Raw genomic sequence first — 228461 nt, 5'->3', positions numbered from 1 at the left:
GCGGCCCGCACCGATGAACTCGCGCGCCGCCTCGCGGAAGTGCTCCGGCTGCGCGGCAGGCCCGTCCTCGTCCTCTCCACCGAAGGGTTTCTGCGCCCCGCCTCGCTGCGCTACGAGTACGGCCGCCAGGACCCGGACACCTACTACGACGGCTGGTTCGACACCGGCGCGCTGTGGCGGGAGGTGTTCGGGCCGCTTGATCCGGGCGGCACAGGGCTCGTACTGCCCGACCTGTGGGACCCGGTGACCGACCGGGCGACCCGGAGTCCTTATCAACTCCTGCCGGAAGGCGCGGTGTTGATTGTGCACGGGCCCATGCTCCTGGGGCGCTGGTTCCCCTTCGACCTCACCGTGCACCTGCGACTTTCACCGTCCGCGCTGCGGCGCCGGACGGAGGAGGCCGACCTCTGGACGCTCACCGCTCTCGAACGGTACGCATCCGAGGTGCGCCCGGCGGAGGTGGCCGACGTCGTGGTGCGGGTGGATGATCCTCGTCATCCGGCGTGGGGTGGGGAAGGGGAGGAGCAGCGGCGGGGCCGGGGTGACGAATGACGGGTGACAGCTGTCGGCTGACAAAGTCTGATGCCTGATGCCTGATATCGGTTACCCGTTACCCGTTACCCGTTACCCGTCGCCTGCCATTTGCCGTCTGTCACTCGTCATCCGTCGCCCCTCCACCCACAACCGGCGGCCGTCCCCCCACCACGCCCACCGCCACCGCCGCCGCCCGGCACCCCGCCTCCGCGGCCTCTCTCGATGACGCACCCATCAGATGGGCCGCGAGGAAGCCCCCTGTGAACGCGTCACCCGCGCCCGTGGAGTCCACGGCGTCGACCGTCGGTGCCCGTACCGTCGCGATGATCTTGCCTGCCGCGGCCACCAGCGCCCCGGCTGAGCCGAGTGTGACCGCCACCAGAGGGAATTGTCGGCTCAACTCCATTGCCGCGTCAGCCGGTTCCGATAATCCGGTCAGAAGGCGCGCCTCGTCCGCGTTGGGGAGCAGGATGTCCATGCCCTCGGTCAGTGTGAGGAAGCGCCGGGCGCCCAGGCCGGCCAGGAAGCCGGCCGACGCCGGGTCCAGGCTCACGGTGGCGCCCGCTCGGCGGGCCGATTCGCTTGCCCGCAGGGCCAGTTGGCGGCTGCTGTCCGCGAACAGCAGGTAGCCCGAGAGATGGAGGTGGGTGATGCCGTCGAGGAGGGCGGGGGACCAGTCGCCGGGGCTCATGCGGTTGACGGCGCCGCTGTCCGTCAGAAACGTACGCTCCGCCGTCACGGCGTCGACAAGGGCTATCACGGTCGCGGTCGGCGCGTCGGTGTCCGGGACGAGCAGGGGGCGTACGCCGGAGCGGCGCAGCCAGAGGTTGTGCCAGGCGGCGGAGTCCTGACCGGCGCGGGCGAGCAGCCGTACGTCTGTGTAGCCCGAATGGGCCGCCCAGCACGCGGCGTTGGCGCCCGCGCCGCCCGGCACCGTCCGGATCTCGGCCATGGTGTCGGTGGCGGGCGCGAGTGGGCCGTGGTGGCGGGCGACCACGTCGGTGACCACGTCCCCGACGACGAGGAGACCGCCCGGCGTCCGGCCGGTCCCGGCTCCGTTCACAGCGCCGCGGCGATGTCCGCGGCCAGCCGGACGTTGCCGCGTACGGCCGCCACGTTGGCTTCCAGGGACGCGCCGTCCGTGTGCTCGACCAGATAGGTGAGAAGGAAGGGAGTGACCGCCTGGCCGGTGATGTTCGCGGCGCGGCAGGCGGCGAGCCCGGCGGCCAGCACGTCGTCGTGCAGTCGGGGATCGAGCTGTTCGGCCTGGGGTACGGGGTTGGCCACGATCACCGCCGAGCGCAGGGCGAGGGCGCGGTGGGCCCGCAGTACGTCCGCCGCCTCCTGTGGCGTGCGTACCGTCCAGTCGACCGGCTCGCCCGAACTGGACAGGTAGAAACCCGGGAAGTGGTCCGTGCCGTAGCCGACCACGGGGACCCCGAGCGTTTCCAGGCGTTGGAGCGTGGCCGGTACGTCGAGGATCGACTTCACGCCCGCGCACACCACCGCGATCGGTGTCGTGGCGAGCAGTCGCAGGTCCGCCGACTCGTCCTGCGTGCGGTCCCATTCGCGGTGGACGCCGCCGAGGCCGCCGGTCGCGAAGACGCGTAGCCCGGCGCGCTCGGCCAGGTACGCGGTGGCGGATACCGTGGTCGCCCCGCTGGTTCCGGTCGCCAGCGCCATCGGCAGGTCGCGGTGGCCGAGTTTGCGCAGGTCGTCGTTGGCCACGCGTTCCAACTGGCCCTTGTCCAGGCCTACTCGCGGGAGTCCGTCGAGTACGGCGATGGTCGCGGGAACGGCGCCCGCAGCCCGTACCAGGTGCTCAAGTTCGAGGGCGACGCGCAGGTTGCGCGGCCGGGGCAAACCGTGCGAGATGATCGTCGACTCCAGGGCCACGACGGGCCGTCCCTCTTCCAGGCCGGTCCGTACTTCTTCCGAGAGGTGGACCGCTTCGGGTGCGTCGTCACGGGGCATGCCCCCATTCCTGGCGCGGCCGGGCGGCGGATAAACGCGTGGGGCGGGCGGGGCGAGCCGTTCAGGACAGGGAGGCGGCTGGACAGGCTGTCGGGTCGGAGTGCGCGGATCCGGCCGTTCTGTCGGTCACCCGGCGCGAGCGGCGCGGCTAGATTGACCGGCCATGAGCACCCTGGACGAAGCCTCTGTCGCCGCCCCCGCCGCCCCCGCCGCCCCCGCCACCTCCGCTGGCGCCGACCCGGGCCCCGGCGGACCCGCGTCCTTCGCCGTGCGGGTGTCCGACGTGGAACTGGAGCCGGAGCCGCTCGACCCCGACCAGATCGTCTCCGGCGCCCCTGAGGTGACGGGAAAGGTGCTGTGGGAGTCGGCCGACGGCAAGCAGATCCGGGGTATCTGGCAGATCACTCCGGGCGTGGTGACCGACACCGAGGCCGACGAGCTCTTCGTGGTCGTCAGCGGGCGCGCGACCGTCGAGGTGGCGGGCGGCGAGTCGCTGGAGATCGGCCCGGGTGACGCATGCGTGCTGCGGGCGGGTGACCGCACCACCTGGACCGTCCACGAGACGCTGCGCAAGGCCTACCACATCAGCTTGTAGGGGCCCGGGCCGCCGTTGTCGCGCGGCCCACCGCCACCGCGGCGCCGTCCGGAGCGCTGTCGGCGGGGTGGGCTCAGAACAGTGGCTGCGGCAGGACCCCTTCGAGCGCGAGCAGCTGCCGTTTGGTCTCCAGGCCGCCGCCGAATCCGCCGAGGCCGCCGCCGCTCTCCACTACGCGGTGGCAGGGCACCACCACGGGCAGCGGGTTCGCGCCCATGGCCGCGCCGACGGCCTGGGCCGCCCCGGGCTGGCCGACCCGGCCCGCCAGGTCGCCGTAGCCCACCACCGTGCCGTACGGCACGGTGGCCGCCAGCTCACGCAGCACCTGCCGGTTGAATCCGGCGGCGAGCGACCAGTCCAGGGGCAGTGTGAACGCGCGCAGCCGGCCGTCGAAGTACGCCGCGATCTGGCGTATCGGCTCCTCCAGGAGGCCCGCGTGCCCGGGCGTGGCCGGGGTGGGCTCGGTGCCGAAGCGGGTGGCCAGGGCCCGGACGGCCCGGTCCCGTACCGCCTCGTCGGCGTGGAAGACCACGTTCACCAGGCCCTGGCCGGTCGCGGCCAGGAGCAGCGGGCCGATGGCGCTGTCGGCCACGGTCCATTCGACGAACTGCGTGTTGCTGTCCATGCCGACCACGGTACGGCCGCCCACTGACAACGCCCCGAACGGGATGCCAAAGCACCCTGGATCACACCAAACCGGAGCGTCCCTCGGGTCGGAGTCGATAAATTGCCCGGAAAATGTTTGCCTGTCGCGCGGCGAGCCCTAGTGTCGCCCCGAAACCAGGGCCGCGACAGGAGCAGGGCCTCTTCAGTCAGTACGGGGTGAAGGGCACAGGGGTATGCACGGGACGGTCGACGGATTCAGGTATGGCCTGGTGACGCCGGTGGCGGCGTTCATCATGGCCTGTCTCGGCGGGGCGCTCGGGCTGCGCTGCACCGCCCGGTCGGTGCTGAGCGGGCGCTCCTTCAAGGCGGCCTGGCTGGCGCTCGGCGCCACATCCATCGGTTCGGGCATCTGGACCATGCACTTCATCGCGATGATGGGCTTCAGCGTCCACGAGGTGCCGCTGGGCTACGACCGGGGCATCACGTTCGCCAGCCTCGTCGTCGCGATCGTGATGGTCGGCATCGGCATCTTCATCGTCGGTTACCGGGGCGCCACTCCCATGGCGCTGGTGACGGGTGGCACGATCACCGGTCTCGGCGTGGCCACCATGCACTATCTGGGCATGGCCGGGATCAGGATGAACGGGGAGTTCGAGTACAACACCCTCGTCGTCAGCGCGTCCGTGGTGATCGCGGTGGTGGCCGCCACCGCGGCGCTGTGGGCGGCCGTGTCCGTGCACGGGTTCCTGGCGAGTCTGGTGGCGAGTCTGGTCATGGGTGTCGCGGTCAGCGGCATGCACTACACGGGGATGGCCGCGCTCAGCGTCCACCTGCACGGCGGGCTCTCGGGGGCGGCGGCGAGCGGCGGGGAGTCGCCGGCGGCACTGCTCGCGCCGATGCTGATCGGGCCCGTCGCCTTTTTGATCCTGGCCGGTGTGGTGGTGATGTTCGATCCCCTGGTGGTGATGGGCAAGCCGGACTGGGAGAAGCGTCCGCCGCGCCAGATCCCGGCGCCCAGGCACCGCCCGTCCTTTCCCGAGCGCACCAGCTGGGCGGCGTCCGAGCCGCCGCGCGAGGGTTCGGCGTCCCCGCACGACTGGTGACGGGGGCGCGATGGCGCGCCGGTTGTCAGTGGCGAGTCGTACGGTGGTTGCATGCGGCCCGTTTCCAAGATCGAACGTACGGTGGCGCCCTTCGAGGTCGTCAGTCCCTACCAGCCAAGCGGTGACCAGCCGGCGGCCATCGCCGAGCTGGAGAAGCGCATTCGCGCAGGTGAGAAGGATGTCGTCCTGCTCGGCGCCACCGGCACGGGCAAGTCGGCGACGACTGCCTGGATGATCGAGAAGCTTCAGCGCCCCACGCTCGTGATGGCGCCGAACAAGACGCTGGCCGCGCAGCTGGCGAACGAGTTCCGTGAGCTGCTGCCCAACAACGCCGTCGAGTACTTCGTGTCGTACTACGACTACTACCAGCCCGAGGCGTACGTCCCGCAGTCGGACACCTACATCGAGAAGGACTCCTCGATCAACGAGGAGGTCGAGCGGCTGCGCCACTCGGCGACCAACTCGCTGCTGACCCGGCGTGACGTGGTCGTGGTCGCGTCCGTCTCCTGCATCTACGGTCTGGGCACCCCGCAGGAGTACGTCGACCGGATGGTGCGGCTGAAGGTCGGGGAGGAGATCGACCGCGACCAGCTGCTGCGCCGCTTCGTCGACATCCAGTACACCCGCAACGACCTGGCGTTCACGCGCGGCACCTTCCGCGTGCGCGGCGACACCATCGAGATCTTCCCGGTCTATGAGGAACTGGCCGTCCGCATCGAGATGTTCGGGGACGAGATCGAGGCGCTGTCCACCCTCCATCCGATCACCGGCGAGATCATCAGCGAGGACCAGTCGCTCTACGTCTTTCCCGCCAGCCACTACGTGGCGGGTCCCGAGCGCATGGAAAAGGCCATCACCGGCATCGAGAAGGAGCTGGAGCAGCGCCTGGCGGAGCTGGAGAAGCAGGGCAAGCTCCTGGAGGCGCAGCGGCTGCGCATGCGCACCACCTACGACCTGGAGATGCTGCGCCAGATCGGCAGCTGCTCGGGCATCGAGAACTACTCGATGCATTTCGACGACCGCGCCCCGGGCACCGCGCCCAACACCCTGATCGACTACTTCCCCGAGGACTTCCTGCTGGTCCTCGACGAGTCGCACGTGACGGTCCCGCAGATCGGTGCGATGTACGAGGGTGACGCCTCGCGCAAGCGCACCCTGGTCGATCACGGTTTCCGCCTTCCTTCGGCGCTGGACAACCGGCCGCTGAAGTGGGAGGAGTTCCTGGGCCGCATCGGGCAGACGGTCTATCTGTCGGCGACGCCGGGCACCTATGAGCTGTCGCGCGGTGACGGCTTCGTGGAGCAGATCATCCGGCCGACCGGCCTGGTCGACCCGGAGGTCGTCGTCAAGCCCACGGAGGGCCAGATCGACGACCTGGTGCACGAGATCCGCAAGCGCACCGAGAAGGACGAGCGGGTCCTGGTCACGACCTTGACCAAGAAGATGGCCGAGGACCTGACGGACTACTTCCTCGAACTGGGCATCCAGGTGCGGTACCTGCACAGCGATGTCGACACCCTGCGCCGCATCGAGCTGCTGCGCGAGCTGCGGGCCGGCGAGTACGACGTGCTGGTCGGCATCAACCTGCTGCGTGAGGGCCTTGACCTGCCCGAGGTGTCCCTGGTGGCGATCCTGGACGCCGACAAGGAGGGCTTCCTGCGGTCGGGCACCTCCTTGATCCAGACGATCGGCCGCGCGGCCCGCAACGTCTCCGGCCAGGTCCACATGTACGCCGACCGCGTCACGGCCGCGATGGAGAAGGCCATCGAGGAGACCAACCGGCGCCGCGAGAAGCAGATCGCGTACAACAAGGAGCGGGGGATCGATCCCCAGCCGCTGCGCAAGAAGATCAACGACATCGTCGCGACGATCGCGCGCGAGGAGGTCGACACCGAACAGCTGCTCGGCACGGGGTATCGCCAGGGCAAGGACGGAAAGGCCGCCAAGGCGCCGGTGCCCTCGCTCGGCGCCAGGGCGGGCAAGGAGGGGAAGCCGGTCAAGGGCGGCAAGAAGGAACTCACCGACCGGCCGGCGGCCGAACTGGCGGGAATCATCGAGGAGATGACCGACCGGATGCGGGCGGCGGCCGCAGACTTGCAGTTCGAGGTGGCGGCCCGGCTGCGCGACGAGGTCGGCGAGCTGAAGAAGGAGCTGCGCCAGATGCGGGAGGCGGGCCTGGCCTGAGCGGCCGACGGCGGGGGCCGGCGCCGTGGGTGGCGGTGTGTTGCAACACCGCCACAAAAAGCGTCCGCGTAGTGGCGTGCGGTGCGCCACTGCGTAGGGTCGGGCCCGAGAACGTACAACAGCGCAAAGCATGTCAAGAACGACACATGGGGAGAGGGGACAGCGCGTGACGGTCAATCTGTCCAAGGGTCAGGCCATCAGCCTGGAGAAGCAGGGCGGCGGCGCCCTGACCGCGGTGCGGATGGGGCTCGGCTGGCAGGCGGCTCCGCGCCGGGGCCTGTTCGGCAAGCGGACGCAGGAGATCGACCTGGACGCCTCGGCGGTGCTCTTCGCCGACAAGCAGCCCGTGGACGTGGTCTTCTTCCGCCACCTGGTCAGCGACGACGGCTCGGTCCGGCACACCGGCGACAACCTGGTGGGCGGCGCGGGACAGGGCGGTGACGACGAGGCGATCCTGGTCGATCTCGCGCGCGTGCCGGTCCACATCGACCAGATCGTCTTCACGGTGAACTCCTTCACCGGCCAGACGTTCCAGGAGGTGCAGAACGCGTTCTGCAGGCTCGTCGACGAGACCAACGGCCAGGAGCTGGCCCGCTACACGCTGGACGGCGGCGGCCAGTACACCGCGCAGATCATGGCCAAGGTGCACCGCTCGGGCGCCGGGTGGCAGATGACCGCCATCGGCAACCCGGCCAACGGCCGCACCTTCCAGGACCTGATGCCGGCGATCCTGCCCCATCTCTGACCGCGCCGGATCACCGGCACCGCAGCTCCCGGAGGCATCAGGCCGCCGGGAGCTGCCGTACAACCGCACACCGCACCACCATCAACTCGACGAGGGGACAGAGGCGATGACGGCCGAGCTGGTACGGGGGCAGAACCACCCCCTGCCCCGGACCCGACTGGAGATCAGGGTGTCGGCCGGCGCGGCGGTGGTGGCGGGTGCCACGCTCGGCGACGAGCGGGGCAGGGTGGCGGGCGCGCGGTGCGTGGCGCATCCCGGCGCGCCGGCGCTGCCCGGCGTCGAGGTCTCCCGGAGCGCCGCCGCCGAACACCGTCTCGCCGTGGACCTGGAGGCCGTGGGGGAGGCGGTGCACCGGGTCAGTGTGCTTCTCGCGCTGCCGCCCGGGGCGCCGGGGCCCAGCCGTTTCGCCGGCCTCGCCGCGCCTTTCGTCGCCGTCACGGGCCTGGACGGCACGGAGATCGCCCGCTACACGATCACTGGGCTCGGCGCCGAGTCGGCGGTGGTGGCCCTGGAGCTCTATCGCCGTCAGGGTGCGTGGAAGATCCGCGCCGTCGGCCAGGGGTACGCGGGGGGCCTCGCCGATCTGCTGTCCGACCAGGGCCTGCCGGAGGCCGGGCAGGTGGCCGGCGCCATTGGGGAGGCGATCGCGCCCGGCGCCCCCCGTTCCGTGGCGGCGCCCCCGCCCCGTACTGGCGACGACGCCCGCGTACGCGGCGTGAGCGCCGGGGCGCCCGGCGGGCCCGGGCCGGATGCCGCGCCGGATGCCGGGCCGCCCGCAGCCGAGCCGGCCACCGTGCCCCAGCAGCAACAGCAACAGCAACAGCAACAGCAACAGCAACAGCAACAGCATCAACAGCAGCAGCAGGCCGTCGCCGGTGGCCCGGTCAGTTACGCGCACCCTCGGCGCCGGACTGCCACCGAGCCGCCGCCCGCCCCCGTGGCCCCAACGCTCGACCCTCAGGGGCCCGACCGGCCCGTCGCGGGCGACGCAGGCGGCTGGTCCATGGACGAGCGCCTGTACAACCAGGTGTGGGGCATGTTCGAGGATCTGGCCCGCACGGTGGCCGCCTATCGCAGCGCCGTGGACTTCGCGGACGCGCGCAGGGAACAGGAACTGGACCGCGTCCTGTCCGACGCGCGCGCCCGCATGGGCCCCGCGGGGGAGCAGGCCGGGGAGCGGGCCCGCGCCAAGCGGGAAGAGCTCGTCGCGCGGGCCGGGGAGGTTCTTGAGCGCGATCTGGCGCAGCTGGTCGCCGAGTCGGAGGTCGTCGAGCCCGCGTTGCCGCCGGCGTACGCCCGCTGGGACAGCCCGGTGTGGCACGCCTACCGGGTGCCGATGGAGATCCCGATGGCGCTGCGGCTCGGGGACGTACGGCTGCCCGAGCAGCCGCAGTTGCGCATTCCGATGCTGGTGAGGCTGCCGCTGGAGCGGGGGCTGTGGATCGACGCGGGCCGCACGGGCTCGGAGGCGGCCGCTTGCCTGGATGCCGAGCAGATCAAGGGGCTCGCGGTGGACACGGCCGTGGCGGTCGCGGCGCGTCTGCTCGCGGTCTACCCGGCCCATGAGTTCGCCGTCCATGTCATCGACCCGGCGGGGGCGGCCGCGGCCCGGCTGGGGCCGCTCGCGCGCGCCGGGGTGCTCGCCGCGCCGCCCGCGGCGGGCGCCGCAGGGGTGGCCGAGGTGCTGGCCGGGCTCACCGAGCGCGTGGACCTCGTGCAGATGGCGGTGCGGGGCGGCGCGGGCACGGACGCCCTGCCGCCCGGAATGGACACCGCCGAGCAGCTGCTGATCGTCAATGACTTTCCGCACGGCTTCGACGACCGCGCCCTGAACCAGCTGCGCTACCTCGCCGACGAGGGGCCTTCGGTGGGTGTGCACCTCCTGATGATCGCGGACAGCGAGGAGGCCTCGGCGTACGGGCCCGTGCTGCGGCCGCTGTGGCGTTCGCTGCTGCGGCTCACCCCGGTCCCGGACGATCACCTCGCCGACCCGTGGGTGGGGCACGCCTGGACGTATGAACCACCACTCGCGCCCTCCGGGAGCCGGATCGTGGAGCAGGTGCTCGGCCGGGTCGGCGAGGCACGCGCCGCCTGGCCCCGCTGACGGCCCGCCTCGGCGGGCGCTCCGGGCGCGCTGCGGTGGTGCGCCTCGCCGCGCGCCACGTCTCGTGCGAACGGGTGATCAAGAAAACTCCCCGACCTGGGTACTTGGGTTTTCTTTACCTATCCCTTTACCTTCTCTTGGTGATTCGGATAGGCTGCCGTGAAGCGGAGGGGAGTACTCCCGACTGCGGCGTTCCCGTCAATACGGACCCACGGGACGGGTCCCGGGGCGCCGGCCCGCGGCGCGAGGGAAGGCGCCCGGGTGGAGGAGACCTCCGGCAGCGACGACGCTGATCAGTAGCCGTACGACGCCGGAGGCGCAGTGGACGTTTCAATGACCTTGTGGGTGCTGACCATTCTCGGTCTGGGTGCCCTGATCGCGGCCGACTTCTTCATCGGGCGCAAGCCGCACGACGTATCGGTCAAGGAGGCCGGCGTCTGGACCGTGGTCTGGATCGTGCTGGCCGCGCTCTTCGGCATCGGCCTGCTGGTGTTCGGCACCAGCCAGGCCTCCGGCGAGTTCTTCGCGGGCTTCATCACCGAGAAGTCGCTCTCCGTCGACAACCTCTTCGTCTTCATCCTGATCATGGCGAAGTTCTCGGTGCCCTCGCACCTCCAGCAACGGGTGCTGCTCTTCGGCGTGTTGATCGCCCTGGTGCTGCGCGCCGTGTTCATCGCGGCCGGCGCCGCGGTCATCGCCAACTTCTCGTGGGTCTTCTACATCTTCGGCGCGTTCTTGATCTACACCGCCTGGAAGCTCATCCAGGAGGCGCGCTCGGGCGACGAGGAGGAGGAGTTCGAGGAGAACCGCCTCCTGAAGTCCGTCGAGAAGAAGTTCGGCGTCGCCGACAGGTACCACGGCACCAAGCTGTTCGTGGCGAAGAACGGCAAGAAGATCATGACGCCCCTGATGGTCGTCATGCTCGCCATCGGCACCACCGACGTGCTCTTCGCGATGGACTCGATCCCGGCGATCTTCGGTCTGACCCAGGACCCGTACATCGTCTTCACGGCCAACGCCTTCGCGCTGATGGGCCTGCGTCAGCTGTACTTCCTGATCGGCGGGCTGCTCAAGAAGCTGGTCCACCTCAGCTACGGCCTCTCGGTGATCCTCGGTTTCATCGGCGTGAAACTGGTACTGCACGCGCTGCACGAGAACGGTGTGAACGTCCCGGAGATCTCCATTCCAGTCTCCCTCGGCGTCATCTGCGGCGTGCTGGTCATCACCACGATCACCAGCCTCGTCGCGGCGCGGAAGCAGACGGCGGACCAGGATCGGCACAAGGACAGCATCGGCGCCTGACCGGGCGGAACGGCAGTCCCGGCGCGGGGAGCGAGACGGCCCCGGCGCCGGGGCGTGTGGCGGCTCCCGCGCCGGGCGTGCGGCGGCCCTCTCTGCGCGGGGGCGTGAGGCGGTCCTCCCTACGCCGGGGCCGCCTCCGACTCCGCTCCGGGCGCCGGGTGGGCGGCCGCCTGCGGACGTGTCTCGGGCAGCAGGGCGAAACAGCCCAGACTCAGCAGCCCGAGACCGGTCAGATACGCGCCCACCCCCCACGGCGGCCCATCGCCCCGAGACAGCGCGGTCGCCACGATGGGGGTCAGCGCGCCGCCGAGCACCCCGCCCAGGTTGTAGCCGACCGCGGCGCCCGTGCAGCGCACCCTCGGCTCGTAGAGCTCGGGCAGATACGCCGAGATCACCGCGAACATCGAGATGAACGCCAGCATCGCGCCGAGGAAGCCGACGAACATCCACAGCGGCTGCGCCGTCTCGAGCAGCGCCACCAGCGGGAACATCCACGCCACCGTCGCCGCGCACCCGACAAGGCACAGCCGCCGCCGTCCATGGCGGTCGCCCAGCAGGGCCGCGAACGGCGTCAGGACGCCCATGATCGCGACGGCCGCCATGACGCAGACCAGCATCACCGTGCGGTCGACCCCAAGGCGGTCGGTCGCGTACGCGAGCGACCAGGTGGACACCGCGTAGAAGACGGCGTACCCGAACGAGAGGGCTCCGGCCGTCAGCAGCACCAACCGCCCGTGTCCGCCCACCACTTCGAGCAGCGGGAGCTTCGCCGGCTCGCCCATCGCGCGGAACTGCGGCGTCTCCGCAAGCGAGTTCCGCAGCGCGAGTCCGCCCAGCGCGAGCACCCCCGCGCCCCAGAACGGCACCCGCCACCCCCAGGCGTGGAATTGGGCGTCGCTGAGCCCCGCCGACAGTGCGAGCACGACCCCATTGGCCAGCAGGAAGCCCACGGAGGGGCCGATCTGCGGAAAGCTCGTCCACAGTCCGCGCCGGTGGGCCGGCGCGTGCTCGGCCGTGAGCAGCACCGCGCCGCCCCATTCGCCGCCGAGCCCGAGCCCCTGGAGGAAGCGCAGCACCAGGAGCAATACGGGCGCGGTGATGCCGATCGAGGCGTAGGAGGGCACACAGCCGACCGCCACCGTGGCGAGCCCGGTCAGGGCCAGCGAGGCGAACATGACCGGACGGCGCCCGTAGCGGTCGCCAATGTGGCCGAAGAGAACCGAACCGAGCGGACGGGCCAGGAAGCCGGCGCCGAAGGTGCCGAAAGCGGCGAGCGTCCCGGCCACCGCGGAGAAGGTCGGGAAGAACAGCGGGCCCAGCACGAGGGCGGCCGCGGTGCCGTAGACGAAGAAGTCGTAGAACTCGATGGCGGTGCCCGCGAGCGAGGCGGCCGCGAGGCGGATCATCGAGGGGGGACCGGGGGCGGGAAGGGATGGGGTGCGCATGCCGCGCCAACTACCCGCGGTGATCAAGCGTTACGGGGGCGCGCGGAAGCGCCGGGGTCGGCGGGCGGGCGCACGCGCGCACCGCCCATCGCGCACGCGCCCACCGCCCATCGCGCACGTGCGCACCGCCCATTGTCAGTGGCGGGTGCCACGATCGGGACATGGACTTCTTCGGCGCGTGGAACGGGCGGGCTCCGCTGGCGCGGCACGCGGCGGGCATCGCCGCGCGGTGGCTACCAGCCGCGGGTGTGCCACTCAGGCAGGTGCGGGCGCTCGTCACCGAGCGTGGTGTCGTTGCCGTGTCCGGGATAGACCCAGGTCTCGTCCGGCAGGGCGTCGAAGAGCTTGGTCTCGACGTCGTGGATGAGGCTGGCGAAGGCCTTGGGGTCCTCCCAGGTGTTGCCCACGCCGCCGGGGAAGAGGCAGTCGCCGGTGAACACGTGGGGGTGGCCGTGCGGGTCGTCGTAGATCAGGGCGATCGAGCCGGGCGTGTGGCCCACGAGGTGGCGCGCGGTCAGCTCGACGCGGCCGACGCGGATGGTGTCGCCGTCCGCCACGGGCACGTCGGTCGCCACCGGGATGCCCTCGGCGTCGTGGCGGCCGGCGTAGGTGCGCGCGCCGGTCGCGGCGACGACCTCGGCCAGGGCCCCCCAGTGGTCGCCGTGGCGGTGCGTGGTGACGACGGACGCGATGCCGTCGTCACCGATCAGCGTGAGCAGCGTGGCGGGCTCGGCGGCCGCGTCGATGAGCAGCTGCTCGCCGGTGGCGCGGCAGCGCAGCAGATACGCGTTGTTGCCCATCGCGCCGACCTGGACCTTGGAGATCATGAGGTCGGTCAACTCGTGCACATCGGCGGGACCGCCGGCCTTCACCGCTCCGCTGTATGTCATGGGATCAGCCTATCGCCAAGATCACAGCGGGGGCAGTGCGGGCAGCGCGGCGCCGGCGGTCTTCAGGCCCCCGCCGTCGCGGCGTCCGGCGAGCCAGCCCATGAGGTCGGCGGCGCGGCCGCTCACGTGGACGGGCTCGGCGTCGGCGCCTCCGCCGGTGGTCCACGTGCGGCCCCTGTCGTCGCTCAGGTGGATCGGCGGCAGGTCCTCGTGTCCGGCGAAGCGGTCGGCGAGGAAGTCGGTCTCGCGGCGCACGAAGTCCTCGCCGAGGTCTTCGAGCTCATAGCCGATGCCGAGGTCGACGTGGTGCAGCTCGACCTCGACGAGGCGGCGGAAGGGCACGCGGGCCGCGGCGTCGGTGACGCCATTGCGCAGCTCGACCGTGCGCGACCAGTCGGCCATCCCCTCGCCCTCGGCCTGGAAGCCGGCCGCGCTGTCGCGGACGTCCGCGAGCTGTACGTCCAGCGGGCGCGGCGCGTCCCGCTCGATGTCGGTGTCCCGCGCCTCGGCACTGGCATACATGGGCCGCCCGGCCAGCACGTTGACGAGCGCGTCCGCGTTCCGGGCGACATGGGCCAGTACGTGGCCCCGGCTCCAGCCGGGGAGCCGTGACGGCTCGGCGACGGAGGCGTTGTCCAGTGCGGCGGCCGCGCTCAGCAGCCGTTCGGTGGCTTCGCGTACAGAGGCCAGGTCGCGTGCGTGATCAATCATGGCGCCGACGATAGCCCCGCCACTCGATCGGGTGAAGGTGGCCGGACGAGTCCTTAAATCGAATGTGCGTGCTATACGCTCGGGAATGGCTCCCCTCTCAAAACCGTTGTGGAAGCTGTCCGGATTCATCCAGGAATCAACGACATCACCGTGGCGCCCCCCATACCCTGGGACGGGGGCTCCCGCAGCTCCCCCGCTCTCTCTAGAAAGGTGCGGACCGGCGTGGCCGACCGTCTCATCGTCCGTGGCGCGCGCGAGCACAATCTCAAGAACGTCTCGCTCGACCTACCGCGTGACTCCCTCATCGTCTTCACCGGTCTGTCCGGGTCGGGCAAGTCCTCGCTGGCCTTCGACACGATCTTCGCCGAGGGCCAGCGGCGCTACGTCGAGTCGCTGTCCTCGTACGCCCGCCAGTTCCTCGGCCAGATGGACAAGCCGGACGTCGACTTCATCGAAGGTCTCTCGCCCGCCGTCTCCATCGACCAGAAGTCGACCTCGCGCAACCCGCGTTCGACGGTCGGCACCATCACCGAGGTCTACGACTATCTGCGTCTGCTCTTCGCGCGCATCGGCAAGCCGCACTGCCCCGAGTGCCACCGCCCGATCTCGCGCCAGTCGCCGCAGGCCATCGTGGACAAGGTGCTCGAACTGCCCGAGGGCAGCCGCTTCCAGGTGCTCTCGCCGCTGGTGCGCGAGCGCAAGGGCGAGTTCGTCGACCTCTTCGCCGACCTCCAGACCAAGGGCTACAGCCGCGCCCGGGTCGACGGTGAGACCATCCAGCTCGCCGAGCCGCCCAAGCTGAAGAAGCAGGAGAAGCACACCATCGAGGTGGTCATCGACCGCCTCACCGTGAAGGACGGTGCCAAGCGCCGCCTGACCGACTCGGTGGAGACCGCGCTCGGCCTGTCCGGCGGCATGGTCGTGCTGGACTTCGTCGACCTCGCGGCCGACGACCCCGAGCGCGAGCGGATGTACTCGGAGCACCTGTACTGCCCCTACGACGACCTGTCGTTCGAAGAGCTCGAACCGCGCTCCTTCTCCTTCAACTCGCCCTTCGGCGCCTGCCCCGACTGCACGGGCATCGGCACCCGCATGGAGGTCGACCCCGACCTGATCGTCCCGGACGAGGACAAGTCGCTCGACGAGGGCGCCATCCACCCCTGGTCGCACGGGCACACCAAGGACTACTTCGCCCGCCTTGTGGGCGCGCTCGCAGGCGAGCTGGGCTTCCGCACCGACATCCCCTGGGCGGGGCTGCCCCAGCGCGCCAGGAAGGCGCTGCTGTCCGGCCACAAGACCCAGATCGAGGTCCGCTACCGCAACCGGTACGGCCGGGAGCGGGCGTACACCACCGCCTTCGAGGGCGCGGTGCCGTTCGTCAAGCGGCGCCACTCCGAGGCGGAGAGCGACGGCGCCCGCGAGCGCTTCGAGGGCTACATGCGCGAGGTGCCCTGCCCCACCTGTGCGGGCACCCGCCTCAAGCCCCTGGTCCTCGCGGTCACCGTGATGGAGAAGTCCATCGCCGAGGTCGCCGCCATGTCCATCAGCGACTGCGCCGAGTTCCTGGCCAAGCTGCGGCTCAACGCCCGGGACAAGAAGATCGCCGAGCGGGTCCTCAAGGAGGTCAACGAACGGCTGAGGTTCCTGGTCGACGTGGGCCTCGACTACCTCTCGCTCAACCGCGCGGCCGGCACCCTCTCTGGCGGCGAGGCCCAGCGCATCCGGCTCGCCACCCAGATCGGCTCCGGCCTGGTCGGCGTGTTGTACGTCCTGGACGAGCCGTCGATCGGCCTGCACCAGCGCGACAACCACCGTCTGATCGAAACGCTGGTGCGCCTGCGCGACATGGGCAACACCTTGATCGTCGTCGAGCACGACGAGGACACCATCAAGGTGGCCGACTGGGTGGTCGACATCGGTCCGGGCGCCGGCGAGCACGGCGGCAAGGTCGTCCACAGTGGCCCCTTGAAGCAGCTCCTGGGCAACAAGGAGTCGATGACCGGCCAGTACCTGGCGGGCAAGAGGTCCATCGCGCTGCCCGACGTCCGGCGCCCCGTGGACCCCAAGCGCCGGCTGACCGTGCACGGCGCGAAGGAGAACAACCTCCGCGACATCGACGTGTCGTTCCCGCTGGGCGTCCTGACCGCGGTCACCGGCGTCTCCGGCTCCGGAAAGTCGACGCTGGTCAACGACATCCTGTACACCCACCTGGCCCGTGAGCTGAACGGCGCGCGCAGCGTGCCCGGCCGGCACACCCGGGTCGCGGGCGACGACCTGGTCGACAAGGTCGTGCACGTCGACCAGTCGCCGATCGGCCGCACCCCCCGGTCCAACCCGGCGACGTACACGGGCGTCTTCGACCACGTCCGCAAGCTGTTCGCCGAGACGATGGAGGCCAAGGTCCGCGGGTATCTGCCCGGCCGGTTCTCCTTCAACGTCAAGGGCGGCCGCTGCGAGAACTGCTCGGGCGACGGCACCATCAAGATCGAGATGAACTTCCTGCCGGACGTGTACGTGCCGTGCGAGGTCTGCCACGGGGCGCGCTACAACCGGGAGACCCTGGAGGTCCACTACAAGGGCAAGTCCATCGCCGAGGTCCTCGACATGCCGATCGAGGAGGGCCTGGAGTTCTTCGAGGCCGTTCCGACCATCGCGCGGCATCTGCGGACGCTGAACGAGGTCGGGCTCGGGTATGTGCGGCTCGGGCAGTCCGCGCCCACGCTCTCGGGCGGCGAGGCCCAGCGGGTGAAGCTCGCCTCCGAGCTCCAGAAGCGGTCCACGGGACGCACGGTGTACGTCCTGGACGAGCCCACCACCGGGCTGCACTTCGAGGACATCTCCAAGCTGATCAAGGTGCTGTCCGGGCTCGTCGACAAGGGCAACACGGTCATCGTCATCGAGCACAACCTGGATGTCGTCAAGACCGCGGACTGGGTCATCGACATGGGGCCCGAGGGCGGCAACGGCGGCGGTCTCGTCATCGCCGAGGGCACGCCCGAAGAGGTCGCCTCGGTACCGGCCAGCCATACCGGGAAGTTCCTGCGGGACATTCTGGGGGCGGACCGGATCAGCGACGCGGAGCCGGCGCGGGGGCCGGTGCGCAAGGGGGCGAAGAAGGCGGTGTCCGCCGCGAAGGCCGCGCCCGCGAGGAAGACGGCGTCCGGGCGGACGGCGGCGGTCGCCAAGAAGACGGCGCCGGCGAAGAAGACGACCCGGGCCCGCAAGGCCTGAGCCGCCCCCACCCCACCCCTTCCCGAAACCCGCCGGGGGTGGGGTGGCGCGCTCGGCGTGCGTTGGCGCTGGGCGCGTGCGGGGGGTGGGTGCTTGGGCCACCGGGGGCCCGGGCCATTCCGAGCCCGGGTAGGGGTGGCCCCGTACCCCGGCGGGGGCCGCGCTCCCTGCGCCTTTGCCGCGGGGCGGGTGCTGAGGCCCCGGGCGGGGGCCGCGCTCCCTGCGCCTTTGCCGCAGGGCGGGTGCTGAGGCCCCGGGGCGGGGCCGGCGGCCCCGTGCCCCGGTGGGGGCCGCGGCCCCTGCACCCCTGCGGTGGGGTGGGCTCGGGACGGTTGTGCCCTCGCGGCGGGATGGGATGGTTGGGGCCCCGGAGCCCGGGCCCGGGCCCGAGCCCGGGCGGGGGCCTGGCCTGCGGCGGGGCGGGTGCCTAGGTCACCGGGCTGGCCCCCGCTCTACGCGTGGGTGGTCAGTTCCTCTGCTGTGGGGGGCTCGGCGCCCCTCTTCGTGCAGGTCAGGGCCGCCGCTTTCGCCGCGTGACGCAGGACCGACGGCCAGTCCGCCGCGGCCAGGGCTTCGGGGTGGGGCGCGAGGCGGTGCAGCAGCACCGCGTTCACCGTGTCGCCGGCGCCGATCGTGTCCGCCACCTCCACCCGCTCGGCCGGTACGGAATGCTCGGCGCCCCGCGCGGTGTGGACCGTCAGGCCCTCCCCGCCCCGCGTGACCACCACCGCGCGCGGGCCCTCCCGCAGCCACTCCTGGGGCGTCCCGCCCAGCCATGCCGCGTCCTCCTCGGACAGCTTCAGGAGGGAGACGTACGGCAGTCGGCTCACGAAGCGGGCCTTGAAGGCGTCCGGGTCCGGGATCAGGGCCGGGCGGATGTTGGGGTCGAGCAGCGTCAGGACCCCGCGCGCCGCCTCCCTGCGCAGCAGGGCCTCGTACGCGCTCGCCCCCGGCTCAAGGATCAGGGAGCAGCTGCCCAGCGCCAACGCGCTGACGGAGGAGGGCAGTTGAGGAGGTAGCTCGAAGAGCCGGTCCGCGGTGCCGGCCATGTGGAAGGCGTACCCCGCGGAGCCGTCGGCGGCAAGCGTCGCGACTGCGAGCGGAGTCGGTTCCGGGCCGCGCTGCACCAGCGAGGTGTCCACGCCGGCCCTGCGCAGGCCGGCGATGAGGGCTTCGCCGAAGCCGTCCGTGGACATCCGCGAGCAGAAGGCCACCGGCGCACCGAGCCGCCCCAGGGCGACGGCCGTGTTGTACGGGCCGCCCCCCAGACGTGGCGCCAGCGGCCCCAGCGGATTTTCGGGGTGCTGCGGCACGAGGTCGATGAGGGATTCTCCGGCGACGACGATCACGGCCAGAACGTAACCCATCCCGCCATCGCGCCGCAGCCCCCGGCCAGGGGTGGCCCGCCTCCCGGCCGCCGCGCGGGCCGCAGCCCGGCGCAATGACTGGGCCCTCCCTCCCGGCCCCGTACGGCAGCCCGCCCACCGAGCCGCGCCCCCTGGCCAAAGGGCCGGATCCACCCGCCGGGGTGCGGCGGCCCGCCCGTAGAGCCGTGCCCGTTCCGACCGGGGCCGGGATGGGCGTATCCCAGGCAGTGGCCGGGTCCGTGTGGCCCGCCCGTACAGCCGTCCCCGGCGAGGGGGCCGGGTTGACGCGTCCCGGGAAACGCCGGGCCCTCCCCGCCCGTGTGCGGCAAATTGCCCGCACATCCCCCCTGCTCCGCCCCGGCCAGGCGCCGCGTGGCCATGCCGGCATGGGCGGCCCGCACCCGCACAGCCGTGCCAGCCCCGGTCAAGGGGCAGGATTGGCGCGTCCCGGGTTGGCCCCTCTCGCCCGCGTGCGGCGGCATACCCGTACAACCGTGCCTCCGGGCGGTGGCTTGGCGTGTCCCGGGCAATGGCGAGGTTCTCCCGGCCCGCGTGCGGGGCCGACCCGCCGAGCCGTGCCTTTCCTGGCCGGGGCCGGTTTGGCGTGTCCCGGGAAACGGTCGGGTCCCCTCGCCGGGGTGCGGTGGCCTGCCCGCACAGCCCTGCCCGCTCCGGCCGGAGGCGGGCTTGGTGTGTCCCGGGCAGTGGCCGGGCCCTCCCCGCCCGCGTGCGACGGCCCGTCCGTACAGCCGTGCCTGCCCCGCCCCGGCTTCAGGGGGTGGGGGCCATGCCGGCATGGGCCTGGTCCGGGCCGTCCCCGTCGGGCGGCCCCGGCGTAAGGGGTGGGGGATGCGCCGGTATCGTCGGGTGTGCAACCCGGGTCGGTTGTGGGGCGGTCTCCTGGGGCCGTCGCCGGTGGCCGGCCGTGATCCAGTGATTCAGTGGAGTAGCCATGACCGGCCAGCCCGCCGCCCGTCGCACCGTGCTGAAAGGCGCCGCCCTCGCCGGGGCCGCGGGGGTCGGCGTAGCCGCCTGCTCCACCGAGTCCAAGCTCGGCCACGCCGAGACGCCGACCCCTACCGCCCCCGAACCGCTCGGCTCGCCCGACGCGGTCCCCGTCGGCGGCGCCAAGCTCTACCGCGAGCAGCGGGTCATGGTGTGCTGCCCGGCGAAGGGCGAGTACAAGGCGTTCAGCGCGCAGTGCACGCACGCCGGCTGCCTCCTGGAGAAGATCGAGGACGGCCACGCGAACTGCCCCTGTCACGGCAGCCGCTTCAACGTGATGACCGGCAAGCCCGTGCAGGGCCCGGCCACCGTGCCGCTGCCGTCGGTGCCGGTCAAGCTCAAGGACGGGCAGCTGGTGGCCGGGCCCGACGCCTAGGGCCGCTCACTGGGAGCCGCCCGGGCGCGTGGGGTCACTCCCAGTCCCAGTCGATGCCCAGGATGCCGGGCCGCACCCCCTGCTCCACCAGGTGCACCGAGCGGTGGCGCCCGCTGAGGGTGAGGTCGCTGCGCCCCGAGCGGGTGGCTCCCGTGGAGGTCTGGGCGAAGCGGCGGCAGCGGGCCGGCAGCGCCCGGTCGTCGAAGCGCACCTGGAGCACGTACTGGCCGCCGGCGAAGGTGAAGCCCCGTACGTACTCCTGGCTCGGGCCGCCCGTGCCGTCCTCGAAGCCGTACTCGAACAGAAACGTCTCACCGGCCCTCAGCCGCGTGTCGAACAGCAGCTCGGCGACCAGGACCCCGGTGGTGGCGTCCCAGCGCACCCGCCCGGTCCGGCAGTTCTCGCCCGCGCGCACCTCCACCCGCCCCGGATCGCACCCCGGGTCCCCCCGGTGGATGGCCAGATAGCGGTCGACGCCGTCGCGGTGGGCCCGCACCACGTGTTGCGAGTCGCGCCCTTGCAGCTCACGGCCCGCGCCGATGCGGATGCGCTCGTGGTGGCCGACGGTGTGCAGGCCGCCGTCCACCGGCGCCTCAAGACCGGCGATGAGCTGTTCCACCACGCCCGACGCCTCGACGAGCGAACGGTAGGTGCGCCGCCCGGCGGGCCGGTCCACCTCGGCCGTGGACGGGTCGTCGAGCAGGCGCAGCAGGGAGTTGGCGGGTAGCCCGAGGACGTCCTCGAGGCCGCGTACGGCGCGCAGCGACTCGGCGCGCTGCGGCCGGCGCGCCCCTTGCTGCCAGTAACTCAGGCTGGTCACACCGACCTTGATGCCGCGCCCGGCGAGATGGTGCTGGACGCGCTGGAGCGGCAGGCCCCGTACGGAGAGCGCGGCGCGCAGGGCCAGGTGGAAGGGGCCGGTGTGCAGCGCCTGTTCCAGGTCGGACTCGGTGTGGAGCATGGCCGGACTCCTCAGTGAACGTTCACGGTGGGGGGTGGGCGCGGCGTGGTGGCAGGTCGGGGAAAACCTGGTGGTGGACGAGGAGTTGTTCACACTCCGGCCACTTCGTTCACACCCGCGTCCCACCCCGCATTGAAGCGCGTTGACCTGTTCTCGACAACGTCCGATGCTCAACGACAAGCGTCCGGACGCGCTCCCTCCACCATCCCCACCCCCCACCCCGCCATGGGAGGAACGCGATGCGCGACAAGAAGAGACGGCTTTCGGCCCTCACCCTCGTGGTGGCGGCCCTGTTCGCCGCCCCCACGGCGACAGCCACCGCCGCCGCCCCGCACCACGACAAGCCGGTGCCCGCCGCAGCCGCCGCGGCGAGCACCACCGGTTCCAAGCGGCTCAACATCACCATGCAGTCCCAGCAGAAGGACAACTGGTGCTGGGCCGGCAGCGGCAACACCATCGCCACCTGGTTCGGCCGCACCTACACCCAGAACCAGTTCTGCAACGCCGCCTTCGGCCGGACGCAGGGCTACGACTGCCCCAACTGGCAGGCGGACCTCGGCAATGTGCAGAACGCGCTCGACTGGGCGGGCATCAGCTCCGGCTCCTACGTGACCGGTTGGCTGCGGTATTCGACCGTACAGACCGAGATCAACAACAACCGTCCCATCGAGACCCGCATCCAGTGGTCGAGCGGCGGTGGCCACATGCACGTGGTGTACGGCTACGACGACGCCAACTCGTGGGTGTACTGGGGCGATCCCTGGCCCTCAAGCACGCGCTACAACTGGGCGGCGCACGACTGGTACGTCAACAACAACTCCTTCTCCTGGACCCACTCGCTCTACCGGATCGGGGCGTGAGCACGATGAAGTCGACCCGCCTCTCCCGCCGCACCCGCCTCACCCCCAGGGCTGGCTTCCTGACCGCGCCGGTGGCCGTGGCCGCCGCCCTTGTCGGGCTCGCGGCCCCGCACGCCCTCGCCGACCAGGCGCCGCTGGCCTCCGCCCAGTCCAGGGCGGCGGCGCACGAGGCCGCGTCCGCCCCCGCCACCCTCGACACGCTCTCCCGCTTCTTCGCGCGGGACGGCAAGGTGGCGCTGAAGGCCGCGTCCCCGCGCATCGAGGGTGACGCCGTGCCCGTCTACGCGCTGTCCGAGGCGTTCGTGGCGGGCAAGGCCGGCGCGCCCGTCGCCCAGCTGGAGTACCTGGCCTCCACGGCCGTCTCCTCCGACGGGCAGAAGGCCTCGCTGTGGACGGTCCCCCAGGGCTCGTCCTGGAAGGTCGTCAACATAGCCACCGGCGACGACGAGTCCCACTACGCCGAGGCCGGCGCCGCGAAGCTGCCCGGCGGGACCGTGTTCCAGGAGCCGCAGATCAACGCCTGGTACGTGGAGAAGGGCAACAAGGTGCTGCCGCTGGACGACGACGCGGTCAAGGCGGTGGGCGCGAACGGGACGACGCTGGCCGGGTACCAGAAGCGGGTGGCACGGGCGTACGGCGACAAGTTGCCGGGGTCGGCGTACGACAGGTCCGGCAAGGCGGGCGGGTACGCGGAGACGGCCGGGGAGTCCCGGGCCCAGGCGGCGCAGGCCGCGGTCGTCGCGGGCCGGGGTGACACGTCGGGGACGGTGGTCTTCGGTGTGGCCGGGGCGGGTGCGGTGCTCGTGCTTGGTCTGGCCGGGGCCGTCGTGGTCCGCCGGCGTCGCGCGGGCGTGGACCAGGAGTGACGCCCGGGTCGGTGCGGGGCACACCCCACGGCCCCGCACCGGCCCACGCCCGCCCGCGCCCCCGGAGCCCCGCCTCCGCGCGGGCCGCGCGTGGCTGGGCGCGCAGTTCCCCGCGCCCCCGACTGCTTCGCGCCGGCCCGGATCGGCATCTTCAGCCTGTCCGGCGTTTGAGGACGAGCGCCTTCAGCGCGAAGGGGGGCTTGGGGCGGATCCCCAGGGGTCTTGCCTGCTGGCCGCGCGTGGCTGGGCGCGCAGTTCCCCGCGCCCCTGGCGGGGGCGGTGGTGGCCGGGGCGGAGCCCCGGAGGGGGTGGGGTGTCGGTGGGCGACAGTAGGGTGGTGGGCATGGCAGACCCCTCCACCTACCGCCCCAAGCCGGGACAGATCCCCGACTCGCCGGGGGTCTACAAATTCCGCGACGAACACCGCCGGGTGATCTACGTCGGGAAGGCGAAGTCCCTGCGCCAGCGGCTCGCCAACTACTTCCAGCCACTGACGAGTCTGCACCCCCGCACGGCCACGATGGTCACCACGGCCGCCTCCGTGGAGTGGACCGTCGTCGCCACCGAAGTCGAGGCGTTGCAGCTCGAATACTCCTGGATCAAGGAGTTCGACCCCCGCTTCAACGTCAAGTACCGCGACGACAAGAGCTATCCCTACCTCGCGGTGACGATGAACGAGGAGTTCCCCCGCGTCCAGGTCATGCGCGGCGCCAAGAAGAAGGGTGTGCGCTACTTCGGCCCGTACGGGCAGGCCTGGGCGATCCGCGAGACCGTCGACCTGATGCTGCGCGTCTTCCCGGTCCGCACCTGCTCGGCCGGCGTGTTCAAGCGCTCGGCCCAGATCGGCCGCCCCTGCCTGCTCGGCTACATCGGCAAGTGCGCGGCGCCCTGCGTCGGCCGCGTCACCCCCGAGGAACACCGCGAACTGGCCGAGGACTTCTGCGACTTCATGGCCGGCCGCACCGGCGCCCATCTGCGCCGCGTCGAGCAGGACATGATGGCCGCGGCCGAGGACATGGAGTACGAGCGCGCGGCGCGGCTGCGCGACGACCGGGAGGCGCTGCGCAAGGCGCTGGAGAAGAACGCGGTGGTCTTCACCGACGCCACCGACGCCGACCTCATCGCGGTCGCCGAGGACGAGCTGGAGGCAGCCGTCCAGATCTTCCACGTGCGCGGCGGCCGGGTGCGCGGCCAGCGCGGCTGGGTCACCGACAAGGTCGAGGCGGTCGACACCGCGGGCCTGGTCGAGCACGCGCTCCAGCAGCTGTACGGGGAGGAGAGCGGCGACACCGTACCCAAGGAGGTCCTGGTCCCGGCGCTGCCCGAGGACGCGGACGCGGTGAGCGGCTGGCTCGCCGCGCGGCGCGGATCCAACGTCTCGCTGCGCATTCCGCAGCGCGGCGACAAGAAGGCCCTGATGGTGACGGTCGCGCGCAATGCCCAGCAGGCCCTCATGCTGCACAAGACCAAGCGCGCGTCCGACCTCACGACGCGCTCGCGCGCCCTGGAGGAGATCGCCACCGCCCTGGAGCTCGACAGCGCGCCGCTGCGCATCGAGTGCTTCGACATCTCGCACCTTCAGGGTGACGACGTCGTGGCGTCGATGGTCGTCTTCGAGGACGGTCTGGCGCGCAAGAGCGAGTACCGGCGCTTCCAGATCAAGGGCTTCGAGGGCCAGGACGACGTGCGGTCCATGCACGAGGTGATCAGCCGCCGCTTCAAGCGGTATCTGGCCGAGAAGGCGCGGACGGGGGAGTGGGTCGAGGACGAGGCCCAGGAGAGCGACGACGCGAACCCCGCGCCCGCGTCCACCCCTGTACCCGGGCCCGTACCCGCGTCGACGCCCGTACCCGCGTCCACCCCCGCACCCGCGTCGACGCCCGCCCCGGCATCCGACCCCGGCCCCGGCGCCCTCGGCGACCCCGGCCCCGGCGCCCTCGGCGACCCCGGCGACGGTCCCGCGTCGACGCCCGTGCCCATCCCGCCCCCCGGCGAGGTCTCCGCGTTCCAGGAGGAGGACGGGCGGCCCAAGCGGTTCGCCTATCCGCCGCAGCTTCTCGTCGTGGACGGCGGGCAGCCGCAGGTCGCCGCCGCGCAGCGGGCCCTGGACGAGCTGGGCATCGACGACATCGCCGTCTGCGGGCTCGCCAAGCGGCTCGAAGAGGTCTGGGTGCCGGGCGAGGACGACCCCGTGGTGCTGCCCCGCACCAGTGAGGGCCTGTACCTGCTGCAACGGGTGCGTGATGAGGCGCACCGGTTCGCCATCACCTACCAGCGCGCCAAACGGGCCAAGCGCTTCAGGGCGGGGCCGCTGGATGCCGTGCCCGGCCTCGGCGACACCCGCAAACACGCCCTGATCAAGCACTTCGGCTCGGTCAAGCGGCTCCGGTCGGCGACAATCGAGGAGATCTGCGAGGTGCCCGGCATAGGCCGCAAGACGGCCGAGACCATTGCCGCGGCCCTCGCCGGGGCCGCTCCGGCCGCGCCCGCCGTCAACACGGCGACAGGAGAGATCATGGAAGAGGACGACGGGGGCAGCACGCCATGAACGAGCAGCGCGATGAAGACCGAGAAGACCGAGAAGCGGGAGTACACGTGAGTACGGGCACGACGACCGAGGCCGGCGGGGCCGATGCGCCCATCCCCGAGCTGGTGATCATCTCCGGTATGTCGGGTGCCGGGCGCAGCACCGCCGCGAAGTGCCTGGAGGACCTGGGCTGGTTCGTCGTCGACAACCTGCCGCCCGCGCTGATTCCGACGATGGTCGAGCTCGGCGCCCGCTCCCAGGGCAACGTGGCGCGGATCGCCGTCGTCGTCGACGTACGCGGCCGCCGGTTCTTCGACAATCTGCGCGAGTCGCTGGCCGACCTCGACGCCAAGGAGGTCACCCGCCGGATCGTCTTTTTGGAGTCCTCCGACGACGCGCTCGTACGGCGCTTCGAGTCGGTGCGCCGCCCGCATCCGCTCCAGGGTGACGGCCGGATCGTGGACGGCATCGCCGCCGAGCGCGATCTGCTGCGCGAGCTGCGCGGCGACGCCGACCTGGTGATCGACACCTCCAGCCTCAACGTGCACGAGCTGCGCGCCAAGATGGACGCCCAGTTCGCCGGCGACGAGGAGCCGGAGCTGCGCGCCACCGTCATGTCGTTCGGCTACAAGTACGGCCTGCCGGTCGACGCCGACCTGGTGGTCGACTGCCGCTTCCTGCCCAATCCGCACTGGGTCCCGGAGCTGCGGCCGTTCACCGGCCTCAACGAGGAGGTGTCGGGCTACGTCTTCAACCAGCCCGGCGCCAAGCAGTTCCTCGACCAGTACAGCGAGCTGCTTCAGCTCATCGCTGCGGGCTACCGCCGTGAGGGCAAGCGGTATGTGACGATCGCGGTGGGCTGCACCGGCGGCAAGCACCGTTCGGTGGCCATGTCCGAGAAGCTGGCCGCACGCCTCGCCTCCGAGGGGATCGAGACCGTCGTCGTACACCGGGACATGGGGCGCGAGTGAAGGTGTACCGCCGGCGCACCGTAGGACCGGGGCTGCGCACCGGTCGCAAGCGGGGCGCCCAGCCCAAGGTCGTCGCGCTCGGCGGCGGCATGGGCCTTTCGGCCTCGCTCGCCGCGCTGCGCCGGATCACCGGCGACCTGACCGCCGTCGTCACGGTCGCCGACGACGGCGGCTCGAGCGGCCGGCTCCGCGACGAGCTGGGCGTACTGCCGCCGGGCGACCTGCGCAAGGCGCTGGCCGCGCTGTGCGGGGACGACGACTGGGGCCAGACCTGGGCCCGGGTCATCCAGCACCGCTTCCAGTCCAAGGGCGAGCTGCACGAGCACGCCGTGGGCAACCTCTTGATCGTCGCGCTGTGGGAGCAGCTGGGCGATCATGTGCAGGCTCTCGACCTGGTCGGCAAGCTGCTCGGCGCCCAGGGCCGGGTGCTGCCGATGTCGGCGGTGCCGCTGGAGCTCGAAGCCCTCGTACGGGGTCATGACGTGGGGCGGCCCGACGACGTGGACACCGTGCGCGGGCAGGCCACGGTGGCGCTCACCCCCGGCGAGGTGCTGTCCGTGCGGCTCGTCCCGCACGATCCGCCGGCCGTTCCCGAGGCGGTCGCCGCCGTGCTCGACGCGGACTGGGTGGTGCTCGGTCCCGGCTCCTGGTTCTCCTCCGTCATTCCGCATCTGATGGTGCCCGAACTGCTCGACGCGCTCACCGAGACCAAGGCCCGCCGGGTCCTCTCGCTGAACCTCGCGCCACAACCGGGTGAAACCGATGGGTTCTCACCGCAGCGTCATTTGGAGGTTTTGGGACGACACGCCCCTAAACTCGCCTTCGACGTGGTGCTGGCCGATGTGGCCGCCGTGCCCGACCGGGGGAGCCTGACCGAAGCCGCGAAACGGCTCGGAGCCGAGGTCGAGCTGGCGCCCGTGGCCAGGCCCGATGGTTCTCCGAAGCACGATCCGGAGCTGTTGGCCGCCGCGTACGACCGTATTTTTCGGATGCATGGAAGGATCGGCCCATGGCGATGACGCCGGCGGTGAAGGACGAAATTTCCCGGCTGCCCGTCACCCGGACCTGCTGCAGGAAGGCGGAGGTTCTCGGCGGTTCTTCGGTTCGCGGGCGGGCTGCACCTGGTGAGCGGCCGCATTGTGATCGAGGCGGAGCTGGACACCGCGATGGCGGCACGCCGGCTCAAGCGGGACATTCTGGAGATCTTCGGGCACAGCTCGGAGCTGATCGTGATGGCGCCCGGCGGTCTGCGCAGAGGCTCGCGCTTCGTCGTACGGGTCGTGGCCGGCGGCGACCAGCTGGCCCGCCAGACCGGGCTCGTCGACGGGCGCGGCCGGCCCATCCGGGGCCTGCCGCCCCAGGTGGTCTCGGGCGCCACCTGTGACGCCGAGGCCGCCTGGCGCGGCGCGTTCCTGGCGCACGGCTCGCTGACCGAGCCGGGCCGTTCCTCGTCCCTCGAAGTGACCTGCCCGGGCCCGGAGGCGGCCCTCGCCCTGGTCGGCGCCGCGCGGCGGCTCCAGATCGCGGCCAAGGCGCGCGAGGTCCGCGGTGTGGACCGGGTGGTCGTCCGTGACGGTGACGCGATCGGCGCGCTCCTCACCCGGCTCGGCGCGCACGAGTCGGTGCTGGCCTGGGAGGAGCGGCGGATGCGCCGCGAGGTCCGCGCCACCGCCAACCGCCTGGCCAACTTCGACGACGCCAACCTGCGCCGCTCGGCCCGGGCCGCGGTCGCCGCGGGGGCCCGGGTCCAGCGCGCCCTGGAGATCCTGGCCGACGAGGTGCCCGAGCACCTGGCGGCCGCCGGGCGGCTGCGCATGGAGCACAAGCAGGCCTCTCTGGAGGAGCTGGGCGCGCTCGCCGACCCGCCGCTGACCAAGGACGCGGTCGCGGGCCGGATCCGGCGCCTGCTGGCGATGGCCGACAAGCGGGCCCAGGACCTGGGCATCCCCGGCACGGAGTCCAACTTGACGGAGGAGATGGCGGACGGTCTGGTCGGCTGAGCGGTCCGCCCCGGCCTCGCCCGCGACAACTGCCGTGATCCGGCGCCCACTTGGTGGGCGCCGGCCGCCGTTTCCAGCCGGTCCGGCGCGAACCGGCGCGGTATTGACATGATCATGAAGAGTCATGAGCCTGACGTCTGTCCACGTCCGTGGCACACATCAGCAAGGGGGGCTCATGAGACGAAGAGCCAGAGCGGTCCTCGCCGCCGCGTCACTTCTGACGGCTGGGCTGGTGGCGGCGCCCGCCGCCGCCCAGGCCCGGCCGGGCGGAGCCGACGGCGAGGGCATCGTCGTCTGGAACGCCCAGGTCAGCCGCGCACAGCTGCCGCTGCTCCTGGAGGCGGGCGCCGACGCCCAGGAACTGGGCGCGGATCTGCCCGCCAAGGGCTTGGCGGGAGTCGAGCTCTACCTCACCAAGGCCCAGGCCGCCGCCCTGCGCGGCAAGGGCGTCGACCTCACCGAGCGCAAGGTCTCCGCCCAGGCCCGCGGCCGCCTCAAGGCCGCGGGTGACGGCGTGTTCCGCCCCTACAGCGGCAAGGGCGGCCTCAAGCAGGAGATCCTGGACACCGGCAAGGCCAACCCGTCCCTGACCAAGGTCGAGTCGATCGGCAAAACGGTCGACGGCCAGGACATCCTCGCCCTCAAGCTCACCAAGGGCGCCACCAGGTCCAAGGACGGCTCCAAGCCCGCGACGCTGTACATGTCCAACCAGCACGCCCGGGAGTGGATCACCCCGGAGATGACCCGGCGGCTGATGCACTACTACCTCGACAACTACGGCAAGGACCCGCGCGTCACCAAGATCGTGGACTCCACCGAGCTGTGGTTCGTGCTCTCCGCCAACCCGGACGGCTACGACTACACCTTCACGCCCGGCAACCGCCTGTGGCGCAAGAACCTCCGCGACAACAACGGCGACGGCAGAATAACCTCGGTCGACGGCGTCGACCCGAACCGCAACTTCCCCTACAAGTGGGGCTACGACAACGAGGGTTCCTCCGACGACCCCTCCAACGAGACCTACCGGGGACCGAGCGCGGGCAGCGAGCCCGAGACCAAGGCGCTCGACTCCTTCGAGAAGCGGATCCACTTCAACTACGCGATCAACTACCACTCGGCGGCCGAGCTGCTGCTGTACGGAGTGGGCTGGCAGGTCGCCACGCCGACGCCCGACGACGTCCTGTACAAGTCGCTGGCCGGCACCCCCGACAAGCCGGCCATCCCCGGCTACCTCTCGGAGGTCTCCTCCGCGCTGTACACCACCAACGGCGAGGCCGACGGGCACGCGGCGAACGTCAACGCCACCATGATGTTCACCCCCGAGATGTCGACGTGCACCACCGCCTCCAACGTGGACCCCAACGACGCGTGGAACGCGGCGGACTGCCCCTCCGACTTCAATTTTCCCGACAGCGAGAAGCTGATCCAGGGCGAGTTCGAGAAGAACATCCCCTTCGCGCTCTCGGTCGCCGAGACATCCGCCCACCCCGACCGGCCCTCCTCCTCGGTCGGCATCGACGCGCCCGACTTCACGCCGGACACGTTCACGACGTCGTACACGCGCGACGACGACCAGGAAGTCGCCGTCACCGTACGCAAGTCGGTGCGCGACAAGACCCTCAACTACCGGATCAACAACGGCCGCAGGCACACCGAGGAGCTGGAGCCCTGGAAGGGCGGCGAGGTCTTCGGCGGCGAGGACAACATCCGCTTCGACCAGTACCGCGCCAAGGTCGAGGGCGCGGACGCCGGCGACGAGGTCGAGGTGTGGTTCACCGGCACCACCGCCACGGGCGCCAGGACGTCCAGTACGCCCTTCACGTACACGGTGGCCGGCCGGCCCAGGGGCGACACCCTGGTCCTTGCCGACGAGGGCGGCGCCGCCCCCGCCAAGAACGCCGCGCTGTACACCAGGGCGCTCGCCGACAACGGCGTGAAGGCGGCGGTGTGGGACGTGGCGACCAAGGGCGCCCCGAGCGCGCTGGGTGTGCTCAGCCACTTCCGCACCGTCCTCTGGTACACCGGCGGCGACCCCGCAAGGGCGCCGTCGGCCGCCACCACGTTCGCCGTACGCGACTTCGTCAACGAGGGTGGCAAGCTGATCAACGCCGGCGCGCAGGCCGGCGGCAGCGTCGACCTCGGCGCCGGCGCCCTGTCCGACGACTTCTCGCAGTACTACCTCGGCGCCTACAACAAGGCCGGGCTCGCCTCCCCGCCTGCCTTCGCCGGGGCCGGGAAGCTCGCGGGCGCGAAGGCCCCGCTGGGCGCGGCCGGCGGCAGCCCGCTGACGGCGGCCGGCGCGTACACCATCACCTCCGACACCCTCAAGCCCGCGCGGTTCCCGCAGTTCACGAGTGCCTCCGCCGGTGACTACCCCGGGGTACGCACGCCCTTCGAGCCCGCCGAGGGATCCTGGTTCGCGGCGGCGCGCCACAGCGACGACGCCTACATGCGGCTCGCCCGCACCGTCGATCTGGCGGGCACGACGGCCGCCCAGAAGCCGAGCCTGGACTTCCAGCTCAGCTACGACACCGAACCCGGCTACGACCAGGTGATCGTCGAGGCGCACACGGTGGGCCAGGACGACTGGACGACGCTGGCGGACGCCCGCGGGGGCACCACCACCAGCGTGCCCAGCCAGTGCGAACAAGGCTTCCTGCTCAAGGACCACCCCTTCTTGACGCACTACCTCACCCCCGGCTCGCCCACCTGCGCGGGCTCTGGCACCAGCGGCGTCTGGAACCGGTTCACCGGCTCCTCCAACGGCTGGCGGCAGGTGTCCTTCGGCCTCGGCGCCTACGCGGGCAAGCAGGTCGAGGTCGCCGTCTCCTACGTGTCCGACCCGGGCACCGGGGGCCTCGGCGCCTTCGTCGACGACACCCGGCTCGTGGTCGGCGGCACGCCGCAGGGGGCCGAGGGCTTCGAGGCCTCGCTGGGGCCCTGGAGCGTTCCGGGGGCGCCGGCCGGCAGCCCCGGCAACCGGGGGGACTGGGCGCGCTCGCAGGCGCTCTTCCACTCCTCGGCCGCCGTCAGCACCCGCGACACCGTTCTGCTCGGATTCGGCCTGGAAAACATCACCTCGTCCTCCGCCCGCAAGCAGGTGGTCAGAAAAGCACTCCATGCGCTCGACCGCTGACAGCACGTAGCGAAATGGGGTCTCCGGAGGTCCGTACCCGCACGAGGTAGGGGCCTCCGGGCCGTTCCGGGCGTGATTTCGGAACCATACGGGCGCTCTGATGTCACCTTGGCGGCCCCGGGGAGGTAGGGTCGTAAGCGGTCGGGGACATCCCATACAACTCGCCGGCGTCGAGTACCCGGCGTACCTAACGAGGAGATCGGTTCGTGACGATCCGCGTAGGCATCAACGGCTTTGGCCGCATCGGGCGCAACTACTTCCGGGCGCTCCTTGAGCAGGGTGCAGACATCGAGATCGTGGCTGTCAACGACCTTGGTGACACCGCGACCACTGCTCACCTCCTGAAGTACGACACCATCCTGGGTCGCCTCAAGGCCGAGGTCACCCACACCGCCGACACCATCACGGTCGACGGCCACACCATCAAGGTGCTCTCCGAGCGCGACCCGGCCGACATCCCCTGGGGTCAGCTGGGCGTCGACATCGTCATCGAGTCGACCGGCATCTTCACCAAGAAGGCCGACGCCGAGAAGCACATCGCGGGCGGCGCGAAGAAGGTCCTCATCTCGGCTCCGGCCAAGGACGAGGACATCACCATCGTGATGGGCGTCAACCAGGACAAGTACGACGCGGCCAACCACCACGTCATCTCCAACGCCTCCTGCACCACCAACTGTGTGGCGCCGATGGCCAAGGTCCTCGACGAGAACTTCGGCATCGTCAAGGGCCTGATGACGACGGTCCACGCGTACACCAACGACCAGCGCATCCTGGACTTCCCGCACTCGGACCTGCGCCGCGCACGCGCCGCCGCCGAGAACATCATTCCGACCACGACCGGTGCCGCCAAGGCCACCGCTCTGGTCCTGCCGCAGCTCAAGGGCAAGCTCGACGGCATCGCGATGCGCGTCCCGGTCCCGACCGGTTCGGCCACCGACCTGGTCGTGGAGCTCCAGCGCGAGGTCACCAAGGACGAGGTCAACGCCGCGTTCAAGAAGGCCGCGGGCGACGGCGACCTGAAGAACATCCTTTACTACACCGAGGACCCGATCGTCTCCTCCGACATCGTGGGCGACCCGGCGTCCTGCACCTTCGACTCCTCCCTGACCATGGTCCAGGAGGGCAAGACGGTGAAGATCCTCGGCTGGTACGACAATGAGTGGGGCTACTCCAACCGCCTCGTGGACCTGACCGTCTTCGTCGGCGGCCAGCTCTGACCACGGTCCGGTAGGCACTGATGTGAGCCACAGGGCCCGGGCAGCGCGATGATGCGCTGTGCGGGCCCTGTCGCCTGTCCTGACCGCCCCGACTCGTACCATTCAAGGAGCCACCCTCACATGAAGACGATCGACGAACTTCTCGCCGAAGGCGTCGCGGGCAAGCGGGTATTCGTCCGCGCCGACCTCAACGTGCCGCTGGCTGAAGGCCGCATCACCGACGACGGCCGCATCCGCGCCGTGCTCCCCACCCTTCAGGCGCTCCTCGCCGCCGACGCCAAGGTCGTCGTGGCCTCGCACCTGGGCCGTCCCAAAGGCGCCCCGGACCCGCAGTTCTCACTTCTGCCCGCCGCCGAGCGGCTTGGTGAACTCCTGGGCGCGCCGGTCGCGTTCGCCCAGGACACCGTCGGCGCCGCCGCCCACGACGCGGTCGACGGGCTTGAGCCCGGCCAGGTCGCGGTCGTCGAGAACCTGCGCTTCAACGCCGGTGAGACGGCCAAGGACGACGCCGAGCGCGGCGCCTTCGCCGACCAGCTCGCCGCCCTCGCCGATGTGTACGTCGGCGACGGCTTCGGCGCGGTGCACCGTAAGCACGCCTCCGTCTTCGACCTGCCGGCGCGCCTGCCGCACTACGCGGGCCACCTCATCGCCACCGAGGTCGGCGTCCTGAAGAAGCTGACCGAGGACGTCAAGCGCCCCTACACGGTCGTGCTCGGCGGCGCCAAGGTCTCCGACAAGCTCGCGGTCATCGACGAACTGCTCGGCAAGGCCGACCGCCTGCTGATCGGCGGCGGCATGGCGTACACCTTCCTCAAGGCCCAGGGGCACGAGGTCGGCATCTCCCTGCTCCAGGAGGACCAGATCCCGGTCGTCAAGGAGTACATGGAGCGCGCCGAGAAGAGCGGTGTGGAGCTGGTGCTCCCGGTCGACGTGCTGGTCTCCAAGGACTTCCCCGACCTGAAGACCAAGGCGCCGGCCGACTTCGAGACCGTCGACGCGGACCGGATCCCCGCGGACAAGGAGGGCCTGGACATCGGCCCCAGGACCCGTGAGCTGTTCGCTTCGAAGATCACCGACGCCGAGACCGTGTTCTGGAACGGCCCCGTAGGCGTCGCCGAACACCCCGACTACGCCGGCGGCACCGCCGCCGTCGCGCAGGCGCTGCTCGACAGCAAGGGCTTCACCGTGGTCGGCGGTGGCGACTCCGCCGCGGCCGTCCGTAACCTGGGCTTCGACGAGACGAAGTTCGGACACATCTCGACCGGTGGCGGCGCGAGCCTCGAATACCTCGAGGGCAAGACGCTTCCCGGCCTCGCCGCACTGGAGGACTGAACACCTGTGAGCAGCACCCGTACCCCGCTGATGGCGGGCAACTGGAAGATGAACCTCAACCACCTCGAGGCCATCGCACACGTCCAGAAGCTCGCCTTCGCGCTCGCCGACAAGGACTACGACGCCGTCGAGGTCGCCGTCCTGCCGCCCTTCGTCGACCTGCGCTCCGTGCAGACCCTGGTCGACGGCGACAAGCTCAAGATCAAGTACGGCGCCCAGGACATCTCGGCGCACGAATCCGGTGCCTACACCGGTGAGATCTCGGGCCCGATGCTGGCCAAGCTGAAGTGCGCCTACGTCGCCGTGGGCCACTCCGAGCGCCGGCAGTACCACGGCGAGAGCGACGAGCTCTGCAACGCCAAGGTGAAGGCCGCCTTCCAGCACGGCCTGACCCCGATCCTCTGCGTCGGCGAGGGCCTGGACCTCCGCAAGGCCGGCCAGCAGGTCCCCTACACGCTGGCCCAGCTCGACGGCGCCCTCAAGGACGTCCCCGCCGAGCAGGCCGAGTCCATCGTGATCGCCTACGAGCCGGTCTGGGCGATCGGCACCGGCGAGGTCGCCACCCCCGAGGACGCCCAGGAGGTGTGCGGGGCGATCCGCGCGCGCCTGGCCGAGCTGTACTCGCAGGAGCTCGCCGAGAAGGTGCGCATCCAGTACGGCGGCTCGGTGAAGGCCGGGAACGTCGCCGCGATCATGGCTCAGCCGGACGTCGACGGAGCCCTGATCGGAGGCGCCGCACTGGACGCCGACGAGTTCGTCAAGATCGTCCGCTTCCGCGACCAGTAAGTATGCGGTAGCGCGGATCCGTCGTACCCTTGCGGGGGCCGGGACAGGGATTGTGGAATGTCCCCCCGGCCCCCGTCGCCATATCAGTCCTAGGAAGTTGGTCCAGCCGTGATTGTCGGGTTCTCGATTGCCCTGATCGTCTTCAGCCTGCTGCTGATGCTGCTGGTGCTGATGCACAAGGGAAAGGGTGGCGGCCTCTCCGACATGTTCGGCGGTGGTATGCAGTCCTCCGTCGGTGGCTCCTCGGTCGCCGAGCGAAATCTCGACCGCATCACCATCGTGATCGGTCTGTTGTGGTTCGCGTGCATTGTCGTACTTGGTCTGCTGATGAAGCTCAAGTAAAGCGTCGTCATCCGGCGTTTCGGGGGTGGGGTGTAACTCCAATCGCTGGACGCGCGTTGGGCCTTACGTAGACTGGGGCATCTTCGAGCACCATCACGCAGGGAGTTACGACCGTGGCAAGTGGCAACGCGATCCGGGGAAGCCGGGTCGGAGCGGGGCCGATGGGCGAGGCCGAGCGGGGCGAGTCCGCGCCGCGCCTGCGCATCTCCTTCTGGTGCTCCAACGGGCACGAGACGCAGCCGAGCTTCGCCAGTGACGCACAGGTTCCGGAGACGTGGGACTGCCCGCGCTGCGGATTCCCCGCGGGACAGGACCGGGACAACCCGCCGGACCCGCCACGCACCGAGCCGTACAAGACCCACCTGGCGTACGTACGGGAGCGCCGCAGCGACGCGGACGGCGAGGCGATCCTCGCGGAAGCACTCGCCAAGCTGCGGGGCGAGATCTGACGGATGAAGGGCCCACGGGATGAACTCGGTTCCTCCGCAGGGCCCTTCGGTGCGTCCGGGGCAGAAGCCTCGCCCGCTCACGCCTTCCCTCTTCTCTTTCTGGTTCTCCTTCGCACGGCCTCTCTCCTGGCTTCTTCGCGCCCGATACCGCCGCGCTGATTCCTGCCCGCGCCGCCTGATCAATTAGGTTGGAGGGGCAGCGGGGCAAAGGTACGCACGTACGAGTAGAAGTGGGCTGATGCCGCAGATGAACGCAGGAAGCCGTACCAGGCTCAACCAGATGCCCGAGTGGACCGCACTGGGCAAGCACCGGGAGCAGCTGGGCGAGACCCATCTGCGCGAGCTGTTCGCCGCCGAGCCCGACCGGGGCACCGCCTACACCCTGCGGGTCGGCGACCTCCACCTCGACTACTCCAAGCACCTGGTGACCGGCGAAACCCTCGCGCTCCTGCGCGAGCTGGCCGCGGCCACCGACGTCGAGGGGCTGCGGGACGCCATGTTCCGCGGCGAGAAGATCAACACCACCGAGGACCGCGCCGTCCTGCACACCGCGCTGCGCGCCCCGCGCGACGCGGTGATCGAGGTCGACGGCGAGAACGTGGTGCCCGGCGTCCATGAAGTCCTTGACAAGATGGCCGCGTTCTCGGCGAAGATCCGCTCGGGCGAGTGGACCGGTCACACCGGCAAGCCCATCAAGAACGTCGTCAACATCGGCATCGGCGGCTCCGACCTCGGTCCCGCGATGGCCTACGAGGCCCTGAAGTCCTTCAGCGACCGGGATCTGACGGTCCGTTTCGTCTCCAACGTGGACGGCGCCGACCTGCACGAGGCGGTCCGCGACCTGGACGCCGCCGAGACGCTGTTCATCATCGCGTCCAAGACCTTCACCACCATCGAGACCATCACCAACGCCACCTCGGCCCGCGACTGGCTGCTCACCGAGCTGAGGGCCGGTCAGGACGCCGTCGCCCGGCACTTCGTGGCCCTGTCGACCAACGCCGAGAAGGTCGCCGGCTTCGGCATCGACACGGCCAACATGTTCGGCTTCTGGGACTGGGTCGGCGGACGGTACTCCTTCGACTCGGCCATCGGCCTCTCGTTGATGATCGCGATCGGCTCCGACCGGTTCCGCGAGATGCTGGGCGGCTTCCACCTGGTCGACGAGCACTTCCGTACCGCGCCCGCCGAGTCCAACGCGCCGTTGCTGATGGGCCTGTTGGGGGTGTGGTACGGGGCGTTCTTCGACGCCCAGTCGCACGCGGTGCTGCCCTACAGCCACTACCTGTCGAAGTTCACCGCCTACCTCCAGCAGCTCGACATGGAGTCCAACGGCAAGTCGGTGGACCGTGACGGCAACCCGGTCGACTGGGAGACAGGTCCTGTGGTGTGGGGCACCCCGGGCACCAACGGGCAGCACGCGTACTACCAGTTGATCCACCAGGGCACCAAGGTCATCCCGGCCGACTTCATCGGCTTCGCCGAGCCCGTCGCCGGCCTGCTGCCGGGCCTCGTCGCCCAGCACGACCTCCTGATGGCCAACTTCTTCGCCCAGACGCAGGCCCTTGCCTTCGGCAAGACCCCCGATGAGGTGCGCGCCGAGGGCGTGTCCGAAGAGCTCGTGCCGCACAAGACCTTCCGGGGCAACCACCCCACCACCACGATCCTGGCCAAGGAGCTGACCCCGTCGGTCCTCGGCCAGCTCATCGCGCTGTACGAGCACAAGGTGTTCGTCCAGGGCGCCGTGTGGAACATCGACTCCTTCGACCAGTGGGGCGTCGAGCTCGGCAAGGTCCTCGCCAAGCGGGTCGAGCCCGCCCTGACCGAGGGCGCCGACGTGCCGGGCCTGGACGCCTCCAGCAAGGCCCTGGTCGCCACGTACCGTTCGCTGCGCGGCCGTTGAGCCGCTGAGGCGCCCGTAACGACCAACGGCCCGGCCCGCCCCCGAGTGGGGGAGGACCGGGCCGTTCGCGTCGGGCGTCGGGCGTCAGGCGGACGCCGGGGGATACAGCGACCTGGGCAGCTGGGAGGCGGCGGCCGCGTCCAGGAGCCACAGGGTGCGGGCGCGGCCGTAGGCGCCGGCCGCCGGGGCCTGCACCTCGCCCGCACCCGACAGGGCCATCTTCGCCGCGCCCGCCTTGTCCTCGCCGGCCGCGAGCAGCCACACCTCACGGGCCGCCCGGATCGCCGGGAGGGTGAGCGAGATCCGCGTGGGCGGCGGCTTCGGAGCGCCGTGCACCCCGACCACCATCCGCTCGGTCTCCCGCACCCCGGGCATCTCCGGGAACAGCGACGCCACATGGGTGTCGGGGCCGACACCCAGCATCAGCACGTCGAACGTCGGCACCGGGCCGTGGTCCTCGGGACCCGCGGCGCGGGCGAGTTCGGCCGCATAGGCGGCGGCCGCCGCGTCCGCGTCGTTGCCGTAGGCTCCGCCCGCGGCCGGCATCGCGTGGACCCGCCCGGGATCCAGCGGCACCGCGTCGAGCAGCGCCGCACGGGCCTGGGTGTGGTTGCGCTCGGGGTCGCCATCGGGCACGAACCGCTCGTCACCCCACCACAGGTCAAGACGCGACCAGTCGATCGCGTCCCGGGCCGGCGCCGAGGCCAGGGCCGCGAGCAGCCCGTTGCCGTTGCGGCCGCCCGTGAGGACCACCGAGGCCGAGCCGCGCGAGGCCTGCGCGTCCACGACCTTGGTGATGAGGCGGGCCGCGGCGGCCTCGGCCATCAGCTCCTTGTCACGGTGGACGACGAGCTGCGGCGTGCTCACTTGGCCGCTGCCTTCTTGGCCGGCGCCGCCTTCTTCGCCGGGGCCGCCTTGGCCTCGGCGTCGTCGGCGCTGTCCTTGCCGGCCCCCGCGGTCTTCTCCTCCAGGCCGTGGCCGAGCTTGTCCACGCCGTACCTCAACGCGGAGGCGTAGGTGTCGTCGGGGTCCAGGCGGCGCAGTTCCTCCGCGATGAGCTCGGAGGTCTCGCGGCGCTTGAGGGCCACCGCGCGGTCCGGCTGGCCCCGCATGGACAGCGTGGCGAGCGAGCCGTCCGCGCGGTCCAGGACGATCGGGCCGCCGTCCGTCTCCAGGCGTACGGCGGTGAGGCCCGGGCCCTGCGAGAGGGAGCGCCTGACCGGCACGTCGAGGCGGTCGGCGAGCCACATCCCGAGCAGTTCGCAGCTCGGGTTGAACTCCTCGCCCTCCACCTCGGCGGCGGTGACCTTGCAGGCCACCTGGTCGAGAGCGGCGGCCAGCATCGAGCGCCAGGGCGTGATGCGGGTCCAGGAGAGGTCGGTGTCGCCGGGGGTGTACGCCTCGGCGCGCGCGGACAGCTCCTGTATCGGCTGCTCGGCCGTGTAGGTGTCGGTCACCCGGCGCTGGGCGAGCGCGCCCAGGGGGTCCTGTGCCGGGTCGGTCGGCGCGTTCACCGGCCACCACACGACGACCGGCGCGTCCGGCAGGAGCAGCGGAAGGACCACCGACTGGGCGTGGTTGAGCACTTCGCCGTACATGCGCAGCATGACCGTCTCACCGGTGCCGGCGTCCGCGCCGACGCGTACTTCGGCGTCGAGGCGGGAGCCGGTGCGGTCGCGCGGCGAGCGCGAGACGCGCTTGATGACGACGAGCGTGCGCGAGGGGTGCTCGCGCGAGGCGTCGCTCGCCGCGCGCAGGGCGTCGTAGGCGTTCTCCTCGTCGGTGACGATGACGAGCGTGAGCACCATGCCGACGGCGGGGGTGCCCACCGCCCTGCGTCCCTGCACGAGCGCCTTGTTGATCTTGCTGGACGTGGTGTCCGTAAGGTCGATCTTCATGGCCGGCGCCAGCTCCGTCCGTCTCGTGCGAGCATGTCGTCCGCCTCGGCGGGACCCCAGGTCCCCGAGGGGTACTGGGCGGGCTTGCCGTGGGCGTCCCAGTACTTCTCGATCGGGTCGAGGATCTTCCAGGACAGCTCGACCTCCTCCACGCGCGGGAAGAGGTTGGAGTCGCCCAGCAGGACGTCCAGGATGAGGCGTTCGTAGGCCTCGGGGCTCGACTCCGTGAAGGACTCGCCATAGGCGAAGTCCATGGAGACGTCGCGCACCTCCATCGAGGTGCCCGGCACCTTGGAGCCGAAGCGCACCGTCACACCCTCGTCCGGCTGCACCCGGATGACCAGGGCGTTCTGGCCCAGCTCCTCCGTCGCGGTGTGGTCGAAGGGGGAGTGCGGGGCGCGCTGGAAGACCACCGCGATCTCGGTGACGCGCCGCCCGAGGCGCTTGCCGGTGCGCAGGTAGAACGGGACGCCCGCCCAGCGGCGGTTGTCGATCTCCAGCTTGATCGCCGCGTAGGTGTCGGTGTTCGACTTGGGGTCGATGCCGTCTTCCTGGAGGTAGCCGACGGCCTTCTCGCCGCCCTGCCACCCGGCCGCGTACTGGGCCCGCACGGTGGAGGCGCCGAGGTCCTTGGGCAGCCGTACCGCGCCGAGCACCTTGGTCTTCTCCGCCGCAAGCGCGTCCGCGTCGAAGGAGGCGGGCTCCTCCATCGCGGTCAGCGCCATCAGCTGGAGCAGGTGGTTCTGGATGACGTCACGGGCCGCGCCGATGCCGTCGTAGTAGCCGGCCCGGCCGCCGATGCCGATGTCCTCGGCCATCGTGATCTGCACGTGGTCGACGTAGGAGCGGTTCCACAGCGGCTCGAACATGGTGTTCGCGAACCGCAGCGCCAGGATGTTCTGGACGGTCTCCTTGCCCAGGTAGTGGTCGATGCGGAAGACCTCGTTGGGCGGGAAGACCTCGTGCACGACCTGGTTCAGCTCCTCGGCGGAGACCAGGTCGTGGCCGAAGGGCTTCTCGATGACCGCGCGGCGCCAGGAACCGTCCTTCTGGTCGGCGAGCCCGTGCTTCTTGAGCTGCTGGACGACCTTGGGGAAGAACTTCGGCGGCACCGACAGGTAGAAGGCGTAATTGCCGCCCGTGCCCTGTGCCTTGTCGAGCTCCTGGACCGTGGACTTCAGCGTCTCGAAGGCCTCGTCGTCGTCGAAGTCGCCCTGGACGAAGCGCATCCCCTGGATGAGCTGCTGCCAGACCTCGTCACGGAACGGCGTACGGGCGTGCGCCTTGACCGCGTCGTGGACCTCCTGCGCGAAGTCCTCGTCCTGCCACTCGCGGCGGGCGAAACCGATCAGGGAAAAGCCCGGCGGCAGCAGACCCCGGTTGGCGAGGTCGTAGACGGCGGGCATCAACTTTTTACGGGACAAATCGCCCGTGACGCCGAAGATCACCAGGCCCGACGGCCCCGCGATGCGCGGGAGCCGTCGGTCTGCTGCGTCACGGAGCGGATTCGCTTGGCGAATCGCGGTCAAGATTTACGCCTCCGAGGGTGCGAGGCGCTTGAGCTCCGCCTCGGTGGACTTGAGCAGGTCGTTCCAGGCGCCTTCGAACTTCTCCACGCCCTCGTCCTCGAGGAGCCGCACGACCTCGTCGTAGGAGATCCCCAGCTTCTCGACGGCGTCGAGGTCGGCACGCGCCTGCTCGTAGGTGCCGGTCACCGTGTCACCGGTGATCTGCCCGTGGTCGGCGGTGGCCTCCAAGGTGGCCTCCGGCATGGTGTTGACCGTGTTGGGCGCCACCAGGTCGTCCACGTACAGGGTGTCCTTGTACGCCTTGTCCTTGACGCCGGTGGAGGCCCACAGCGGGCGCTGCTTGTTGGCGTGCGCCTTGTCGAGCGCCGCCCAGCGGTCGGAGGCGAAGACCTCCTCGTACGCCTGGTAGGCCAGGCGCGCGTTGGCCAGGCCCGCCTTGCCGCGGGCGGCCTTGGCCTCGTCCGTGCCGAGCGCGTCGATCCGCTTGTCGATCTCGGTGTCCACGCGGGACACGAAGAACGACGCCACCGAATGAATCTTCGACAGGTCCAGGCCGCGCTCCTTGGCCTTCTCCAGGCCGGTGAGGTAGGCGTCCATGACCTTGCGGTAGCGCTCGAGCGAGAAGATCAGCGTGACGTTGACGCTGATGCCGAGGCCGATGGTCTCGGCGATCGCCGGGAGGCCCGCCTCGGTGGCCGGGATCTTGATGAGCGTGTTGGGCCGGTCCACCAGCCACGCCAGCTGCTTGGCCTCGGCGACCGTGGCGCGGGTGTTGTGCGCCAGGCGCGGGTCGACCTCGATGGAGACCCGGCCGTCCTGGCCGTCGGTGGCGTCGAAGACCGGGCGCAGGATGTCGGCGGCGTCCCTCACGTCAGCCGTCGTGATCATGCGGATGGCTTCTTCGACGGTCACCTCGCGGGCCGCGAGGTCGGTCAGCTGGGTGTCGTAGCCGTCACCCTGGCTGATCGCCTTCTGGAAGATGGACGGGTTGGTGGTGACGCCCACCACGTGCGACTGGTCGATCAGCTCGGCCAGGTTGCCGGACGTGATCCGCTTGCGCGACAGGTCGTCGAGCCAGATCGCGACGCCTTCGTCGGAGAGGCGCTTGAGTGCGTCTGTCATGAGAAATGCATCTCCTACTAGTTCGTATACCGGCGTCAGCGCGCGGCGGCGTCGAGAGATTCCCGGGCGGCTGCGGCCACGTGGTCGGCGGTGAAGCCGAACTCCTTGAACAGGACCTTCGCGTCCGCCGAAGCGCCGAAGTGCTCCAGCGAGACGATGCGGCCCGCGTCACCCACGAAGCGGTGCCAGGTCAGACCGATGCCGGCCTCGACCGCGACGCGCGCCTTGACCGACGGTGCGAGCACGCTGTCCTTGTACGCCTGGTCCTGCTCCTCGAACCACTCCACACACGGCATCGAGACCACCCGGGTCGGGATGCCGTCGGCCTGGAGCTGCTCGCGCGCCTCGACGGCGAGCTGCACCTCGGAGCCGGTGGCGATGAGCACGGCCTGCGCGTCGCCGCCTTCGGCGTCCACGAGCACGTAACCGCCCTTGGCGGCGTCCTCGTTGACCTCGTACGTCGGCACGCCCTGGCGGGTCAGCACGAGGCCGTGCGGGGCCCCCTTGCCGTACACCTTGGTGTAGCGCTTGAGGATCTCGCGCCAGGCGATGGCGGTCTCGTTGGCGTCCGCGGGCCGGACCACGTTGAGGCCGGGGATGGCGCGCAGCGAGGCCAGGTGCTCCACCGGCTGGTGCGTCGGACCGTCCTCGCCCAGGCCGATCGAGTCGTGCGTCCACACGTACGTCACCGGCAGGTGCATCAGCGCGGACAGCCGCACGGCGTTGCGCATGTAGTCGGAGAACACCAGGAAGGTGCCGCCGTAGATGCGGGTGTGGCCGTGCAGCGCGATGCCGTTCATCTCCGCGGCCATGGAGTGCTCGCGGATGCCGAAGTGCACGGTGCGCCCGTACGGGTCGGCCTCGGGCAGCGGGTTGCCGGCCGGCAGGAACGAGGACGTCTTGTCGATGGTCGTGTTGTTCGAGCCGGCGAGGTCGGCGGAGCCGCCCCACAGCTCGGGCAGGACCGCGCCGAGCGCCTGGAGGACCTTGCCGGACGCGGCACGGGTCGCGACGGCCTTGCCGGTCTCGAAGACGGGGAGGTGCGACTCCCAGCCCTCGGGCAGCTCGCCCGCGTTGACGCGGTCGAACTCGGCGGCGCGCTCCGGGTTGGCGGTGCGCCAGGCGGCGAACGTCTTCTCCCACTCGGCCTTCGCCTCGCGGCCGCGGTCAAGAGCCTCGCGGGTGTGCGCCAGAACCTCGTCGGCCACGAAGAAGGACTTCTCCGGGTCGAAGCCGAGGACGCGCTTGGTGGCGGCCACCTCGTCGTCGCCGAGCGCCGAGCCGTGCGCGGCCTCGGTGTTCTGCGCGTGCGGGGCGGGCCAGGCGATGATCGAGCGCATCGCGATGAACGACGGCCGGTCGGTGACGGCCTTGGCGGCCTCGATCGCGTCGTACAGCGCCTCGGGGTCCAGGTCGCCGTCGGGCTTGGGCGCGACGCGCTGGACGTGCCAGCCGTACGCCTCGTACCGCTTGACGGTGTCCTCGGAGACGGCGGTCTCGGTGTCGCCCTCGATCGAGATGTGGTTGTCGTCCCACAGCAGGATCAGGTTGCCGAGCTTTTGGTGACCGGCAAGCGAGGACGCCTCGGAGGAGATGCCCTCCTGAAGGCAGCCGTCGCCGGCGATCGCGAAGACGAAGTGGTCGAACGGGGAGGTGCCCGGGGCCGCCTCCGGGTCGAAGAGGCCGCGCTCGTAGCGGGCGGCCATCGCCATGCCCACGGCGTTGGCGACACCCTGGCCCAGCGGGCCGGTGGTCGTCTCGACGCCGGTGGTGTGGCCGTACTCCGGGTGGCCGGGGGTCTTGGAACCCCAGGTCCGAAACGCCTTCAGGTCATCCAGCTCCAGGCCGAAACCGGCCAGGTACAGCTGGATGTAGAGGGTCAGGGACGAGTGGCCCGCCGAGAGGACGAAACGGTCGCGTCCGACCCAGTCGGCGTCCGCCGGGTCGTGCCGCATCACCTTCTGGAAGAGGGTGTACGCGGCCGGGGACAGGCTCATCGCCGTACCGGGATGGCCGTTGCCGACCTTCTGTACGGCATCCGCGGCCAGTACGCGGCCGGTGTCAACGGCCCGCTGGTCCAGCTCGGTCCACTGGAGGTCTGTGGTGGTCGGCTTGGTGCTCACCCTGAGTCAGGGCTCCTCTCCACATGTCGTATCCCGGTGACTGAGGGCGCACCGGGCGTTGTCGAGCCTACCCCCGCAGGAACGCTCATCTTTTCGACCGACTGCACGGTGAGACGGACATGTCCAGGGTGCCGGGGGGCGGCGAAATCCGCCTCCTGACGAACCGTCCCCAACACGACCCCACCCCCGGGGATGGCGGCGTATGGGCAACGTCTACAGTGGCGTGGTACGCGCAAGTCTTTACCGGGCCTTCACGTCCGGGAACGTCCCGGATCACCGGGGACTTGCTGGGAATTCTCTGTCAGGGGTGTGCGTGACGGCCGTCGAGTCCCGACCCGCAGGGGTCGTCTTGACTCCCAGCCCGGGGGGCCATCGGCCGTTCGGGGCCCGCGTCAAGGCCTTTGTGGCGCTGACCAAGCCACGAATCATCGAACTGCTGCTCATCACCACCATTCCGGTGATGTTCCTGGCCGAACAGGGCGTTCCTCCGCTGTGGCTGGTCTTCGCGACCACACTGGGCGGGTACCTCTCAGCGGGCGGCGCAAACGCCCTGAACATGTACATCGACCGCGACATCGACGCGCTGATGGACCGCACATCGCAGCGTCCGCTGGTGACGGGCATGGTCTCGCCGCGCGAATGCCTGGTCTTCGGCATCTCGCTCGCGGTCATCTCCACGCTGTGGTTCGGCCTCCTGGTCAACTGGCTCTCGGCGGCCCTCTCGCTCGGCGCGCTGCTCTTCTACGTCGTCGTGTACACGATGATCCTCAAGCGCCGGACCTCGCAGAACATCGTCTGGGGCGGCATCGCGGGCTGTCTGCCGGTGCTCATCGGCTGGTCCTCGGTCACCAACTCGATGTCGTGGGCGCCGGTCATCCTCTTCCTTGTGATGTTCTTCTGGACGCCGCCGCACTACTGGCCGCTGTCCATGAAGGTCAAGGAGGACTACGCGCGCGTCGGCGTGCCGATGCTGCCGGTGGTCGCCTCCAACAAGGTCGTGGCCCGCCAGATCGTCCTCTACAGCTGGGTGATGGTCGCCGTCTCGCTGCTGCTGACCCCGCTCGGCTACACCGGCTGGTTCTACACGGCCGTCGCGCTGGTGTCGGGCGGCTGGTGGCTGTGGGAGGCGCACGCGCTCCAGTCCCGCGCCAAGAACGAGACGACCGGCGCCAAGCTCAAGGAGATGCGCCTGTTCCACTGGTCCATCACCTATGTCTCGCTGCTCTTCGTGGCCGTCGCGGTGGACCCGTTTTTGCGCTGAGTGGCCGGTGAACACGTGGAGGGGCCAGTGGCGCAAGCCACTGGCCCCTCTTCTCGCTCCTGGATCTACCCGCTAGTAGCATCGCGGCATGGCAGACACCCAGGTTGCAGACACCCCGGTTGACGACAAGCAGGCCGCGAAGGCCGAACGGCACGCGGTCAGGCTGGCCCGCGCGATCGGCTCCTTCGCCAAGGAGCACGGCGGCGCCGAGGGCCAGGTGGCGTACATCGGCCACAAGGGCGCCCGCATCGTGCTGGTGGGCGAGGACGGCGGCTGGGGCGACCTGGTGGCCCCGACCCACGCCGTCGCGCTGAGCGCCGTGGCGAAGTCCGGCATCACCGTCCACGAGGACTTCGACGGCGAGTTCGCCGCCAAGGTGAGGACCGGGCCCTACGAGTGGTCCCGCATGGCCGGCATCCAGCTCGGCGGTCCGAAGAACAGCTGAGCGAGACGGCGAGCAACACCGATCCGGGGCTCACCCGTTAGGAGGGGTGCAAGCACGTCCACCGCAGGGAGCCCCGGATGATCGACACCCCGCCCCTGGTGGACCAGTACTGCCACGGCATCCTGCGCACCGAGCTCGGCCTCGGAACCTTCGAGACGGCGCTCGGCCGCACCGGGACGCTGCCCGCGCCCGGCACCACCTTCTTCGACACCCAGACCGGTTTCGCCGTACGCCGCTGGTGCCCCCCGCTCCTGGATCTGGAGCCGCACTGCCCGCCGGCCCGCTATCTGGCCCGCCGACGCGAGCTGGGCGCCCTCGAGGCGGGCAGACGCCTGCTCAGGGGCTCGGGAATTTCCACCTATCTGGTGGACACCGGAGTGCCGGGCGACCTCACCGCGCCCCACGAGATCGCCGCCGCGGGCGCTGCCGACGCCCACGAGATCGTGCGCCTTGAACTCCTGGCCGAGCAGGTCGCCGACACCTCGGGGAGCGTCGCGTCCTTCCTCGCCAACCTCGCCGAAGCCGTCCACACCGCGGCGGCGTCCGCCGTCGCCTTCGCGTGCGTGACGGGCGCCCGCGCCGGACTCGACCCGCGCCCGCCCGGGCCCGGTGAGGTGCGCGGCGCGGCCGGACGGTGGCTCGCGGGCCGGCGCAGACACGGCCGCCTCGACGATCCGGTGCTCCTGCGCCATCTGCTGTGGAACGCCGTAGCGAGCGGACGCCCGCTCCAGCTCCAGCTGGGGATGGCCGACCCGATGCCGCTGGCCGCGTTCGCGGACGCGACGAGTGGGCTCGGCACCGATCTGGTGCTGTTGCACGGCTATCCCTACCACCGTCAGGCCGCCCATCTGGCGGGCGTCCATCCGCATGTGTACACCGACGCAGGGCCGGCCCTGGTCCGCACGGGGGCGCGGGCCGCGGGCGTCCTCGCGGAGATCATGGAGCTGGCCCCGTTCGGGAAGCTGCTCTACTCCAGCGGGGCCTGGGGGCTGCCCGAACTCCATGTGGTGGGGGCCCGGCTGTTCTCGCAGGCGCTCGGCCGGGTGCTCGGCGGCTGGGTGGCCGATGGCGCGTGGTCGGGCGGGGACGCGCGGCGGGTGGCGGAGATGATCGCGGCGGGCAACGCGCGGCGCGTCTACGGGCTCGCGGGCGCGGCGTAGAGGAGCGGGCGAGGCGTGGGGGAGTGGTCCGGGTGGCCTCGCGGGGCCGCCGGGCACGGCCCGGCGGCGCCCGTCCGGAGGGTCAGGCGTGGCTGAGGGCGGGATCCGCCTGCGCCGGGAGTTCCGCCGTGACCTCGGGCCGCTCGCGCAGCGAGAGCAGCACCCGCAGCACGGCGATCCACACCAGGCACGAGCCCAGCATGTGCAGCCCGACCAGGATCTCGGGCGTCTTCAGGAAGTACTGGACGTAACCGATCACGCCCTGGCCCAGCAGGACGAGGAACAGGTCCCGGGCCCGGGCGCGGGGCCCGGGCGGCGCGTCGACGGCCTTGAGGACGAACCACAGCGCGACGGCGAGCGCCACCACGATCCAGGCGAGGTCCGCGTGCAGCTGGGTGATCATCGTCCAGTCCAGCGGGATGCGCGCCACGTCCTTGGAGTCGCCGGGGTGGCGGCCGGTGCCGGTGACGATCGTGCCGACCGCGATCAGGGCGGCCGACGCGCCCACCAGGAGCCAGGTCAGCTGGACAACTGCCTTGCCCACCAGGGGCCTTGGCGCGCCGTCGCCCTCCCGCGCGCGCTGCCAGGTGACGACGGCCACCGCGATGAGCGCGCTGGAGAGCAGGAAGTGGGCGGCCACCGTGTACGGGTTGAGGCCGACCAGGACGACGATGCCGCCGAGGACCGCGTTGCCCATGACCACCCAGAACTGCACCCAGCCGAGCCGGGTCAGCGGACGCCGCCAGGGCTTCGCCGAGCGCGCCGCGATGATCGCCCAGCCGACCGCCGCGCACAGGACGTACGTCAGCATCCGGTTGGTGAACTCGATCGCGCCGCGAAAGCCCATCTCGCTGGTGGCGGTCAGGCTGTCGCTGGTGCACTTGGGCCAGGTCGGGCAGCCGAGGCCGGAGCCGGTGAGCCGCACCGCGCCGCCGGTCACCACGATGGCGACGGCCATGACGAGGGCGGCGAGCGCCGCGCGCCGCACGATCCGGGGGGACGCGGTCCAGCGCTGTGCGATGAAGAGAAGCGGATTGCGGGCCGCTGCGGTCACATCGGCGCGGGTCACTTTCGGCATGGGCCCTATCGTAAGGGCCCGTTTGTGCATGTTTTCACGAGGGGGTCCCGGCGGGTCCGGCACCGAGCGGTGTCCCCCGGGCACAGCCCCGGCTCACTCCCAGCGGAAGAACTTCGCGGCCGCGCCGAGGCCGAGCACCGCCCACACCGCGAGGATGGCGAGGTCGCCCCACGGCATCGAGGCGCCGCTCGCGAGCACGTCGCGCAGCCCGTCGGACAGGGCCGAGATGGGCAGCAGGTCGAGGACCGTCCGCACGCCGCCGGGGAACTTGTCCATCGGCACGATGACCCCGCCGGCCACGAGCAGCAGCAGGAACACCAGGTTGGCCGCGGCGAGCGTGGCCTCGGCCTTCAGGGTGCCGGCCATGAGCAGACCGAGGCCGGAGAAGGCGGCCGTGCCGAGCACCATCAGGAGCAGCACCGCGAAGGGGTTGCCGTGCGGGGACCAGCCGAGCGCGAAGGCGATCACGGTGAGCAGCACGACTTGCAGCACCTCGGTGACCAGCACCGCGAGCGTCTTGGAGGTCATCAGCGCCCAGCGCGGAAGCGGGGAGGCGCCGAGCCGCTTGAGCACCCCGTAGCGCCGCTCGAACCCGGTCGCGATGGCCTGGCCGGTGAAGGCGGTCGACATCACGGCGAGCGCGAGGACGCCGGGAGCCAGGAAGTCCACGGACTTGCCCCGGCCGGTGTCGATGATGTCGACGGTCGAGAACAGCACCAGGAGCAGGCTCGGGATGATCACGGTGAGCAGCAGCTGCTCGCCGTTGCGCAGCAGCATCCGCGTCTCCAGCGCGGTCTGCGCCCCGATCATCCGCCCGAGCGGCGCGGCGCCCGGCTTCGGCGCGTACGTACCGGCGCTCATGCGCGCAGCTCCTTACCGGTCAGTTCGATGAAGACGTCCTCCAGCGTGCGGCGTTCGACCGAGATGCCGTCCGGCATCACGCCGTGCTGGGCGCACCAGGAGGTGACGGTGGCCAGCAGCTGGGGGTCGATGGCGCCGTCGATGCGGTAGGTGCCCGGTGTCAGTTCCGCCGCGGCCGAGCCGTCGGGCAGCGCCTTGAGGAGTGAGGCGAGGTCGAGGCCGGGGCGGCCGGTGAAGCGCAGGGTGTTCTCCGCGCCGCCCTTGCACAGCCGCTCGGGGGAGCCCTGGGCGACGACCTTGCCCGCGTCCACGATGGCCACGTCGTCGGCCAGCGTCTCGGCCTCGTCCATGAAGTGGGTGGTGAGCACCACCGAGACGCCGTCGGCGCGCAGCTCGCGCACGAGGTCCCAGGTGGCGCGGCGGGCCTGTGGGTCCAGGCCCGCGGTCGGCTCGTCGAGGAAGACGAGTTCGGGCCGGCCGACGACGGCCATCGCGAGCGCGAGGCGCTGCTGCTGGCCGCCGGAGAGCCTGCGGTAGGTGGTGCGGCCGCAACCATCGAGCCCCAGGCGCTCGATGAGCGCGTCGACGTCGAGCGGGTGGGCGTGCAGCTTGGCCATGTGGCGCAGCATCTCGTCGGCGCGGGCGCCGGAGTAGACGCCGCCGGACTGGAGCATGACGCCGACGCGCGGCTTGAGGCGCGCGGCGTCGGCGACCGGGTCGAGGCCGAGGACGCGGACGGTGCCGGCGTCGGGCCTGCGGTAGCCCTCGCACGTCTCGATGGTGGTGGTCTTGCCGGCGCCGTTGGGGCCGAGGACGGCGGTCACGGCGGCGGCGCCGACCGTGAGGTCGAGGCCGTCCACGGCGGTTTTCGGTCCGTACCGCTTGACCAGGCCCACGACCTGGACGACGGGCTCGCTGTTCATGACCGGCAAGTCTAGGCGGGGCGCGGGCGCCGTCGGCGCGGGGCCCCGTCGGCGCGGGGGCCCGCCCGCACGCCGGCCGCCGCTGACGGTGCGAGGAGGCCGGGGCGTACGGGGTTCACGTGCGGGGCGCGTCGGGTGTTGCCCGCCGTCACTCCTCATGCGGGCGGTGCACGGGCAGCCACCGCCGCGCGTAGGCGACCGCGTCGCGCACCGGGAAGAGGCGGCAGGTCGCGGCCCCCACCGTGCCGCGCGTCACGTCCGTGTCCCGCTCGAAGTCGGTGCCAAGGGCGCCGAAGCAGTCGCTGTCGAGGTCCACGTCGCGCACCGTGAGCCACTGCCGGCCCCGGGGGGTGTTCACCGCGAACGACACGTCCGCCATGGGCCCGGGCACGCGGTACTCCGCGAGGTGGAAGGAGGTGCAGGAGTCGAAGCCCGCACCCAGCAGCAGCGCCCGGGCGCCGGCTTCCTCCAGGCGGGCCAGCGGGCTGCGCTCGCCGAGCTGGCAGTCGCGGGGGTGGTCCGCGGTGATGCGCGACGCGCCCGGGCCGATCGCGGCGAAGGAGGTCTGCGGGTGGGCGCTGCGCAGAGCCCCGGGCCAGGTGCGCACGGCCTCGGGAACCGCGCCGACGCCGAGACTCGGTGTGGTCAGCGGGTCGTACGCGGGCAGCGCGGCCCGGATGGGCTCCCACCACTCCTCGGGCACGGCCGGACGGCCCCAGTGCGCGGGGTCGGAGTTGTCGTTGGAGAACGCGGGGACCACGAGCGTGCCCGTTTCGCCCAGCGTGTCGAGAAGAGCTCGAACGACCGTGGCGGCGCCTCCGCAGACCCAGCCGAGTGACTTCAGGGAGGAGTGCACGACGAGCGTTTCACCAGGTCGCACCCCGAGGGTGCGCAGCTCGGCCGCGAGGGTGTCGCGCGTACACAAAGGGCCGGTCACAGGCGGTGTGGACATGGCGGACGAGTCTGGCGCACGGCCCCCTCCGGGGCCAGTGAATTACCGGCCCGACGATCGATCAATGATCGTTTCCGCAGGTCAGCTTAGGTTCGCCTAAGTGATACACCGCACCGCTCGTGATCGCGACGCGGGTTGTCAGGCCCTGAGGAATTACGCAACAATGGTGTTGTGAAAAACGTCGGTGAGGCTCCCCAGGAGGAACTCGCGACCGGTGAGCGGTCCACCCGCAACCGGGTCGCGCGCTCGATCCTGGACCACGGGCCCTCGACCGCACAGGACCTCGCGAACCGCCTCGGCCTCACCCAGGCAGCCGTCCGCCGCCACCTCGACGCGCTCGTCGCCGACGAGGTCGTCGCACCGCGCGAGCAGCGCGTCTACGGCGCGCGCACCCGTGGCCGCCCGGCCAAGGTCTTCGCCCTGACCGACTGCGGCCGGGACGCCTTCGAGCAGTCCTACGACAAGCTCGCCGTCGACGCCCTGCACTGGATCGAGCAGTCCGCCGGCGGCGGCGCGGCCGGCGAGGAAGCCGTCGCGGCGTTCGCGCGGGCCCGCGTCGAGGCCCAGGCCGGGGCGTACCGGGACGCGATCGCGGCCGCGGCTCCCGAGGAGCGCGCCCAAGCCCTCGCCAAGGCCTTGAGCGCCGACGGGTACGCTGCTACGGCGCGCGGCGCGCCCCATCCGCAGCGGGGCGAGCAGCTGTGCCAGCACCACTGCCCGGTCGCCCACGCCGCCGAGCGGTACCCGCAGCTGTGCGAGGCGGAGACCGAGTTCTTCTCCCGCCTCCTGGGAACGCATGTGCAGCGCCTGGCGACCATCGCCCATGGCGACGGCGTCTGCACCACGTTCATCCCGCACGGGGCGCCACCACAGACCACACACCAGCAAGCATCCGCAAGCAAGGCCGGGAGGAACCCCGCATGACGCTCCCCACGGAGACTGCCCACCCTGAGCTCGATGGCCTGGGCACGTACGAATACGGCTGGGCCGACTCCGACGCGGCCGGCGCCGCTGCCAAGCGCGGTCTTTCCGAGGCTGTCGTGCGCGACATCTCGCAGAAGAAGAACGAGCCGGAGTGGATGCTGAAGCTGCGCCTCAAGGGCCTGCGGCTGTTCGACAAGAAGCCCATGCCGAACTGGGGCTCCGACCTCTCCGGCATCGACTTCGACAACATCAAGTACTTCGTGCGCTCCACCGAGAAGCAGGCGGCGTCCTGGGAGGACCTGCCCGCGGACATCAAGAACACGTACGACAAGCTCGGCATCCCCGAGGCGGAGAAGCAGCGCCTGGTGGCCGGTGTCGCGGCGCAGTACGAGTCCGAGGTCGTCTACCACCAGATCCGTGAGGACCTGGAGGAGCAGGGCGTCATCTTCCTCGACACCGACACCGCCCTGAAGGAGCACCCCGAGCTCTTCCAGGAGTACTTCGGCACCGTCATCCCGGTCGGCGACAACAAGTTCGCGTCGCTGAACACCGCGGTGTGGTCGGGCGGCTCGTTCATCTACGTGCCCAAGGGCGTCCACGTCGACATCCCGCTCCAGGCCTACTTCCGGATCAACACCGAGAACATGGGCCAGTTCGAGCGGACGCTGATCATCGTCGACGAGGACGCGTACGTCCACTACGTCGAGGGCTGCACCGCCCCGATCTACTCCTCGGACTCGCTGCACAGCGCCGTCGTGGAGATCATCGTCAAGAAGGGCGGCCGCTGCCGCTACACGACGATCCAGAACTGGTCGAACAACGTCTACAACCTGGTCACCAAGCGCGCCGTGGCGTACGAGGGCGCGACCATGGAGTGGATCGACGGCAACATCGGTTCCAAGGTCACCATGAAGTACCCGGCCGTCTACCTGATGGGCGAGCACGCCAAGGGCGAGACGCTGTCCATCGCCTTCGCGGGCGAGGGCCAGCACCAGGACGCCGGCTCCAAGATGGTCCACATGGCGCCGAACACCTCCTCCAACATCGTCTCCAAGTCGGTGGCGCGCGGCGGCGGCCGCACCTCCTACCGGGGCCTCGTCGAGATCGGCGAGGGCGCCCACGGCTCCAAGTCGAACGTGCTGTGCGACGCGCTGCTCGTCGACACGATCTCCCGCTCGGACACCTACCCCTACGTGGACGTCCGCGAGGACGACGTGTCCATGGGCCACGAGGCGACGGTCTCCAAGGTCTCCGAGGACCAGCTCTTCTACCTGATGAGCCGCGGTCTGACCGAGTTCGAGGCGATGGCGATGATCGTGCGCGGCTTCGTCGAGCCGATCGCCAAGGAGCTCCCCATGGAGTACGCCCTTGAGCTCAACCGGCTGATCGAACTCCAGATGGAGGGCTCGGTCGGATAACGACCGCTCCCCATCCGGCAGTTGAGCAGATTCTGATTCAGGAAGAGAGCACTACGACAGCCATGGCTGAGGCAAACATCCCGGTGGGCTCCACCACCGCCGGTTCCATCGCGGTGGCCGCCGAGTCGACCGTCGCCACCCGCATGAGCGCCCCTCCCTCCTTCGACGTGGCGGACTTCCCGGTCCCGCACGGCCGCGAGGAGGAGTGGCGGTTCACGCCGCTGGAGCGGCTGCGCGGGCTCCACGACGGCACCGCCGTCGCCACCGGCGAGGCCCTGAAGGTCACCGTGGACGCGCCCGAGGGCGTCACCGTGGAGAGTGTCGGGCGCGACGACGCCCGCCTCGGCAGGGCGGGAACGCCGGTGGACCGCGTCGCGGCCCAGGCGTACTCGTCCTTCGAGCAGGCCAGTGTCGTGAGTGTCCCCAGGGACACGGTGCTCACCGAGCCGATCCGGATCGCCGTGCACGGCGAGGGCGGCGTGGCCTACGGCCACCAGGTGATCGAGCTCGGCGCCTTCGCCGAGGCCGTCGTGGTCCTGGACCACACCGGCGACGCGGTGCTCGCCGCGAACGTCGAGTACGTTCTGGGCGACGGCGCCAAGCTGACCGTCGTCTCCGTCCAGGACTGGGACGACAAGGCCGTCCACGTGGCCCAGCACAACGCGCTGATCGGCCGCGACGCCACCTTCAAGTCGTTCGTGGTCACCTTCGGCGGCGACCTGGTGCGCCTGCACCCGCGCGTCGCCTACGCGGGCACCGGCGGCGAGGCGGAGCTGTTCGGCCTGTACTTCACCGACCACGGCCAGCACCAGGAGCACCGCCTCCTGGTCGACCACAACACCCCGCACTGCAAGTCCAACGCGGTGTACAAGGGCGCCCTCCAGGGCGAGGACGCGCACGCGGTGTGGATCGGCGACGTCCTCATCCAAGCCTCGGCCGAGGGCACGGACACCTACGAGATGAACCGCAACCTGGTTCTGACCGACGGCGCCCGCGTCGACTCGGTGCCGAACCTGGAGATCGAGACCGGCGAGATCGCCGGCGCGGGACACGCCTCGGCCACCGGCCGCTTCGACGACGAACAGCTCTTCTACCTGATGTCCCGGGGCATCCCGCCGATGGAGGCCCGCCGCCTGGTCGTCCGCGGCTTCTTCGCGGAGCTCGTCCAGAAGATCGGCCTGCCGGACGTCGAGGAGCGCCTGCTCGCGAAGATCGAGACGGAGCTGGAGGCTTCCGTCTGATGGCCTTCGTCAAAGCCTGCGCGCTGAGCGAGCTGGAGAGCGACACGCCCAAGCGGGTGGAGATCGACGGCACGCCGGTGTCCCTCGTCAAGACCGAGGGCGAGGTGTTCGCGATCAACGACATCTGCTCGCACGCGAACGTGTCGCTCTCGGAGGGCGAGGTGGAGGACTGCGCCATCGAATGCTGGCTGCACGGCTCCAGCTTCGACCTCCGCACCGGCAAGCCGTCCGGCCTTCCCGCGACGCGCCCCGTCCCCGTATACCCCGTACAGATCCAAGGGGACGATGTGCTCGTCTCCGTCACCCAGGAGTCCTGAGTTCCCCATGGCAACGCTTGAAATCCGCGACCTGCACGTCTCCGTCGACACCGAGAACGGTACGAAGGAGATCCTCAAGGGCGTCGACCTGACCGTGAAGCAGGGCGAGACCCACGCCATCATGGGCCCCAACGGCTCCGGCAAGTCCACCCTGGCGTACTCGCTGGCCGGGCACCCCAAGTACACGATCACCAGCGGCACCGTCACGCTCGACGGCGAGGACGTCCTGGAGATGTCCGTCGACGAGCGCGCCCGCGCCGGCGTCTTCCTCGCCATGCAGTACCCGGTCGAGGTCCCCGGTGTCTCGGTCTCCAACTTCCTGCGCACCTCGGCCACCGCGATCCGCGGCGAGGCGCCCAAGCTGCGCACCTGGGTGAAGGAGGTCAAGTCCGCGATGGAGCAGCTCCAGATGGACCCCGCCTTCGCCGAGCGCAACGTGAACGAGGGCTTCTCCGGCGGCGAGAAGAAGCGCCACGAGATCCTTCAGCTGGAGCTCCTGAAGCCGAAGATCGCCATCCTCGACGAGACCGACTCCGGCCTCGACGTCGACGCGCTGCGCCAGGTCTCCGAGGGCATCAACCGCGTCCGTGAGAACGGCGAGGTCGGCACCCTCCTGGTGACCCACTACACGCGCATCCTGCGCTACATCAAGCCCGACTACGTCCACGTCTTCGCCGGCGGACGCATCGTCGAGTCCGGCGGCGCGGAGCTCGCCGACAAGCTCGAGTCCGAGGGCTACGAGTCGTACACGAAGGGTGGCGCTGACCTGTGAGCGACGCGCGCGAGGCCATCGGCCCGCGGATGAGCTGCGAGCCGCAGATGCGCCTCGCGGGCGGAGAAGCGAACGAAAGGGGAAGGGCGTGACACAGCTGCCGGGCCTCCTCACCGAGTCCGCTCTCCTGGACGAGGCGATCCGCAAGGACTTCCCCTTGCTGGACCGTGTGGTCCACGACGGGAAGAAGATCGTCTACCTCGACAGCGCCGCGACCTCGCAGAAGCCGCGCCAGGTGCTCGACGCGCTCAACGAGTACTACGAGCAGCACAACGCCAATGTGCACCGCGGCGTGTATCTGGTCGCCGAGGAGGCCACGGCGCTGTACGAGGGCGCCCGTGACAAGGTCGCCGCGTTCATCAACGCGCCGAGCCGCAACGAGGTGATCTTCACCAAGAACGCCTCGGAGTCGCTGAACCTCGTCGCCAACATGCTGGGCTGGGCGGACGAGCCCTACCGCGTGGACAGCGACACCGAGATCGTCATCACGGAGATGGAGCACCACTCCAACATCGTGCCGTGGCAGCTGCTCGCGCAGCGCACCGGCGCGAAGCTGAAGTGGTTCGGCCTGACCGACGACGGCCGGCTCGACCTGTCGAACCTCGACGAGATCATCACCGAGAAGACGAAGATCGTCTCCTTCACGCTGGTCTCCAACCTGCTCGGCACCCACAACCCGGTCGAGGCGATCGTGCGCCGCGCGCAGCAGGTCGGCGCGCTGGTCTGCGTCGACGCCTCGCAGGCCGCCCCGCACATGCCGCTCGACGTGCAGGCCCTCCAGGCCGACTTCGTGGCCTTCACCGGCCACAAGATGTGCGGCCCGACCGGCATCGGCGTGCTGTGGGGCCGCCAGGAGCTCCTGGAGGACCTGCCGCCGTTCCTGGGCGGCGGCGAGATGATCGAGACGGTCTCGATGCACTCCTCCACCTACGCTCCGGCGCCGCACAAGTTCGAGGCGGGCACGCCCCCGATCGCGCAGGCCGTGGGCCTGGGCGCGGCGGTGGACTACCTGTCCGCGATCGGCATGGACAAGATCGCCGCGCATGAGCACGCGATCACCGAGTACGCGGTCAAGCGGCTGCTCGAAGTCCCCGACCTGCGGATCATCGGTCCGACCACCGCCGAGGACCGCGGCGCGGCGATCTCCTTCACGCTGGGCGACATCCACCCGCACGACGTCGGCCAGGTCCTCGACGAGGAGGGCATCGCGGTCCGCGTGGGCCACCACTGCGCGCGCCCGGTCTGCCTGCGCTACGGAATTCCCGCGACCACGCGAGCGTCTTTCTATCTGTACTCCACGCCCGCCGAGGTCGACGCCCTGGTGGACGGCCTGGAGCACGTACGAAACTTCTTCGGCTAGGGGTTACCGACGTGAAGCTTGATTCGATGTACCAGGACGTCATCCTGGACCACTACAAGCACCCGCACGGGCGGGGCTTGCGGGCCGGTGACGCCGAGGTGCACCACGTGAATCCGACGTGCGGCGACGAGATCACCCTGCGGGTGAAGTACGACGGTTCGCTCATCGAGGACGTCTCGTACGAGGGCCACGGCTGTTCCATCAGCCAGGCCAGCGCCTCGGTCCTCAACGACCTGCTGGTCGGCAAGGACCTGGCCGACGCGCGGCGGATCCAGGAGACCTTCCTGGAGCTGATGCAGTCCAAGGGCCAGCTGGAGCCCGACGACGCGATGGAGGAGATCCTGGAGGACGCGGTGGCGTTCGCCGGGGTCTCCAAGTACCCCGCACGCGTGAAGTGTGCTCTGCTGAGCTGGATGGCCTGGAAGGACGCGACGGCCCAGGCTCTGGGCGAGATCGCCGAAAGGAAGACGGCATGACCGAGAACGCACAGGCGGCGATCAAGCCGGCGACCGAAGAAGAGATCCGCGAGGCGCTGTACGACGTCGTCGACCCCGAGCTGGGCATCGACGTCGTCAACCTCGGCCTCATCTACGGCATCCACGTCGACGACTCCAATGTCGTCACGCTGGACATGACCCTGACGTCCGCGGCCTGCCCGCTGACCGATGTGATCGAGGACCAGGCGAAGGCCGCGACCGACGGCATCGCCAGCGAGCTGAAGATCAACTGGGTCTGGATGCCGCCGTGGGGCCCGGACAAGATCACCGACGACGGCCGCGAGCAGCTGCGCGCGCTGGGGTTCAACGTCTGAGTCCCGCCCGCGAGTCGAGACCCCCCGGTACCGCTGGTACCGGGGGTCTTCGCATGGAGGCCTTCGCGTGACAGGGTGCCGGGAACGGGCCGTCGCGGCCGCCCCGCAGTCCTCGCGTTGGGCGCCCTGGGCCTCAACTGCCCGGCGCGCGCCGCGAGTTGGGGCCCCCGCCATCGCACTCTCGGCCTCCTGTCTGTCCGGGGCGGTGGGCGCCACCGCTGACCCGGTGGTGACCGTGACCGTCGCGCGGAGCGGGGCCGACGCCTCGGCGCCCACCGTGGCCGCAAGGCGGGGTGCGGGCGTACCCCTGGGGCGAGGCCCAGCCCTCAAGGCGCGACCGGGGCCCGGGGCTGGGCCCCGGCAAACCCGCCTTCGGGTGCGGACGGTGCCCGCGTCCCGCGCAGTTCCCCGCGCCCCTGGCGGGGCTGATGCTGGCAGGGTGCCCAGTGCGGGCGACCTCGGCGGCTCACCACCAGAACCCGTCCCACGCCGCGGGTACGCTCGCCCTCATGCCCTACGTCCTGCTCGCCTGCGCCATCGGCTCGGAGATCGTCGCCACGTCCGCGCTGAAGTACAGCGAGGGCTTCACCAGGCTCTGGCCCTCGCTGATCACTGCGGCCGGGTATCTGCTCGCCTTCTACATGCTGGCGCTGACGCTCAAGTCCCTCTCGGTGGGCACCGCGTACGCGATCTGGTCGGGCGTGGGCACGGCCGTCATCGCGGCGGTCGGCATGGTCTTCATGGGGGAGGCGGTGACCGCCGCGAAGCTCGCCGGGATCGCCCTCATCATCGGCGGGGTGGTCCTGCTCAACCTCGGGGGCGCGGCACACTGAGCGGCGCCCGGGCGCGGGTTGGCGGCGCGTGTCGCCCCGGTCCGCGCCCGCTTCACCCGTGCGGGTCCTGACCTGGGGGTGTCCGACGGGCGCCCGGCCGTGGGGAACGTGACGCCGCCACGTGAGACCGGTTCGCCCCGGCGGGCCGTGGCCGGTTAGGTTTTGGGCATGACCGACACGACTGCTCCTGCTTCGACCGGCGCCGCGGCCGCCGGACTCGCCACCCTCGCCGCCGACGGCACCGTCCTTGACACCTGGTTCCCCGCCCCCGAGCTGGTGGCCGTCGCCGAACCCGGCCCGGCCGGCACCGAGCGGCTTTCCGCCGAGCGCGCCGCCGAACTGCTCGGCGCGGGCGCGCTCAAGGCCGTCGGCGTCGACGAGCGCCGCGGGGTCGAGGTCGTCGCCGTCCGTACGGTCATCGCCTCGCTCGACGACAAGCCGCTGGACGCCCACGACGTGTACCTGCGTCTTCACCTGCTCTCGCACCGTCTGGTCAAGCCGCATGGCCAGAACCTGGACGGCATGTTCGGCTTCCTCGCCAACGTCGCCTGGACCTCGCTCGGCCCGGTCGCCGTCGACGACCTGGAGACCGTGCGGCTCAACGCCCGCGCCGAGGGGCTGCACCTCCAGGTGACGTCCGTCGACAAGTTCCCCCGCATGACGGACTACGTCGCGCCCAAGGGCGTACGCATCGCCGACGCCGACCGGGTGCGCCTGGGCGCGCACCTCGCCGAGGGCACCACCGTCATGCACGAGGGCTTCGTGAACTTCAACGCGGGCACGCTCGGCACGTCCATGGTCGAGGGCCGCATCTCGGCGGGCGTCGTCATCGGTGACGGCTCCGACATCGGCGGCGGCGCGTCCACGATGGGCACGCTGTCCGGCGGCGGCAACGTCCGCATCATGATCGGCGAGCGGTGCCTGATCGGGGCGGAGGCCGGTGTGGGGATCGCGCTCGGCGACGAGTGCGTCGTCGAGGCGGGCCTGTACGTCACGGCCGGTACGCGGGTGACGATGCCGGACGGGCAGATCGTCAAGGCGCGTGAGCTGTCCGGGGCGTCCAACATTCTGTTCCGTCGGAACTCGGTGACGGGGGCGGTGGAGGCGCGGCCCAACAACGCGGTGTGGGGCGGCCTGAACGAAATCCTGCACGCCCACAACTGACCACCCCGCTCACGCCCGACCCGGGCCGGCGCCGGCGCCGCGAAACGCCCATGCGGACCGGCGCCGACCCCGCCGGGGGCGCGGGGAACTGCGCGCTCAGCCACGCACGGCCCGCACCCGAACTCCCTGGGGCTCCGCCCCAGACCCCGTTCGGCCTGAACGGCCTCGTCCTCAATCGCCGGACGGGCTGAGGTTGCCTGTGTGGGCCAGCATGAGCCCTGCCTCGGGGTTGGCCCCTGCGGGCCAGCACGAGCCCCGTCGGGGGCGCGGGGAACTGCGCGAGGAGCGACCACGGCCCGCACCCGAACTCCCTGGGGCTCCGCCCCAGACCCCGTTCGGCCTGAACGGCCTCGTCCTCAATCGCCGGACGGGCTGGGTATGCCCATACGGGCCCGCACGAACCCCGCCAGGGGCGCGGGTAACTGCGCGACCTGCCACGCGCGGTCCGCGGCCGGGGTCCCGGGGTCGCCAGGGCTGAGGGGGGTCAGGGGGTTGGCGGGAGGGCCGCGCGGAGGCGGGCCGTCTCGGCCGGGGTCGCCGGTCGCAGGGGCTCGCGTACGGGATGGCCAAGGAGCGCCTTGGCAGTCACCGCCCCCGGCAACCCCGCGGACATCATCAACTCCGTCAGGGGAAGCAGGAGTTGGTTGAGCCGCGCCGCTTCCCCCGGCGCCGGCTCCTCGAACGCGTCCAGCACCGCCCGCACCGCCCGCGGCGCCACATTGGCCACCGTACTCACATACCCCGCCCCGCCCAGCGCGGACAGCGCGAGGTTCAGCTCGTCGCAGCCGGAGTAGTACGCGAGCGACGTACGGCCCATCACCTTCGTCGCGCCCAGCAGGTCGTACGCACAGTCCTTCACCGCCACGATCCGCTCGTGCTCCGCGAGCGCCAGCATCGTGTCCACCTCGATCCGCGTGCCCGTGCGGCCCGGGATGTCGTACAGCATCACCGGCAGCCCGGTGGCGTCGGCGACCGTACAGAAGTGGGCTTCGACCGCGTCCTGCGGTGGGCGGCTGAAGTACGGGGTGACCACCAACAGCCCGTCCGCGCCCGCCCGTTCGGCCACGCGGGCCAGCGCGACGGTGTCCGCGGTCGAGGCGCTGCCCACTCCCGCCACGACCGTCGCGCGGTCGCCGACCTCTTCGGCCACCGCCCGTACCAGCGCCGTCTTCTCCTCGTCCGATGTGGTCGGCGACTCACCCGTCGTGCCGTTCAGGACCAGGCCGTCGCACCCGTTGTCCACCAGGTGCGCCGCGAGCTCGCGTGCCGCCGCGAGGTCGAGTTCGTACGTCTTGGTGAAGGGCGTGACCATGGCGCACAGGGCACGTCCGAAGGGGCGCGGGGGATGTGTTGTCGTCGTCATGCGACAGTGTTGCGCCCGTCGGCTGTTCACGTCCACTTAGTGTTCCGGGCGGGTCGAGGTAGCGCTGCTTAAGGAAGGCTCTCGCGCCCGGCACACCGACGCCACGTCGTGGACGGCGGCGGGCACCTGAGGTGAGCGCGGGAGCCGCCGGGGCTCACTGCTTGGTGGTGCGCTCCGGGCGCGTCACCAGCACCACCCGGTGCTCGGCGTCGTCGAGCGGGCGCTCGTACTCCAGGCCGTACCGCTGGGCGAGGAGGTCGAAGAACGCGCCCGTAGGGTCGGGCTCGATCCGTTCGACGGTGCCCCGGACCTCCAGATACCGGTAGGGCTGGTCGGGGTCGCACCGAGAGGGAGACCTTGGGGGCGGCGACGACGTTCTTGTACTTGCGGCGCGTGGTGGTCGTGGTGAAGCGCAGGAACGCGCCGTCCCAGATCCGCCAGACGGGGTTGACGTGCGGGACGCCGCGAGGGCCCGTGGTGGCGAGGTGCACGAAGAGGGGGCGGGTCAGCAGGTCGGCGTAGTCGGCCGGGATCACGGGGGCGGTGTCCTTCGGTGTGCTGGTCATGGCGCCGAACGCCACCAACCGCCCCGGCGCGGCCCGGGTTGGGCCCGGCGGGCCGGCCGGGAGACGACGCGTCTGCCCGGCCGGCCCTCGCGCTTACGGGTGGAAGCGGATGATCTGCGGGTCGTGGTCGCTGGTCTGGTTCGCGAACTCCGCGTTGATGTGCACGCTGTCGTAGTCGAAACCACGGACGGCCGGGCTGGTCAGGATCTGGTCCAGGACCTGCGTGTTGCCCTGGTACACGTAGGAGTAGCGCTCCTTCTTCGGCAGCGTGCGGTAGGCCGAGCGCAGCGCGCCGCCGTCCTCCAGGGCCTTGGTGGTGCCCGAGAAGTCGAAGTCGTTGATGTCGCCGAGCGCGAGGACGTCCGCGTGTTTGTCGACCGCGAGCAGCTGCTTCACGAAGGCGTTGACGGCCTGCGCCTGCTGGAGCCGCTTGGTCTCCGATGAGCGCGGCACCGGCTGGTGCTGGGAGACCAGGCTCTCGTCACCGCCCTTGGACGCGAAGTGGTTGGCGATCACGAAGACCGTCCTGCCCTTGAACACGAACTCGCCGGCCAGCGGCTTGCGGCTGTCCTCCCACGCGGGGTTGGCCGGGTCCACGCGGCCGGGCGAGAGGGTCAGGGCGGGGTGGCCCTTGGCGCCGGTGACGCCGACGGCGGTCTTGTAGTCGCCGCCGGGACGGTCGGTGAAGGAGACCCGCGCGGGGTTGAACAGGAAGCCCTGGCGGATGTTGCCGCCGGGCTCGCCGCCGTCCTTGTCGTTCTCCGGGTCGATGGAACGCCACTGGTAGGCCGGGCCGCCCGCGGCCACGATCGCGTCCGTGAACTTCTTCACGGTCGCCGACGCGTCCACCGTGCCGTCGTTCTTGGCGCCGTTGTTGTCCTGGATCTCCTCAAGGGCCACGATGTCGGGCGAGGCGAGGTTGGTCACCACGCCCTGCGCCAGCGCGTCGAACTTCGACTGCGGGTCGCCCGGGTCCAGGTTCTCCACGTTGTACGTGGCGACCGCCAGCTCGCCGGTGCGCTGCTTGCGGGTGACCTCGCGCTTGAGGCCGTTGTCCTTGACCGTGCCGAGCGTACGCGCGGCGAGGGTGTAGCCGCCGAACTGGTTGAAGTCCAGGGGGCCTTCGGTGGTCCCGGTCAGGGTGTCGCCCACGTTCGCGGCGGGGAAGGGCCGCTGGGCGGTGGGGATCAGGCTCTGGATCTGGAGCCGGCCGGTGTTCTGGTCGCTGTACGAGGAGTACAGCGAGCCGCCGCGCGCGGTGCGGTTCTCCTGCGGCTTGACCGTGACCCACAGCTCGGAGTACGGGTCGGTGGCGCCGACCACGCGCGAGGTGTTGATCCGGACGTTCATGCCCTCAAGGGACTCGTAGTAGTCCGTGGCGTACTTCTTCGGCTTGAGGGTCAGGCCGTTGACGCTGTTGCCGGCCGCCGGGTCGCCGTTCGGCGTGTAGCGGTCGGGCACCGAGCGGGCGGTGATGACGACCGGCGCGGGCACCGCGTTGCCCGAGGACAGGACCTTCACGACCGGCTTGGAGAGCTCGGTGACCGACTGGTTGCCCGAGGAGGCGCCGCCGGGCACGTACTCGGTGACGGTGGCCGCGACCTCCACCGCGTCGCCCACGGCGACCGTCGGGCTGGAGCCGGTGAAGACGAAGACGCCCTCGCTGGTGGCGGGGTTCTTGTCGGGCGCCGTGTCCTGGAACCAGAAACCCTTGGAGGAACCATAGGCGCGCACCCCGGTGACGACGCCGGTCACGCCCGTGACCTGCTGCCCCGCCAGCGGGGATATCCGGGTGGTGCCCTGGATGTCGTGGATCTTCGCCTGCACGGGCGTGGCGGGGGCCGCCTGCGAGGAGGCGGCGCTGACCAGGCCGGCGGCCAGCGCTGCGGCGACCACGGCGGACACGGCGGCGGTTCTGGGAACGGGCATTCACGCCTCCGGGAGTGATGAGGGAAAGGTGCGTGCGGCGGTGTTGTTCTACGCGCGTCAATCTCTTGGCTGGGGTGGGGAGTTGTCAAGAGTCGCCGGGTGTCCGAAAACCGACGGGTGGATGAACGTGTGGGGCGCGCGGTCCCGTGGCACGTCCCGGCGCCCGCGGCGCGCGGCGGGCGCGGCAGCGTGGAGGTGGGGGCGGGCGGGAGCGGGGGCGGGTGCGCACGGGCGGCGCAACGAAACCCGGTGAAATGCGTCTACGCTGGGTGCCGCTCATCCATCGCTGCCCCAGCGCGACCCGAGCCCCAGACCGTACGGCCGAGGAGTACCCCCAGATGTCCGGAGACCGCCCCACCCTGCCGCCGGTGCGGCTGAACTCCGAGGCGGAACTGGCGCGGGACGCGCTGTCCGCCCCGCTGCTCGCCCGCGCGGTGCGGCTCGCCCGCTGGGCCGGCCCCAAGACCCGCGTCGGCGCCGGCGGCGAGCTCGTCGAGGAGCAGCTGCCCGAGGCGGCCGCCGAACTCGGCCTCGGCGACGACGAGGACGGCCCTGCGTACGCGAGCGAGGCCTGGCGGGTCGCGGTCGACACCGGCCTCGTCGAGATCGAGGACGCCGGGGATGCCGGGGACGCCGGGGACGCGGTGGGTGCGGACGCCGAGGACGCGGAGGGAAGCGCGACGGCGGGCGACAACCTCGCGGTGCTCACCTCGGGTTCGCCCAGCGATGTCCTGGCGATCTGGGCCGACGCCTTCGACGTGGTCTTCGCCGACGCCACCGCCCCGATGATCGACGATTTCGCGGACCTGGTCGGCGAGGACGGCGAGATCGACTTCGAGCGCCTTGAGTGGGACCCGGAGGAGGAGGCGGAGTTCCTTGAGGGCGTGCTCGGCAACCTGTATCTGCTGACCGTCAGCGAGGGCGGCACGCCCGAGGGGCCCGTGCCGCTGCCCGCGCTGGCCGCCTCGATGATCGTCCCCGACGACATGGGGGAGCCCACCGACGACATCCTGGAGCAGGTCTCCGACGCGATGATGCGCCTGGACGACCAGTTCCGGCTGCTTGAGCCGATCGGTCTGGTCGAATACGAGCCCGTCGACGAGGCCCTGATGGCCGAGGTGGGCGACGAGCCGGCCCCGCCGGTCGACGACGAGGACGTCTCGCGCTACGGAATGGTCCGCCTGACCCCGCTCGGTCTGTACGGTGTGCGCGCCCGGATGCTGGAGGCCGGCGTGGACGCGCCGGCCGTCGGTGATCTGGCGGGCAAGGGCGCCGACGCGCTCCTGGACGGCATCGCCTACTTCCCCGAGCTCTCCGCCCGCGCCGAGACCGAGCAGTGGCTGGCCCGGCGTGAACCGGCGGCCGCCGCACGGGAGTTGCTCGCGGCTGCCCGGGGCGCCGACGCGGGTGGTCCGCTGCGCCGGCTGCACTGCCAGCAGGCGCTCGCGCTGACCGGTGCCGCCTCGGAGCCCGCCGTCCGCGAGGTGCTGCCCGACCCCGAACTGGGCGGCCTTGCCCGGGTCTGGCTCGTCGAGCGCGGCGCGGCCGACGTGCCGCCGCCCACCGAGGCGATGATCTTCTGGCTGGCCATCGACACCATCGCCGCGCAACTCGCGGTCGAGGGCGACCTGGAGGAGCTGCGGGAACTCGTCGAGGGCCTGGTCGGGCAGCACAGCGGCTTCTTCGACGCGGCCTGGCGGGTGGAGCACCCGGCGACCGCCGATGTCCTGGAGGCGATGGGCCGTCTCCACCCGGACAAGGCCACGGCAAAGGAAGCCCGCAAGGCGGCCTTCAAGGCCCGCTCCCGCCCCTGACCCGACGCCGGCCCGCCCGGCTCCGACGCCGCGTGCCCCCGCCTGGACCCGGCCTGACGCCACGCCGCGCCCGACCGGCCTGACGCCACGCCGCGCGCCTGCGCGACCCGCCGCGCCGGCCGCCTGGCCGGTCTGGGAGGCACGTCCGAGTGTGCTGGGGGCCCGAAGGACTCCGGTTTCCCTGGGTGCTTGACCGGGGCCCGGGGCCCGGAGGTGGCTCCAGTGCCGAGGAAGCGGTCCGCAAGCGCTACTGGGGGGCACGCCCGAGCGCGCCGGGATCCCGAACAACCCTGGGTTTCCTGGGCACTTGGCCGGGCCCCGGGCCCCCGGGGGATCAGGCCCGCTTGAGTACCAGGCTCACGTTATGGCCGCCGAAGCCGAAGGAATTGGCGAGCGCGGCCTCCCAGGAACCCGTGCGGTTGTGCGCCGCGACCACGTCGAGGGTGATCTCGGGGTCCAGGCGGTCGAGGTTGCGGGTGGCCGGGACCGTGCCGTCCCGCAGTGCGAGCAGCGCCGCGATCGCGCCGACCGCGCCGGACGCGCCCAGCATGTGGCCGGTCATCGACTTCGTGGCCGTGACCACGGGGTGCGTGCCCAGGGCCTTGGCCACCGCCTGTGCCTCGGCGAGGTCGCCCGAGGGCGTGGAGGTGGCGTGGGCGTGCACCACACCGATGTCGCGGGGGCTCAACCGCGCGTCCGCCAACGCCGATTCGACCGCCCGGACCTGGCCGGCCACATCCGACGCGGTGATGTGGTCCGCGCTGGAGGTCACGGCGGCCCCGGCCACCGACCCGTACACCCGCGCGCCTCTGGCCCGCGCGAACTCCGCGCGCTCCAGGACGAGCAGGCCCGCGCCCTCGCCCATCACGAAACCGCTGCGGTCCGCGTCGAAGGGGCGGGACACCGCCTGGGGGTCGCCGTCCTCGGTGGACAACGCCTTCATCTGCGCGAACGCGGCGATGGTGAACGGATGCAGACAGGCCTCGGTGCCGCCGGCCACCACCACGTCGGCGCGTCCCGCCCGGATCAGGTCCAGGCCCATCGCGATCGCCTCGGCGCCGGAGGCGCACGCGCTGACCGGAGTGCGCGCCCCGGCCTGCGCGCCGAGCTCCATGGAGACCCAGGCCGCCGGCCCGTTCGGCATGAGCATCGGCACCGCGAACGGCGAGAGCCTGCGCGCCCCGCTCTTTTCGAACGTGTCGTCCTGGCCCAGGGTGGTGAGCACGCCCCCGGTGCCGGTGCCGATCACCACGGCGAGCCGTTCGGGGGCGACCTCCGGGGCGCCCGCGTCCCGCCACGCCTCGCGCGATCCGATCATCGCGAGTTGTTCACACCGATCAAGCTTGCGGGCTTCGACCCGGTCGAGCAGTGAGGCCGGGTCGACAGGGAGACCGGCGGCCACCCGGACCGGAAGGCCGGCGGCCCACTCCTCTTCGACGAGACCGGCCCCGGACCGGCCCGCCAGCATGCCTTCCCAGGTGGTGGCCGTGTCCGCGCCGAGCGGGGTGATCGCTCCGAGGCCGGTGACGAGTACTTCTGCAAGATCGCTCATGCTTCGACCCTGCCAGGCGGCAGCCGCTGGACGGGAGGGCGGGGACGCTGCGATTTGTCCGGGCGATGTTGTGGGGTTCCCACAGAGCGCCCCGGCTACAGCTTGCTACAGGGCCTCCGCCGACGGCTTGACCATCCCACGCGCGGTGCGGGACTTCACGAAGGTGCCGACCCCGGTCATCTCCCATTCGCCGGAGAACTGCTTGACCAATTTGGCCATGATCACCCCGGTCTGCGGCTCGGCCCCCGTCAGATCGAACCGCACCAGTTCCGCGCCGCTCGCCGCGTCGATCAGCCGGCAGTACGCCTTGGCCACCTCGGTGAACTTCTGGCCCGAGAAGGAGTTCACCGTGAAGACGAGACCGGTGGCCTCGGCGGGGATGCGACCGAGGTCGACCACGATCACCTCGTCGTCGCCCGCGCCCTCGCCCGTCAGGTTGTCGCCGGAGTGCTTGATGGCGCCGTTGAGGATGGAGAGCTTGCCGAAGTAGCAGGTATCCAGGTGGTTGCGCTGGGGGCCGTAGGCGATCACCGACGCGTCCAGGTCGATGTCCTTGCCGCGGAAGGCGGGCTCCCAGCCGAGGCCCATCTTGACCTGCGAGAGCAGCGGACGGCCGCCCTTGACCAGGGACACCGTCTGGTTCTTCTGGAGGCTGACGCGGCCCTTGTCCAGGTTGATCTTCCCGCTGCCCGTGGGGGCGGGGGCGGGCGGCGCGGCCGGGGTCCCCAGGGCGGGGGCGGGGGCGGCGAGACGGGGATCGGCCGCAGGGGTGGCCGGCATCGGGGGCGCGGCGGCCGGCGCCGCGGGCTCCTCGACCGTGACCCCGAAGTCCGTGGCGATCCCGGCGAGCCCGTTGGCGTACCCCTGGCCCACCGCGCGGGCCTTCCAGGCGCCGCCCCGCAGATAGATCTCCACGACCACCAGGGCCGTCTCGGCGCCGAGACGGGGCGGCGTGAAGGAGGCGATCACACTGCCGTCCGCCTCGTCGCGCAGGGTGGCGGTGGGCTCGATGCCCTGGAAGGTCTGGCCCGTCGCGTCCGGACTCGCGGTCACCACGATCTTCTCGATGCCCGCCGGGACGGCGGACGTGTCCACGATGATCGCGTCGGGCCCCGTGCCGCCGCCGGAGCGGTGGGTGACACCGGGGCCCTGCGGCTGGTTGTAGAAGATGAAGTCGTCGTCCGAGCGCACCTTGCCGTCTGCGGTGAGCAGCAGGCCCGAGACGTCGAGCCGCACGGGCGCGGCGACGTCCACCGTCACGCGGGTGGTCGGGAGCGGAAGGTTCGAGCCGGGGGTCATTGCGGTCATGCCCCGGAAACGAGCGACGCCGCTTTGCGGTTCCTTGAACCTCGGCCGAATGTCGTCGGCGCCGCGCCGCGCGGGGCTCGCGGCGGGCTCAGTGCGGCCAGATCGGCGGGTCGGTGACGAAGGGGCCGCCCAGCAGCGCGTGCTCGGGCCTGTCCGGGTCGAGTTCGCCCTGTTCGGCGACGAGCCGGGCGGCGTACTGCTCGGAGTCGTCCTCGGGCTCGTACCCGAGGGCCCGGGCAGAGGAGAGGTCCCACCACAGCCGGGTGTTGGCGGACGAGCCGTACACCACGCTGTGCCCGACCCCTTCGGCGCCGAGCGCGGCGTGGAAGAGGCGGGCCGCGTCGCCGGGGCTGAGCCAGATCGACAGCATCCGTACGGAGGTCGGCTCGGCGAAGCAGGAGCCGATGCGGACCGAGACTGTTTCCAGGCCGTGCTTGTCCCAGTAGAACTGCGCCAGGTCCTCGCCGAACGCCTTGGACAGGCCGTAGAACGTGTCGGGCCGGTGCGCGGTGGTGACCGGGATCAGCGCCGGGCCGTCCGCGCCGCCCGCGCCGCTCAGGGGACGCGGCGTGAAGCCGACCGCGTGGTTGGAGGAGGCGAACACGATCCGCCGCACACCCTCCTCACGCGCCGCCTCATAGAGGTTGTACGTGCCTTCGATGTTGGCCCGCAGGATCTTGTCGAAGGAGGATTCGAGGGAGATCCCCGCGAGATGGAGGACCGCGTCGACCCCTCGGACGGCCGCACGCAGCGCCTCCTTGTCGGCGAGGTCGGCGGTGATGGCGTCCGGCTCGCCGGGGACCGGCGCCATGTCCAGGAGCCGCAACGCGTAGCCGTGGGCCGGGAGCAGTTCCCGCATCAGGGTGCCGAGCCCGCCGGCTGCGCCGGTGAGCAGGACGGTGCGGGGTGCGGGCATCGGGTGCTCCTCGGGGGCGACGGGCGACGGGCGACGGGCGGCGGACGGCGGGCGGCGGGCGGCGGACGGCGGACGGCGGGCGGCCGGGAGGTCCGGACGGCAGGGAGGTCCGGACGCGGGCCAGAAGGACGCTGTGCTGCGCGTCTGCTGTATCCGTGGACATGTGTATCCGTGGACATGATTCACATGCGTGGACACGCTAAGGAGCGCGGCCGAACGGCGTCAAGAGGCGCGCGGGAGTGCCCAATTCGCCCGTCCCTCCGGGCTGTTCTGCCCGGCCGTCACAGAAGGGCCCGCCCGGCGTGGCCTGCCCCAGGCGGCCGATGCCCCCGACGGCTGTGGCGCGAAGGGGAGTTGAGGCCGTGCCACCCCCGGTCCCTGGGCGCCGGGAGACCCCTTCGGGTGCGACGAGGTGGGCGACCCGTCGCACCCGTTGCCCGCGCGAGCCGCCAGCCACTCTTGCCGCGCCCGGCTTGAAACCCCGCCAAGGACACAGTGAGGCAACGTTTTCGGCATTTCCCCTGGCGGGGCGCATGTGATGCGCGTAGACAAGCGGTCATGCGCATTCTCACCAAAGCCGCAGCCGCCACCGCTGCCCTCTCCCTCACCGGCGCCGCCTTCTACGGCGTCGGCGCGGCCTCGGCCGACAACGCCACGCCGAAGTCGGACCGGGAGATACCGAACATCACCAAGGTCGAAGACAAGATCAACGCCTACTACGGCGGGGCGCCCGACGCATCCGGGAACTACCAGGCCTCGCCCAAGAGCAACTACGCCAAGCAGGTCGCGGACGTCGAGGCGCGCGCCAAGCGCCAGATCAAGCACGCCGCCGAGCACCCCGGCCGCGACGGCCGCAAGCCCGCCATCGTGCTAGACGTCGACGACACGACGCTGCTGACGTACGACTACGAGAAGAAGAACGGCTTCGCCTACAACGCGGCCGCGTTCGACGCGTATGTGAAGAACGCGCACTCGATCGCCGTGTTCGGCATGCCGGACCTGGTCAACTACGCGGCCAAGAACGGCGTCACGGTCTTCTTCCTCACCGGCCGCGACGCCTCCCAGCGCGACGCCAGCGCCCTCAACCTGACCCGGGCGGGCTACCAGGTGCCGGTGGACGCCACGCACTTCTTCCTCAAGGACAAGGCCAACCCGCCGGCGTACCTGAGCTGCGCCAAGACCACCTGGACCTGCTCGACGGTCGACTACAAGGCGGGCACCCGCAAGCACATCGAGTCGCTCGGCTACAACATCGTCGCCAACCTCGGCGACCAGTACACCGACCTCTCGGGCGGCTACGCGGACAAGACGTACAAGCTCCCCAACCCGATGTACTTCCTGCCGTAACCCCCGGGGCAGCGGCACGGCCCGGGGCGCGCGCCGTCCACGCGCGCCCCGGTGGATCACGGGGAGGCCAGTGCGGCCTTCATCATCGCCTGGGCGACCGGACCCGCGAGCCCGTTGCCGCTGACCTCGGAGCGCTCGGCGTCGGAGTCCTGGATGACCACGGCGACCGCGACCTCCTTGCCGGTCCCGGGGTCCTTGGCGAACGAGGTGAACCAGGCGTACGGCTTCTTGGAGTTGTTCACTCCGTGCTGGGCCGTGCCCGTCTTGGCGCCGACCTCAAGGCCGGGCGTCTTGGCGTTGGACGCCGTGCCGTCGGTGACCACGGAGATCATCGCGCTGTACATCGCCTGCGCCGTCCTGGACGACAGGATCCTTGTGCCGTCGGAATCCGGGTACGACTGGAGCGTGCTCCCCTTGGAGTCGGTCACTTTGGAGACCATGTGCGGCGAGGACAGCACGCCGTCGTTGGCGATCGCGGCCGAGACCATGGCCATCTGGAGCGGGGTCGCCGTCACGTCGAACTGGCCGATGCCCGAAAGCGCCGTGGACGACGGGTTCATGTTCTTCGGGTACACGCTCGCCGAGGCGCGTACCGGAATGTCGAGTCCGGTGTCGTTGAACCCGAACTTCTCCGCCATCGCCCGCACCTTGTCCTGGCCCAGGTCGACGGCCATCTTGCCGAAGACGTTGTTGCAGGAGTATTCGAGCGCCTTGCGGATCGTGGCGTTCTCGCAGGGCGCCGACGCCGACTCGTTGCGCAGGTCCGTCGTGGTGCCCGGCATCCGGTACGGGTTGGGGCTCGCGGTGTTCTCGTCGATCGAGGAGTAAAGACCGTTCTCCAGCGCGGCCGAGGCCACCACCAGCTTGAACGTGGAACCCGGCGCCAGCGGCTGGCGCAGCGCCCGGTTGAGCATCGGCTGGCTCTCGTCCTCGGACAGCTGCTTCCAGGCGTCGGCGGCCGCCGACGAGGAACCCGCGATCCTGGCGGGATCGTAGGAAGGTGTGGAGACCATGCCAAGGACACGGCCGGTCTTCGGGTCCATCGCGACGGCGGCGCCCTCCGTGTTCCCGAGCGCCTGGTACCCGGCCTTCTGCACACCCGGGTCGATGGTGGTCAACACGTCGCCGCCGGGCGCGCGCTGGTGGGTGAGCGCGTCGAAGGGGTTCTGCATGCGCGGGTCGCTGCCGTCGAGGACCTTGGAGTAGATCCCCTCCAGCTGTGTCGATCCGTACACCTGCGACGCGAAGCCGGTGACCGGCGCGTACATCGGTCCGTTCTTGTACGCGCGCTGGTAGGCGAGGTCGCCGCTGTTGGTCCTTTCCGAGCCGGTGACCGGGGATCCGGCCACGATGATGTCCCCGAGCGGCTGCGCGTACTGCGCGATGGTGTTCCGCCGGTTCAGTGTGTCGTCCGCTAGGGCCTGGCCTTTGTAGAACTGCACATAGGTGGCTCGTCCGAGGAGGGCGAGCACCATCAGCAGACAGAAGACCGAGGCGCGCCTGATTGTCTTGTTCATCCCATACGTGAGACGGACGGGCCCGGACGCGGAGTTCCGGCGCCGGGGGTTTCTCAGAAAACCTTCATCGGGGCCGCACGAACCCCGACTCGTACGCCGCGATCACCGCCTGCGTGCGGTCGCGAACGCCGGTCTTGGCAAGGACGGAGGCGACATGCGTCTTCACCGTGGCCGGGCCGATCCCCATCCGCTGGGCGATCTCGGCATTGGTCAGACCGGTCGCCATCAGGCGCAGCACCTCCGCCTCGCGCTCGGTGAGCCGGGCCGCCCAGGACGCGGTGCGGGCGCCGGCGGGGGAGTGCCGGGCGGCCAGCTCACGCAGCTTGGCGGGGAAGAGCAGCGACTCCCCGCGCGCGACCAGCCGGACCGCCTGGACCAGCTCGTCGGCGGCGGCCCGCTTGAGCAGGAACCCGGCGGCGCCCACGCGTAGCGCGTCATAGACGTAACTGTCGTTCTCGAAGGTCGTCACCACCAGGATCTTCGGCGGGGCCGTCATGGCCGCCAGGATCTGCTCGGTGGCGCGGATGCCGTCGATCTGCGGCATCCGTACGTCCATCAGGACCACGTCGGGACGGCTCTCGCGGACGACGGGCAGCGCCTCGGCGCCGGTGGAGGCCTCACCCACCACCTCGATGCCCGGTTCGGCGTCGAGGATCACCCGCAGCGCCGTGCGCACCATCCGCTCGTCGTCGGCGAGCACCACCCGGATCGTGGTGCTCATCGCGCGCCGCCCAGCGGCAGCCGGGCGCTGAGCCGCCACACACCGCCCTCGGGGCCCGCGACGGCGCTCCCGCCGAGCAGCGCGGCCCGTTCGGCTGTCCCGCGCAGTCCGCGGCCGCCGCCGGGGCGCGCCACCGGCGCCGCCGCGCCCAGGGGGTTCTCCATCACCATCTCCAACTCCCCGCCACCGATGGCGACTCGCAGGGTAACGGCAGGACCGCTTCCGTGCCGCGACGCGTTGCTCAGGCCCTCCTGGACGATCCGGTACGTCTCCCGCGAGACCAGCTCCGGCACCCGGGCCGGGTCGCCGTCGAGGGAGTACGTCACCTCCATGCCGGTGCGGGACAGCAGGTCCTCCAGGGCGCCGAGACCGGGGGTGGTCAGGTCGCCGTCGTCCTGGCGCAACAGGCCAAGGACGGCGTCGAGTTCGTCCACCGTGCGCCGGGCGGTCTCCTCGATCGCGCCCAGTGCCTCCCGGACGAACCCCGGGTCCGCGTCCAGGACGCGGCGGGCGGCGCCGGCCTGGAGGGTCACCGCGCTCAGGGCGTGGCCCACCGAGTCGTGCAGCTCGCGCGCGAGCCGGTTGCGTACGGCCAGCTCCGCCGCGCGCAGTTCGGCCGCGGCCAGCTTGTCGGCGGGCGTGGGGCCGAGCAGGAGGGGCGCGAGCCTGGCGAGGAGCGCCCCCGCGGCCGCCGAGCACGCCGCGAGCGCGAGCAGCATCGCGACCCCGGCGAACGGGGCGAGCGCGATGCCCCACGGGGTGGTGAGGGGGCCGGAGGCGGAGTACACGGTGTGGCGCAGCCCCGGGAAGAGCGGCAGCACGATCAAGAACACCGTGAACGGGGGCAGCGCGAGACTCATCCCGCTCAGGATCCCGCCGACGGCGACGTGCAGGGTGTACCAGGCGGCGGCGCGCAGCCGGGCGTCCCAGGTGCGGGCGGGCCGGTCGGCGAGCGCCGCCGGATCCACCCCGCACAGCGCCCGCACGCCGAACACCAGCAGCGGCCGGGCGATCGGCACCAGCGCCGAAATCGCCGGGAAGGGCAGCGCGACGGCCAGCGTGATCAGCGCCAGCGGGAGGGAGTCGACGGGGCCGCCACTGGACCTGCACGCGCCGACGATGATCATGCCGACCAGGAAGTACGGCATCAACAGGGCCCCGCCGATGACCAGATGGACCCAGCGGTGGCGGGCCCGGACACCGAACAGCGCGCGTATCACGGCCTGCCGCCCGCGTGCCGGGAGCGCGCCGCGAGGAAGCGGGCGCCGAGGGCGAGGACGGTCAGGCCGGCGATCATCTGCACAGCGTAGGTGAGGATCATCAACGCGGTGGGCCGGTCCGCGGCCGGTCCGCCGAACACGCCGGACGAGAGCCACAGCCAGCCGCCCCAGCACGCGGTGGCGCCCGAGCCGAGCCACGCAAGGGCCAGCGGGAGACGCAGCGGCAGCGACCGCCCGAGCCCGAAGGCGATCATCAGGACGCCGGCCGCCGCGGGCAGGGTGAACGCCGCGAACACGGCCTCAAGGACGTACTCGTCGGCGCCGCGCCCCTCGGCCATGGCCGGGGCGAGGCCCACCACCGAGCCCGTCGCCCACAGGCTGTGCGTCACGGCGGCAAGCAGCGACAGCGCCGCCACCGCGACGGCGGCGGCCCGCGACACGCGCGGTACGGCGCCGGCCGGCAGGTCACCGAGAGGGCCACGCCACAGCGGCGCCCAGCGGTCGCGGGCGTACAGCACGAACAGCGCGCCCAGGGCGATGCCTTGGACGATGAAGCCGGTGTACACGACGGCGAAGACCCACTCATGCAGGAAGACCGCCCGGTCACTGTGGGCGGGCGGCCGGACGCCGGCGCCGCGCACCGCCCGGACCAGCAGCTGGAGCGGATATCCGGTCATCACCGGCGCGAGCAGGCCGGTGGCGAGCCACATCGGCACCGCGAGCAGCCACGCCTTGACGCGGAGCCCCCAGGGGCGGGTCAGGAGCAGCGCGAGGACGATCACGCAGGCGTCCATGAGGACGGACGCGCCGTGGGCCGCGGCCGTGCGCAGGCGGTGCTCGAGCAGGCCGCTGCCGTCGGGGATGCCCAGGTGGCTGCCGGCGACCCAGAGGACTTTGAGGGTGAGGTAGGGCAGGCAGGCGATCACGGCCACCGCGCGCAGGGCCCTGCGGGGCGTGGAGGTCGGCGTGGTCGCCCCGGCGGGGCGGCGGGTGTCGCGGGTGGTGGTGGCGGCGGTCCCGGCGGGGGGCGTGAGGGGCATGTCCTCACACTTCCTTGGCCCCCGGGGGCGGGGCGTCGTGCTGGATGGTGAGGCGGGTCCGCCGTGTGGGGGAGGGGGTGGGGGTGGCTCGGTCGGGCCGGGGCGGCGATGGTCGTGAGGAGCCGGGGCGGCGCGGTCGGGTGGCTCCGGGCCAGCGGGGCCCGGTGGCTCCGGGGCCGAGTGGTCATGCGGTCCCGGCCGGGCGCGGATCCCTCCTGAAGGGCACGGGGTCAGAGGCGGCGGGTGGCCAGGGCCAGCCGGCTCTGGGCGTCCAACAGGGCGTCCTTCACGGTCTGTTCGTGGCCCGGGGTCAGACGGGCCACCGGGACCGAGCAGCTGATCGCGTCGCGGGCCGGGGTGCGGTAGGGGATCGCGACGCCGAAACAGCGCAGGCCCAGCGTGTTCTCCTCGCGGTCCACCGCGTATCCCTGCTCCCGCACCAGGCGCAGCTCCTCGATCAGCTTCTCTCGGTCGGTGATGGTGTGCTCCGTGAGCTGCTGCAACGTCTCCGGCAGCAGCTTGCGCACCTGTTCGTCGCTGTGGGTGGCGAGGAGCGCCTTGCCGAGCGCGGTCGAGTGGGCGGGCAGCCGGCGGCCGACGCGGGTGAAGGGCCGCAGGTAGTGCTGGGACTGACGGGTGGCGAGGTAGACCACGTTCGTCCCGTCGAGCCGGGCGAGGTGAATGGTCTCGGTGGTGTCGTCCGAGAGCCGGTCGAGCGTGGGGCGGGCCGCCGCGACCACCTCGTCGCCGTCGATGTAGGAGGTGCCGACCAGCAGGGCCCGCACCCCGATCCCGTACCGGGTGCCGGTCGCGTCGGTCTCCACCCAGCCGAGCTCCACCAGAGTGCGAAGCAACATGTACAGACTGGACTTGGGGTAGCCGACCGCCTCCTGCACGGCGGCGAGGGAGTGCATGCCGGGCCGTCCCGCGAAATACTCGAGCAACTCCACCGTCCGCACAGCGGACTTGACCTGTGCCCCACCCGAATCGCCAGCCGACATCCCAGCACCCCGCTTCTTCTCGCCGAGGCTTCTTGCCAAGGCGGAACGCCCGTTAATAGAGTCCCAGCATATTGGCGCCATTCAGCATCGGGAACTGTGTTCAGAATACCGAACGCACCCCGATGGGTGGCGGTAGCGGACCGGGCAGTGGAAGGACGACGCGGTGAGCACAGCAGCACCAGTCTGGAGTGTCGACCCCCGTACGGGGAAGCCGCGTGAAGAGGTCGCGGCCGAGGCGACGGCCGAGGAGGTCGACCACGCGGTCAGGGCCGCTGCGGCCACGCGCGCGGCGCTGGCCGATCTGAGCGTACGCGCGGTGTTCCTGCGCACCGCGGCGGACCTCCTGGACGCCTCGGCGGAGCACGTGGTGGAGGCGGCCGACGCCGAGACGGCGCTCGGTCCCACCCGTCTCACCGGCGAACTGGCGCGCACCACCGCCCAGTTGAGGGCGTTCGCCGAGGTCGTCGAGGAGGGCTCCTTCCTCGACATACGGATCGACCACGCCGACCCGTCCCGGACCCCGCCGTGGCCGGACCTCAGGCGGATCAAGGTCCCGCTCGGGGTCGTCGCCGTCTACTCGGCCTCCAACTTCCCGCTCGCCTTCTCCGTGCCGGGCGGTGACACGGCGAGCGCGCTCGCGGCCGGCTGCCCCGTCGTCGTCAAGGCGCACCCCGACCACCCGGCCACCTCCGAACTCTGCGTCTCGCTGCTGCGGCGCGCGGCCGCGCGGGTGGGGCTGCCGCAGGACGTCGTCTCCCTGGTGCACGGCTTCACCGCGGGCGTCGAGCTCGTACGCCATCCGCTGGTCGCGGCCGCCGGGTTCACCGGCTCGGTGCGCGGCGGGCGGGCCCTGTTCGACGCGGCGGCCGCGCGCCCCGTGCCGATCCCCTTCCACGGTGAACTCGGCTCCCTCAACCCGGTCGTGGTGACGGCGGCCGCCGCCGAGGAGCGGGGCGAGGCGATCGGGACCGGGCTCGGCTCCTCGATGACCCTGAGGGTCGGCCAGTTCTGCACCAAGCCCGGGTTCGTGCTCGCGCCCCGGGGCGCGGCGGGCGACGCGCTGATCAAGGCGCTCACCGCCGCCGTCAGCGACACCGACGCCGGGGTCATGCTCGACCACCGCATGCGCGACGCCTTCGTCGCGGGGGTCGCAGAGCGGGCCGCCCTGCCGGGCGTCGAGGCGCCCCTCACGCCCGGCGCGGGTGGTGAACACACGGTGAGTGGCGGCTTCTTGACCGTCGAGGCCGCGCGGCTCACCGAGGAGGGCGAGCACGATCTGCTCCTGGAGGAGTGCTTCGGTCCGGTCACGGTGGTGGCCCGGTACGCGGACGAGTCGGAGATCTCGGCGGTGCTCTCGCGGCTGCCGGGCAACCTCACGGCGACCCTGCAACTCTCCTCGGCCGAGGCGGCCGGCGTGGGGGCCGGGCCCCAACTCCTGGCGGAATTGACCCAGTTGGCGGGCCGTGTCCTGGTCGACGGCTGGCCCACCGGGGTCGCGGTCGCGCCCGCGCAGCACCACGGGGGGCCGTATCCGGCCGCGACCTCCACCTCCACCTCGGTGGGTGCCACCGCTGTGGAGCGGTGGCAGCGGCCGGTCGCCTACCAGAGCACGCCCCAGGCCCTGCTGCCGGCGGCCCTGCGCGACGACAACCCGCTGTCCCTGCCCCGCCGCGTCACCGGCCCCGCGGCCTGAGCCGGGCGGCTCGTGCGGGGTGCGGGCGAGCCGGGCGTGGGGCCCGGGTTGCCGGGCGCGGGCCGTACGTGGCTGGTCGCGCGGGTCCCCGCGCCCCTTGGCGGGGCTGGGGGGCGGAGCCCCGGGAAGCGACGGCGGTGGCCCCGGTCACCGCCGTCCGCGCAGCCACCGCGTACTGAACGCCGCCCCGGCCACCAGCCCCGCCGCCACCACCAGGCCCATCCGCATCCCCGGCACGAAGCCCGCGTCACCGTCCACCAGGGACCCGAACACCGCGATGCTGAGCGCCCCCGCCACCTGCCGGCCGGCGTTGAGCACCCCCGCCGCGAGCCCCGCCCGCTCCTGCGGCAACGCCTCCATCATCGCGGCGGTCAGCGCGGGCACCGAGAGGCCGCAGCCCAGCGCGAGGGGGACCAGCAAGAACGCGACCAACGGCGCCGGCGCCTGCTCGTCGGCGATCAGGAGCAGCAACAGGCCCACCAGGGCGAGGAGTTGACCGGCCAGCATCGGTACGCGCGGCCCGAACCGCATGGACAGCCTGCCGGAAAGCATGTTCATGACCGGGATCAGCGCGGTCATCGGCAGGAACATGAGACCCGCCGTCAGCGCGGACTCCCCCCGCACCCGCTGGAAGTAGAGGCTGAAGACGAAGATCACGCCGTAGAAGGCCGCACTGGCCGCCGCGCCCGCGCCCATGGCGACGGTCACGGTCCGGTCGCGGAAGAGACCGAGCGGCACCACCGGATGCGCGACGCGCCGCTCGATCAGCCAGAACGCGGCCCCAGCCACCACCGCGAGCGCCCCCGCCCCGATCCGTACCGCACCCTGCTCGATCACCGCGAAGGCGAGCGCGGCCAGCGCGACGGCGGCCGTCAGCTGCCCCGGCAGGTCGAGCGGGGCGGGACGGCGCCCGGCGCGCGGGGCGCGGGCGGTCAGGGCGAGGGCCGCGAGACCGAGCGGCAGATTGACGAAGAAGATCCCGCGCCAGTCCCACAGCGTGGTCAGCGCGCCGCCCGCGACCGGGCCGAGCGCCACCGCGACGGAGCCGCCCGCCGCCCAGAGCGCCACCGCACGGGCCCTGCGCGCCGGGTCCGGGTGGGCCTGGCGCACCAGGGCGAGCGAGGCGGGCAGCACCACCGCGGCCGCCACGCCTTGCACCACCCGGGCGCCGATCAGCACGCCGAGCCCCGGAGCCACCCCGCAGGCGGCCGAGGCGAGTATGAAGACGACGGTGCCGAGCGCGTACGCCCGGGCCGAACCGACCCGGTCGGCGAACGCCCCGGTCGAGAGCATCAGCGCGGCGAAGGCCAGAGTGTAGGCGTCCACCACCCATTGCAGTCCGGACATGCCGCCGCCGAGGTCGCCGCCGATCGCGGGCAGGGCGACGTTCACCACGGAGGCGTCCAGGGTGATCAGGGCGAAACCGAGCAGAGCGGCGACGAGCGTGAGGGCGGGGGAGGGCCCGCGCGGCGGCCCGCCCGCCAACTCGTGGTCGACGCGGGCGGCTTGGAGCGTGTCGTTCGTTGGCATGCCCCCCAGCTTGGCCAGGCCCGTCCGCGTACAGTAGTGGCCCGATTGCCATACATCCGGAGGTTCTGGCCATGCCACCGCACCGGGTCGCCGTCGTCGCGCCCTCGCCCGTCTCGATGTTCAACCTCGCCATTCCCGAGCTGCTGTTCGCCAAGGTGGAGATCGGTGGCGCACCCGGCTACGAGGTGGTCGTGTGCACGCCCGACCCGGGCCCGATCGCCACCACCGGCGGCCTCGACCTGTACGTGAACCGAGGTCTGGACGCGGTCGAGGGCGCCGACACGGTGCTGGTCGCCGGGACGGGACAACGCTACGAGCCGGACCCGCGCACGGTGGCCGCCGTCGTGACCGCGGCGGCCCGTGGTGTGCGCGTCGCGTCCATTTGCAGCGGCGCCTTCGTCCTTGCCGAGGCGGGACTCCTCGACGGGCGCAGCGCCACCACGTACTGGGAGCTGGCCGAGGAGCTGCGCAGGCGCTATCCGGCGCTCGACCTCAAGGGCGACGTCCTGTACGTGCAGGACGGCAACGTCATGACCTCCTCCGGGTACGCCGCGGGGATCGACCTGTGCCTGCACATGATCCGCACCGACTACGGCGCGGCCGTCGCCAACACGGTGGCCCGCCGGGCGCTGGTGGCCCCGGTGCGTCCCGGCGGACAGACCCAGTTCACCCACACCCCGCTGCCCGCCGAACGGGGGGTGGCCTGCGCGGACACCCGGGGCTGGGTCATGCGCAACCTCGACAAGCCGCTGACCTTGACCGACCTGGCCCGGCACGCCGGGGTCAGCGTGCGCACCCTGACCCGCCGCTTCCACGCCGAGAGCGGCATGAGCCCGCTCCAGTGGCTCCTGCACCAGCGAGTCGAGCGGGCCAAGGAACTCCTGGAGACCACCACGCTCACGATGGACCAGATCGCCCAGTCCAGCGGCCTGGGCAGCGCGGACTCCCTGCGGGCCCACATGACCCGCCGCACCGGCCTGCCCCCCACCGCCTACCGTTCCACCTTCACCCGCCTCACACCCACACCGGCCTGACCGCCGGGCTGGGGGAATGGGACGGGTGCCCGGCGCGTTGGGGGGACCGTACGGTGTTCAACCATCTGAGAGAAGTGACATGCGCGTCGAGATCTGGAGCGACATCGCCTGCCCGTGGTGCTACATCGGCAAGGCCCGTTTCGAGCAGGGGCTTGCGGCGTTCGCCCACCGGAGCGACGTCGAGGTCGTCCACCGCTCCTTCGAGCTCGACCCCGGCCGGTCCAAGGGGGATGTCGGGCCGGTGATCCCGATGCTGGCCGAGAAGTACGGCCGGACCATCGAGGAGGCCCGCGCGATGGAGGCGAACGTCGCCGCCAACGCGCATGCCGAGGGACTTGGCTATCTGGCCGACGGCCGGGACCACGGCAACACCTTCGACATCCACCGGCTGCTGCACCTGGCCAAGGCGCGCGGGCGCCAGAGCGAGCTGCTCGACCTCGCCTACCGGACCAACTTCGCCGAGGAGCGCTCCGTCTTCGACGCCGAGGTCCTGGTCGACATCGCGGTGCGGGCGGGTCTGGAGGAGGGCGAGGTCAGGGCGGTCCTCGCGGACGAGAACGCGTACGCCGGCGAGGTGCGCGAGGACGAGCGCGAGGCGGCCGCGCTCGGCGCCGACGCCGTCCCCTTCTTCGTGCTCGACCGCGCGTACGGGATCTCCGGCGGCCAGCCCGCCGAGGTCTTCACCCGGGCCCTCGATCAGGCCTGGCAGGCGCGCACCCCGGCCCTGAAGACGCTCGGCGGTGACGACGGGGAGGCCTGTGGGCCGGACGGGTGCGAGGTGCCGCGCTGAGGCGGCCGCCCGGCGCATAAGGGTTGCTTGGGGATACCCGTCAAATTTGTCCAATTGACGTGGGGTTGCCGGGGATTCAGGCTGGAACCCATGGAACTGGACTCCCTCGCGCCCGACGCGTTCGCCCCGCTGACCACCTACCTCAACACCGCGAGCACCGGACTGCTGCCCGCCCGGGCCGTGGCCGCCATGGGGGAGGCCGTGGCGGCGTCGGCCGCCGGGCGCCCGACCGACATGTTCGGCGACGTGGAGGCCGCGCGCGCCGCCTACGCCCGGCTGGTCAAGGTGCCCGTGCGGCGCGTCGCGGCCGGCGCGTCGGTCGCCGTCTACGTCGGCCTCGTCGCCGCCTCCCTGCCCGAGGGGTCCGAAGTCCTGGTGGCGCGGGGCGACTTCAGCTCGGTGGTGAACCCGTTCCATGTGCGCGGCGACCTCAAGGTGCGCACCGCCGCGCTGGACGACCTCGCAGCGGAGGTGCGGCCGGGCACCGCGCTGGTGGCGGTCAGCGCCGTCCAGTCCGCCGACGGCCGCGTCGCCGACCTCGCGGCGATCCGTGCCGCCGCCCTCGCGCACGGCGCGCGGACCCTCGTCGACGTGTCGCAGGGCGCGGGCTGGTACCCGGTGGACGCCGGCGCGTACGACTACACGGTCACCGTCGGCTTCAAGTGGCTGGCCGGCCCGCGCGGGGTCGCCTTCCTCACCGTCCCCGACGACCTCGGCGGGCTGACCCCGGTGTTCGCCGGCTGGGTGGCCGGCGAACACCCCTGGGACAGCTGCTACGGCCCGGTGCGCGAACTGGCCCGCTCCGCGCGGCGGTTCGACGAGAGCCCCGCGCTGTTCTCCTACACCGGGGCCCGCCACTCCCTGGCCCTCCTGGAGGAACTCGGCGTCGAACGCGTCCACGCGCACAACACCGCGCTCGCCGACCGCTTCCGCGCCGGGCTCGCCCCACTCGGCCACGAGCCGATCGCCGCGCCCGGCTCGGCGATCGTCGCGGTGCCCGAACTGGGCCACCTCCAGGCCGAGTTGAGCGGCCGCGACGTCGAACTCTCCAACCGCGCGGGCAACCTGCGCGCGGCCTTCCACTTCTACAACTCGGCGAAGGATGTGGACCGCCTCCTGGACCTCCTGCCCACCCGCTGACCCACCCCGAAGCACCCGGCTCACCCGGTCTCCCGCCCCGGCCCGCCCGGCACGGAAAATCGCTGGTCACGGCCCCGTCTGGCCGTCAGGATCGGGCCGTGACCATGGATCCCGAGCACACTGAGCCCACGCGCCAAGCCGTCCGTGACAACGCCGCGTGGTGCGCCGCGCTCTGCCGCGCGCACGGCATCACGGGGCAAACCGGGCCACGGGCCTGGACCAGCCCACGCCGTACGCCGCTCTACTATCCCGACGCGGTGACGCTCACCCCCGACGCCTCGCCCCGGGACATCGTGGGGCGCATCGACCTCACGACGCCCGGCGCCACCGTCAAGGACAGCTTCGCGGCGCTCGACCTGAGGGGCGAGGGGTTCGACGTCCTCTTCGAGGCCCGGTGGATCCACCGGGCGGCGCCCGATGCCGCTGGTGAGGGCTGGCAACTCGTCGCGGAAGAAGACGAGTTGGCGCAATGGGAGCGAGCCTGGTCGGCGGGGCGGAGCGCGGGTCTCTTCCCGCCGGGACTGCTCGGCGTGCCCTGCCACGCCTTCCTGATGGACCGCGACGAGCACGGGCGGGTGACGGCGGGAGCCGTGGCCAACGCCGGCACGGACGTCGTGGGCATCTCCAACCTCTACGCCGTCGACGGCGACCAGGACGCGGCCTGGGCCGGCTGCCTGGCCACGGTCGCCCGCCGCTGGCCCGGCCGCGCGGTCGTCGGCTACGAGAGCGGCGAGGACCTGGCCTCGGCGAGGCGCGTGGGCTTCGCGGCGACGGGGAGGCTCAGGGTGTGGCTGTGCCGGGGGTGAGGGGTTCGGCGTACCAGCGCCAGGTGGTGGGGCGGGGGCGTTCGGGCAGGTCCGCGCGGCCCGTCGCCCACAGCAGCACCCGCCAGCGGTCCGGGTCGGCGGGCACGTCGCGGAAGAGGCGGGCCAGCGCCCGGTCGCACAGGCCGGCGGGTGGCGTCCAGGCGAGGCCGAGTCCCCGCGCCACGTCATGCGTGTGCAGCAGCGTCTCCACGATGCCCATCGCGCCGAAGCCCTCGGGGTCCGAGACGCCGAAGCAGTGGTGGGCGCGTACGTCGGGCGATGTGGTGCGCACCATGGCGGTGAGCAGCGCGCCGCACGCCTCCAGGGTCTGAAGGAGCCCGGCCGGGCCCGCCGCGCGGTCCGCGTGCACGGAGTTGCGGGGGCCGCCGGGGCGCCTGGCCTCCCACAGGAACGGCACGTCGCCGTCCAGTGGGGGCTGGGCGGGGCCCAGTTGCGCGGCGTAGGCGAAGAGGTCGTCCGACAGGTGCTCGACGGTCTCCCAGCAGTCCCACTCCAGCGTGCCCGCCTTCGCGCTCCAGTCCGCCTGGAGCCCGGCGCGCAGCGCGGTGACCGAAAGACGTACCGCGTGCTCGACGTCGGCGGCGGTCACGGGCGTTCGGGAAGGTTCATCGACCATGGACATGGGGCGACCGTACCAACGATCTTCGCCGAGGGCAGCGGAACGGCCCCCAGGCCCGGGGTCCGGGGACAGCCCCGGACCCCCGGCCTTGAGGTCGTTCACTTCACCGGTGTGAAGTCCCGCGCTCCGATGAACTCCGGGCGCCGGATCGGCGCCGCGAACGGCTCCACCGCCGCGTTCTCCACGCTGTTGAAGACGATGAAGACGTTGCTGCGCGGATACGGGGTGATGTTGTCCCCCGAGCCGTGCATCGCGTTGCAGTCGAACCAGGTCGCCGAGCCCGCCCGGCCGGTGAACAGCTTGATGCCGTGGCGGTCGGCCATCTTGGTGAGCGCTTCGTCGGACGGCGTCCCCGCGTCCTGCATCTGAAGGGACTTCTTGTAGTTGTCCTTCGGTGTGGCGCCCGCGCAGCCGAGGAAGTCCCGGTGCGAGCCGGGCATGATCATCAGGCCGCCGTTGGTGTCGTGGTTCTCGGTCAGCGCGATCGAGACCGAGACCGTGCGCATGTTCGGCAGACCGTCCTCGGCGTGCCAGGTCTCGAAGTCGGAGTGCCAGTAGAAGCCCGACGCGCCGAAGCCCGGCTTGACGTTGATCCGCGACTGGTGGACGTACACGTCCGAGCCGAGGATGCGACGGGCCGTGCCCACCACGCGCTCGTCGGCGACCAGGCGGGCGAACAGCTCACTGAGCCGGTGCACCTCGAAGACCGAACGCACGGACTGCGACTGCGGTTCGATGATCGATCGCTCATCGGCGCGTATGGCCGGATCGGCGATCAATCGATCGAGTTCGGCGCGGTAGACCGCCACCTCGTCGTCGGTGAGCAGATCCTGGATCGACAGGAAGCCGTCCCGCTCGAAGGATTCGAGCCCGGCGGACGGTCCCCAGACGACCGGGTCCTGGCGGGGTGTGACCACCTCGGCGGCGCCACGCGTGGGGTAGAGATCCTGGGCGGTCATGGTCAGCCCTCCTCGGGTTCGGTCAGCAGCGGGTAGACGCCGTTCTCGTCGTGGTCCTCCCGTCCGGTGACGGGCGGGTTGAAGACGCAGACGCAGCGGAAGTCGGTCTTGGGGCGCAGGGTGTGGCGCTCGTGGCCGTCCAGGAGATACATCGTGCCCGGCGCGATCCAGTGGGTCTCGCCGGTCTCCTCGTTGGTGAGCTCGGCCTCGCCCTCGGTGCACAGGACCGCCTCGATGTGGTTGGCGTACCACATGGAGGTCTCGGTTCCGGCGTAGAGCACGGTCTCGTGCAGGGAGAAGCCGACCTTCTCCTTGGCGAGGACGATCCGCTTGCTCTCCCAGGTCCCTGAGGCGGCCTTGACGTGGCGGTCGGTGTTCTCGATGTCCTTGAACGAGCGGACAATCACAGTGAGTTGCTGCCTTTCTCTGTACGTCTTCGTGCGGCTTCGTACGTATCTGTACGGCTGTGTGCGACTCTGTACGGCTGTGCGTGCGGCCCGGGCGCGCCGGGCCTGGCCGGGTCAGATGGTCGCGGCGACCGCGCGGGCCAGCGTGCGCAGGCCCTCGTCCAGTTCGTCGGGCGTGATGGTCAGCGGCGGAAGCAGCTTGACCACCTCGCTCTGGGGGCCGGAGGTCTCCAGGAGAAGCCCCAGCTCGAAGGCGCGGGCGCAGACCTCGGAGGCACGGGCCGGGTCGGCGAACTCCAGGCCCCAGACCAGACCGCGGCCCCGGTAGGTCACGCCGAGGCGGCTGTGCTCGGTGCACAGCGCGAGCAGCGCCTGCTCGACCTGCTCGCCGCGCGCCAGGGTGTGCTTCTCCATCTGGCCGTCGGCCCAGTACGCCTCAAGGGCGGCGGTCGCGGTGACGAACGCCGGGTTGTTGCCGCGGAAGGTGCCGTTGTGCTCGCCGGGCTCCCACACGTCCAGCTCGCCCTTGAACAGGCAGAGCGAGAGCGGGAGTCCGTAGCCGCTGATCGACTTGGAGACGGTGACGATGTCCGGCACGATGCCCGCCTCCTCGAAGGAGAAGAAGGCGCCGGTGCGGCCGCAGCCCATCTGGATGTCGTCGACGATGAGCAGCATGTCGCGGCGTCGGCACAGATCGGCCAGGGCGCGCAGCCACTCGGGCCGGGCCACGTTGATGCCGCCCTCGCCCTGCACGGTCTCCACGATCACGGCGGCCGGCTTGTTGAGGCCCGAGCCCTGGTCCTCCAGCAGGCGCTCGAACCACAGGAAGTCCGGGACGCGGCCGTCGAGGTAGTTGTCGAACGGCATCGGGGTGCCGTGCACCAGCGGGATGCCGGCGCCGGCCCGCTTGAAGGCGTTGCCGGTGACCGCGAGCGAGCCGAGCGACATGCCGTGGAAGGCGTTGGTGAAGGACACGATCGACTCGCGTCCCTTGACCTTGCGGGCCAGCTTCAGGGCCGCCTCGACGGCGTTGGTGCCGGTCGGGCCGGGGAACATCACCTTGTAGGGCAGGTCGCGCGGCCGCAGGATGACATTCTGGAAGGTCTCCAGGAACGCCCGTTTCGCGGTCGTCGCCATGTCGAGGCCGTGCGTGATGCCGTCGCGTTCGATGTAGTCGAGCAACGCGCGTTTCATCACGGGGTTGTTGTGCCCGTAGTTGAGTGAGCCGGCGCCGGCGAAGAAGTCCAGGTAGCTGTGGCCGTCCTCGTCGGTGAGGCGGGCGCCCTGCGCGCGGTCGAACACGGCGGGCCAGCCGCGGCAGTAGCTGCGTACCTCCGATTCGAGCGACTCGAAGACACTGAGGGCGGGCGGGGTGATGGTCACAGCGTTTCTCCCTGGGGGTGGAGGGGGCCGATGCGGTAGAGGATTTCGGGCTGGTGCCCGTCGTCCGGGAACAGCCCGGCGTCGAAGAGGACTTCACGGCTCAGCAGGGCGCCGCGGCGTGTGGCGTACGAAGTGAACAGCCGGTCGGAGGGGGTGTTGTCCGGCGACACCGTGGTCTCCACGCGGGTGATCCCGTGCGAGCCGGTGACCTTCGCGGTGAGCGCTTCGAGCAGCAGCCCGGCGAGCCCCTGGCCCCGGTGGGCGTGGTCGACGGCGACCTGCCAGACCACCAGGGTGTCCGGCCGCTCGGGCCGTACGTAGCCGGTGATGAACGCGATCGGCTCACCGGCCTCGCCACGGGCGACCACGGAGGTCCGGGCGAAGTCGCGGCACCAGAGCAGATAGCTGTACGAGGAGTTGAGGTCAAGCACCTCGGAGTCACGGGCAATACGCCAGATCGCGGCTCCGTCCTCCACTCGTGGGCTTTCGATTCGGACTGCTGTTTGCGCGGCGGTCATGCCGAGGGAATTTACCGACCGGAAATTGAAATCGCATTCCCGTGAGGGGGTGTGCATCGGCGGCATCCGTGTTATCACGCGAGCATGCGCGCGAGCCGGTTTGTCCGGGTATTACCGGACAAAAGGGTGCGGCTGTGGAGTCGATCACACCCGCCGAGCGCGCCGGAAACCTTGTTGAAACCCGTGTGTTTGAGGCGGAGAGCCCGGGGCATAAGAAAACGGGAAGCTGCGGTGAATAAGCAGCTTCCCGTTCCGTGGAACGTATTGTGGAATTCAGTTGTGCTTTATGCGTCTGAGCTTTGTGTGCCGGAGGGCCGCAGCGCAAGTGTTACCAGGCAAGTGTCACCAGGTTTCGAGGACGGCCTCGCGGGCGGCTTCCTGATCGACCGTGATCCCGTACGCGCCGAGCGCCGTGCCGAGCGCGGCGAGCGAGGAGCGCACCACCTCGCGGGTGGCGTCCACGCCGTAGTGGTTGACCCGGATCATCGTCGAGGCCAGCGCCCCTCCGCCGGCGATCAGAGGCAGCGACGGGTCGGTGTCGAGTGCCCTCGTGACCAGCTCGGACGCGTCGACCCCCGCGGGCGCCCGCAGGGTGGTCGCCACCGGAGCCGCGTCCAGGGCCTCGTGGACGTACGGAGTGAGGCCCCCGCCCAGCGCCAGGGCGCCGGCCCGGGTCGCGGCGGCCGCCGAGGCGTGCCGGGCCATCACCGTTGCCAGGCCCTCGGACTCGACGCGGTCGAGGCACGCGTCGAGCGCCAGCATCTCCAGCTGCGCCGGAGCGTGCGGCAGCGCCTTGCGGCCGGCGTCGATCCAGCGCTGCTTCCAGTCGAGGAGCGAGAGATAGGAGCGGCGCGGCGCGCTGGGGTTGGCGGCCAGACGCTCCCAGGCGCGGGGGCTGACCGAGACGGCCGAGACGCCGGCCGGGCCGCCCATCGCCTTCTGCGCGCCGATCACGCACAGGTCCACGCCCCAGGCGTCCACGAGCAGCGGCTCGGCGGCCACCGACGCCACCGCGTCCAGCATGAACAGGGCGCTGTGCCGCCGCACGACCTCACCGATCTCGGCGACCGGGTTCGTATTGCCGGTCGCTGCCTCCGCGTGCACGAGCGAAACGAAATCGATCTCCGGATGATCGATGAGCGCTCGATCGATCTCCGCCGCGGTCACCGCCGTGTGGAAGGGCACCTCCAGGTCGACGACCTCGGCCCCGCAGTCGCGCAGCCAGTCGCCGAAGGTCTGGCCGTAGGGACCCGTCACCACGTTGAGCGCGGTGGAGCCCGGGCGGGCGGCGCCCCGGATGCAGCCCTCGAGGGGGAGCAGCGCCTCGCCCTGCGTGATCACCACATCGTGCTCGGTGGCGAGCAGCGCGGCCACCCGGCGTTCGATCGCCGCGAAGCGTCCTGCGGTCAGCGGGGCGAGGTCCAGGAGGGGGTGTGTCACGGCGGTGCCTTCTTCGGTCAGCTCGGGTGTTCGATCCTCTGGGGGGAGACTACCCAGCGCCTCGTACAGTGCTGGGCATGAGTGATCGCACGGTGGTGCATGTGAAGGGGCGCGTCCTGGTGGGGCCCGAGGACGTACGGGAGGAACTGTGGGCGGTCGACGGGCGGATCACCTATGAGCGGCCACCGGGCGAGGCCGTCACCGTGACCGGCTGGGCGCTGCCCGGCCTGGTCGACGCGCACTGTCACGTCGGCCTCGACCAGCACGGCCCGGTCCCCGACGAGGTGAGCGAGCAGCAGGCCCTGACCGACCGCGCCGCCGGGACCCTGCTCATCCGCGACGCGGGCTCGCCCTCCGACACCCGCTGGATCGACGACCGCGAGGACCTGCCGAAGATCATCCGCGCCGGCCGGCACATCGCCCGCACCCGCCGCTACATCCGCAATTACGCGCACGAGATCGAGCCGGGCGACCTCGTGGCGTACGTGGCGCGCGAGGCGCGGCGCGGGGACGGCTGGGTCAAGCTGGTCGGGGACTGGATCGACCGGGCCGTCGGCGACCTCGCCGCCTGCTGGCCGCGCGGCGAGGTGGAGGCCGCGATCAAGGAGGCCCACCGGCTCGGCGCCCGCGTCACCGCGCACTGCTTCGCAGAGGACTCGCTGCGGGACCTGGTCGAGGCGGGAATCGACTGCGTCGAGCACGCCACGGGTCTGACCGAGGACACCATCCCGCTCTTCGCCGAGCGGGGCGTGGCGATCGTGCCGACGCTGGTCAACATCGCCACGTTCCCGCACATGGCCGACGGCGGCGAGGCCAAGTTCCCCGACTGGGCCGCCCACATGCGGCGGTTGCACGAGCGCCGCTACGACACCGTGCGCGCGGCGTACGACGCCGGGGTGCCGGTCTTCGTCGGCACGGACGCGGGCGGCTCGCTGGCCCACGGACTGGTCGCCGCCGAGGTCGCCGAGCTGGTCACGGCGGGCATCCCGGCGCTGGACGCGCTCTCCGCGACGGCCTGGGGGGCCAGGTCCTGGCTGGGGCGCCCGGGCCTTGAGGAGGGTGCGCCGGCCGACCTCGTGGTCTACGACCAGGACCCGCGCGCGGACGTCCGGGTCCTGGCGGCGCCGAGCCGGATCGTGCTCAACGGACGCGTGGTGGGCTGAGCGCCCGGCCCGGCCCGGCTCGGTCCGGTCCGGCTCGGCTCGGTCTGGGTCGGTCCGTCATCCGGTTGACCGGACGTTACGCGGGGCGGGGGCGCGTCGTTGAAGGTCTTCATGGGCCCGCCGGGGTGAACGCCGGGGCGGCAGGGGGCGTACGGGGCTGCGGGCGGGGGCGGGGGTGACGCGTGGGGGCCCTGGTGCCGGAGAAATCGAATATGAGGGCGGAAACCACCCTTTGGGGTGAACTGGCGCCGTGTGAGCGCCAGTTCACTCTCCGTGCGTAAAGATTCCGGTGTCCCAAGTCGCCGGCGCGCCCCTCGATTCGCGGCAGTCCCACGAATCCCACGAGTCCCCGTGGCGGGTGTCCGGCCAGCCATGTCTCCTGTGGGGGTTCCACCACTTTGAACAGCGACAACTTCCGCCTGCCCGTGGACGGTTCGGCCGCCGGGCCCGCCGTGCGCCGATCCCTCGCGATCGCGTCCTGCGTGGCACTGGCCGCCGGTCCGCTGCTGCTCGCCGCGCCGGCGCACGCCACCGGCGTCCAGGGCGACGGCGGCGGCCGGGCGAGCGCCGTAGTACTGCGTACGGGGCTCGACGTCTCCCTGCTCGACAAGTCCCTCGACGTGCCGTTGAAGGCCACGCTCAACGAGGTGCGGGCGCCGGCCAGCGCCGAGAGGACCGCGCTGAGCGTGAAGCTGGACGGAGTCGACGGCGGGCACCCCGTCGACGTCCTGAAGGCCGACGTCGCCACGTCCAGGGCGAGCGTGGACGCGACCAAGGCGGAGGGTTCGGCCCGGCTGGTCAACGCCCGGCTCCATCTGCCGGGGTTGCCGCTGCTCTCGCTCGTGGAGGTGGGCGAGGTGACGTCCAGCGCGGTCTGTGAGGCGGGGCGCGCGCCGGTCGCCAAGTCGAACGTGCTGGGCGCGGTGACCGTGCTGGGCCAGAAGGTCACGCTGACGGCGGGCGGTACGACGCGGGTGCGGGTGCCGGGGGTCGGCGAGATCGGTCTCGACCTGTCCCGGGCCACGACCACCTCGCGCACGGCGGCGGCCGTCGCCCTTCAGCTCAAGGTCTCGGTCAATCCGCTCCATCTGAACGTCGCCGACGTCGAGGGCGAGGTCACGCTGGCGGAGGCTACCTGCCAGACGCCTTCGGGGGCGCCGGCGCCCGCCAAGCCCCGGCCCGGCGGTGTCGCGGCCGATCCGGACGGGGTGCCGGTGGTGGGGGCGGCGGTGAAGACGCAGAACGTCGGCGATGCCCAGTTGGCGCAGACCGGGGGGAGTTCGGCTGCGCCGTATGTGGTCGGGGGTGTGGCCACGTTGCTCGTGGGGGGCGTGCTTGTCGCTGCGCGGCGGCGGGTGCGGGGCTGACGGGGCGGGCCCGTCGCCCAGCCCCGGCCCGGGTCGCGGGGGCGGGCCTTTCCGGCCCCGCCGCCCCCGGGGCCCGGAGGGTGTCATTCGAGTGCGGGTCGTGGTCGTTTCTCGCGCAGTTCCCCGCGCCCCTGGGCATCCGGTGGTGGGCCGGGCGGGTCCTTTTGGGCCTTTTGCTCTGGGGCTTCGAGGGTGTTGGTCGGGTGTGGGTTGTGGTCGGTGCTCGCGCAGTTCCTCGTGCCCCTGGGCATCCGGTGGTGGGCCGGGCGGGTCCTTTTGGGCCTTTCGCTCTGGGGCTTCGAGGGTGTTGGTCGGGTGTGGGTTGTGGTCGTTTCTCGCGCAGTTCCTCGTGCCCCTGGGCATCCGGTGGTGGGCCGGGCGGGTCTCGGGGCGACGGGGCTCGGGGTGGGTCCCTTGGCATCCGCGTCGGACCCAGGGGGTCATGGGTGGGTCAGGGTCAGGGCCTGGTCCAGGGTTTGGAGGAAGTGGTTCGTCGTGGTGCGGTCGCGGACCGCGAGGCGCAGCCACTGCGGACCCAGGCCCGGGAACGTGTCGCCGCGCCGCGCCGCGAAGCCCAGCCCCCGCAGCCGCTTCCTGACCTCGGCCGCGCCCTCGATCCGTACGAGCACGAACGGGCCGTCGGCCGGCTCGACCACCCGGACCTCGTCGAACTCCGCGAGCCCGGCCAGGAGATGGGCCCGGTCCTCGGCGACGCGTACGGCGGCCGCCTCCGCCTCCGCAAGCGCGCGCGGCTCCACGCAGGCGGCGGCCGCCACCAGCGCCGGGGTCGACACCGGCCACAGTGGCTGGGCGCGCTGGAGCGCCGCGATCGTCTCCGGCTCGCCCAGCGCGTAGCCGATCCGCAGCCCGGCGAGGCCCCACGTCTTGGTCAGGCTGCGCAGCACGAGGAGTCCGGGCAGGTCGGTGCGGCCGGCCAGCGCCTCGCGCTCGCCCGGCACGGCGTCCATGAACGCCTCGTCGACCACCAACGTCCGTCCGGGGCGCGCGAGTTGGGCCAGTGTCGCGGCCGGGTGAAGGACGGACGTGGGGTTGGTCGGGTTGCCGATCACCACCAGGTCCGCCTCGTCGGGCACCGCGCCCGGGTCGAGCCGGAAGCCGTCCTCGGCCCGGAGCAGGACCCGCCGCAGCTCGTGGCCCGCGTCACGCAGCGCCGCCTCCGGCTCGGTGAACTGCGGGTGCAACACCACCGCGTGACGGAACGTCAGAGCCCGGGCGATGAGCACGAACGCCTCCGCCGCGCCCGCCGTCAGGAGCACCCGTTCCGCAGCGACGCCGTGCCGCGCCGCCACCGCCGCGCGCGCGGCCCGCCCGTCGGGGTAGGCGGCGAGCCCGGTCAGCGACTGGGCGATCCGCTCGCGCAGCCACGCCGGGGGAGTGCCGGTGCGTACGTTCACCGCGAGATCGATCAGCGTGCCGCCGTCGTCGCGTACCTCGGCGTCGCCGTGGTGGCGCAGATCGAGGGGGACCTCGGTGGTGGGGATGGGCATGGCTTCCTCGCTCCTGGTGGGGGGTGCGTCGCGCCCGTCGGCGGACGGCCGGAGGTGGGGTCGACGTACGATCGCACACGTCGCCCCGCCGGGGCCCCCCGCGTCGCTCGACTTCTGCTTGGGCACGAGCAGTTGGCCGCCGCCGGCGAGCGCGGCCGCCTCGGCCACGGACGGTGTGCCGACCGCCGCGAGCGCCGCCGCCGAGCCGTGCGGCACCGCCACCCTCGCCAGCTCGGCGGCGCTGTAGGTGAGGACGGGCACCCCGAGCCGCGCCGCGGCCGCGACGATCCCGGGCTCGCGCGCCTTGGTGTCCAGGGTGGCGAGGGACGCGACGGCACGGGGATCGAGCCCCGCCCGTGTCAGGGCGGCCCCGATCAGCGCGAGCACTTCGCCGGCTGGCACGCCCGTGGAGGCGCCGACACCCACGACGAGCGGCCCCCTGCCACCGCGTGCGCCCGGGCCGGGGGAGGTGTCCGACGCCGTCATGCCGGGCACCCGCTCAGAGCGCCGGCGCGGGGCGGCGCGGGAGGGAGTGGACATGCGGAGTACGGGCACCCTCGGCTAGCAAGGGCCCATGGCGGTAATCGTCGCGCTCGGCGCGTTCCTGATGACCCTGGTGGGCGGCTGGACCGCCCAGCGGGTCACCGACCGGCGCCATCTGGTGCTCGGCCTCGCGGGCGGCCTCATGCTCGGCGTGGTCGGTCTCGACCTGCTGCCGGAAGCTCTCGACGCGGCGGGCGAGGACCTTTTCGGGGTGCCGCGCGCGCTGCTCCTGTTCGTGGCCGGCTTCCTCTTCGCGCACGTCGTGGAGCGGGTGCTCGCGGTGCGCCAGGCCGCGCACGGGGCGGGCGAGCACCGGGCGCCGCAGGTGGGCGTCACGGTGGCCTCCGCGATGGTCGGCCACAGCCTGATGGACGGCGTCGCGATCGGCGCCGCCTTCCAGGTGGGCGCGGGGATGGGCGTGGCGGTGGCCCTCGCGGTCATCACCCACGACTTCGCCGACGGCTTCAACACGTACACGATCACCAGCCTGTACGGGAACGAGAAGCGCAAGGCGCTCGTGATGCTGTTCGCCGACGCGCTGGCCCCGATGGTGGGGGCCGCCTCGACCCTCCTGTTCACCCTTCCGGAGCAGCTGCTCGGCGGGTATCTGGGCTTCTTCGGCGGCGTCCTGCTCTACCTGGCCGCCGCCGAGATCCTTCCCGAGGCCCACCACGAGCACCCCGCCCTGTCGACGCTGCTGTGCACCGTCGCGGGCGTGGGGTTCATCTGGCTGGTGGTGGGCGCCGCAGGATGAGTACGTCATCGCGCGCAGGCCCCCGCGAACCGGTGGGCCACCTCCGGGCGGGCCGCCCAGTGCGTGTGCAGATAGCTGGCGTGCACACCTCGGCGCACGAAGCCCTCGACGCGGCGCTCGGGATGCACCACGCCCCACGCGGGGTCCGTGCCCGCCCCCGGCTCGATGACGGTGCGGTGGAACTCGTGGCCGCGCAGCCGCGTCCCGGCGACGGCCAGGCTGTTGTCGGCCACCGCGACCGCCTCCCGGTAGCCGAGGGTGAGGCGGCCCGACATCCGCGCGTCGGCGTCGAGCACCCCGCACATGGGCAGCCCGTCCAGGGAGCGGGCCAGGTAGAGCAGGCCCGCGCACTCGGCGGCCACCGGCGCCCCCGAGCGGGCGAGCTCGGTCACGGCCTCGCGGAGTCGTTCGTTGGCGGACAGCTCGGCCGCGTACACCTCGGGAAAGCCACCGCCTATCACCAGCCCGCTTGTCCCGTCGGGGAGTTGTTCGTCCTTGAGCGGGTCGAAGGTGACGACGTCCGCGCCGGCGGCGGCGAGCAGTTCGGTGTGCTCGGCGTAGGAGAACGTGAAGGCGGAGCCGCCGGCGACGGCGATGACGGGCCGCCGCGTCCCGGTCCCGGTTCCGGGGCCGGAGTCATGGGCCGGCTCCCATGGTTGCGCTTCCAGCGGCGGAGCCGACCGGGCCAGCGCGAGCAGGGCCTCCAGGTCGCAGCCCGCCCGCACCTGTTCCCCCATCGCCGCCACCGCGTCCACCGCGTCCCCACGCCGCTCCGCGACCGGGACCAGGCCCAGGTGGCGGGAGGGGGTGTCGACCTGGGGGGCGCGGCGCAGGGCGCCGAGGACCGGCACGCCCACGTCCTCCATCGCCTCGCGCAGCAGCGCCTCGTGCCGGTCGGAGCCCACCTTGTTGAGGATCACGCCACCGATGCGCACCTGGGGGTCCCAGGACGCGAAGCCGTGCACGAGCGCGGCCACCGAACGCGACTGCGAGGAGGCGTCCACCACGAGCACCACCGGGGCGCGCAGGAGCTTGGCGACCTGGGCGGTGGAGGCGAGCTCGCCCAGCCCGCTCGCCCCGTCGTACAGGCCCATCACGCCCTCGATGACGGCCAGGTCGCAGCCGCGCGAACCGTGCGCGAACAGCGGGGCCATCAGCTCGGGCCCGCACATGTACGCGTCCAGGTTGCGGCCGGGGCGTCCGGTCGCGAGCGCGTGGTAGCCGGGGTCGATGTAGTCGGGCCCCACCTTGTGCGGGGACACGGCGAGCCCGGAGCGCGCGAACGCGGCCATCAGGCCCGTCGCCACGGTGGTCTTGCCGCTGCCCGACGCGGGGGCCGCGATGACGAGACGTGCTACCACTCGATGCCCCGCTGGCCCTTCTGACCGGCGTCCATCGGGTGCTTGACCTTGGACATGTCGGTGACCAGATCCGCGAACTCCACCAGCTGCTCGGGGGCGTTGCGGCCGGTGATGACCACGTGCTGGGTGCCGGGGCGCTCACGCAGGACCGAGACGACCTCCTCGACGTCGACCCAGCCCCAGTGCAGCAGATAGGCGAACTCGTCGAGCACGTAGAACTTGTACGTCTCTGCGGCCAGGTCCCGCTTGACCTGCTCCCAGCCCTCGCGGGCCTTCTCCTCGTGGGTGGGCTCGCCCTCGGCGGTCTCGCGCTGGATCCACGACCAGCCCTCGCCCATCTTGTGCCAGTCCACCACGCCGCCCTCGCCGGAGGCGCCGAGCACCTTGAGCGCGTTCTCCTCGCCGACCTTCCACTTCGCCGACTTCACGAACTGGAAAACCCCGACGGGCCAGCCCTGGTTCCAGGCGCGCAGCGCCATCCCGAACGCCGCCGTCGACTTCCCCTTGCCGACGCCCGTGTGCACCATGACCAGATGCCTGTTGCGGCGCTGACGGGTCGTCAGACCATCCTCGGGTACGACACTGACCTGTCCCTGCGGCATTACGCGGCCCTCCTCGAAGTTCCCTGGACATCCTTGACGAGCCCGGCGATGGAGTCCGCCCGCAGCTCGTCCAACGTGACGGCGCCGCCACCGAGTTCACGGGCGAGCTCACCCGCGAGCCCGAGCCGCACCATCCCCGACTCGCAGTCCACCACCACCGACGCGGTGCCCTCGGCGGCGTGCAGGCGCGCGGCCCGTCCCGCCAGCGCCACCGGCTCGGGGCCGCCCGTCGCGCGGCCGTCGGTGACGACGACCAGCAGCGGGCGGCGCGAGGGATCGCGAAGGCGCTCCACCCGCAGCACGTCATGGGCGCGCAGCAGTCCCGCCGCGAGCGGGGTGCGCCCGCCCGTGGGCAGCGTTTCGAGCCGGGCGGCCGCCGCGTCCACCGACGAGGTGGGCGGCAGCGCGAGCTCGGCGTCCTTGCCGCGGAAGGTGATCAGGCCGACCTTGTCGCGGCGCTGGTAGGCGTCGAGGAGCAGCGAGAGCACCGCGCCCTTGACCGCGCTCATCCGCTGCCGCGCCGCCATCGAACCGGACGCGTCCACCACGAAGAGCACGAGGTTGCCCTCGCGGCCCTCGCGGGTGGCCTGGCGCAGATCGTCGCGGCGCACCACGAGACCCCGCCCTGAGCGGCCCCTGGCCCGCTGGTGCGGGGCGGCCGCCTGCACCGTCGCCGTCAAGTGCAGCTTGGTCAGCGCCCCTTGGGGCCGGCGCGAACCGGTGGTGCGGCCGTGGTCGGTGCGGGCCCGCGAGCGCCGGCCCGCCGCGCCCTCGCCGAGCCCCGGCACGCTCAGCATCTTCGTACGGAACGGCTCGGCGGCCTTCACCGCGGCGCGCTCGCCGGGTCCTTGGGCAGGGGCGGGAGCGGCGGGCGGCCGCGCGTCGTCGGGGGAGTCCGGCGATCCGTCCCGCTCGGGGGAGTCGGCGGGGCTCTCGGGGGAGTCGCCCTGCGGCGGCACCCCGCCGCCCCCGCCCCCGCCGCCGGGGCCCTCGGGGCCCGGGTCGGGATCGGGATCGTCGTCGCTCTCGGCGCCCTGGTCGCCCTGGAACCGCTCCAGGGTCTCGTCGAGCTTGTCCTCGTCCAGGCCCGGCGCGTCGAAGGGGTTGCGCCTGCGCCGGTGCGGCAGCGCGAGCAGCGCCGCCTGCCGGACGTCCTCGCTCGTCACCTCGGTGCGCCCGGCCCACGCGGCGAGCGCGGTCGCGGTGCGCGCCATCACGATGTCGGCGCGCATGCCGTCCACCTCGAACGCGGCGCAGGTCGCCGCGATCTGGAGAAGGACCGCGTCGCCGAGCACGACCGAGGGCAGCAACTCCCGCGCCGCCACGATCCGCCCGCGCAGCGCGTCCTCCTCGTCGGCCCAGCGCGTGGCGAACGCGGCCGGGTCGTCGTCGTACGCCAGGCGCCGGCGCACCACCTCCACGCGCTGCTCGGGCTCGCGCGACGCGGCGACCTCGACGGTCAGGCCGAACCGGTCGAGCAACTGCGGCCGCAGCTCGCCCTCTTCGGGGTTCATCGTGCCCACCAGCAGGAACCGCGCGGCGTGCCGCACCGAGACGCCCTCGCGCTCGACGTAGGAGGAGCCCATGGCGGCGGCGTCGAGCAGCAGGTCGATGAGGTGGTCGTGGAGCAGGTTGACCTCGTCGACGTACAGGATGCCGCGGTGGGCGTCCGCGAGCAGGCCCGGCTCGAAGGCCTTCACGCCCTCGCCGAGCGCCCGCTCGATGTCGAGCGCGCCCACCAGACGGTCCTCGGAGGCGCCGACGGGCAGCTCGACCATGCGGGCCGCGCGGGCGGCGCCGGGACCGTTCTCGTGCGGCCCGTCGGGGCAGTCCGGGTCGGGCGCGGCGGGGTCGCAGCTGAAGCGGCAGCCCGGCACGACCGCGACCTCGGGCAGCAGATCCGCGAGCGCGCGCACGGCGGTGCTCTTCGCGGTGCCCTTCTCGCCCCGCACGAGGACACCGCCCACCGCGGGGCTGACGGCGTTCAGGAGCAGCGCGAGGCGCAGGTCGTCCATGCCGACGACGGCGGTGAACGGATACCGGGTGCTCATGGGCCGATCTCTCCTTGGAGTAGTGCTGTACGCGGTGGGCGCAGGGGGGTGGTCATGGCGCTCCGGGCGGGATGAAGGGAAGGCCCTTGGGCGGACCCTGCTCGATCAGCCGCAACAGGGCCTCGGTGTCGGCGTGTTCCTCGATCAGGTCGCCGAGCCGGTCGAGCTGTTCCTCGCGCAGCGTCCCGAAGGAGGTGTCGGGCGCGGGCACGAAGCGGCGGCCCGCGTCCCGCGCGACCTGTTCGAGGAAGCGGCGCCGGAAGCCGTCGCTCTCCAGGGAGCCGTGCCAGTGCGTGCCCCAGACGGGACCGACCCGGCACCCGTCCAAGAAGGCTTCGCCGCCCAGGACTTGGGCGACGCCGTGGTGGATCTCGTACCCCTCGACGCGCTCGCCCAGCGCCGTGCCGACAGGGCGCGCCAGGGTCTTCTCGGCGGCGAACCGCACCCGCACGGGCAGCAGGCCGAGTCCGGGCACCGAGCCGGCCTTCGACTCGACGTCGTCCTCGATGTGCTCACCGAGCAGCTGGAACCCGCCGCAGATCCCGAGCACCGGGCGGCCCTCGGCGGCCCTGCGGGCGAGTTCCGCCGCGAGCCCGCGCTCGCGCAGCCAGGCCAGGGCGCGCACGGTGCCGCGCGTGCCCGGCACCACCACGAGGTCGGCGTCGGCCAGTTCCTCGGGCCGGTCCACGAACCGCACGACCACGCCGGGCTCGGCGGCAAGGGCGTCCACGTCGGTGAAGTTGCTCATCAGCGGCACCGCGCACACCGCGATCCGCAGCACGTCCTCGCCGACGGGCGGCGCCACCACGGACTCCCGCACGGCGCCGCGCATCGACACCCTGAGCCCGTCCTCCTCGTCGATGCCGAGGCCGTGGGCGTAGGGCAGGATCCCGTAGGTGTGGCGTCCGGTGAGCCCGCGCAGCATCTCGATGCCGGGCTCAAGGAGCGTCACATCGCCCCGGAACTTGTTGACGACGTAGCCGGCGACCAGCGCCTGGTCCTCGGGGCTCAGGAGCGCCGTCGTGCCGAAGAACGAGGCGAAGACGCCACCCCGGTCGATGTCGCCGACCACCACGACCGGCAGCCGGGCGGCCCGCGCGATGCCCATGTTGACGATGTCGGTGCGCCGCAGATTGATCTCGGCCGGGCTGCCCGCGCCTTCGCAGATCACGGCGTCATACGTGCCCCGCAGCTCGGCCAGGCAGTCAAGGACGGTGCCGAGCAGCGCCTCGCGGCCGCCCTGGTGCGGCGCGGTGGCGGACGCGGGGCCCGAAGAGCCGAAGAACCCGCGGGCGCTCAGTTCGCCGACCGGCCTGCCCATCAGGACGACCTGGCTCGAGCGGTCGCTGCCGGGCTTGAGCAGCACCGGGTTCATCAGCGCGCTCGGCTCCACCCGGGCGGCCTGTGCCTGCATCGCCTGCGCCCGGCCGATCTCCGCGCCCTCACGCGTGACGAACGAGTTCAGCGACATGTTCTGGCCCTTGAACGGCGCGACCTTGACGCCCCGGCGCACCAGCCACCGGCAGATCCCGGCCGTCACGACGCTCTTGCCGGCGTCCGATGTCGTGCCCGCGATCAGCAGCCCGCCACCCATGTACGTCCCTTCCTCACAGCGGCCCTCGTCGCCACGGCGGTGGCCAGCGTCAGCCAGCCGACCCGGCGCGAGAGCCGTACGGCCCGTTCGATGTCCGCGACGGCGACGGCCCGGCCCGGCGCGTTCAGGACCGGCCGGTGCTCCACCCGCCCCGCGTAGGAGAGCGTGCCGCCGAGCCGCACGCCGAGCGCGCCGGCGAACGCGGCCTCGACGGGGCCGGCGTTGGGGCTGGGGTGGCGGCCCGCGTCGGCGCGCCAGGCCCGTACCGCGCCCCGGGGGTCGGGGCCCGCGAGCGCCGCGAGGACGGCGGTGAGCCGGGCGCCCGGCCAGCCCGCCACGTCGTCGAGGCGTGCCGAAGCCCAGCCATATTTGCGGTACTTGTCCGACTTGTGCCCGACCATCGCGTCCAGCGTGTTGACCGCCCGGAAACCCACGAGACCGGGCACACCCGCGAGCGCGCCCCACACCAGCGCCCCGACGACGGCGTCGGAGGTGTTCTCGGCGACCGACTCGACCACCGCCCGCGCGACGCCGTCGGCGTCCAGGGACCGCGGGTCGCGGCCGCACAGATGCGGCAGCCGCTCCCTGGCCGCCGCCACGTCGCCGGCGGCGAGCGCGCCCCCGATGGCCCGCGCCTCGCGGCCGAGCGAGGTGCCACCGACCACGGTCCAGGTGGCGGCGGCGGTCAGGGCCAGGCTCGCCCGGGGGCGGCCGCGCAGGGCGCGGGAGACAAGGGCCGCGCCGGCGGTGGCACCGCCCGCGCAGACCAGGGTGTGCAGCGCGCCCCGGCCCCGGTGGTCGCGCCACAGCGCGCGCTCCACGGCGGCCGAGGCCCGGCCGAACGCGGCGACCGGATGGCCCCGGCGCGGGTCGCCGAGCAGGAGGTCGGCGACGAGACCGGCGGTGACGCCGTAGGCGAAGGTGCGATCGGCCCGCATGCTCAGCGCGCCGGGGCGTCGCGGAAGGGGCCGGAAAGTCTCGGTGGGCAGGCGCGCATGGCGGTGTGTCCTCACTCAGGGTGTCCGCGCCCTGGTTCGACGTGACCGGCGGTGAGAGTTCCTGGCTCGCGGGGATCGCTCCCCGGTGACAGTGGCGGGACCGCGCCGGATTCGCACCGGCTTCCTCTCCTGCCGCCGTAGCTGGCCGGTGCAGTCCACCACGCCCCGAGAACAGCCGTCAACTTGCCGTTGACCTGCGGCGCGAGAGCGTGTCCCGGCGCACGCGCGAGCGCCCTCCGGCCGGGGGCCGAAGGGCGGTTGGCGGGGTGCGCGCGGTGCCGGGAGCAGCCCCGTGGGGCCCCGGGCGCCGGGTCAGGCGACGATCAGATGGATCCCGTACGCCACGGCCGCCGCGCAGAGCGCGAAGCAGGCGTACGCGGTGGTGCGGGCCACCAGCACGTTGCCGGATCCCGAGGTCGCGGCCTCCCGCTTGGCGAGGCCGACGACGCCGAGGGTGAACAGGCCCACCAGGCCGACGGTCACCGCGAGGCTGACGCCGAAGACGGAGCCGAGGGCCGCCCAGTCGATGTGCATGAGGATTCCTTACCTGTACCTGGTCGGTGCCGGTCAGACCGCGGCCGGGGTGGGCGGGTCGGCGGGGGCCACCGGGGCCGGGGCCTGGATCGTGGCCCTGAGGTCGCTGACCGCGAGGTCGGCGGCGGAGAGCAGGACGCCGGTGGGCGGCGGGGAGACGGCGGCGATCGCGGTGGTGATGACACCGGCGGGCTCGGGCTCGGCCGGAGCGGTCTTGTCGGCGGTGACGTCGTCGTGGCCGACCGGCCGGCGGCGCGAGAGCTTCCAGATGATGCCCGAGCCGGCGATCAGGAGGACGGCGACGGCGGCGATGCCCCAGGTGCCCTGCTGGGTCAGGAATTCCGCGCCCGCCCCGACGACGGCGGCGGCCGGCAGCGTCAGGATCCAGGCAACGGCCATCCGGGTCGCGGTGGACCAGCGGACCACACCGCCCTTGCGGCCGAGGCCCGCGCCCATGACCGAGCCGGAGCAGACCTGGGTGGTGGAGAGCGAGAAGCCGATGTGCGAGGAGGCCAGGATGACGGTGGCGGCGCCGGTCTGGGCGGCGAAGCCCTGCGGCGGGCGCAGCTCGGTCAGGCCCTTGCCCAGGGTGCGGATGATGCGCCAGCCGCCGAGGTAGGTGCCCAGCGCGATGGCCAGGCCCGCCGAGACGATGACCCACAGCGGGGGGTTGGCGCCCGGGTGCAGCACGCCGCCGGTGACCAGGGCGAGGGTGATGATGCCCATCGTCTTCTGGGCGTCGTTGGTGCCGTGGGCGAGCGAGACGAGACCGGCCGAGGCGATCTGGCCCACGCGGTAACCCTTGGCGGTGGCCTTCTCGTCGGTGTTCCGGTTGAGCCGGTAGGTGAGCCTGGTGGCCAGCATCGCGGCGATGCCGGCGACGACCGGGGCGGCGACGGCGGGCAGCAGCACCTTGGTGACGACGGTGGAGCCGTGGACCGAGGACCAGCCGGCCGACATGACCGCGGCGCCGATGAGGCCGCCGAACAGGGCGTGCGACGAGCTGGAGGGCAGCCCGAGCAGCCAGGTCAGCAGGTTCCACAGGATGGCGCCGACCAGGGCCGCGAAGATGACCTCGGTGCGGATTCCCTTTTCGTCGATGATCCCGCCGGAGATCGTCTTGGCGACCTCCACCGACAGGAACGCGCCGACGAGGTTGAGCGCGGCGGACATGGCGACCGCCGTCTTGGGCTTCAGGGCGCCGGTCGAGATGGTGGTGGCCATCGCGTTGGCGGTGTCGTGGAAACCGTTCGTGAAATCGAACACTAGAGCTGTCACGATCACAATCGCGAGCAGCAGCGTGATGTGTTCCATTTACCCAGGCAATCGTTCGACGTCAGTGGCGGGACGAACGTAAGTAACCTGAATGAACGGAAGGTGAACTGGGACGGGCGCAGTGGTGTCCATGGCCGGTTCCGGTGCCCGCCCGGCCCGCCGGGGCCGGTTCAGCGCCCGGCCGCGAACCGTTTCAGCTGCTCGGGAGTCCCGTTGAAGAGATCCTGGTCACCCGGCAGGATTCCGCTCCCGTTCGCGTGCTGCCAGAACGTCCAGTACGACCAGCCCGCCGGCAGCGCGCCCGGGGTGGCGGCGTACCGGGCGAGCCACAGGGGGTGGTCCCCGGCGAAGGCCCGGCTGTGGCCGGTGCAGGCGTTCCACCACGCGGTGCTCGTGTAGATCACGGGCCGGCGGCCGGTGCGCAGCCGCACCTCGTCGCTGAACGCGGCGATCCAGGTGCTCATGGCGGCCGGGGTCAGTCCGTAACAGGCGTCGCCGCCTGCGCCCTTGGCGTCCTTGCCGGCTCTCGCGTCCTTGGCGTCCTTGCCGTACGGATTGTGCTCCAGGTCGACGGCCGGCGGCAGGGTCCGGCCGTCGTCCCGCCAGCCGCCGCCGTTGGTCACGAAGAAGGCGGCCTGCGCGCGGCCGGAGGACTGGTCGGGCACCGCGAAGTGGTAGGCCCCCCGGAGCAGCCCCGCCCGCAGCGCGCCGCCGTACTGCTGCCCGAAGGAGGGATTGCGGTACGACGTCGACTCGGTCGCCTTCACGTACACGAAAGAAGCACCCCGGCTCCGCGCGGACGCCCAGTCGACGTCCCCCTGGTGCGAGGAGACGTCGTGGCCGGCCGGTCTGCCGGCGGCCCGCGCGCCGGGCAGCGCCGTGAGCGCCGTACAGCCGAGCACCAGGGCCGCGAGCCACCCGCGCGGGGCGCCCAGCGCACGGGCCCTGCGGGCCAGCGGACCACGCTCGCGCGCCATGAATCCCCCCGAATCGCGAGGTAGGGAACAAAACACCGCGAGGCTAGTGGAAGATCACCCACCGGCCCGTACCCCGGCCGCCCGCGCCCTGGCAGGATCAGCCGCATGAGCGACGACGAGGCGGCCATCGCCGGGGCCTGGGCCGAACTGATCGACACCGCGCGCAGGACCGCGGCCGAAGGCCTGGTCGTCGGCACCTCGGGCAATGTGTCGGTACGCGTCGGCGAACGGGTCCTCATCACCCCGACCGGCGTCCCCTACGACCGCCTCGGGCCCGCCGACACCGTCGCCGTGGACCTCGACGGCCGTCAGGTCAGGGGCACGCTCAAGCCCACCAGCGAACTCCCGATGCACCTGGCCGTCTACTGCGACACCGACGCCCGTGCCGTCGTCCACACCCACGCCGTGCACGCCACCGCCGTCTCCACGCTGGTGCCCGAACTGCCGCTGATCCACTACATGGCGGCGGCCCTCGGCGGCCCGGTCCGGGTCGCCCCGTACGCCCTGTACGGAAGTGAGGAACTGGCCGGCCACACGCTGAAGGCACTGGAGGGGCGCACCGGATGCCTCCTGCGCAACCACGGAACCCTCACGTACGGAAACAGCCTCGCGCAGGCCTACGACCGCACCGCCCAACTGGAGTGGATGTGCCGGGTCTGGCTCACCGCCGCGGCGGTGCCCGGGCACGCTCCGTCCCTGCTCAGCCCCGCCCAGCTCGACGAGGCCGGCCGGCGGCTCGGCGGCTACGGACAGCCCTGAGGCGGGCCCGGCGCGGGCGGGCCGGGTTGCGCTGAGCCGGTGACGGGCGGCTTCGGCGGGCCCCGCCCACTGGCACCGGGGCGCTCGGACCCGGAGACTGGTCGGGTGCGCCCCGCTACGAAGACGGCAGCGGCCGTCACCACAGCCATCGGCGTCGGCGCGGCAGCGGTCGTCGCCGGACGCTTCGCAAGCGACGCCGCCCTCAAGGCGCCGCCCGGCCGCCCGCTGCCCTCGGGCCGCCGCCTCACCGTGCACGCCACCGAACCCGGCCGCGTCACCCTGACCAGAGCGCTCGCCTCGCTGCGCCCGGGGATCTACGGCCTCGCGGGCGACGGTGACGAGGTCCATGCCGTCGTCGGCGACGTCATCGAGGGGGCCTCGGACACCGCCGACACGGTCGTGCGCCGCCTCGAACGGGTCACGCGCGGCGTCCTCGTGGCGGGGGACCGGGTCAGGTTCACCCCCCAGCTCCACCGGGGCACCCCGAGCGCGGCCCTCGGCATCGAGTACCGCGATGCCGAGATCGCTTCCGAACTCGGGCCGCTGCCCGCCTGGTTCGTGCCCGCCGCCCGCGCCACCTGGGTGATCGCCGTGCACGGCCTCGGCACCACCCGCGAACACCCCCTGAACGTCCTGGAGTTCCTGCACGGCCAGCAGCTTCCGGTGCTCTGCCTCGCCTACCGGGGCGACGAGGGCGCCCCCCGCTCCCCGGACGGCCTCGGTCACCTCGGCGACTCCGAATGGCGCGACCTGGACGCCGCGATCCGCTACGCCCTGCGCTCGGGGGCCCAGAACGTCATCCTGTACGGCTGGTCCACCGGTGCCACGATGGCCCTGCACGCCGCCGCCCGCTGCGCCCAGCGCGAACGCGTCAGCGGCGTCGTCCTCGACTCGCCCGTCCTCGACTGGGAGTTCACCCTGCGCGCCCTCGCCGCGGCCCGCCGCACCCCGGGCCCGCTGCTGCCGCTCGCCGTGCGGGCCGCCCAGGGCCGCACCGGCCTGGGCGGCGACCGCCTGCGCGAGGCCGTCGACCCCCGCGCCCTGCGCGTGCCCACCCTGCTCTTCCACGGCCCCGGCGACACGCTGGCCCCCTGGGGGCCCTCCCGGCAACTGGCCGAGCGGCGCCCGGACCTGGTCACCCTGCACACCGTCGCCGACGCCCCGCACGCCTCGATGTGGAACGCCGACCCGTCCGGCTACGAGGAAATCCTGCGCCGCTTCCTCACGCCCCTCATGTGACGGCCCCTCATAGCGGCCCCGGGGGCCGCAGCGGCGCGGCCGGTTCCGTTTGAGCGTTTCGGCCGGCGCGCGATCCGTGGTGTTCGCCGCGCCGGCCCCCGGGCCCCCGGCCGCCCCTGACGCCTCCGGCGTGACGGGCACGGCCCATTCCGTTTGGGCTTTCGGGCAGTGAGCGGGAAGACTGCATGCGTGACGTCCCGGAAGCCTGAAGAGAAGTTGCCGCGCGACTCCAGACTGCGGCTTGTCCGCGCTCCGCACCCGATGCAGGCCCGGCCCCTCGCCGCCGCCCGCCGAGCCGTGTCCGACCGGCGCACCCGGCCCGCGCCGAGGCCGCCCGCGGGCACCCCCGCCGCCGGCGAACTGGCCCGCCAGGCCAGGGCGGTGCTGGCCGACGCCGTACGCGTCGCCCGCTGGACCGAGGCCCAGCGCCTGGGCGGCGCCACCTCCGGCCCCGGCCGTCCCGGTCCGCTGCCCGAGGGGGTCACCGAACGGGCAGCGGCGGCGCTCGGCCTCGCGCCGGGCCGGGTGCGGGCCGCCTGGGACCGGGCCCGGCTCGCGGGCCTCGTCGAGCTGCACGGCGCCACGGTGCGCCCCGGCTGGCGGCTGCGCGCCTGGGACCGCGACGACGCGGCCGTCCTGCGCGGCTGGGTCGCCCTGTTCGACGCCTGGTCCCTGGTGCGCCCCGCCCCGGACGACATCGCCCCCACGGCGGTCGCCGAGGTCGTCGAGGCCATCCCGCAAGTGCTCTCCCTCCTCCAGCTCTCCAACGGGCCCGTGCTCATGCCGGCGCTGCTCGATCTGCTCGAACAGCGCGTGGCCGAACTGCGCGAGGAACGCTGCGAGGTGCCCTACGGGTCCAAGCCGGGCCCCGTGCCGGGCCCGGTCCCCCCGCCCGATCCCGCCGCCACACCGCCGAACCTCGCCCACCTGCTCGGCTGGGCGCTGGCCGGCCTGGCCGCCGTCGGCGCGCTCGTCCTCGGCGAGGACCAGGCCACGTTGACGCCGCTCGGCAACTGGGCGGTCTGGGTCAAACTGGAACAGATCTGCGTCGCCGCGCAGAGCCCGGCCGGCAACATCGAGCAGTCCGCCGAGGACATGCTGCGCGGCTGCGCGGGCCTGACCCCCGGCCCGGCCCGCGCCGAGTACCGCGCCTGGACCGCCGCCCGCACCGTCGCGGGCGCGGTCACCGAACTCCTCGACGTCGCCCGGGGCGACGACGCCCTGCTGCGCGGGCTCGCCTTCGAGGCGCTGCGGGTCGTGGGCGCGCCCGCAGAGGCCGCGGTGCGCACCGCCGTGACCGAGACGTGCCTGCGGCCCTACGCCCTGCTGTGGCTCGCCGAGCATGAGGGCGGCGACCCGGAGGACGTCCTCGCCGTCCTGTCCCGTGAGGACTCCACCTGGCTCTGGGTCGACACGGCCGCCGCCGTGGCCGACCACGGCGAGAGCGAACTCCTGGTGCGCCACCTCGACTCGGCGGTCCAGGGCACCGTCCCCGCGCTCCTGGAGGAGGTACGGGCCGTCGGGCATCCCCGGACCGTGCAGGTCCTGGTCGCCCTCGCGGCGGCCCACCCCGACCCGGCCCTCGCCAAGGCGGTGCGCCGCGCGGCCTTCCAGGTGCACACGGGATCCGTCTAGCGACACGCGACGCGCGAAGCGCCGCCCCGGCCAACGGCCGGGGCACCCCGCTCCCTCAACTCACGCCCGGGGCCGCCCCGTTCAGCACCCGGCGCCCATCGCGCGAACCGGGCCCACCCGAGCACGCCGCCTTACCGCGCCGGCCCCGCGTGAGCACCGCGCGGGCCCGCGTGAGCACCGCGGCCGCCCGCGACGGCCGCGCGGCGCCGGGCTCACCGCGCGAGCACCGGGCTCACCGCCCGAGGTCGGGCTCGCTCGCCCGACGCCGGGCTCGCTCGCCCGCGCCGCCCCGCACCCCGTCCCCCTCAGCGCCCCCGCCTCACTCCCCACCTCCCGGCGCATACGTACCGAAGCTCCACACGTTGCCCTCCGCGTCCCTCGCCATGTAGTCCCGCGAGCCGTAGTCCTGATCCGTCGGTTCCATCAGGATCTCCACGCCCCGTTCGGCGGCGCGTTTGTGGTGCGCGTCCACATCGCTCACCACCACGTACACCCCCGCCGGGCCCGCGTCCGCCATCGTCCGGGCGAAGAGGCCGCCCCGGCCCTTGGAGCCGAGCATCACCACGCCCGTCCCGTAGGACAGCTCGGCATGCATCACGCTGCCGTCCTCCGCCTCGTACGCGCACACCTCCGTGAAGCCGAAGGCGTCCTTGAGCTGGCGGATCGCTGCCTTCGCGTCGTCGTACAGGATCGTCGGACACACGGTCATCCCGATCACTCCTTCCGGTCCAAGTAGCTGACTGTGACCTGGATCTCAGTCTCGCACCCGGCACTGACAACGCCCCGGCACCCGGTTTCAGCGCGCGAAGGTGTCGCAGCGGGCCATGTCGCCCGCGCGGTAGCCGGTGTAGAACCACTGCTGACGCTGGTGCGCCGAGCCGTGCGTCCAGGTCTCCGGGGTGACCCGGCCCTGGAACTTCTGCTGGATGCGGTCGTCGCCCACGGCGGCCGCCGCGTCGAGGCCGTCCTTGATGTCCTGGTCGGTGAGGCGCGCGAGCAGCGGACGGCCACTCGCCTTGTCCGGAGTCGTCGTCGCGCGGCGCGCCCACACCCCGGCGTAGCAGTCGGCCTGGAGCTCCACCTTCACCGCGTTGCTTTCGGCCCCCCGGCGCCCGTCCTGCGACCGGCTCAGGGTGCCCGTCAGGTTCTGGATGTGGTGGCCGTACTCGTGCGCCACCACATACGCCTGCGCGAAGGGACCGCCGCTCGAACCGAACTTCGTCCGCAGCTCGTCGAAGAAGCCCAGGTCGAGATAGACCTGCCGGTCGCCCGGGCAGTAGAAGGGGCCGACCGCCGAAGTGGCCGTCCCGCACGCGGTGTTGACCCCGCCGGTGAAGAAGACCGTCCGCGCCGAGGAGTACCGGGAGCCGCGGCGCGGGAGCTCCTGGCTCCAGTAGTCCTGCACGCTGTTGACGACCGCCACGATGCGGCAGTCGTCCTTGGTGTTGGCGTCCGAGCCCGTACGGCAGCTCTGGTTGACCTGCGCCTGCGAGGACGAGCGCGCGCCCGGGGTGGTGGTGTCGGAGGAGAGTCCCAGCTGTTCGGGGCCCACGCCGAAGAACAGGCCCAGCAGCAGCGCGACGACCCCGACGATTCCGCCGCCGACCGTGGCTCGCCCGCCCGGGATCCGACTGCCCCGGGCATCGTTGACCTCGGAGGTGTCGAGATCGGCGTCGTCGTCGAACTGCATGGGCGAACCCCCCGCGTCCTGGGGCCACCGGACGGCGCGAGGGCGGTCCGCCCGGGATGACCCCGCGTGTCAAAAAGGTCACCCCGAGTATGGGCCAGCCCGGCGCGCCACGCCCGTTTTGCCACGTCGGCCACCACGCTCCGTGTGTCAGGGACCGCGCCCGGGGGCGCGCTCAGCCGGGCGACGGCCTGTTGGGCGAGGCCCCGGGGACGGTGGCGGAAACCGGGTTGCACGGCCCCGTTAGAATTGACCCCATGGCAATTCTCCTTGTGCATTAGGCGGCGTCGACCTCCACGCCCGCCGTCGCCCCCACGCCCTGTCAAGGACGCGCTTCGCGCGGCGCCTCTTGCCGTCCCCTCCGCCGTCCATACCGCCCTGGAGTCTTTCCGTGATCACCGCCACCGGCATCGAGCTGCGCGCCGGCGCCCGAGTCCTCATCGAGTCCGCGTCCTTCCGCGTCGCCAAGGGCGACCGCATCGGCCTGGTCGGCCGCAACGGAGCGGGCAAGACCACGCTCACCAAGTGCCTGGCCGGCGAGGGCATCCCGGCCGCCGGCACCATCACGCGCTCGGGCGAGGTCGGCTACCTGCCGCAGGACCCGCGCACCGGCGACCTCGACGTGCTCGCCCGTGACCGTGTCCTGTCCGCCCGGGGCCTCGACGAAGTCCTGCGCAAGATGCGCGAGAACGAGGACCGCATGGCGAACGGCAAGGGCGCCACCCGCGAGAAGGCGATGAAGAAGTACGAGCGCCTGGAGACGGAGTTCCTGACCAAGGGCGGGTACGCGGCCGAGGCGGAGGCCGCCACCATCGCCGCGGCCCTCGGCCTGCCCGACCGGGTCCTCGGCCAGCCGCTGCACACCCTCTCCGGTGGTCAGCGCCGCCGCATCGAACTCGCCAGGATCCTCTTCTCCGACGCCGACACCCTGCTCCTGGACGAGCCGACCAACCACCTCGACGCCGACTCCATCGTCTGGCTGCGGGACTACCTCAAGTCCTACCGGGGCGGCTTCATCGTGATCTCCCACGATGTCGACCTGGTCGAGACGGTCGTGAACAAGGTCTTCTACCTGGACGCCAACCGCGCCCAGATCGACGTCTACAACATGGGCTGGAAGCTCTACCAGCAGCAGCGCGAGGCCGACGAGAAGCGCCGCAAGCGCGAGCGCCAGAACGCCGAGAAGAAGGCGGCGGCCCTCAACTCGCAGGCCGACAAGATGCGCGCCAAGGCCACCAAGACCGTCGCGGCGCAGAACATGGCCAAGCGCGCCGAGCGCCTGCTCTCGGGCCTCGAGGCGGTCCGCGTCTCCGACAAGGTCGCCAAGCTGCGCTTCCCCGAGCCCGCGCCGTGCGGCAAGACGCCGCTGACGGCGGAGGGCCTGTCGAAGTCGTACGGCTCGCTGGAGATCTTCACCGACGTCGACCTGGCCATCGACAAGGGCTCGCGCGTGGTCATCCTCGGCCTCAACGGCGCCGGCAAGACGACGCTGCTGCGGCTGCTGGCCGGCGCGGAGAAGCCGGACACCGGCGAGGTCACCCCGGGCCACGGCCTCAAGATGGGCTACTACGCGCAGGAGCACGAAACGCTCGACCCCAACCGCACGGTCCTGGAGAACATGCGCTCCTCCGCGCCGGACCTCGACCTCGTCGAGGTGCGCAAGACGCTCGGCTCCTTCCTCTTCTCCGGCGACGACGTCGACAAGCCGGCCGGGGTCCTCTCCGGCGGTGAGAAGACCCGTCTGGCGCTCGCCACCCTCGTCGTCTCCTCGGCCAACGTCCTGCTGCTCGACGAGCCCACCAACAACCTCGACCCCGCGAGCCGCGAGGAGATCCTGGGCGCGCTGCGCACCTACAAGGGCGCGGTCGTCCTGGTCACCCACGACGAGGGCGCCGTCGAGGCGTTGCAGCCGGAGCGGATCATCCTGCTGCCGGACGGCGTCGAGGACCTGTGGGGCCCGGACTACGCGGACCTCGTCGCCCTCGCCTGAGCACGCGCGGCGCGCGCCGGCGGGCCCGTCCGGCGGGCTCCCGGGCAAGATCCATCCACTGATCCACTTCCGCTGGATCATTCGGCTTACGCGTGATCCTCAATCTGAGTGAGTGCGTCTCGTACCCCGGTGTGTCAGGCACGGGATCAAGGTTCGCCCCCCAAGGGGCGGGCCTTTTTCCGTATGTGACCCGGAACACAGCTCTAACCTGGCGCTTCATCTCGACTTTCGGGACGTGATATGTCCAAGCCCAGCCGGAATGAGGCATTCCGCGCCGCCGGATCGCCGCTCGGAAGCGGAAGCTTGTTGCGCGGACCTTGCCGAATGGGTGGCCAGGAAGCGCGGGAGGGGTGATCATGAGAAGTCCAGAGCGCACTTCCCATGAGGAGGCACGGGTGGCCGAGACTCTGAAGAAGGGCAGCCGGGTTACCGGCGCCGCGCGCGACAAGCTCGCGGCAGACCTGAAGAAGAAGTACGACTCCGGTGCGAGCATCCGGGCGCTGGCCGAGGAAACCGGCCGGTCCTACGGGTTCGTCCACCGGATGCTCAGCGAGTCCGGGGTCACTCTCCGTGGACGCGGCGGAGCGACACGGGGCAAGAAGACGGCCTCAGCCTGACCGAGGCCGTGCGGACGGTTCCCGTGGCCCCCGGGTCCGGTGGTGGCCACCCGGTCGGTTCTGCGACCGACCGGGTGGTTACTGTGCAGTCACTTGACGACCGCGGTGCGGTTGTTCACTGACGGCCACTGACCCGGAGGCGCCCCATGGCTACGCCCGCATCGGCATCTGAAGTTTTCGACAAGGACGGTGTCCGGCTCTCCGTCGATGACGCGATCGCCACGGTGACCCTGACCAATCCGGCCAAGCGCAACGCTCAGTCTCCCGCTCTGTGGCGGGCGTTGGCCACGGCCGGACGGTCGCTTCCCGGCAGCGTGCGCGTCGTCGTGCTGCGCGGCGAGGGCAAGTCCTTCTCCGCCGGCCTCGACCGCCAGGCCTTCACTCCCGAGGGCTTCGACGGCGAGCCCTCCTTCCTCGACCTCGCGCGCGGCTCCGACGCGGAGCTCGACGCGGTCATCGCCGAGTACCAGGAGGCGTTCACCTGGTGGCGCCGCAACGACATCGTGTCGATCGCGGCCGTTCAGGGGCACGCCATCGGCGCCGGCTTCCAGCTCGCCCTCGCCTGCGACCTGCGGGTCGTCGCGCAGGACGTGCAGTTCGCCATGCGCGAGACCAGCCTCGGCCTGGTCCCCGACCTCACCGGCACGCACCCGCTCGTCGGGCTCGTCGGCTATGCCCGCGCGCTGGAGATCTGCGCCACGGGCCGCTTCGTCGGCGCCGAGGAGGCCGAGCGCACGGGCCTGGCCAACCTCGCCGTGCCCGGCGACGAACTCGACTCGGCGGTGAAGGACTTGGCGGGCGCCCTCCTGGCCGCTCCCCGCGACGCCGTCGTCGAGACGAAGGCACTGCTGCGGGGCGCCTCCGACCGGAGTTACGAGGAGCAGCGCCTCGCCGAGCGCGCCGCCCAGGCCCGCCGTCTGCGCGACCTGGCGGGACTCGCGGACTGAGCGATCCGACCGGGCCCGCCGCCTGCGCGGCCTGGCGGGGCTCGCGGACTGCGCGACCTCGCGCGGGCGTGCGGACTGTGTGACCCGACCGGGCTCGGGGTACGCCGGACTGGCCGCGGGTGCCGGCGTGGCCCCGAGCCGGCGCTGTCAGGGGCGCGGGGAACTGCGCGACCAGCCACCCATGGCGTGCGGCCGGGGTCAGGGCACCGCCCGCCGGGGCCCGCTCAGCCCGCCCAGGTGACCAGGACCGCCACCGAGTCCGCGTCCGGGACCGCCCGGCCCACCGCCGTGCGCACCGCCCGCCCCACCTCCAGGGGGTTGTGGGGCGGGGCGCTCGCCAGCTCCACGCGGATGTGGCCGTCGGCCCTGTGCACCGGCGGGCCCAGCTCGGCGGTCAGCCGGGCCACACCCGGCGTGGTGAGCGCGGCGGTCGCCGCCGCCGACGCCGGCTGATCGGCCGGGCCGGGCGGGGGAGGGCCGTCCGGGGGATCCGGCAGGACATCGACCAGGGCCGTCACCTCCACGTCGATGTCCGAGACAAGCAGCCCGAGCCGGTCCCGCGCCGCCGTGAGCAGGGCTTCGCGCAACCCCGCCACCAGCTCCGGCAGCGGCCGCCCGCCCAGCGCCACGAGCTCCACCGAGACGCGGTGCGGGCCCGGCGCGAGCGCCGTCGGCGGCGCGGGGAACGCCGCTTCCACCCCCGCACCGGGGTCGGCCGGGGAGATCCGCAGCGAGGTCACCCCGCACCCCGCCAACGCCGCCGCGGCGGCCCCGAGCACCGACGCAGCCGCCCGCTCACTGATCCAGACACCGTCCTCGAAACCGCCCAGCGCGACCAGCCTGCCCAGGCCCAGTCGACGCCGTACCGCGGCACTCCATCCGTCAGCCGTCATTCCCCCAGCCTGCCGCATCGCGGGGGCGAGTCGGGGCAACCGCACTTAATGTGGGCATTGGAGTCCAAGGGCGAAGGGACGAACGGTCATGAGCGACAGCGAACAGCGCAACCGGCCCGGTGCACCCGCGAACGAACCGACGGGCGCACTGTCCGAGCAGGCCAGAAAGGTGTCCGCCACCAAGCGTGGTGGCGGGGACCCGGGCGGGCGCGGCCGCACCACGATCGCCGACGGTGTGGTCGAGAAGATCGCCGGGCTCGCGGCCCGGGACGTCGAGGGCGTCCACGCCATGGGCAGCGGGCTGTCCCGTACGTTCGGGGCGGTCAGGGACCGGGTGCCCGGCGGCGGCAAGTCGTCCGTCACCCGGGGCGTGAAGGCCGAGGTGGGCGAGGTGCAGACCGCGCTCGACCTCGAAATCGTCGTGGAGTACGGCGTGCCGATCGCCGAGCTGGCGCGGGATGTCCGCGAGAACGTGATCTCCGCCGTCGAGCGGATGACCGGTCTGGAAGTCGTCGAGGTCAACATCGCGGTCAGTGACGTGAAGCTGCCGGACGACGACGAGGACGAGGAACCGGAGGGCCGGCTCCAGTAGCCCGCCGCGATCACCGGCCCGCCGCGACCGCGCGGGCCCACAGGGTCGTCATCTCGCGCGGTACGCGCGTCACTTCGCACGGATGGGTCACGGCTCGTGGAACCGAGGAGTTCAGCATGAGTATGGCGATGGTTGGCTTGCTGGCCGGCATGGCGCTCGGCTTCGCCGGATACTTCGGCGGGTTCGGGGCTTTCCTGCTGGTCGCGGCGCTGGGCGCGATCGGATTCGTGGCGGGCCGCTTCCTGGACGGCGACCTGGAACCGGGCGACTTCTTCCGCTCGCGCGACCGCGGCGACCGGCGGCGCTGACCCATGGCGGTGGCCGAACGGATCGAGCCCGCCGAGCGCGGCTCCACCAGGATCGCCGACCGGGTCGTCGCGAAGATCGCCGCGCAGGCCGCGCGGGAGGCACTCGAGCAGCCCCCTCAAGGGGGCGCCCCGCCGCACGCCGATGTCACCGTGCACCAGGATTGCGCCCGGGTACGGGTCAGCGTCGAACTGGGCTACCCCAGCGATCTCGGCGGCCAGTGCCGCGCGGTGCGGCGCCAAGTCGCCGAGCGGGTACGAACATTGGCGGGGATGGACGTGCCCGAAGTAGCGGTGCAGATCGAGCGTCTGCACACGGACACGACGGCCCGGGGGAGGATCCGATGAGCCACCCCAGCGACGACGAGGGCGCCACCCGGCGCCTGCCGGTGATCGAGCGGGGCGCCCAGCACGGACCCGGATCCGACCGGGCCACATCCGCCGCCGACCACGAGCCCGGCCAAGGCCACGACCACGGCCTCGATCACGACCCCGTCCCCGTGCTCGCCGAGGGCGAGGGCGGCCGGGCAACCCGCTTCTGGTCGGCGCGCCGGATCCCCGCCGGGCTGCTGGCCCTGGTGATCCTGGCCGTGTCCGGGCTCTTCCTCTACGACGTCGCCGCCGTGCGCGCCCACCACTCGGCGATGCGCTGGCGGGTACGGTTCGCCGACTGGCTCGCCGCGCATCCACTCGATGACGTCGCGGTCCTCGCCATCGCGGGCGCCGCGGCGCTGATCGGACTCTGGCTGATCGCCCTCGCGATCACCCCGGGCCTGCGCGGCGTCCTGACGATGCGCAGCCCGTCGCCCGCCGTGCGGGCCGGGCTCGACCGGGCCGCCGCCGCGCTCGTGCTGCGCGACCGCGCCATGGAAGTGGCCGGTGTCCAGTCCGCGCGGATCCGCGTGGGCCGGCGCCGGGTGACCGTACGAGCCCTGTCGCACTTTCGTGAACTCGACGATGTACGGGCCGACTTGGACGCGGCGCTCGGCGCGGGACTGCGGGAGCTCGGCCTCGCAGGGCCGCCCGCGCTCAGCGTGCGGGTCGGCCGTTCGGTACGGAAGGGCTGAGCCATGCTGCGGACGGTCAACCGGGTGGTGCTCGGGCTCGTGGGGCTCGTGCTGTTTCTCGTGGGCGGCGCGGTCCTGGCCGCCGGCTTCGGCCTCGATGTGCCCTCGTGGTGGCCCTGGGGCGGCAAGCACGACGTCCTGGTGAGCAGGTCGCGCCGCGCCCACTGGCACGACCAGGACTGGTGGTGGCCCGTCGTGATCGCCGTCCTCGCCCTCCTCGTCCTGCTCGCCCTGTGGTGGCTGCTGGCCCAGCTGCGCCGGGCCCGCCTCGCCGAGGTTTTGGTGGACTGCGGTGACGGGCGGGGAGCGCTGCTGCGCGGCCGGGCCCTGGAGGCGGCGCTCGCGGGTGAGGCGGAGACCGTGGAGGGGGTGGCGCGGGCCCAGGCCGCCCTGGTGGGCAGGCGGACCACGCCGCGTGCGCGCGTGGCGCTGCTCCTTGAGCCGCACGCCCAGCCGGCCGCCGCGCTGGTCCGCCTGGACGGCCGGGCGCTGGCCCACGCCCGGGACTCGGCGGGGCTCGCGGAGCTGCCCGCCGAGGTCCGGCTGCGATCGGTCAAACACCGTGCGCGGCGCGTGAGTTGAGGCCCGGCGCCCCGCGGGGCCCGCTCAGAAGCCGTGCCGCGCCCCGCCGTCCACCGGCAGCATGAGGCCCGTCAGATACGACGCGGCGGGCGAGAGCAGGAAGGCGGCCGTACGGCCGAACTCCTCGGGGGCGCCGTAGCGGCGCAGCGGAATTTTCGCCTCGTTGGCCGCGCGGGTCGCCTCCGCGTCCCCCGACAGCTCGTCGAGCTGGCGCACCCGGTCGGTGTCGATGCGGGCCGGAAGCAGGCCCACGACGCGGATGCCGCGCGGTCCCAGCTCGTCGGCCAGCGACTTGGCGAACCCGGCGAGACCGGGACGCAGCCCGTTGGAGAGGGTGAGGCCCGCGATCGGCTCGTGTACGGAACCGGACAGCACGAAGCCGATCACCCCGCCCTCGTCCAGCTCGGCGGCGGCCGCGCGCGCGATGCGGACCGCGCCGAGGAACACCGAGTCGAACGCCGACTGCCACTGCTCGTCGGTGTTGTCCGCGACGAAGCCCGGCGGCGGGCCGCCCACGCTGATCAGGACGCCGTCGAAGCGCCCGAAGTGGTCGCGGGCGGCGGCGATGAGCCGGGCGGCCGACGCCGGGTCGGCGTTGTCGCAGACCACCGGGTGCGCGCCGGGGCCCAGTCCGGCGGCGCTCTCCTTGAGCGTCTTCTCGTCGCGGCCGCTGATGACGGCCTTCGCGCCGTCCGCGACGAGCGCGCGGGCGGCGGCGAGGCCAAGACCGCGCGAGGCGCCGGTGACTACGTAGACACGGTCCTTCAGTCCAAGATCCATGCCGCCTATCCTGCCTCGTCGGCGTAGTCCGGCTCCAGCGCGCAGGCGGTGGCGACCAGACCGATGTGACTGAAGGCCTGGGGAAAGTTGCCGAGCTGACGGCCGGCGGCCGGGTCGTACTCCTCGGCGAGCAGCCCCACGTCGTTGCGGAGGGTGAGCAGCCGCTCGAACATCTCCCGCGCCTCCTTCTCGCGGCCGATCAGCCGCAGCGCGTCCGCCATCCAGAACGAGCACACCAGGAAGGTGCCCTCGTCGCCCGGCAGTCCGTCCACGTCCGCGGCCGCCTTGTCGGTGCTGTAGCGGCGTACGAAACCGCCCTGGCCGAGCTCGGCCAGGATCGCCTCGACCGTGCCGACCACCCGGGGGTCGTCGGCCGGCAGGAAGCCGACGCGGGGGATGAGCAGGGTCGCCGCGTCCAGCTCCGCGGAGCCGTACGCCTGCGTGAACGTGTTGCGGTCCGGATCGAAGCCCTTCTCGCAGACCTCCTTGTGCACCGCGTCCCGCATCCGCCGCCAGCGGTCGGCGTCGCCGCTCAGACCCGGCTCCTCCTCCAGGGTGCGCACCGCGCGGTCCGCCGCCACCCAGGCCATCACCTTGGAGTGGACGAAGTGCCGGCGCGGCCCGCGCACCTCCCACAGGCCCTCGTCCGGCTCGCGCCACCGCTCCTCCAGGAAGCCGAGCAGGGCGAGCTGGATGTTCCAGGCGTGTGCCTCGCTCTTGAGGCCGGCCCGGCGCGCCAGGTACAGGGAGTCGACGACCTCCCCGTACACATCGAGCTGCAACTGGTTGACGGCCGCGTTGCCGATGCGGACCGGAGCGGACCCGAAGTGCCCTTTGAGCCACGGCAGTTCACTCTCCGGGAGCCTGCGCTCACCGGCGATCCCGTACATGATCTGAAGGTCGGCCGGATCGCCCGCGACGGCGCGCAGCAGCCAGTTGCGCCAGTGTGCGGCCTCCTCCAGGTAGCCGGCCGAGAGGAGGGCTTCGAGGGTGAGGGTGGAGTCGCGCAGCCAGCAGTAGCGGTAGTCCCAGTTGCGGACGCCGCCGATCTCCTCGGGCAGGGAGGTGGTGGGCGCGGCCACGATGCCGCCGGTGGGGGCGTAGGTGAGCGCCTTCAGGGTGATCAGGGAGCGCACCACGGCGTCCCGGTAGGGCCCCTCGTAGCGGCAGCGCCCGGCCCACTGGCGCCAGTCGGCGAGGGACTGCTCCAGGGACTCATAGGGGTCGATGAGGTCGGGGCGCGGCTCGTGCGAGGCGTGCCAGGTCAGGACGAAAGCGACCTTTTCCCCCTCGCCGACCGTGAACGACGAGCGGGTGCTCATGTCCTGGCCCCAGGTCTTGACCTCGGGCTCGCTGCGCAGCCACGCCGAGTCGGGGCCCGCGATCGCGACCCGGTGCCCGTCGGAGCGGCGCATCCAGGGCACCACATGGCCGTGGTCGAAACGCAGCCGCAGCACGGAGCCCATCTCGACGGTGCCGCTGACGCCCTCCACGATGCGTACGACATCGGGGGCCACGTCGCGCTGCGGCATGAAGTCGATGACCTTGACCGTGCCCGTGCCGGTCTCCCAGTAGGTCTCAAGGACGAGCGAGTCGTCCGCGTAGGAGCGCCGGGAACACTGCCCGGTGGGGCCCGCCTCCACGGGGGCGATCCGCCAGTGGCCGTTGTCCTCGTCGCCGAGCAGGGCCGCGAAGCAGGCGGCGGAGTCGAAGCGGGGCAGGCAGAGCCAGTCGACGGATCCGTCGCGGCCGACGAGGGCGGCGGTCTGAAGGTCGCCGATGAGGGCGTAGTCCTCGATGCGCTGTGTACGTTGGGTCACGCCAAGGCGTGTTCCCGGCCAGGCAAATCGCTAAGCAGCCGCGTGCTCGGGCACCTCGGCGGGCGCGGCCTTCGCGTCCTCGCGGTCCTGCTTCTCACGGCGTACGAGGATGAACCAGCCGACCGGGACCGCCGCCGAGAAGAGCCACCACTGGACGGCGTAGGCCATGTGGGGGCCGATGGAGCTGTCGTCGGGGGCGGGAATCAGTTCGGGGGAGTCGTTCGGCGGCTCGGGCGCGGTCTGCTCGATGTATCCGCCGAGCACCGGACGGCCCAGCGCCCTGGACTGCTGGGCGCTGCTGATCAGCATGACCTGGCGCGGCGGCAGGCCCTTGACGTCCTTGATGCCGCTGGCCGCCGTCGTCTGGTCGGCCATCAGGCGCCCGGTGATGGTGACCTTGCCACCGGGCGGCGCGGGGATCCTGGGGAAGTCCATCTGGTTGCCGTTGTCGGCGATCCAGCCCCGGTTTACCAGGACGGTGGGGCCGTCGGTCAGGACGAAGGGGGTGAGCACGTGGTAGCCGACCCGGCCGTCGGCCGCGGTCCTGCGCCGCACGACGACCTCGTGCGCGGTGTCCCAGATGCCGGTGGCGCTGACCTTGCGCCAGTAGTCCGAGCGCGGGACGGTGTGGCCCGGCGAGGTGAGCTCGCTCACCGGCACGGGCCTGGCCTTCAGGTTGTCGGCGATCAGCGTGTTCTGGGCGACCTTGTGCTCGTGGCGGTGGAGCTGCCAGAAGCCGAGCTCGATCATCGTGGGGATGAGAGCCAGGGCCAGGAGGGTGACGAGCACCCACTGCCGGGACAACAGGAAGCGGTACACCCCATGACCGTACAACTCGGACCATGGGGTGCGCCGGGTGGGGTGGGTCGGACGTGGGCGGGTCAGACCTTGTCGACGATGCCCGCCTTTCCCTCCGCGCGGGCGCAGTGGGCCCCGCAGTACCACGCGCCCTCGACCTCGACCCCCTGGCCGATGATCTGCACCCGGCAGTGCTCACAGATGGGCGCCATGCGGTGGATGGCGCAGGAGAAGCAGTCGAAGACGTGCACCGCGCCCTGCGCGTGCACCTCGAAGGACATCCCGTAGTCGTTTCCGCAGACCTCGCAACGTGCCATGCGCCACAGGGTGGAGGGTGACCGCCGCGCGCGGTGGGCGCCGCGCCCGGCACTCACCCGTCTGCCGGTGCCACGTCCCGGAGCAGTTGGGTGAAGGCCGCCTCGTCGATGACCGGCGTGCCGAACGACTTCGCCTTGACCGTCTTGGAGGTGGCCGACTCCGGGTCGTTGGTGACCAGCAGGCTGGTGAGGCGCGAGACGCTGCTCGCCACATGCAGCCCGGCCTCGATCGCCCGGTCCTCCAGGAGCTCGCGGTCCACCGAGGTGTCCCCGGAGAACGCGACGCGCATGCCCTGCTTCAGCGGCCGGTCCCTCTCGTAACGCCCCGGGTTGGGGTAGGGGCAGGCGGGGCGCTTGCGGGAGGCGCGCCAGGTGCCCGATCCGCCCCGGTATGAGGCCTGGTAGCCGATGCGCGGGGTGGCCGGCGCGTCCGTCCATTCGGTGAGCGGCCGGCATTCGAGCAGCGGCAGGCGCACCCCGCCGGCCGCCGCCGCGTGCAGACTCGGCCGGAACGCCTCGGCGAGCACCCGCGCGTCGTCCAGCGCGTGGTGGGCGCGCTGCTGCACGACGCCGTAGTGCGCGGCCAGCGACTCCAGCTTGTGGTTGGGCAGCGGGAGCGCGAGCTCCTTGGACAGGGCGATGGTGCACAGCCGCTGCTTGACCGGCGCGGTGCGCTCGGCCCGGGCGTACTCCCGCGCGATCATCTGCCAGTCGAAGATCGCGTTGTGCGCGACCAGGACCCGCCCGTCCAGGCGCGCCGCGAACTCCTCGGCGACGTCGGGGAAGAGCGGGGCGCCGGCGAGCACCTCACTGGTGAGCCCGTGGATCCACACCGGGCCCGGGTCGCGCTCGGGGTTGACCAGCGTGTACCAGTGGTCCTCGACGTTGCCGTGCGCGTCGAGCCGGTAGACGGCAGCCGAGATTATCCGGTCGTCGCGGGCGAGGCCGGTGGTCTCCACGTCGACGACCGCGTACCCCGGTGGGTAGGCGGCCGGCCACGGCGCTGCTGTCGTCAGGTCGTCGAGCATGGTCACAGAGAATACGGGTCCGCACTGACAGCGCGGGCCGGGGACGGGGGCGGGCCGGGCCGCGGGGGGCCGCTCTTTTCGGCCCGTGCGCCTCAACTCGGCCCGCGAGCAGGTGATATGCGCCCTCGCGGATCGAGTCTGCGGATCGAGTCTACGGATCGAGTTCGTGGACCGAGCCCGCGGACCGAGTTCGGTGACCGGGGTTCAGCCGCAGCCCTTCCGGCCGGCCGCGAGCAGCCCGTCCACCAGGGCCCGTACGGAGGTGAGGAACAGCCGCTCCTCGTCGAGCGGACCCGCGAGGGCCCGGGCCAGGGCCGGGTCCTGACCGGCCTGGCCGTCCCTTCCGGCCCGTCCGTCCTTTGTGGCCGTCGCCGCGTGCCACAGGTCCTCCTCGGCCGGACGCTGGACCGGGGCGCGCTCGCGGTTGCGCTCGACCAGGACGTACCCCACCACCTGGAACTGCACCGCCCGCACCGCCCGGGCCGCCCGCGCCCCGCGCAGCCCCGCCGCGTGCAGCTCGCGGGCCAGGGCCTGCTGCGCGGGCAGGAACATCCGGTCGGTCAGGCCGCGTTCGTGGACCAGCGCGATCAGGTGCGGGCGCGCGCGCAGCTCACGGCGCAGAGCGCGCGCCACCGACACCACGCGCGTGGCCGGCGTGCGCCCGCGCGGGGCGATCTCGCCCAGCTCCTCGACGGTCCGCTCCACCAGCGCGTCGAGCAGCGACTCGCGGTTGCCGACGTGCCAGTAGATGGAGGTGACCGCCGTGCCGAGTTCTGCGGCGAGCCCGCGCATGGTGAGCGCGGCCGGCCCGTGCCGCCTGACCAGGGACCCCGCCGCGACCAGGATCTCCTCCCGGGTGAGCGAAGTGCGCGCCATATCTGATGCTCCCTCAATTCCCTTACGGCCAAGCCTCTTTACCCTTCATCGGCATCGGTGTAACTGTGTTACAGACCCGGCGCAGAACAGCCCGAGAAGGGTGGTACGACATGGCACGCGTACGGTACGGGGCGCGCACCGAGGCCGAGATCAAGGCCGCGCGCACCGCGAGTGCCCAGCTCCCCGACATCTGGTCGACCGGCGTGGTGGCGCTCTGGGAGAGCGACCCCGACGCGGTCGCGGCGGTGCTCCCGCCGCCGCTGAAGCCCCCCGCGCGCCCGCTGGTGCGGGCCGCCATCAGCAAGGTCGGCCTCCCCGGCTATCCGCTCGGCGCGGGCTCGGTGGCCGTCGCCGCCGTGCACGACGGGCTGGAGGGCTGGTATCCGCTGGTCATGCCGATGACCCACGAACGGGCGCTGACCGGCGGACGCGAGGTGTTCGGCGAGCCGAAGAAGCTCGGAGAGGTGAGCGTCGAGCGCGAGGGCCTTCTCGTACGGGCCGCGCTCGCCCGGCACGGCATCGCGTTCGTGGAGGTGCGCGGCGCGGTGGACGGCCGGCTGCCCCTGCCCGAGCCGGCCCGCAGGACCGACTTCTACTTCAAGTTCCTGCCGGCCGTCAACGGCGAGGGCTTCGACGCGGGCCCCGTCCTCGTCCACTGCGTACGCGAGGAGAAGGTGCGCGAGCTGGAGAGGATCACCGGCGATGTGGTGCTGCGCGAATCGATGTACGACCCCGTCGCCGATCTGCCGGTGCGGCGCGTCGTGGAGATCACCATCGGCGAGAAGACCACCGACCAGAGGGGCACGGTCGTCGGACAGGTCGACGCCGAAGCCCTGTTGCCCTACATCCACCAGCGCTACGACGACTCCCGGCAGATCCTGGACGGGCCACCCGAAGGGAGCGTCTGAGCATGGAGCTGAGGCAGGGGCAGGTCGCCGTAGTCACCGGCGCCGCGAGCGGCATCGGGCTCGCGATGGCCCGGCGGTTCGCCGCCGAAGGTCTGAAGGTCGTCCTCGCCGACGTCGAGGAGGGCGCCCTGGAGAAGGCGGCGGGACAGCTGCGCGAGGAGGGGGCGCGGGTGCTCGCCCACCGCGTCGACGTCAGCGAGCGGGACGCTGTCGTCGCGCTCGCCGACGCCGCCTACGAGGCCTTCGGCGCCGTGCACGTGCTGTGCAACAACGCCGGGGTCGGCTCCGGCGCCGAAGGCCGCATGTGGGAGCACGAGGTCAACGACTGGAAGTGGGCCTTCGCGGTCAACGTGTGGGGCGTCTTCCACGGCATCCAGGCCTTCGTGCCCCGCATGATCGCCGGCGGCGAGCCGGGCCGGATCGTCAACACCTCCTCCAGCGACGGCGGCATCGCCCCGCTGCCGACCGCCTCGGTGTACGCCATCACCAAGTCGGCGGTGGTCACGATGACGGAGTCCCTGTACGCCCACCTCAAGGCGGAGGGCGTCCCGATCGGCGCCTCGGTCCTCTTCCCCGGCCCGCACATGCTGCGCACCGGCCTGTGGGAGTCGCACCGCAACCGGCCCGAGCGGTACGCCAAGCAGCGCCCGCGCAAGACGCCCTACCGCAGCCTCGGCCAGTGGGAGGCCGCCATGAAAGCGGCCGGCCAGGAGATCGAGTTCACCCCGGTGGAGGCCGTGGCCGACGAGGTCGTCGAGGGGATCCGCGCCGACCGGTTCTGGATGCTCCCGGCGAGCGAGCACAGCGACCGGCAGATCAGGGCCCGTTCGCAGGCGATGCTCGACCGGGCGAACCCGGCGTACCTGGAAAGCTTCATTCTGGACTGACGAGGGACGTGCGATGACAGCACAGCACGAACAGAACGAGCCGTACCTGATCATCTCCTCCGACTGCCACGCCGGGCTCCCCACCGAGGAGTACCGGCCCTATCTGGACGCCCGCCTCCACCGGGAGTTCGACGAGTTCCTGTCCGGGCAGGCAAGGCGCCGCGAGGAGATGACCCGGCTCGGCGTCCGCAACGAGGCCTTCGCGGACCGCTGGTTCAGGGACAATGAGGAGGGGCTGCGCGGGGGCTGGGACCCGGCGCGCCGGATCAAGGAACTCGACGGGGACGGCGTGGCCGCCGAGGTGGTCTTCCCCGACGCGGACGCCGTCGACAGCCGCACCGCCGCGCCCTTCGGCGTGGGCCTCGGCCTCTCCGGCGACCAGGACCCCGACCTCGGCATGGGCGGCGCCCAGGCGCACAACCGCTGGCTCGCCGAGTTCGTCGCCCACCACCCCGAACGGCACTGCGGCGTCGCCCTGTTGCCCGTGACGGGTGAGGTCGGCCCGGTCGTCGCCGAGATCCACCGGGCCAAGGATTCCGGGCTCGGCGCGCTGATGATCCCCGCCATGTGGGTGGACAAGGCGCCCTACCACGACCGGCGTTACGACCCGGTGTGGGCGGCGGCCGCCGAGACCGGCATGCCGCTGGTGACCCACTCGGGCGCGGCCCCGCGCCACGAATACGGCGACCACCTCGGGATCTACGTCTCCGAGGTGACCTGGTGGCCCGCGCGGCCGCTGTGGTTCCTGCTCTGGTCCGGTGTCTTCGAGCGCCACCCCGGGCTCCGGTTCGGGGTGGCGGAGTCGGGCTGCTGGTGGCTGCCCAACCTGCTGTGGTTCATGGACCGCCTCTACCTCGGCGCGCACGGCGGCAAGAAGCTGTCGCCGTTCGCCGAGCTGAAGCGCCCGCCGAGCGAATACCTCGACCGGCAGATCTTCATCTGCGCCACCAACACCAAACGCCGCGAGCTGGCCCAGCGCTACGAGATCGGCGTGGACAACATCCTGTGGGGCTCCGACTTCCCGCACCCCGAGGGCACCTGGCCCCACACCCGGGAGTGGCTGCGCACCACCTTCCACGACATCCCCGTGGCCGAGACCCGCCGGATGCTCGGCCTCGCCGCGGCAAAGGTCTTCGGCTTCGACACCGCGAAGCTGGCGCCGATCGCCCGCCGGATCGGGCCGACCCCGGCCGGACTGGGCCAGAGCGAGGACCAGAGGGCCGTCGAGGCGTCCTGGGCGCGCTCGCGCGAGGCGGGCCGCCACTGGCTGACCGGACAGGACTTTCCCGCCCTGGGGGTGGACCGATGAGCGAGCGCTACACCGTCATCTCGGCGGACTGCCACGCCGGAGCCGACCTCCTGGACTACCGGCCCTACCTGGAGACGAAGTACCACGACGCCTTCGACGCGTGGGCGGCCACCTATGTCAACCCGTACGAGGACCTGCTGGCCGACACGGCCGACCGCAACTGGAACTCGGCCCGCCGTCTGGCCGAGCTCGAAGCGGACGGCATCGTCGCCGAGGTCGTCTTCCCCAACACGATCCCGCCCTTCTTCCCCTCCGCCTCCCTCATGGCGCCCGCGCCCACCCGCGAGGAGTACGAACAACGCTGGGCCGGGCTGCGCGCCCACAACCGCTGGCTCGCCGATTTCTGCGCCGAGGCGCCGGGGCGCAGGGCGGGCGTCGCGCAGATCCTGCTCAACGACGTGGACGAGGCGGTGCGCGAGATCCGGCGGACCAAGGAGGCGGGCCTGACCGGCGGCGTCCTGCTGCCGGGCGCCCCGCCGGGTTCGGGGGTGCCCGAGCTCTACTCGGACGTCTACGACCCGATCTGGGCCGTCTGCGCGGAACTCGGCGTGCCGGTCAACCACCACGGCGGGTCCGCGTCGCCGCCGCTGGGCCAGGAGCCGGCGGCGCGGGCGGTGTTCATGGTGGAGACCACCTGGTTCTCGCACCGGGCGCTGTGGCACCTGGTCTTCGGCGGCACCTTCCACCGCCACCCCGGCCTCAACCTCGTGCTCACCGAGCAGGGTTCGGGCTGGATCCCCGGCGTGCTCGACATGCTGGACTACTACCACGACCGGCTCGTCGCGGTGACGAAGGCCGCCACTGCGGAGTCCAAGTTCGGGGCCGGACTCGCCGGTTCCCTGGGCAAGGGCCCCTCCCAGGTGTGGCGCGACAACTGCTTCGTGGGCGCGAGCTTCATGCGGCCGCACGAGGTGCCGCTGCGGGACCGGATCGGCCTCGACAAGATCATGTGGGGCAGCGACTATCCGCACGACGAGGGCACCACGCCCTTCTCCCGCGAGGGCCTGCGGATCGCCTACGCGGGTCTGCCGCGCGCGGAGGTCGCGGCGATGACCGGGGGCAACGCGGCCCGCGTCTACGGCTTCGACCTCCCCTTCCTCGACGAGATCGCGGCCCGGGTCGGCCCCACGGTGGCGGAGATCGCCGAGCCCTTGAAGGAGATACCGGCCGAGGCGACGAGCCCCGCGTTCGCGCTCGGTGGGTCGGTGCGCGTGTGGTGAGGGGTCGGGTGAGACCCTGCCCCGCATGAGCAGTTCACCCGCCCCGCACGACGAGGCGCACAACGGGGCGCTCGGCTCCCGGCTCAACTGGCTGCGGGCCGCGGTCCTCGGCGCCAACGACGGCATCGTCTCCACCGCCGGTCTCGTCGTCGGCGTGGCCGGGGCCACGGACGACCGCTCGGCCCTGCTGACGGCGGGCCTGGCGGGACTGCTCGCCGGTTCCATGTCCATGGCGGCCGGCGAGTACGTCTCCGTCTCCACCCAGCGCGACTCCGAGAAGGCCGCGCTGGCGATGGAGCGGCGGGAGCTGAGGGAGTCGCCCGAGGCCGAACTCGCCGAGCTGACCGGCCTGTTGGCCGAGCGGGGCCTGAGCGAGGAGGTGGCCCGCGAGGCGGCGCTCCAGCTCACCGAACGCGACGCGCTGCGCGCCCACGCCAGGGTCGAGCTCGGCATCGACCCCGACGAACTCACCAACCCCTGGCACGCGGCCTTGGCCAGCTTCCTCGCCTTCACGGCGGGCGCGCTGCTCCCCCTCCTCGCGATCGTGCTGCCCCCCTCGTCGGTCCGCCTGTACGTGACGGTCACCTCCGTCCTGGCCGCGCTCGCCCTCACCGGCTGGTGGAGCGCCCGCCTGGGCGCGGCCCCGGCGAACCGCGCGGTCCTGCGGAATGTGGGCGGGGGAGCGGTGGCGATGGGGGTCACCTATGCGGCGGGGGTGTTGCTGGGGGCGGTGGGGGCGTAGGAGGTCCGTCCAGGCGTCGGCGCGGGATGAATTCGGCGCCCCGCACCTTCGTGCGCCGGCAGCGAATGGTGAGCTGGTGCAGCTGGGCGAGTGCGCTGAGATCGATCTCGCCGGTGCACTCGTAGAACGTCACCTGGCACAGGGCCGGGAGTTCCCGCAGGGCGCCGAGGCCTGACATCAGATGGCACGCGCTGAGGTGGAGGCTTTCCAGGCCGGCGTGCCGGGCCAGCGTCCTCAGGTCGAGCGCGGGGTGGTCGACGATCTGTAGGTGGCGCAGCTCGCGGGGGACGGACACGCGCGTCAGATCCTTCGCCTGGGCCGCCCCGGTGATGGTCAGTGTGCGCAGGCCGGGCCAGCGGTCCAGGCCGTCCAGAGCGATGTCCTGCGTCGGCCGGTGCAGATGGAGATGGACCACCCCGTCCGGGACCGGCAGGTCGGCGAGGCTGCGCGCGGATTGGGGCGTGCCCAGCGTCAGGGTTTCCAGCCGACCGAGGCCGCGGAGCGGCCGCAACGAGAGTCCGGGACGCAGGCGGAAGAGCGACAGGGCCTGGAGGCCGGGCAGTTCCGCGATCGCTTCCAGGTCCCGGAGCGCTGAACAGCCCTGGAGTTCGAGCCGTTTCAGGCCGGGCAGCCGGCCCAGCGGAGCCAGGTCCTCCACGACGTCGTTCGAAACGAGACACAAGGCGGTCAGATGCGGATGGGCGAGAAGGGGTTCTGTCAGAAGGTGCCCGCCCTCAAGGAGGATGAGCCTCATATGGTGCAGCCGCCGGAGCTGGACCAACTGCTCCGGGGCTCGCACCGTGAGGTAGGTGGCATTCCACTCCGAAGCCGGTTGAAGTACCTCCGTCACGTACTCCGACGCGTCGAAGTTCGCCCAGGCCGTGGACAGCCGAGCCCGCACCGTCGCGCGCTCATCGGCCCGGAACCGCCTGATCACGCCCAGCGCCGCATCCCCGCCCACCAGTCCGGCCGTCCGCACGACAGCGGCCGCCTCGTCCTCGGACAGCCCCTCGGGCCCGGGCAGCAGCTCAAGCACCAGCGGCCCAACCTTGGCCAGGACCTCCGCCTCGTCCCACGTACGCGGGGGCATCAGTTCGCGGGCCCGGGTCTCCACGTCCGCCCGCACCGCCGGGTCCAGCTCGGGCGCGTGTTCCAGAGCGGCGGCAGCCAGGAGCACGAGCCGGTGCCGCAGGCGGGGCGCGTGGTCGGCGCGGCGGAGCAACTGCCGTAGCAGACGGGTCCGTTCGTCGACCCGGGCGTGGCCCACCGCCATCCGCACCACGTCGTCCCACGTGTCGTCGTGGGCGTTGCGCACGAGCACGCCGAAGTCCCGTTCCTCCACGGCCGCCTTGGCGCCCAAGTAGTCCTGGAAGGTGCGGTGGACGAAACCCACCGAGCCCGGCACCGGCTCGCGCAGCAGCCCGCTGCGGATGAGGAGGTGGGCGAAGACCTGGTCGGGCCGGCCCGCCACCTGCGGCATCGCGGCGAGCCACTCCGCCACCATCGCGGCGGCCTCGTCCCGGTCCGCCTCCGCGAGCCCGTTGCGGATCAGCCAGTACGCGAGCCGCTGGAGCAGGGCCGTCTGCTCATCGCGGGTGAGGGTGACGCCCTCGACGCCGGTGATCTCCCGCTCGGTGTCCCGGCGCACGAGCAGCATGTCCAGGGCCGCGTCATACAACTCCTTGCGGGCGCGCGGCAGTTGCATGCGACGGTCCCGGTTCAGGGCGCACAGGAGCGCGCACATCAACGGGTTGGTGGCGAGCCGCCCCAGGTCGCGGCGGGAGGTCACCGCGCTCAGGAGGGAGGCCTCGTACGCGTCGAGGCGGGCGCGTTCGTCGGGCGACAGGCAGCCGAGCCGCGCCGAGCCGTGCCAATGGGCGACGAACGCGCGGACGCCCTCCCGCTCCATCGGCAGCAGCGAGTGCACCACGAAGCCCCGGCCCGCGAGCCAGTCCTCCGAAACCGCCGACGGTCGGGTCGTCACCACGTACCGGGCCCTCGGGAACGCGGTGACCAGGGTCTTCAGCCAGGCCTCCGTACGGGCCCGCAGCCGCAGCGGCACCTCGTCCACGCCGTCCACCAGGACCAGCGCCCGGCCTTCGGACAGGAGGGATTCGGTCCAAAGGGGCGGGGGAGCGAACGGCACCCCGGCCGACCGCAGGAAGTCCTCCGGCATGGGCAGCGACTCGGCCGTGGTGAACGCCCGCAGGCGGAGCAGGAAGGGAACGCACCTGTTCCAGTCGGCCAGTTCGGGGCCGAAGGTCCGGCGGGCGGAGTTCAGCGCCAGCCACTGAATCAGCGTGGATTTGCCCGAGCCCGCCGCACCGCGCAGGAGCAGCCGGCCGGTGCCGGCCAGTGCCCGCTCCACGCTCACCGTGGCGGGCCCGGTATCGGGCAGCCCCAGGGCTTGGCGGGGCTCATCAGTCACCGCGAGGCTGATGTACGCCGTGTCGAGCGGCCATTCGCTCGCGGAGCGCCCGAGGGTGAGGCCGAACAGCTCGAGTCGGCCGTGTGCCTGGGCCACGTACCGCGCGTACTTCTCCTCGAAGGCCAGGGTGGCCGCATCGGGGCGCGGGCCCACCCGGTCGCGTACGTCCTCGATCAGCTTTCGTGCCGAGTCCGCCGCCCTCGTCTGCTCGACCGCCGCCCGCGCCGCGAACGAGGGGTGCGCGGTGAGCTGTTCCAGGACATGGGCACAGCAGAGGGCCAGGAGCTCCTCGTAAAGGGCCTCGCCGGGGCCGGGGTGCGGGCTCCGCAGTTCGGTGGCCAGGCGCTCCGGGGCGAGGCCGAGCCCGAAGAGGCGGCCGGCGTCGAGCGTCCCCGCCGCCGCGAAGGAGTCCCGTACCGCGTCGACGGCCGCCGTCCGCTCGTGTTGGGGGAGTGATCCGTATGCCTCGTCCAGGCGGTGGCCGAGGACCTTCGCGAGGCGGTCGGGCGAGGCCGGTTTCGGCAGGGGGCGCAGCGGCCCCGTCACCAGGCCCGCGCCCGGCCGGGGGGCCAGGAACGACTTCGCGACCGTCGAGACCACCGTGCTCGCGAGACGTGTGATCACAACTTCCATACCTGGCACGGCAGTTGCCTCCCCCTGAGCGCACCGGTGCCGGCGATCGTACGCCCGGAGGGGGGCCGGGGTTGGTGGAAGTCACCAAAGGGTGCTGACAACGCGTCTCGCATACTTGTGGGTAACAACATCTAGCCGGAGCCGCCGCCCGGCCCCTACGGTGCAGGCATGTCGCCGAATCTGCCCGATGTCGTGCTGTGGTCGATACCCGCCTTCGTGCTGCTCACCGTCGTGGAGATGGTGAGCTACCGCCTCCATCCGGACGAGGACGCCGCCGGGTACGAGGCGAAGGACGCCGCCACCAGCGTCGGCATGGGGCTGGGCAGCCTGGTCTTCGACGCGCTGTGGAAGATTCCCATCGTCGCGATCTACACGGCGGTCTACGCGCTGACCCCGCTCAGCATCCCCGTGCTGTGGTGGACCCTGCCGCTGATGCTGCTCGGGCAGGACTTCTTCTACTACTGGTCGCACCGGGGCCACCACGTCATCCGGATCCTGTGGGCCTGCCACGTGGTGCACCACTCAAGCCGCAAGTTCAACCTGACCACCGCGCTGCGCCAGCCCTGGACCACATGGACGGTGTGGCCCTTCTACGTGCCGCTCATCGCGCTCGGCGTGCACCCGGCCGTCCTCGCGTTCTGCTCGTCGGCGAACCTGGTCTACCAGTTCTGGGTGCACACCGAGCGGGTCGGAAAGCTGCCCCGGCCCGTGGAGTTCGTCTTCAACACGCCCTCCCACCACCGGGTGCACCACGCCTCCCAGGGCGGCTACCTGGACCGCAACTTCGGCGGCATCCTGATCATCTGGGACCGGATGTTCGGCTCGTTCACCGCCGAGACCGAGCGGCCCGTGTTCGGGCTCACCAAGAACATCTTCACCTTCAACCCGCTGCGCGTCGCCACCCATGAGTACGCCGCCATCGCCCGCGACGTGCGCGCCGCACGCACCTGGCGCGAGCGGGCCGGGCGGGTCTTCGGCGGGCCCGGCTGGCAGCCACGCCCCCCGGCAAAGACGGCGGGCACGGCCGCCGAACCCACCGCCGAACCCGCCACCGGCCCCGCCGCGGCGCCCGCCCCCGTGGCGGAGCGCGCCGTATGACCCCACCCGGCGCGAACGCCGTCCCGCTCGGGCCGCCCGCGTGCGCGCAGCCCCGGCGCGCCGCCGCGGCCGGCCCGCTCCTCGTCGCCTTCGCGCTGGCCTGCGCCCTCGACCTGACCGCACTGCTCGCCGGCTGGCACACCGGACACCTCATCGCCAAGCCGCTGCTCATGCCGCTGCTCGCCGGGCACGTGTACGCGCGCGGCGGGCGGCGGCTGCTCATCGCCGCGCTCCTGTGCGGCTGGGGCGGCGACGTGTTCCTGCTCTCGAACGCCGACGCCGCCTTCCTGCTCGGCATGGGCTGCTTCGCCGCCGGGCACGTCTGCTACCTCGTGCTGTTCGGGCGGGGCAGGACACATCCCGCGCTCGCCGTCGCGTACGCCGTCGCCCTGGCCGCCACCGTCGCCGCGCTCTGGGGGGACCTGCCCGCCGGGCTGCGCGTCCCGGTCGCCGGATACAGCCTGCTGCTCACCGCGATGGCCTGCCGCTCGGCGCGGCTCGGCCCACTGGTCGGCGTCGGCGGCGCCCTGTTCCTGCTCTCCGACTCCCTCATCGCCACCGGCGTCGCCCACTGGCCGCAGCTTCCCGACCCCGACTTCTGGATCATGCTGACGTACGCCGGAGCGCAGACCCTTCTCGCACAGGCGTACCGTGGAAAGTCCCCCGCCCCCTGAACCAGCCTCACCCACCGAACCGCCCCGCACCGCCCCGAACCACCCCCTGACCGGCAAGGACCTGCACCATGCGCGCCACCGTCATCCACGCCCCCCACGACATCCGGGTGGAGGAGGTGGCGGACCCGAAGGTCCAGATGCCCACCGACGCGGTCGTCCGCGTCCTGCGCGCCTGCATCTGCGGCAGCGACCTGTGGGCCTACCGCGGGGAGTCCGCCCGCAAGCCGGGCCAGAGGATCGGGCACGAATTCCTCGGCGTCGTCGAGGAGGCCGGCTCCGAGGTGCGCGGCCTGCGCACGGGCGACCTGGTCGTCGCACCGTTCGTCTGGTCCGACGGCACCTGCGACTTCTGCGCCGAGGGCCTGACCACGTCCTGCCCGCAGGGCGGTTTCTGGGGCTCGGTGGGCTCCGACGGCGGCCAGGGCGAGGCCGTCCGCGTGCCGTTCGCCGACGGCACCCTCGTCAAGCTCCCCGCCGACGCCGCGTCCGACGACCACCTGCTGACCGCGCTGCTCGCCCTGTCCGACGTCATGGGCACCGGACACCATGCGGCGCTCGGGGCGGGTGTCAGGCGCGGCTCGACGGTGGCCGTCGTCGGCGACGGTGCCGTCGGCCTGTGCGGGGTGCTCGCCGCCAAGCGCCTGGGCGCCGAGCGGATCATCGCGCTGGGCCGCCACAAGGCCCGTACCGACATCGCCGAGCTCTTCGGCGCCACCCACGTCGTGGCCGAGCGCGGCGAGGCCGCCGTGGACGCGGTGCGCGAACTCACCCGCGGCCAGGGCGCGCACGCCGTCATCGAAGCCGTCGGCACCGAGCAGTCCATGCGCACCGCCGTCGACATCACCCGCGACGGCGGCGCCATCGGCTACGTCGGCGTGCCGCACGGCAGCGGCACCGGCCTTGACCTCGGCGTCATGTTCGACCGCAACATCGCGCTGCGCGGCGGGGTCGCGCCCGTGCGCACCTACATCCCCGAACTGCTCGCCGACGTGCTCGACGGCACCATCGACCCCTCCCCGGTCTTCGACCTCACCGTCGGCATCGAGGGCGTGCCCGACGGCTACCGCGCGATGGACGAGCGCACCGCCCTGAAGGTCCTCGTCAAGCCGTAGGACGCGCCGAAGGGGGCCGCCCGCCGGCGCGGACGGCCCCCGACTCGGTTGCTAGCGCACGGCGTTGAGGGCGTCGGCGATACCCGCCCCGTAGAAGCCGTTGTAGAACGTGGCGCCCCGGCAGACCGCGTCCGCCGTCCCGTCGCCGTCGATGTCGTACGGCTTCGGGCACGGCGTCCGGTCCGCCTGGAGCGTGAGCAGCGCCTTGATCGCGGCCGCCGACGCGTGCGGGTGCGTCGACTTCAAGAGGGCCGCCACCCCCACCACGTGCGGTGTCGCCATGGACGTACCGGCCATGTAGGCCCAGCTGCCGCCGGGGACGGGGCCGAGGATCAGGCCGCTGGTGGCCGGGGCCTTCGGCGGCTGGTAGGCGGTCGAGTCGCCGCCCGGGGCCGCGATGTCGATCACGCCGAGCCCGTAGTTGGAGAACGACGACTTCAGGCCCTTGGCGCCGGTGGCCGCGACGGTGACCACGCCCGGCAGCTGGGTCGGGATGTCCAGGCACTCACGCGGGTCGATCACCCGGCTGCCCGGGGTGGCGTCGTCCGGGCTCGACGGGTCGGTGATCGTGGCGGACGTGAAGTCGTAGTTCTCGTTGCCGGCCGCCGCCACGTTCACCGTGCCCCGGGACTCGGCGTACCTCGACGCCCGGGTGATCGCCTCGACCAGCGCCTTCTGGTCGGGGTCGTTCTTGCAGTTGAAGTACCAGGGGTCGGTGTAATAGCTGTTGTTGGTGACGTCGATGTGGTGCTCGGCGGCCCACATGAAGCCGCAGACCACGGACTCCGTGTAGAAGAAGCTGCCGCCCTGCGTCGACACCTTGATCGCGGCGATCCTCACGCCGGGCGCCACCCCGGTGATGCCCACGCCGTTCTTGGCGCCCGCGATCTCGCCCGCGACATGGGTGCCGTGCGGTGAGCCGCCGGTGGTGAAGGGGCGCCAGGCGCCGTCGGTGGTGTCCGGCTTGCCGCTGATGCAGCTGACCGACTTGGACCGGTCGAAGTTCGGCGCGATGTCGGGATGGGTGTCGTCGACGCCTGTGTCGATCACGCCGACGGTGACCTTGGAGCTGCCCAGGGTCTTCTCGTGCGCCTTGTCCGCCTTGATCGCCTTCAGGTCCCACTGCAACGGCTCCAGCGGGTCCTCGCCGGGCGCCGCCTTGGCGGACACCGCCTTCAGCTCCTCGGCGGTCAGCTTCTTCGGCGTGCCCACATCGGTGGTGGACTGCGCGGGCAGCGGCGCGGTCCGGCTCGCCCCGGCCGAGTCGACGCCTCTGACCTCGCGGATGGTCTTGGCGAAGTCCGCGTTGGCGGAGCGCACGACGAGGACGCCTATCCGGTCGTACGCCTGGAGGACCCGGCCGCCGGCCTCGGTGACGGCCCTTTGCACCCGGGCCGAAGTGCCCTGCCCGGGGCGGAGGTTGACGATGTAGCTCAGCTCGGGCCCCGCGCTGTCGCCTGCCTTCGCGCTCGACACGGCGGGGGCCAAGGACGCGGCGGTCGCCGTGCCGGGGAGCAGCGCGAGCGCGGCGGCGGTGGCCAGACCCGCCGTCAGGGCGACGGCGCGGCGCGTACGGGAGATGTGCAACGTCATGGGGTCTCCATGGGGTTGGCGGAACTCTCGGTACGTACGTACGGATGTGAGGGACGGCGGCCGGGGCCGCGGGCCGTCACGGGCCGATCGAGCAGTGAAGCTATCGCCGATCATCTCGAAGGATCAACGATTTGCGCCGAGTCCGCGCGGAAAGTCGCTCGCTCGCCCCGATACCCCACGCGATCACGCCACGCGCCGGCCGGGGACCGGCCACCCCCGGGCGCACGCGCGGCGGAGCAAAAGACGGCCGGGGTGAACCGGGGCGGCCCGTGCCCCGTGCCCTTGTCGGGGGGACCGCATCCCCGTCCCGCCGCGAGGACCCCATGCCAGACCTGCCCCTGCCCGCCGCATCCGCACCGCGAGGAGATTCTGTGGCCACCGACGCGTCACCCCCCGAAACCGGGACGGTCCCCGGCCCGGCCGGGCCGAGCACCGAGGCGTTCGTCCTGGAGCAGCGGAGCGCCGAGTTCGGTGAACTCCGGCGCGCCCACCGCTCGTTCGCCTTTCCGCTGACCATCGCCTTCATCAGCTGGTACCTGCTGTACGTGCTCCTTTCCAACTACGCGGGCGGCCTGATGGCCACCAAGGTCGTCGGCCACATCAACGTGGCCTTCGTCTTCGGCCTCGCCCAGTTCCTGACCACCTTCCTCATCGCCTGGTTCTACTCGCGCCACGCCTCGGCCCAGCTCGACCCCCGGGCCGAGGCCATCAAGTCCCGCATGGAGGACGACGTATGAGCACCGCCCTCATCCCCCTCGCCGCCTCCTCGACCACCGAGCACCGGCCGTTGATCATCACGCTGTTCGCGGTGTTCGTCGCCGCGACCCTCGCCATCACCGTGTGGGCCGGTCGCCAGACCAGGAACGCCTCCGACTTCTACGCGGGCGGGCGCCGCTTCACCGCCTTCCAGAACGGCCTCGCGGTCTCCGGCGACTACATGTCCGCCGCGTCCTTCCTCGGTATCGCCGGGGCCATCGCGCTGTTCGGCTACGACGGCTTCCTCTACTCCATCGGCTTCCTGGTCGCCTGGCTGGTGGCGCTCCTGCTGGTCGCCGAACCGCTGCGCAACTCCGGCCGCTACACGATGGGCGACGTGCTCGCCTACCGGATGCGCCAGCGCCCGGTCCGCACCGCCGCCGGCGTCTCCACCATCGTCGTGTCGATCTTCTATCTGCTCGCCCAGATGGCCGGCGCGGGCGTGCTCGTCTCGCTCCTGCTGGGCATCACCACCGACGCCGGCAAGATCCTCATCGTCGCCCTCGTCGGCGTCCTGATGATCGTGTACGTCACCATCGGCGGCATGAAGGGCACCACCTGGGTGCAGATGGTCAAGGCGGTGCTGCTGATCGCGGGCGCCATCCTCATGACCTTCCTGGTGCTGCTCAAGTTCCACTTCAACATCTCCGACCTGCTCGGCTCGGCGGCCGAGAAGAGCGGCAAGGGCTCGGCGTTCCTCGAACCAGGCCTCAAGTACGGCGCGAACGGCACCTCCAAGCTGGACTTCCTCTCGCTCGGCATCGCGCTGGTGCTGGGCACCGCCGGCCTCCCGCACATCCTGATCCGCTTCTACACCGTGCCTTCGGCCAAAGCCGCCCGTAAGTCGGTGAACTGGGCGATCGGCATCATCGGCGCCTTCTACCTGATGACGATCGCGCTCGGTTTCGGCGCGGCCGCCCTGGTGGGACCCGCCGCCATCAAGGCGCAGAACCCGGCCGGCAACACGGCGGCGCCCCAGCTCGCCGAGTATCTGGGCGGCGGCGTCGGCACCACGGGAGGCGCGACGCTGCTCGCGGTGATCTCGGCGGTCGCCTTCGCGACCATCCTCGCCGTCGTGGCGGGCCTGACCCTCGCCTCGTCGTCGTCCTTCGCGCACGACATCTACGCCAACGTCATCCGCAGGGGAAAGGCGACGGAGAAGGAGGAGATGAGGGCCGCCCGCTGGGCCACCGTCCTGATCGGCGCGGTCGCGATCCTGCTCGGCGCGTTCGCCCGCGACATGAACGTGGCCGGCCTGGTCGCGCTCGCCTTCGCCGTGGCCGCGTCGGCGAACCTGCCGACCCTCCTGTACAGCCTGTTCTGGAAACGCTTCACCACCCAGGGCGCCCTCTGGTCGATCTACGGCGGCCTGTTCAGCTCGGTGTTCCTCGTCCTGTTCTCGCCGGTCGTCTCCGGCAACCCCAAGACGTCGATGTTCAAGGGCGTCGACTTCCACTGGTTCCCGCTGGAGAACCCGGGCCTCATCTCCATCCCGCTGGGTTTCCTGCTCGGCTGGATCGGATCGCTCCTGTCCAAGGAGGAGCCCGACCTGGGCAAGTACGCCGAGCTGGAGGTGAAGTCCCTCACCGGCATCGGCGCGCACTGACGTACCTCCGCACGGAACGTGGCCGAGAGCGTGTCGTAGGGTCCTACGACACGCTCTCGCCGCACCTCGTCGCAATCGGCCCCCGTCGTTGTCGTACGTCTCGCGTAGGCTCGAATGTGTACGCAAGATCCGATGGACGTCCGAGACAGGGGAGGGGGCCCACAGTGCTCATCGACACCTACGGCCGTGTGGCCACTGACCTGCGCGTTTCGCTGACAGACCGCTGCAATCTGCGCTGTACGTACTGCATGCCGGAAGAAGGCCTGCAATGGCTGGCCAAGCCCGACCTGCTGACCGACGACGAGATCGTCCGCCTCATCCGCATCGCCGTGACCGATCTAGGGGTGAACGAAGTCCGCTTCACCGGCGGTGAGCCGCTGCTGCGGCCGGGGCTGACCGGGATCGTGGAGCGCTGCGCGGCCCTGGAGCCGCGCCCCCAGATGTCGATCACCACCAATGGCATCGGGCTCAAGCGCACCGCGGCCGCCCTGAAGGCGGCGGGTCTCGACCGCGTCAACGTCTCCCTCGACACCCTGCGCCCCGAGGTGTTCAAGACGCTGACCCGCCGCGACCGGCACAGGGACGTCATCGAGGGCATGGAGGCCGCCCGGGCCGCGGGCCTGGCCCCGGTCAAGGTCAACACCGTCCTGATGCCGGGTCTCAACGACGACGAGGCGCCCGACCTGCTGGCCTGGGCCATCGAGCACGACTACCAGCTGCGTTTCATCGAGCAGATGCCGCTCGACGCGCAGCACGGATGGAAGCGCGACGGCATGATCACCGCCGGCGACATCCTGGCCTCGTTGCGTACGCGCTTCACGCTCACCCCCGAGGGCGACGACGAGCGGGGATCGGCGCCCGCCGAGCGCTGGGTGGTCGACGGCGGCCCGCACACCGTGGGCGTCATCGCCTCGGTGACCCGGCCCTTCTGCCGCGCCTGCGACCGCACCCGCCTCACCGCCGACGGCCAGGTCCGCACCTGTCTGTTCGCCCGCGAGGAGTCCGACCTGCGCGCCGCCCTGCGCTCGGACGCGGGGGACGAGGAGATCGCCCGGCTGTGGAAGGTGGCCATGTGGGGGAAGAAGGCCGGGTCCGGTCTCGATGACCCGACCTTCCTCCAGCCCGACCGGCCGATGTCAGCGATCGGCGGCTGAGCCCGGCGTCCGCTGCCACGCGGCGAGCGTCACGACATCCTTCAACATGCCCCGTACGCCCAGGAATTGGGACAGGTGCTCGCGGTGCTCCTCGCACGCGAGCCATGTCTTGCGCCGCTCCGGCGTGTGGATCTTGGGGTTGTTCCAGGCCAGGACCCAGACGGCGGCGGCACGGCAGCCCTTGGCGGAACAGATGGGGGTCTCGTCGCTCGTCTCGTCACTCACAGAGACATTGTGCGGCATGGGCCCCGTACACCCCCGTACACATGGCGACGCCGAGCAGCCACGGGGGGAGCTGCCCGGCGTCGGTCCGTCGCTCCGACGGGGGATGCGGAGCGCCTACGAAGTATGTCATGGGGGACCCGGTGTGGTGCACCGGAACTTCATGATTGATCTGAGGTTTTCTTGAGCTTGGCCGAGGGTGACCGATCAGCCCTGCTCACGGGAGGGCGGCTCGTGGTCACCGGCCGCCGGTGACGAGGGCGACTGCGCGCCGCCGGCCGCCGGAGCCATGCCCAGCGCCGGACGCGAGGGCGCGGGGATGAAGGTGGAGGGCAGCGAAGTCACGTTCTCCCGGCCCGCGTTGGCGAACACCACCGCCACATACGGCAGCAGGGCGCCCAGGGCCAGCGTCACGATGGCGACGGGACGCTCGACGTTCCACAGCACCGCCGTGAGGATCACCGACACCGTGCGGACGGACATCGAGATCACATAGCGGCGCTGGCGCCCCCGGACGTCCTCGGCGAGCCCCTGACGGGCCCCGGTGATCCGGAAGACCTGACCGCTGCTCTGCTTCCGCACCACGTTGTCCACCACCCGGCTTCCACGGCGGGCTCTCCCCGGCCCTGACTGCTCACCACCGTACGCCGGGGCTCCGGCGCGTTCGAGACCGGGGCCGTACCAAAGCGCGCGGATGCCCCGGTACCCGCCCCGTATGGACGAGTCCGACATGCGCCGTACGGGGTACGGGCGGACACTGGCTGGACCCGCTCACGTCGAGCCGCACTAGGAGGCACCCATGGGCTGGTTGTGGGCCATCATCGTCGGATTCGTGCTCGGTCTCATCGCCAAGGCGATCATTCCCGGCAAGCAGCACAGTCCGCTCTGGCTGACCACCATCTTCGGCATCATCGGCGGCATCGTCGGCAACTCGATCGCCCGGGCCATCGGTATCGCCGAGACCAAGGGCATCGACTGGGGCCGGCACGGACTGCAGATCGCGGCCGCCGTCGTCATCGTCTTCCTCGGCGACATGCTGTACATGGCGCTGCGGGGCAACAAACAGCGAGCCTGAGGGCACGCCGAAGGGGGCGGTTCCGCCGGGAACCGCCCCCTTCTCGCGCGCCCGGATCCGGGGCGCGTGGGCCGCTCAGGCCCGACGACTTCGACTCAGGCGCCGACGACCTCGATGGCCGCCAGGTTCTTCTTGCCCCGGCGCAGCACCAGCCAGCGTCCGTGCAGCAGTTCCCCGGCCGTGGCCACCGCGTCCTCGGCGGTCACCTTCACGTTGTTCACGTAGGCCCCGCCCTCCTTCACGGTGCGCCGGGCCGCCGACTTGCTGGCCACCAGGCCGACCTCGGCGAACAGGTCGGTGACCGGGCCGAGCTCGGACACCTTCGCGTTCGGCAGCTCGGACAGGGCGGCGGCCAGCGTCGCCTCGTCGAGTCCGGCCAGGTCGCCCTGGCCGAACAGGGCCTTGGACGCGGCGATCACGGCCGCGCACTGGTCGGCGCCGTGCACCAGCGTCGTCAGCTCCTCGGCCAGCGCCCGCTGCGCGGTGCGCGCCTGCGGCCGCTCCCCGGTCAGCTTCTCGATCTCCTCCAGCTCCTCGCGGGACTTGAAGGAGAGGATGCGCATGTAGGTCGAGATGTCCCGGTCGTCCACGTTCAGCCAGAACTGGTAGAACGCGTACGGCGTGGTCATCTCCGGGTCGAGCCACACGGCCCCGCCCTCGGTCTTGCCGAACTTGGTGCCGTCCGCCTTGACCATCAGCGGCGTCGCCAGGCAGTGCACCTCGGCGTCCGGCTCCAGGCGGTGGATCAGGTCGAGCCCGGCGGTGAGGTTGCCCCACTGGTCGCTGCCGCCCTGCTGGAGGGTGCAGCCGTAGCGCCGGTACAGCTCAAGGAAGTCCATGCCCTGAAGCAGCTGGTAGCTGAACTCCGTGTAGCTGATGCCCTGTTCGGACTCCAGGCGGCGGGCGACCGAGTCCTTGGTGAGCATCTTGTTGACCCGGAAGTGCTTGCCGATGTCCCGCAGGAACTCGATCGCGGAAAGACCCGCGGTCCAGTCCAGGTTGTTGACCATCACGGCCGCGTTCTCGCCCTCGAAGGACAGGTACGGCTCGATCTGGCCGCGCAGCCGGTTCACCCAGTTCGCGACCGTCTCCGGGTCGTTCAGGGTGCGCTCGGCGGTCGGCCGGGGGTCACCGATCTGGCCGGTGGCGCCCCCGACCAGGGCCAGCGGACGGTGGCCCGCCTGCTGGAGCCTGCGCACGGTCAGCACCTGCACCAGGTGGCCGACGTGCAGACTGGCCGCGGTCGGGTCGAAGCCGCAATAGAACGTGACGGGACCGTCCGCGAGAGCCTTGCGCAAGGCGTCCTCGTCGGTGGACAGCGAGAAAAGCCCGCGCCACTTCAGCTCGTCGACGATGTCCGTCACGGTTGCGGGTCTCCTTGGGATAGTGCTGGGTCGGACTGTTTCCGATGGTTGGGGTCCGGTCGCCGGGCTCCGGTGGTCAGTCTAGGCGGGTCACACTCCCTGGCTGACCGAGCTCATGTTGAAGTCGGGCACGCGCAGCGCGGGCATCGCGGCCAGGGTGAAGTAGTCGCTCCACTCCCGGGGCAGGGTCTGCTCGGTGCGCCCGACCTCGGTGGCACGCGACAGGAGGTCCACCGGCGACTCGTTGAAGCGGAAGTTGTTGACCTCGCCGACCACCTCGCCGTCCTCGACGAGGTAGACGCCGTCGCGGGTCAGGCCGGTCAGGAGCAGCGTGGCCGGGTCCACCTCGCGGATGTACCACAGGCAGGTGAGCAGCAGCCCCCGCTCGGTGGCGGCGGCCATCTCCTCCAGGGAGCGCTCGCCCCCGCCGTCCAGGATCAGGTTCCCGGCGGCCGGCGCCACGGGCAGACCGGTGAGGCCGGCGCTGTGCCGGGTGGTGACCAGGTGCTCGAGGCGGCCCTCGCGCATCCACTGCGTCGCGCCGACGGGCAGGCCGTTGTCGAACACCGACTGCGTGTCGCCGGAGGCGTGCGCCACCAGGAACGGCGCGTACTCAAGGCCGGGCTCGCGCGGGTCGCTGCGCAGCGAGAGCGGCAGGCGGGCCAGGGCGTCGCCGACGCGGGTGCCGCCGCCCTGGCGCGAGAAGACGGTCCTGCCCTCGGCCGCGTCCCGGGCCGCCGCCGACCAGATCTGGTAGATCAGCAGGTCGGCCACGGCGGTCGGCGGCAGCAGCGTCTCGTAGCGGCCGGCGGGCAGCTCCACGCGCCGCTCGGCCCAGCCGAGCCTGCGGGCGAGCTCGTCGTCGAGGGCGGCTGGGTCGACGTCGGTGAAGTCGGCCGTGGCCCGCCCGGCCCACGCCGAACGTTCGTGGCCGCCCGAGGCCGCCGGAGACTTGGCGTTCATCTCCAGGGTTCCGCCGGGCTGGTCGTGGCGCAGCCTGAGGCCCGTGGAGGTGCCGAGGTAGGTGGAGGTCAGCTCGTGGTGGGCGAAGCCGTACAGCTCGCGCCCGCCGGAGCGGGCCCGGGCGAAGGCCTCGCCGAGGGCGGGCGCGAAACCGGCGAACACCTCGGAGGAGGTCTCGGCCGGCGCGTCGGTGAAGTGCGCCGACACCGGGACCCCGGTGACCAGCGGCTGGGCGTCCTCGGCGGGCCCCGCGCCGCGCGCCGCCGCCTCGGCGGCCCGTACCAGCGGCTCCAGCTCCTCGGCGGTGACCGCCGAGCGGGAGACGACCCCGGAGGCGGTGCCCTCGGCGCCGTCCACCGTCGCGATCACCGTCAGGGTGCGCCCGCGCGTCACGCCGTTGGTGGTCAGCGCGTTGCGGGCCCAGCGCAGGTTGGCCGAGGAATGCTCATCGGCGATGACGACACAGCCGTCGGCGCTGGACAGCTCAAGGGCCCGCTCGACGATCTCGTGGGGCTTGAGGGGGGAACGGGGGCTCATCGGCCGGCCTCCTGCGTGGTGTTCAAGATGGTGACGCCGCGGAACAGGGCGGAGGGGCAGCCGTGGGAGACCGCCGCGACCTGGCCCGGCTGGGCCTTGCCGCAGTTGAACGCGCCGCCCAGGACATAGGTCGAGGGGCCGCCGACCCGCTCGAGGGAGCCCCAGAAGTCGGTGGTCGTGGCCTGGTAGGCGACATCGCGCAGCTGGCCCGCCAGGCGCCCGTTCTCGATGCGGAAGAAGCGCTGGCCGGTGAACTGGAAGTTGTAGCGCTGCATGTCGATCGACCAGGAACGGTCCCCGACGACGTAGATCCCGCGCTCGACGCCGCCGATCAGCTCCTCGGTGGTGGGCCCCTGCGGGTCGGGCGCGAGCGAGACGTTGGCCATCCGCTGGACCGGTACGTGCGCGGGGGAGTCCGCGAAGGCGCAGCCGTTGGAGCGGCCAAGGCCCGTCAACTGGGCGATGCGGCGGTCGAGTTGATAGCCGACGAGGGTGCCGTCCTTCACCAGGTCCCAGGACTGCGCCTCGACTCCCTCGTCGTCGTACCCGATGGTGGCGAGCCCGTGCTCGGCGGTGCGGTCACCGGTCACGTTCATCGCCCGCGAGCCGTACGCCAGCTTGCCCAGCTGGTCGAAGGTGGCGAAGGAGGTGCCCGCGTACGCCGCCTCGTAGCCGAGCGCGCGGTCCAGCTCGGTGGCGTGGCCGACCGACTCGTGGATGGTCAGCCACAGATTGGAGGGGTCCACGACGAGGTCGTAACGGCCGCTCTCGACGGCGGGCGCCCGCATCTTCTCGGCCAGCAGCGAGGGGATCTCGGCGAGCTCGGCGTCCCAGTCCCAGCCGGTGCCGGTCAGATACTCCCAGCCGCGCCCGGCCGGCGGGGCGAGCGTACGCATCGAGTCGAACTCGCCGCTCGCGCGGTCGACGGCGGTCGCGGTCAGCACCGGGTGCACCCGCACCCGCTGCTGGGTGGTCACGGTGCCCGCCGTGTCCGCGTAGAACTTGTTCTCCCGCACGCTGTAAAGCGAGGCGTCCACGTGCTCCACACCGTCGGCGCGCAGCAGCCGCGCGCTCCAGTCGGCGAGCAGCGCGCTCTGCTCCTCGTCGGACACCGTGAACGGGTCGATCTCGTAGGAGGAGATCCAGGTCCGGTCCGCGTGCACGGGCTCGGGGGCGAGCTCGACCCTCCCCCACTGCCCGAAAGGCGTGGGAGGTGCCCCCGCGTCGGAGCCCGCCGCCGCGATGACCCGCGCGGACAGTTTGGCCATGGCGACCGCGCGCGAGGCCACCTTGGCCGCCGCGTCCATCGTCAGATCGACGCCCGAGGCGAACCCCCAGGCCCCGCCGTGCACCACGCGGACCGCGTAGCCGAAATCGGTGGTGTCCGACGAGCCCGCGGGCCGGGCGTCGCGCAGCCGCCGGGCCGCGCCGCGCACCCGCTCGCAGCGGAAGTCGGCGTGCTCGGCGCCGAGGGCGCGGGCCCGGGCCAGCGCCGCGTCGGCGAGCGCCCGCAGGGGCAGCGCCGTGAAGGCTTCGTCGATGGAATGGGTCCCAGAGGGCACAGCATGTCTCCTGTCGTATGAGACCGGTCGCCCCCGATCATGTCGCGCCCGGACGCGATGTGACTACGCCCTTTCGCGGCGGCCTTCTGTAGGGACCCCACAGCGCTCGTAGCGTGCCGCTGTCAGGGCTCGATTCCTCGTAACCGGGGCGGTACCGATAGTTTTGCGTGCGTACGAATCCGCCTATCGAAAGGGTGATCCGTTGAGCCGCTCGGTTCTCGTCACCGGAGGTAACCGGGGCATCGGCCTCGCCATCGCCCGCGCTTTTGCCGAGAGCGGCGACAAGGTCGCGATCACGTACCGCTCCGGAGAGCCGCCGGCCGCGCTGGCCGAGCTGGGCTGTCTGGCCGTCAAGTGCGACATCACCGACACCGAGCAGGTGGAGCAGGCCTACAAGGAGATCGAGGACAAGCACGGTCCCGTCGAGGTCCTGGTCGCCAACGCGGGCATCACCAAGGACCAGCTCCTGATGCGGATGTCCGAGGACGACTTCACCTCGGTGCTCGACACCAACCTCACCGGCACCTTCCGTGTGGTCAAGCGCGCCAACCGTGCCATGCTGCGCGCCAAGAAGGGCCGCGTGGTGCTGATCTCCTCGGTCGTGGGTCTGTACGGCTCGCCGGGCCAGGCCAACTACGCCGCCTCCAAGGCGGGGCTGGTGGGCTTCGCCCGGTCGCTCGCGCGTGAGCTCGGCTCCCGGAACATCACGTTCAACGTCGTCGCGCCCGGTTTCGTCGACACCGACATGACCAAGGTGCTCACCGACGAGCAGCGCTCCGGCATCGTCTCCCAGGTGCCGCTGGGCCGCTACGCGCAGCCCGAGGAGATCGCCGCCGCGGTGAGGTTCCTCGCCTCCGACGACGCCTCGTACATCACTGGAGCCGTCATCCCCGTTGACGGCGGATTGGGCATGGGTCACTGATCACATGAGCGGAATTCTCGACGGCAAGCGCATCCTCATCACGGGTGTGCTGATGGAGTCCTCCATCGCCTTCCACGCGGCCAAGGTCGCGCAGGAGCAGGGCGCGGAGATCATCCTCACCGCGTTCCCCAGGCCCACCCTGACCGAGCGCATCGCCAAGAAGCTCCCCAAGCCGGCCAAGGTCATCGAGCTGGACGTGACCAACCAGGAGCACCTGGACCGTCTCGCGGGTCTGGTCAAGGACGAGCTGGGCGGCCTGGACGGCATCGTCCACTCGATCGGCTTCGCCCCGCAGGGCGCCTTCAACTTCCTGGAGGCCAGCTTCGAGGACGTCTCGACCGCGATGCACGTCTCGGCGTACTCCCTCAAATCGCTCACCATGGCCTGCCGTCCGCTGATGCCGAACGGCGGCTCCGTCGTCGGTCTCACCTTCGACGCCCAGTTCGCCTGGCCGAAGTACGACTGGATGGGCCCGGCCAAGGCCGCGCTCGAGGCGACCTCGCGTTACCTCGCCCGCGACCTCGGCAAGGAGAACTTCCGCTGCAACCTGATCTCGGCCGGGCCGATCGGCTCGATGGCCGCCAAGTCCATCCCGGGCTTCGCGGACCTGGCGGAGGTCTGGAACAGCCGCTCCCCGCTGGAGTGGAACATGGCCGACCCGGAGCCGGCCGGCCGCGGCATCGTCGCGCTGCTCTCGGACTTCTTCCCGAAGACCACCGGCGAGATCATCCACGTGGACGGCGGCGTGCACATGATGGGCGCCTAGGGGGTGTCTGATGGACCATGGCCGGGGGTGCGGCGTCTGGCACGGCACCTCGCGGCGTTGCCGAATCGCCCCGATAGCTCCGCTATCAAGACGCTCCGGCGCCTTGCGATGCACCGCACCAGACGCCGCACCCTGACCGACCCTGATCCACCAGACACCCCCTAGCACCCACCCGAACGCACCACGGCGGCCGCCCCCCGGACCCTTCCGGCGGGCGGCCGCCGTGCGTGCGCCGCCACTTCCCCGCAGACTGGGCGAAACGGACCCGCCGGACGGCCGGCCGGGGAGGAGGTGGGGACGTGCACCCGCTGCGTGTCGGACAGCGCCGGGCCCTGGCCGTGCTCTTCCTGCTGCTCGCCGCGGCGGCCGGTCTCGCCGCGCCGTCGGTGGTGCGCGCGGCCACCGCCCCCGAGGCCGCGCCGGTGGCGCCGCCCGAGCCGTTCGGCGCGGCGTGCCGGACCACCGTGCGGGGCTCGCACGCCGTGGTGTACTGCCACAATCCCTATCCGGACGCCGACCGGGTGCGCCTGCACACGGACTGCGCGATGTGGTGGGACCTGGACGCGGACGCGGCGCCGGTGGAGGTCGGGCCCGGCGGGACCGTGCGGCTCACCGACCGGTGCTGGAAGTCCGTGCGCGCGGTGTGGGTGACGCACGAGAAGGTGACCTGAGCGGGGACTGTACGGCCGGCGCGACGGCGCGCGGGTCCCGGCCCCCTCCCTGGCGTTCAGGGCGCAGCTCAGCGGCCCGCGAGCCGTTCCGGCAGGCAGATGAAGGCGTGGGACGCCGCCTCGGACGCGGCGGTGTCCGCGTCGCCGCGCCGGATCGCGTCGACCATGCGCCCGTGGTCCATGTGGTGCTCCGGCGTCATGTCGAACGCCACGTCGTCGCGCAGCCAGTCGCGCAGCAGATGGCCGAGATCCGCGTACAGCTCGGTCAGGACGTCATTGTGCGAAGCGGCCACGACCGCGAGGTGGAGCGTGGCGTCCGCCGTGATGAAGGCCTCGCGGTCACCGGCGGCCCAGGCCTGCTCGCGCCGTTCGAGCAGCGTGTCCAGCTGTCCCAGCTCGCGCTCGGTACGCCGGTCGGCGGCGAGGGCGGCCGCCGACGACTCCAGCGTGGAGCGCAGCTCGGCCACATGGCGCGGATCGGCGTCGGCGAAGCGGCGCTGCATCACCCCGGCCAGCTCGCTCGTGGCCACCACATAGGTGCCCGAGCCCTGCCGGATGTCGAGCAGGCCGTTGTGCGCCAGCGCCCGGACGCCCTCGCGGACGGTGTTGCGCGCCACCCCCAGCTGCTCGACCAGCTCCGGCTCGGTCGGGATCCGCGACCCGACCGCCCACTCGCCCGAGGTGATCTGGTTGCGCAGCTGGGCGATCACCTGGTCGACGAGGGCGGACCGCCGGGGCGAGCTGAGTGTCATGGTGCTCCTGTCCGAGTGAGGGGTGGGTCGGTCCCCGGGTCGGGCCGGGGTGGATGGACGGCGGACGGTGTGCGGCTGGGGCGAAACGGTACCGCGCGGGATTGGACAACCAATCATCCCATGATTCTATGATGGCACCATGTCCGACGAAGAGACCGCCACCCTGCGCCCCGCGCCCACCGCGCCCGCCGCCCCATCGGAGCACCCGGCCGCCCCGGGCCGGACGCCGTCGTGGACGCGCTGGCTCGTGCCGCTCGCGCTCGTACTCGCCGCCGTCAACCTGCGCCCCGCCATCACGAGCCTCGGCTCGCTGATGAAGGAGGTCACCGGCGGCCTGCACATGAGCGGCGGCATCGCGGGCGTCCTGACGTCCGTGCCCGCGTTCTGCTTCGCCGTCTTCGGCATCATGGCGCCGCGCCTGGCCCGCCGCTTCGGACCCGGCGCCGTGGTCTTCGCCGGCATGACCGCCATCACGGCGGGACTGCTCCTTCGCCCCTTCGCCGGCGGCACCGTCACCTTCCTGGCGGCCAGCGCGCTCGCCCTGATGGGCATAGCCGTCAGCAACGTCCTGATGCCGGTGATCGTCAAGCGGTACTTCCCCGACCGCGTCGGCTCCATGACCGGCCTCTACTCGATGGCGCTGGCCGCCGGCACCTCGCTGGCCGCCGTCACCACCGTCCCCGTGACCGACGCCCTGGGCGGCAGCTGGCGCCAGGGGCTCGGCGTCTGGGCGCTGCTGGCCGTCGTGGCCGTCGCCGCCTGGATCCCGCTGACGCGCGACCGCTCGGGACACATGGACCCGGCGCCCGGCGTCCAGGACGAGGCGGGGCCCGCACCGCGCATCACCCGCAGCGCCACCGCCTGGGCACTGGCCTGCTTCTTCGGCCTCCAGGCCACCGGCGCCTACATCACCATGGGCTGGATGCCGACGATCTTCCGTGACGCGGGCGTCTCGGCCGGCACGGCGGGGCTGCTGCTCTCCCTCACGATGGTCATGGGCGTGCCGCTCGGCTTCGTCATCCCCTGGCTCGTCAACCGGCTGCGCAGCCAGGGCCCCATCGTCATCGCGCTCGGCACGTGCGGTCTGGCCGGCTACGCGGGCCTCTACTTCGCGCCGGCCTCGGGCGCCTGGGCGTGGGCGCTGCTCCTCGGCATCTCCAACTGCGCCTTCCCGCTGGCCCTCACGATGATCAGCAAGCGCTCGCGCAGCCACGCGGGCGTGGTGCGCCTGTCCGCCTTCGCCCAGTGCGTGGGCTATCTGCTCTCCATCCCGGGCCCGCTCCTGGTCGGCGTCCTGCACGACCGCACCGGCGGCTGGGACCTGCCCATCGCCCTGATGGCCGGGCTCATGGTGCCGCAGCTCGTCGTGGGCGTCCTCGCCGGACGCGACCGTACGATCGAGGACGAGGCCGGGGCCCGGCGATAGCGGGCCAAACCGGGATGCGACACTGACCGCATGCCAGTGCTCGAACCCAATCCGCAGGACAGCCACAAGAAGCTGCTGCTCGTGCTCGGCGCGATGCTCGCCGTCACGGTCGTCGTCGCCATCATCGCCACCATCGCCTCCCCCTGACCGTCCGACCACGCCTGACCGGTCCGGCCCGTCAGGCCCGCCTGATTCGTCCGGCCCGTCCGGATTGTCACACCCCGCCGTCCCGCGCCGGCCGGGGTGGGGGTAGCCCCCGCGTCCCCTAGGGGGCCAGGGTCAGGGTGAAGTGGGTGGGTCACCGGATGGGCCGGCCCTCCGTGGATCCGTACCTTCTGAAGTGCGGCGAACGGCCCGTTCGCCCGCGGCACTCGAAGACGGAACGCACGGAGGCGGTCATGTCGGCGCACACCCACCCCAGGTCCCCCCAACCGGGCGCCGGTGGCGTCGACTTCAAGCTGCCGTGGTGGGGCATGGTGCTGCCCGCGATCGCGTTCTTCGCGCTGCTGGCCCTCGTCTTCGGATCGGGCGACGCCCACGCGGTGACCGGCGACGCGACCCTCACCCACCTCGTCGACCGCCTCCAGCAGGCCCTCGCGCGCTGACCCGCACACCCCCGCGCCGCCCCGGGCGCGGACGCCCCAGCGCGGCCCTCGCACCCCTGCGCCCACCGACTGGATCCATGCGAAGCTGGAGAGCATGAGCGCCGACACACCGCACAGGATCGTCCTCCTCCGGCACGCCAAGGCCGACTGGCCCGACGTGCCCGACCACGAACGGCCGCTCGCCGAGCGGGGCCGGGCGGACGGACCCGTCGTCGGCCGGCGCCTCGCCGAGAAGGGCATCGAGTTCGACCTCGCCCTCTGCTCCACCGCGGTCAGGACCCGCGAGACCTGGAAGCTCGTCGTGCCGGAGCTCGCCCAGCGCCCCCGGACGGTGTACGAGGACCGGATGTACGAAGCCTCGCTCGGCGAGTTGATCGCGCTGGTCAACGAGGTCTCCGACGAGGTCGGGGACCTGGTGCTCATCGGGCACAACCCCGGGACGCACGCGATGGCCGACGCGCTCGCCGGCTCGGCCGACGGCGACACCCTGGCGCGGATGAACCGCAGCGGCTTCCCGACCGCCGCCTTCGCCGTGCTGGCCTTCGAGGGCCCCTGGAAGTCCGTCGAGCACGGGACGGCAAGGCTCGTCGACTTCTGGGCGCCGCACGCCTGAACCCCGGCCCGACCGCTCCACACCGAAGGCCCCGGCGCACGCCGGGGCCTTCGGTGTTCCCGCGCGGCGGTCCCTCAGTCCAGGACGCCGTCGGCGGCCTCGACCTCTTCGCGGGTGATGCCGAGCAGATACAGGACGGTGTCGAGGAAGGGCACGTTGACCGCGGTGTGCGCGGCCTCCCGCACCACCGGCTTGGCGTTGAAGGCGACACCGAGACCCGCCGCGTTCAGCATGTCCAGGTCGTTGGCGCCGTCGCCGATTGCCACGGTCTGGGCCAGCGGCACCCCGGCCTCGGCGGCGAACTCCCGCAGCAGCCGCGCCTTGCCTGCCCGGTCCACGATCTCGCCGGTGACCCGCCCGGTGAGCGTGCCGTTCTCGATCTCCAGGGTGTTGGCCGAGGCGAAGTCCAGCCCCAGCTCGTCCTTGAGCGCGTCGGTGATCTGGGTGAACCCGCCCGAAACCACGCCCACTTGATACCCGAGCGCCTTGAGCGTACGGACCAGGGTGCGCGCACCCGGGGTGAGCCGGACCTCCGCGCGCACCTTGTCCACCACCGAGACGTCAAGGCCCCGCAGCAGCGCGACCCGGGCGTGCAGGGACTGCTCGAAGTCCAGCTCGCCGCGCATCGCGGCGGCCGTCACCTCGGCGACCTCGTCCTCGCAGCCGGCGTGTGCCGCGAAGAGCTCGATCACCTCGTCCTGGATCAGCGTGGAGTCCACGTCCATCACCACGAGGCGCTGGGCCCGCCGGTGCAGCCCCGCCGAGACGACCGCCACGTCCACGCCGCGGGCCTTGGCCTCGGTCGCAAGGGCGGTGCGCAGCGTCGCGGTCGCCACGCCCGACACGGCGAACTCCACGGCGGTGACGGGGTACTTGGCGAGCCGGAAGATGCGGTCGATGTTGCCGCCGGTGCCGGCGATGCGGGCCGCTATGGCCGCCGTGGACTCGGCGGTCAGCGGGTGGCCGAGCACCGTGACGTGCGAACGGCCGCTGCCGCGCGGCCTGTTGTCACCGATGCCGGAGATGATCTCGGCTTCCAGCTTCAGCGACTCGGCCCAGCTGTGCACGGTCGCGCGCAGCTCACCGGGGGAGGCCACGGTCGGCTCGGTGACGAGCGCGCACAGGACGAGGCGGCCACGGGAGACGACCTGCTCGATGTCCACGACATCGACGGCGTAGGCGGCGAGGGTGTCGAAGAGCCCGGCGGTGATGCCAGGGCGGTCCTTGCCGAAGATCTTGACGAGGAGGGTCGGTACGTCAGAGCTCTGACCGGCGGACGACTGGCCGGCGGGAGGCAGGCCGGCGGGGGGCAGGGGCGATGGCGTCATGGTGCCTCCACCGTATCCGGCCGCGCCGCGCCTCCCGCACGCCGTCCCGCCCTGCGGACAGCGCCCCCTCCAACGGCCCCGCACCGGACCGGGCGTGGCCTGAAACCGACGGCCCCACCGTCCGGTCGTGGCCGCGCGCGGCGGCGCGACCGGGGCGCCGGGCCCGCCTGCGCCTCCGGGGCGACTTGCGCCGCTTGATGCGAAGAGCCCTTTTTGGCAGGGCCCTGTTGCAGGAACGCGACGGGACTGTGCCCGGTCTGTGCACGTCATTCACACGGCCCGGGTTTCGGATACGAGCCCGGGCCTGAAATAGTTCCCCACGATGTTCACCATCCCTAGACTCCCGGCGTCGGGAGTAACGGGCCTCCGGCGCGGAGGTCTTTCGGGGGACGACAAGTGGGGCTGGAGTGCCGGAACTCGTACTGGAATTGAATGGCAGCACCTGGACGCTCGATCCGTCCAGGTCGTACACCCTGGGACGTGATCCGCAGGGTGACCTCGTCGTGGACGACGCCAGAGTCTCGTGGCGGCACGCCACGATCAGCTGGAGCGGCAGCGGTTGGGTCATCGAGGACCACGGATCCACCAATGGCACCTATGTGCGGGGCCAGCGCATCCACCAGATGGACATCGGCCCCGGGTCCCTGGTCCACCTCGGCAACGCGACCGACGGACCCAGGCTGAACCTGTCCGGCGCCGCCGCTGCCGCCTACGCACAGCCCGCCCCCGCCCAGCAGGCGCAGGCGGCCCCCGCCCACCCGGGGCCCCAGCAGGCCCCACCCCAGCAGGGCGGCTGGGCGCAGCAGCCCCAGCAGGCGCAGGTTCCGCAGCAGGCCTGGCCGCAGCACCAGCAGCCGCCCCAGCAGCAGTTCCCGCAGCAGGGCGGCGGCCCGGCCGGAGCCCCGGCGGTCTACGGGGACCGCAGCCCGACCACGTTCCACCAGGTCGCGCTCGGCCGTGTCATGCGCATCGGCCGTGCGCTCGAGAACGAGCTGGTCGTCTCCGACCTCCAGGTCTCGCGCCACCACGCCGAGTTCCACGCGACGCCCGACGGCCGCATGGAGATCCGCGACCTCGGCTCGCACAACGGCACCTACGTCAACGGCCAGCCGATCGCCAAGGGCGGCAGCGTCCTGCTCGGCCCGCAGGACATCGTCGGCGTCGGCCACTCCACCTTCCGCATCGTCGGCGACCGGCTCGAGGAGTTCGTCGACACCGGTGACGTCTCCTTCTCCGCGCGCGGCCTGACCGTCACGGTCGACGGCGGCAAGGACATCCTGAAGGACGTCTCCTTCGGCGTCCCCGAGAAGTCCCTCATCGCGGTCATCGGCCCCTCGGGTTCGGGAAAGTCGACCCTGCTCAAGGCGCTCACCGGCTACCGGCCCGCCAACAAGGGCGACGTCCTCTACGACAACCGCAACCTCTACAAGCAGTTCGCCGAGCTGCGCCAGCGCATCGGTCTGGTCCCGCAGGACGACATCCTGCACAAGGAGCTGACCGTCAAGAAGGCGCTGAAGTACGCGGCCAAGCTGCGCTTCCCCGCCGACACCACCGAGAACGAGCGCCAGCAGCGCATCGACGAGGTGCTGCGCGAGCTGAAGCTGGACATCCACAAGGAGAAGAAGGTCACCTCGCTCTCCGGCGGCCAGCGCAAGCGCGTCTCGGTGGCCCTGGAACTGCTGACCAAGCCGTCGCTGATCTTCCTGGACGAGCCCACATCGGGCCTCGACCCGGGCATGGACCGCGACGTCATGCAGCTCCTTCGCGGCCTCGCCGACGACGGCCGCACCGTCCTGGTGGTGACCCACTCCGTGGCCGAGCTAGCCATCTGCGACAAGCTGCTCGTGATGGCGCCGGGCGGCTCGGTGGCGTACTTCGGCCCGCCCGAGGAGGCGCTGAACTTCTTCGGCTACAGCACCTGGGCCGATGTCTTCTCCGCCTTCGAGAGCTACCGTGACTACGACTGGGCGGGCCGCTGGAAGGGCTCGCAGCACTACCAGATGTACGCCGCGGACATCGACGCCGTCGCCCCGCAGTCGGCGCAGATGCCGCCGGCCCAGTCGATGAAGCCGCCCAAGCCCCAGGGCTGGATCTCCCAGTTGTGGACGCTGATGCGCCGCTATGTCTCGGTCATCGCGTCCGACAAGGGCTTCCTCGCCCTTTCGGTGGCCCTGCCCGCGGTGATCGGCTCGGTCAGCGTCGTCATCCCGGCGAAGTTCGGGCTCGCGCCGCCGACGCCGCCGTCCCGGTTCAACGGGGACGCCGGCACGATCATGCTGATCCTCACGGTCGGCATGTGCTTCTCGGGCGCGGCCAACTCCGTACGAGAACTGATCAAGGAACGGGTCATCTACGAACGGGAGCGGGCCACCGGCCTCTCCCGCTCGGCGTACCTGATGTCCAAGATCCTGGTGCTCGGGGTCATCACCGCTTTCCAGGGCGTGATCCTCTGCGTCATCGGCTTCTCCACGCGCAAGCTGCCCGCCGAGGGCCTGGTGATGCCGCCCGCGGTCGAGATGTGTCTGGTCGTGATCGCGCTCGGCTTCACCTCGATGATGTTCGGCCTGATCATCTCCGCGCTGGTGAAGACCTCCGAGAAGACAATGCCGCTCCTGGTCATGTTCGCCATCGTGCAGGTCGTGTTCACCGGCATCCTCTTCAAGGTGTACGACTCGGTCGGCCTTGAGCAGTTCGCCTGGCTGATGCCGTCCCGCTGGGCCATCGCGGGCGTCGGCACCACCCTCGACCTCTCCCACCTGATGGGGCCGATGGACCAGAGCGACCCGACCAACCTGGACCCGCTGTGGAAGCACAGCGTCGCCCAGTGGTGCGTCGACATCTCGGTGCTGCTCGCCATCGGCATCGTCCTCGGCTTCGTGGTCGCGCGTCTGCTGCGCCGCCACGAGCCGGAGGTCATGCGCAAGTAACGGCAGCGCCCTGGGCACGATCAGCCCGCACGCCGAAGGGCGGCACCCCGCACGGGGTGCCGCCCTTCGGCGTCGCGTGTGCCGTCCTGCGTCACTCAGTAGGCGCTGTTCACGTTGTCCATCGAGCCGTACTTGTCGGCCGCGTAGTTGGCGGCCGCGGTGATGTTGGCGACCGGGTCGTAGATGTTCCACGACGTGCCGGGCACGTGGTAGGCGTTGAAGGTCGGCTGGATGACCTGGAGCAGCCCCTTGGACGGGACGCCGTTGATGGCGTTGATGTCCCAGCCGTTGATGGCCATCGGGTTGCCGGTCGACTCGCGCATGATGTTGCGGTGCAGTCCCTCGTAGGTGCCGGGGATGCCCTTGCTCTTCATGATGTCGAGGGACTGGCGGATCCAGCCGTCGAGGTTGTTGGCGTAGACCGGCTTGCGGGCGGCGGAGCGGCTGGCCGCGGCGGCCTCGTCACGCTTCTTCGCCTCGGCGTCGGCCTTGGCCTTGGCAGCGGCCTTGGCCTTGGCGGCCTCGTCGGCCTTGGCCTGCTTGTCCGCGGTCACCTGCTGCTTGGAGATGCTCTCCGAGACCGTCTTGGTGCTGGCGACGGTCGCCATGAAGGCGGCGGGCTCGGCAGCTGCGGCGTCGCTCGACTGACCCGTCCCGGGGAAGACCGAGAGGGCGAGAGCGGCGGCGCCGAGGGCGGCTACACCGGCAATCGAGATCTTGTGCGTCTGGTTGAGACGACTATGACCAAGGTTGCTGGACTCGGGCATGGTGGTGGGACCTCTTCCGAATGGCGGGGACGGCGCGATGAAGCGCCGCGGCGGTTGGGCCGCAGCGCTGTGCGACGGGAGCCATTGTTAGCGGCCGCAAAAACTGGAGGCAAAGGTGCCACTTACGAAGCCGGGTAGTGGATCAGGGCACCGCGAAAGCTGCCTCATACCCGCGCGTACGCGGCTCACACCACCTTTATTTGTCCACTAAACGGCTTCGTAAGTGATGTGCGTCCTATGTGCGGGCTCACATCGGAGGGCAAACGGAATCACGAAAAGTTGCTGAAGCAATGCGTAGCGTGAGGGTTGTCATCCGCGAGGACGGGAGGGACGCCGCCGAACTCGTACCCCGGGCAGAGCCCGCCCGGCGCCGGGTCGTGGACGTCCCCTCGTCGCCCGGTCTCGACCGGGCGACGAGCGGCCGCCGGACGTCGGAGCCGCCGTCACCGGCATGGACCGTCCCGAGCCGCCCCGCCGCACCGCTACCGCGTCGGGTCGCCGGGACCCGCCCCGCAGGGCCCTTCGGCCTAGGTCGCGCGGCCCAGCCACGGCCGTCCAGGGACCGAGGTGCGCTGTCATACCCCGCCGGTACGGTGACCACATGAGCAGTCCCCGCCCCGCGCACCCCGCCGGACCAGGGCAGAGCCCGTCGCCCAGCGCGGGACTCGCCGCCGTGAGCACCGCCCTGCTCGCCATGAGCCGGCACCTGGAAGTCAGGGACGTCCTCAAGACGATCACCGCCTCCGCCCGTGAACTGCTCGACGCGCGGTACGCGGCGCTCGGCGTCCCCGACGACCACGGCGGCTTCGCGCAGTTCGTGGTGGACGGCGTCAGCGACGAGCAGTGGCGCGCGATCGGGCCGCTGCCGCGCCAGCACGGCATCCTGGCCGCGATGCTCCACGAAGAGAAAGCCGAGCGCCTGGCGGATGTCCGCGAGGACCCGCGCTTCGAGGGCTGGCCCGCCGCCCACCCCGACATGTCCGACTTCCTCGGCATGCCGATCCGCGACGGTGAGGAGACGCTGGGCGCCCTCTTCCTCGCCAACAAGCGGGGCCGCGACCCCGAGGGCGGCCGCGACCCGGAGAGCGGCTGCGGCTTCACCGAACGGGACGAGGAACTGCTGCGCCTGCTCGCCCAGCACGCCGCGATCGCCCTCACCAATGCCCGCCTGTACGAGCGCAGCCGCGAGCTGACCATCGCCGAGGAGCGCTCCCGGCTCGCCCACGAGCTGCACGACGCGGTCAGCCAGAAACTCTTCTCGCTGCGCCTCACCGCCCAGGCGGCCGCCGCACTGGTCGACCGCGACCCGGCCCGCGCCAAGGGCGAGCTCCAGCAGGTCACCGCGCTCGCGGCCGAGGCCGCCGACGAACTGCGCGCCGCCGTGGTGGAGTTGAGGCCGGCCGCCCTGGAGGAAGACGGCCTGGTGCACACCCTGCGCACCCAGATCCAGGTCCTCGACCGCGCGCACGCGGCCCGCGTCACCTTCGACAACCTCGGGGTGCGCGCCCTGCCGCCCTCCCAGGAGGAGGCGCTGCTGCGGGTCGCCCAGGAGGCTCTGCACAACGCGCTGCGCCACTCGGGCGCGGGCCGGGTCGATGTCGTCCTGGAGCGCAAGGGGGCGGGCGCCGTCCTGCGGGTCACCGACAACGGCCGGGGCTTCGAGCCCAGCCGGGTCCGCCGCGCCGGGCGCCACCTCGGGCTCGTCTCCATGCGGCACCGGGCCGGCGGTGTCGGCGGCAGGCTCACCGTGCGTTCGGCTCCCGGCGCGGGCGCCACGATCGAGATGGAGGTCCCCGGTGGCTGACAAGGTGATCAGGGTCCTGATCGTGGACGACCATCAGGTGGTCCGCCGGGGCCTGCGTACGTTCCTCGAAGTGCAGGACGACATAGAAGTGGTGGGCGAGGCGTCCGACGGCGCCGAGGGCGTGGCCCGCGCCGAGCAGCTGAGGCCGGACGTCGTCCTGATGGACGTGAAGATGCCGGGCATGGACGGCATCGAGGCGCTGCGCAAGCTGCGCGAACTCGCCAACCCGGCCCGGGTCCTCATCGTCACCAGCTTCACCGAGCAGCGCACCGTGGTTCCCGCCCTGCGCGCGGGTGCGTGTGGGTACGTATACAAGGACGTCGATCCGGACGCGCTGGCCGGAGCGATCCGCTCGGTGCACGCCGGGCACGTGCTGCTCCAGCCCGAGGTCGCGGGCGCGCTGCTCAGCCAGGACGACGCGAGCGGCGGCACCGGGCGCGGCACGACGCTGACCGAGCGGGAGAAGGAGGTGCTGGCGCTGATCGCCGACGGCCGCTCCAACCGCGAGATCGCGCGCCATCTCGTGCTGTCCGAGAAGACCGTCAAGACGCACGTCTCGAACATCCTGATGAAGCTGGACCTCGCGGACCGCACCCAGGCCGCGCTGTGGGCGGTACGGCACGGTGCGGCCGGCTGATTGGGCCTGTACGGGATGTTCACGGGGGAGGAAGCGGAACGTCAGGATCCGGTGCGAGATTCATACCGTCGTGTAAATGTCACCCGCATGGCGCATCCCTCGCGGGCGGCGGGCGTTCTCCATGGCATGCCGCGGCGGTTGGTCGCGGCGACGACCAGGAGGATCCACACCATGAAGTTCAACAAGGCTCTCGCCGTCACCGTGCTCGCCGGCGGCGCCCTCGCCGCGGCGACCGGCGCCGCCTCCGCCCACGGCGGGGCCCAGGCCGAGGGCAAGACCGAGCGCTCCCCGGGCGTCGTCTCCGGCAACCTGGTCCAGGTGCCGGTGCATGTACCGGTGAACGCCACCGGTAACACGGTCAACGTGGTTGGTCTCCTGAACCCGGTCTTCGGCAACCAGAGCGCCAACTTCTGACCCCCGTCGCCCGCCCCGGCCCCCGGCCCCACCCCGGGGGCCTCGGGCGGTGCGGGCCGTGGCCGCTCCTCGCGCAGTTCCCCGCGCCCCTGGCGGCGTCGGTGGGGGCCCGCACCGGCACCCTCAGCCCGTCCGGCGTTTCGCGACACGGGGTCCGGGGCGGAGCCCCAGGGGCCCTCGCTGCGGGTCGTGGGTGGCTGGTCGCAGTTCCCCGCGCCCCCAGCTGCTCGGCGCTGGCCCGTACGGGCATCTTCAGCCTGTCCGGCGTTTGAGGACGAGCGCCCTTCAGGCGTGACACGGGGTCCGGGGCGGAGCCCCAGGAGCCCTGGCTTGCGGGTTGTGGTCGCTCCTCGCGCAGTTCCCCGCGCCCCTGACCACTCGGCCCTGGCCAGCACAGGCATCCCCAGCCTGTCCGGCGTTTGAGGACGAGCGCCCTTCAGGCGTGACACGGGGTCCGGGGCGGAGCCCCAGGGACCCCGGCTGCGGGTCGTGGTCGCTTCTCGCGCAGTTCCCCGCGCCCCTGGGTGGGGCAGGCGCTGGCCCGCACCGGCAAACTCAGCCCGTCATGGGGGTCCCCCCTGGCCTTTAAGGCCTTGGGGGAGATTGAGGACGGGCGTTGGGGGTCAGCCCCGGTGGCGTTCTTCGACGTACGCGTTGTACGCCGCGACCCGCGCCCGCCGGGCCACCCGCTCCACCGGCCGCAGCGCCTCCCCCCGCGCGGCGATCTCCGACGCGCTCACCGCACCCCCGTGCCCGTTCTCGTACGCGAGCGCGACCAGCAGACCGACCCGCCGGGCCAGCTCAAGGACCCGCACCGCGCGCGGCGGATACCCGGGCGCGAGAACGTCCTCGTCGGGCCCCTCGGCCCGCGCCCGGTACGCGTCGATCGCCGCCGAGGCCGCAGGACCCGACCCCGCGACGTCGAGCCGCGTCAGCGTCAACGTCGCCTCCCGCAGCGCCTCCGCCAGCTCCCGCTCCGCCTCCCCGAGCGAGGGCACGTCCGCGGGCGGCGCCGCGCGCACCGCGAGGCAGTGCCAGACGACCTCCGTGTGCACGTCCCCGGCGGGCCCGGCCTCGTACACCTCGGGGACCAGACCATAGGGAGCCCCGAACCCCACCACCGCCTCCTCGGCCGCGAGCGCCCGGGCATTGAACTCCGGGGGGCCGCTCAGCCCCAGCGGATGCCCCGCCACCGGCAGCGCGACCCGCCAGCCGCTGACCCCGAGCGCACGCAGCCGCCCGAGCGCCAGCGTGAGCCCCACGGGAGCGGACTCGCCGGGCAGCCCCTCGACGCGGTGCACCGCGTCGTCCCCGACGATGGCGAGCGCCGCGTCGTCCGGCGAGACATTTCCGGCCAACAGGGCATTTCCCCAAGCGGCCAGCCGACCTGAACGTGGTTCCGAGAACATGACCACAAGCCTAGAGAAACCGCACGACCGGACCTAGAGGCAGGATCACTTCCCCAGTGGCGTAGGTTTTCCCTGGGGACCGCGCCCACCGGCGCGCCCCGCACCGCACTCGCGAACACAAGACGATGGCATGGGGAGACAACGCGCTCATGAGCGATGTACTGGAGCTGGTGGACGTATCCGTGGTCCGCGACGGACGCGCTCTGGTGGACGACGTCTCCTGGTCGGTCAAGGAGGGCGAGCGCTGGGTGATCCTCGGCCCCAACGGCGCCGGCAAGACCACCCTCCTCAACATCGCCTCCAGCTACCTCTTCCCGAGCACCGGCACCGCCAGGATCCTCGGCGAACAGCTCGGCAAGGTCGACGTCTTCGAGCTGCGCCCGCGCATCGGCATGGCCGGAGTGGCCATGGCAGACAAGCTCCCCAAGCGCCAGACCGTGCTCCAGACGGTGCTCACCGCCGCGTACGGCATGACCGCCACCTGGCAGGAGCAGTACGACGCCGTCGACGAGGACCGCGCCCGCGCCTTCCTCGACCGGCTCGGCATGACCGACTTCCTGGACCGCAAGTTCGGCACGCTCTCCGAGGGCGAGCGCAAGCGCACCCTGATCGCCCGCGCCATGATGACCGACCCCGAGCTCCTGCTCCTGGACGAGCCCGCCGCAGGCCTCGACCTCGGCGGCCGCGAGGACCTGGTCCGCCGCCTCGGCCGGCTCGCCCGCGACCCGTACGCCCCCTCGATGATCATGGTCACGCACCACGTCGAGGAGATCGCCCCGGGCTTCACCCACGTCCTGATGATCCGCCAGGGCAAGGTGCTCGCCGCCGGCCCCATGGAGACCGAGCTCACCTCCCGCAACCTCTCCCTCTGCTTCGGCCTCCCGCTGCTCGTCGAGCACCGCGGCGACCGCTACACCGCCACGGGCCTCCCGCTCGGCTGACCGGGCGCACTGTCGGTGAGGGGGCGCGCCCACCTACCATGACCTGGTGGACATCGAGGCATGGGTCTGGTGGCTGGTGGCCGCGGCGGGTCTGGGCATCCCCCTGGTCCTGACCGCCATGCCCGAATTCGGCATGATGGCGGCCGGGGCGATCGCCGCCGCCATCGGCGCGGCCCTCGGTCTCGGCGGCGTCGCGCAGGTGCTGCTCTTCGTGGCCGTCTCGGTCGCGCTCATCGCCGTCGTACGCCCCATCGCCGCCCGCCACCGCGACGAACGGCCCCAACTGGCCACCGGCACCGACGCGTTGAAGGGCCGGCAGGCCCTCGTCCTGGAACGGGTGGACGCCGAGGGCGGCCGGATCAAACTCGCGGGGGAGGTCTGGTCGGCCCGCGCACTGGGCCCCGACGAGGTGTTCGAGGCCGGCCGGCAGGTCGACGTGGTCGAGATCGACGGAGCCACTGCCATCGTCATGTGAACCATGCCAGGATCATCGGGCCCGGCAACTCCCAATGTTTCCAGGGCCATCCGAGAGCAAGAAGGGCACGGGGTACGCGATGCAACCGATCATCATCGTCCTGATCATCCTGGTGGTGCTGGTCTTCATCGCCCTGATCAAGACCATCCAGGTCATCCCACAGGCCAGCGCCGCCATCGTGGAGCGCTTCGGCCGCTACACCCGGACGCTGAACGCGGGCCTGAACATCGTCGTCCCGTTCATCGACTCGATCCGCAACCGCATCGACCTGCGCGAACAGGTCGTGCCCTTCCCGCCCCAGCCGGTGATCACCCAGGACAACCTGGTGGTCAACATCGACACCGTCATCTACTACCAGGTGACCGACGCCCGGGCCGCCACCTACGAAGTCGCCAGCTACATCCAGGCGATCGAACAGCTCACCGTCACCACGCTCCGCAACATCATCGGCGGCATGGACCTGGAGCGGACCCTGACCTCCCGCGAGGAGATCAACGCGGCCCTGCGCGGCGTCCTCGACGAAGCGACCGGCAAGTGGGGCATCCGCGTCAACCGCGTCGAGCTCAAGGCGATCGAGCCGCCCACCTCCATCCAGGACTCGATGGAGAAGCAGATGCGCGCCGACCGTGACAAGCGCGCCGCGATCCTCCAGGCCGAAGGTGTACGGCAGTCGGAGATCCTGCGCGCCGAGGGTGAGAAGCAGTCCGCGATCCTGCGCGCCGAAGGTGAGGCCAAGGCGGCGGCCCTGCGCGCCGAGGGCGAGGCCCAGGCCGTCCGCACGGTCTTCGAGGCGATCCACGCGGGCGACCCCGACCAGAAGCTGCTCTCCTACCAGTACCTCCAGATGCTCCCGAAGATCGCCGAGGGCGACGCCAACAAGCTCTGGATCGTGCCCAGCGAGATCGGCGACGCCCTCAAGGGCCTCTCCGGCGCCTTCGGCAACCTCGGCGGCGGCATGCCGGGCTTCAACACCGGCAACGGCGGGAACGGCGCCAACGCCGAGCGCCGCGAAACACCCAGCGTCGAGTGAACCGGTCCCGGGGCAAGGGCTGTTGACGGCCCCGGGCACCCTTCATGCATGATCAGTGCGGCCCCTCGACCTCCATGGCGGGGAGGCGACTCACTGAATGCCTAAGGAGATGGCCTTGTCCATCTGGGAAGCACTCGCGGTCTTCGCGGCCGGTATCGGCGCGGGCACCATCAACACGATCGTCGGATCCGGCACGCTGATCACCTTCCCCGTGCTCCTGGCGACCGGCCTGCCACCGATCACCGCCAACGTCTCCAACTCCCTCGGCCTGGTGCCTGGCTCCATCAGCGGCGCCATCGGCTACCGCCACGAACTGCGCGGCCAGACCCGGCGCGTACTGCGCCTGGCCGGCGCCGCCCTCCTCGGCGGCCTGGCCGGCGCGATCCTGCTGCTCGCCCTGCCGTCCTCGTCGTTCGACGCGATCGTCCCCGTCCTGGTCGGCATCGCCCTCGTGCTCGTACTGTTCCAGCCGCGCCTGGCCGCCGTCATCGCGCGGCGCCGCGAGGCCAGCGGCACCGAGGCCCACCCCGAAGGCGGCGTCGCCCTGCTCGTCGGCCTCTTCCTCGCCAGCATGTACGGCGGCTACTTCGGCGCCGCCCAGGGCGTTCTGTACCTCTCCTTGATGGGCCTGCTCCTGCACGACAGTCTTCAGCGCGTCAACGCCGTCAAGAACGTCCTCGGCGCCGTGGTCAACGGCATCGCGGCCGTCTTCTTCCTCTTCGTCGCCGAGTTCAACTGGACCGCCGTGCTGCTCATCGCCGTCGGCGCGACCATAGGAGGGCAGATCGGCGCCAAGGTCGGCCGCCGACTCAAGCCCGCCGTGCTGCGTGGGGTGATCATCGCCGTCGGTATCGTCGCGATCCTCCAACTGACCCTGAAATAAAGGGCGTTGGCCGGGGGAGAGGAGCGATCGTCGACCCCGCGGTTCAGGCCGCGGGCGCGGCGCCCGTCGCCAGCCACTCGGGCAGCTCCGAGCGGTCACCGGCCGCCATCGCGAGCAGCATCGCATCGGCCGGCGACGGCACGAACGGCTGGCGCAGCAGCGGCATCCCCGCCTCCTCCGGCGTCCGGTCCGCCTTACGGTGATTGTCCTCGGCGCAGGACGCCACCGTGTTCAGCCACACGTCCCGGCCGCCCTGCGCCCGTGGCACCACGTGGTCCACGGTCGTCGCGCGCCGCCCGCAGTACGCACACCGGTGCTGGTCCCTGATCAGGACCCCCCGTCTCGACCACGGCGCGTGTCTTCGGAAGGGCACCCGTACGTATCTGCACAGCCGGATCACCCGGGGCACCGGAAGATCGACGGCCGCCGCCCGCACCCGCAGACCGGGGTGGGACTGTTCGACGACGGCCTTGTCCTGGAGGACCAGCACCACGGCACGGTTGAGCGTCACCGTCGACAGTGGCTCGAAGCTCGCGTTCAGTACCAGCGTGTCCCTCATCGTGCCCACCTCCGTAGTGCCGGCCCACTCCCTGGCGGGCTTGGATCAACTCTGGCCGGGCTCGCCACGATGGACAACGCAATATTCCGTGCCCGGCCGAGCGACCGTCCGGCCCCGACAACAGAAAAAATGCCCTGCCTTGATCTCTCCAGGACCAGGGCAGGGCAAACGGAAAACGAACGATCAGCTCTCGGCGGGCGCCGTGTACTGACCGATGAGCTGCGCGCGCCCCAGCGTGTGGAAGCGCAGATTGAAGCCGACCGCAGCGGGCGACGCCTCCGCGCCGGGGCCCAGCTTCTCGGTGTCGACCGCGTACACCGTGAACACATACCGGTGCGTCTCACCGGCCGGTGGCGCCGCGCCGCCGAAGTCCTTCGTCCCGTAGTCGTTGCGCACCTGCACGGCGCCGGACGGCAGACCCTCGAACTTCCCGCTGCCCGCCCCGGCCGGCAGCTCCGTCACCGACGCCGGGATGTCGAACACCGACCAGTGCCAGAACCCGCTGCCCGTGGGCGCGTCCGGATCGAAGCACGTGACGGCGAAGCTCTTCGTCCCCGAGGGGAACCCCTCCCACCGCAGCTGCGGCGAGGTGTTGCCGGCCGCGTACACCTGGGCGTCCTTGAGCGGGGCACCCGGTTCGACGTCCTCGCTCACCACCGTGAACGACGGCACCTCGGGATGGAAGTCATGGGGAAGCGGCGGCCTCTTGAGCTCGCTCACGTCGGCACCTCCTGAATCGCGTCACTTGCGTCAACTGGCACGACCGAGCCTAGGGGGTCCGCCCCTGGAACCAGTCGCGCCGCCCGCCGACCTCGGCCAGCCACTGGTTGAGGTACGCCGCCCAGTCCGTCCCCTGGAAGTCGCGCAGCCCCACCTGGAAGGAGCGGTAGGAGTCGCCGCCCTCGGTGAACAGGCCCGGCTTCTTGTCCATCTCCAGGATCACGTCCATCTCGCGGTCGTCCGCGACGAACGTCAGCTCCACCTGGTTCAGACCCCGGTACTGCGCCGGCGCGTAGAACTCGATCTCCTGGTAGAAGGGCAGCCGTTGCCGGGTCCCGCGGATGTGCCCCTTCTCCATGTCCGCGCTCTTGAAGCGGAACCCGAGCTGGATGAACGCGTCGAGGATCGCCTGCTGGGCGGGGAGCGGATGCACCTGGATCGGGTCGAGATCACCGGAGTCGAGCGCGCGGGCGATCGCCAGCTCCGTCGTCACACCGATGTGCATGCCCCGCAGCTGCTGTCCGTCGATGGCCGTCACGGGCGTCTCCCACGGGATCTCGAGCCCGAACGGCACCACGTGCACGGCCCCGGCCCGCACCTCGAAGGCCCCGCCGAGGCGGGCCCTGGTGAACTCGATGTCCTGCTTGTGCTCGTGCTCACCGCCCTCGACCTCGACCCGGGCCTGCAAACCCACGGAAAGGCCCTCGATGTGCTGGTCGACCGACCCGCCCTGGATCCGGACCTCACCCTGGACGACGCCGCCCGGCACCACATGGGTCTCGGTGAGCTCGGTCTCCACCGACGCCCCGCCCGCCCCCAGGCTCGCCAGCAGCCGCTTGAACCCCATGCCAGTCCTTCCCCTGCATCCGTTCGATCTGGACCCTACGAACGCGTGACGACGACCTCCGGTTCCCTTCGGCCGTCAAGTACGCTCGTACGGCATGATCACGGCCACCGAACGTACGCCACTTCCCCGGGACTTCTTCGACCGCCCTGTCCTCGAAGTCGCCCCGGACCTCCTGGGCCGCACGCTGGTACGCCTCACTCCGCACGGGCCCCTGGAGGTCCGGCTCACGGAGGTGGAGGCGTACGACGGCCCCAACGACCCGGGCTCGCACGCCTTCCGCGGCCGCACGGCCCGCAACGACGTGATGTTCGGCCCGCCCGGACACGCGTACGTCTACTTCACCTACGGCATGTGGCACTGCCTCAACCTGGTGTGCGGCCCCGAAGGACAGGCGAGCGGTGTACTGCTCAGGGCGGGCGAGGTCCTGGTGGGCTCCGACCTGGCCCGGCCTCGTCGACTCTCGGCCCGCCACGACAGGGAACTGGCCAAAGGCCCGGCACGCCTGGCCACGGCACTCGACGTCGGCCGCGCCCTGAACGGCGAGGACGTCTGCGCGGGCCCCGAGTCCCCCCTGTCCATCCTCACGGGTACGCCTCCCGCGCCCGACCAGGTGCGCAGTGGCCCGCGCACCGGGGTGGGCGGCGACGGAGCCCCGCACCCGTGGCGCTTCTGGATCTCCGACGACCCCACGGTGAGCCCCTACCGGGCCCACCAGCCCCGCAAGCGCCGAACTTGACTCGGCCTCAAGGGGCGCCTAACGTAGCCCGAGCCGCTTGACACGGGCCCTGCTGTTCAGCATCCCCGAGCGGCCATCCACTACCTTCGATCGAACCTCAACGGGTGTGCATTTCGGCGTGCCGAAATTCGTACGCGAATGACTCGATTATGAAGGACCGGGGAAACCCGCTAAAGTAGTGGACACGCCAAGAGGGAAACGCGAAAGCGAAGAACTCGAAGCGAACCCCAATTCGACGGGGAATCGGACACGAAAGAGTCTGATAGAGTCGGAAACACGAAATACCGAAGGGAAGCGCCCGGAGGAAAGCCCGAGAGGGTGAGTACAAAGGAAGCGTCCGTTCCTTGAGAACTCAACAGCGTGCCAAAAGTCAACGCCAGATTGACAACCCCGTCTCCACTTCGGTGGGACGAGGTTCCTTTGAAAAGTCCTGCCGGCCCTCGTGGTCGTCAGGCAATTACACAGCGAGGACGCTGTGGACGGGCCGCCTTATTCCGGTGGTTCCGTCCCGCTCTTACGTGATGTGTGCACCCGATTACGGGTAATCATTCATGGAGAGTTTGATCCTGGCTCAGGACGAACGCTGGCGGCGTGCTTAACACATGCAAGTCGAACGATGAAGCCCTTCGGGGTGGATTAGTGGCGAACGGGTGAGTAACACGTGGGCAATCTGCCCTTCACTCTGGGACAAGCCCTGGAAACGGGGTCTAATACCGGATAACACTCCTCAGGGCATCTTGAGGGGTTAAAAGCTCCGGCGGTGAAGGATGAGCCCGCGGCCTATCAGCTTGTTGGTGGGGTGATGGCCTACCAAGGCGACGACGGGTAGCCGGCCTGAGAGGGCGACCGGCCACACTGGGACTGAGACACGGCCCAGACTCCTACGGGAGGCAGCAGTGGGGAATATTGCACAATGGGCGAAAGCCTGATGCAGCGACGCCGCGTGAGGGATGACGGCCTTCGGGTTGTAAACCTCTTTCAGCAGGGAAGAAGCGAAAGTGACGGTACCTGCAGAAGAAGCGCCGGCTAACTACGTGCCAGCAGCCGCGGTAATACGTAGGGCGCAAGCGTTGTCCGGAATTATTGGGCGTAAAGAGCTCGTAGGCGGCTTGTCACGTCGGATGTGAAAGCCCGGGGCTTAACCCCGGGTCTGCATTCGATACGGGCTAGCTAGAGTGTGGTAGGGGAGATCGGAATTCCTGGTGTAGCGGTGAAATGCGCAGATATCAGGAGGAACACCGGTGGCGAAGGCGGATCTCTGGGCCATTACTGACGCTGAGGAGCGAAAGCGTGGGGAGCGAACAGGATTAGATACCCTGGTAGTCCACGCCGTAAACGTTGGGAACTAGGTGTTGGCGACATTCCACGTCGTCGGTGCCGCAGCTAACGCATTAAGTTCCCCGCCTGGGGAGTACGGCCGCAAGGCTAAAACTCAAAGGAATTGACGGGGGCCCGCACAAGCAGCGGAGCATGTGGCTTAATTCGACGCAACGCGAAGAACCTTACCAAGGCTTGACATATACCGGAAACGGCTAGAGATAGTCGCCCCCTTGTGGTCGGTATACAGGTGGTGCATGGCTGTCGTCAGCTCGTGTCGTGAGATGTTGGGTTAAGTCCCGCAACGAGCGCAACCCTTGTTCTGTGTTGCCAGCATGCCCTTCGGGGTGATGGGGACTCACAGGAGACTGCCGGGGTCAACTCGGAGGAAGGTGGGGACGACGTCAAGTCATCATGCCCCTTATGTCTTGGGCTGCACACGTGCTACAATGGCCGGTACAAAGAGCTGCGATGCCGTGAGGCGGAGCGAATCTCAAAAAGCCGGTCTCAGTTCGGATTGGGGTCTGCAACTCGACCCCATGAAGTCGGAGTTGCTAGTAATCGCAGATCAGCATTGCTGCGGTGAATACGTTCCCGGGCCTTGTACACACCGCCCGTCACGTCACGAAAGTCGGTAACACCCGAAGCCGGTGGCCCAACCCCTTGTGGGAGGGAGCTGTCGAAGGTGGGACTGGCGATTGGGACGAAGTCGTAACAAGGTAGCCGTACCGGAAGGTGCGGCTGGATCACCTCCTTTCTAAGGAGCACAGTACCGATTGCAGACGCATGTTCTGCACGGTCAGCTCATGGGTGGAACGTTGACTATTCGGCACTTCCGGTCGACTCGGGCCGCTAGTACTGCTCTTCGGAGCGTGGAACGCGACACGGGGCGATGGGGAGGGCCGGGCACGCTGTTGGGTATCTGAAGGTACGGCCGAAAGGCTGCCTTCAAGTGCCGGCCCCAGTGCACTCACCAGGTTCTGGTGGGGTGATGGGTGGTTGGTCGTTGTTTGAGAACTGCACAGTGGACGCGAGCATCTGTGGCCAAGTTTTTAAGGGCGCACGGTGGATGCCTTGGCACCAGGAACCGATGAAGGACGTGGGAGGCCACGATAGTCCCCGGGGAGCCGTCAACCAGGCTTTGATCCGGGGGTTTCCGAATGGGGAAACCCGGCAGTCGTCATGGGCTGTCACCCATACCTGAACACATAGGGTATGTGGAGGGAACGAGGGGAAGTGAAACATCTCAGTACCCTCAGGAAGAGAAAACAACCGTGATTCCGGGAGTAGTGGCGAGCGAAACCGGATGAGGCCAAACCGTATGCGTGTGATACCCGGCAGGGGTTGCGCATGCGGGGTTGTGGGATCTCTCTTTCACAGTCTGCCGGCTGTGAGGCGAGTCAGAAACCGTTGGTGTAGGCGAAGGACATGCGAAAGGTCCGGCGTAGAGGGTAAGACCCCCGTAGCTGAAACATCAACGGCTCGTTTGAGAGACACCCAAGTAGCACGGGGCCCGAGAAATCCCGTGTGAATCTGGCGGGACCACCCGCTAAGCCTAAATATTCCCTGGTGACCGATAGCGGATAGTACCGTGAGGGAATGGTGAAAAGTACCGCGGGAGCGGAGTGAAATAGTACCTGAAACCGTGTGCCTACAAGCCGTGGGAGCGTCGCTGTATGTGCTTGCACATACAGTCGTGACTGCGTGCCTTTTGAAGAATGAGCCTGCGAGTTAGCGGTGTGTAGCGAGGTTAACCCGTGTGGGGAAGCCGTAGCGAAAGCGAGTCCGAATAGGGCGATTGAGTTGCACGCTCTAGACCCGAAGCGGAGTGATCTAGCCATGGGCAGGTTGAAGCGGCTGTAAGAGGTCGTGGAGGACCGAACCCACCAGGGTTGAAAACCTGGGGGATGACCTGTGGTTAGGGGTGAAAGGCCAATCAAACTCCGTGATAGCTGGTTCTCCCCGAAATGCATTTAGGTGCAGCGTCGTGTGTTTCTTGCCGGAGGTAGAGCACTGGATAGGCGATGGGCCCTACCGGGTTACTGACCTTAGCCAAACTCCGAATGCCGGTAAGTGAGAGCGCGGCAGTGAGACTGTGGGGGATAAGCTCCATGGTCGAGAGGGAAACAGCCCAGAGCATCGACTAAGGCCCCTAAGCGTACGCTAAGTGGGAAAGGATGTGGAGTCGCAGAGACAACCAGGAGGTTGGCTTAGAAGCAGCCACCCTTGAAAGAGTGCGTAATAGCTCACTGGTCAAGTGATTCCGCGCCGACAATGTAGCGGGGCTCAAGCGTACCGCCGAAGTCGTGTCATTCCAGCATATAGGGCCAACGCCTGCTGGGATGGGTAGGGGAGCGTCGTGTGCCGGGTGAAGCCGCAGCGGAAGCTAGTGGTGGACGGTTCACGAGTGAGAATGCAGGCATGAGTAGCGATACACACGTGAGAAACGTGTGCGCCGATTGACTAAGGGTTCCTGGGTCAAGCTGATCTGCCCAGGGTAAGTCGGGACCTAAGGCGAGGCCGACAGGCGTAGTCGATGGACAACCGGTTGATATTCCGGTACCCGCTTTGAAACGCCCAGTATCGAATCCATTAATGCTAAGGCCGTGAAGCCGCCCTGATCTCTTCGGAGTTGAGGGGAGTGGTGGAGCCGCTGACCCAAGGTGGTAGTAGGTAAGCGATGGGGTGACGCAGGAAGGTAGTCCAGCCCGGGCGGTGGTTGTCCCGGGGTAAGGGTGTAGGACGTGCGGTAGGCAAATCCGTCGCACATATAGTCTGAGACCTGATGCCGAGCCGATTGTGGTGAAGTGGATGATCCTATGCTGTCGAGAAAAGCCTCTAGCGAGTTTCATGGCGGCCCGTACCCTAAACCGACTCAGGTGGTCAGGTAGAGAATACCGAGGCGTTCGGGTGAACTATGGTTAAGGAACTCGGCAAAATGCCCCCGTAACTTCGGGAGAAGGGGGGCCATCACCGGTGATGAGATTTACTCTCTGAGCTGGGGGTGGCCGCAGAGACCAGCGAGAAGCGACTGTTTACTAAAAACACAGGTCCGTGCGAAGCCGTAAGGCGATGTATACGGACTGACGCCTGCCCGGTGCTGGAACGTTAAGGGGACCGGTTAGTGACCTTTCGGGGTTGCGAAGCTGAGAACTTAAGCGCCAGTAAACGGCGGTGGTAACTATAACCATCCTAAGGTAGCGAAATTCCTTGTCGGGTAAGTTCCGACCTGCACGAATGGCGTAACGACTTCTCGACTGTCTCAACCATAGGCCCGGTGAAATTGCACTACGAGTAAAGATGCTCGTTTCGCGCAGCAGGACGGAAAGACCCCGGGACCTTTACTACAGTTTGATATTGGTGTTCGGTTCGGCTTGTGTAGGATAGGTGGGAGACTTTGAAGCGGCCACGCCAGTGGTTGTGGAGTCGTCGTTGAAATACCACTCTGGTCGTGCTGGATGTCTAACCTCGGTCCGTGATCCGGATCAGGGACAGTGTCTGATGGGTAGTTTAACTGGGGCGGTTGCCTCCTAAAGAGTAACGGAGGCGCCCAAAGGTTCCCTCAGCCTGGTTGGCAATCAGGTGTTGAGTGTAAGTGCACAAGGGAGCTTGACTGTGAGACCGACGGGTCGAGCAGGGACGAAAGTCGGGACTAGTGATCCGGCGGTGGCTTGTGGAAGCGCCGTCGCTCAACGGATAAAAGGTACCCCGGGGATAACAGGCTGATCTTCCCCAAGAGTCCATATCGACGGGATGGTTTGGCACCTCGATGTCGGCTCGTCGCATCCTGGGGCTGGAGTCGGTCCCAAGGGTTGGGCTGTTCGCCCATTAAAGCGGTACGCGAGCTGGGTTTAGAACGTCGTGAGACAGTTCGGTCCCTATCCGCTGCGCGCGCAGGAACATTGAGAAGGGCTGTCCCTAGTACGAGAGGACCGGGACGGACGAACCTCTGGTGTGCCAGTTGTCCTGCCAAGGGCATGGCTGGTTGGCTACGTTCGGAAAGGATAACCGCTGAAAGCATCTAAGCGGGAAGCCTGCTTCGAGATGAGTGTTCCCACCTCCTTGAGAGGGTAAGGCTCCCAGTAGACGACTGGGTTGATAGGCCAGATGTGGAAGCCCGGTAACGGGTGGAGCTGACTGGTACTAATAGGCCGAGGGCTTGTCCTCAGTTGCTCGCGTCCACTGTGTTTGTTCTGAAGCAACGAACAGTTGCTGGTTGAGCAGAACCCACTTAACTAAAAAGTGTGCTTGTTCGCTCGAAACCGATAGGGTTTCGGTGGTCATAGCGTTAGGGAAACGCCCGGTTACATTCCGAACCCGGAAGCTAAGCCTTTCAGCGCCGATGGTACTGCAGGGGGGACCCTGTGGGAGAGTAGGACGCCGCCGAACAATATTTCAGGACCCTTGGTCCCAGCGTTCACGCTGGGACCAAGGGTCCTTTTGTTTTTCTGCTTTGTTTTGCCGAAGCGCGTCGGGCAGCCGACTGCGCGAGAATGACTGTAGTACCCGAAGACTAGGAGTCACGATGTCCACCAACTCTCCCGACGACCGTCCGGAGCGCGAGCCGCGCCGTCAGGACGGTGGCGACCGGGGCGGCTACCGCGGTGGTCGAGACGACCGCGGCCCGCGTCGTGACAACGACCGTGGTGGCTCCGGCGCGCGTCGTGACGACAGTCGTGGTGGTTCCTCCGGCGGCGGTTACCCCCGTCGCGACGACCGTGGTGCTCGCCCGGCCGGCGGTGGCAGCTCGTACGGGCGTCGTGATGACCGTCCCGCTCCGCGTCGTGATGACGACCGTGGTGGGTTCCGGCGTGACGACAACCGTGGCGGTGGTGGCGGCGGCTTCCGTCGTGACGACAACCGTGGTGGGGCGTCCGGTGGTGGCAGCTCCTACGGTCGTCGCGATGACAATCGTGGTGGCGGCAGCTCGTACGGGCGTCGTGATGACCGTCCCGCCCCGCGTCGTGACGATGACCGCGGTGGGTTCCGTCGTGATGACCGTCCGGTTCCGCGTCGTGATGACGACCGTGGTGGGTTCCGGCGTGACGACAACCGTGGCGGTGGTGGCGGCGGCTTCCGTCGTGACGACAACCGTGGTGGGGCGTCCGGTGGTGGCAGCTCCTACGGTCGTCGCGATGACAATCGTGGTGGCGGCAGCTCGTACGGGCGTCGTGATGACCGTCCCGCCCCGCGTCGTGACGATGACCGCGGTGGGTTCCGTCGTGATGAGCGTCCGGCTCCGCGTCGTGATGACGACCGTGGTGGGTTCCGGCGCGATGACAATCGTGGTGGCGGCAGCTCGTACGGCCGTCGTGACGATCGTCCGGCTCCGCGTCGTGATGACGACCGTGGTGGTCGCCCGGCCGGCGGTGGCAGCTCGTACGGGCGTCGTGATGACCGTCCCGCCCCGCGCCGTGACGACGACCGCGGTGGGTTCCGTCGTGACGACAACCGTGGTGGGGCCTCCGGCGGTGGCGGCTCCTACGGTCGTCGCGATGACAATCGTGGAGGCGGCGCTTCTTACGGCCGTCGTGACGATCGTCCGGCTCCGCGCCGCGATGATGACCGGGGTGGTTTCCGGCGCGACGACCGTCCGGCTCCGCGTCGTGATGACGACCGTGGTGGTCGCCCGGCCGGTGGTGGCAGCTCGTACGGGCGCCGTGATGACCGTCCCGCCCCGCGTCGCGATGACGAGCGCGGTGGGTTCCGGCGCGACGATCGTCCGGCTCCTCGCCGCGACGACGAGCGCGGTGGGTTCCGCCGTGATGACCGTCCGGCCCCGCGCCGTGATGACGACCGTGGCGGGTTCCGGCGTGACGACCGGGGCGACCGCGGTGGGTACCGTGGGCGCGACGACCGCCGTGACGACCGGGGCGACCGGGGCCGGGACGACCGCGGTGGCTACGGGCGCCGTGACGACCGCGACCGGGACCGCGACCGTGAGCCCGTCAAGCGGCTGCCGATCGACGAGGACGTCACCGGCAACGAGATCGACGAGAGCGTCCGGCAGGAGTTGATGAGTCTGCCCAAGGGCCTCGCCGAAGAGGTCGCCTGCAACCTGGTGATGGTGGCGCGGCTCATCGACGACGAGCCCGAGCGGGCGTACGCGTACTCCCGCATCGCGCTGCGGCTCGCCTCCCGAGTGGCGGCCGTGCGCGAGGCCGCGGGCTTCGCCGCGTACGCCACTCAGAAGTACTCCGAGGCGCTGGCCGAGTTCCGCGCCGCGCGTCGCATGACCGGGTCCGTGGAGCTGTGGCCCGTCATGGCCGACTGTGAGCGTGGGCTCGGGCGTCCCGAGCGGGCGCTGGCGATGGCCGGCGAGCCCGAGGTGCAGAAGCTCGACAAGCCCGGGCAGGTCGAGATGCGTCTCGTCGCGGCCGGTGCGCGCCGGGACATGGGGCAGCTCGACGCCGCCATCGTGACCCTTCAGAGCCCCGAGCTCGCGTCGAACTCCGTCCAGCCGTGGACCGCGCGCCTGCGGTACGCGTACGCCGACGCGCTGCTCTCGGCCAAGCGGGAGGACGAGGCGCGCGAGTGGTTCGCCAAGGCGCTTGAGGCGGACAAGGACGGCACGACCGACGCGTCCGACCGCCTCGCCGAGCTCGACGGTGTCGACTTCGTCGACGCCATGGTCGAGGACGAGGACGAGGCCGAGCCGGACGCCCACGCGCCCCGCGAGGAGCGCGTGCAGGACGTGGACCTGCCGCAGGACCCCGACTTCGACGACGAGGGTGAGGAAGAGGACGAGTTCGAGGGCGACGACTCCGATGTCGTGCGCGCCGCCGAGACCGCCGATGCCGACACCGCCGACACCGCCGACACCGCCGACGCCGACGCCGACGCCGAGAGCGCCGACGCTGCCCCGGTCGAGCCCGTGAAGGACGAGGCCGCCCCGGCCCCGGCCCCGGAGAAGGACAAGGGCACGGACGCCTGATGTCGCGCTCCCACCGCCTGTGATGGCTGAGCGGTGAAGGGAAGGAGGCGGTACCCCGCGAGGGGTACCGCCTCCTTTTTCGTGCTCCGCCGGGAAGATCAGACGCACCTCGGTTCGCGCGCGTCAGTCCACGCGCGTCAGTTCGCGCGCGTCAGTTCACGGTCAGGCTGCGCAGCACCAGGCCGGTGGCCGGCTTCGGGCCGAAGGACGTCGACTTGCGGGGCATCGTGACGCCCTGGCGGGCCAGATCCCGTACGACTTCCTCGCGGACCGGGTGCATCAGGACCGCCGTCTTGCCGTGGCGCTCCGCCTGCTCGACCGCCGCGCCCGTGTCGTGGATGTAGGCGATCTCCTCCGGTGTGTCGGGGATGCGCCAGATGTCGTCGAGCAGGGTCGAGTGCAGGACCGTCGCGTCGAGCGAGCGCCAGGCCGGCGGTCGGTCGGCGCGGATCGTGCGGGCCAGCAGCGCCTCGTCCGGGCGGTCCACCAGGTGGAAGCCGCCGTCGCCCGCGAGCAGGAACGCGTTGCTCTCGGCGGCGGCCCGGCCGAGCTCTTCCATCGCCTCGGCGAGGGGCACGTCCAGGGTGCGGACGCGGAAGGCGCCGGACGCGGTGACTGCGGCGAGGGCCTTGGCCACCGGCAGGCGGTGCAGCAGGCGGTGGATCGAGCGGACCCGCAGCGGGTAGCGGGCGGTGTCCACGAGCAGGACCAGGCCGAAGTCCCAGGGGCCCGGCGAGGTGTGCTCGTCGCGCAGGCGCAGGTAGGTGGCCCAGCGGTGGTGGCCGTCGGCGATGACCGCCTGGTGGGCGGCGAGGTCGGCCTGGACCTCCGTGAGATCGGCCGGATCCGTCAGGGCCCACAGACGGTGGCTGAAACCGTCCTCCGTGGTGGTGCGCAGCAGCGGCTCGCGCTCGATGGCGCGCTCGATGACGGCGGTCGCGCCGTGCTCGGGGCCGTTGCCGCGGTAGGTCAGGAGCAGGGGTTCCAGGTGGGCGGCGGTGGTGCGCATGAGGGCCGCGCGGTCCTCGACGACATGCGGCATGACGTCCTCGTGCGGCAGGACGACGCCCTCGGCCGGTTCCGACAGGGCGAGCGCGCCGATGAGGCCGCGCTGGAGGATGCCGTCGCCCTCCTGCTCGTAGACGTACAGAGCGGGTTCGGGGTCCGCGGCGAGCACGCCCTCCTCGAGCCAGTCGTCCAGCGTCAGGGCGGCCTGCTGGTTGCGGGCGGCCGGGGAGGCGGCCTGCGGAAGGATCAGCCGGACGATGTTGTAGGGGTCCGCCGACTCCAGGTGCAGCAGCCCGTCGGGGCGCACCACCACGTCGTACGGCGGTGAGGTCACGGCAGCGAGGCTGCCCACCCGCTCGGGAACATAGCGCAGTCCGCGGAAGGGGATCAGGAGCAGCCCGGAGTCCGCACGCCCAGTTGTGCTCATCCGTGCATGGTATGTGGGGTGCGGGCATGCGCGATGATCGGGGGCAGGGCATCGATCGAGGAGTGGATGAAGATGAGCCAGACCGGCCGAATCAAGCCGAGTGGGAGCGCGCGGGCGCTGAACGAGGCGTACGACACGGCTCTGCTGGATCTGGACGGGGTCGTCTACGCGGGCGGCGCGGCCATCGCGCACGCCGTCGACGCGCTCGCGACGGCGCGGGACGGCGGGATGCACCTGGCGTACGTGACGAACAACGCGCTGCGTACGCCGGATGCGGTCGCCGAGCATCTGACGGAGCTCGGGGTGCCGGCGGAAGCGTCCGATGTGATCACCTCTGCGCAGGCGGTCGCGCGGCTCATGTCCGACCAACTTCCCAAGGGATCGCGGGTGTTGCTCATCGGCGGCGAGGGGCTGCGGGTCGCGCTGACCGAGCGCGGGCTCGTCCCGGTGGAGTCGGCCGACGACGATCCGGTCGCGGTGGTGCAGGGGTATGGGGGTCCGGACCTGACCTGGTCCCGGCTCGCGGAGGCCTCGTACGCGGTGGCCCGGGGGCTGCCGTGGTTCGCGTCCAATGTCGACTTGACGATTCCGAGCGGGCGGGGGATCGCGCCCGGCAACGGCGCGGCGGTCGAGGTCGTCCGCATCGCCACCGGCGCCGATCCCCAGGTGGCCGGAAAACCGCTGCCGCCGATGCATCGCGAGACGGTGCTGCGGACCGGCGCCGAGCGGCCGCTGGTCGTGGGGGACCGGCTCGACACGGACATCGAGGGTGCCTTCAACGGCGGTGTCGACTCGCTGCTCGTGCTGACCGGCGTGACGGACGGCGCCCAGCTGCTCGCCGCCCGGCCCGAGCACCGGCCCACTTATGTCGACGCGGATCTGCGCGGCTTGCTGACCGGGCAGCCCGAAGTGACCGAGGGCAGGGGTGAGTTCGGGTGCGGCGGGTGGACCGCGTCCGTCACCGAAGGCGAGTTTGCGCTCGACGGCGAGGGGGAGGCGATGGATGGACTGCGGGCGCTGTGCGCGGCGGCCTGGAACCATGCCGGGGACGGGGCGTGCGAACTGGACGCGGCGAAGGTCCTGGGGCGACTGGGTCTCTGAGGCTCCGCCGGGGGAGCAGCCATCGGAGTGCAGGGTAGGCTAACCTAACCTGCGTGTTGGTAGACAGTCCTCCTCAGCCGCGCGACCGGACCACCTCCGCGCCCCCGGCCCCGACCGCCAGACGCCGTACGCTGCGCGCGGCCGGTCTGTTCGTGTCCGTGGGCGCCCTGGCGCTCGTCGCGCTCGCCAGCATCGCGATCGGCGCGAAACCGATGCCGCTCGGCGACGTCTGGCACGGCCTCTTCCACGGTTCGGGCACCGCCAACGACGTCCTCATCCACGACGTCCGGGTGCCAAGGACGCTGCTCGGGCTGCTGGTGGGGGCCGCGCTCGGGCTCGCCGGCGCGGTCATGCAGGCGCTCACCCGCAACCCGCTCGCCGAGCCCGGCATCCTCGGCGTCAACGCCGGGGCGGCCGCCGCCGTGGTCTCCGCGATCAGCTTCCTCGGCGTCAACTCCCTCACCGGGTATGTGTGGTTCGCGTTCCTCGGCGCGGGGGTCGTGTCGGCGGCGGTGTATGTCCTCGGCGGCAGCCGGGCCGCGACGCCCGTACGGCTCGCGCTCGCGGGAACGGCCGCCAGCGCCGCGCTCTACGGCTACATCAACGCCGTCCAGCTCACCGACTCCGCCGCCCTCAACCAGCTCCGGTTCTGGCAGGTCGGCTCGCTCGCGTCGGCGGACATGGCGACCGTGCGCAGGGTCGCGCCGTTCATCCTCGTGGGACTCCTCGTCGCGCTGCTGCTCGCCCGGCCGCTCAACGCGATGGCCATGGGCGACGACACCGCCCGCGCGCTCGGCGCCCGTCTCACCCGTACCCGTGTCACGTCGATGGTCGTCATCACGTTGCTGTGCGGGGCCGCGACCGCTGCCTGCGGGCCCATCGTGTTCATCGGGCTCATGGTCCCGCACATCGCGCGCGCCATCACCGGGCCCGACCTGCGGTGGATCCTGCCGTACGCGGCCGTGCTCTCGCCGCTGCTGCTGCTCGGCTCCGACGTCGTCGGGCGCGTCGTCACACGGCCCGCAGAACTCCAGGTCGGCATCGTCACCGCGCTCATCGGCGGACCCGTCTTCATCCATCTCGTACGGCGCAAGAGGATGGCCCAGCTGTGAAGGCGATACGTACCCCCGGCGGCCTCTCCTTCCGGGCTGAGCCACGCGCCCTGGCCGTGATCGGCGCCCTCGCGGTGCTGGCGCTCGCCGCGGCCGTCGTCCTCATCGGCACCGGCGACTTCACGATCCCGCCCGCCGACGTCGTACGAAGCCTGCTCGGATCGGGCACGCCCGCCCAGGACTTCATCATCAACGAACTGCGGCTGCCGCGCGTCCTGGTGGCGCTCCTGGTGGGGGCCTCGCTCGGCATCTCCGGGGCGCTCTTCCAGTCCATCTCCCGCAATCCGCTGGGCAGTCCGGACGTCATCGGCTTCGGGCAGGGCTCATCGGTGGGCGCGCTCACCGTCATCGTGTTCTTCCACGGCGGCGCGTTCGCGGTCTCGCTCGGCGCACTCGCCGGCGGGCTCGCGACGGGTGTCGCCGTCTATCTGCTGGCATGGAAGAAGGGCGTGCACGGCTACCGGCTCGTGCTGGTCGGCATCGGCGCCGCCGCGATGCTCACCGCCGCCATCCACTATCTGCTCACCAAGTCGACCCTGGTCGACGCCGCCCGTTCGATGGTGTGGCTCACCGGCTCCCTCGACGGACGCGACTGGGCGCAGGTCTGGCCGCTGCTCGTGCTGTTCGTGGTGCTCCTGCCGGTGGTGCTCACCTACGCGCGGCCGCTGCGGATGCTGGAGATGGGCGACGACGCGGCGTACGCGCTGGGCGTGCCGGTGCAGCGGACCCGTACCGTCCTGATGCTCAGCGCGGTGCTCCTCAGTGCCTCGGCCACCGCGGCCGCCGGGCCCATCGCCTTCGTCGCGCTGACCGCGCCGCAGCTGGCCCGGCGCCTGACCCGCGCCGCCGGGCCCAACGTCTGCGCCTCCGCCTTCATGGGCGCGGCGCTCCTGGTCGTCGCGGACTGGGGCGCGCAGCGGCTGTTCGGCGGGAGCGCGCTGCCGGTGGGGGTGCTGACCGGGATGGTCGGCGGCGTCTACCTGCTGTGGCTGCTCGTCACCGAGCGCAGGGCGGGGCGGATATGAGCGCGCGTGCCGCGGCGGCCGCCGCCGGCTCCCTTGGCTCCCTCCATACCCCCAACTCCCTTGACTCCCTTACGGAATCCGGACCCTTCAGCAGGAGTACGAGCATGCGACGCCTCAGTGCCGAGTCGGTCACCCTCGGCTATGACCAGCGAGTCATCGCCAAGGACCTGTCGGTCGAGATCCCGGACCACTCCTTCACGGTGATCGTCGGGCCCAACGCGTGCGGCAAGTCCACGCTGCTGCGGGCGCTGTCGCGGATGCTCAAGCCGAGTCGGGGACGGGTGCTGCTCGATGGGCAGTCCATCCACTCGCTGCCCGCGAAGAAGGTGGCACGGACGCTCGGGTTGCTGCCGCAGTCCTCCATCGCGCCGGACGGGATCACGGTGGGGGACCTCGTGGCGCGCGGGCGCTACCCCCACCAGGGGCTGTTGCGGCAGTGGTCGCCCGAGGACGAGCGGATCGTCCAGGAGTCCATGGACGCGACGGGGGTCGGGGGGCTCGGGGAGCGGTACGTCGACGAGTTGTCCGGCGGGCAGCGGCAGCGGGTCTGGATCGCGATGGCGCTGGCGCAGCAGACGCCGCTGCTGCTGCTCGACGAGCCGACGACGTTTCTGGACATCCAGCACCAGTTCGAGGTGCTGGATCTGTGTGCGCAGCTCCATGAGGAGCAGGGGCGGACGCTGGTCGCGGTGCTGCACGACCTCAACCAGGCGGCTCGGTATGCCACGCATCTCATTGCCATGAGGGACGGGGAGGTGGTGGCTGAGGGGCCGCCCTCCTCGGTGGTCACGGCGGAGCTGGTGGAGCGGGTGTTCCAGGTGCGGTGTCAGGTGATCGCTGATCCTGAGACGGGGACGCCGCTGGTGGTGCCGGTGGCCCGGCGTCGGTCGTCCCCCACCCCGCCCCTTCCCCAAACCCGCCGGGGGTGAACGCGGGAGGCTCCGCCGGGGGTTTCGAGGGCCGGGTATGCCGGCGCGGGCCGGCGTCGACCCCGCCAAGGGGCGCGGGGAACTGCGCCCAGCCGGGGTCCCTGGGGCTTCGCCCCAGGCCCGGTTCGGTCTGAGCGGCCTCGTCCTGAAGTGCCGGATCGGCTGGGCATGCGCACAGGGGTCAGCACCTGCCCCTGTCAGGGGCGCGGGGAACTGCGCCCAGCCGGGGTCCCTGGGGCTTCGCCCCAGGCCCGGTTCGGTCTGAGCGGCCTCGTCCTGAAGTGCCGGGCCGGCTGGGCATGCGCACAGGGGTCAGCACCTGCCCCTGTCAGGGGCGCGGGGAACTGCGCCCAGCCGGGGTCCCTGGGGCTTCGCCCCAGGCCCCGTTCGGCCTGAGCGGCCTCGTCCTGAAGTGCCGGATCGGCTGGGCATGCGCACAGGGGTCAGCACCTGCCCCTGTCAGGGGCGCGGGGAACTGCGCCCAGCCCGGGTCCCTGGGGCTTCGCCCCAGGCCCGGTTCGGTCTGAGCGGCCTCGTCCTCAAGTGCCGGATCGGCTGGGCATGCGCACAGGGGTCGGCACCTGCCCTGTCAGGGGCGCGGGGAACTGCGCGAACAGGTCGTACGGGCCGCACCCGTCAAAGCGCCCCGACGGGGTGGGGTCAGAGGAGGGTTCGGAGGCGGAGGAGGTCTAGGAAGGGGGCCTCCAGGCGGACTCTGCCCGATGCCCACGCCTTCGCGAAGTTCAGGTCGCCGCCCACCATCGCCACCAGATCGTCCCCCGTCATCGCGAGACGGATCTGCGCCTTCTCCCGGGGCGCCCCCACCACCGTGTCGTCCACCTCGACGCGGCCGTCCCTGAGACGGCCCACGAACGTGGTATCCAGATCCGTGACGTGGCAGCTCAGCGAGCGGTCCAGCGCGGCCGCCGCCCGCACGTCGCCCTGCGCCCGGGCCAGATTGTCCGAAAGTTTGCCGAGTGCGCGGCGGCACTCCTCCAAGGTCGCCATCGTCACCGACCGTACCCCAGGGCTTCGCGGTAGCGTCGTGGCATGAGCGACCTGATGCCGGGCCCCCAGGGGCAGCCCGTGGCCGAATCCGGGGTGCGGACCGAGGACGCGCCGCTGCCGCTCGGCGTGGCTCGCGACCGCACCGGGCACGCCGGGGTCGACGCGCTCGTCCAGCGGCTCGGGGACGTCGACCACCTCGGTACCGAGGGGCACCTGGAGGTGTACGAGGATGTACACGGCGGGCTGCGCGACGCGCTGAGCGCGTTGGACGCTCCCGCGCCGGGAACCCCAGGGGCGGCCCGGCCGTTGGCGGACCAGCGTCCCGGGCGGCCGACGGGGCCGTCGACCAACTACGACCACAGGAGCTGAACCGAACGTGGCAGGAGTGGCACGCCGCCGCCTCGACGCCGAGCTGGTGCGCCGGAAACTCGCGCGGTCGCGGGAGCACGCCGCCCAGCTGATCGCCGCGGGTCGGGTGAGCGTCGGCAAGACCGTCGCCACCAAATCCGCCACCCAGGTCGAGACCGCCGCCGCGATCGTGGTCGTGGACGACGACAGCGATCCCGACTACGTCTCGCGCGGCGGGCACAAACTGGCGGGGGCGTTCGAGGCCTTCGTGCCGCTGGGCCTCAAGATCCAGGGGCGCCGCGCGCTCGACGCCGGCGCCTCGACGGGCGGCTTCACCGATGTGCTGCTGCGCGCCGGAGCCGGCCATGTCGTCGCCGTCGACGTGGGTTACGGACAGCTCGCCTGGTCCTTGCAGAGCGATGACCGGGTCACCGTGAAGGACCGTACGAACGTACGCGAGTTGACGCTGGACGACCTGGACGGACAGCCCGCCGACCTCGTCGTGGGCGACCTCTCCTTCATCGCGCTCGGCCTGGTGCTGCCCGCGCTCGTGCGCTGCTCGGCGCCGGACGCTGACCTGGTCCTCATGGTCAAGCCGCAGTTCGAGATCGGCAAGGAACGGCTCGGCAGCGGCGGCGTCGTACGCAGCCCCGAGCTGCGCGCCGAGACGGTGCGGACGGTGGCGGCGCAGGCGGCCGCGCTTGGCCTCGGGGTGGTCGGCGTGACCGCGAGCCCGCTGCCGGGCCCCTCGGGCAACGTCGAGTACTTTCTGTGGCTGCGGGCCGGGGCGCCCGCGCTCGATCCCGCGGACGTGGAGCGCGCAGTGGCGGAGGGACCCCGTTGAGCTCGTCGGAGAACAGCCCGGAGAACGGTTCGAAGGACCGCGCGCCCGCGCGTACCGTGTTCCTGCTCGCCCACACCGGAAGACCCGCGGCCATCCGCAGCGCGGAGCTGGTCGTACGGGGCCTGCTGCGCAGCGGCATCGGGGTGCGTGTCCTGCGGGCGGAGGCGGCGGACCTGCCGCTGCCCGCCGAGCCGGAGATCGTCGAGGACGCCAACCCCGAGTGCCTTGACGACTGCGAACTCCTGATCGTCCTCGGCGGCGACGGCACCCTGCTGCGCGGCGCCGAACTCGCCAGGGCGTCGGGTGTTCCCATGCTCGGCGTCAACCTCGGCCGCGTGGGCTTCCTCGCGGAGGCCGAGCGCGACGACCTCGACAAGGTCGTCGACCGGGTCGTGACGCGTGCCTATGAGGTCGAGGAGCGGATGACCCTCGATGTCCTCGTGCACAACAACGGCGACGTGGTGCACAAGGACTGGGCCCTGAACGAGGCGGCCGTCCAGAAGGTCTCACCCGAGCGGATGCTGGAAGTCGTCCTGGAGATCGACGGCCGTCCGGTGACCGGGTTCGGCTGCGACGGCATCGTCTGCGCCACCCCGACCGGCTCGACCGCGTACGCCTTCTCGGCGGGCGGTCCTGTGGTGTGGCCCGAGGTCGAGGCGCTGCTCATGGTGCCGATCAGCGCGCACGCGCTGTTCGCCAAGCCGCTGGTCACCTCGCCCACGTCGGTGCTCGCGGTCGAGGTGCAGCCGCACACGCCGCACGGGGTGCTGTGGTGCGACGGGCGCCGCACGGTGGAACTGCCGGCGGGGGCGCGGGTGGAGGTGCGGCGCGGGGCCGTGCCGGTCCGCCTCGCGCGGCTGCACCACGCCTCCTTCACCGACCGGCTGGTCGCCAAGTTCGCCCTGCCGGTCCAGGGGTGGCGCGGGGCGCCGCACTGACCACCGAGGTCGCGGCGGACGGCCCGGGCCGCTCCCGTGCTCAGGGGGACGGTTCGGGCTCCCCGTTCGGGCTCCCCGAGAGGGTGACGGCACGGGGCACGTCGCACACAGGGCCCAGGACCTCGTAAGGTCGTGTCCGTGTTGGAGGAGATGCGGATACGGTCGCTCGGGGTCATCGACGACGCAGTCGTGGAGCTGTCACCCGGTTTCACCGCGGTGACCGGCGAGACCGGCGCGGGCAAGACCATGGTCGTCACCAGCCTGGGGCTGCTGCTCGGCGGCCGTGCCGATCCCGCGCTCGTGCGGATCGGCGCCAAGGCGGCGGTCGTCGAGGGCCGGATCGCGCTGCGGCCCGGCAGCTCGGCGGTGCTGCGGGCCGAAGAGGCGGGCGCCGAGCTGGACGACGGCGCGCTGCTCGTGAGCCGTACCGTTTCGGCGGAGGGCCGCTCACGGGCGTACCTCGGCGGGCGGTCGGTGCCGGTCGGGATGCTCGCCGAACTCGCCGACGAACTCGTCGCGGTGCACGGTCAGACCGACCAGCAGGGCCTGCTGCGTCCGGCCCGGCAGCGCGAAGCGCTCGACCGGTACGCGGGGGAGGCGGTGGCGGGCCCGCTGGCCAAGTACGCCGGTGCCTACCGGCGGCTGCGGGCTGTCGCCGTGGAGCTGGAGGAGCTGACCACACGGGCGCGCGAGCGGGCCCAGGAGGCCGATCTGCTGCGCTTCGGGCTCGACGAGATCGCCGCCGTCGAGCCGCTGCCCGGTGAGGACGCCGAGCTCGCGGCGGAGGCCGAACGGCTCGGGCACGCCGAAGCGCTCGCCTCGGCCGCCGCCGTCTCGCACGCCGCGCTGGCCGGCAACCCCGAGGACCCGGAGAGCGTGGACGCCACGACGCTGGTGGCCGGTGCCCACCGGGCCCTGGACGCCGTGCGCGCCCACGACCCCGCCCTCGCGGCGCTGGCCGAACGCATCGGCGAGGTGGCGATCCTGCTCGGCGACGTGGCGGGCGAACTCGCCGGATACGCCGACGATCTGGACGCCGACCCGCTGCGGCTGGCCGCCGTGGAGGAGCGCCGGGCCGCGCTGACCGCCCTGACCCGCAAGTACGGCGAGGACATCGCGGCCGTGCTCGCCTGGTCGCAGGAGGCCGCGGCGCGCCTGACCGAACTCGACGGGGACGACGACCGGATCGATCAGCTCACCGCCGAGCGGGACGGCCTGCGCGATGAACTGTCCGTCCTGGCACAGGAGTTGACCGACGCCCGCACCGAGGCGGCGGCCCGGTTCGCCGAGGCCGTCACCGCCGAGCTCGCCTCGCTGGCGATGCCGCACGCGCGGGTGTCGTTCGCGGTGGGCCAGAGCGAGGATCCCGAGGGCGTGGAGGTGGGCGGGCGGACCGTGGCGTACGGGCCGACCGGCGCCGACGAGGTCGAGCTGCTGCTCGCGCCGCACCCGGGTGCGCCGCCCCGGCCCATCGCCAAGGGCGCCTCCGGCGGTGAGCTCTCCCGGGTGATGCTCGCCGTGGAGGTCGTCTTCGCGGGCACCGATCCCGTGCCGACCTACCTCTTCGACGAGGTCGACGCGGGCGTCGGCGGCAAGGCGGCGGTCGAGATCGGCCGCAGGCTCGCCAAGCTCGCCAAGTCGGCGCAGGTCGTCGTGGTCACCCACCTGCCGCAGGTGGCGGCGTTCGCCGACCGGCAGCTCCTGGTGGAGAAGACCAACGACGGCTCGGTCACCCGGTCCGGGGTCACCGTCCTGGAGGGCGAGGACCGCGTGCGGGAGCTGTCGCGCATGCTGGCCGGGCAGGAGGACTCCGAGACGGCCAGGGCGCATGCGGAGGAGCTGCTGGCCACCGCCCGCGCGGACGGCTGACCCGGGCCCCCTGGGGCTCCGCCCCAGACCCCGTTCGGCCTGAAGGGCCTCGTCCTCAAACGCCGGACGGGCTGGGTATGCCCATGCGGGCCAGCACAAGCCCTGCCAGGGGCGCGGGGAACTGCGCGCAGCCGGGCCCCCTGGGGATCCGCCCCAGACCCCGTTCGCGCCGAAAGCGCTCGTCCTCAATCGCCGGACGGGCTGAAGTTGCCGGTCCGGGCCGGCGCCGGATGCTCAGGGGCGCGGGGAACTGCGCGCCCAGCCACGCACGGCCCGCAGCCGGGGCCCCTGGGGCGCCGCCCCAGGCCTGTCCTCAAACGCCGGACGGGCTGAGGGTGCCCATGCGGGCCAGCACAAGCCCTGCCAGGGGCGCGGGGAACTGCGCGCAGCCGGGGCCCCTGGGGCTCCGCCCCAGACTCCGCCCGGCCTGAAGGGCTTCGTCCTCAAACTCCCCCAAGGCCTTAAGGGCCAGGGGGGACCCCCATGACGGGCTGACTATGCCGGTGTGGGCCAGCATGGACCTGTCAGGGGCGCGGGGAACTGCGCGCTCGGGGTTCACCCGTGGGGGTGGTCCGGCGTGGGCGTCTTCGTGGTGCGGCGCGGCGAGAACCCCCGGCCGGGCCCGGAACGCCCGTACGGACTGGCATCCTTGGCCGGGAATCATCGACCCCCGCTCCGGGAGCCTGTTCACGTGACACAGCTGCGTACGGTCCAAGTGCTGGGCGGCGGCAGCGCGGGCAGCAGCGCGCACGTCAGGTCGCTCACGGCCGGCCTGGTCGCCCGGGGCGTACGCGTCACCGTCTGCGCCCCGGCCGCCCTTGAGCGGGACTACGACTTCCCCGGCGCCGGCGCCCTGTTCGTGCCGGTGGCGCGGCGCGGCGACCCGGCGGCGGTGGGCGCGCTGCGCACCGCGTGCGCCGACGCCGACGTGGTCCACGCGCACGGCCTGCACGCGGCCGTGCGGGCCGCGCTCGCCCTGAGCGGCCGGCGCGGCGTGCCGCTGGTCGTCACCTGGCACACGCGCGCCCACGCCGAAGGGGCCCGGGGCCACGTGCTGCGCCTGCTCGAGCGCCGGGTCTCGCGGTCGGCGGCCGTGGTGCTCGCCACCTCGTCCGAACTCCTCGACCGGGCCCGGGGGCACGGCGCGCGCGATGCCCGGCTCGCCGCCGTCGCCGTCCCCGCCCCCCGGCTGCCCAGCGGGCTCGCCCACGACAAGGCGCGGGCCGAACTGGGCGCGGTGGACCGGCCGTTGCTGATGGCGGTGGGCAGCCTCGTCGAGCACCGGGGCTACGACGTGCTGCTCGACGCCGCGCGCGTGTGGCGCGACCTCGATGTGGTGCCGCTGCTCGTCATCGCGGGCGAAGGACGCGAGCGGGGTGCGCTGCGGCGGCGTATCGAGGCGGAGTCCCTGCCCGTCAAACTCGTCGGCCGGCGCGATGACATCACCGAACTGCTGGCCTCCGCCGACATCGCGGTGCTGCCCAGCCGCTGGGAGGCCCGCTCGCTGCTCGCCCAGGAGGCGCTGCGCCTGGGGGTGCCGCTGGTGGCCACGGCCGTGGGCGGGGTGCCGGAGCTGGTGGGGGACGCGGCGCTGCTCGTACCGTACGGGGACGCGGCGGCGCTGGCCGACGCGGTCGTCGCCCTCCTCGGGGACCCCTCGGCGCGCCGCGCGCTGGCCGATGCCGGGCGCGTACAGGCGGGGAGCTGGCCCACCGAGGACGAGACCGTCGCCCAAGTGCTCGCCGTCTACGACGAGTTGACGGGTACCTGAGGGGCGGCCCGGCGCGTCCTAGCCGGTCGCGTGCCGGCGCGCCCGCAGGGCGAGGGAGAGGGCGAGCACCGTCTGCGGGTCGTCCAGGTCGGTGCCCAGGAGGTCCGCGATGCGGGCGAGGCGGTTGTAGAGGGTCTGCCGGTTGAGGTGCAGCTCGCGCGCGGTCTCCGCCTTGCGGCCCGCGTGCGCCAGGTAGGTCTCCAGGGTGGGCAGCAGCGGCGGGCGCGCGGCATGGTCGTGGGCCTGGAGCGGGCCGATCGCGCGCTCCACGAACGCCGCGAGGTCGGGGTGTTCGCGCAGCCGCCACAGCAGCAGGTCGATGTCAAGGCGCCGGGCGTCGTACCAGGGCCGCTCGGGCAGCCCCTGGGCCGCGGCCGCCGTCTCCGCCGCGTGGCGCAGGCCGGCGCCCGCCGCGGCCCAGCTGCCCGCCACCCCCACCACGACCACCGGTCGCGTCCCGGCCCGCGCGCCCCTGAGCCCGGCCCGCTCGACCCCGGCGCGCAGGGCCGCCGCGACCCGGTCGGCGACCGCGGTGCGCTCCGACTCCGAGCGCAGGCCGAGCAGCAGCGGCACCCGGCCCTCGACGGGGCGTACGCCGAGCAGGACGGGCACGCCCACCGAGGACAGCTCTTCGAGCACGGCCCGCGCCAGCACGGCCCAGTTGCCGGTGGGGGAGAGCTCGGAGGCCAGCCGCATCACCACCGGGAGCAGCGGGCCCTCGCCGGGCCTGAAGCCGAGGACCTTGGCCTGGCCGGGCGCGTCGTCGGGGGTGACGCGGCCCTCGGCGAGGTCGGTCAGGAAGTCGCCCCGGCCGCGCGCGGCCAGCTCCTCCTCCTGACGGGCCTGCATGAGCACGACCGCGAGGATGCCCGCCGCCCGCTCGGCGGCCATGCGGTGCACCGGGAGCAGCGGTGGGCCGACCGCGAGGAGCGCGAGCCGGGCCCGGACCGCGCCGGCGCCCTGGCCGCCGCCCGGCACGTCCACCAGGACCGCGCCCACCGGCGGCCCCTCCGCCCGGGTCTCGCGCCGCCCGCGCAGCCCCTCCCACACCTGGAGCGGATCGGCGGCCGCCTCGCCCGCCTCGCACCCCGCGGCGTACAGGAGCTGCCCGTCGGGGGTCTCGAGGAAGACCGGGTTGGCGGTGAAGTCGGCCAGGATGCCGAGGACTTGGGGGATTCCGCCGCCGCCCAGCAGTGCGCCCGTGCAGCGCCGGTGGACTTCTTCGGCGCGTTGCAGCAGGGCGTAGTGGCCGTTGACGATCTCGGTGTGGATCTCCTCGGTCACCGCGACGAACGGCACCTCGCGGTGCAGCTGGACCAGCGGGAGCCCGGCCGCGCGCGCGGTCTCCACGAGGGTGGCGGGCAGCCGGGCGAAGCGCGGGCCGAGCTCGACGACGAGGGCGGCGATGCCCCGGTCCGCCAGGCGCCGCACGAAGGCGCGCTGCTCGGCTGGGCGGGCGCCGAGGCCGAGGCCGGTGGTGAGCAGCAGCTCGCCGCCCTTGAGCAGCGAGGCGATGTTGGGCACCTCACCCGCGTGCACCCAGCGCACGGTGCGCTGGAGCCGGTCCGCGCCCGCGACGACCTCGGGCAGGCCGCCGCGCAGCCCCGGCAGCTCCAGCGCCCGCTGCACGGTGATCCCGCCCTGCGTGTCCACGGGGACCCAGCCTCTCCTCGTACGCGGCCCGGGCCGGCCCCGGACGCCACCGCGTGCGCCGGACGCTACCGGCGGTCATGTCCGGGGCCCGCCCCCTGTGGCGTACGTCACGCGGGGCGCCGGCCGGCCGGGCGGGTCGCCGTCAGCCGCCGTACGCGCCCGAGGCGGTCAGCCGCAGCGCCGTGTCGATGAGCGGAACGTGGCTGAAGGCCTGCGGGAAGTTGCCGACCTGGCGCTGAAGGTGGGGATCCCACTCCTCGGCGAGCAGACCCAGGTCGTTGCGCAGGGCGAGCAGCTTCTCGAAGAGCTTGCGGGCCTCGTCCACCCGGCCGATCATCGCGAGGTCGTCCGCCATCCAGAACGAGCAGGCCAAGAACGCGCCCTCCTCGCCCTCGAGGCCGTCCAGGTTGTCCTCGCCGCCGCCCGTCGTCGGGTAGCGCAGGATGAACCCGTCCCGGGTGGACAGCTCGCGCTGGATCGCCTCGATGGTGCCGATCACGCGCTTGTCGTCCGGCGGCAGGAAGCCCATCTGCGGGATGAGCAGCAGCGAGGCGTCCAGCTCCTGGGAGCCGTAGGACTGCGTGAAGGTGTTGCGCTCCTTGTCGTACCCCTTCTCGCACACGTCGCGGTGGATGTCGTCGCGCAGCCGGCGCCACTTCTCCAGCGGGCCGTCGGCGTCGCCGGACTCGATGAGCTTGATGGTGCGGTCGACGGCGACCCAGGCCATCACCTTGGAGTGCACGAAGTGGCGGCGCGGGCCGCGCACCTCCCAGATGCCCTCGTCGGGCTGGTCCCAGTGGGTCTCCAGGTAGCGGATCAGCTTGAGCTGGAGGAGCGAGGCGTAGTCGTTGCGGGCGAGCCCCGTCATGTGCGCCAGGTGCAGCGCCTCTGTGACCTCGCCGTACACGTCGAGCTGGAGCTGATGGGCAGCGCCGTTGCCGGCCCGCACCGGGGTGGAGTTCTCATAGCCCGGCAGCCAGTCGAGCTCGGTCTCGCCCAGCTCGCGCTCGCCCGCGATCCCGTACATGATCTGAAGGTTCTCGGGGTCGCCCGCGACCGCCCGCAGCAGCCACTCGCGCCAGGCGCGGGCCTCCTCGCGGTAGCCGGTGCGCAGCAGCGACGACAGGGTGATCGCCGCGTCGCGCAGCCAGGTGTAGCGGTAGTCCCAGTTGCGTTCGCCGCCGACGTGCTCGGGCAGGGAGGTGGTGGGCGCGGCCACGATGCCGCCGGTGGGGGCGTACGTGAGCGCCTTGAGGGTGATCAGGGAGCGGACCACGGCCTCGCGGTAGGGCCCGTGGTAGGTGCAGTGCTCCACCCACTCGCGCCAGAAGTCCTCGGTGGCCTCCAGGGACGCCTCGGGCTCGGGCAGCGCGGGCGGCTCGCGGTGCGAGGGCTGCCAGCTGATGGTGAAGGCGACCCGCTCGCCGGGCGAGACGGTGAAGTCGGAGTACGTGGTGAGGTCCTTGCCGTACGTCTCCGCCTCGGTGTCCAGCCAGACCGAGTCGGGGCCGGCGACGGCCACCGTGCGGGTGTCGTCGACCTTGTGCACCCAGGGGGTGATCCGCCCGTAACTGAACCGCATGCGCAGCGTGGAGCGCATCTGGACGCGGCCGCTGACGCCTTCCACGATGCGGATCAGCTGCGGGGCGCCGTCACGCGGCGGCATGAAGTCGGTCACGCGGACGGTGCCGCGCGGGGTGTCCCACTCCGATTCCAGGATGAGCGAGTCGCCCCGGTAGCGGCGGCGGTCGGCCGCCGGGGGCCGGTCGGCGGCGCCGTGCGCGGGGCCGACCCGCCAGAAGCCGTGTTCCTCGGTGCCGAGGAGTCCGGCGAAGACGGCGTGCGAGTCGAAACGGGGCAGACAGAGCCAGTCCGCCGTGCCGTCCCGGCAGACCAGTGCGGCGGTCTGCATGTCTCCGATGAGTGCGTAATCCTCGATGCGCCCGGCCACGTGCAATCTCCAGTCGAACGGCCACGTCGCCCCTCGGGGCGCTTACAGCGACAGCGGTCAAGGGTTCGCCGACGAGCGCGTGTTCCGGATGACGGGCTGGGTGGTGCCGTGCTACCAGGCGGCGGCTCGCCGAGCGAGTGTCCGAGCAGGATACGACGCACCTCGAAGATCCGCTGGAGCCTCCATCGAACGCCCTTGGGCCGAACGAGTGAGGCTCGTACTCAGGGCTGACGTGCGGCATACAGAGCGTGGCCGGACGCGCTCTCCCGCTGGCGCTGATACCCTGGTAGCCCGTGGCCGGGTGCTGAAAAAAGCCCCGAACCGCAGCGACGGCACCCTTGGGAATCTCGCGGTATCCCGCGAAATCTCGCACAAGATCCCCACAGGATGACCGGTACGCACTCCAGACAGCGACCACGGGAGCCCCCTCTTGGCCATGCAGACTCGATCCTTGGCATCCTCGACGACCAAGCACATCTTCGTCACCGGGGGTGTCGCCTCTTCCCTCGGCAAGGGTCTGACTGCCTCCAGCCTGGGTGCGCTCCTCAAGGCGCGAGGCCTTCGGGTCACGATGCAGAAGCTCGACCCGTACCTCAACGTCGACCCCGGCACGATGAACCCCTTCCAGCACGGTGAGGTGTTCGTCACCAACGACGGCGCCGAGACCGACCTGGACATCGGCCACTACGAGCGCTTCCTCGACGTGGACCTCGACGGTTCCGCCAACGTGACGACCGGCCAGGTCTACTCGCAGGTCATCGCCAAGGAGCGGCGCGGCGAGTACCTGGGCGACACCGTGCAGGTCATCCCGCACATCACCAACGAGATCAAGCACCGCATCCGCCGCATGGCCACCGACGACGTCGACGTCGTCATCACCGAGGTGGGCGGCACGGTCGGCGACATCGAGTCGCTGCCGTTCCTGGAGACCGTGCGCCAGGTCCGCCACGAGGTCGGCCGCGACAACGTCTTCGTCGTGCACATCTCGCTGCTGCCCTACATCGGCCCCTCGGGCGAGCTGAAGACCAAGCCGACCCAGCACTCGGTGGCCGCCCTGCGCAACATCGGCATCCAGCCCGACGCGATCGTGCTGCGCGCCGACCGCGAGGTGCCGCTGTCCATCAAGCGCAAGATCTCGCTGATGTGCGACGTCGACGAGGCCGCCGTGGTCGCCGCCATCGACGCCAAGTCGATCTACGACATCCCCAAGGTGCTGCACACCGAGGGCCTGGACGCCTACGTCGTGCGCAAGCTGGACCTGCCGTTCCGCGACGTGGACTGGACGCAGTGGGACGACCTGCTCGACCGGGTCCACAACCCGCTGCACGAGGTGACCGTCGCGCTGGTCGGCAAGTACATCGACCTGCCCGACGCCTACCTCTCCATCACCGAGGCCATGCGCGCCGGCGGCTTCGCCAACAAGGCCCGCGTCAAGGTCAAGTGGGTCACGTCCGACGACTGCAAGACCCCGGCCGGCGCGAAGAAGAACCTCGGCGACGTGGACGCGATCCTGGTCCCCGGCGGCTTCGGCGACCGCGGTGTGAACGGCAAGATCGGCGCGATCCAGTACGCCCGTGAGAACAAGGTGCCGCTGCTCGGCATCTGCCTGGGCCTCCAGTGCATCGTCATCGAGGCCGCGCGCAACCTGGCCGGCATCCCCGACGCCAACTCCACCGAGTTCGACGCCGCCACCTCCCACCCCGTCATCTCGACGATGGAGGAGCAGCTGGCCTACGTCGAGGGCGCGGGCGACCTGGGCGGCACGATGCGGCTCGGCATGTACCCGGCCAAGCTCGCCGAGGGCTCCATCGTCCGTGAGGTCTACGACGACCAGCCCTACGTCGAGGAGCGCCACCGCCACCGCTACGAGGTGAACAACGCCTACCGCGCGGAGCTGGAGAAGAAGGCGGGCCTCGTCTTCTCGGGCACCTCCCCCGACAACAAGCTCGTGGAGTACGTCGAGTACCCGCGCGAGATCCACCCCTACCTGGTCGCCACTCAGGCGCACCCGGAGCTGCGCTCGCGCCCCACGCGCCCGCACCCGCTCTTCGCGGGCCTGGTCAAGGCGGCCGTGCGGCGGCAGGAGGAAGCGCGCAAGGCGGGCAAGCCCGCCAAGTAGTCCCGTACCCGCCAAGTAGTTCCCTACCGGGACGCGCACGTTAACGTTGCCGGGGTACACGGCCCTCACCAGGGCCGGTACCCCGGTTTCTGTTTCTTTGCTCTGTTGTTGCGCGCGCACTGTGGGAGGACGCCGACATGGCCATCGAGGACACCGCCGAGCACTGGCAGGTCGTGGCGAGCGCCACCCCGTTCACCGGCAACAAGACGGGGGTGCGCACCGATGACGTGGTGATGCCCGACGGCTCGGTCCACCAGCGCGACTACCAGACCCACCCCGGCTCGGTGGCGATCCTCGCCCTGGACGAACAGGGCCGGGTCGTGGTGCTGCGCCAGTACCGCCACCCCGTACGCCACAAGCTCTGGGAGATCCCGGCCGGACTCCTGGACGTGCCGGGCGAGAACCCGCTGCACGCCGCCCAGCGCGAGCTGTACGAGGAGGCGCACATCAAGGCCGAGCGCTGGCATGTCCTGAGCGATGTGTTCACCAGCCCCGGCGGCACGGACGAGGCCGTACGGATCTTCCTGGCCCAGGACCTGTCGGAGGCCGACGGCGAGCGCTTCGAGGTCGCCGAGGAGGAGGCCGACATGGAGCTGGCCCGGGTGCCGCTCGAGGAGCTGGTGCGCAAGGTGCTCGCGGGGGAGCTGCACAACAACTGCCTGGTGGTCGGCGTGCTCGCGCTCTCGGCGGCCCTGCGGGGCGACGGCGTCAAGACGCTGCGGCCGGCCGAGGCGCCCTGGCCGGCCCGGCCGTTCGAGGCGTGAGCGGGCGCGCGGCCCGCCCGGCGCTCGCGATCTGAAAATCTGCTGATCCGATCGGGCGACATCCCCGCCGCGCTCCCCCCGAACGGTCACGAAGCGTGAACTACGCTCGGACTGCCCGTGCGGAGACCCGCACGGTCTCCAGGTGCGCAGGCGGACGGAGCGTGGCCCGTGACGGATCAGGCGGTGGACGTGGGTGGCGCTGCCGCCGGGCAGTGCGCGGGACAATTCCTGGGCAGGCACCGGGAGTTGAAGGAACTCAGGGCCGACATCGAACGCGCCGGACTTGACACCCTGTCAGGAAAGAAGTCGCCCCGGGCCCGGGTCCTGCTGATCGCCGGACGGCCGGGGTCGGGACGCACCGCGCTCGCCGCGGAGCTGGCCCGCCAGGTGGCCGGCGACTACCCCGACGGGGTGCTGCGCGCCGCGCTCACCGAACCGGGCGGGGCCCGGGTCCCGGCCGACCGGGTCGCCCGCGACCTGCTGGACGCCCTGGAGGTGCCGGCGCCGCCAGGAGCGGGCCAGGACGAGCTGACCGAACTGGTGCGCGGCGCCCTCGCGAGCCGCCGGGCCATCGTGCTGCTGGACGACGCGGCCGACGCCGAGCAGGTCGGCCCGCTGCTGCCCGACACCTCGCGGAGCCTGATCGTGGCGACCGCGAAGGGCCCGCTCACCGGCATCCCGGACGTGCGCCCCTGCACCCTGGGCGGCCTCGACACCAAAGCGGCCGTCGAACTCCTCGAGGGCTTCACCGGGTCGGTGCGCGTCACGGTCGACCCGCGCGCCGCCGAATCCCTGGTCGAGGCGTGCGCCGGCCAGCCCGCCGCGCTCGTCCTGGTCGGCGGCTGGCTCGCCGCCCGGCCCAAGGCGGCGGTGTCGGACGTGGCGAAACAACTGCGCGCCCTCGGCGACGACGTGGCCGAACTGCCCAGCTCCGCACGGCCGTTGGCCACGTCCTTCCGGCTCGTGTACGAGTGCCTTTCGCAGCCGTCCGCGCGGATACTGCGACTGCTCGCTCTCGCCCCCGCCGGGATCGCCGACGCGCACACCGCGTCGGCGCTGGCCGGCTGCTCGGTCTCGGGCGCCCAGACGGCGCTCGGCGACTTCGTGGCGTACGGACTGCTGCGCCGCGACCCCGACGTGCCCGAACAGTTCCGTGTGCCCGGCGCCCTCGCCCCGCTGCTGCGCGCGCTGTGCGAGAGCGTCGACCGGCCCGGCGAGGTGCAGCTGGCACGCGCCCGCATGCTGGAGCGCACCGTGCGGCTGCTCCAGTCCTGCCGCGCCGTCACCGAACCGGAGGGCTCGGCCGCCCGCAAGCGCCTGGCCGGCCTGCCGCGCGCGCTGCGCTTTCCGAGCCGGGCCGCGGCCGAGGCCTGGCTCGGCGGCCGAAGGCCCGCGCTGCTGGCCGCCGCCGAGCTCGCCGTGCGGGACGGCGAACTCGACACCCTGGCCCGGCGCCTGGTCGCCGCCCTGGTGCGGGCGCTCGCCGCCCACCGGGGCACCGAGGCGGCCGCCCCCGACCTGTACGGCCTGCACCAGCTCGTCCTGGACGTGGCCGAGCGGCGCGAACTGCACCGCGAGAAGGCGGCGGCCCTGCTGAACCTGGGTGATCTGGACGCGGGAACCGGGCGCACCACCGAGGCGCTGGCCCGCTACCGGCTCGCCCTTGACGCCGGACGCGCGGCGAACGACCCGTACGCCACGGGCCGCGCGATGGAATCCGTAGGCGGCGCCCACCAGGAGCTGGGGGACTGGCAGCGGGCGTCGGACTGGTACGGGCGGGCTCTGTCGCAGCGGCTCGCGCGCGGCGAGCGCGCGGACGAGGCCCGGCTGTACGGGCGGCTCGCCACCGTGCACACCTACGCGGGCCGCTACGGCGAGGCGCTGCGCTGCTGGCGCGCGGCGGTGGCCGGATACCGACGGCTCGGTGATCTCCCAAGCCAGGCAAGGGCGTTGAGCGAGGCGGCCCGGGTCCAGGAGTACGCCGGACGCCCCGAGGAGTCGCTGCGCACCTGCCGGGAGGCGGTGGAGCAGGCGCGCAAGGCCGGTGATCTGCGGTTGCAGGCCGCGCTCCAGCTCCGGCTCGCCGACACCCTGGACCGGCTCGGCGACCCCACGGCGGCCCGGTTGCACCGTGTGACGGCCGATCGACTTCTGGAAGACGAGGCAGCAGCCCCAAGGGACCTGCGAAATCCGTAGCGCTTCAGCCAAAGGTTAGAGCTTTGTAAGGGTAGACAGCGAGAAAACCTTCATTAGACTGGCTCTGCCGCAACTTACTGCGGTGCCTCCCGGTGTGCCGTCGTGCGTCCGGGTATGTATGGCATTGCCCCCCTTTTTCCCTGAGCCAAGGACCGTGATCGACGTGAAGGTCGGTATCCCCCGCGAGGTCAAGAACAACGAGTTCCGGGTGGCCATCACCCCCGCCGGCGTGCACGAGCTCGTACGCAACGGCCACCAGGTCTTCGTCGAGCAGAACGCCGGTGTCGGCTCCTCGATCACGGACGCCGAGTACGTGGGCGCCGGTGCGGAGATCCTTCCCACGGCCGACGAGGTCTGGGCCACCGCTGACCTGCTGCTCAAGGTCAAGGAGCCCATCGCGGAGGAGTACCACCGCCTGCGCAAGGACCAGACGCTCTTCACCTACCTGCACCTCGCCGCCTCCCGCGAGTGCACGGACGCCCTCCTGGAGTCCGGCACCACCGCGATCGCGTACGAGACCGTCGAGACGGCCGGCCGCCAGCTGCCGCTGCTCGCCCCGATGTCCGAGGTCGCGGGCCGCCTCGCCCCCCAGGTCGGCGCCTACCACCTGATGCGCTCGGCCGGCGGCCGCGGCGTGCTGCCCGGCGGCGTCCCCGGCACCCACGCCGGCAGGGCCGTCGTCATCGGCGGCGGCGTCTCCGGCTGGAACGCCACGCAGATCGCCGTCGGCATGGGCTTCCACGTGACCCTGCTCGACAAGGACATCAACAAGCTCCGCGAGGCCGACAAGATCTTCGGCACCAAGGTGCAGACGATCGTCTCCAACGCCTACGAGCTGGAGAAGGCCGTCGTCGAGGCCGACCTCGTCATCGGCGCGGTGCTCATCCCCGGCGCCAAGGCCCCCAAGCTGGTCACCAACGAGCTCGTCGCCAAGATGAAGCCCGGAAGTGTCCTTGTCGACATCGCCATCGACCAGGGCGGCTGCTTCGAGGACTCGCGTCCGACCACGCACGCCGAGCCGACCTTCATGATCCACAACTCGGTCTTCTACTGCGTCGCCAACATGCCGGGCGCGGTGCCGAACACCTCCACCTACGCGCTGACCAACGCCACGCTGCCCTACATCGTGTCGCTCGCCAACAACGGCTGGGCCGAGGCGCTGCGCCGCGACGCCGCGCTGGCGCTCGGCCTCAACACCCATGACGGCCAGGTCGTTTACGGCTCCGTCGCCGAGGCCCACGGTCTGCCGCACGTGGAGCTGAGCACGCTGCTCGGCTAGCGGGACACCGGTTCGTCAACGCGAACCGTCAACCTCACACATCCGGCCGGACCTTGTCGACAAGGTCCGGCCGGATGTGTGTCGCGACACTTCCGCCCGCCGCTGAACACCCGGTTCAACTCGCCTCGAACGTAACCCTTTAACCGTTTCGCGCGCTGGTGAAACGTGGCCTCCGGTGCCCGTACGCCCTTGACAGAGCGGTGTTCCGTTGCCGACACATCGGGCCGGGTCCGGCGGATTGTGTTGCTGCGGACCGGTGACACGCCATAGAGTCGCCAACCGTCGGCATGGTGCCACGCTGACCTATCGATAAAGTTTCCTGGTCACGTCCAAGGAGGTAAGACGACTTGTGAATGAGTCGACATTTACTCCCGGGGGTGGTCAGCCAGGAATCCCTGCGGGGATGTCCGTACGGGGACAGAGCCCTTCGGGGCCCGAGGCTGTCGGCTCCGTCGCGGTCCGCACCTTCGAAACCACCCCGCTCCCCGCGCACGCGGGGATGGTCCCCACCCAGCACATGACGACAGCCCCACGGATGATGGACGGCCTACACGTGAACGCCACGGCCGGCAACGAGAGCGGCCGGGACACCGCCGCGCTCGCCGACTTTGACGAGGTGCCCCAGGGGCACTTCTACGACCCCGACGCCGAGTACGAGCCCGATCCCGAGTACGCGGCCACCCTCGCACCCGACGCGGCCCGCCAGCGCCGCGAGCGGATCGGCCCGACGGGACGGCCGCTGCCGTACTTCCCGATCCCGGGCCCGCTGACCGACCACGGTCCCGCGAAGATCATCGCGATGTGCAACCAGAAGGGCGGCGTGGGCAAGACGACGTCGACCATCAACCTGGGCGCCGCGCTCGCGGAGTACGGACGGCGCGTGCTGCTCGTCGACTTCGACCCGCAGGGGGCCCTGTCGGTCGGCCTCGGCGTCAACCCGATGGAACTCGACCTCACCGTCTACAACCTGCTCATGGAGCGGGGCATGTCGGCCGACGAGGTGCTGCTCAAGACCGCGGTCCCCAACATGGACCTGCTGCCGAGCAACATCGACCTGTCCGCCGCCGAGGTGCAGTTGGTGAGCGAGGTCGCGCGCGAGTCCACGCTCCAGCGGGCGCTCAAGCCGCTGATGCAGGACTACGACTACATCGTGATCGACTGTCAGCCCTCGCTCGGCCTGCTGACCGTCAACGCCCTGACGGCGGCTCACAAGGTGATCGTGCCGCTGGAGTGCGAGTTCTTCGCCCTGCGCGGTGTGGCGCTGCTCACCGAGACGATCGAGAAGGTGCAGGAACGTCTCAACCCCGACCTGGAGCTGGACGGCATCCTCGCCACGATGTACGACTCCCGCACGGTGCACAGCCGTGAGGTCCTGGCCCGCGTGGTCGAGGCCTTCGACGACCACGTCTACCACACGGTCATCGGCCGGACCGTGCGCTTCCCTGAGACCACGGTCGCCGGTGAGCCGATCACGACGTACGCCTCCAACTCCGTCGGCGCGGCCGCCTACCGTCAGCTCGCCAGGGAGGTGCTCGCCCGGTGTCACGCCGAGTGAGTCTGCCCGGGGCCGACGAGCTGTTCCGTACGACCGGGGGGATGGCGCTCTCGCCGTCCGCGCCGAGGCGGGGGGCGGGCGTCGAGGCGCGCGTGCCGGCCCCCGCGGGTGAGAGCGAGCCCGTCGCGGCCGAGCACGCCCCCGAGGCGGAGCACACCGCCGCGCAGGAGGACTCCGGCTCGGGCGAACCGCGCAGCAGGGGCGCCGCCGACGCGGAGGCCGCCAAGGCCCGGCGGGCGCCCGCGCAGGGCGGCTCCGGCTCGGGCACGGCCCAGCAGCGGCGCCGGCAGCGGGCGGCCAACCGGCGGCCCAGCGGGCGCGAGCGGCACGACGAGAAGATCACCGTGTACGTCTCCGCCGAGGAGCTGATGGACCTGGAGCACGCGCGCCTGGTCCTGCGCGGTGAGCACGGCCTCGCGGTCGACCGCGGCCGGATCGTGCGGGAGGCGGTCGCCGTCGTCCTGGCCGACCTGGAGTCGCGCGGCGACGCGAGCATTCTCGTACGGCGTCTTCGGGGGCGGTAGCCGTTAGCCTGCGGCGTGCGGACGTGTGCCGCCCGTGCTTCGTACCGCCCGCTTCGCACCCCTGGAAAGCCTTTTGCCCTCCGCCGACCAATCGGACGCTCCCGCCGCGCGGGGGGCCCGCCGTGCGCTCGGGCGGGGGCCGGAGGATCCTTTCCCCACCCCGCCCCTTCCCAAGACCCTCCGGGGAGATTCTCCGGGTGCGGGCCGGTCGCCGGGAGCGCTGCCCCCGGACCCTCGCCCCGCAAGCGCCGCAGGGGCTGAGCCGGCCTCGCCCGGCGAAGTCGTCGAAAGCGGGGCCGACCCGGTTTCCGGCCGCCCCGTCTCCGACGAACCCGGCGAGCGCCGCTTCACCGTCCGGCTCGACAACTTCGAGGGGCCCTTCGACCTCCTCCTCCAGTTGATCTCCAAGCACAAGCTGGACGTCACCGAGGTCGCCCTGTCCCAGGTCACCGACGAGTTCATGGCGCACATCAGGGCCATGGGCCCGGACTGGGACCTGGACCAGACGACCGAGTTCCTGGTCGTGGCCGCCACCCTGCTCGACCTCAAGGCGGCCCGGCTGCTGCCCGTGGCGGAGGTGGAGGACGAGGCCGACCTCGCGCTCCTCGAGGCCCGTGACCTGCTGTTCGCGCGGCTGCTCCAGTACCGCGCGTACAAACGGATCGCGGACATCTTCAGCGAGCGCCTGGACACCGAGGCGCGCCGGTCTCCGCGGACCGTCGGCCTGGAGGCGCACCTCGCGGAGCTGCTGCCGGACGTCGTCATCAGCATCGGCGCCGAGGGGTTCGCGAAGCTCGCCGTCAAGGCCATGCAGCCCAGGGCGAAGCCGCAGGTGTACGTGGACCACATCCATGCCCCGCTCGTCTCGGTGCGGGAGCAGGCCGCGATCGTGGTGGCCAGGCTGCGGGCGGCGGGGGAGACCACCTTCCAGGTGCTCGCCGAGGACGCCCCGGACACCCTCACCGTCGTCGCCCGCTTCCTTGCCCTGCTTGAGCTGTACCGCGAGAAGGCCGTCGTCCTCGACCAGGACGAGGCGCTGGGGGAGCTGATGGTGCGCTGGAGCGGCGGCGAGCGTGACGAGGGCGGCGGGCAGCGCTGGGTGACCGACGAGTTCGACCATGTGGTGACGGAGGAGAAGGCGTGAGCGAAGGCCTGCGCGTGGAACTGGCGCTGAAGCCGGCCCTGGAGGCCGTCCTCATGGTCGTCGACCAGCCCGCCACCGAGGAACACCTCGCCAAGGTGCTCGACCGGCCCCGGCGGGCCGTGGGGGACGCCCTGCGGGAGCTGGCCGACGAGTACACCGCCCAGGGCCGGGGCTTCGAGCTCAGGCTCGTGGCGGGCGGCTGGCGGTTCTACAGCCGCGCCGCCTACGCCGACGCCGTCGAGGGCTTCGTCCTCGACGGCCAGCACGCCCGCCTCACCCAGGCGGCCCTGGAGACGCTGGCGGTCGTCGCCTACCGCCAGCCGGTCAGCCGTTCGCGGGTCTCGGCGGTGCGCGGAGTGAACTGCGACGGGGTCATGCGGACCCTGCTCCAGCGGGGTCTGGTCGACGAGGCGGGCACGGAACCCGAAACAGGTGCGATCCTGTACAGGACGACGAACTACTTTCTGGAGCGGATGGGCCTGCGCGGCCTTGACGAGCTCCCGGAGCTCGCGCCCTTCCTCCCCGAGGCGGACGCGATCGAGGCCGAGACGCTGGAGGGTGTGCCGTCGTTCGACCCGGACGCGCCCGACGCGCCGGAGACCCCCGCAGACGACAAGACGGAAATGTGATGCGAAGCAGCAGCGGCAGGAACAGCAGCGGAAACAACGGCGGGAGCCGTGGTGGCAACAGCGGCGGCCGCGGCAGCAGTGGCGGTGCCGGCCGGGGTGCCGGCCGGGGCGCCGGAGGCGGGCGCGACGACCAGCGCGGCGGCCGGCCCGCCGGTGGCCGCGACGGCCAGGGCAAGAGCGGCGGCCCGCGCCAGAGCGGCAGCGGCAAGCAGCGCCCCCCGCGCCCCGAGGAGCGCACCTACGACACGGGCTTCGATGACAGGTCGGGCGCGCCCCGAGGCGGTCGTGGTGCCTCCGCGCGCGGCGGCGCCAAGGGCGGCCCCAAGGCGCCCCAGGGCGGCACCCCGGTCCGCCGGGGCCCGCACGGCCAGCGCCTGGGCCAGGCCCGCCCCCGCGAGCTCGACGCCAAGATCGAGCAGCGCAACCGCGACCGGTACGCGGACAAGCCGGACGTGAAGACCCCCAAGACCTTCCCCGGCGCCGAGCAGGAGGGCGAGCGCCTGCAAAAGGTGCTGGCCCGGGCCGGCATGGGCTCGCGGCGCGCCTGCGAGGAGCTGATCGAGCAGGCCCGCGTCGAGGTCAACGGCGAGGTCGTGCTCGAACAGGGCAAGCGCGTGGACCCCGACAAGGACGAGATCAAGGTGGACGGCCTGACCGTCGCCACCCAGTCGTACCTGTTCTTCGCCCTGAACAAGCCGGCCGGCGTCGTCTCCACCATGGAGGACCCCGACGGCCGCCAGTGCCTCGGTGACTACGTCACCAACCGCGAGACCCGGCTCTTCCACGTCGGCCGGCTCGACACCGAGACCGAGGGCATCATCCTGCTCACCAACCACGGCGAGCTGGCCCACCGTCTGACCCACCCCAAGTACGGCGTGAAGAAGACCTACCTGGCCGCCATCACGGGCCCGCTGCCGCGCGAGATCGGCAAGCGGCTCAAGGAGGGCATCCAGTTGGAGGACGGCTACGCGCGCGCCGACGCCTTCCGGGTGGTGCAGCAGACCGGCAAGAACTACCTCGTCGAGATCGAGCTGCACGAGGGCCGCAAGCACATCGTGCGCCGCATGATGGCCGAGGCCGGCTTCCCGGTCGAGAAGCTGGTCCGCGTCGCGTTCGGCCCGATCGGACTCGGCGACCAGAAGTCCGGCTGGCTGCGCCGCCTGACCAACACCGAGGTGGGCATGCTGATGCGCGAGGTCGACCTCTAGAGCAGCCGGCACCGCCGACTCCCCTGAGAGAGCCCGCCTTCCCGTCCTGTACGGGAAGGCGGGCTCTGTCGTCGTATCCCCCCCAACCCCGTGCGCCCGTCCGAACGGGCTTGTGCGCCGATCCCCGAGACCTTTATAGTCATGCTGACCATTAAGGAGATCGGCGTGAGTCTCGACTGGACGGAAATCCTCGGCTTTGCCAGCGGTGCGCTCTGTGTGTGGCTGGTGGCTCGGCAGCACATCGCCAACTGGCCGGTGGGGCTTGCCAACAACGTGTTCTTCATCGTGCTGTTCCTCCAGGCCGGCCTGTACGCGGACGCCGGACTCCAAGTCGTCTTCATCGCCCTCGCCGTGTACGGCTGGTGGACCTGGGCCCACGGGGGTGGACCAGGTTCCCGCACGCTTCCGGTCGGGCGCACGACCCGCGCCGAGTGGCTGTGGCTGCTCGCGGCGGGGGCGGTGGGGACCGTCGCGCTGACGTTCCTGCTCGGCGCGGCCACCGACTCGACCGTCCCGTTCTGGGACGCGCTCACCACCGCCCTGTCCCTGGCGGCGACGTACGGCCAGTGCAAGAAGCTCGTCGAGTCCTGGTGGCTGTGGATCGCGGCCGACGTGGTCTACATCCCGCTCTACGCCTACAAGGAGCTCTATCTGACCTCGCTGCTGTACGCCGGCTTCCTTGCCCTGTGCCTGTTCGGCCTGCGGGGCTGGCGGCGTGAGCTCGGTGCCAGCCCGGCCCGCGCCGTGGAGGTGGCGGCGTGAAGAGGTACCAACACGGCCTGGTCCTCGGCAAGTTCTATCCGCCGCACGCCGGCCACCACCACCTGGTGCGCACCGCCGCCGAGCACTGTGAACAAGTCACCGTGCTGGTGTGCGCCGCGTCCGTGGAGACGGTCCCGCTGAAGACGCGGGTCCAATGGATGCGCGAGGTCCACCCGGACGCCCGGGTCGTCGGCGCCGTCGACGACACCGAGATGGACCTGAACGACCCGGCGATATGGGACGCCCACATGGCCGTCTTCCGCGGCGCCGTCCCCGAACGCGTCGACGCGGTGTTCACCTCCGAGACGTACGGCGACGAACTCGCCCGCCGCTTCGACGCCGCACACGTCCTGGTGGACCTCGACCGCGCCGCGTTCCCCGTCTCCGGCACCGCAGTGCGCAAGGACCCGGTGGGCAGCTGGGGCTTCCTCGAAGAGCCCGTACGCGCCTGGCTCACCCGGCGCGTGGTCGTGCTCGGCGCCGAGTCCACCGGCACCACCACCCTGGCCCGCGCCCTCGCCGAGCACTACCGCGCGCGCGGCGGGGTGTGGGCGCGCACCCGGTGGGTCCAGGAGTACGGGCGCGCGTACAGCGAGGGCAAACTGGCCGCGCTGCGCACCCGCTTCCCCGAAGCGGCATGGGAGGACGTCGAGTTCGGCTCGGACGAGTTCCCGGTGATCGCCGAACGGCAGAACGAGCACGAGGACGCGGCGGCTCGGCTCGGCTCGCCCGTGCTGTTCTGCGACACCGACTCCTTCGCAACCACCATCTGGCACGAGCGCTACATGGGCGGGCGCAACCCGCGGGTCGAGGCGGTCGCCGAACGGGCCGCGCCCCACCACCTGCGGCTGCTCACCGACCACGAAGGCGTGCCCTTCGAGGACGACGGGCTGCGCGACGGGGAGGAGCTGCGGCCCTGGATGACCGACCGGTTCCGGTGCGAACTCACCCGCACCGGGCTGGAGTTCATCGAGGTGCGTGGCCCGCACGAGCAGCGCCTCGCCACCGCCGTCGCCGCCGTGGACGCGCTGCTCGGCCGGGGCTGGGGCCTCGCCGACCCGCTGCCGGAGCGACGGTGAGCGCGGCCGGGCCCCGAAACCCGGAGCGCGGGAGCGCGGCCGCGCGGCCGCCGGGCAGGGCGCCCGAGGGGTACGACCCCTACGCCTTCGAGCCGTTCGCCGTCACCGTGGACCTCGCCGTCTTCACGGTGCGCGACGGGGCCCTGCACGCCCTGCTCATCCGGCGCGGCCAGGAACCGTTCGCGGGGGCCTGGGCCCTGCCCGGCGGGTTCGTGCTGCCGCGCGAGTCCGCCGAGGCGGCCGCCCGGCGCGAACTGGCCGAGGAGACCGGGCTGGCGGACGACGTGGTGGCCACCCTCCACCTGGAGCAGCTGCGCACCTACAGCGACCCCGACCGCGACCCCCGGATGCGGGTCGTCTCGGTGGCGTACACCGCGCTCGTGCCCGATCTGCCCGAACCGCACGGCGGAGGCGACGCGGCGCACGCCGAATGGGTCGCCTGCGGCAGCGAGGGCCGGCTCGCCTTCGACCACGCCGCCATCCTCGCCGACGCACGCGTCCGCATCGGCGCCAAGCTCGAGTACACCTGCCTCGCCACCTCCTTCTGCCCGCCCGAGTTCACCCTCGGCGAGCTCCAGCAGGTCTACGAGACGGTCTGGGGCACCGCGCTGGACCGCCCCAACTTCCGCCGCAAAGTGCTCGCCACGCCCGGCTTCGTCGAGCGGGTGGCAGGGGCCTCGCGGCTGACCGGCGGCCGGGGCAAACCGGCCGCCCTCCACCGGGCGGGCCCCGCGACCGCGCTGCACCCGCCCCTGCTGCGCCCGGAGGGACGACAGTCATGAACCGTGCCGCGAAACAGACCGCCACCGGAGCCCTGATCGGCCTCGCCCTGGGGGACGCCCTCGGCTTCCCGACCGAGTTCAACGACGTACCCGCGATCCTCGCGAAGTGCGGGCCGTGGCGCGAGATGGCGCTGCCGAGGCCCGCGATCGTCACCGACGACACCCAGATGACGCTCGCGCTCGGACGTGGCATCCGCACCGCCATGGACCGGGGGCTGCTCGGCCCGGCGGGCCTGGAAGGGCCCGTCCGCGCGGAGTTCGTCGACTGGTACCACTCGCCCGAGAACAACCGCGCGCCCGGCCGCACCTGCCTGGTGGCGTGCGCGCGGCTCGACAGCGCCATGCCCTGGCGGCAGGCGAGCCAGATCGACTCCAAGGGGTGCGGCGCCAACATGCGGGTCGCGCCACTCGGGCTCGTGCCGGGCCTGAGCGAGGAACAGCGGGCGGGCGCCGCACAGTTGCAGTCCGCGCTGACCCACGGCCACCCCACCGCGCTCGCCGCCTGCGACCTCACCGCGCGCGCCGTGTACCTGCTCGCCCAGGGCGCCGACCCGGCGGGCCTGGTCGGCCGGCTCCGTTCGTACGCGCTGGAGAACCGCACCCGCTACCACGAGCGCTGGCTCGGTGACCTGTGGACCCACGCGCAGGACCGGGACCCGGGCCACTTCATCGCGCGCGGCTGGGACGACTGCCTCGACGCCCTGGACCGGGTGCTCAAGGCGCTGCGCGACCCCTCGCCCGAGACCGACCCGTGCCTGGCCACCGGCGACGGCTGGGTGGCCGAGGAGGCCTTCGCCACGGCCCTGGTCTGCTTCCTGCTCTTCCCCGGCGAACCCCTCACCGCCCTGCGCCGGGCCGCCTGCACCCAGGGCGACTCGGACTCCATAGCCTGCCTGACCGGCGCGTTCGCGGGTGCCCACCTGGGCGCGGCCGCCTGGCCGAAGGAGTGGGCCGAACGCATCGAGTACCGAGGTGAACTGCTGACCCTGGGGGCGCTCTGGGACGCCTGAGCGCTGATCGGCCTCGCGCGCCGGTTTCGTGCGCGTGGTCGGACGGCCGCGTGCGTCATGGCGTGCGTCCTACGCCGGGGCCTTCAGCGCCGACTCCCGGCGGGCCCGGTACAAGAAGTCCGCCACCCGCGCCCGGTCCGGCTCGGCCGGCAGCGGGGAGGCCGGAGCCGCCTCCTCGGATTCGGTGGCCAGGCGGACCACCCAGGACTCCACCTCGTGCCACGTCACCTCGCCACGCTTCACCGCGAGCAGCCGCTCGCGCCCGGCGCCGACCTCGATCGTCAGCTCCCCGGTGCGCAGCAGGTCGCGGCAGCTCGTCAGGAGCCGCAGCAGATGCATCGCGTGCTTCCAGCGCGGCGCGCCGTGCGTGCGCACATCGGCGTCGAGCTTCTTGCGCTGGCCGAGCGCGTAGCGCGCGAAGCTCGCGTATGCCCGCCGTGAGAGGAACGCCCCGCGCAGCGCCAGAAGTTCCCGCCCGGTCTCGTCGGCGTACTGGACCAGCGGCGAGTGCAGGCATTCCAGGACGTTCGGGTTGGAGTGCAGGGCCAGGTCGCAGAACCGCTCCAGCTCCCAGCTGAACTGTTCGTCGGCCGGGCCCTCCACGTGCGTCGGCGGCTTGTCGAAGCGCCAGAACAGCGGGGTCGGCGCGAGGTAGATCCCACGTACGTCGGTGTCGCTGTCCTCGGTCGCGAGCCCGAAGGCGCGCGAGCCCATGACACAGGAGTAGACGGTGTGGTCTGCGACCAGTTCTTCGGGCGTCATTCGTCCATGGTCGCCGGTCAGGGGAGCAGGATCGAACCCTTGTCCACGGTGATCTGGCGCGCGGGCAGCGGGCGCGTGGCGGGGCCGTGGGCGACCGAGGCGTCCGCGACGTGGTACTTGCTGCCGTGGCAGGGGCAGTTGATGGTGCCGCCGGACACGCTGGAGACCGTGCAGCCCTGGTGGGTGCAGATCGCCGAGAACCCCTTGAAGGTGCCGGCCCGGGGCTGGGTGACGACGACCTTCTGGTCCGCGAAGATCTTGCCGCCGCCGACGGGGATGTCCGAGGTCTTGGCCAGGGCGTGGGCGGGCTGCGACGCGGGCGGGCTCGACTGGGCCGGGGTGGCGGGGGTGCCCGGGGCGCTCGGAGTGGGTGTCGTACTCCCGCCGCCGTCGCCGGAGTTCGAGCAGCCCGCCAGGGCCGCCGCGGCGCCCGCCGTCGCGAGAACCGTCCGGCGGGTGGGGGTGCTGGATGTTTCCATCGTGTGCTCCTCAGGTCGTCACGCCGGCGCCGGAAGGACGCGGCAGGAGCATCCTGGCGGCCGCGTGGGCCGGGGCGAAGCACCGACGGGGCCGGTGTGCCCGTTTGCACGCGTCCGGGGCACGGTGGGGGTCCGGGGTGAACCCTGGGTGCGCGGGTGCGGGTCGCTTTGTGCCGGTTGCGTAGTTCCCCGCGCTGCCCTGGCGGGGCTGGTGTTGGCCCGCGTGGGCAACCCGGGGCAGCGCTCATGCCGACCCAGCCAGGCAACCTCAGCCCGTCCGGCGTTTGAGGACGAGGCCGTTCAGGCCGAAGGGGGTCTGGGGCGGAGCCCCAGGGGCCCCGGCTGCGGACCGTGCGTGGCTGGGCGCGCAGTTCCCCGCGCCCCTGACTACTCGGCGCTGGCCTGCACAGGCATACCCAGCCTGTCCGGCGATTGAGGACGAGCGCCCTTCAGGCGCGAAGGGGGTCTGGGGCGGAGCCCCAGGGGCCCCGGCTGCGGACCGTGCGTGGCTGGGCGCGCAGTTCCCCGCGCCCCTGGCGGGGCTGGTGCCGGCCAGCGTCGAGACCTCGCGCCCCTGGCGGGGCTGGTGCCGGGCAGGGTGGACCGTAGGGTGGGGTGGAACAGTGGGCGATGGCCGGGATCCGAGGAGTGCGTCGTGGCGGTACGAGCGGTCCGCGGGGCCGTCCAGCTGGAGCGGGACGAAGCCGGACACATGGACGAGCGGGTCGGCGCGCTGCTCACCGAGATCCTTGAGCGCAACGGCCTGACCCCGGACGACCTCATCAGCATCTGGTTCACGGCCACCCCCGACCTGCACAGCGACTTCCCGGCCGCCGCCGCGCGCCAGCTGGGCCTCGCCGACGTCCCCCTGATCTGCGCGCAGGAGCTGGACATCGCCGGCGCCATGCCCCGCGTCGTGCGCGTCCTGGCGCACGTCGAGACGTACCTCGACCGCGCCGAGATCGCCCATGTCTACCTCGGCGCCGCAGCCGACCTCCGCAAGGACATCGCCCAGTGAGAACCGCGCTCGTCATCGGTACCGGCCTGATCGGCACCTCCGCCGCCCTCGCGCTCGCGAGCCGGGGCGTCACCGTGCACCTGGCCGACCACGACCCCGCCCAGGCCCGCACCGCCGCCGCGCTCGGCGCCGGCACCGACGAGGCGCCCGCGGGCCGGGTCGACCTCGTCGTCGTCGCCGTGCCGCCGGCCCACGTGGCCGCCACCCTGGCCGGCGCGATCCGGGACGGTGTGGCGCGCGCGTACATGGACGTGGCCAGCGTCAAGGGCGGCCCGCGCCGCGCACTGCTCGCGCTCGGCTGCGACCTCGGCTCCTACATCGGCACGCACCCCATGGCCGGCAAGGAGCGCTCGGGCCCGCTGGCCGCCACCGCCGACCTCTTCGAGGGCAGGCCCTGGGTGCTCACCCCGACCCACGACACCGACACCGAGGCGCTGAACCTGGCGCTCGAACTGGTCGCGCTGTGCCGTGCCGTACCGGTCGTCATGGACGCCGACGCCCACGACCGCGCGGTCGCGCTCGTCTCGCACACCCCGCAGCTGGTCTCCTCCATGGTCGCCGCCCGTCTCGAAGAGGCCGACGAGACGGCGGTACGGCTGTGCGGCCAGGGCATCCGCGATGTCACCCGCATCGCCGCGTCCGACCCGGGCATGTGGGTGGACATCCTCTCCGCCAACCCGGGCCCGGTAGCCGACGTGCTGGCCGGCATCGCCGCCGACCTGGACGAGACGGTGCGAGCCCTGCGCTCGCTCGACTCCGCCGACCAGGACAAGCGCCGCGACGGCGCCGAGGGCATCGAGGACGTGCTGCGCCGGGGCAACGCGGGCCGATCGCGGGTGCCGGGCAAGCACGGCGCCGCCCCCGCCACGTACGAGATCGTGGCCGTGCTGCTCAGCGACGAGCCGGGCGGCCTCGCGCGGCTCTTCGCGGACGCGGGCCGGGCCGGCGTCAACGTCGAGGACGTACGCATCGAGCACGCGACCGGCCAGCAGGCGGGCCTGGTCCAGCTCATGGTGGAACCGGCCTCGGCCCCTAACTTGACCGCCGCGCTGCGGGAGCGGGGCTGGTCCATCCGGCAGTGACGCGCTCGTCCCGCCCGGCGGGACGGGGGGCTCGCACGAGCCAGTAACCTTGTACGGGGCGGATTTGCGTCCCGTGCATCCCCCGCCCCGTACCAGGAAGGTGTCCGTCACCGTGGAAAGCGCCGCCCGGACCGCCCCGGCAGCAGTGGTTGTCGCCATCGACGGCCCCTCCGGCACCGGCAAGTCCAGCACCTCCAAGGCGGTCGCCGCCAAGCTGGGGCTGAGCTACCTGGACACCGGCGCCCAGTACCGGGCGATCACCTGGTGGATGATCACCAACGGCATCGACGTCGCCGACCCGGCGGAGATCGCGGTGGCCGCGGCCAAGCCCGTGATCGTCTCCGGCACGGACCCGTCGGCGCCCACCATCACCGTCGACGGCGAGGACGCGTCGGGCCCGATCCGCACGCAGGAGGTCACCTCCAAGGTCAGCGCGGTCAGCGCAGTCCCCGAGGTGCGGGCTCTGATCACCCAGTTGCAGCGCGACATCGCGGCCGGGGCCGGACAGGGCATCGTGGTCGAGGGCCGTGACATCGGCACGACCGTGCTGCCCGACGCCGATCTGAAGGTGTTCCTGACCGCGTCGCCCGAGGCGCGTGCGGCCCGCCGCAGCGGTGAGATCAAGGGCGCCGACGTGGCGGCCACCCGGGAGGCCCTGATCAAGCGGGACGCGGCGGACTCCGGTCGCAAGGCCTCCCCGCTCGCCAAGGCCGACGACGCCGTCGAGGTGGACACCACCGAGCTCACCCTCGACCAGGTCATCGAGTGCGTCGTCACCCTCGTCGAGGAGAAGCGGGCCGCCAAGTGACGGTTGTCTCCCACCGGGGCGTCGAGATCGGGCGCCGGATCGGTGTCGGTCTGATGTACGGCCTGTGGCGGCCCCGGGTGCTGGGTTCCTGGCGGGTTCCGGCGGCCGGTCCGGTGATTTTCGCCGTCAACCACTCCCACAACATCGACGGCCCGATGGTCATGGGCACCGCGCCGCGCGGCACCCACTTCCTGATCAAGAAGGAAGCCTTCGTCGGGCCGCTCGGCCCCTTCCTCGAAGGCATCGGCCAGCTCAAGGTGGACCGCTCGGTCGCCGACCGCACCGCGATCACCGACGCGCTGGCCGTGCTCGATGAGGGCGGCGTCCTCGGGATCTTCCCCGAGGGCACCCGGGGCGAGGGCGACTTCGCGTCGCTGCGGGCGGGCCTGGCCTACTTCGCCGTACGGTCGGGGGCGCCCGTCGTCCCGGTGGCCGTCCTGGGAAGCACCGAGCGCCGGGGCCGGTTGATAAAGGGGCTGCCCCCGCTGCGCAGCCGCGTCGACGTGGTCTTCGGAGACCCCTTCCCGGCGGGGGACGGCAGCGGACGCCGCACCCGCAAGGCGCTCGACGAGGCCACCGTCCGCATCCAGGACCGGCTCACCGGCCACCTGGCGAACGCCAGGCGCCTGACCGGGCGCTAGGCCAGACTTTCAGTAGTGGACCGCTCGATCGCGGTCCACCGATCACGACGATGAACGAGGTACGGACTTCATGAACGACCAGCACGACCACGGAGCACTCGGCGACGCCGAGTTCGCGGAGTTCATGGAGCTCGCCGCCGAGGAGGGCTTCGACGCCGAGGACATCGAGGAGGCCCTTGACGAGGCCGGCCACGGCCCGCTTCCGGCCCTCGCCGTCGTCGGCCGCCCCAATGTCGGCAAGTCGACCCTGGTGAACCGCATCATCGGCCGCCGCGAGGCCGTGGTCCAGGACAAGCCCGGCGTCACGCGTGACCGCGTCACCTATGAGGCCGAGTGGGCGGGCCGCCGTTTCAAGGTCGTCGACACCGGCGGCTGGGAGCAGGACGTCCTCGGCCTCGACGCCTCCGTCGCGGCCCAGGCCGAGTACGCCATCGAGGCCGCCGACGCGGTGGTCTTCGTCGTCGACGCGACCGTGGGCGCCACCGACACCGACGAGGCCGTCGTGCGCCTGCTGCGCCGGGCCGGCAAGCCCGTCGTGCTCGCCGCCAACAAGGTCGACGGCATGTCCGGCGAGTCCGACGCCGCGACCCTGTGGTCGCTGGGCCTCGGCGAGCCGTTCCCGATCTCCGCGCTGCACGGCCGGGGCACCGGCGATCTGCTCGACGAGATCCTGAAGGCGCTGCCGGAGGCCCCCGAGCAGCGCTTCGGCACCGCGGTGGGCGGCCCGCGCCGCATCGCCCTGATCGGCCGCCCCAACGTCGGCAAGTCCTCGCTCCTGAACCAGGTCGCCAAGGAGGACCGGGTCGTCGTCAACGCGCAGTCCGGCACCACGCGCGACCCGGTCGACGAGCTCATCGAACTGGGCGGCATCACCTGGAAGTTCGTCGACACGGCCGGCATCCGCCGCCGCGTCCACCTCCAGGAGGGCGCGGACTACTACGCCTCCCTGCGTACCGCCGCCGCCGTCGAGAAGGCGGAGGTCGCGGTCGTCCTCATCGACACCAGCGAGTCCATCTCCGTGCAGGACCAGCGCATCATCACCATGGCCGTCGAGGCCGGGCGCGCGCTCGTCATCGCGTACAACAAGTGGGACACCCTCGACGAGGAGCGGCGCTACTACCTGGAGCGCGAGATCGAGACCGAGATGCAGCAGGTCTCCTGGGCGCCCCGGGTCAACGTCTCCGCGCTGACCGGCCGCCACATGGAGAAGCTGGTCCCGGCGATCGAGACGGCGCTGGCGGGCTGGGAGACCCGGGTCCCCACCGGCCGCCTCAACGCCTTCCTCGGCGAGCTCGTGGCCGGCCACCCCCACCCGATCCGCGGTGGCAAGCAGCCGCGCATCCTGTTCGGCACGCAGGCGGGCACGAAGCCGCCCCGGTTCGTGCTGTTCGCCTCCGGGTTCATCGAGGCGGGCTACCGGCGCTTCATCGAGCGCCGGCTGCGCGAGGAGTTCGGCTTCGAGGGCACCCCGATCCACATCTCGGTGCGGGTGCGCGAGAAGCGCGGGCGCAAGAAGTAACTCCCCCACGGGGGCCGTGAGGGAGCGATTCCCTCACGGGAGAAGGTTTCAGAGCCCTCTGCGGGGGCCGGGCGGCAGTGCCGCCGGGAGCTGATGCTGCCCGGCGTGCTGCCGCCCGTTCGCGTTCATCGCCGGGTGCACATGCCAGTTCCCCGCGTACGTCGTCGGGAAGTGCTGGGTCTGGTGGCCGGACTGGTGGCCGGTGCGTGAGCCGTGCGACACCGGTACGAACCCGGTGCCGAGCGCCCCGAAGCGGACGAACCCGAGATGCTCCTCGCCGGACCGGTCGCCGGGCAGCGCGCGGAAGGACCGGAGGTATTCCGAGTACAGCGCGTCGTAGATCGGCGTGGGGGAGTGGGCTCCCGAAATGTCGCCCGAGGGGCGCATCGCGGGAATCTGGGACTGGTACGGCTGGCGGGAGGGGTCGTATGAGTGCACGTCTGTGCCAACGACCCCGAGGGGCCGGGGATGCGGGGTGCGCCGGCTTATCGGTAGCGCGGGCCGGGGCCCCCACGCCCCTTCGGCGCGGCGGGGCGCTTTTGCGGCCCCGCACCTTTTCGCGGCGGTGCGGGCCCGAGGCCCACGCGCGGTTGATGGGGTGCGGCGCGATGCCCACGTCCCTTCGACGGGCGCGGGGCGAGGCCCCCTGCTTTTTCGGTGCGGTTCGGGCGCGGTACCCACGTGTCTACGGGCTGCGGGGCGCGCTGGGCCCCGCGCCGTTGGTTGGGTGCGGCGCGATGCCCACCTCTCTCGATGGGCTGCCGGCGTGAGGCCCCTGCGCCGCTGATGGGGTGCGGCGCGATGTCCCGCCTTTTCGCTGCGGTGCGGGGTGCGGTGCCCTGGTCCCTCCGACGGGTGCGGGGAGAGACCCCTCGCCCCGTCTGTGCGGTGCGGGCGTGACGCCCACGTCCCTACGGGGTGCGGGCGCGAGCGCATGCGCCGTCGGTGGGGCGCGATGCCCACGCCCTGTCGACTGGGTCCGGGCGGCGCGGGCTCCTGCCTTTTCTGTGCGGTGCGGGCGCGACGCCTACGTCCCTACGGGGTGCGGGGCACGAGGCCCGCGCCCGTCCGGCCCGGGCGGGGTGGCACGCCCGCACGCCCACACCCTCACGGTGGCCCGGTCGGCGGGGGCGCCGTGAGGGTGTGGGTCAGGTGCCGGCCAGGGGCATGGCGGCGGCCACCAGACGGCCGTCCGCCGCGGCCTTCTCCAGGGCGTCCCTGAGCAGGTCCTCGCGGGGTTGCTGGCCGATCACGCCGACCGGGACGGCGAAGACCAGCACGCGCTGGGTCTTGTTGGCGGCGGCCCGCCAGCCCTCGGTCACCTGGAGCGGCTGGTGCGCCTGCCACCACGACACCGAGCCGTTGCCGCCCGTGCCGGGCTGGAGCACCGCGTGCAGCTGGCCCATGGCGAGCAGCACGGACCAGCCCGGCAGCACCGAGGGCAGCCGGCCGACGTCCGAGACCGGCACGAAGCCCTGCTCGATGAGGAGCGGGAGGAATTCGTCGGTGGTGCCGCCCGAGCCGGGCCGGGCGATCGGCACGGTCGGCTCCACCACGAGCGCGGGGTGCAGATCGCCCTCGATCAGGACGAGGCCGCTGGTGATGCCCAGCACCGCCTGCCCGCCTCCGCCACCGGCCGCCTCCTCGCCCGTGATGGAGCGGACGGCGCCCTGCAACTGCTCCTCGGCGACCTGGACGACCTGGGAGGGGATGCAGCTGGCGTGGGCGAAGGCGAGGACCGCGGTCTCCTCGCCGACGAACAGGACGGTGCTGGTGCGCTCCTGCTCGGAGTCGCCCGGTGTGCGGCAGGAGGTGCAGTCGTAGCTGCCCGGGGCGTTCTCGCCGGCGAGCAGCCGCTCGGCTTCTTCGTCGCCGATCTCGGCGCGGACGTCCTCACTGACGTCGAGCATGCGCGGCACGGGTGGCTCCTAGGAACTGAGTGGATGCGCCGGGCGGTTCCCGGCTTCTCTCGTACAAACGACAACGGACGATCTGTGGCCGGGGTCACGCGCGAAGTCGAACGGGATCCGACCGCTCCCGGCGGAGGGTGAATCCGACCCCGGAACCCCTCACTCCCTGTCAACACATGCGGGGTGCATGGAAGTTGGCGTGGTGAGCTGAGACACAGATCATCTCGAAGCCTGGTCAGTAAATGCCGATATCTGCGCATCAAGTGGGTGTCCGAAAATCACCGATACCCCGGGTAACAGGCAACTGGCCTGCCTGGACGGGGAGTTGGTTGATGCCGGGCCGCGCGAGTCCCTAGATTCCACCGCCGTGTGCATCGAGCACCGCCCGGGACCGCCCGCCGGCCGCACAGCCAGTCACGACCTCCCGGTGGGCGGGGGCGGCTCGGGACGTGGCGCCGGACGCGCCGGGGACCGGGCAGCCCAGGGGGACCCCGGGTCCTTCGAAAGGGATTTCATGTCCGTTGGTACCAGTGGTTCCAGCTCCTCGCGCAGGCGTGGGACGGCGGCGCTGATCGCGGCCGCCGCCGTGGCGCCGTTCGCGCTGCTCGCCGCCACCGGCCAGGCCTCGGCGGCCGACGCCGGGGTGTGGGACCGCATCGCCCAGTGCGAGAGCGGCGGAAACTGGCACATCAACACCCACAACGGCTACTACGGAGGGTTGCAGTTCGACGCCGGGACCTGGCGGGCGCACGGCGGCGGCGCGTACGCGCCCACGGCCGACGGCGCCAGCAGGGCCCAGCAGATCGCCGTCGCCGTCAAGGTGCAGCGCGCACAGGGCTGGGGCGCCTGGCCGTCCTGTTCGCGCCACGCCGGAGCATCGGGCAGCGTCCCGGCGGGCGCGGAGCCGGCCGTCCGGCACGCACCGGCCGCGCCGAAGCCGTACAAGGCGCCCGCCGCGCCGCGCCGGGTCGAGGCCACCAAGCCCGAGCACAAGGCGGCCGCGCCCGAGCACCACGCGGCCGCGCCCGAGCACCACGCGGCGCCGCCGCGCCCCGAGGTCGCATCCGCCGCGCCGTCCGGCTCGTACACGGTCCGCGCCGGTGACACGCTCTCCTCGGTCGCCGAGGCCCACGGCGCCCCCTGGCAGGCGCTGTACGCGGCGAACCGGGCCGTCATCGGCACCGACCCCGACCTCATCCTGCCCGGGCAGCGGCTCGCCCTCTGAGGTCTCGGGCCCCGTCCGGCCGCCCGGACGGGGCTCCGCCGCGCCCGCCCCACCCCGCGCCGCCACCGCGCCCCACCCCGCGCGCCGAGCCGCGCCGGCCGTCCCCAACCGCCCCCGCCCCAGCACCGCTGTGACCTGCGCGGATGCGCGGCCGGAGCGGAGGGGTGGCCGACCCAAGTAGAGTCCGTTCCTGACCGAAGGGTTTCGATTCCGACCAATCCGACCAAGGGGACGCGTAGCGCATGCACCTCTCATTCCTGCTGCACAACGCGTACAGCCTGGGCGGCACCATCCGGTCCACCTTCAACCTCGCCGGTGAGCTCGCCCGGCGGCACGACGTCGAGATCGTCTCCGTCTTCCGCCACCGCGACGACCCCACCCTGCCCGCCCCCGACGGCGTCCGCCTGCGCCACCTCGTGGATCTGCGCAAGGGCAGCGCGGGATACGAGGGCGAGGACCCCCAGCACCTGCGGGCCGCCAAGGTCTTCCCGCGCGGCGACGGCCGCCACAGCCAGTACAGCCGGCTCACCGACGCCCGGATAGGCGCCCATCTGCGCGAGACCGGGGCGGACGTCGTGATCGGCACCCGGCCAGGCCTCAATGTCCACATAGCCCGCGAGACCCGGCCCGGCGTGGTCCGGGTGGGCCAGGAGCACCTGACCCTGACCGGCCACGGCTACCGGCTGCGCCGCGAGATAGCCCACTCCTATCCGCTGCTCGACGCGATCACCACCGTCACCCGGGCCGACGCGGCCGCCTACCAGGAGCTCGGGCTGCCCGGCGTACGCGTCGACGCGGTGCCCAACGCGGTGCCCGCCCCCGCCGTCGCACCCGCGTCGGGCGACGGGAAGCTCGTCGTGGCGGCCGGCCGGCTCACCCAGGTCAAGCGGTACGACCTGCTGGTGCGGGCCTTCGCCCGGGTGGTCGCCGAGCGGCCGGACTGGCGCCTGCGGATCTACGGCTCGGGCGACGCCTTCGGAAACGAACGCGACGCCCTGCGCAACCTCATCGACGATCTTGGCCTCTACAACCATGTGTTCCTCATGGGGCTCGTGCGCGACCTCGACAGCGAGTGGGTCAAGGGCTCCATCGCGGCCGTCACCTCCGACCACGAGTCCTTCGGCATGACCATCGTCGAAGCGATGCGCTGCGGAGTGCCGGTCGTCTCCACGGACTGCCCCCAGGGACCACGCGAAATCATCAACGACCACGTGGACGGCCGGCTCGTCGAGACGGGCGACGCCGACGCGGTGGCCTCGGCCCTGCTCGAACTGATCCAGGACGACGGACTGCGCCACCGCATGGCCAAGGCGGCCCTGGACAACTCGCGGCGCTTCGACCCGGCCAGGACCGCCGAGCAGCACGAGGCCATCTTCGAGGCGCTGCACGCCCAGGGCGGCGCGAGCCGCACGCCCGGACTGCTGCGCGACGGTCTGTACCGGGCCAGGGGCTCCGCCATCGACGGGGCCTACACCCTGCGCCACAAGGCCATCTCCGTGCTCCGGAAAGGGCAGACCGCATGACCACCACCGTCGGGTCCCCGGACACCAACAGCGCCCCCTCGGCCCCGCGCGCCCACTGCATAGCCGACTCCGCGGGCGGGCTGACCTTCGACGTCACCGGCGCCGGGCAGCCGGGCGCCACGCTCGTCCTGCGCCGCCAGGGCGGTGGGAGCCGCGATGTGCTGCTGCCCCTGACCCCGGCCGCTGAAGGGCTGCTCAGGGCGGTGCTGCCCAGCACCGTCGAGCTCCCCGAGGGCGTGTGGGACGCCCATCTGCGCTTCGGCGAGGGCGCCGAGCGGCGTCTTGAGCCGGGCGTTCGAGACCTGCGGGCCCTGGTCGACCGCGAGCCGGGACCGGACGCCGACGGGGTGGCCGTGCGCATCCCCCACCCCGACCGGGCGGGCGAGCTCGTCGTGCGCAGCTGGCTGCGCAGGCCGCACGCCGAGACCGGCACGATCGGTTTCGACGCGGACGCCGTCACGGTGCGGGGGCGGTTGTACGGAACGGCGCTCGGTGAAGAGCCCGCCGTCGAGGCACGCAAGCGCGGCAGGGGCAACCGCGTCCACCGGGTGCCGGTGACCGCCGAGGGTGACGGCGGGGACTTCACCTTCACGCTGCCGTACGCGCCGCTCGCCGACGGCCTGGACGCGAAGGAATGGCTCTGGGACCTGTGGCTGCTCACCGGGGCCGGCGCCGCCGAGGTTCGGCTGGCCCGCATCCTGGATGACGTGCCCATGAAGCAGGTCGTCTTCGTGTACCCGGGGACGAGGGTCGGCCCCGGAGTGGTGCGGCCGTACTACACGGGCGTGAACGACCTGAGCGTACGCGTGGACGCGCCCCGCGGCTGAGCGCCGTCGGCCGGCCGCCGCCGGTGCCCGCGGCGACAGGGCGTGCGGCCATCGGGCCCCGTGCGACCGGGCGGGGCGACCGGAACCGGGACCCGGGCCGGGTAAAGGAGCGTGAATTGCCTACGCACCGTCAATTGCTCGCCGGGCGCCCCGGAGTGGGAATTCGCGGCCGGTCCTGCGAGGTAATTGTTTGCCTTACGCAATTGTGTGCGCGTGGTGCGGGACGCGGCGCTGGATAACCTGGCGGCGCGCCAGGAACTGCCCGTACGAGTGACGGAGTTCGAGGCGAAGGACGCCCACGATCCTGTGACAGAAGTGTGACTGGCGAGGCACCGGGGGCGGACAACGCTCGGCTTGTCCGCGCGTCGCGGGCGCCGCCACCACCCCCGCTTCCGTCGTCGCGCCGGGCCGCCTACGGTGGGTCGCATGGCACCCATACCGTCGCACTCCGCACATCCCGACGACGCTCCCGCCGCCTATGTGGGTCTCGCCGCCGACGACGCCGAGCGCCGCGCGGCCGAACGCGGCTGGCCCACCGTCAGGTCCCTGCCACCGGGTTCGGTCATCACCATGGAGTACATGCCGGGGCGGCTGAACTTCGAGGTCGAGCACGGCACCGTGACCCGCTGCTGGCACGGCTGAGCCGCGGAGCCCGGCGCCTGGACACAGCGCCTTGGCGCGGCGCCCGGACACGGCGAAGGCCCCCGGTGGGCACCGGGGGCCTTCGTGACGGGCGTGGGCGTGCCGTCAGCCGCCCATCGGGCGGGCCGGGGCGGTGCCGCGCGGCGCCCGCTCCGTGTGCGGCGGGCGCCGGGTGCCCGAGGGGACGACCGGGGGCCGCTCCGAGCGGGCCGGCTGGTGGGGCCTGGCCGGGAGCGGCCGGCCCGCGCCGCGCGCGCCCGCCACACCGACCGGCTCGCGCACCGGCGTCTCGTCCTCGTCGTGCCCGCGCCTGGGCGGCATCGCGGCGGCCGAGGGGACCGGCACCGGGACGGGCAGAACCATGCCGCGCCCACGTTCGCGCGCCTTGTCGCGCAGCGCGAGCAGGAAGGCCTCGGCGCGGGCGGTGAGCGGTTCGAACCAGGGCAGGGCGAGCAGGATCAGCAGCCCGGCCGCCCAGCCGAGGAGCACATCGCTCACCCAGTGGGTGCCGAGATAGACGGTGGTCGCCCCCACGCCGAGAGCGACCATGGCCGAGGTGACCGACAGCCAGCGTCTGGCCCGCGGGGTGGTGGCGAGATAGCCGAGGATGCCCCAGGTCACCACCGCGTTGGCGGTGTGTCCCGAGGGAAATATGTCGCCGCCCGCGAAGAGCTCCGCGGACCCTATCTGCGTGGCGTAGTGCGGGCCGAGCCTGCCGAGCCCGAGTTTGACCGCGCCGACCGTGATGTTGAGCAGCAGGAGGGCCGCTCCGAGGCTCAGGAGCGGCCGCAGGGTGTGCTGGCGCCAGGAGCGCCAGCCCAGCCACGCCATCACCATCACCGCGGTCGGGCCGCGCTGGCCGAGGACCACGAAGTAGTCCAGGAAGCCGTGCAGCTGCGGCCACCGCTCGTACGGCCGGAACAGCATGACCTTCCAGTCCAGCTCGACGAGCCAGGACGACCCGAGAACGGCCACGACGATGGCGAGGTAGAACGCCAACGTCGCGCCGAAGAGGACCACGCGGTGACGGCTCATCCGCGGGATCTCTATCTTCGGTGGCTCGGGCTCCCGGTCCAGGCGGGCGAAGATTCGGTCAGTACGCACTCAATCGACGTTACAGCGAGTGAGGGACTGCCCAGGCCGATCCAGGATCTTCGTGATGACGATGTGATGTGGAGTATGTCTCACCCGGATTTTTATTCCCGGCGTCTTTGAATACCCAGCTTTCGTTTCTCCCATTCATGGGAACGGCTGCCGGAACGCGTTGTCCGTATGTCGCGGAATTCCCTTTCGGGTGCCGGTCGGTGGAATCGCTCCACCGGTCACCGGACCGGCACGCAGGGTAAAGATCATCTCGGGGCGCCGCACGGCGTGGCGCAGGCCACAGCCCGCCGGGCCACCGCGTGAGAGGTGGGCCACGCGCGGCAGGCGCGAACTCGCGTACGCTGACGAATCACCCGCCCGTCGCCGCGGGGCCCCGGACGGACCTGCCGAGCGGGTCCTGCCGCCGGCCCGCCGGGCTCGCCGGCCGCGGGAGCGGTGACGGGGGCGGTCCGCGACGGCCGAGCCGTCCCGGGCCCCGAGGCCCGCAGTACTGGGAGGTACGTACATGACAGGGACGACCATGGCCGGCGCACGACCGCGTGCCGCCGCCGGCGGCGCCAACCGCTGGGTCATCCTCGTCGTCCTCTGTGTGAGCCTGCTGTTCGTGGCGCTCGACGCCACCGTGCTGCACGTCGCGATCCCCTCGGTCACCGAGGACCTGCGGCCGGGCTCCGTCGAACTGCTGTGGATCGTCGACGCCTACCCCCTGGTGTGCGCCGCCCTCCTCATCCTCTTCGGCACCCTGGGCGACCGGGTGGGCCGGCGCCGGATCCTGCTGCTCGGCTACGGCATCTTCGGCGCCGCCTCCGCGGTGGCCGCCCTCGCCGAATCGGCGCCGGTGCTCATCGCGGCCCGCGCCCTGCTCGGCATCGGCGGCGCGATGATCATGCCCGCCACGCTCTCCATCCTGCGCGTCGTCTTCCCCGACCGCCGCGAGCGGGCCACCGCCATCGGCATCTGGACGGCGGTCGCGGCGATCGGCGCCGCGACCGGACCCGTGCTCGGCGGCTTCCTCGTCCAGCACTTCTGGTGGGGCTCGGTCTTCCTCGTCAACATTCCGCTGATGGCCCTGATGCTGCCCGTCGGCCGCTGGATCCTGCCCGAGTCCAAGGGCAGTTCCGACGGACCCTGGGACGTGCTCGGGGCGCTGATGGCGGCCGGCGGCATACTCGCGGCCGTCTTCGGCGTGAAGCGGCTCGGCGCCGGTGACGGCGTCCTCGACGGCCCCGGGCTCGCCGCTCTGTGCGCGGGCGCGGCACTGCTCGTTGTCTTCGTGCGCAGGCAGCGCCGTCGCACCCATCCGCTGGTCGACATCAAGCTGTTCTCCCGGCCCGCCTTCGCGACCTCGGTCGGCTGCATCATCATCGCCATGCTGGCGCTCGTGGGCCTCGAGCTCATAGCGGTCCAGTACCTCCAGCTCGTGCTCGGGCTCTCCCCGCTCCAGACCGGTCTGCGGATGCTGCCGCTGACCTTCGCCGCGATGGCGGCGGGCGCGACCGGCTCGTACACGCTGCGCCGGCTCGGCCCGCGCCGGATGGTCTGCACCGGCTTCGTGCTGGTGGCGGCGGCCGTGCTGCTGCTCGTCCCGATGGGCCAGAGCGACTGGCCGACGCTGATGATCGTCTCGTTCGTCGTGCTGGGCTTCGGGCTCCAGACCACCCTGTTCGCCGCGTACGAGTCGATGCTCAGCGAGGCGCCGCCCGAGCGGGCCGGCGGCGCGGCCGCCATCGGTGAGACCTCCTACCAGCTCGGCGCCGGCATCGGCATCGCCCTGCTCGGCAGCGTGATGAACGCCGCCTACGCGCCCGGACTCTCCTCGGTCGGCGGCGTCCCCGCCGCCGCGTCGGCCGCCGCCGCCAATTCGCTGGGCGAGGCCTACGACGTCGCCGCCCGGCTCGGCGGCCCGGCCGGCGCCGCCCTGCGCGGCGCGGCCCGCGCGTCCTTCGTGCACGGCCTGCACGTCACGCTGTTCGTCAGTGCGGGCCTGCTGCTCCTGGGCGCGGTGGCCGGGCTGCGGCTGCCTCGCGTCATGGACTGCTCGGTGGCCGGCCAGGACCACGAGCCCGCCCGCGAGAGCGGCTCCGCGCCCGAGCCCGAGCGACGGCGGGCCGTGCAGCTGCCCTCCCAGACGCGACCCGGCGATGTGGCCGCCGTGGACTCTGGACGCACGGGACACTGACCCGTAACGTCAGCGCTCAGGTAATAACTATCACTGCTAGTTTTAGTTGAGCGAGAGCCCGCGGAGGCGCCCTCATGTCCGCTCCTTCCTCCAAGCTGCCCCCCTTCGACCCGGCCGATCCGCTCGGCGTCGACGATCTGCTGGACGCCGACGACCTCGCGATCCGCGACACCGTGCGCACCTGGGCCGCCGACCGGGTCCTGCCCCACATCGCCGAGTGGTACGAGAACGGCGAGCTGCCCGGCATCCGCGAACTGGCCCGTGAGCTGGGCTCGATCGGCGCACTCGGCATGTCCCTGACCGGTTACGGCTGCGCGGGCGCCACCGCCGTGCAGTACGGCCTCGCCTGCCTGGAGCTGGAGGCCGCCGACTCCGGCATCCGCTCCCTGGTCTCCGTGCAGGGCTCGCTCGCCATGTACGCGATCTGGCGCTTCGGTTCCGAGGAGCAGAAGCAGCGCTGGCTGCCGGGCATGGCGGCCGGCGAGACCATCGGCTGCTTCGGCCTGACCGAGCCCGACCACGGCTCCGACCCGGCCGGCATGCGCACGTACGCCAAGAAGGACGGCGACGACTGGGTGCTCAACGGCCGCAAGATGTGGATCACCAACGGATCGGTGGCCGGGGTCGCCGTCGTGTGGGCCCAGACCGAGGAGGGCATCCGCGGCTTCGCCGTGCCCACCGACGCACCCGGGTTCTCGGCCCCCGAGATCAAGCACAAGTGGTCGCTGCGCGCCAGCGTCACCAGCGAACTGGTCATGGACGACGTACGTCTGCCCGCCGACGCGGTGCTGCCCGGCGTCACCGGACTCAAAGGACCGCTCAGCTGTCTCTCGCACGCGCGGTACGGCATCGTGTGGGGCGCGATGGGGGCGGCGCGTTCCTCCTTCGAGGCGGCGCTCGACTACGCGAGGACCCGCGAGCAGTTCGGCCGGCCCATCGGCGGCTTCCAGCTCACCCAGGCCAAACTCGCCGACATGGCGCTCGAACTGCACAAGGGCATCCTGCTCGCCCACCACCTGGGCCGCCGCATGGACGCGGGCAGGCTCCGGCCGGAGCAGGTCAGCTTCGGCAAGCTCAACAACGTGCGGGAGGCGATCGAGATCTGCCGCACCTCACGCACGATCCTCGGCGCCAACGGGATCTCGCTCGAATACCCGGTGATGCGGCACGCCACCAACCTCGAATCGGTGCTCACCTACGAGGGCACCGTGGAAATGCACCAACTCGTTCTGGGTAAGGCGCTCACCGGACTTGACGCCTTCCGGTGACCGCGCCGCCCGGCGCCCGCGCGCCGGGCCGGCTTTCGGGGGACGCCGCGGCCCACGGCACGCGCGCCGTGGCCCGGCCCCCCGGCCGGGAGGCGTCCCCGCGTCAGCTCTGGTTGAAGAATCCGCCGGTCTGCCGGCCGGCGGCCTCGCCGTTGACGATCTCGGTGTCGGCGGGGGTGAGCAGGAAGACTCTGGTCGCCACGCGCTCGATGGAGCCGCGCAGTCCGAAGGTGAGCCCGGCGGCGAAGTCGACGACGCGCTTGGCGTCCCCGGCGTCCATGCCCGTCAGGTTCACGATCACCGGCACGCCCTCCCGGAACAGCTCCCCGATGCCCCGGGCGTCACGGAAGCCGTCCGGCGTGACGGTGGCGATCCGGCGGTCCCGCTCCTCGGCCGCCTCGGAGGCCACCCGCACCCGCGGGTCCGTCACCCAGGCCTCGCCGGACTCGGCGGTACCTTCCGTGTACTCGTCGTCGTAGTAGCGGTCGTCGTTGTCCTCGACAAGTCCCAGCCAGGCACTCGCCTTGCGCACCGATCCCATGGACGCCTCCTCTCGCAGCGGTCTTCTTCTTGTGTCTTCTTCTCTTCCCTATCCCTATGGTCGTCCATGATGCGGATCTCGCGCCAAGTGGATAGTCGCCGCGCAGGTGATTCGTGACGGTACTGGCACACAGGATGTGGCGATTCGTCAGGAAACTTCTGGGATAAGGCCGGTACGGGAAGTCCGGTGTAACAAAATGAAGAATCCACCTCCGCATGGGTGACGCACGGGTCGTACGGGTGAACGGTCCACTCGATACGATGCGTGCCGCACTGAAGAACGACCCGTCGGCGACAGCGCTCGTCGCCACCGGGGGGAGTGGACGGCCCACCTGTGCGGGCCCTGCCTCGCACTTCGCGCCCACCACGGACAGCTGGCCCGGGGCGTGACCACGACGACGGCCTGACGGCCACTACGACGGCCTGACGGCCACTACGACGGCCTGATCGTCCGGGTTCTGACGGGCACTCAGGCCGAGCGAAGCCCCCGAGGCCGCCGCGCCGCAGGTCCCTGCCCCCTGCGCGCCACGAAGACCGCACCGGTCGCCCAGGGCGAGGGGGGCCGGCTCTTCGTGCGGCTCGCCCACCTCCTGGACGCCTTGGAGCACCTGGAAACTGACGCCGCGTCGGGTGCCTGGGACCCTCGTTCAGCACGACGGCCTGCGGCCACGCCGGGGCCCCGGGGCGCGAGCCCTCCCACGGGCCCCTACGGACACCGCCCCGGGGAAGGCTGCTGCGCCAGCTGCTGACCGGCTCCCCGGCCGCGCGGCCGGGGAGCCTCAGCGGGCCCGGACGACCCGGCGCTCGTCCCAGACCGGCTCCGGCGTCTCACGGACCACGCCGTCCGAGCCGAAGACCAGATACCGGTCGAAGGAGCGCGCGAACCAGCGGTCGTGCGTGACGGCCAGCACCGTCCCCTCGTACGCCTCAAGGCCCTCCTGAAGCGCTTGCGCCGACTCCAGGTCCAGGTTGTCGGTGGGCTCGTCCAGGAGCAGGGCCGTGGTGCCGGCCAGTTCGAGGAGCAGGATCTGGAAGCGGGCCTGCTGGCCACCGGAGAGCCGGTCGAAGGGCTGCTCGCTCTGGCGCTCCAGCTCGTAGCGGCGCAGGATCGACATGGCGCCGCCCCGGTCGCGGGCGTGCTCGGACCACAGCGTGTCCACCAGCGTGCGTCCCATCAGCTCCGGGTGGGCGTGGGTCTGCGCGAAGTGTCCTGGCACCACGCGCGCGCCGAGCTTGAAGGTGCCGGTGTGGGCCACGTCCTCGCCTGCGAGCAGCCGCAGGAAGTGCGACTTGCCCGAGCCGTTGGAGCCGAGGACCGCGACGCGCTCGCCGTAGAAGACCTCCAGCGAGAACGGTTTCATGAGCCCGGTCAGCTCAAGGTTCTCGCACGTCACCGCGCGCACCCCGGTCCGGCCGCCGTGCAGGCGCATCCGGATCTCCTGCTTGCGGGGCGGCTCGGGCGGTGGGCCGATCTCCTCGAACTTGCGAAGCCGGGTCTTGGCGGCCTGGTAGCGCGACGCCATCTCGTCGCTGCGCGCCGCGTACTGCTGCATGTCCTGCACGAGCCGCTTGAGCTGGGCGTGCTTCTCGTCCCACCTGCGGCGCAGCTCCTCGAAGCGCGCGAACCGCTCCTGGCGCGCCTCGTGGAATGTTCCGAAACCGCCTCCGTGCACCCATACGTCGGACCCGGCCGGGCTCGGCTCCACGGCCACGATCTTCTCGGCGCCCCTGGCGAGCAGTTCCCGGTCGTGCGAGACGAACAGGACCGTCTTACGGGTCTCGCCCAGCCGCTCCTCCAGCCAGCGCTTGCCGGGCACGTCCAGATAGTTGTCCGGCTCGTCCAGGAGCAGCACCTCGTCGGGCCCGCGCAGCAGCGCTTCGAGCACGAGCCGCTTCTGCTCGCCGCCGCTGAGCGTGCGCACCTCGCGGAACTGCGCCTTGTCGTACGGCGTCCCGAGCGCGGCCATGGTGCACATGTCCCACACCGTCTCGGCCTCGTAGCCCCGCGCCTCGGCCCAGTCGCTGAGCGCCTGCGCGTACTTCATCTGCGCGGCCTCGTCGTCCACCGTCATGATCAGGTGCTCCGCCGCGTCCACCTCGGCCGCCGCCGCCCTGATCCTCGGCTGCGCCACGGAGACCAGCAGGTCACGCACCGTACGCTCGTCGCGCACCGAACCGACGAACTGCGGCATGACACCGACGCCGCCGCTCGATGTCACCGAGCCGCCGTGCGGTTGCAGCTCGCCCGAGATCAGCCGCAAGAGCGTGGACTTGCCCGCTCCGTTGGCCCCCACGAGCGCCACCACGGCGCCGTCGCCCACCCGGAACGACACATCACCGAGCAACACCCGCCCGTCCGGCAGGTAGTACTCCAGGTGCGAAGCTTCCAGGTGTCCCATGGTCCAGAATCCTTACCTGCCGCGCGCGACGGCACAAAGCGTTTTTCCGGTACGAGTGGGGTGGGCGGAGCGGGTGCCCGGCGCGCGGGTCAGGGCGTCGCCGCGCCGACCTCGACCCGGAAATGCTCCAGCACGTTCGCCATCCGGGCGGCGGTTTCGGCCACGTCCGCGCCCTCCACGTGCACATATCCCGACGCGGCGTGCGAGGCGCGCTGCGGATCGGTGGACGTGCCCGGCGCGACGGACACCCGCCCGCCCAGCACACCGGGCAGGCACAGCGGTTCCTCGAGCGGCGTGACGCTGCGGATGTGCCCGGCGGGCAGCGGCAGCAGCAGGTCGCCCACGGCTCGACGGCGGGAGTGGCGCAGGTCCGGGACCCGGCCGAGGTAGCTGTCGAGGATGGCGCCGAAGCCGTCGAAGCCGTACGACAGCCCGTGGTTGGCGGGGATCTCGCAGCCGGCCAGGCGGGCGCCGATCTCGCTCATCCAGAAGGAGCCGTCCTCGTCGAGGAAGAACTCCCTGTGCAGATAGCCGTGGTCCAGTCGCATCCCGTCGACCAGACGCTGGGTGATCTCCTTGACGTCGACGGGCAGTCGGGCCGGGTCGGCGATGGTGACGTTGGCGTTCATCGCGCCGTCCACGGTCTCCAGGAGCGCCGGGGCGTCCACGAGGGCCAGGCGTCGAGCACCTTGCCCCGCGCCGCCAGGGCGCACCGAGTGCGTCATCTGCCCCCGGTGCGGCGACGTCTCCTTCCGGCTGCCGGACTCGCCCGCCCTGTGGGTCCACGCCGATGACGAGGTCGCCCAGGGCGGCACCCCGCGCGTCCGGGTCCTGGTGCGCGGCAGCCGCCGAGGGCCTGTGCGGGTCGGGCTCTTCGTGCCCGGTCATCTGCGCGCCAACTGCCGGGTGAGCCCCGGCCCGCAGAAGGTCCGCGCCACTGCGGAGGAGGACCGTGAGGCGCACTTCACCCTGGCCGTGGCGCCCGGGACGCCCTCCCAGGCGTACCACCTCACCGCGCTCGCCGTGCAGGGTCTGGCGCTGACCACCGCCCGCCGCCACTTCGGCATCGTCCCCGCCGAGGGTGCGCGGACGGCGTGAACGGGCGGGCGCACGCCGCTCGTTGCTCAGGGCGGGTGTAGGGCGTGAACGGGCCTGCGCACGCGGCTCGTTCGCGGGCCGCCGGTGGCCGACGCGTCGGCGGCGCCGGCTGACCCGGCGTGCGCCTGCCCTCGGGATCCGGCCAAAAGGCGCTCTTGCGCGCCCCGGCCGGGCCCCCGAATACTCCTCCGCAGCGCTTGTCAGGAGCACGGCCGGCGCCCTGCTGTGCTGCCGTCACCCTTGGCTGCGCCTCACGGGGTCCCCCCACTTCCATGGGCCCCACGATTCCCCTCGGGAGGAAAAGAGTGAGGATCAAGCGCACCACCCCCGCATCCCCCGCCCGCCCCGCCAGACGCCTCAAGATCGCCGCCGTCGCGTCCGGGCTGCTCGCCGCCGTGGCCATCGCCGTTCCCCAGGCGAGCGCCACCCCCGCCCGCACCTTCGACGCCGCCGCCCTGACCGCCGCGAGCGACGCCGTCCGTGGCGCGGACGTCGCCGGAACCGCCTGGAGCGTGGACAGCGCGAGCGGAAAGGTCCGTCTCACCGCCGACTCGACCGTCACGGCCGCGGACCTGGCGAAGATCAGACGCGAGGCCGGGACCAACGCCGGCGCGATAAGCGTCGAGCGGACTCCCGGCAAACTCACCAAGCTGCTCTCCGGCGGCGACGCCATCTACACCACCAGCTGGCGCTGCTCCCTCGGCTTCAACGTCAAGAAGGGCTCCACCTACTACTTCCTGACGGCCGGCCACTGCACGCAGGGCTACCCGGACTACTACACCAACTCCTCCCACTCCACGAGCATCGGCCCGACCGTGGGCACCAGCTTCCCCGGCAACGACTACGGCCTCGTGCAGTACACCAACACCTCGCTCGCGCACCCGAGCGCCGTGGGCAGCCAGCCCATCACCAGCGCCGCTAACCCCTCCGTCGGCCAGACGGTCACCCGGCGCGGCTCGACCACCGGCGTCCACAGCGGTAAGGTCACCGCGCTCAACCAGACGGTCAACTACGGCAACGGCGACATCGTCTCCGGCCTGATCAAGACCACCGTGTGCGCCGAGCCCGGCGACTCCGGCGGCCCCCTCTACGCCGGCTCCACCGCGCTCGGGCTGACCTCGGGCGGCAGCGGCAACTGCTCATCGGGCGGAACGACGTTCTTCCAGCCGGTGGTCGAAGCCATGAACGCCTACGGCGTGACCCTGTTCTGACGCACCTGCCGCACCTATCGCACCTGCCGCACCTGGTGTGCCTGTTGTGCCTGACATGGCGTCGCATCGCTCGCGCCGACCGCGCCGGGCCGCCGTCCGTGCGTGTCCGGGCGGGGGCTCGGCGCGGGTGGTTTTGCGCGGGTGTGTCAGGGCAGGACGGATTTACGGGTCGAGGACGGCCCGCGCCGGACACACGGGGTGAGACGCAGTGAAGCGCATCGGAGTGACCGGCCATCGCGACATCCCGCCCGACGCCTTCGAGGAGATCCGCGACCGGCTGCGCGCGCTGCTGTGCGGCCACGAGGGCTCCCTCGAAGCGCTGTCCAGCCTCGCCGTCGGCGCCGACCAGCTCTTCGCCGCCATCGCCCTCGACTGCGGCGCCGCCCTCACCGCGGTGATCCCGAGCGGCGACTACGAGGCGGGGTTCGCCGACGGCGCCGAACTGGCCCGTTACCGGGGCCTCAAGCGCCGGGCCAGCCAGGAGGTCGCGCTCGGCTTCCCATACGCCACGGACGAGGCGTACTACGCGGCCGGCACCTACATCGCCGACCACTGCGACCGGCTGGTCGCCGTGTGGGACGGTCTGCCGGCCCGAGGCCTCGGCGGCACCGGCGACATCGTGGGCTACGCCCGCGGCCTCGGCCGTCCGGTGACGGTCATCTGGCGCGACGGCAGCCGGCGGGCCTGAGCCGCCCTCAACTGCGCAGCCGGGCAAGCCAGTCGGTGTGCTGGGGCGAGACGACGCGCTCGGTCTCGTACACGGCCTGCGGCCACTGCCGTTCGGTCACCGTGTTCTCCATCGCCACGTGCATCTCCATCAGGTCCTGCTCCACCAGCGAGTGGGCCGTTATCAGCGGCTGGTGGCGGCGGATCTCGCTCCAGGCCAGACACGCCGCCGCGGAGGCCGAAAGGACGCCCGCGAGGTCCACCCGGTCGGCGACCGAGAAGGTCTGGAGCAGGGTGAACAGGAGGGCGAGCAGCGTCAGCAGGGTGATGGCCGTCGACCACAGCCGGGTCGCGCGCCGCGAGGTCTCCTGGCGGCGCCGGTACCAGTTGCGCTGCTCGATCAGCCGGTCGCGTACGTACGTCTCCTTGCGTACGGTGAACGGCCTGCCCCGTAACTCCCGCATCCCCGGGGTGATCAGCTCCCGCAGGGCCGGCGCGCCCTGTTCGCGCGGGTCGCGCCAGCCCACCTTCCTCAGCTCCCGCAGCCCCTCCTCGACGCGGGTCACGAACACGGCGTCCGGATCGGGCGCGGCGAGGTCGAAGGGCGCGCCGTGCACGGCGTAGCGCCAGCACATCGACTTGATGAACTCGGCGGCCGAACGGTTGAGTTGCCAGTGCGAGGCGGCGTGCCGCCGGGCCGCTCCGAAGGTCGCCAGCAGCACCCCCGCGTAGGCGAGGGCGCTCACCGCGCTGAGCAGCTGGAAGTCCTGGCCGACGCGCACCCGTGGCAGCGCCGTCGCCGCCGCGCCCGCCACCAGGAGCGTGAGCTGGGTGCGGGTGAGCTTGACCGCGGACTGCTGGCGGCCGATCGCCAGCGCGTCCGCGTGGTGGAAGAGGGCCGGCAGATCCGCGTTCCGGAAGACTTTGCTCTGCGGTGGGCCGGGAATCGCCGTCACATGCACCCCCGTCTGCGATTTTGCCTTCATTCCCGGTGCGGGACGGCAGGTTGCGCTCCGTTCGCGGGCTCCATCCGCCGGTGGGGATGAGAGTAAAGTCGTCCCGCCGACACTGCAACGGTGCATGTGCCGGTATCACGGTCCATGTGTGGTTGTCACTCACCTCAGGGGCGCATGTGAAACCCTCTATAAACCCAGCACATTCAGCACCTTCCTCCTCATCGGACACCGCGGAGAAGAACCGGGTGTCGCTGGCCGAACGGGCCGAACGGGCCACGCGGGAGGCGGAACCGGCCGACGATACGGCGCTCGCAAGGATCCTGGACGCCCGGCGCGCCCATCCCGTCCCTCAGTACTGCACCTTCAACTCGGCGCTCTGACGGGTCAGTTGGGCACGGCGCCTCCGCCGGGCCGCCCACCGGACGTCGGACGGGGCGCCGGTGGGGGACGCGGTGGCGGCCGGGTGGAGCGGAGGGCGTGGGGGAGGCGGGGCATTTCTTGAAGGCGCCCGGGCCGGACGGCGTAATTCCCTCGCCGGCGCCGGACCGGCGAATTGACGGAACCGATCCGGCCCGCCTCCCTCTTGTGCGCCGGAAAACACGGCCGATTCACGCCACTTGGCACGGCCAGGTCCGCGTGGACACATCCGTGCGGACACATCCCTGCGGCCGCATTCGCGCGGTCGCATGCGCGCGCATGTGGCGGATGTGTCCGCGAGAAAAAGGAAATGAGGTTCCGGGTGGCCGAGAACACCGCCGAGGACGGTAGGGCGGTGCCTGCGGCGGGCGGTGCCGGGGGCGAGGCCGCGAACGCGGGGCGCGGGCCGGTGGACCCGGTCGCCCAGCTGCGCGCGCTCGGCGTCGCGGAAGGCGAGATCCTTCTCGTGCACGCCTCACTGCGCGGCACGGGGCTGCGCGACGCGCAGGTCCTGGACGCGCTGCGTACCGTGCTCGGCCCCCGGGGGACGCTGGTGACCCCCGCCTTCACGCCGGAGAACTCCGATTCCTCCCCGGCCCACCTCGCCCTCGTGAGCCGGGCCCCGGACCCGGCAGCCTTCCGGGCCGCGATGGCGCCCTTCGATCCCGGGCGCACCCCCTGCCCGGGTATGGGCCGCCTGGCCGAACGGGTCAGGACCACCCCCGGCGCAGCCCGCAGCGATCATCCCCAGACCTCCTTCGCGGCGCTCGGCGCCCGCGCCGCCGACCTGATGGCGGGGCACGCCCTCGACTGCCACTTCGG

Annotated in this window: 203 protein-coding genes, 3 rRNA genes, 3 pseudogenes and 1 riboswitch (2 of these 210 cut by a window edge); of the genes and pseudogenes, 129 read left to right on the top strand and 80 right to left on the bottom strand. The window is 71.7% G+C overall.

The annotated features are described in order from the left end of the window. Positions 1-552, top strand: the 3' portion of a protein-coding gene (locus tag ABR738_RS10590) for a nucleoside/nucleotide kinase family protein (protein WP_350229714.1). It extends 117 nt beyond the left edge of the window; 552 of the gene's 669 nt are visible here — the last part of the coding sequence; its start codon lies off the left edge, out of view; it ends in the stop codon at positions 550-552. 100 nt (positions 553-652) lie between these two features. Here the strand turns inward: ABR738_RS10590 and ABR738_RS10585 are convergent, their stop codons facing one another. Continuing rightward, positions 653-1597: a carbohydrate kinase family protein gene (locus ABR738_RS10585; RefSeq protein ID WP_350229713.1), complete on the bottom strand. Its 945-nt coding sequence runs from the start codon at positions 1595-1597 to the stop codon at positions 653-655. Further along, entirely contained in the window at positions 1594-2508 is a 915-nt protein-coding gene (locus tag ABR738_RS10580) for a pseudouridine-5'-phosphate glycosidase (protein ID WP_350229712.1), read from the bottom strand. The genes ABR738_RS10585 and ABR738_RS10580 overlap by 4 nt, the downstream gene beginning before the upstream one ends. Positions 2509-2671: 163 nt before the next feature. Between ABR738_RS10580 and ABR738_RS10575 the strand changes: the two genes are divergently transcribed. Next, positions 2672-3103, top strand: coding sequence for a cupin domain-containing protein (locus ABR738_RS10575; protein ID WP_350229711.1), 432 nt, complete (start codon positions 2672-2674; stop codon positions 3101-3103). Positions 3104-3176: 73 nt separating this feature from the next. Here the strand turns inward: ABR738_RS10575 and ABR738_RS10570 are convergent, their stop codons facing one another. After that, positions 3177-3728 carry a methylated-DNA--[protein]-cysteine S-methyltransferase gene (locus ABR738_RS10570; protein WP_350229710.1) on the bottom strand — a complete coding sequence of 184 codons (552 nt, stop codon included), beginning with the start codon at positions 3726-3728 and terminating at the stop codon, positions 3177-3179. Between the two features lie 214 nt (positions 3729-3942). Here ABR738_RS10570 and ABR738_RS10565 point away from each other — a divergent pair, with 214 nt between their 5' ends. The 5 genes from ABR738_RS10565 (at position 3943) to ABR738_RS10545 (ending at position 11147) form a co-directional block, all read left to right on the top strand. Further along, positions 3943-4812 (top strand): MHYT domain-containing protein, encoded by an 870-nt coding sequence (locus tag ABR738_RS10565; RefSeq protein WP_350229709.1) that lies wholly within the window; start codon positions 3943-3945, stop codon positions 4810-4812. Between the two features lie 51 nt (positions 4813-4863). After that, positions 4864-6996, top strand: a complete 2133-nt coding sequence (gene uvrB, locus ABR738_RS10560; RefSeq protein ID WP_350229708.1) for an excinuclease ABC subunit UvrB — start codon at positions 4864-4866, stop codon at positions 6994-6996. A 166-nt stretch (positions 6997-7162) separates the two neighbouring features. Beyond that, on the top strand, positions 7163-7741 hold the full coding sequence (locus tag ABR738_RS10555; protein ID WP_350229707.1) for a TerD family protein: 579 nt from the start codon (positions 7163-7165) through the stop codon (positions 7739-7741). Between the two features lie 106 nt (positions 7742-7847). Beyond that, positions 7848-9845, top strand: a complete 1998-nt coding sequence (locus tag ABR738_RS10550) for a TerD family protein (RefSeq protein WP_350229706.1) — start codon at positions 7848-7850, stop codon at positions 9843-9845. A gap of 321 nt (positions 9846-10166) precedes the next feature. Next, the gene (locus ABR738_RS10545) at positions 10167-11147 is read left to right on the top strand and encodes a TerC family protein (protein WP_350229705.1); all 981 of its coding nucleotides are present in this window, start codon (positions 10167-10169) and stop codon (positions 11145-11147) included. 119 nt (positions 11148-11266) lie between these two features. On the opposite strand, the gene ABR738_RS10540 is transcribed toward ABR738_RS10545, so the two are convergent. The 3 genes from ABR738_RS10540 to ABR738_RS10530 form a co-directional block, all read right to left on the bottom strand. Beyond that, positions 11267-12553: an MFS transporter gene (locus ABR738_RS10540; protein ID WP_350234518.1), complete on the bottom strand. Its 1287-nt coding sequence runs from the start codon at positions 12551-12553 to the stop codon at positions 11267-11269. A gap of 272 nt (positions 12554-12825) precedes the next feature. Continuing rightward, positions 12826-13482, bottom strand: a complete 657-nt coding sequence (locus ABR738_RS10535; protein ID WP_350229704.1) for an MBL fold metallo-hydrolase — start codon at positions 13480-13482, stop codon at positions 12826-12828. A 21-nt stretch (positions 13483-13503) separates the two neighbouring features. Continuing rightward, a complete protein-coding gene (locus ABR738_RS10530; protein ID WP_350229703.1) occupies positions 13504-14193 on the bottom strand; it encodes a maleylpyruvate isomerase family mycothiol-dependent enzyme in 690 nt (229 codons plus the stop codon). Between the two features lie 222 nt (positions 14194-14415). Between ABR738_RS10530 and uvrA the strand changes: the two genes are divergently transcribed. Next, on the top strand, positions 14416-17424 hold the full coding sequence (gene uvrA / locus ABR738_RS10525) for an excinuclease ABC subunit UvrA (protein WP_350229702.1): 3009 nt from the start codon (positions 14416-14418) through the stop codon (positions 17422-17424). A gap of 452 nt (positions 17425-17876) precedes the next feature. On the opposite strand, the gene ABR738_RS10520 is transcribed toward uvrA, so the two are convergent. Further along, entirely contained in the window at positions 17877-18773 is an 897-nt protein-coding gene (locus ABR738_RS10520; RefSeq protein ID WP_350234517.1) for a carbohydrate kinase family protein, read from the bottom strand. Between the two features lie 970 nt (positions 18774-19743). Between ABR738_RS10520 and ABR738_RS10515 the strand changes: the two genes are divergently transcribed. Further along, the gene (locus ABR738_RS10515) at positions 19744-20172 is read left to right on the top strand and encodes a Rieske (2Fe-2S) protein (RefSeq protein WP_267053822.1); all 429 of its coding nucleotides are present in this window, start codon (positions 19744-19746) and stop codon (positions 20170-20172) included. 34 nt (positions 20173-20206) lie between these two features. Here ABR738_RS10515 and ABR738_RS10510 read toward each other — a convergent pair whose 3' ends face one another. Continuing rightward, on the bottom strand, positions 20207-21133 hold the full coding sequence (locus ABR738_RS10510; protein ID WP_350229701.1) for a hypothetical protein: 927 nt from the start codon (positions 21131-21133) through the stop codon (positions 20207-20209). A 239-nt stretch (positions 21134-21372) separates the two neighbouring features. Here ABR738_RS10510 and ABR738_RS10505 point away from each other — a divergent pair, with 239 nt between their 5' ends. The 13 genes and pseudogenes from ABR738_RS10505 (at position 21373) to pgi (ending at position 37519) form a co-directional block, all read left to right on the top strand. Beyond that, the gene (locus tag ABR738_RS10505; protein ID WP_350229700.1) at positions 21373-21993 is read left to right on the top strand and encodes a papain-like cysteine protease family protein; all 621 of its coding nucleotides are present in this window, start codon (positions 21373-21375) and stop codon (positions 21991-21993) included. A 5-nt stretch (positions 21994-21998) separates the two neighbouring features. After that, complete coding sequence (locus ABR738_RS10500) at positions 21999-22859, top strand: hypothetical protein (protein ID WP_350234516.1); 861 nt, start codon at positions 21999-22001, stop codon at positions 22857-22859. A 343-nt stretch (positions 22860-23202) separates the two neighbouring features. Then, positions 23203-25407 carry an excinuclease ABC subunit UvrC gene (gene uvrC, locus ABR738_RS10495; RefSeq protein WP_350229699.1) on the top strand — a complete coding sequence of 735 codons (2205 nt, stop codon included), beginning with the start codon at positions 23203-23205 and terminating at the stop codon, positions 25405-25407. Beyond that, positions 25404-26357 (top strand): RNase adapter RapZ, encoded by a 954-nt coding sequence (gene rapZ, locus ABR738_RS10490; protein ID WP_350229698.1) that lies wholly within the window; start codon positions 25404-25406, stop codon positions 26355-26357. The genes uvrC and rapZ overlap by 4 nt, the downstream gene beginning before the upstream one ends. Then, positions 26354-27376 carry a gluconeogenesis factor YvcK family protein gene (locus ABR738_RS10485; protein ID WP_350229697.1) on the top strand — a complete coding sequence of 341 codons (1023 nt, stop codon included), beginning with the start codon at positions 26354-26356 and terminating at the stop codon, positions 27374-27376. Before rapZ ends, ABR738_RS10485 begins: the two co-directional genes overlap by 4 nt. After that, positions 27367-28357 (top strand): annotated as a pseudogene (whiA, locus tag ABR738_RS10480) (DNA-binding protein WhiA). The gene ABR738_RS10485 and the pseudogene whiA overlap by 10 nt, the downstream one beginning before the upstream one ends. A gap of 175 nt (positions 28358-28532) precedes the next feature. Continuing rightward, positions 28533-31493 carry a M14 family metallopeptidase gene (locus ABR738_RS10475; RefSeq protein WP_350229696.1) on the top strand — a complete coding sequence of 987 codons (2961 nt, stop codon included), beginning with the start codon at positions 28533-28535 and terminating at the stop codon, positions 31491-31493. 206 nt (positions 31494-31699) lie between these two features. Further along, on the top strand, positions 31700-32710 hold the full coding sequence (gap, locus tag ABR738_RS10470; RefSeq protein WP_350229695.1) for a type I glyceraldehyde-3-phosphate dehydrogenase: 1011 nt from the start codon (positions 31700-31702) through the stop codon (positions 32708-32710). A gap of 120 nt (positions 32711-32830) precedes the next feature. Next, the gene (locus ABR738_RS10465; RefSeq protein ID WP_350229694.1) at positions 32831-34042 is read left to right on the top strand and encodes a phosphoglycerate kinase; all 1212 of its coding nucleotides are present in this window, start codon (positions 32831-32833) and stop codon (positions 34040-34042) included. A gap of 30 nt (positions 34043-34072) precedes the next feature. Next, positions 34073-34828: a triose-phosphate isomerase gene (gene tpiA, locus ABR738_RS10460; RefSeq protein WP_350234515.1), complete on the top strand. Its 756-nt coding sequence runs from the start codon at positions 34073-34075 to the stop codon at positions 34826-34828. Positions 34829-34936: 108 nt separating this feature from the next. Continuing rightward, positions 34937-35170, top strand: coding sequence for a preprotein translocase subunit SecG (gene secG / locus ABR738_RS10455; protein WP_261711188.1), 234 nt, complete (start codon positions 34937-34939; stop codon positions 35168-35170). A 113-nt stretch (positions 35171-35283) separates the two neighbouring features. Next, on the top strand, positions 35284-35619 hold the full coding sequence (locus tag ABR738_RS10450) for an RNA polymerase-binding protein RbpA (RefSeq protein WP_003976875.1): 336 nt from the start codon (positions 35284-35286) through the stop codon (positions 35617-35619). Positions 35620-35866: 247 nt separating this feature from the next. Continuing rightward, entirely contained in the window at positions 35867-37519 is a 1653-nt protein-coding gene (gene pgi / locus ABR738_RS10445; protein ID WP_350234514.1) for a glucose-6-phosphate isomerase, read from the top strand. An 84-nt stretch (positions 37520-37603) separates the two neighbouring features. Here pgi and pgl read toward each other — a convergent pair whose 3' ends face one another. From pgl to tkt, 5 genes are read right to left on the bottom strand one after another with little or no spacing between them, the layout of a single operon-like run. Continuing rightward, a complete protein-coding gene (gene pgl, locus ABR738_RS10440) occupies positions 37604-38386 on the bottom strand; it encodes a 6-phosphogluconolactonase (RefSeq protein ID WP_350229693.1) in 783 nt (260 codons plus the stop codon). Beyond that, positions 38383-39417 carry a glucose-6-phosphate dehydrogenase assembly protein OpcA gene (gene opcA / locus ABR738_RS10435; RefSeq protein WP_350229692.1) on the bottom strand — a complete coding sequence of 345 codons (1035 nt, stop codon included), beginning with the start codon at positions 39415-39417 and terminating at the stop codon, positions 38383-38385. Before opcA ends, pgl begins: the two co-directional genes overlap by 4 nt. After that, positions 39414-40946, bottom strand: a complete 1533-nt coding sequence (gene zwf, locus ABR738_RS10430; protein WP_350229691.1) for a glucose-6-phosphate dehydrogenase — start codon at positions 40944-40946, stop codon at positions 39414-39416. The genes opcA and zwf overlap by 4 nt, the downstream gene beginning before the upstream one ends. A 3-nt stretch (positions 40947-40949) precedes the next feature. Next, positions 40950-42068 carry a transaldolase gene (gene tal, locus ABR738_RS10425; protein ID WP_350229690.1) on the bottom strand — a complete coding sequence of 373 codons (1119 nt, stop codon included), beginning with the start codon at positions 42066-42068 and terminating at the stop codon, positions 40950-40952. 35 nt (positions 42069-42103) lie between these two features. Next, positions 42104-44191, bottom strand: a complete 2088-nt coding sequence (tkt, locus tag ABR738_RS10420; protein ID WP_350229689.1) for a transketolase — start codon at positions 44189-44191, stop codon at positions 42104-42106. Positions 44192-44498: 307 nt separating this feature from the next. On the opposite strand from tkt, the gene ABR738_RS10415 reads away from it, so the two are divergent. From ABR738_RS10415 to ABR738_RS10405, 3 genes are all read left to right on the top strand, one after another. Then, positions 44499-45452, top strand: coding sequence for a heme o synthase (locus ABR738_RS10415; RefSeq protein ID WP_350229688.1), 954 nt, complete (start codon positions 44499-44501; stop codon positions 45450-45452). 88 nt (positions 45453-45540) lie between these two features. Continuing rightward, positions 45541-45897, top strand: coding sequence for a hypothetical protein (locus ABR738_RS10410; RefSeq protein WP_350229687.1), 357 nt, complete (start codon positions 45541-45543; stop codon positions 45895-45897). Positions 45898-45974: 77 nt separating this feature from the next. Beyond that, on the top strand, positions 45975-47057 hold the full coding sequence (locus ABR738_RS10405) for an amidohydrolase (RefSeq protein WP_350229686.1): 1083 nt from the start codon (positions 45975-45977) through the stop codon (positions 47055-47057). Between the two features lie 82 nt (positions 47058-47139). Here the strand turns inward: ABR738_RS10405 and ABR738_RS10400 are convergent, their stop codons facing one another. The 4 genes from ABR738_RS10400 to ABR738_RS10385 form a co-directional block, all read right to left on the bottom strand. After that, positions 47140-48135 carry a COX15/CtaA family protein gene (locus tag ABR738_RS10400; protein ID WP_388457339.1) on the bottom strand — a complete coding sequence of 332 codons (996 nt, stop codon included), beginning with the start codon at positions 48133-48135 and terminating at the stop codon, positions 47140-47142. A gap of 93 nt (positions 48136-48228) precedes the next feature. Next, positions 48229-48996, bottom strand: a complete 768-nt coding sequence (locus ABR738_RS10395) for an ABC transporter permease (protein WP_350229685.1) — start codon at positions 48994-48996, stop codon at positions 48229-48231. Continuing rightward, positions 48993-49919 carry an ABC transporter ATP-binding protein gene (locus ABR738_RS10390; protein ID WP_350229684.1) on the bottom strand — a complete coding sequence of 309 codons (927 nt, stop codon included), beginning with the start codon at positions 49917-49919 and terminating at the stop codon, positions 48993-48995. Before ABR738_RS10390 ends, ABR738_RS10395 begins: the two co-directional genes overlap by 4 nt. Before the next feature lie 148 nt (positions 49920-50067). Beyond that, positions 50068-50871: an AAC(3) family N-acetyltransferase gene (locus tag ABR738_RS10385; RefSeq protein ID WP_350229683.1), complete on the bottom strand. Its 804-nt coding sequence runs from the start codon at positions 50869-50871 to the stop codon at positions 50068-50070. A 171-nt stretch (positions 50872-51042) separates the two neighbouring features. Here ABR738_RS10385 and ABR738_RS10380 point away from each other — a divergent pair, with 171 nt between their 5' ends. From ABR738_RS10380 to dapD, 10 genes are all read left to right on the top strand, one after another. Beyond that, positions 51043-51795 (top strand): helix-turn-helix transcriptional regulator, encoded by a 753-nt coding sequence (locus ABR738_RS10380; protein WP_350229682.1) that lies wholly within the window; start codon positions 51043-51045, stop codon positions 51793-51795. Continuing rightward, a complete protein-coding gene (sufB, locus tag ABR738_RS10375) occupies positions 51792-53213 on the top strand; it encodes a Fe-S cluster assembly protein SufB (RefSeq protein ID WP_120724505.1) in 1422 nt (473 codons plus the stop codon). Before ABR738_RS10380 ends, sufB begins: the two co-directional genes overlap by 4 nt. A 62-nt stretch (positions 53214-53275) precedes the next feature. After that, positions 53276-54454 carry a Fe-S cluster assembly protein SufD gene (sufD, locus tag ABR738_RS10370; RefSeq protein ID WP_350229681.1) on the top strand — a complete coding sequence of 393 codons (1179 nt, stop codon included), beginning with the start codon at positions 53276-53278 and terminating at the stop codon, positions 54452-54454. Next, a complete protein-coding gene (locus ABR738_RS10365) occupies positions 54454-54771 on the top strand; it encodes a bifunctional 3-phenylpropionate/cinnamic acid dioxygenase ferredoxin subunit (RefSeq protein WP_100574415.1) in 318 nt (105 codons plus the stop codon). The genes sufD and ABR738_RS10365 overlap by 1 nt, the downstream gene beginning before the upstream one ends. Before the next feature lie 7 nt (positions 54772-54778). After that, the gene (gene sufC / locus ABR738_RS10360) at positions 54779-55543 is read left to right on the top strand and encodes a Fe-S cluster assembly ATPase SufC (protein WP_350229680.1); all 765 of its coding nucleotides are present in this window, start codon (positions 54779-54781) and stop codon (positions 55541-55543) included. 88 nt (positions 55544-55631) lie between these two features. Further along, positions 55632-56903, top strand: coding sequence for a cysteine desulfurase (locus ABR738_RS10355; protein WP_350229679.1), 1272 nt, complete (start codon positions 55632-55634; stop codon positions 56901-56903). Between the two features lie 11 nt (positions 56904-56914). Further along, entirely contained in the window at positions 56915-57379 is a 465-nt protein-coding gene (gene sufU, locus ABR738_RS10350; RefSeq protein ID WP_350229678.1) for a Fe-S cluster assembly sulfur transfer protein SufU, read from the top strand. Next, positions 57376-57714 carry a metal-sulfur cluster assembly factor gene (locus ABR738_RS10345; RefSeq protein WP_350229677.1) on the top strand — a complete coding sequence of 113 codons (339 nt, stop codon included), beginning with the start codon at positions 57376-57378 and terminating at the stop codon, positions 57712-57714. The genes sufU and ABR738_RS10345 overlap by 4 nt, the downstream gene beginning before the upstream one ends. A gap of 509 nt (positions 57715-58223) precedes the next feature. Then, on the top strand, positions 58224-58547 hold the full coding sequence (locus ABR738_RS10340; RefSeq protein WP_350229676.1) for a DMT family transporter: 324 nt from the start codon (positions 58224-58226) through the stop codon (positions 58545-58547). A 168-nt stretch (positions 58548-58715) separates the two neighbouring features. Then, a complete protein-coding gene (gene dapD / locus ABR738_RS10335; protein WP_350229675.1) occupies positions 58716-59711 on the top strand; it encodes a 2,3,4,5-tetrahydropyridine-2,6-dicarboxylate N-succinyltransferase in 996 nt (331 codons plus the stop codon). A gap of 484 nt (positions 59712-60195) precedes the next feature. On the opposite strand, the gene dapA is transcribed toward dapD, so the two are convergent. The 3 genes from dapA to ABR738_RS10320 form a co-directional block, all read right to left on the bottom strand. Then, positions 60196-61074 (bottom strand): 4-hydroxy-tetrahydrodipicolinate synthase, encoded by an 879-nt coding sequence (gene dapA / locus ABR738_RS10330; protein ID WP_350229674.1) that lies wholly within the window; start codon positions 61072-61074, stop codon positions 60196-60198. Between the two features lie 68 nt (positions 61075-61142). Beyond that, positions 61143-61640 carry a pyridoxamine 5'-phosphate oxidase family protein gene (locus ABR738_RS10325; RefSeq protein WP_350229673.1) on the bottom strand — a complete coding sequence of 166 codons (498 nt, stop codon included), beginning with the start codon at positions 61638-61640 and terminating at the stop codon, positions 61143-61145. Positions 61641-61733: 93 nt separating this feature from the next. Further along, positions 61734-63569, bottom strand: coding sequence for a DUF8508 domain-containing protein (locus ABR738_RS10320; RefSeq protein WP_350229672.1), 1836 nt, complete (start codon positions 63567-63569; stop codon positions 61734-61736). A 338-nt stretch (positions 63570-63907) separates the two neighbouring features. Here ABR738_RS10320 and ABR738_RS10315 point away from each other — a divergent pair, with 338 nt between their 5' ends. After that, positions 63908-65383, top strand: a complete 1476-nt coding sequence (locus tag ABR738_RS10315; protein ID WP_350229671.1) for a hypothetical protein — start codon at positions 63908-63910, stop codon at positions 65381-65383. Between the two features lie 334 nt (positions 65384-65717). Here the strand turns inward: ABR738_RS10315 and ABR738_RS10310 are convergent, their stop codons facing one another. The 3 genes from ABR738_RS10310 to ABR738_RS10300 all read right to left on the bottom strand — a co-directional run bounded on the left by ABR738_RS10310 (position 65718) and on the right by ABR738_RS10300 (position 69159). Further along, positions 65718-66935 (bottom strand): beta-ketoacyl-[acyl-carrier-protein] synthase family protein, encoded by a 1218-nt coding sequence (locus tag ABR738_RS10310; protein WP_350229670.1) that lies wholly within the window; start codon positions 66933-66935, stop codon positions 65718-65720. A 105-nt stretch (positions 66936-67040) separates the two neighbouring features. Continuing rightward, on the bottom strand, positions 67041-68243 hold the full coding sequence (locus ABR738_RS10305; RefSeq protein ID WP_350229669.1) for a TerD family protein: 1203 nt from the start codon (positions 68241-68243) through the stop codon (positions 67041-67043). Positions 68244-68331: 88 nt separating this feature from the next. Next, positions 68332-69159 carry an NAD-dependent epimerase/dehydratase family protein gene (locus tag ABR738_RS10300; protein WP_350229668.1) on the bottom strand — a complete coding sequence of 276 codons (828 nt, stop codon included), beginning with the start codon at positions 69157-69159 and terminating at the stop codon, positions 68332-68334. Positions 69160-69717: 558 nt separating this feature from the next. Between ABR738_RS10300 and ABR738_RS10295 the strand changes: the two genes are divergently transcribed. Further along, entirely contained in the window at positions 69718-70506 is a 789-nt protein-coding gene (locus tag ABR738_RS10295) for an HAD family acid phosphatase (RefSeq protein WP_350229667.1), read from the top strand. A gap of 56 nt (positions 70507-70562) precedes the next feature. On the opposite strand, the gene ABR738_RS10290 is transcribed toward ABR738_RS10295, so the two are convergent. The 5 genes from ABR738_RS10290 to ABR738_RS10270 form a co-directional block, all read right to left on the bottom strand. Continuing rightward, positions 70563-72023, bottom strand: a complete 1461-nt coding sequence (locus tag ABR738_RS10290) for a peptidoglycan D,D-transpeptidase FtsI family protein (RefSeq protein ID WP_350229666.1) — start codon at positions 72021-72023, stop codon at positions 70563-70565. 64 nt (positions 72024-72087) lie between these two features. Beyond that, positions 72088-72744 (bottom strand): response regulator transcription factor, encoded by a 657-nt coding sequence (locus ABR738_RS10285; protein WP_350229665.1) that lies wholly within the window; start codon positions 72742-72744, stop codon positions 72088-72090. Then, entirely contained in the window at positions 72741-73964 is a 1224-nt protein-coding gene (locus ABR738_RS10280; protein ID WP_350229664.1) for a sensor histidine kinase, read from the bottom strand. Before ABR738_RS10280 ends, ABR738_RS10285 begins: the two co-directional genes overlap by 4 nt. Beyond that, positions 73961-75004: a hypothetical protein gene (locus ABR738_RS10275; protein WP_350229663.1), complete on the bottom strand. Its 1044-nt coding sequence runs from the start codon at positions 75002-75004 to the stop codon at positions 73961-73963. Before ABR738_RS10275 ends, ABR738_RS10280 begins: the two co-directional genes overlap by 4 nt. Positions 75005-75234: 230 nt before the next feature. Continuing rightward, the gene (locus tag ABR738_RS10270) at positions 75235-76005 is read right to left on the bottom strand and encodes an IclR family transcriptional regulator (RefSeq protein ID WP_350229662.1); all 771 of its coding nucleotides are present in this window, start codon (positions 76003-76005) and stop codon (positions 75235-75237) included. A 163-nt stretch (positions 76006-76168) separates the two neighbouring features. Here ABR738_RS10270 and ABR738_RS10265 point away from each other — a divergent pair, with 163 nt between their 5' ends. Then, complete coding sequence (locus ABR738_RS10265; protein ID WP_350229661.1) at positions 76169-77698, top strand: aldehyde dehydrogenase (NADP(+)); 1530 nt, start codon at positions 76169-76171, stop codon at positions 77696-77698. Positions 77699-77845: 147 nt separating this feature from the next. Here ABR738_RS10265 and ABR738_RS10260 read toward each other — a convergent pair whose 3' ends face one another. Then, the gene (locus ABR738_RS10260; RefSeq protein ID WP_350229660.1) at positions 77846-79228 is read right to left on the bottom strand and encodes an MFS transporter; all 1383 of its coding nucleotides are present in this window, start codon (positions 79226-79228) and stop codon (positions 77846-77848) included. Between the two features lie 71 nt (positions 79229-79299). Here ABR738_RS10260 and ABR738_RS10255 point away from each other — a divergent pair, with 71 nt between their 5' ends. The 4 genes from ABR738_RS10255 (at position 79300) to ABR738_RS10240 (ending at position 82998) form a co-directional block, all read left to right on the top strand. Then, entirely contained in the window at positions 79300-80262 is a 963-nt protein-coding gene (locus ABR738_RS10255) for a GlxA family transcriptional regulator (protein WP_350229659.1), read from the top strand. 79 nt (positions 80263-80341) lie between these two features. Beyond that, positions 80342-81052: a DsbA family oxidoreductase gene (locus ABR738_RS10250; protein WP_350229658.1), complete on the top strand. Its 711-nt coding sequence runs from the start codon at positions 80342-80344 to the stop codon at positions 81050-81052. Positions 81053-81142: 90 nt separating this feature from the next. After that, complete coding sequence (locus tag ABR738_RS10245) at positions 81143-82192, top strand: aminotransferase class V-fold PLP-dependent enzyme (RefSeq protein WP_350229657.1); 1050 nt, start codon at positions 81143-81145, stop codon at positions 82190-82192. Positions 82193-82296: 104 nt separating this feature from the next. Further along, a complete protein-coding gene (locus tag ABR738_RS10240; protein WP_350234512.1) occupies positions 82297-82998 on the top strand; it encodes a hypothetical protein in 702 nt (233 codons plus the stop codon). On the opposite strand, the gene ABR738_RS10235 is transcribed toward ABR738_RS10240, so the two are convergent. From ABR738_RS10235 to ABR738_RS10210, 6 genes are all read right to left on the bottom strand, one after another. Next, positions 82973-83641, bottom strand: a complete 669-nt coding sequence (locus ABR738_RS10235; RefSeq protein WP_350229656.1) for a hypothetical protein — start codon at positions 83639-83641, stop codon at positions 82973-82975. The two genes, ABR738_RS10240 and ABR738_RS10235, sit on opposite strands and share 26 nt — an antisense overlap. A 95-nt stretch (positions 83642-83736) precedes the next feature. Continuing rightward, positions 83737-84597 (bottom strand): ectoine hydroxylase, encoded by an 861-nt coding sequence (thpD, locus tag ABR738_RS10230; protein WP_350229655.1) that lies wholly within the window; start codon positions 84595-84597, stop codon positions 83737-83739. Between the two features lie 2 nt (positions 84598-84599). Next, the gene (locus ABR738_RS10225) at positions 84600-85004 is read right to left on the bottom strand and encodes an ectoine synthase (RefSeq protein WP_350229654.1); all 405 of its coding nucleotides are present in this window, start codon (positions 85002-85004) and stop codon (positions 84600-84602) included. 114 nt (positions 85005-85118) lie between these two features. Further along, positions 85119-86387: a diaminobutyrate--2-oxoglutarate transaminase gene (gene ectB, locus ABR738_RS10220; RefSeq protein ID WP_350229653.1), complete on the bottom strand. Its 1269-nt coding sequence runs from the start codon at positions 86385-86387 to the stop codon at positions 85119-85121. After that, positions 86384-86905, bottom strand: coding sequence for a diaminobutyrate acetyltransferase (gene ectA, locus ABR738_RS10215; RefSeq protein ID WP_350229652.1), 522 nt, complete (start codon positions 86903-86905; stop codon positions 86384-86386). Before ectA ends, ectB begins: the two co-directional genes overlap by 4 nt. A gap of 342 nt (positions 86906-87247) precedes the next feature. Continuing rightward, positions 87248-88345, bottom strand: a complete 1098-nt coding sequence (locus tag ABR738_RS10210) for a pyridoxal-phosphate-dependent aminotransferase family protein (RefSeq protein ID WP_350229651.1) — start codon at positions 88343-88345, stop codon at positions 87248-87250. Positions 88346-88422: 77 nt separating this feature from the next. Here ABR738_RS10210 and ABR738_RS10205 point away from each other — a divergent pair, with 77 nt between their 5' ends. Next, on the top strand, positions 88423-89508 hold the full coding sequence (locus ABR738_RS10205; RefSeq protein ID WP_350229650.1) for an amidohydrolase family protein: 1086 nt from the start codon (positions 88423-88425) through the stop codon (positions 89506-89508). Positions 89509-89906: 398 nt separating this feature from the next. Beyond that, positions 89907-90875, top strand: coding sequence for an SCO1860 family LAETG-anchored protein (locus tag ABR738_RS10200; protein WP_502964062.1), 969 nt, complete (start codon positions 89907-89909; stop codon positions 90873-90875). A gap of 440 nt (positions 90876-91315) precedes the next feature. Here the strand turns inward: ABR738_RS10200 and cobC are convergent, their stop codons facing one another. Continuing rightward, positions 91316-92869, bottom strand: a complete 1554-nt coding sequence (gene cobC / locus ABR738_RS10195; RefSeq protein ID WP_350234509.1) for an Rv2231c family histidinol phosphate aminotransferase CobC — start codon at positions 92867-92869, stop codon at positions 91316-91318. Positions 92870-92957: 88 nt separating this feature from the next. Here cobC and ABR738_RS10190 point away from each other — a divergent pair, with 88 nt between their 5' ends. After that, positions 92958-93680 carry a ZIP family metal transporter gene (locus ABR738_RS10190; RefSeq protein ID WP_350229649.1) on the top strand — a complete coding sequence of 241 codons (723 nt, stop codon included), beginning with the start codon at positions 92958-92960 and terminating at the stop codon, positions 93678-93680. 5 nt (positions 93681-93685) lie between these two features. Here ABR738_RS10190 and ABR738_RS10185 read toward each other — a convergent pair whose 3' ends face one another. The 8 genes from ABR738_RS10185 to ABR738_RS10150 form a co-directional block, all read right to left on the bottom strand. Then, positions 93686-95041 (bottom strand): cobyrinic acid a,c-diamide synthase CobB, encoded by a 1356-nt coding sequence (locus tag ABR738_RS10185; RefSeq protein ID WP_350229648.1) that lies wholly within the window; start codon positions 95039-95041, stop codon positions 93686-93688. After that, positions 95035-95643 carry a cob(I)yrinic acid a,c-diamide adenosyltransferase gene (gene cobO, locus ABR738_RS10180; RefSeq protein ID WP_350229647.1) on the bottom strand — a complete coding sequence of 203 codons (609 nt, stop codon included), beginning with the start codon at positions 95641-95643 and terminating at the stop codon, positions 95035-95037. The genes ABR738_RS10185 and cobO overlap by 7 nt, the downstream gene beginning before the upstream one ends. Next, positions 95643-97694, bottom strand: a complete 2052-nt coding sequence (locus ABR738_RS10175) for a putative cobaltochelatase (protein WP_350229646.1) — start codon at positions 97692-97694, stop codon at positions 95643-95645. Before ABR738_RS10175 ends, cobO begins: the two co-directional genes overlap by 1 nt. 52 nt (positions 97695-97746) lie before the next feature. Continuing rightward, positions 97747-99288: a cobyric acid synthase gene (locus tag ABR738_RS10170; protein WP_350229645.1), complete on the bottom strand. Its 1542-nt coding sequence runs from the start codon at positions 99286-99288 to the stop codon at positions 97747-97749. Beyond that, on the bottom strand, positions 99270-100226 hold the full coding sequence (locus tag ABR738_RS10165) for a cobalamin biosynthesis protein (RefSeq protein WP_350229644.1): 957 nt from the start codon (positions 100224-100226) through the stop codon (positions 99270-99272). Before ABR738_RS10165 ends, ABR738_RS10170 begins: the two co-directional genes overlap by 19 nt. A 115-nt stretch (positions 100227-100341) precedes the next feature. After that, positions 100342-100413: riboswitch (cobalamin riboswitch) on the bottom strand. A gap of 185 nt (positions 100414-100598) precedes the next feature. Further along, the gene (locus tag ABR738_RS10160; protein WP_350229643.1) at positions 100599-100820 is read right to left on the bottom strand and encodes a hypothetical protein; all 222 of its coding nucleotides are present in this window, start codon (positions 100818-100820) and stop codon (positions 100599-100601) included. A 33-nt stretch (positions 100821-100853) separates the two neighbouring features. Then, positions 100854-102134, bottom strand: a complete 1281-nt coding sequence (locus ABR738_RS10155) for an inorganic phosphate transporter (RefSeq protein ID WP_350229642.1) — start codon at positions 102132-102134, stop codon at positions 100854-100856. A 131-nt stretch (positions 102135-102265) separates the two neighbouring features. Beyond that, complete coding sequence (locus ABR738_RS10150; protein WP_350229641.1) at positions 102266-103072, bottom strand: lysozyme; 807 nt, start codon at positions 103070-103072, stop codon at positions 102266-102268. 105 nt (positions 103073-103177) lie between these two features. Between ABR738_RS10150 and ABR738_RS10145 the strand changes: the two genes are divergently transcribed. The 3 genes from ABR738_RS10145 to ABR738_RS10135 all read left to right on the top strand — a co-directional run bounded on the left by ABR738_RS10145 (position 103178) and on the right by ABR738_RS10135 (position 106705). Continuing rightward, the gene (locus tag ABR738_RS10145) at positions 103178-103831 is read left to right on the top strand and encodes a class II aldolase/adducin family protein (protein ID WP_350229640.1); all 654 of its coding nucleotides are present in this window, start codon (positions 103178-103180) and stop codon (positions 103829-103831) included. Positions 103832-103936: 105 nt separating this feature from the next. Then, complete coding sequence (locus tag ABR738_RS10140; protein WP_350229639.1) at positions 103937-105070, top strand: alpha/beta hydrolase; 1134 nt, start codon at positions 103937-103939, stop codon at positions 105068-105070. Between the two features lie 261 nt (positions 105071-105331). Further along, positions 105332-106705: a hypothetical protein gene (locus ABR738_RS10135; protein ID WP_350234508.1), complete on the top strand. Its 1374-nt coding sequence runs from the start codon at positions 105332-105334 to the stop codon at positions 106703-106705. Positions 106706-107024: 319 nt separating this feature from the next. On the opposite strand, the gene ABR738_RS10130 is transcribed toward ABR738_RS10135, so the two are convergent. Both ABR738_RS10130 and ypfJ read right to left on the bottom strand, forming a co-directional pair. Beyond that, complete coding sequence (locus ABR738_RS10130) at positions 107025-107414, bottom strand: VOC family protein (protein ID WP_350229638.1); 390 nt, start codon at positions 107412-107414, stop codon at positions 107025-107027. A gap of 87 nt (positions 107415-107501) precedes the next feature. Continuing rightward, entirely contained in the window at positions 107502-108395 is an 894-nt protein-coding gene (ypfJ, locus tag ABR738_RS10125) for a KPN_02809 family neutral zinc metallopeptidase (RefSeq protein WP_350229637.1), read from the bottom strand. A gap of 388 nt (positions 108396-108783) precedes the next feature. Between ypfJ and ABR738_RS10120 the strand changes: the two genes are divergently transcribed. From ABR738_RS10120 to ABR738_RS10110, 3 genes are all read left to right on the top strand, one after another. Further along, a complete protein-coding gene (locus ABR738_RS10120; protein WP_350229636.1) occupies positions 108784-110382 on the top strand; it encodes an ABC-F family ATP-binding cassette domain-containing protein in 1599 nt (532 codons plus the stop codon). A gap of 395 nt (positions 110383-110777) precedes the next feature. Further along, complete coding sequence (locus ABR738_RS10115) at positions 110778-110999, top strand: helix-turn-helix domain-containing protein (RefSeq protein ID WP_005477683.1); 222 nt, start codon at positions 110778-110780, stop codon at positions 110997-110999. 146 nt (positions 111000-111145) lie between these two features. Continuing rightward, positions 111146-111946, top strand: coding sequence for an enoyl-CoA hydratase/isomerase family protein (locus tag ABR738_RS10110; RefSeq protein ID WP_350229635.1), 801 nt, complete (start codon positions 111146-111148; stop codon positions 111944-111946). A 224-nt stretch (positions 111947-112170) separates the two neighbouring features. Here the strand turns inward: ABR738_RS10110 and ABR738_RS10105 are convergent, their stop codons facing one another. Further along, positions 112171-112839, bottom strand: a complete 669-nt coding sequence (locus ABR738_RS10105; RefSeq protein WP_350229634.1) for a hypothetical protein — start codon at positions 112837-112839, stop codon at positions 112171-112173. An 88-nt stretch (positions 112840-112927) separates the two neighbouring features. Here ABR738_RS10105 and ABR738_RS10100 point away from each other — a divergent pair, with 88 nt between their 5' ends. From ABR738_RS10100 to amaP, 5 genes are all read left to right on the top strand, one after another. Continuing rightward, the gene (locus tag ABR738_RS10100) at positions 112928-113431 is read left to right on the top strand and encodes an Asp23/Gls24 family envelope stress response protein (protein WP_350229633.1); all 504 of its coding nucleotides are present in this window, start codon (positions 112928-112930) and stop codon (positions 113429-113431) included. A gap of 116 nt (positions 113432-113547) precedes the next feature. Continuing rightward, positions 113548-113739, top strand: coding sequence for a hypothetical protein (locus ABR738_RS10095; protein WP_350229632.1), 192 nt, complete (start codon positions 113548-113550; stop codon positions 113737-113739). 3 nt (positions 113740-113742) lie between these two features. Further along, on the top strand, positions 113743-114084 hold the full coding sequence (locus tag ABR738_RS10090; RefSeq protein ID WP_350229631.1) for an Asp23/Gls24 family envelope stress response protein: 342 nt from the start codon (positions 113743-113745) through the stop codon (positions 114082-114084). Then, positions 114081-114803: a DUF6286 domain-containing protein gene (locus ABR738_RS10085; RefSeq protein WP_350229630.1), complete on the top strand. Its 723-nt coding sequence runs from the start codon at positions 114081-114083 to the stop codon at positions 114801-114803. The genes ABR738_RS10090 and ABR738_RS10085 overlap by 4 nt, the downstream gene beginning before the upstream one ends. Positions 114804-114806: 3 nt before the next feature. After that, on the top strand, positions 114807-115385 hold the full coding sequence (gene amaP / locus ABR738_RS10080) for an alkaline shock response membrane anchor protein AmaP (protein WP_350229629.1): 579 nt from the start codon (positions 114807-114809) through the stop codon (positions 115383-115385). Positions 115386-115409: 24 nt separating this feature from the next. On the opposite strand, the gene ABR738_RS10075 is transcribed toward amaP, so the two are convergent. From ABR738_RS10075 to ABR738_RS10050, 6 genes are all read right to left on the bottom strand, one after another. Beyond that, complete coding sequence (locus ABR738_RS10075; RefSeq protein ID WP_350229628.1) at positions 115410-116165, bottom strand: SDR family oxidoreductase; 756 nt, start codon at positions 116163-116165, stop codon at positions 115410-115412. Between the two features lie 5 nt (positions 116166-116170). After that, positions 116171-117985, bottom strand: a complete 1815-nt coding sequence (locus tag ABR738_RS10070) for a glycoside hydrolase family 15 protein (RefSeq protein WP_350229627.1) — start codon at positions 117983-117985, stop codon at positions 116171-116173. Positions 117986-118015: 30 nt separating this feature from the next. Continuing rightward, positions 118016-118804, bottom strand: coding sequence for an SURF1 family cytochrome oxidase biogenesis protein (locus ABR738_RS10065; RefSeq protein ID WP_350229626.1), 789 nt, complete (start codon positions 118802-118804; stop codon positions 118016-118018). 62 nt (positions 118805-118866) lie between these two features. Next, positions 118867-119100 carry a metallothionein gene (locus ABR738_RS10060; RefSeq protein WP_114036065.1) on the bottom strand — a complete coding sequence of 78 codons (234 nt, stop codon included), beginning with the start codon at positions 119098-119100 and terminating at the stop codon, positions 118867-118869. Positions 119101-119153: 53 nt separating this feature from the next. Continuing rightward, a complete protein-coding gene (locus ABR738_RS10055; RefSeq protein WP_350229625.1) occupies positions 119154-120134 on the bottom strand; it encodes a DEDDh family exonuclease in 981 nt (326 codons plus the stop codon). 198 nt (positions 120135-120332) lie between these two features. Continuing rightward, positions 120333-121004, bottom strand: coding sequence for a TetR/AcrR family transcriptional regulator (locus ABR738_RS10050; RefSeq protein WP_350229624.1), 672 nt, complete (start codon positions 121002-121004; stop codon positions 120333-120335). Between the two features lie 110 nt (positions 121005-121114). Here ABR738_RS10050 and ABR738_RS10045 point away from each other — a divergent pair, with 110 nt between their 5' ends. Genes ABR738_RS10045 through ABR738_RS10025 form a run of 5 tightly spaced genes read left to right on the top strand, consistent with a single transcriptional unit; the run spans position 121115 to position 126070 of the window. After that, positions 121115-121912 carry an acetoacetate decarboxylase family protein gene (locus ABR738_RS10045; protein WP_350229623.1) on the top strand — a complete coding sequence of 266 codons (798 nt, stop codon included), beginning with the start codon at positions 121115-121117 and terminating at the stop codon, positions 121910-121912. Positions 121913-121914: 2 nt separating this feature from the next. Then, positions 121915-122799 carry an SDR family NAD(P)-dependent oxidoreductase gene (locus tag ABR738_RS10040; RefSeq protein WP_350229622.1) on the top strand — a complete coding sequence of 295 codons (885 nt, stop codon included), beginning with the start codon at positions 121915-121917 and terminating at the stop codon, positions 122797-122799. A 13-nt stretch (positions 122800-122812) separates the two neighbouring features. Next, complete coding sequence (locus tag ABR738_RS10035) at positions 122813-124108, top strand: amidohydrolase family protein (RefSeq protein WP_350229621.1); 1296 nt, start codon at positions 122813-122815, stop codon at positions 124106-124108. Then, positions 124105-125328, top strand: coding sequence for an amidohydrolase family protein (locus ABR738_RS10030; RefSeq protein ID WP_350229620.1), 1224 nt, complete (start codon positions 124105-124107; stop codon positions 125326-125328). The genes ABR738_RS10035 and ABR738_RS10030 overlap by 4 nt, the downstream gene beginning before the upstream one ends. Positions 125329-125353: 25 nt before the next feature. Then, the gene (locus tag ABR738_RS10025) at positions 125354-126070 is read left to right on the top strand and encodes a VIT1/CCC1 transporter family protein (protein WP_350229619.1); all 717 of its coding nucleotides are present in this window, start codon (positions 125354-125356) and stop codon (positions 126068-126070) included. On the opposite strand, the gene ABR738_RS10020 is transcribed toward ABR738_RS10025, so the two are convergent. Continuing rightward, positions 126027-129131 (bottom strand): NACHT domain-containing protein, encoded by a 3105-nt coding sequence (locus tag ABR738_RS10020; protein WP_350229618.1) that lies wholly within the window; start codon positions 129129-129131, stop codon positions 126027-126029. The genes ABR738_RS10025 and ABR738_RS10020 overlap by 44 nt on opposite strands. 168 nt (positions 129132-129299) lie before the next feature. Between ABR738_RS10020 and ABR738_RS10015 the strand changes: the two genes are divergently transcribed. The 3 genes from ABR738_RS10015 to ABR738_RS10005 all read left to right on the top strand — a co-directional run bounded on the left by ABR738_RS10015 (position 129300) and on the right by ABR738_RS10005 (position 132015). Beyond that, positions 129300-130229 (top strand): sterol desaturase family protein, encoded by a 930-nt coding sequence (locus ABR738_RS10015; RefSeq protein ID WP_350229617.1) that lies wholly within the window; start codon positions 129300-129302, stop codon positions 130227-130229. Continuing rightward, positions 130226-130903, top strand: coding sequence for a lysoplasmalogenase (locus ABR738_RS10010; protein ID WP_350229616.1), 678 nt, complete (start codon positions 130226-130228; stop codon positions 130901-130903). Before ABR738_RS10015 ends, ABR738_RS10010 begins: the two co-directional genes overlap by 4 nt. A gap of 68 nt (positions 130904-130971) precedes the next feature. Beyond that, positions 130972-132015, top strand: coding sequence for a zinc-dependent alcohol dehydrogenase family protein (locus tag ABR738_RS10005; protein ID WP_350229615.1), 1044 nt, complete (start codon positions 130972-130974; stop codon positions 132013-132015). 51 nt (positions 132016-132066) lie between these two features. Here ABR738_RS10005 and ABR738_RS10000 read toward each other — a convergent pair whose 3' ends face one another. Continuing rightward, positions 132067-133608: a S8 family peptidase gene (locus ABR738_RS10000; protein ID WP_350229614.1), complete on the bottom strand. Its 1542-nt coding sequence runs from the start codon at positions 133606-133608 to the stop codon at positions 132067-132069. 371 nt (positions 133609-133979) lie between these two features. Between ABR738_RS10000 and ABR738_RS09995 the strand changes: the two genes are divergently transcribed. The 3 genes from ABR738_RS09995 (at position 133980) to moaA (ending at position 137124) form a co-directional block, all read left to right on the top strand. After that, a complete protein-coding gene (locus tag ABR738_RS09995; RefSeq protein ID WP_350229613.1) occupies positions 133980-134345 on the top strand; it encodes a DUF485 domain-containing protein in 366 nt (121 codons plus the stop codon). Then, entirely contained in the window at positions 134342-135970 is a 1629-nt protein-coding gene (locus ABR738_RS09990; RefSeq protein WP_350229612.1) for a monocarboxylic acid transporter, read from the top strand. The genes ABR738_RS09995 and ABR738_RS09990 overlap by 4 nt, the downstream gene beginning before the upstream one ends. A gap of 164 nt (positions 135971-136134) precedes the next feature. Next, on the top strand, positions 136135-137124 hold the full coding sequence (gene moaA / locus ABR738_RS09985; protein ID WP_350229611.1) for a GTP 3',8-cyclase MoaA: 990 nt from the start codon (positions 136135-136137) through the stop codon (positions 137122-137124). Here the strand turns inward: moaA and ABR738_RS09980 are convergent. Together ABR738_RS09980 and ABR738_RS09975 are read right to left on the bottom strand one after the other, a co-directional pair. Continuing rightward, entirely contained in the window at positions 137107-137349 is a 243-nt protein-coding gene (locus ABR738_RS09980) for a hypothetical protein (RefSeq protein WP_350229610.1), read from the bottom strand. The genes moaA and ABR738_RS09980 overlap by 18 nt on opposite strands. A 204-nt stretch (positions 137350-137553) precedes the next feature. Continuing rightward, positions 137554-137943 carry a DUF3099 domain-containing protein gene (locus ABR738_RS09975; RefSeq protein WP_388457451.1) on the bottom strand — a complete coding sequence of 130 codons (390 nt, stop codon included), beginning with the start codon at positions 137941-137943 and terminating at the stop codon, positions 137554-137556. A gap of 202 nt (positions 137944-138145) precedes the next feature. On the opposite strand from ABR738_RS09975, the gene ABR738_RS09970 reads away from it, so the two are divergent. Beyond that, the gene (locus ABR738_RS09970) at positions 138146-138421 is read left to right on the top strand and encodes a GlsB/YeaQ/YmgE family stress response membrane protein (protein WP_189961347.1); all 276 of its coding nucleotides are present in this window, start codon (positions 138146-138148) and stop codon (positions 138419-138421) included. Between the two features lie 95 nt (positions 138422-138516). Here the strand turns inward: ABR738_RS09970 and tyrS are convergent, their stop codons facing one another. The 3 genes from tyrS to ABR738_RS09955 form a co-directional block, all read right to left on the bottom strand. Further along, positions 138517-139785, bottom strand: coding sequence for a tyrosine--tRNA ligase (gene tyrS, locus ABR738_RS09965; RefSeq protein WP_350229609.1), 1269 nt, complete (start codon positions 139783-139785; stop codon positions 138517-138519). 90 nt (positions 139786-139875) lie between these two features. Next, complete coding sequence (locus ABR738_RS09960) at positions 139876-141285, bottom strand: metallopeptidase TldD-related protein (protein WP_350229608.1); 1410 nt, start codon at positions 141283-141285, stop codon at positions 139876-139878. Continuing rightward, on the bottom strand, positions 141282-142826 hold the full coding sequence (locus ABR738_RS09955) for a TldD/PmbA family protein (RefSeq protein ID WP_502964216.1): 1545 nt from the start codon (positions 142824-142826) through the stop codon (positions 141282-141284). Before ABR738_RS09955 ends, ABR738_RS09960 begins: the two co-directional genes overlap by 4 nt. A gap of 223 nt (positions 142827-143049) precedes the next feature. Between ABR738_RS09955 and fabG the strand changes: the two genes are divergently transcribed. The 3 genes from fabG to ABR738_RS09940 all read left to right on the top strand — a co-directional run bounded on the left by fabG (position 143050) and on the right by ABR738_RS09940 (position 145206). Next, on the top strand, positions 143050-143769 hold the full coding sequence (fabG, locus tag ABR738_RS09950; protein WP_350229606.1) for a 3-oxoacyl-[acyl-carrier-protein] reductase: 720 nt from the start codon (positions 143050-143052) through the stop codon (positions 143767-143769). Positions 143770-143773: 4 nt separating this feature from the next. Continuing rightward, complete coding sequence (fabI, locus tag ABR738_RS09945) at positions 143774-144535, top strand: enoyl-ACP reductase FabI (RefSeq protein ID WP_350229605.1); 762 nt, start codon at positions 143774-143776, stop codon at positions 144533-144535. Positions 144536-144834: 299 nt separating this feature from the next. Next, a complete protein-coding gene (locus ABR738_RS09940) occupies positions 144835-145206 on the top strand; it encodes a hypothetical protein (RefSeq protein ID WP_502964061.1) in 372 nt (123 codons plus the stop codon). A 68-nt stretch (positions 145207-145274) separates the two neighbouring features. On the opposite strand, the gene ABR738_RS09935 is transcribed toward ABR738_RS09940, so the two are convergent. Next, positions 145275-145958 carry a FadR/GntR family transcriptional regulator gene (locus tag ABR738_RS09935; protein WP_350229604.1) on the bottom strand — a complete coding sequence of 228 codons (684 nt, stop codon included), beginning with the start codon at positions 145956-145958 and terminating at the stop codon, positions 145275-145277. A gap of 139 nt (positions 145959-146097) precedes the next feature. Here ABR738_RS09935 and ABR738_RS09930 point away from each other — a divergent pair, with 139 nt between their 5' ends. The 4 genes from ABR738_RS09930 to ABR738_RS09915 all read left to right on the top strand — a co-directional run bounded on the left by ABR738_RS09930 (position 146098) and on the right by ABR738_RS09915 (position 148602). Then, entirely contained in the window at positions 146098-147384 is a 1287-nt protein-coding gene (locus tag ABR738_RS09930) for a CynX/NimT family MFS transporter (protein ID WP_350229603.1), read from the top strand. A gap of 30 nt (positions 147385-147414) precedes the next feature. Next, positions 147415-147531, top strand: a complete 117-nt coding sequence (locus ABR738_RS09925) for an SGM_5486 family transporter-associated protein (protein ID WP_350229602.1) — start codon at positions 147415-147417, stop codon at positions 147529-147531. A gap of 251 nt (positions 147532-147782) precedes the next feature. Continuing rightward, on the top strand, positions 147783-147989 hold the full coding sequence (locus ABR738_RS09920; RefSeq protein WP_350229601.1) for a hypothetical protein: 207 nt from the start codon (positions 147783-147785) through the stop codon (positions 147987-147989). Between the two features lie 94 nt (positions 147990-148083). Beyond that, positions 148084-148602 (top strand): SixA phosphatase family protein, encoded by a 519-nt coding sequence (locus tag ABR738_RS09915; RefSeq protein WP_350229600.1) that lies wholly within the window; start codon positions 148084-148086, stop codon positions 148600-148602. Positions 148603-148676: 74 nt separating this feature from the next. Here the strand turns inward: ABR738_RS09915 and serB are convergent, their stop codons facing one another. Then, positions 148677-149930 (bottom strand): phosphoserine phosphatase SerB, encoded by a 1254-nt coding sequence (serB, locus tag ABR738_RS09910; protein ID WP_350229599.1) that lies wholly within the window; start codon positions 149928-149930, stop codon positions 148677-148679. Between the two features lie 407 nt (positions 149931-150337). Between serB and ABR738_RS09905 the strand changes: the two genes are divergently transcribed. Continuing rightward, positions 150338-152857 carry an ABC transporter ATP-binding protein/permease gene (locus ABR738_RS09905; RefSeq protein WP_350229598.1) on the top strand — a complete coding sequence of 840 codons (2520 nt, stop codon included), beginning with the start codon at positions 150338-150340 and terminating at the stop codon, positions 152855-152857. A gap of 95 nt (positions 152858-152952) precedes the next feature. On the opposite strand, the gene ABR738_RS09900 is transcribed toward ABR738_RS09905, so the two are convergent. Then, a complete protein-coding gene (locus tag ABR738_RS09900) occupies positions 152953-153624 on the bottom strand; it encodes a transglycosylase SLT domain-containing protein (protein WP_350229597.1) in 672 nt (223 codons plus the stop codon). Between the two features lie 601 nt (positions 153625-154225). On the opposite strand from ABR738_RS09900, the gene ABR738_RS09895 reads away from it, so the two are divergent. The 3 genes from ABR738_RS09895 (at position 154226) to ABR738_RS09885 (ending at position 156479) form a co-directional block, all read left to right on the top strand. Then, the gene (locus ABR738_RS09895) at positions 154226-155428 is read left to right on the top strand and encodes a GAF domain-containing sensor histidine kinase (RefSeq protein ID WP_350229596.1); all 1203 of its coding nucleotides are present in this window, start codon (positions 154226-154228) and stop codon (positions 155426-155428) included. Then, positions 155421-156065, top strand: coding sequence for a response regulator (locus ABR738_RS09890; RefSeq protein WP_350229595.1), 645 nt, complete (start codon positions 155421-155423; stop codon positions 156063-156065). Before ABR738_RS09895 ends, ABR738_RS09890 begins: the two co-directional genes overlap by 8 nt. A gap of 171 nt (positions 156066-156236) precedes the next feature. Beyond that, on the top strand, positions 156237-156479 hold the full coding sequence (locus ABR738_RS09885; RefSeq protein WP_350229594.1) for a chaplin: 243 nt from the start codon (positions 156237-156239) through the stop codon (positions 156477-156479). 623 nt (positions 156480-157102) lie between these two features. On the opposite strand, the gene ABR738_RS09880 is transcribed toward ABR738_RS09885, so the two are convergent. Continuing rightward, a complete protein-coding gene (locus ABR738_RS09880) occupies positions 157103-157888 on the bottom strand; it encodes an Rv1486c family protein (protein WP_350229593.1) in 786 nt (261 codons plus the stop codon). Positions 157889-158037: 149 nt separating this feature from the next. Here ABR738_RS09880 and ABR738_RS09875 point away from each other — a divergent pair, with 149 nt between their 5' ends. The 4 genes from ABR738_RS09875 (at position 158038) to ABR738_RS09860 (ending at position 161217) form a co-directional block, all read left to right on the top strand. Next, positions 158038-158829, top strand: coding sequence for an ABC transporter ATP-binding protein (locus tag ABR738_RS09875; protein ID WP_350229592.1), 792 nt, complete (start codon positions 158038-158040; stop codon positions 158827-158829). A gap of 43 nt (positions 158830-158872) precedes the next feature. Beyond that, a complete protein-coding gene (locus ABR738_RS09870; protein WP_350234504.1) occupies positions 158873-159304 on the top strand; it encodes an NfeD family protein in 432 nt (143 codons plus the stop codon). Between the two features lie 79 nt (positions 159305-159383). Next, positions 159384-160334: an SPFH domain-containing protein gene (locus ABR738_RS09865; protein WP_350229591.1), complete on the top strand. Its 951-nt coding sequence runs from the start codon at positions 159384-159386 to the stop codon at positions 160332-160334. A 109-nt stretch (positions 160335-160443) separates the two neighbouring features. Beyond that, positions 160444-161217, top strand: coding sequence for a sulfite exporter TauE/SafE family protein (locus tag ABR738_RS09860; protein WP_350229590.1), 774 nt, complete (start codon positions 160444-160446; stop codon positions 161215-161217). A gap of 43 nt (positions 161218-161260) precedes the next feature. On the opposite strand, the gene ABR738_RS09855 is transcribed toward ABR738_RS09860, so the two are convergent. The 3 genes from ABR738_RS09855 to ABR738_RS09845 all read right to left on the bottom strand — a co-directional run bounded on the left by ABR738_RS09855 (position 161261) and on the right by ABR738_RS09845 (position 163343). Further along, complete coding sequence (locus tag ABR738_RS09855; RefSeq protein ID WP_350229589.1) at positions 161261-161776, bottom strand: HNH endonuclease; 516 nt, start codon at positions 161774-161776, stop codon at positions 161261-161263. 183 nt (positions 161777-161959) lie between these two features. After that, positions 161960-162496 (bottom strand): YbhB/YbcL family Raf kinase inhibitor-like protein, encoded by a 537-nt coding sequence (locus ABR738_RS09850; RefSeq protein ID WP_350229588.1) that lies wholly within the window; start codon positions 162494-162496, stop codon positions 161960-161962. A gap of 49 nt (positions 162497-162545) precedes the next feature. After that, positions 162546-163343: a sporulation protein gene (locus tag ABR738_RS09845; RefSeq protein ID WP_350229587.1), complete on the bottom strand. Its 798-nt coding sequence runs from the start codon at positions 163341-163343 to the stop codon at positions 162546-162548. 94 nt (positions 163344-163437) lie between these two features. Between ABR738_RS09845 and ABR738_RS09840 the strand changes: the two genes are divergently transcribed. The 6 genes and pseudogenes from ABR738_RS09840 to ABR738_RS09815 all read left to right on the top strand — a co-directional run bounded on the left by ABR738_RS09840 (position 163438) and on the right by ABR738_RS09815 (position 172330). Next, positions 163438-164079: a DNA-3-methyladenine glycosylase gene (locus tag ABR738_RS09840; RefSeq protein WP_350229586.1), complete on the top strand. Its 642-nt coding sequence runs from the start codon at positions 163438-163440 to the stop codon at positions 164077-164079. A gap of 548 nt (positions 164080-164627) precedes the next feature. Further along, positions 164628-166153, top strand: a 16S ribosomal RNA gene (locus tag ABR738_RS09835). A gap of 285 nt (positions 166154-166438) precedes the next feature. Continuing rightward, positions 166439-169563 (top strand): 23S ribosomal RNA (locus ABR738_RS09830). Positions 169564-169668: 105 nt separating this feature from the next. After that, positions 169669-169785: ribosomal RNA gene (gene rrf / locus ABR738_RS09825) — 5S ribosomal RNA — on the top strand. Together the 16S, 23S and 5S rRNA genes form the textbook arrangement of a ribosomal RNA operon. Positions 169786-170056: 271 nt before the next feature. Continuing rightward, positions 170057-170815: pseudogene (locus tag ABR738_RS09820) on the top strand (hypothetical protein); the annotation flags it as partial. A 597-nt stretch (positions 170816-171412) separates the two neighbouring features. After that, positions 171413-172330, top strand: coding sequence for a tetratricopeptide repeat protein (locus ABR738_RS09815; RefSeq protein WP_350234502.1), 918 nt, complete (start codon positions 171413-171415; stop codon positions 172328-172330). A gap of 151 nt (positions 172331-172481) precedes the next feature. Here ABR738_RS09815 and ABR738_RS09810 read toward each other — a convergent pair whose 3' ends face one another. Continuing rightward, positions 172482-173765 (bottom strand): DUF1015 domain-containing protein, encoded by a 1284-nt coding sequence (locus ABR738_RS09810; RefSeq protein ID WP_350229585.1) that lies wholly within the window; start codon positions 173763-173765, stop codon positions 172482-172484. 72 nt (positions 173766-173837) lie between these two features. On the opposite strand from ABR738_RS09810, the gene ABR738_RS09805 reads away from it, so the two are divergent. From ABR738_RS09805 to ABR738_RS09790, 4 genes are all read left to right on the top strand, one after another. After that, complete coding sequence (locus ABR738_RS09805) at positions 173838-174866, top strand: HAD-IIA family hydrolase (RefSeq protein WP_350229584.1); 1029 nt, start codon at positions 173838-173840, stop codon at positions 174864-174866. A gap of 56 nt (positions 174867-174922) precedes the next feature. Beyond that, complete coding sequence (locus tag ABR738_RS09800; protein ID WP_502964215.1) at positions 174923-175978, top strand: iron chelate uptake ABC transporter family permease subunit; 1056 nt, start codon at positions 174923-174925, stop codon at positions 175976-175978. Beyond that, positions 175975-177003 (top strand): FecCD family ABC transporter permease, encoded by a 1029-nt coding sequence (locus tag ABR738_RS09795; protein ID WP_350229582.1) that lies wholly within the window; start codon positions 175975-175977, stop codon positions 177001-177003. Before ABR738_RS09800 ends, ABR738_RS09795 begins: the two co-directional genes overlap by 4 nt. Positions 177004-177107: 104 nt before the next feature. After that, positions 177108-177932, top strand: a complete 825-nt coding sequence (locus ABR738_RS09790) for an ABC transporter ATP-binding protein (RefSeq protein ID WP_350229581.1) — start codon at positions 177108-177110, stop codon at positions 177930-177932. Positions 177933-178592: 660 nt separating this feature from the next. Here the strand turns inward: ABR738_RS09790 and ABR738_RS09785 are convergent. Beyond that, positions 178593-178940 carry an SCP2 sterol-binding domain-containing protein gene (locus ABR738_RS09785; protein ID WP_350229580.1) on the bottom strand — a complete coding sequence of 116 codons (348 nt, stop codon included), beginning with the start codon at positions 178938-178940 and terminating at the stop codon, positions 178593-178595. 42 nt (positions 178941-178982) lie between these two features. Between ABR738_RS09785 and ABR738_RS09780 the strand changes: the two genes are divergently transcribed. The 5 genes from ABR738_RS09780 to ABR738_RS09760 all read left to right on the top strand — a co-directional run bounded on the left by ABR738_RS09780 (position 178983) and on the right by ABR738_RS09760 (position 184710). Further along, complete coding sequence (locus ABR738_RS09780; protein ID WP_502964060.1) at positions 178983-179309, top strand: hypothetical protein; 327 nt, start codon at positions 178983-178985, stop codon at positions 179307-179309. A gap of 7 nt (positions 179310-179316) precedes the next feature. Continuing rightward, positions 179317-180132 (top strand): TlyA family RNA methyltransferase, encoded by an 816-nt coding sequence (locus tag ABR738_RS09775; protein WP_350229579.1) that lies wholly within the window; start codon positions 179317-179319, stop codon positions 180130-180132. Next, positions 180129-181070, top strand: coding sequence for an NAD kinase (locus tag ABR738_RS09770; RefSeq protein ID WP_350229578.1), 942 nt, complete (start codon positions 180129-180131; stop codon positions 181068-181070). Before ABR738_RS09775 ends, ABR738_RS09770 begins: the two co-directional genes overlap by 4 nt. A 150-nt stretch (positions 181071-181220) precedes the next feature. Next, positions 181221-182939 (top strand): DNA repair protein RecN, encoded by a 1719-nt coding sequence (gene recN, locus ABR738_RS09765; RefSeq protein ID WP_350234499.1) that lies wholly within the window; start codon positions 181221-181223, stop codon positions 182937-182939. 691 nt (positions 182940-183630) lie between these two features. Further along, positions 183631-184710, top strand: coding sequence for a glycosyltransferase family 4 protein (locus tag ABR738_RS09760; RefSeq protein WP_350229577.1), 1080 nt, complete (start codon positions 183631-183633; stop codon positions 184708-184710). Positions 184711-184728: 18 nt separating this feature from the next. Here the strand turns inward: ABR738_RS09760 and ABR738_RS09755 are convergent, their stop codons facing one another. Then, positions 184729-186363, bottom strand: a complete 1635-nt coding sequence (locus tag ABR738_RS09755) for a PucR family transcriptional regulator (RefSeq protein ID WP_350229576.1) — start codon at positions 186361-186363, stop codon at positions 184729-184731. A gap of 142 nt (positions 186364-186505) precedes the next feature. After that, a complete protein-coding gene (locus tag ABR738_RS09750; protein ID WP_502964059.1) occupies positions 186506-188314 on the bottom strand; it encodes a glycoside hydrolase family 15 protein in 1809 nt (602 codons plus the stop codon). 436 nt (positions 188315-188750) lie between these two features. On the opposite strand from ABR738_RS09750, the gene pyrG reads away from it, so the two are divergent. The 13 genes from pyrG to ABR738_RS09685 all read left to right on the top strand — a co-directional run bounded on the left by pyrG (position 188751) and on the right by ABR738_RS09685 (position 203365). After that, positions 188751-190433: a CTP synthase gene (gene pyrG, locus ABR738_RS09745; protein ID WP_350229575.1), complete on the top strand. Its 1683-nt coding sequence runs from the start codon at positions 188751-188753 to the stop codon at positions 190431-190433. A 137-nt stretch (positions 190434-190570) separates the two neighbouring features. Continuing rightward, a complete protein-coding gene (locus ABR738_RS09740) occupies positions 190571-191197 on the top strand; it encodes an NUDIX domain-containing protein (protein ID WP_350229574.1) in 627 nt (208 codons plus the stop codon). Positions 191198-191365: 168 nt separating this feature from the next. Next, entirely contained in the window at positions 191366-193393 is a 2028-nt protein-coding gene (locus ABR738_RS09735) for a tetratricopeptide repeat protein (protein WP_350229573.1), read from the top strand. 163 nt (positions 193394-193556) lie between these two features. After that, positions 193557-194672, top strand: coding sequence for an alanine dehydrogenase (gene ald, locus ABR738_RS09730; protein WP_350234497.1), 1116 nt, complete (start codon positions 193557-193559; stop codon positions 194670-194672). Between the two features lie 403 nt (positions 194673-195075). After that, positions 195076-196227 carry a ParA family protein gene (locus ABR738_RS09725; RefSeq protein ID WP_350229572.1) on the top strand — a complete coding sequence of 384 codons (1152 nt, stop codon included), beginning with the start codon at positions 195076-195078 and terminating at the stop codon, positions 196225-196227. After that, positions 196212-196751 carry a hypothetical protein gene (locus ABR738_RS09720; RefSeq protein ID WP_350229571.1) on the top strand — a complete coding sequence of 180 codons (540 nt, stop codon included), beginning with the start codon at positions 196212-196214 and terminating at the stop codon, positions 196749-196751. Before ABR738_RS09725 ends, ABR738_RS09720 begins: the two co-directional genes overlap by 16 nt. A gap of 73 nt (positions 196752-196824) precedes the next feature. Beyond that, a complete protein-coding gene (locus ABR738_RS09715) occupies positions 196825-197895 on the top strand; it encodes a segregation and condensation protein A (protein WP_350229570.1) in 1071 nt (356 codons plus the stop codon). Next, a complete protein-coding gene (gene scpB, locus ABR738_RS09710; RefSeq protein WP_350229569.1) occupies positions 197892-198524 on the top strand; it encodes an SMC-Scp complex subunit ScpB in 633 nt (210 codons plus the stop codon). Before ABR738_RS09715 ends, scpB begins: the two co-directional genes overlap by 4 nt. After that, complete coding sequence (locus ABR738_RS09705) at positions 198524-199732, top strand: pseudouridine synthase (RefSeq protein WP_350229568.1); 1209 nt, start codon at positions 198524-198526, stop codon at positions 199730-199732. Before scpB ends, ABR738_RS09705 begins: the two co-directional genes overlap by 1 nt. Positions 199733-199873: 141 nt before the next feature. Next, a complete protein-coding gene (gene pnuC / locus ABR738_RS09700) occupies positions 199874-200494 on the top strand; it encodes a nicotinamide riboside transporter PnuC (RefSeq protein WP_350229567.1) in 621 nt (206 codons plus the stop codon). Beyond that, entirely contained in the window at positions 200491-201573 is a 1083-nt protein-coding gene (locus ABR738_RS09695) for an AAA family ATPase (RefSeq protein ID WP_350229566.1), read from the top strand. The genes pnuC and ABR738_RS09695 overlap by 4 nt, the downstream gene beginning before the upstream one ends. Before the next feature lie 107 nt (positions 201574-201680). After that, positions 201681-202355 (top strand): NUDIX hydrolase, encoded by a 675-nt coding sequence (locus ABR738_RS09690; RefSeq protein WP_350234496.1) that lies wholly within the window; start codon positions 201681-201683, stop codon positions 202353-202355. After that, positions 202352-203365 (top strand): ADP-ribosylglycohydrolase family protein, encoded by a 1014-nt coding sequence (locus tag ABR738_RS09685; RefSeq protein WP_350229565.1) that lies wholly within the window; start codon positions 202352-202354, stop codon positions 203363-203365. Before ABR738_RS09690 ends, ABR738_RS09685 begins: the two co-directional genes overlap by 4 nt. A gap of 69 nt (positions 203366-203434) precedes the next feature. On the opposite strand, the gene ABR738_RS09680 is transcribed toward ABR738_RS09685, so the two are convergent. Both ABR738_RS09680 and ABR738_RS09675 read right to left on the bottom strand, forming a co-directional pair. Next, on the bottom strand, positions 203435-204127 hold the full coding sequence (locus ABR738_RS09680) for a nucleotidyltransferase domain-containing protein (protein ID WP_350229564.1): 693 nt from the start codon (positions 204125-204127) through the stop codon (positions 203435-203437). A 17-nt stretch (positions 204128-204144) separates the two neighbouring features. Then, positions 204145-204606, bottom strand: a complete 462-nt coding sequence (locus ABR738_RS09675) for a Rieske (2Fe-2S) protein (protein WP_350229563.1) — start codon at positions 204604-204606, stop codon at positions 204145-204147. 655 nt (positions 204607-205261) lie between these two features. Between ABR738_RS09675 and aroH the strand changes: the two genes are divergently transcribed. From aroH to der, 5 genes are all read left to right on the top strand, one after another. Then, a complete protein-coding gene (aroH, locus tag ABR738_RS09670) occupies positions 205262-205624 on the top strand; it encodes a chorismate mutase (RefSeq protein ID WP_350229562.1) in 363 nt (120 codons plus the stop codon). After that, complete coding sequence (locus ABR738_RS09665) at positions 205621-206706, top strand: prephenate dehydrogenase (RefSeq protein WP_350229561.1); 1086 nt, start codon at positions 205621-205623, stop codon at positions 206704-206706. The genes aroH and ABR738_RS09665 overlap by 4 nt, the downstream gene beginning before the upstream one ends. Before the next feature lie 100 nt (positions 206707-206806). Beyond that, positions 206807-207514 (top strand): (d)CMP kinase, encoded by a 708-nt coding sequence (gene cmk / locus ABR738_RS09660; RefSeq protein WP_350229560.1) that lies wholly within the window; start codon positions 206807-206809, stop codon positions 207512-207514. Further along, positions 207472-208155: a lysophospholipid acyltransferase family protein gene (locus tag ABR738_RS09655; RefSeq protein ID WP_350229559.1), complete on the top strand. Its 684-nt coding sequence runs from the start codon at positions 207472-207474 to the stop codon at positions 208153-208155. Before cmk ends, ABR738_RS09655 begins: the two co-directional genes overlap by 43 nt. 70 nt (positions 208156-208225) lie before the next feature. Continuing rightward, complete coding sequence (gene der / locus ABR738_RS09650) at positions 208226-209674, top strand: ribosome biogenesis GTPase Der (protein ID WP_350229558.1); 1449 nt, start codon at positions 208226-208228, stop codon at positions 209672-209674. Positions 209675-209722: 48 nt separating this feature from the next. Here the strand turns inward: der and ABR738_RS09645 are convergent, their stop codons facing one another. Next, positions 209723-210112 carry a hypothetical protein gene (locus tag ABR738_RS09645; RefSeq protein ID WP_350229557.1) on the bottom strand — a complete coding sequence of 130 codons (390 nt, stop codon included), beginning with the start codon at positions 210110-210112 and terminating at the stop codon, positions 209723-209725. Positions 210113-210822: 710 nt separating this feature from the next. Next, positions 210823-211593: a DUF8842 C-terminal domain-containing protein gene (locus ABR738_RS09640; RefSeq protein ID WP_350229556.1), complete on the bottom strand. Its 771-nt coding sequence runs from the start codon at positions 211591-211593 to the stop codon at positions 210823-210825. Positions 211594-212098: 505 nt separating this feature from the next. Between ABR738_RS09640 and ABR738_RS09635 the strand changes: the two genes are divergently transcribed. The 4 genes from ABR738_RS09635 (at position 212099) to ABR738_RS09620 (ending at position 215801) form a co-directional block, all read left to right on the top strand. Continuing rightward, positions 212099-212809, top strand: coding sequence for a transglycosylase family protein (locus ABR738_RS09635; protein ID WP_350229555.1), 711 nt, complete (start codon positions 212099-212101; stop codon positions 212807-212809). Positions 212810-213051: 242 nt separating this feature from the next. Beyond that, a complete protein-coding gene (locus ABR738_RS09630; RefSeq protein ID WP_350229554.1) occupies positions 213052-214332 on the top strand; it encodes a glycosyltransferase family 4 protein in 1281 nt (426 codons plus the stop codon). Beyond that, complete coding sequence (locus ABR738_RS09625; protein WP_350229553.1) at positions 214329-215159, top strand: hypothetical protein; 831 nt, start codon at positions 214329-214331, stop codon at positions 215157-215159. The genes ABR738_RS09630 and ABR738_RS09625 overlap by 4 nt, the downstream gene beginning before the upstream one ends. A gap of 426 nt (positions 215160-215585) precedes the next feature. Further along, positions 215586-215801: an I78 family peptidase inhibitor gene (locus ABR738_RS09620; protein WP_350229552.1), complete on the top strand. Its 216-nt coding sequence runs from the start codon at positions 215586-215588 to the stop codon at positions 215799-215801. Between the two features lie 105 nt (positions 215802-215906). On the opposite strand, the gene ABR738_RS09615 is transcribed toward ABR738_RS09620, so the two are convergent. Continuing rightward, the gene (locus ABR738_RS09615) at positions 215907-216905 is read right to left on the bottom strand and encodes a phosphatase PAP2 family protein (protein ID WP_350229551.1); all 999 of its coding nucleotides are present in this window, start codon (positions 216903-216905) and stop codon (positions 215907-215909) included. A 505-nt stretch (positions 216906-217410) separates the two neighbouring features. On the opposite strand from ABR738_RS09615, the gene ABR738_RS09610 reads away from it, so the two are divergent. Together ABR738_RS09610 and ABR738_RS09605 are read left to right on the top strand one after the other, a co-directional pair. Then, entirely contained in the window at positions 217411-219084 is a 1674-nt protein-coding gene (locus ABR738_RS09610; protein ID WP_350229550.1) for an MFS transporter, read from the top strand. Between the two features lie 74 nt (positions 219085-219158). Next, the gene (locus tag ABR738_RS09605) at positions 219159-220352 is read left to right on the top strand and encodes an acyl-CoA dehydrogenase family protein (protein WP_350229549.1); all 1194 of its coding nucleotides are present in this window, start codon (positions 219159-219161) and stop codon (positions 220350-220352) included. 103 nt (positions 220353-220455) lie between these two features. Here the strand turns inward: ABR738_RS09605 and ABR738_RS09600 are convergent, their stop codons facing one another. After that, positions 220456-220893 carry a cell division protein SepF gene (locus ABR738_RS09600; RefSeq protein WP_350229548.1) on the bottom strand — a complete coding sequence of 146 codons (438 nt, stop codon included), beginning with the start codon at positions 220891-220893 and terminating at the stop codon, positions 220456-220458. A gap of 260 nt (positions 220894-221153) precedes the next feature. Between ABR738_RS09600 and ABR738_RS09595 the strand changes: the two genes are divergently transcribed. Continuing rightward, positions 221154-221282: a hypothetical protein gene (locus tag ABR738_RS09595; RefSeq protein ID WP_350229547.1), complete on the top strand. Its 129-nt coding sequence runs from the start codon at positions 221154-221156 to the stop codon at positions 221280-221282. Further along, a pseudogene (locus tag ABR738_RS09590) lies at positions 221225-221545 on the top strand (hypothetical protein); the annotation flags it as partial. The gene ABR738_RS09595 and the pseudogene ABR738_RS09590, both read left to right, overlap by 58 nt. Before the next feature lie 126 nt (positions 221546-221671). On the opposite strand, the gene ABR738_RS09585 reads toward ABR738_RS09590, so the two are convergent. Together ABR738_RS09585 and ABR738_RS09580 are read right to left on the bottom strand one after the other, a co-directional pair. Beyond that, positions 221672-223291: an ABC-F family ATP-binding cassette domain-containing protein gene (locus ABR738_RS09585; RefSeq protein WP_350229546.1), complete on the bottom strand. Its 1620-nt coding sequence runs from the start codon at positions 223289-223291 to the stop codon at positions 221672-221674. Positions 223292-223380: 89 nt separating this feature from the next. After that, positions 223381-223920 carry a hypothetical protein gene (locus ABR738_RS09580; protein WP_350229545.1) on the bottom strand — a complete coding sequence of 180 codons (540 nt, stop codon included), beginning with the start codon at positions 223918-223920 and terminating at the stop codon, positions 223381-223383. Here ABR738_RS09580 and ABR738_RS09575 point away from each other — a divergent pair. From ABR738_RS09575 to ABR738_RS09565, 3 genes are all read left to right on the top strand, one after another. Further along, positions 223910-224389, top strand: a complete 480-nt coding sequence (locus ABR738_RS09575) for a hypothetical protein (RefSeq protein WP_350229544.1) — start codon at positions 223910-223912, stop codon at positions 224387-224389. The genes ABR738_RS09580 and ABR738_RS09575 overlap by 11 nt on opposite strands. Before the next feature lie 305 nt (positions 224390-224694). Beyond that, positions 224695-225600 carry a S1 family peptidase gene (locus tag ABR738_RS09570; RefSeq protein WP_350229543.1) on the top strand — a complete coding sequence of 302 codons (906 nt, stop codon included), beginning with the start codon at positions 224695-224697 and terminating at the stop codon, positions 225598-225600. Between the two features lie 208 nt (positions 225601-225808). Next, the gene (locus tag ABR738_RS09565) at positions 225809-226288 is read left to right on the top strand and encodes a hypothetical protein (protein WP_350229542.1); all 480 of its coding nucleotides are present in this window, start codon (positions 225809-225811) and stop codon (positions 226286-226288) included. A 7-nt stretch (positions 226289-226295) separates the two neighbouring features. On the opposite strand, the gene ABR738_RS09560 is transcribed toward ABR738_RS09565, so the two are convergent. Continuing rightward, on the bottom strand, positions 226296-227222 hold the full coding sequence (locus ABR738_RS09560; protein ID WP_350229541.1) for a DUF4231 domain-containing protein: 927 nt from the start codon (positions 227220-227222) through the stop codon (positions 226296-226298). A gap of 245 nt (positions 227223-227467) precedes the next feature. Between ABR738_RS09560 and ABR738_RS09555 the strand changes: the two genes are divergently transcribed. Next, a complete protein-coding gene (locus ABR738_RS09555; RefSeq protein ID WP_350229540.1) occupies positions 227468-227602 on the top strand; it encodes a hypothetical protein in 135 nt (44 codons plus the stop codon). Positions 227603-227961: 359 nt separating this feature from the next. Beyond that, positions 227962-228461, top strand: the 5' portion of a protein-coding gene (locus tag ABR738_RS09550) for an AAC(3) family N-acetyltransferase (protein WP_350229539.1). 340 nt of this gene lie beyond the right edge of the window; 500 of the gene's 840 nt are visible here — the first part of the coding sequence; it begins with the start codon at positions 227962-227964; its stop codon lies off the right edge, out of view.

This window comes from Streptomyces sp. Edi4 (assembly GCF_040253615.1).
Lineage (GTDB): Bacteria > Actinomycetota > Actinomycetes > Streptomycetales > Streptomycetaceae > Streptomyces.
The sequence above is the reverse complement of the archived record's forward strand: the minus strand, read 5'-3'. Positions and strand labels throughout refer to the sequence as shown.

Excerpts from the sequence above, each read along its gene's own strand:
- ABR738_RS10095 (WP_350229632.1), top strand. The coding sequence starts at position 113,548 with ATGAGTATGGCGATGGTTGGCTTGCTGGCCGGCATGGCGCTCGGCTTC.
- ABR738_RS10320 (WP_350229672.1), bottom strand. The coding sequence starts at position 63,569 with ATGCCCGTTCCCAGAACCGCCGCCGTGTCCGCCGTGGTCGCCGCAGCG.
- tpiA (WP_350234515.1), top strand. The coding sequence starts at position 34,073 with ATGGCGGGCAACTGGAAGATGAACCTCAACCACCTCGAGGCCATCGCA.
- ABR738_RS10035 (WP_350229621.1), top strand. The coding sequence starts at position 122,813 with ATGACAGCACAGCACGAACAGAACGAGCCGTACCTGATCATCTCCTCC.
- ABR738_RS09920 (WP_350229601.1), top strand. The coding sequence starts at position 147,783 with ATGTCGGCGCACACCCACCCCAGGTCCCCCCAACCGGGCGCCGGTGGC.
- ABR738_RS10245 (WP_350229657.1), top strand. The coding sequence starts at position 81,143 with ATGGAACTGGACTCCCTCGCGCCCGACGCGTTCGCCCCGCTGACCACC.
- ABR738_RS10235 (WP_350229656.1), bottom strand. The coding sequence starts at position 83,641 with ATGTCCATGGTCGATGAACCTTCCCGAACGCCCGTGACCGCCGCCGAC.
- ABR738_RS10285 (WP_350229665.1), bottom strand. The coding sequence starts at position 72,744 with ATGAGCACCACGATCCGGGTGGTGCTCGCCGACGACGAGCGGATGGTG.
- ABR738_RS10165 (WP_350229644.1), bottom strand. The coding sequence starts at position 100,226 with ATGCGGGCCGATCGCACCTTCGCCTACGGCGTCACCGCCGGTCTCGTC.
- ABR738_RS09935 (WP_350229604.1), bottom strand. The coding sequence starts at position 145,958 with ATGACACTCAGCTCGCCCCGGCGGTCCGCCCTCGTCGACCAGGTGATC.
- ABR738_RS10130 (WP_350229638.1), bottom strand. The coding sequence starts at position 107,414 with ATGACCGTGTGTCCGACGATCCTGTACGACGACGCGAAGGCAGCGATC.
- fabI (WP_350229605.1), top strand. The coding sequence starts at position 143,774 with ATGAGCGGAATTCTCGACGGCAAGCGCATCCTCATCACGGGTGTGCTG.
- tal (WP_350229690.1), bottom strand. The coding sequence starts at position 42,068 with ATGACAGACGCACTCAAGCGCCTCTCCGACGAAGGCGTCGCGATCTGG.
- serB (WP_350229599.1), bottom strand. The coding sequence starts at position 149,930 with ATGACGCCATCGCCCCTGCCCCCCGCCGGCCTGCCTCCCGCCGGCCAG.
- ABR738_RS10385 (WP_350229683.1), bottom strand. The coding sequence starts at position 50,871 with ATGTCCACACCGCCTGTGACCGGCCCTTTGTGTACGCGCGACACCCTC.
- ABR738_RS09610 (WP_350229550.1), top strand. The coding sequence starts at position 217,411 with ATGACAGGGACGACCATGGCCGGCGCACGACCGCGTGCCGCCGCCGGC.
- ABR738_RS09605 (WP_350229549.1), top strand. The coding sequence starts at position 219,159 with ATGTCCGCTCCTTCCTCCAAGCTGCCCCCCTTCGACCCGGCCGATCCG.
- ABR738_RS10400 (WP_388457339.1), bottom strand. The coding sequence starts at position 48,135 with ATGCCGAAAGTGACCCGCGCCGATGTGACCGCAGCGGCCCGCAATCCG.
- ABR738_RS10500 (WP_350234516.1), top strand. The coding sequence starts at position 21,999 with ATGAAGTCGACCCGCCTCTCCCGCCGCACCCGCCTCACCCCCAGGGCT.
- ABR738_RS09840 (WP_350229586.1), top strand. The coding sequence starts at position 163,438 with ATGATCACGGCCACCGAACGTACGCCACTTCCCCGGGACTTCTTCGAC.
- ABR738_RS10145 (WP_350229640.1), top strand. The coding sequence starts at position 103,178 with ATGAGCGACGACGAGGCGGCCATCGCCGGGGCCTGGGCCGAACTGATC.
- ABR738_RS10105 (WP_350229634.1), bottom strand. The coding sequence starts at position 112,839 with ATGACGGCTGACGGATGGAGTGCCGCGGTACGGCGTCGACTGGGCCTG.
- ABR738_RS09865 (WP_350229591.1), top strand. The coding sequence starts at position 159,384 with ATGCAACCGATCATCATCGTCCTGATCATCCTGGTGGTGCTGGTCTTC.
- sufD (WP_350229681.1), top strand. The coding sequence starts at position 53,276 with ATGGCTGAGGCAAACATCCCGGTGGGCTCCACCACCGCCGGTTCCATC.
- ABR738_RS09585 (WP_350229546.1), bottom strand. The coding sequence starts at position 223,291 with ATGGGACACCTGGAAGCTTCGCACCTGGAGTACTACCTGCCGGACGGG.
- ABR738_RS10275 (WP_350229663.1), bottom strand. The coding sequence starts at position 75,004 with ATGCCCCTCACGCCCCCCGCCGGGACCGCCGCCACCACCACCCGCGAC.
- ABR738_RS09925 (WP_350229602.1), top strand. The coding sequence starts at position 147,415 with ATGCCAGTGCTCGAACCCAATCCGCAGGACAGCCACAAGAAGCTGCTG.
- ABR738_RS09600 (WP_350229548.1), bottom strand. The coding sequence starts at position 220,893 with ATGGGATCGGTGCGCAAGGCGAGTGCCTGGCTGGGACTTGTCGAGGAC.
- ABR738_RS10030 (WP_350229620.1), top strand. The coding sequence starts at position 124,105 with ATGAGCGAGCGCTACACCGTCATCTCGGCGGACTGCCACGCCGGAGCC.
- ABR738_RS09855 (WP_350229589.1), bottom strand. The coding sequence starts at position 161,776 with ATGAGGGACACGCTGGTACTGAACGCGAGCTTCGAGCCACTGTCGACG.
- ABR738_RS10155 (WP_350229642.1), bottom strand. The coding sequence starts at position 102,134 with ATGGAACACATCACGCTGCTGCTCGCGATTGTGATCGTGACAGCTCTA.
- ABR738_RS10150 (WP_350229641.1), bottom strand. The coding sequence starts at position 103,072 with ATGGCGCGCGAGCGTGGTCCGCTGGCCCGCAGGGCCCGTGCGCTGGGC.
- ABR738_RS10110 (WP_350229635.1), top strand. The coding sequence starts at position 111,146 with ATGGCTACGCCCGCATCGGCATCTGAAGTTTTCGACAAGGACGGTGTC.
- ABR738_RS10270 (WP_350229662.1), bottom strand. The coding sequence starts at position 76,005 with ATGTCGGCTGGCGATTCGGGTGGGGCACAGGTCAAGTCCGCTGTGCGG.
- ABR738_RS09970 (WP_189961347.1), top strand. The coding sequence starts at position 138,146 with ATGGGCTGGTTGTGGGCCATCATCGTCGGATTCGTGCTCGGTCTCATC.
- ABR738_RS09845 (WP_350229587.1), bottom strand. The coding sequence starts at position 163,343 with ATGGGGTTCAAGCGGCTGCTGGCGAGCCTGGGGGCGGGCGGGGCGTCG.
- ABR738_RS10010 (WP_350229616.1), top strand. The coding sequence starts at position 130,226 with ATGACCCCACCCGGCGCGAACGCCGTCCCGCTCGGGCCGCCCGCGTGC.
- ABR738_RS10535 (WP_350229704.1), bottom strand. The coding sequence starts at position 13,482 with ATGACATACAGCGGAGCGGTGAAGGCCGGCGGTCCCGCCGATGTGCAC.
- ABR738_RS10000 (WP_350229614.1), bottom strand. The coding sequence starts at position 133,608 with ATGACGTTGCACATCTCCCGTACGCGCCGCGCCGTCGCCCTGACGGCG.
- ABR738_RS09860 (WP_350229590.1), top strand. The coding sequence starts at position 160,444 with ATGGCCTTGTCCATCTGGGAAGCACTCGCGGTCTTCGCGGCCGGTATC.
- dapA (WP_350229674.1), bottom strand. The coding sequence starts at position 61,074 with ATGACGACGACAACACATCCCCCGCGCCCCTTCGGACGTGCCCTGTGC.
- ABR738_RS10540 (WP_350234518.1), bottom strand. The coding sequence starts at position 12,553 with ATGATCCGCCTCGCGGCCGCCTCGCTCGCGGGCACCGCCATCGAGTTC.
- ABR738_RS10305 (WP_350229669.1), bottom strand. The coding sequence starts at position 68,243 with ATGACCGCAATGACCCCCGGCTCGAACCTTCCGCTCCCGACCACCCGC.
- ABR738_RS10515 (WP_267053822.1), top strand. The coding sequence starts at position 19,744 with ATGACCGGCCAGCCCGCCGCCCGTCGCACCGTGCTGAAAGGCGCCGCC.
- ABR738_RS10300 (WP_350229668.1), bottom strand. The coding sequence starts at position 69,159 with ATGCCCGCACCCCGCACCGTCCTGCTCACCGGCGCAGCCGGCGGGCTC.
- sufB (WP_120724505.1), top strand. The coding sequence starts at position 51,792 with ATGACGCTCCCCACGGAGACTGCCCACCCTGAGCTCGATGGCCTGGGC.
- ABR738_RS10085 (WP_350229630.1), top strand. The coding sequence starts at position 114,081 with ATGAGCCACCCCAGCGACGACGAGGGCGCCACCCGGCGCCTGCCGGTG.
- ABR738_RS10395 (WP_350229685.1), bottom strand. The coding sequence starts at position 48,996 with ATGAGCGCCGGTACGTACGCGCCGAAGCCGGGCGCCGCGCCGCTCGGG.
- ectA (WP_350229652.1), bottom strand. The coding sequence starts at position 86,905 with ATGACCGCCGCGCAAACAGCAGTCCGAATCGAAAGCCCACGAGTGGAG.
- uvrB (WP_350229708.1), top strand. The coding sequence starts at position 4,864 with ATGCGGCCCGTTTCCAAGATCGAACGTACGGTGGCGCCCTTCGAGGTC.
- ABR738_RS10310 (WP_350229670.1), bottom strand. The coding sequence starts at position 66,935 with ATGAGCGATCTTGCAGAAGTACTCGTCACCGGCCTCGGAGCGATCACC.
- ABR738_RS10100 (WP_350229633.1), top strand. The coding sequence starts at position 112,928 with ATGAGCGACAGCGAACAGCGCAACCGGCCCGGTGCACCCGCGAACGAA.
- ABR738_RS09805 (WP_350229584.1), top strand. The coding sequence starts at position 173,838 with ATGAGCCAGACCGGCCGAATCAAGCCGAGTGGGAGCGCGCGGGCGCTG.
- ABR738_RS10060 (WP_114036065.1), bottom strand. The coding sequence starts at position 119,100 with ATGGCACGTTGCGAGGTCTGCGGAAACGACTACGGGATGTCCTTCGAG.
- rapZ (WP_350229698.1), top strand. The coding sequence starts at position 25,404 with ATGAACGAGCAGCGCGATGAAGACCGAGAAGACCGAGAAGCGGGAGTA.
- ABR738_RS10175 (WP_350229646.1), bottom strand. The coding sequence starts at position 97,694 with ATGAGCACCCGGTATCCGTTCACCGCCGTCGTCGGCATGGACGACCTG.
- ABR738_RS10365 (WP_100574415.1), top strand. The coding sequence starts at position 54,454 with ATGGCCTTCGTCAAAGCCTGCGCGCTGAGCGAGCTGGAGAGCGACACG.
- dapD (WP_350229675.1), top strand. The coding sequence starts at position 58,716 with ATGACCGACACGACTGCTCCTGCTTCGACCGGCGCCGCGGCCGCCGGA.
- ABR738_RS09675 (WP_350229563.1), bottom strand. The coding sequence starts at position 204,606 with ATGGAAACATCCAGCACCCCCACCCGCCGGACGGTTCTCGCGACGGCG.
- ABR738_RS09960 (WP_350229608.1), bottom strand. The coding sequence starts at position 141,285 with ATGAGCCCCCGTTCCCCCCTCAAGCCCCACGAGATCGTCGAGCGGGCC.
- pnuC (WP_350229567.1), top strand. The coding sequence starts at position 199,874 with ATGCTGACCATTAAGGAGATCGGCGTGAGTCTCGACTGGACGGAAATC.
- ABR738_RS10570 (WP_350229710.1), bottom strand. The coding sequence starts at position 3,728 with ATGGACAGCAACACGCAGTTCGTCGAATGGACCGTGGCCGACAGCGCC.
- ABR738_RS09915 (WP_350229600.1), top strand. The coding sequence starts at position 148,084 with ATGAGCGCCGACACACCGCACAGGATCGTCCTCCTCCGGCACGCCAAG.
- ABR738_RS10005 (WP_350229615.1), top strand. The coding sequence starts at position 130,972 with ATGCGCGCCACCGTCATCCACGCCCCCCACGACATCCGGGTGGAGGAG.
- ABR738_RS10290 (WP_350229666.1), bottom strand. The coding sequence starts at position 72,023 with ATGAACAAGACAATCAGGCGCGCCTCGGTCTTCTGTCTGCTGATGGTG.
- sufC (WP_350229680.1), top strand. The coding sequence starts at position 54,779 with ATGGCAACGCTTGAAATCCGCGACCTGCACGTCTCCGTCGACACCGAG.
- ABR738_RS09790 (WP_350229581.1), top strand. The coding sequence starts at position 177,108 with ATGCGACGCCTCAGTGCCGAGTCGGTCACCCTCGGCTATGACCAGCGA.
- opcA (WP_350229692.1), bottom strand. The coding sequence starts at position 39,417 with ATGAAGATCGACCTTACGGACACCACGTCCAGCAAGATCAACAAGGCG.
- ABR738_RS10205 (WP_350229650.1), top strand. The coding sequence starts at position 88,423 with ATGAGTGATCGCACGGTGGTGCATGTGAAGGGGCGCGTCCTGGTGGGG.
- ABR738_RS10050 (WP_350229624.1), bottom strand. The coding sequence starts at position 121,004 with ATGGCGCGCACTTCGCTCACCCGGGAGGAGATCCTGGTCGCGGCGGGG.
- ABR738_RS09740 (WP_350229574.1), top strand. The coding sequence starts at position 190,571 with ATGGCCATCGAGGACACCGCCGAGCACTGGCAGGTCGTGGCGAGCGCC.
- ABR738_RS10020 (WP_350229618.1), bottom strand. The coding sequence starts at position 129,131 with ATGGAAGTTGTGATCACACGTCTCGCGAGCACGGTGGTCTCGACGGTC.
- ABR738_RS09635 (WP_350229555.1), top strand. The coding sequence starts at position 212,099 with ATGTCCGTTGGTACCAGTGGTTCCAGCTCCTCGCGCAGGCGTGGGACG.
- ABR738_RS09705 (WP_350229568.1), top strand. The coding sequence starts at position 198,524 with ATGCGAAGCAGCAGCGGCAGGAACAGCAGCGGAAACAACGGCGGGAGC.
- ABR738_RS09595 (WP_350229547.1), top strand. The coding sequence starts at position 221,154 with ATGCGTGCCGCACTGAAGAACGACCCGTCGGCGACAGCGCTCGTCGCC.
- ABR738_RS09780 (WP_502964060.1), top strand. The coding sequence starts at position 178,983 with ATGAGCGACCTGATGCCGGGCCCCCAGGGGCAGCCCGTGGCCGAATCC.
- uvrC (WP_350229699.1), top strand. The coding sequence starts at position 23,203 with ATGGCAGACCCCTCCACCTACCGCCCCAAGCCGGGACAGATCCCCGAC.
- pyrG (WP_350229575.1), top strand. The coding sequence starts at position 188,751 with ATGCAGACTCGATCCTTGGCATCCTCGACGACCAAGCACATCTTCGTC.
- ABR738_RS10250 (WP_350229658.1), top strand. The coding sequence starts at position 80,342 with ATGCGCGTCGAGATCTGGAGCGACATCGCCTGCCCGTGGTGCTACATC.
- ABR738_RS09885 (WP_350229594.1), top strand. The coding sequence starts at position 156,237 with ATGAAGTTCAACAAGGCTCTCGCCGTCACCGTGCTCGCCGGCGGCGCC.
- ABR738_RS10565 (WP_350229709.1), top strand. The coding sequence starts at position 3,943 with ATGCACGGGACGGTCGACGGATTCAGGTATGGCCTGGTGACGCCGGTG.
- ABR738_RS10025 (WP_350229619.1), top strand. The coding sequence starts at position 125,354 with ATGAGCAGTTCACCCGCCCCGCACGACGAGGCGCACAACGGGGCGCTC.
- ABR738_RS09810 (WP_350229585.1), bottom strand. The coding sequence starts at position 173,765 with ATGAGCACAACTGGGCGTGCGGACTCCGGGCTGCTCCTGATCCCCTTC.
- ABR738_RS10340 (WP_350229676.1), top strand. The coding sequence starts at position 58,224 with ATGCCCTACGTCCTGCTCGCCTGCGCCATCGGCTCGGAGATCGTCGCC.
- ABR738_RS10015 (WP_350229617.1), top strand. The coding sequence starts at position 129,300 with ATGTCGCCGAATCTGCCCGATGTCGTGCTGTGGTCGATACCCGCCTTC.
- ABR738_RS09930 (WP_350229603.1), top strand. The coding sequence starts at position 146,098 with ATGTCCGACGAAGAGACCGCCACCCTGCGCCCCGCGCCCACCGCGCCC.
- ABR738_RS09785 (WP_350229580.1), bottom strand. The coding sequence starts at position 178,940 with ATGGCGACCTTGGAGGAGTGCCGCCGCGCACTCGGCAAACTTTCGGAC.
- ABR738_RS10475 (WP_350229696.1), top strand. The coding sequence starts at position 28,533 with ATGAGACGAAGAGCCAGAGCGGTCCTCGCCGCCGCGTCACTTCTGACG.
- ABR738_RS10465 (WP_350229694.1), top strand. The coding sequence starts at position 32,831 with ATGAAGACGATCGACGAACTTCTCGCCGAAGGCGTCGCGGGCAAGCGG.
- cobC (WP_350234509.1), bottom strand. The coding sequence starts at position 92,869 with ATGACGGCGTCGGACACCTCCCCCGGCCCGGGCGCACGCGGTGGCAGG.
- ABR738_RS10255 (WP_350229659.1), top strand. The coding sequence starts at position 79,300 with ATGCCACCGCACCGGGTCGCCGTCGTCGCGCCCTCGCCCGTCTCGATG.
- ABR738_RS09725 (WP_350229572.1), top strand. The coding sequence starts at position 195,076 with ATGTCCGTACGGGGACAGAGCCCTTCGGGGCCCGAGGCTGTCGGCTCC.
- ABR738_RS10550 (WP_350229706.1), top strand. The coding sequence starts at position 7,848 with ATGACGGCCGAGCTGGTACGGGGGCAGAACCACCCCCTGCCCCGGACC.
- ABR738_RS10240 (WP_350234512.1), top strand. The coding sequence starts at position 82,297 with ATGGATCCCGAGCACACTGAGCCCACGCGCCAAGCCGTCCGTGACAAC.
- ABR738_RS09895 (WP_350229596.1), top strand. The coding sequence starts at position 154,226 with ATGAGCAGTCCCCGCCCCGCGCACCCCGCCGGACCAGGGCAGAGCCCG.
- ABR738_RS10410 (WP_350229687.1), top strand. The coding sequence starts at position 45,541 with ATGGCAGACACCCAGGTTGCAGACACCCCGGTTGACGACAAGCAGGCC.
- ABR738_RS10075 (WP_350229628.1), bottom strand. The coding sequence starts at position 116,165 with ATGGATCTTGGACTGAAGGACCGTGTCTACGTAGTCACCGGCGCCTCG.
- ABR738_RS10325 (WP_350229673.1), bottom strand. The coding sequence starts at position 61,640 with ATGACCAGCACACCGAAGGACACCGCCCCCGTGATCCCGGCCGACTAC.
- cobO (WP_350229647.1), bottom strand. The coding sequence starts at position 95,643 with ATGCCGCAGGGACAGGTCAGTGTCGTACCCGAGGATGGTCTGACGACC.
- ABR738_RS10260 (WP_350229660.1), bottom strand. The coding sequence starts at position 79,228 with ATGCCAACGAACGACACGCTCCAAGCCGCCCGCGTCGACCACGAGTTG.
- ABR738_RS09990 (WP_350229612.1), top strand. The coding sequence starts at position 134,342 with ATGAGCACCGCCCTCATCCCCCTCGCCGCCTCCTCGACCACCGAGCAC.
- ABR738_RS10135 (WP_350234508.1), top strand. The coding sequence starts at position 105,332 with ATGCAGGCCCGGCCCCTCGCCGCCGCCCGCCGAGCCGTGTCCGACCGG.
- ABR738_RS09880 (WP_350229593.1), bottom strand. The coding sequence starts at position 157,888 with ATGTTCTCGGAACCACGTTCAGGTCGGCTGGCCGCTTGGGGAAATGCC.
- ypfJ (WP_350229637.1), bottom strand. The coding sequence starts at position 108,395 with ATGCAGTTCGACGACGACGCCGATCTCGACACCTCCGAGGTCAACGAT.
- ABR738_RS09680 (WP_350229564.1), bottom strand. The coding sequence starts at position 204,127 with ATGACGCCCGAAGAACTGGTCGCAGACCACACCGTCTACTCCTGTGTC.
- ABR738_RS10040 (WP_350229622.1), top strand. The coding sequence starts at position 121,915 with ATGGAGCTGAGGCAGGGGCAGGTCGCCGTAGTCACCGGCGCCGCGAGC.
- ABR738_RS10580 (WP_350229712.1), bottom strand. The coding sequence starts at position 2,508 with ATGCCCCGTGACGACGCACCCGAAGCGGTCCACCTCTCGGAAGAAGTA.
- ABR738_RS09580 (WP_350229545.1), bottom strand. The coding sequence starts at position 223,920 with ATGAACGCCAACGTCACCATCGCCGACCCGGCCCGACTGCCCGTCGAC.
- ABR738_RS09630 (WP_350229554.1), top strand. The coding sequence starts at position 213,052 with ATGCACCTCTCATTCCTGCTGCACAACGCGTACAGCCTGGGCGGCACC.
- ABR738_RS10090 (WP_350229631.1), top strand. The coding sequence starts at position 113,743 with ATGGCGGTGGCCGAACGGATCGAGCCCGCCGAGCGCGGCTCCACCAGG.
- ABR738_RS10295 (WP_350229667.1), top strand. The coding sequence starts at position 69,718 with ATGCGCATTCTCACCAAAGCCGCAGCCGCCACCGCTGCCCTCTCCCTC.
- ABR738_RS09625 (WP_350229553.1), top strand. The coding sequence starts at position 214,329 with ATGACCACCACCGTCGGGTCCCCGGACACCAACAGCGCCCCCTCGGCC.
- pgi (WP_350234514.1), top strand. The coding sequence starts at position 35,867 with ATGAACGCAGGAAGCCGTACCAGGCTCAACCAGATGCCCGAGTGGACC.
- ABR738_RS10045 (WP_350229623.1), top strand. The coding sequence starts at position 121,115 with ATGGCACGCGTACGGTACGGGGCGCGCACCGAGGCCGAGATCAAGGCC.
- ABR738_RS10345 (WP_350229677.1), top strand. The coding sequence starts at position 57,376 with ATGACCGAGAACGCACAGGCGGCGATCAAGCCGGCGACCGAAGAAGAG.
- ABR738_RS10315 (WP_350229671.1), top strand. The coding sequence starts at position 63,908 with ATGTCCGGAGACCGCCCCACCCTGCCGCCGGTGCGGCTGAACTCCGAG.
- ABR738_RS10390 (WP_350229684.1), bottom strand. The coding sequence starts at position 49,919 with ATGAACAGCGAGCCCGTCGTCCAGGTCGTGGGCCTGGTCAAGCGGTAC.
- ABR738_RS09620 (WP_350229552.1), top strand. The coding sequence starts at position 215,586 with ATGGCACCCATACCGTCGCACTCCGCACATCCCGACGACGCTCCCGCC.
- ABR738_RS09875 (WP_350229592.1), top strand. The coding sequence starts at position 158,038 with ATGAGCGATGTACTGGAGCTGGTGGACGTATCCGTGGTCCGCGACGGA.
- ABR738_RS09815 (WP_350234502.1), top strand. The coding sequence starts at position 171,413 with ATGAGTCTGCCCAAGGGCCTCGCCGAAGAGGTCGCCTGCAACCTGGTG.
- amaP (WP_350229629.1), top strand. The coding sequence starts at position 114,807 with ATGCTGCGGACGGTCAACCGGGTGGTGCTCGGGCTCGTGGGGCTCGTG.
- ABR738_RS10530 (WP_350229703.1), bottom strand. The coding sequence starts at position 14,193 with ATGATTGATCACGCACGCGACCTGGCCTCTGTACGCGAAGCCACCGAA.
- ABR738_RS10510 (WP_350229701.1), bottom strand. The coding sequence starts at position 21,133 with ATGCTCCACACCGAGTCCGACCTGGAACAGGCGCTGCACACCGGCCCC.
- thpD (WP_350229655.1), bottom strand. The coding sequence starts at position 84,597 with ATGACCGCCCAGGATCTCTACCCCACGCGTGGCGCCGCCGAGGTGGTC.
- ABR738_RS10190 (WP_350229649.1), top strand. The coding sequence starts at position 92,958 with ATGGCGGTAATCGTCGCGCTCGGCGCGTTCCTGATGACCCTGGTGGGC.
- ABR738_RS09900 (WP_350229597.1), bottom strand. The coding sequence starts at position 153,624 with ATGCCCGAGTCCAGCAACCTTGGTCATAGTCGTCTCAACCAGACGCAC.
- der (WP_350229558.1), top strand. The coding sequence starts at position 208,226 with ATGAACGACCAGCACGACCACGGAGCACTCGGCGACGCCGAGTTCGCG.
- ABR738_RS10160 (WP_350229643.1), bottom strand. The coding sequence starts at position 100,820 with ATGCACATCGACTGGGCGGCCCTCGGCTCCGTCTTCGGCGTCAGCCTC.
- ABR738_RS09685 (WP_350229565.1), top strand. The coding sequence starts at position 202,352 with ATGAACCGTGCCGCGAAACAGACCGCCACCGGAGCCCTGATCGGCCTC.
- ABR738_RS10170 (WP_350229645.1), bottom strand. The coding sequence starts at position 99,288 with ATGGGTGGCGGGCTGCTGATCGCGGGCACGACATCGGACGCCGGCAAG.
- recN (WP_350234499.1), top strand. The coding sequence starts at position 181,221 with ATGCGGATACGGTCGCTCGGGGTCATCGACGACGCAGTCGTGGAGCTG.
- ABR738_RS10575 (WP_350229711.1), top strand. The coding sequence starts at position 2,672 with ATGAGCACCCTGGACGAAGCCTCTGTCGCCGCCCCCGCCGCCCCCGCC.
- ABR738_RS10405 (WP_350229686.1), top strand. The coding sequence starts at position 45,975 with ATGATCGACACCCCGCCCCTGGTGGACCAGTACTGCCACGGCATCCTG.
- ABR738_RS10505 (WP_350229700.1), top strand. The coding sequence starts at position 21,373 with ATGCGCGACAAGAAGAGACGGCTTTCGGCCCTCACCCTCGTGGTGGCG.